General features: G+C 72.4%; 160 protein-coding genes and 1 riboswitch. Of the genes, 78 read left to right on the top strand and 82 right to left on the bottom strand.

Features of this window, described 5'->3' with window-relative positions; translation table 11 throughout:
* Positions 1 to 332 precede the first annotated feature (332 nt).
* Both AAW13_RS32035 and AAW13_RS32030 read left to right on the top strand, forming a co-directional pair.
* Positions 333 to 1496, top strand: a complete 1164-nt coding sequence (locus AAW13_RS32035) for an exonuclease SbcCD subunit D (RefSeq protein WP_046730061.1) — start codon at positions 333 to 335, stop codon at positions 1494 to 1496.
* Positions 1497 to 1554: 58 nt separating this feature from the next.
* Positions 1555 to 4545 (top strand): AAA family ATPase, encoded by a 2991-nt coding sequence (locus AAW13_RS32030; RefSeq protein WP_046730060.1) that lies wholly within the window; start codon positions 1555 to 1557, stop codon positions 4543 to 4545.
* Here AAW13_RS32030 and AAW13_RS32025 read toward each other — a convergent pair.
* On the bottom strand, positions 4542 to 4988 hold the full coding sequence (locus tag AAW13_RS32025) for an Lrp/AsnC family transcriptional regulator (protein WP_046730059.1): 447 nt from the start codon (positions 4986 to 4988) through the stop codon (positions 4542 to 4544). The two genes, AAW13_RS32030 and AAW13_RS32025, sit on opposite strands and share 4 nt — an antisense overlap.
* Before the next feature lie 136 nt (positions 4989 to 5124).
* On the opposite strand from AAW13_RS32025, the gene AAW13_RS32020 reads away from it, so the two are divergent.
* A complete protein-coding gene (locus AAW13_RS32020) occupies positions 5125 to 5607 on the top strand; it encodes a rhodanese-like domain-containing protein (protein WP_046730058.1) in 483 nt (160 codons plus the stop codon).
* 47 nt (positions 5608 to 5654) lie between these two features.
* Entirely contained in the window at positions 5655 to 6170 is a 516-nt protein-coding gene (locus AAW13_RS32015; RefSeq protein ID WP_046730057.1) for an immunity 21 family protein, read from the top strand.
* A gap of 7 nt (positions 6171 to 6177) precedes the next feature.
* On the opposite strand, the gene AAW13_RS32010 is transcribed toward AAW13_RS32015, so the two are convergent.
* From AAW13_RS32010 to AAW13_RS31965, 10 genes are all read right to left on the bottom strand, one after another.
* Entirely contained in the window at positions 6178 to 7404 is a 1227-nt protein-coding gene (locus AAW13_RS32010) for a cytochrome P450 (RefSeq protein WP_046730056.1), read from the bottom strand.
* A gap of 35 nt (positions 7405 to 7439) precedes the next feature.
* Complete coding sequence (locus AAW13_RS32005) at positions 7440 to 8834, bottom strand: NAD(P)/FAD-dependent oxidoreductase (protein WP_046730055.1); 1395 nt, start codon at positions 8832 to 8834, stop codon at positions 7440 to 7442.
* Positions 8821 to 9048, bottom strand: a complete 228-nt coding sequence (locus tag AAW13_RS32000) for a ferredoxin (RefSeq protein WP_046730084.1) — start codon at positions 9046 to 9048, stop codon at positions 8821 to 8823. The genes AAW13_RS32005 and AAW13_RS32000 overlap by 14 nt, the downstream gene beginning before the upstream one ends.
* 144 nt (positions 9049 to 9192) lie before the next feature.
* Positions 9193 to 9867 (bottom strand): hypothetical protein, encoded by a 675-nt coding sequence (locus AAW13_RS31995; protein WP_046730054.1) that lies wholly within the window; start codon positions 9865 to 9867, stop codon positions 9193 to 9195.
* 133 nt (positions 9868 to 10000) lie between these two features.
* Entirely contained in the window at positions 10001 to 10702 is a 702-nt protein-coding gene (locus tag AAW13_RS31990) for a GntR family transcriptional regulator (protein ID WP_046730053.1), read from the bottom strand.
* 81 nt (positions 10703 to 10783) lie between these two features.
* Positions 10784 to 12274 (bottom strand): aldehyde dehydrogenase, encoded by a 1491-nt coding sequence (locus AAW13_RS31985; protein WP_046730052.1) that lies wholly within the window; start codon positions 12272 to 12274, stop codon positions 10784 to 10786.
* The gene (locus tag AAW13_RS31980) at positions 12271 to 13128 is read right to left on the bottom strand and encodes an alpha/beta fold hydrolase (RefSeq protein WP_079179047.1); all 858 of its coding nucleotides are present in this window, start codon (positions 13126 to 13128) and stop codon (positions 12271 to 12273) included. The genes AAW13_RS31985 and AAW13_RS31980 overlap by 4 nt, the downstream gene beginning before the upstream one ends.
* Position 13129: 1 nt before the next feature.
* The gene (locus AAW13_RS31975; RefSeq protein WP_046730051.1) at positions 13130 to 13681 is read right to left on the bottom strand and encodes an amino acid synthesis family protein; all 552 of its coding nucleotides are present in this window, start codon (positions 13679 to 13681) and stop codon (positions 13130 to 13132) included.
* Positions 13678 to 14280 carry an amino acid synthesis family protein gene (locus tag AAW13_RS31970; RefSeq protein ID WP_046730050.1) on the bottom strand — a complete coding sequence of 201 codons (603 nt, stop codon included), beginning with the start codon at positions 14278 to 14280 and terminating at the stop codon, positions 13678 to 13680. Before AAW13_RS31970 ends, AAW13_RS31975 begins: the two co-directional genes overlap by 4 nt.
* Positions 14277 to 15401 carry an LLM class flavin-dependent oxidoreductase gene (locus AAW13_RS31965; RefSeq protein WP_046730049.1) on the bottom strand — a complete coding sequence of 375 codons (1125 nt, stop codon included), beginning with the start codon at positions 15399 to 15401 and terminating at the stop codon, positions 14277 to 14279. Before AAW13_RS31965 ends, AAW13_RS31970 begins: the two co-directional genes overlap by 4 nt.
* A 210-nt stretch (positions 15402 to 15611) precedes the next feature.
* Here AAW13_RS31965 and AAW13_RS31960 point away from each other — a divergent pair, with 210 nt between their 5' ends.
* Together AAW13_RS31960 and AAW13_RS31955 are read left to right on the top strand one after the other, a co-directional pair.
* The gene (locus tag AAW13_RS31960; protein ID WP_046730048.1) at positions 15612 to 16529 is read left to right on the top strand and encodes a flavin reductase; all 918 of its coding nucleotides are present in this window, start codon (positions 15612 to 15614) and stop codon (positions 16527 to 16529) included.
* A 33-nt stretch (positions 16530 to 16562) separates the two neighbouring features.
* Positions 16563 to 17987, top strand: a complete 1425-nt coding sequence (locus tag AAW13_RS31955) for a purine-cytosine permease family protein (protein ID WP_046730047.1) — start codon at positions 16563 to 16565, stop codon at positions 17985 to 17987.
* Positions 17988 to 18081: 94 nt separating this feature from the next.
* Here the strand turns inward: AAW13_RS31955 and AAW13_RS31950 are convergent, their stop codons facing one another.
* Positions 18082 to 19770, bottom strand: coding sequence for a DUF885 domain-containing protein (locus AAW13_RS31950; RefSeq protein ID WP_046730046.1), 1689 nt, complete (start codon positions 19768 to 19770; stop codon positions 18082 to 18084).
* A gap of 32 nt (positions 19771 to 19802) precedes the next feature.
* Positions 19803 to 20294 carry an Lrp/AsnC family transcriptional regulator gene (locus AAW13_RS31945; protein WP_046730045.1) on the bottom strand — a complete coding sequence of 164 codons (492 nt, stop codon included), beginning with the start codon at positions 20292 to 20294 and terminating at the stop codon, positions 19803 to 19805.
* Between the two features lie 59 nt (positions 20295 to 20353).
* On the opposite strand from AAW13_RS31945, the gene AAW13_RS31940 reads away from it, so the two are divergent.
* Positions 20354 to 21532 (top strand): trans-sulfuration enzyme family protein, encoded by a 1179-nt coding sequence (locus AAW13_RS31940; protein ID WP_071659745.1) that lies wholly within the window; start codon positions 20354 to 20356, stop codon positions 21530 to 21532.
* Positions 21533 to 21649: 117 nt separating this feature from the next.
* Here the strand turns inward: AAW13_RS31940 and AAW13_RS31935 are convergent, their stop codons facing one another.
* The 5 genes from AAW13_RS31935 to AAW13_RS31915 form a co-directional block, all read right to left on the bottom strand.
* Positions 21650 to 23041 (bottom strand): GNAT family N-acetyltransferase, encoded by a 1392-nt coding sequence (locus tag AAW13_RS31935; protein WP_046730043.1) that lies wholly within the window; start codon positions 23039 to 23041, stop codon positions 21650 to 21652.
* 148 nt (positions 23042 to 23189) lie between these two features.
* Entirely contained in the window at positions 23190 to 25847 is a 2658-nt protein-coding gene (locus tag AAW13_RS31930; RefSeq protein ID WP_046730042.1) for a DUF7825 domain-containing protein, read from the bottom strand.
* Positions 25844 to 27283 carry an SWIM zinc finger domain-containing protein gene (locus tag AAW13_RS31925; protein WP_071659744.1) on the bottom strand — a complete coding sequence of 480 codons (1440 nt, stop codon included), beginning with the start codon at positions 27281 to 27283 and terminating at the stop codon, positions 25844 to 25846. Before AAW13_RS31925 ends, AAW13_RS31930 begins: the two co-directional genes overlap by 4 nt.
* Positions 27284 to 27456: 173 nt before the next feature.
* The gene (locus AAW13_RS31920; protein WP_046730040.1) at positions 27457 to 29037 is read right to left on the bottom strand and encodes an alkaline phosphatase D family protein; all 1581 of its coding nucleotides are present in this window, start codon (positions 29035 to 29037) and stop codon (positions 27457 to 27459) included.
* Between the two features lie 369 nt (positions 29038 to 29406).
* On the bottom strand, positions 29407 to 30237 hold the full coding sequence (locus AAW13_RS31915; RefSeq protein ID WP_046730039.1) for an alpha/beta fold hydrolase: 831 nt from the start codon (positions 30235 to 30237) through the stop codon (positions 29407 to 29409).
* Between the two features lie 201 nt (positions 30238 to 30438).
* Between AAW13_RS31915 and AAW13_RS31910 the strand changes: the two genes are divergently transcribed.
* Positions 30439 to 31323, top strand: coding sequence for an RNA polymerase sigma-70 factor (locus tag AAW13_RS31910; protein ID WP_046730038.1), 885 nt, complete (start codon positions 30439 to 30441; stop codon positions 31321 to 31323).
* A 250-nt stretch (positions 31324 to 31573) separates the two neighbouring features.
* Positions 31574 to 32335: a GntR family transcriptional regulator gene (locus AAW13_RS31905; protein WP_046730037.1), complete on the top strand. Its 762-nt coding sequence runs from the start codon at positions 31574 to 31576 to the stop codon at positions 32333 to 32335.
* Positions 32336 to 32542: 207 nt separating this feature from the next.
* Here the strand turns inward: AAW13_RS31905 and AAW13_RS31900 are convergent, their stop codons facing one another.
* Positions 32543 to 33700 (bottom strand): ROK family transcriptional regulator, encoded by a 1158-nt coding sequence (locus tag AAW13_RS31900; protein ID WP_046730036.1) that lies wholly within the window; start codon positions 33698 to 33700, stop codon positions 32543 to 32545.
* Positions 33701 to 33900: 200 nt separating this feature from the next.
* Here AAW13_RS31900 and AAW13_RS31895 point away from each other — a divergent pair, with 200 nt between their 5' ends.
* A complete protein-coding gene (locus AAW13_RS31895) occupies positions 33901 to 34341 on the top strand; it encodes a hypothetical protein (protein ID WP_046730035.1) in 441 nt (146 codons plus the stop codon).
* A gap of 127 nt (positions 34342 to 34468) precedes the next feature.
* Here AAW13_RS31895 and mug read toward each other — a convergent pair whose 3' ends face one another.
* From mug to AAW13_RS31850, 9 genes are all read right to left on the bottom strand, one after another.
* Complete coding sequence (gene mug / locus AAW13_RS31890) at positions 34469 to 35023, bottom strand: G/U mismatch-specific DNA glycosylase (RefSeq protein ID WP_071659743.1); 555 nt, start codon at positions 35021 to 35023, stop codon at positions 34469 to 34471.
* Positions 35020 to 36507: an adenylosuccinate lyase gene (gene purB / locus AAW13_RS31885; RefSeq protein WP_046730033.1), complete on the bottom strand. Its 1488-nt coding sequence runs from the start codon at positions 36505 to 36507 to the stop codon at positions 35020 to 35022. The genes mug and purB overlap by 4 nt, the downstream gene beginning before the upstream one ends.
* A 32-nt stretch (positions 36508 to 36539) precedes the next feature.
* A complete protein-coding gene (locus tag AAW13_RS31880; RefSeq protein ID WP_046730032.1) occupies positions 36540 to 36884 on the bottom strand; it encodes a DUF4326 domain-containing protein in 345 nt (114 codons plus the stop codon).
* A 10-nt stretch (positions 36885 to 36894) separates the two neighbouring features.
* Positions 36895 to 37677 carry an SGNH/GDSL hydrolase family protein gene (locus tag AAW13_RS31875; RefSeq protein ID WP_046730031.1) on the bottom strand — a complete coding sequence of 261 codons (783 nt, stop codon included), beginning with the start codon at positions 37675 to 37677 and terminating at the stop codon, positions 36895 to 36897.
* A gap of 139 nt (positions 37678 to 37816) precedes the next feature.
* The gene (locus tag AAW13_RS31870) at positions 37817 to 38830 is read right to left on the bottom strand and encodes a hemolysin family protein (RefSeq protein WP_046730030.1); all 1014 of its coding nucleotides are present in this window, start codon (positions 38828 to 38830) and stop codon (positions 37817 to 37819) included.
* Positions 38827 to 40161 carry a hemolysin family protein gene (locus tag AAW13_RS31865; RefSeq protein WP_046730029.1) on the bottom strand — a complete coding sequence of 445 codons (1335 nt, stop codon included), beginning with the start codon at positions 40159 to 40161 and terminating at the stop codon, positions 38827 to 38829. The genes AAW13_RS31870 and AAW13_RS31865 overlap by 4 nt, the downstream gene beginning before the upstream one ends.
* Positions 40162 to 40314: 153 nt before the next feature.
* Positions 40315 to 40749 carry a GNAT family N-acetyltransferase gene (locus AAW13_RS31860; protein WP_046730028.1) on the bottom strand — a complete coding sequence of 145 codons (435 nt, stop codon included), beginning with the start codon at positions 40747 to 40749 and terminating at the stop codon, positions 40315 to 40317.
* A 270-nt stretch (positions 40750 to 41019) separates the two neighbouring features.
* Complete coding sequence (locus tag AAW13_RS31855; protein WP_046730027.1) at positions 41020 to 43587, bottom strand: ABC transporter permease; 2568 nt, start codon at positions 43585 to 43587, stop codon at positions 41020 to 41022.
* A gap of 4 nt (positions 43588 to 43591) precedes the next feature.
* Positions 43592 to 44449 carry an ABC transporter ATP-binding protein gene (locus AAW13_RS31850; RefSeq protein ID WP_046730026.1) on the bottom strand — a complete coding sequence of 286 codons (858 nt, stop codon included), beginning with the start codon at positions 44447 to 44449 and terminating at the stop codon, positions 43592 to 43594.
* A 141-nt stretch (positions 44450 to 44590) separates the two neighbouring features.
* Here AAW13_RS31850 and AAW13_RS31845 point away from each other — a divergent pair, with 141 nt between their 5' ends.
* Positions 44591 to 44842, top strand: a complete 252-nt coding sequence (locus AAW13_RS31845) for a hypothetical protein (RefSeq protein WP_046730025.1) — start codon at positions 44591 to 44593, stop codon at positions 44840 to 44842.
* Positions 44843 to 44882: 40 nt separating this feature from the next.
* Complete coding sequence (locus AAW13_RS31840; protein ID WP_420855504.1) at positions 44883 to 45221, top strand: fic family toxin-antitoxin system, toxin component; 339 nt, start codon at positions 44883 to 44885, stop codon at positions 45219 to 45221.
* Between the two features lie 87 nt (positions 45222 to 45308).
* Here the strand turns inward: AAW13_RS31840 and AAW13_RS31835 are convergent, their stop codons facing one another.
* Both AAW13_RS31835 and AAW13_RS31830 read right to left on the bottom strand, forming a co-directional pair.
* On the bottom strand, positions 45309 to 45998 hold the full coding sequence (locus AAW13_RS31835; protein ID WP_046730023.1) for a class I SAM-dependent methyltransferase: 690 nt from the start codon (positions 45996 to 45998) through the stop codon (positions 45309 to 45311).
* A 78-nt stretch (positions 45999 to 46076) separates the two neighbouring features.
* Entirely contained in the window at positions 46077 to 46763 is a 687-nt protein-coding gene (locus tag AAW13_RS31830; protein ID WP_046730022.1) for an esterase/lipase family protein, read from the bottom strand.
* A gap of 116 nt (positions 46764 to 46879) precedes the next feature.
* Here AAW13_RS31830 and AAW13_RS31825 point away from each other — a divergent pair, with 116 nt between their 5' ends.
* Complete coding sequence (locus AAW13_RS31825; RefSeq protein WP_079179046.1) at positions 46880 to 49054, top strand: helix-turn-helix transcriptional regulator; 2175 nt, start codon at positions 46880 to 46882, stop codon at positions 49052 to 49054.
* A 173-nt stretch (positions 49055 to 49227) separates the two neighbouring features.
* On the opposite strand, the gene bioD is transcribed toward AAW13_RS31825, so the two are convergent.
* From bioD to bioB, 3 genes are read right to left on the bottom strand one after another with little or no spacing between them, the layout of a single operon-like run.
* Complete coding sequence (bioD, locus tag AAW13_RS31820) at positions 49228 to 49944, bottom strand: dethiobiotin synthase (protein ID WP_046730021.1); 717 nt, start codon at positions 49942 to 49944, stop codon at positions 49228 to 49230.
* A 2-nt stretch (positions 49945 to 49946) separates the two neighbouring features.
* Complete coding sequence (locus AAW13_RS31815; RefSeq protein WP_046730020.1) at positions 49947 to 51227, bottom strand: adenosylmethionine--8-amino-7-oxononanoate transaminase; 1281 nt, start codon at positions 51225 to 51227, stop codon at positions 49947 to 49949.
* Complete coding sequence (gene bioB / locus AAW13_RS31810; RefSeq protein ID WP_046730019.1) at positions 51220 to 52413, bottom strand: biotin synthase BioB; 1194 nt, start codon at positions 52411 to 52413, stop codon at positions 51220 to 51222. Before bioB ends, AAW13_RS31815 begins: the two co-directional genes overlap by 8 nt.
* A 147-nt stretch (positions 52414 to 52560) precedes the next feature.
* On the opposite strand from bioB, the gene AAW13_RS31805 reads away from it, so the two are divergent.
* Positions 52561 to 53688 carry an 8-amino-7-oxononanoate synthase gene (locus tag AAW13_RS31805; RefSeq protein WP_046730018.1) on the top strand — a complete coding sequence of 376 codons (1128 nt, stop codon included), beginning with the start codon at positions 52561 to 52563 and terminating at the stop codon, positions 53686 to 53688.
* A gap of 59 nt (positions 53689 to 53747) precedes the next feature.
* On the opposite strand, the gene AAW13_RS31800 is transcribed toward AAW13_RS31805, so the two are convergent.
* Both AAW13_RS31800 and AAW13_RS31795 read right to left on the bottom strand, forming a co-directional pair.
* On the bottom strand, positions 53748 to 53975 hold the full coding sequence (locus tag AAW13_RS31800; protein ID WP_071659742.1) for a DUF397 domain-containing protein: 228 nt from the start codon (positions 53973 to 53975) through the stop codon (positions 53748 to 53750).
* Between the two features lie 9 nt (positions 53976 to 53984).
* Complete coding sequence (locus tag AAW13_RS31795) at positions 53985 to 54845, bottom strand: helix-turn-helix domain-containing protein (protein WP_046730016.1); 861 nt, start codon at positions 54843 to 54845, stop codon at positions 53985 to 53987.
* 212 nt (positions 54846 to 55057) lie between these two features.
* On the opposite strand from AAW13_RS31795, the gene AAW13_RS31790 reads away from it, so the two are divergent.
* Positions 55058 to 55516 carry an ATP-binding protein gene (locus AAW13_RS31790; RefSeq protein WP_046730015.1) on the top strand — a complete coding sequence of 153 codons (459 nt, stop codon included), beginning with the start codon at positions 55058 to 55060 and terminating at the stop codon, positions 55514 to 55516.
* A gap of 33 nt (positions 55517 to 55549) precedes the next feature.
* Here the strand turns inward: AAW13_RS31790 and AAW13_RS31785 are convergent, their stop codons facing one another.
* From AAW13_RS31785 to AAW13_RS31775, 3 genes are all read right to left on the bottom strand, one after another.
* Positions 55550 to 56023, bottom strand: a complete 474-nt coding sequence (locus AAW13_RS31785) for a C40 family peptidase (RefSeq protein WP_046730014.1) — start codon at positions 56021 to 56023, stop codon at positions 55550 to 55552.
* 3 nt (positions 56024 to 56026) lie between these two features.
* Positions 56027 to 56199, bottom strand: a riboswitch (cyclic di-AMP (ydaO/yuaA leader).
* A gap of 369 nt (positions 56200 to 56568) precedes the next feature.
* Positions 56569 to 56877, bottom strand: coding sequence for a hypothetical protein (locus tag AAW13_RS31780; RefSeq protein WP_046730013.1), 309 nt, complete (start codon positions 56875 to 56877; stop codon positions 56569 to 56571).
* Between the two features lie 7 nt (positions 56878 to 56884).
* Positions 56885 to 57520: an ATP-dependent Clp protease proteolytic subunit gene (locus tag AAW13_RS31775; protein ID WP_046730012.1), complete on the bottom strand. Its 636-nt coding sequence runs from the start codon at positions 57518 to 57520 to the stop codon at positions 56885 to 56887.
* A 154-nt stretch (positions 57521 to 57674) separates the two neighbouring features.
* On the opposite strand from AAW13_RS31775, the gene AAW13_RS31770 reads away from it, so the two are divergent.
* From AAW13_RS31770 to AAW13_RS31735, 8 genes are all read left to right on the top strand, one after another.
* The gene (locus AAW13_RS31770; RefSeq protein WP_046730011.1) at positions 57675 to 57953 is read left to right on the top strand and encodes a type II toxin-antitoxin system Phd/YefM family antitoxin; all 279 of its coding nucleotides are present in this window, start codon (positions 57675 to 57677) and stop codon (positions 57951 to 57953) included.
* A gap of 484 nt (positions 57954 to 58437) precedes the next feature.
* Positions 58438 to 58740: an urease subunit gamma gene (locus AAW13_RS31765; RefSeq protein ID WP_046730081.1), complete on the top strand. Its 303-nt coding sequence runs from the start codon at positions 58438 to 58440 to the stop codon at positions 58738 to 58740.
* 10 nt (positions 58741 to 58750) lie between these two features.
* Positions 58751 to 59062, top strand: coding sequence for an urease subunit beta (locus tag AAW13_RS31760; protein ID WP_046730010.1), 312 nt, complete (start codon positions 58751 to 58753; stop codon positions 59060 to 59062).
* Positions 59055 to 60776, top strand: a complete 1722-nt coding sequence (locus AAW13_RS31755; RefSeq protein ID WP_046730009.1) for an urease subunit alpha — start codon at positions 59055 to 59057, stop codon at positions 60774 to 60776. The genes AAW13_RS31760 and AAW13_RS31755 overlap by 8 nt, the downstream gene beginning before the upstream one ends.
* Positions 60777 to 60791: 15 nt before the next feature.
* On the top strand, positions 60792 to 61466 hold the full coding sequence (locus tag AAW13_RS31750; protein ID WP_046730008.1) for an urease accessory protein UreF: 675 nt from the start codon (positions 60792 to 60794) through the stop codon (positions 61464 to 61466).
* A 142-nt stretch (positions 61467 to 61608) separates the two neighbouring features.
* Positions 61609 to 62289 (top strand): urease accessory protein UreG, encoded by a 681-nt coding sequence (ureG, locus tag AAW13_RS31745; RefSeq protein WP_046730007.1) that lies wholly within the window; start codon positions 61609 to 61611, stop codon positions 62287 to 62289.
* Positions 62277 to 63047, top strand: coding sequence for an urease accessory protein UreD (locus AAW13_RS31740; RefSeq protein ID WP_206306300.1), 771 nt, complete (start codon positions 62277 to 62279; stop codon positions 63045 to 63047). Before ureG ends, AAW13_RS31740 begins: the two co-directional genes overlap by 13 nt.
* Before the next feature lie 131 nt (positions 63048 to 63178).
* A complete protein-coding gene (locus tag AAW13_RS31735; RefSeq protein WP_206306299.1) occupies positions 63179 to 64783 on the top strand; it encodes an alpha/beta hydrolase in 1605 nt (534 codons plus the stop codon).
* An 85-nt stretch (positions 64784 to 64868) separates the two neighbouring features.
* On the opposite strand, the gene AAW13_RS31730 is transcribed toward AAW13_RS31735, so the two are convergent.
* The 12 genes from AAW13_RS31730 to AAW13_RS31675 all read right to left on the bottom strand — a co-directional run bounded on the left by AAW13_RS31730 (position 64869) and on the right by AAW13_RS31675 (position 78360).
* Positions 64869 to 65594 (bottom strand): lysophospholipid acyltransferase family protein, encoded by a 726-nt coding sequence (locus tag AAW13_RS31730; protein ID WP_046730006.1) that lies wholly within the window; start codon positions 65592 to 65594, stop codon positions 64869 to 64871.
* A gap of 270 nt (positions 65595 to 65864) precedes the next feature.
* Positions 65865 to 67253: a hypothetical protein gene (locus tag AAW13_RS31725; protein ID WP_046730005.1), complete on the bottom strand. Its 1389-nt coding sequence runs from the start codon at positions 67251 to 67253 to the stop codon at positions 65865 to 65867.
* 409 nt (positions 67254 to 67662) lie between these two features.
* Complete coding sequence (locus AAW13_RS31720) at positions 67663 to 68766, bottom strand: PP2C family protein-serine/threonine phosphatase (RefSeq protein WP_338059069.1); 1104 nt, start codon at positions 68764 to 68766, stop codon at positions 67663 to 67665.
* Positions 68767 to 68986: 220 nt separating this feature from the next.
* Positions 68987 to 70072, bottom strand: coding sequence for a glycoside hydrolase family 25 protein (locus AAW13_RS31715; protein ID WP_046730004.1), 1086 nt, complete (start codon positions 70070 to 70072; stop codon positions 68987 to 68989).
* Positions 70073 to 70267: 195 nt separating this feature from the next.
* A complete protein-coding gene (locus tag AAW13_RS31710) occupies positions 70268 to 71035 on the bottom strand; it encodes a ferredoxin reductase (protein WP_046730003.1) in 768 nt (255 codons plus the stop codon).
* Positions 71028 to 71639 (bottom strand): sulfite oxidase-like oxidoreductase, encoded by a 612-nt coding sequence (locus AAW13_RS31705; RefSeq protein ID WP_046730002.1) that lies wholly within the window; start codon positions 71637 to 71639, stop codon positions 71028 to 71030. The genes AAW13_RS31710 and AAW13_RS31705 overlap by 8 nt, the downstream gene beginning before the upstream one ends.
* A complete protein-coding gene (locus AAW13_RS31700; protein ID WP_046730001.1) occupies positions 71636 to 72979 on the bottom strand; it encodes an amidohydrolase in 1344 nt (447 codons plus the stop codon). The genes AAW13_RS31705 and AAW13_RS31700 overlap by 4 nt, the downstream gene beginning before the upstream one ends.
* Complete coding sequence (locus tag AAW13_RS31695; protein WP_046730000.1) at positions 72976 to 73752, bottom strand: phosphorylase family protein; 777 nt, start codon at positions 73750 to 73752, stop codon at positions 72976 to 72978. The genes AAW13_RS31700 and AAW13_RS31695 overlap by 4 nt, the downstream gene beginning before the upstream one ends.
* The gene (locus AAW13_RS31690; protein WP_240528793.1) at positions 73749 to 74681 is read right to left on the bottom strand and encodes an ABC transporter permease; all 933 of its coding nucleotides are present in this window, start codon (positions 74679 to 74681) and stop codon (positions 73749 to 73751) included. The genes AAW13_RS31695 and AAW13_RS31690 overlap by 4 nt, the downstream gene beginning before the upstream one ends.
* On the bottom strand, positions 74681 to 75757 hold the full coding sequence (locus tag AAW13_RS31685; RefSeq protein WP_046729999.1) for an ABC transporter permease: 1077 nt from the start codon (positions 75755 to 75757) through the stop codon (positions 74681 to 74683). The genes AAW13_RS31690 and AAW13_RS31685 overlap by 1 nt, the downstream gene beginning before the upstream one ends.
* A 1-nt stretch (position 75758) precedes the next feature.
* On the bottom strand, positions 75759 to 77327 hold the full coding sequence (locus AAW13_RS31680; RefSeq protein ID WP_046729998.1) for an ABC transporter ATP-binding protein: 1569 nt from the start codon (positions 77325 to 77327) through the stop codon (positions 75759 to 75761).
* Positions 77308 to 78360, bottom strand: coding sequence for a BMP family ABC transporter substrate-binding protein (locus tag AAW13_RS31675; RefSeq protein ID WP_046729997.1), 1053 nt, complete (start codon positions 78358 to 78360; stop codon positions 77308 to 77310). Before AAW13_RS31675 ends, AAW13_RS31680 begins: the two co-directional genes overlap by 20 nt.
* A 323-nt stretch (positions 78361 to 78683) precedes the next feature.
* On the opposite strand from AAW13_RS31675, the gene mtnA reads away from it, so the two are divergent.
* On the top strand, positions 78684 to 79715 hold the full coding sequence (gene mtnA, locus AAW13_RS31670) for an S-methyl-5-thioribose-1-phosphate isomerase (RefSeq protein ID WP_046729996.1): 1032 nt from the start codon (positions 78684 to 78686) through the stop codon (positions 79713 to 79715).
* 55 nt (positions 79716 to 79770) lie between these two features.
* Here mtnA and mtnB read toward each other — a convergent pair whose 3' ends face one another.
* From mtnB to AAW13_RS31655, 3 genes are read right to left on the bottom strand one after another with little or no spacing between them, the layout of a single operon-like run.
* Complete coding sequence (gene mtnB, locus AAW13_RS31665) at positions 79771 to 80379, bottom strand: methylthioribulose 1-phosphate dehydratase (RefSeq protein ID WP_046729995.1); 609 nt, start codon at positions 80377 to 80379, stop codon at positions 79771 to 79773.
* Complete coding sequence (mtnC, locus tag AAW13_RS31660; protein ID WP_046729994.1) at positions 80376 to 81116, bottom strand: acireductone synthase; 741 nt, start codon at positions 81114 to 81116, stop codon at positions 80376 to 80378. The genes mtnB and mtnC overlap by 4 nt, the downstream gene beginning before the upstream one ends.
* Complete coding sequence (locus AAW13_RS31655) at positions 81113 to 81712, bottom strand: 1,2-dihydroxy-3-keto-5-methylthiopentene dioxygenase (RefSeq protein ID WP_046729993.1); 600 nt, start codon at positions 81710 to 81712, stop codon at positions 81113 to 81115. Before AAW13_RS31655 ends, mtnC begins: the two co-directional genes overlap by 4 nt.
* A 464-nt stretch (positions 81713 to 82176) precedes the next feature.
* Between AAW13_RS31655 and AAW13_RS31650 the strand changes: the two genes are divergently transcribed.
* From AAW13_RS31650 to AAW13_RS31625, 6 genes are all read left to right on the top strand, one after another.
* Positions 82177 to 83274, top strand: a complete 1098-nt coding sequence (locus AAW13_RS31650; RefSeq protein ID WP_046729992.1) for a substrate-binding domain-containing protein — start codon at positions 82177 to 82179, stop codon at positions 83272 to 83274.
* The gene (locus tag AAW13_RS31645) at positions 83261 to 84796 is read left to right on the top strand and encodes a sugar ABC transporter ATP-binding protein (protein WP_046729991.1); all 1536 of its coding nucleotides are present in this window, start codon (positions 83261 to 83263) and stop codon (positions 84794 to 84796) included. Before AAW13_RS31650 ends, AAW13_RS31645 begins: the two co-directional genes overlap by 14 nt.
* 38 nt (positions 84797 to 84834) lie before the next feature.
* The gene (locus AAW13_RS31640; protein ID WP_046729990.1) at positions 84835 to 85881 is read left to right on the top strand and encodes an ABC transporter permease; all 1047 of its coding nucleotides are present in this window, start codon (positions 84835 to 84837) and stop codon (positions 85879 to 85881) included.
* Positions 85882 to 85894: 13 nt separating this feature from the next.
* Positions 85895 to 87139, top strand: coding sequence for an S-methyl-5-thioribose kinase (gene mtnK / locus AAW13_RS31635; RefSeq protein WP_079179045.1), 1245 nt, complete (start codon positions 85895 to 85897; stop codon positions 87137 to 87139).
* Positions 87140 to 87206: 67 nt separating this feature from the next.
* Positions 87207 to 87692 (top strand): DUF2975 domain-containing protein, encoded by a 486-nt coding sequence (locus tag AAW13_RS31630; protein WP_046729989.1) that lies wholly within the window; start codon positions 87207 to 87209, stop codon positions 87690 to 87692.
* Positions 87692 to 87913 (top strand): helix-turn-helix domain-containing protein, encoded by a 222-nt coding sequence (locus tag AAW13_RS31625; protein WP_046729988.1) that lies wholly within the window; start codon positions 87692 to 87694, stop codon positions 87911 to 87913. The genes AAW13_RS31630 and AAW13_RS31625 overlap by 1 nt, the downstream gene beginning before the upstream one ends.
* A gap of 170 nt (positions 87914 to 88083) precedes the next feature.
* On the opposite strand, the gene AAW13_RS31620 is transcribed toward AAW13_RS31625, so the two are convergent.
* From AAW13_RS31620 to AAW13_RS31610, 3 genes are all read right to left on the bottom strand, one after another.
* Complete coding sequence (locus tag AAW13_RS31620; protein ID WP_206306298.1) at positions 88084 to 88536, bottom strand: hypothetical protein; 453 nt, start codon at positions 88534 to 88536, stop codon at positions 88084 to 88086.
* Between the two features lie 162 nt (positions 88537 to 88698).
* Complete coding sequence (locus tag AAW13_RS31615) at positions 88699 to 89730, bottom strand: ArsR/SmtB family transcription factor (protein ID WP_046729987.1); 1032 nt, start codon at positions 89728 to 89730, stop codon at positions 88699 to 88701.
* Positions 89731 to 90080: 350 nt separating this feature from the next.
* Entirely contained in the window at positions 90081 to 92363 is a 2283-nt protein-coding gene (locus AAW13_RS31610) for an ATP-binding protein (RefSeq protein ID WP_071659741.1), read from the bottom strand.
* Positions 92364 to 92666: 303 nt separating this feature from the next.
* Between AAW13_RS31610 and AAW13_RS46110 the strand changes: the two genes are divergently transcribed.
* The 13 genes from AAW13_RS46110 (at position 92667) to AAW13_RS31550 (ending at position 104664) form a co-directional block, all read left to right on the top strand.
* The gene (locus AAW13_RS46110) at positions 92667 to 92834 is read left to right on the top strand and encodes a hypothetical protein (protein WP_167391757.1); all 168 of its coding nucleotides are present in this window, start codon (positions 92667 to 92669) and stop codon (positions 92832 to 92834) included.
* Positions 92835 to 93030: 196 nt separating this feature from the next.
* Complete coding sequence (locus AAW13_RS31605) at positions 93031 to 93933, top strand: arginase family protein (protein ID WP_052768578.1); 903 nt, start codon at positions 93031 to 93033, stop codon at positions 93931 to 93933.
* 49 nt (positions 93934 to 93982) lie between these two features.
* Positions 93983 to 95209: a tetratricopeptide repeat protein gene (locus tag AAW13_RS31600; protein ID WP_143145056.1), complete on the top strand. Its 1227-nt coding sequence runs from the start codon at positions 93983 to 93985 to the stop codon at positions 95207 to 95209.
* A complete protein-coding gene (locus tag AAW13_RS31595; RefSeq protein ID WP_046729985.1) occupies positions 95206 to 96639 on the top strand; it encodes an MATE family efflux transporter in 1434 nt (477 codons plus the stop codon). The genes AAW13_RS31600 and AAW13_RS31595 overlap by 4 nt, the downstream gene beginning before the upstream one ends.
* A 4-nt stretch (positions 96640 to 96643) precedes the next feature.
* Positions 96644 to 97807, top strand: coding sequence for an outer membrane protein assembly factor BamB family protein (locus AAW13_RS31590; protein ID WP_167391756.1), 1164 nt, complete (start codon positions 96644 to 96646; stop codon positions 97805 to 97807).
* Positions 97795 to 99567 (top strand): M3 family metallopeptidase, encoded by a 1773-nt coding sequence (locus AAW13_RS31585; RefSeq protein ID WP_143145055.1) that lies wholly within the window; start codon positions 97795 to 97797, stop codon positions 99565 to 99567. Before AAW13_RS31590 ends, AAW13_RS31585 begins: the two co-directional genes overlap by 13 nt.
* Positions 99568 to 99583: 16 nt before the next feature.
* Positions 99584 to 100234 carry an O-methyltransferase gene (locus tag AAW13_RS31580; protein ID WP_046729982.1) on the top strand — a complete coding sequence of 217 codons (651 nt, stop codon included), beginning with the start codon at positions 99584 to 99586 and terminating at the stop codon, positions 100232 to 100234.
* Positions 100231 to 100986: an SDR family NAD(P)-dependent oxidoreductase gene (locus AAW13_RS31575; RefSeq protein ID WP_046729981.1), complete on the top strand. Its 756-nt coding sequence runs from the start codon at positions 100231 to 100233 to the stop codon at positions 100984 to 100986. Before AAW13_RS31580 ends, AAW13_RS31575 begins: the two co-directional genes overlap by 4 nt.
* A 24-nt stretch (positions 100987 to 101010) precedes the next feature.
* Positions 101011 to 102144, top strand: coding sequence for a DegT/DnrJ/EryC1/StrS family aminotransferase (locus tag AAW13_RS31570; protein ID WP_052768577.1), 1134 nt, complete (start codon positions 101011 to 101013; stop codon positions 102142 to 102144).
* A 138-nt stretch (positions 102145 to 102282) separates the two neighbouring features.
* The gene (locus AAW13_RS31565; RefSeq protein ID WP_046729980.1) at positions 102283 to 103113 is read left to right on the top strand and encodes a JmjC domain-containing protein; all 831 of its coding nucleotides are present in this window, start codon (positions 102283 to 102285) and stop codon (positions 103111 to 103113) included.
* 1 nt (position 103114) lies between these two features.
* On the top strand, positions 103115 to 103504 hold the full coding sequence (locus tag AAW13_RS31560) for a VOC family protein (RefSeq protein WP_046729979.1): 390 nt from the start codon (positions 103115 to 103117) through the stop codon (positions 103502 to 103504).
* Positions 103505 to 103560: 56 nt separating this feature from the next.
* A complete protein-coding gene (locus AAW13_RS31555; RefSeq protein ID WP_046730071.1) occupies positions 103561 to 103968 on the top strand; it encodes a DUF6153 family protein in 408 nt (135 codons plus the stop codon).
* Positions 103969 to 104046: 78 nt separating this feature from the next.
* Positions 104047 to 104664 (top strand): DUF305 domain-containing protein, encoded by a 618-nt coding sequence (locus tag AAW13_RS31550; RefSeq protein ID WP_046729978.1) that lies wholly within the window; start codon positions 104047 to 104049, stop codon positions 104662 to 104664.
* Between the two features lie 42 nt (positions 104665 to 104706).
* Here the strand turns inward: AAW13_RS31550 and rocD are convergent, their stop codons facing one another.
* From rocD to AAW13_RS31535, 3 genes are all read right to left on the bottom strand, one after another.
* Positions 104707 to 105927 (bottom strand): ornithine--oxo-acid transaminase, encoded by a 1221-nt coding sequence (rocD, locus tag AAW13_RS31545; protein WP_046729977.1) that lies wholly within the window; start codon positions 105925 to 105927, stop codon positions 104707 to 104709.
* A 19-nt stretch (positions 105928 to 105946) separates the two neighbouring features.
* Positions 105947 to 106756 carry a dimethylargininase gene (ddaH, locus tag AAW13_RS31540; RefSeq protein ID WP_046729976.1) on the bottom strand — a complete coding sequence of 270 codons (810 nt, stop codon included), beginning with the start codon at positions 106754 to 106756 and terminating at the stop codon, positions 105947 to 105949.
* A 145-nt stretch (positions 106757 to 106901) separates the two neighbouring features.
* Entirely contained in the window at positions 106902 to 107387 is a 486-nt protein-coding gene (locus tag AAW13_RS31535; protein WP_046729975.1) for an Lrp/AsnC family transcriptional regulator, read from the bottom strand.
* Between the two features lie 120 nt (positions 107388 to 107507).
* Between AAW13_RS31535 and AAW13_RS31530 the strand changes: the two genes are divergently transcribed.
* From AAW13_RS31530 to AAW13_RS31515, 4 genes are read left to right on the top strand one after another with little or no spacing between them, the layout of a single operon-like run.
* A complete protein-coding gene (locus AAW13_RS31530) occupies positions 107508 to 108257 on the top strand; it encodes a LytR/AlgR family response regulator transcription factor (RefSeq protein ID WP_046729974.1) in 750 nt (249 codons plus the stop codon).
* A 2-nt stretch (positions 108258 to 108259) separates the two neighbouring features.
* Entirely contained in the window at positions 108260 to 108619 is a 360-nt protein-coding gene (locus AAW13_RS31525; protein ID WP_046729973.1) for a hypothetical protein, read from the top strand.
* A gap of 22 nt (positions 108620 to 108641) precedes the next feature.
* The gene (locus AAW13_RS31520) at positions 108642 to 110354 is read left to right on the top strand and encodes a sodium/solute symporter (protein ID WP_046729972.1); all 1713 of its coding nucleotides are present in this window, start codon (positions 108642 to 108644) and stop codon (positions 110352 to 110354) included.
* Positions 110351 to 111556, top strand: a complete 1206-nt coding sequence (locus tag AAW13_RS31515; protein WP_046729971.1) for a sensor histidine kinase — start codon at positions 110351 to 110353, stop codon at positions 111554 to 111556. Before AAW13_RS31520 ends, AAW13_RS31515 begins: the two co-directional genes overlap by 4 nt.
* 4 nt (positions 111557 to 111560) lie before the next feature.
* Here the strand turns inward: AAW13_RS31515 and AAW13_RS31510 are convergent, their stop codons facing one another.
* The 5 genes from AAW13_RS31510 to AAW13_RS31490 all read right to left on the bottom strand — a co-directional run bounded on the left by AAW13_RS31510 (position 111561) and on the right by AAW13_RS31490 (position 116118).
* A complete protein-coding gene (locus AAW13_RS31510) occupies positions 111561 to 111743 on the bottom strand; it encodes a hypothetical protein (RefSeq protein ID WP_046729970.1) in 183 nt (60 codons plus the stop codon).
* 44 nt (positions 111744 to 111787) lie between these two features.
* On the bottom strand, positions 111788 to 112738 hold the full coding sequence (locus AAW13_RS31505; protein WP_046729969.1) for a cytochrome c oxidase assembly protein: 951 nt from the start codon (positions 112736 to 112738) through the stop codon (positions 111788 to 111790).
* A gap of 181 nt (positions 112739 to 112919) precedes the next feature.
* On the bottom strand, positions 112920 to 113945 hold the full coding sequence (locus tag AAW13_RS31500) for a 6-phosphofructokinase (RefSeq protein ID WP_046729968.1): 1026 nt from the start codon (positions 113943 to 113945) through the stop codon (positions 112920 to 112922).
* Positions 113946 to 114125: 180 nt separating this feature from the next.
* A complete protein-coding gene (locus AAW13_RS31495; RefSeq protein ID WP_046729967.1) occupies positions 114126 to 114854 on the bottom strand; it encodes a type 1 glutamine amidotransferase in 729 nt (242 codons plus the stop codon).
* Between the two features lie 25 nt (positions 114855 to 114879).
* Positions 114880 to 116118, bottom strand: a complete 1239-nt coding sequence (locus AAW13_RS31490; protein ID WP_046729966.1) for a MurT ligase domain-containing protein — start codon at positions 116116 to 116118, stop codon at positions 114880 to 114882.
* Positions 116119 to 116268: 150 nt separating this feature from the next.
* Here AAW13_RS31490 and def point away from each other — a divergent pair, with 150 nt between their 5' ends.
* Positions 116269 to 116808 carry a peptide deformylase gene (def, locus tag AAW13_RS31485; protein WP_046729965.1) on the top strand — a complete coding sequence of 180 codons (540 nt, stop codon included), beginning with the start codon at positions 116269 to 116271 and terminating at the stop codon, positions 116806 to 116808.
* 58 nt (positions 116809 to 116866) lie between these two features.
* Here def and AAW13_RS31480 read toward each other — a convergent pair whose 3' ends face one another.
* Positions 116867 to 117511 (bottom strand): TetR/AcrR family transcriptional regulator, encoded by a 645-nt coding sequence (locus AAW13_RS31480; protein WP_046729964.1) that lies wholly within the window; start codon positions 117509 to 117511, stop codon positions 116867 to 116869.
* Positions 117512 to 117683: 172 nt separating this feature from the next.
* On the opposite strand from AAW13_RS31480, the gene AAW13_RS31475 reads away from it, so the two are divergent.
* A complete protein-coding gene (locus AAW13_RS31475; protein WP_046729963.1) occupies positions 117684 to 118910 on the top strand; it encodes an acyl-CoA dehydrogenase family protein in 1227 nt (408 codons plus the stop codon).
* Between the two features lie 91 nt (positions 118911 to 119001).
* Here AAW13_RS31475 and AAW13_RS31470 read toward each other — a convergent pair whose 3' ends face one another.
* The 8 genes from AAW13_RS31470 to AAW13_RS31435 all read right to left on the bottom strand — a co-directional run bounded on the left by AAW13_RS31470 (position 119002) and on the right by AAW13_RS31435 (position 126970).
* Positions 119002 to 119523, bottom strand: a complete 522-nt coding sequence (locus AAW13_RS31470) for a cupin domain-containing protein (RefSeq protein WP_046729962.1) — start codon at positions 119521 to 119523, stop codon at positions 119002 to 119004.
* Between the two features lie 7 nt (positions 119524 to 119530).
* Positions 119531 to 120781: a cytochrome P450 gene (locus AAW13_RS31465; protein ID WP_046729961.1), complete on the bottom strand. Its 1251-nt coding sequence runs from the start codon at positions 120779 to 120781 to the stop codon at positions 119531 to 119533.
* Positions 120782 to 120786: 5 nt separating this feature from the next.
* Positions 120787 to 121851, bottom strand: a complete 1065-nt coding sequence (locus AAW13_RS31460; RefSeq protein WP_046729960.1) for a type III polyketide synthase — start codon at positions 121849 to 121851, stop codon at positions 120787 to 120789.
* Between the two features lie 416 nt (positions 121852 to 122267).
* Positions 122268 to 122504, bottom strand: coding sequence for a DUF6213 family protein (locus AAW13_RS31455; protein WP_046730070.1), 237 nt, complete (start codon positions 122502 to 122504; stop codon positions 122268 to 122270).
* A gap of 25 nt (positions 122505 to 122529) precedes the next feature.
* Entirely contained in the window at positions 122530 to 123915 is a 1386-nt protein-coding gene (locus tag AAW13_RS31450; protein WP_046729959.1) for an NADP-dependent succinic semialdehyde dehydrogenase, read from the bottom strand.
* A gap of 75 nt (positions 123916 to 123990) precedes the next feature.
* On the bottom strand, positions 123991 to 124458 hold the full coding sequence (locus AAW13_RS31445) for an NUDIX hydrolase (protein WP_046729958.1): 468 nt from the start codon (positions 124456 to 124458) through the stop codon (positions 123991 to 123993).
* Positions 124455 to 125993, bottom strand: coding sequence for an ATP-dependent DNA ligase (locus AAW13_RS31440; protein WP_046729957.1), 1539 nt, complete (start codon positions 125991 to 125993; stop codon positions 124455 to 124457). The genes AAW13_RS31445 and AAW13_RS31440 overlap by 4 nt, the downstream gene beginning before the upstream one ends.
* 29 nt (positions 125994 to 126022) lie before the next feature.
* Positions 126023 to 126970, bottom strand: a complete 948-nt coding sequence (locus AAW13_RS31435; protein WP_046730069.1) for an NAD(P)/FAD-dependent oxidoreductase — start codon at positions 126968 to 126970, stop codon at positions 126023 to 126025.
* Positions 126971 to 127048: 78 nt separating this feature from the next.
* Here AAW13_RS31435 and AAW13_RS31430 point away from each other — a divergent pair, with 78 nt between their 5' ends.
* The 6 genes from AAW13_RS31430 to AAW13_RS31405 all read left to right on the top strand — a co-directional run bounded on the left by AAW13_RS31430 (position 127049) and on the right by AAW13_RS31405 (position 132285).
* Positions 127049 to 127618, top strand: coding sequence for a helix-turn-helix domain-containing protein (locus AAW13_RS31430; protein WP_046729956.1), 570 nt, complete (start codon positions 127049 to 127051; stop codon positions 127616 to 127618).
* A gap of 88 nt (positions 127619 to 127706) precedes the next feature.
* Entirely contained in the window at positions 127707 to 128675 is a 969-nt protein-coding gene (locus tag AAW13_RS31425) for an NADPH:quinone oxidoreductase family protein (RefSeq protein WP_046729955.1), read from the top strand.
* Positions 128672 to 129853 carry an acyl-CoA dehydrogenase family protein gene (locus tag AAW13_RS31420; protein ID WP_046729954.1) on the top strand — a complete coding sequence of 394 codons (1182 nt, stop codon included), beginning with the start codon at positions 128672 to 128674 and terminating at the stop codon, positions 129851 to 129853. Before AAW13_RS31425 ends, AAW13_RS31420 begins: the two co-directional genes overlap by 4 nt.
* Positions 129850 to 130932, top strand: a complete 1083-nt coding sequence (locus AAW13_RS31415; RefSeq protein WP_046729953.1) for an acyl-CoA dehydrogenase family protein — start codon at positions 129850 to 129852, stop codon at positions 130930 to 130932. The genes AAW13_RS31420 and AAW13_RS31415 overlap by 4 nt, the downstream gene beginning before the upstream one ends.
* Before the next feature lie 192 nt (positions 130933 to 131124).
* Entirely contained in the window at positions 131125 to 131988 is an 864-nt protein-coding gene (locus AAW13_RS31410; RefSeq protein ID WP_046729952.1) for a phosphatidylinositol-specific phospholipase C/glycerophosphodiester phosphodiesterase family protein, read from the top strand.
* Positions 131989 to 132090: 102 nt separating this feature from the next.
* Positions 132091 to 132285: a hypothetical protein gene (locus AAW13_RS31405; protein WP_046729951.1), complete on the top strand. Its 195-nt coding sequence runs from the start codon at positions 132091 to 132093 to the stop codon at positions 132283 to 132285.
* A gap of 37 nt (positions 132286 to 132322) precedes the next feature.
* Here AAW13_RS31405 and AAW13_RS31400 read toward each other — a convergent pair whose 3' ends face one another.
* Entirely contained in the window at positions 132323 to 133495 is a 1173-nt protein-coding gene (locus AAW13_RS31400) for a phosphodiester glycosidase family protein (RefSeq protein WP_240528792.1), read from the bottom strand.
* 143 nt (positions 133496 to 133638) lie between these two features.
* On the bottom strand, positions 133639 to 134019 hold the full coding sequence (locus tag AAW13_RS31395; RefSeq protein WP_046729950.1) for a DUF779 domain-containing protein: 381 nt from the start codon (positions 134017 to 134019) through the stop codon (positions 133639 to 133641).
* A 237-nt stretch (positions 134020 to 134256) separates the two neighbouring features.
* Here AAW13_RS31395 and AAW13_RS31390 point away from each other — a divergent pair, with 237 nt between their 5' ends.
* The 8 genes from AAW13_RS31390 (at position 134257) to AAW13_RS31355 (ending at position 144475) form a co-directional block, all read left to right on the top strand.
* Positions 134257 to 135111 (top strand): ABC transporter permease, encoded by an 855-nt coding sequence (locus tag AAW13_RS31390; RefSeq protein ID WP_046729949.1) that lies wholly within the window; start codon positions 134257 to 134259, stop codon positions 135109 to 135111.
* Positions 135108 to 135998 carry a carbohydrate ABC transporter permease gene (locus tag AAW13_RS31385; RefSeq protein WP_046729948.1) on the top strand — a complete coding sequence of 297 codons (891 nt, stop codon included), beginning with the start codon at positions 135108 to 135110 and terminating at the stop codon, positions 135996 to 135998. Before AAW13_RS31390 ends, AAW13_RS31385 begins: the two co-directional genes overlap by 4 nt.
* Positions 135999 to 136047: 49 nt before the next feature.
* The gene (locus AAW13_RS31380; protein ID WP_046729947.1) at positions 136048 to 137697 is read left to right on the top strand and encodes an extracellular solute-binding protein; all 1650 of its coding nucleotides are present in this window, start codon (positions 136048 to 136050) and stop codon (positions 137695 to 137697) included.
* Positions 137698 to 137810: 113 nt separating this feature from the next.
* Positions 137811 to 138860, top strand: a complete 1050-nt coding sequence (locus AAW13_RS31375; protein WP_046730067.1) for a LacI family DNA-binding transcriptional regulator — start codon at positions 137811 to 137813, stop codon at positions 138858 to 138860.
* Between the two features lie 181 nt (positions 138861 to 139041).
* Entirely contained in the window at positions 139042 to 140835 is a 1794-nt protein-coding gene (locus tag AAW13_RS31370) for a DUF2264 domain-containing protein (protein ID WP_079179048.1), read from the top strand.
* 34 nt (positions 140836 to 140869) lie between these two features.
* Positions 140870 to 141595 (top strand): hypothetical protein, encoded by a 726-nt coding sequence (locus AAW13_RS31365; protein WP_046729946.1) that lies wholly within the window; start codon positions 140870 to 140872, stop codon positions 141593 to 141595.
* A gap of 182 nt (positions 141596 to 141777) precedes the next feature.
* Entirely contained in the window at positions 141778 to 143115 is a 1338-nt protein-coding gene (locus tag AAW13_RS31360) for a gluconate:H+ symporter (protein WP_046729945.1), read from the top strand.
* Between the two features lie 28 nt (positions 143116 to 143143).
* Positions 143144 to 144475 (top strand): enolase C-terminal domain-like protein, encoded by a 1332-nt coding sequence (locus AAW13_RS31355; protein ID WP_046729944.1) that lies wholly within the window; start codon positions 143144 to 143146, stop codon positions 144473 to 144475.
* A gap of 177 nt (positions 144476 to 144652) precedes the next feature.
* Here AAW13_RS31355 and AAW13_RS31350 read toward each other — a convergent pair whose 3' ends face one another.
* Complete coding sequence (locus AAW13_RS31350) at positions 144653 to 146251, bottom strand: MFS transporter (RefSeq protein ID WP_240528791.1); 1599 nt, start codon at positions 146249 to 146251, stop codon at positions 144653 to 144655.
* Between the two features lie 194 nt (positions 146252 to 146445).
* Here AAW13_RS31350 and AAW13_RS31345 point away from each other — a divergent pair, with 194 nt between their 5' ends.
* Positions 146446 to 147438: an Lrp/AsnC family transcriptional regulator gene (locus tag AAW13_RS31345; protein WP_046729943.1), complete on the top strand. Its 993-nt coding sequence runs from the start codon at positions 146446 to 146448 to the stop codon at positions 147436 to 147438.
* 129 nt (positions 147439 to 147567) lie between these two features.
* Positions 147568 to 148020: a MarR family winged helix-turn-helix transcriptional regulator gene (locus AAW13_RS31340; protein WP_046729942.1), complete on the top strand. Its 453-nt coding sequence runs from the start codon at positions 147568 to 147570 to the stop codon at positions 148018 to 148020.
* A 60-nt stretch (positions 148021 to 148080) separates the two neighbouring features.
* Here AAW13_RS31340 and gad read toward each other — a convergent pair whose 3' ends face one another.
* Both gad and AAW13_RS31330 read right to left on the bottom strand, forming a co-directional pair.
* Positions 148081 to 149472, bottom strand: coding sequence for a glutamate decarboxylase (gene gad, locus AAW13_RS31335; RefSeq protein ID WP_046729941.1), 1392 nt, complete (start codon positions 149470 to 149472; stop codon positions 148081 to 148083).
* Positions 149473 to 149553: 81 nt separating this feature from the next.
* A complete protein-coding gene (locus AAW13_RS31330; RefSeq protein WP_046729940.1) occupies positions 149554 to 150039 on the bottom strand; it encodes a PaaI family thioesterase in 486 nt (161 codons plus the stop codon).
* An 81-nt stretch (positions 150040 to 150120) separates the two neighbouring features.
* Between AAW13_RS31330 and AAW13_RS31325 the strand changes: the two genes are divergently transcribed.
* Complete coding sequence (locus AAW13_RS31325) at positions 150121 to 150546, top strand: MarR family winged helix-turn-helix transcriptional regulator (protein ID WP_046729939.1); 426 nt, start codon at positions 150121 to 150123, stop codon at positions 150544 to 150546.
* Here AAW13_RS31325 and AAW13_RS31320 read toward each other — a convergent pair.
* Both AAW13_RS31320 and AAW13_RS31315 read right to left on the bottom strand, forming a co-directional pair.
* Positions 150531 to 151172 (bottom strand): DedA family protein, encoded by a 642-nt coding sequence (locus AAW13_RS31320; protein ID WP_046730064.1) that lies wholly within the window; start codon positions 151170 to 151172, stop codon positions 150531 to 150533. The two genes, AAW13_RS31325 and AAW13_RS31320, sit on opposite strands and share 16 nt — an antisense overlap.
* Before the next feature lie 139 nt (positions 151173 to 151311).
* Positions 151312 to 151884 carry a DUF4232 domain-containing protein gene (locus AAW13_RS31315; RefSeq protein ID WP_046729938.1) on the bottom strand — a complete coding sequence of 191 codons (573 nt, stop codon included), beginning with the start codon at positions 151882 to 151884 and terminating at the stop codon, positions 151312 to 151314.
* 288 nt (positions 151885 to 152172) lie between these two features.
* On the opposite strand from AAW13_RS31315, the gene AAW13_RS31310 reads away from it, so the two are divergent.
* The 3 genes from AAW13_RS31310 to AAW13_RS31300 all read left to right on the top strand — a co-directional run bounded on the left by AAW13_RS31310 (position 152173) and on the right by AAW13_RS31300 (position 155514).
* The gene (locus AAW13_RS31310; RefSeq protein WP_046729937.1) at positions 152173 to 152961 is read left to right on the top strand and encodes an SAM-dependent methyltransferase; all 789 of its coding nucleotides are present in this window, start codon (positions 152173 to 152175) and stop codon (positions 152959 to 152961) included.
* A gap of 178 nt (positions 152962 to 153139) precedes the next feature.
* Positions 153140 to 153460, top strand: a complete 321-nt coding sequence (locus tag AAW13_RS31305; RefSeq protein ID WP_046729936.1) for a WhiB family transcriptional regulator — start codon at positions 153140 to 153142, stop codon at positions 153458 to 153460.
* Between the two features lie 467 nt (positions 153461 to 153927).
* Entirely contained in the window at positions 153928 to 155514 is a 1587-nt protein-coding gene (locus tag AAW13_RS31300) for a peptidoglycan-binding protein (RefSeq protein WP_046729935.1), read from the top strand.
* Between the two features lie 118 nt (positions 155515 to 155632).
* On the opposite strand, the gene AAW13_RS45655 is transcribed toward AAW13_RS31300, so the two are convergent.
* Positions 155633 to 156199, bottom strand: coding sequence for a DUF3566 domain-containing protein (locus tag AAW13_RS45655; protein ID WP_143145054.1), 567 nt, complete (start codon positions 156197 to 156199; stop codon positions 155633 to 155635).
* A gap of 196 nt (positions 156200 to 156395) precedes the next feature.
* Between AAW13_RS45655 and AAW13_RS31290 the strand changes: the two genes are divergently transcribed.
* Both AAW13_RS31290 and AAW13_RS31285 read left to right on the top strand, forming a co-directional pair.
* Positions 156396 to 157346, top strand: coding sequence for an AraC family transcriptional regulator (locus AAW13_RS31290; protein WP_046729934.1), 951 nt, complete (start codon positions 156396 to 156398; stop codon positions 157344 to 157346).
* Positions 157347 to 157567: 221 nt separating this feature from the next.
* On the top strand, positions 157568 to 158188 hold the full coding sequence (locus AAW13_RS31285; protein WP_046729933.1) for a hypothetical protein: 621 nt from the start codon (positions 157568 to 157570) through the stop codon (positions 158186 to 158188).
* Between the two features lie 125 nt (positions 158189 to 158313).
* On the opposite strand, the gene AAW13_RS31280 is transcribed toward AAW13_RS31285, so the two are convergent.
* On the bottom strand, positions 158314 to 159609 hold the full coding sequence (locus tag AAW13_RS31280) for a CitMHS family transporter (protein ID WP_046729932.1): 1296 nt from the start codon (positions 159607 to 159609) through the stop codon (positions 158314 to 158316).
* 358 nt (positions 159610 to 159967) lie between these two features.
* Between AAW13_RS31280 and AAW13_RS31275 the strand changes: the two genes are divergently transcribed.
* The 7 genes from AAW13_RS31275 to rraA all read left to right on the top strand — a co-directional run bounded on the left by AAW13_RS31275 (position 159968) and on the right by rraA (position 166347).
* Positions 159968 to 160681 carry a FadR/GntR family transcriptional regulator gene (locus AAW13_RS31275; RefSeq protein ID WP_046729931.1) on the top strand — a complete coding sequence of 238 codons (714 nt, stop codon included), beginning with the start codon at positions 159968 to 159970 and terminating at the stop codon, positions 160679 to 160681.
* A 434-nt stretch (positions 160682 to 161115) separates the two neighbouring features.
* Complete coding sequence (locus AAW13_RS31270) at positions 161116 to 161829, top strand: aspartate/glutamate racemase family protein (RefSeq protein WP_052768575.1); 714 nt, start codon at positions 161116 to 161118, stop codon at positions 161827 to 161829.
* Entirely contained in the window at positions 161826 to 162662 is an 837-nt protein-coding gene (locus AAW13_RS31265; RefSeq protein WP_046729930.1) for a sugar phosphate isomerase/epimerase family protein, read from the top strand. Before AAW13_RS31270 ends, AAW13_RS31265 begins: the two co-directional genes overlap by 4 nt.
* A 60-nt stretch (positions 162663 to 162722) precedes the next feature.
* Positions 162723 to 163808 (top strand): isocitrate/isopropylmalate dehydrogenase family protein, encoded by a 1086-nt coding sequence (locus AAW13_RS31260; protein WP_046729929.1) that lies wholly within the window; start codon positions 162723 to 162725, stop codon positions 163806 to 163808.
* A 76-nt stretch (positions 163809 to 163884) separates the two neighbouring features.
* Positions 163885 to 165159 carry a 3-oxo-tetronate kinase gene (otnK, locus tag AAW13_RS31255; protein ID WP_046729928.1) on the top strand — a complete coding sequence of 425 codons (1275 nt, stop codon included), beginning with the start codon at positions 163885 to 163887 and terminating at the stop codon, positions 165157 to 165159.
* Positions 165156 to 165800 carry a 3-oxo-tetronate 4-phosphate decarboxylase gene (gene otnC / locus AAW13_RS31250; protein ID WP_046729927.1) on the top strand — a complete coding sequence of 215 codons (645 nt, stop codon included), beginning with the start codon at positions 165156 to 165158 and terminating at the stop codon, positions 165798 to 165800. Before otnK ends, otnC begins: the two co-directional genes overlap by 4 nt.
* Before the next feature lie 58 nt (positions 165801 to 165858).
* Positions 165859 to 166347 (top strand): ribonuclease E activity regulator RraA, encoded by a 489-nt coding sequence (gene rraA / locus AAW13_RS31245; protein ID WP_046729926.1) that lies wholly within the window; start codon positions 165859 to 165861, stop codon positions 166345 to 166347.
* Positions 166348 to 166388: the final 41 nt, after the last annotated feature.

Below are 166388 nucleotides of genomic sequence, written 5' to 3'. Positions count from 1 at the left end.
CCCGCACACCGCACGCACCCGCCCCACGCCCGCCCCCGGCACGCGCCCGCTCGGCGGACCGGCGCCACCCGCCCCCGCCCGTAACCGGCCGGTCGGGGTGCTCGCTCCGTGTCCCGGTCGTCCGTCCCCCCGTACGCGCGTTGGTCTGGCGTGAAATGGATTACTGGGGGACATTTCCGGTTATTCGGGGGCGGAAGTGGGTGGAGGGCTGGGTTTCGTGGTGGAGCAGGGTTCCGCAGGGGTTAGCGTGGTGGGCGCTGACCGGCGGGCTGTGCCGGCCGGGGCGGTGGCCGACGTGCGGGAGGGCGAGACATGCGGGGCGGGGCGGTTCTGTGAGGTTGCTGCACACGTCCGACTGGCACCTCGGCCGCTCGTTCCACCGGGTCGACATGCTCGGCGCCCAGGCCGACTTCATCTCCCACCTCGTGGCGACCGTCCGTGAACAGGCCGTCGACGCCGTGCTCGTGGCGGGGGACGTCTACGACCGCGCCGTTCCGCCGCTCGCCGCGGTCGAGTTGTTCGACGATGCCCTGCACCGGCTCGCCGAGCTCGGCGTACCCACCGTGATGATCTCCGGCAACCACGACTCGGCCCGCCGCCTCGGCGTCGGCGCCGGTCTCATCGACCGCGCCGGCATCCACCTGCGCACCGAACCGTCCGCCGCCGGTACGCCCGTCGTGCTCACCGACGCCCACGGCGACGTGGCCTGCTATGGGCTGCCGTACCTGGAACCCGCCCTGGTGAAGGACGAGTTCGGGGCGGAACGGGCCGGTCACGAGGCGGTGCTGGCGGCCGCCATGGACCGGGTCCGCGCCGACCTGGCCGACCGTGCGCCAGGCACCCGCTCCGTCGTCCTGGCCCACGCGTTCGTGACCGGCGGCGAGGCCAGCGACAGCGAGCGGGACATCACCGTCGGCGGGGTGGCCGCCGTCCCCGCCGGGGTCTTCGACGGCGTCGACTACGTGGCGCTCGGCCATCTGCACGGCTGCCAGACCATCACCGGGCGGATCCGCTACTCCGGATCACCGCTGGCGTACTCCTTCTCGGAGACCGACCACCGCAAGAGCATGTGGCTGGTCGACCTGGCCGCCGACGGCACGGTCACCGCCGAGCGCCTCGACTGCCCGGTCCCGCGGCCGCTGGCCCGCCTCCGCGGCACCCTGGACGACCTGCTCGCCGACCCGGCCCTGACCCGGCACGTGGGCGCCTGGGTCGAGGCCACCCTCACCGACCCGGTCCGCCCGGCCGACCCCATGGCCCGTCTCACCGACCGCTTCCCGCACACCCTCAGCCTGCTCTTCGCACCCGACCGCGCCCCGGACGACCCCGACGTGACCTATGCCCGCCGGCTGGCCGGCCGCACCGACCGGCAGATCGCCGAGGACTTCGTCGCCCACGTGCGCGGCGCGGGACCCGACGAGCGGGAGCTGACCGTGCTCGGCGAGGCGTTCGACGCCGTCCGCGCGGACGACGCGGTCCGGGAGGCGGCACGGTGACCGACCCCTCGGCCGACGCGGCGACCGCGGGCGCGGCACCGTTCAGGAAGGCCGCCCCATGAGACTCCACCGGCTCGACCTCACCGCCTTCGGCCCCTTCGGCGCCACTCAGAGCGTCGACTTCGACGCGCTCTCCGCCGCCGGCCTCTTCCTCCTGCACGGCCCGACCGGCGCCGGCAAGACCTCCGTCCTGGACGCCGTCTGCTACGCGCTCTACGGCACCGTCCCCGGCGCCCGCCAGAGCGGCCAGGGCGGCACCCTGCGCAGCGACCACGCCGACCCGGCCACCCGGACCGAGGTCCGCCTGGAGCTCACCGTCGCCGGACGCCGGCTGGAGATCACCCGGCAGCCGCCCTGGGAACGCCCCAAGAGGCGCGGCTCCGGCACGACGCTCGACAAGGCCCAGACCTGGCTGCGCGAGTACGACGCGGAAGGCGGCGCCTGGAAGGACCTCAGCCGCTCCCACCAGGAGATCGGCGAGGAGATCAGCCAGCTCCTCGGCATGAGCCGCGAACAGTTCTGCCAGGTCGTGCTGTTGCCCCAGGGCGACTTCGCCCGCTTCCTGCGCGCCGACGCCCAGGCCCGCGGCCAGCTGCTCGGCCGGCTCTTCGACACCCAGCGCTTCGCCGACGTCGAGAAGCGCCTCGCCGAACGCCGCAAGGCCACCGAGGCCCGGGTCCGGGAGGGCGATTCCGCGCTGCTGGCCGACGCGCACCGGATGCAGCAGGAGGCCGGCGACGCGATGGAACTGCCGGAGCTGGCTCCCGGCGAGCCCGGACTCGCCGAGGCGGTCCTGGCCGCCGCCGCCGTGGCACGCAGCACCGCCCGCGAGCGCCGTACCGTCGCCCACTGCCGTCTCACTGCCGCCGAGTCGGCCCAGTTCACCGCCGATCGCGCGCTCGCGGACGTCCGTGAACTGGCCCGGTTGCAGGACAGGTTCGCGCAGGCCCGGCAGCGCGCCGCACGGCTGGAGGAGAGCGCGGGCGAGCACCGCGAGACGCAGGCGCGGATGGAGCGGGCGCGGAAGGCTGAGACGGTGGCGCCGGCGCTGGAGCTGCGCGAGGACGCCGAGGCCGGGCACCGCTACGCGGCCGCCGCGGAGATGCGCGCCCGCGCGCTGCTGCCGGAGACCTTCGCCGGAGCCGGTGCGGCGGGGCTCGCCGGGGCCGCGCGCCGGGCCGCCGAGGAGCTGGGCGGGCTGGAATCCGCGCGCCGGGCCGAGCGGCGGCTCGCCGACGTCGTCGAGGAACGCGGCCGCCTGGACCGGCAGGAGCGCGCGGACGAGGACGTGCTGCGCGAGGCCGAGAGCTGGCTCGCCGACTGGGACACCACCCGTGCCGGACTCCAGTCCCGGGTCGACGCCGCCCAGGAGGCCGCGACGCGGGCCGAACAGCTCGACGTGCGGCGCGAACCCGCGCGCCGGCGGCTGGCGGCGGCCCGGCTGCGGGACGAACTGGGCCGGGACACCGACGAGGCCCAGCGCACGGCCCTCGCGTCCGGGACCCTCGCGCTGGAGGCCAAGGAGCACTGGCTGCGGCTCAAGGAGCAGCGGCTGGCCGGCATCGCCGCCGAGCTGGCCGCCCGGCTCATCACGGGCGAGCCCTGCGCCGTCTGCGGAGCCACCGAACACCCCGCGCCCGCCCGGAAGTTCGCGGGCCACGTCGACGGCGAGGCCGAGGAGCGCGCGGAAGCCGCCCACCAGCGCGCCGAAGCCCAGCACGCCCGGGACGAACGGCGCCTGGCCACCGCCCGTGAGGCGCTGGCCGCCGCCACCGCCGCGGCCGGAGACGCGCCGACCAGTCAACTGGCCGCTGAAGCGGACGAGTTGGAGCAGGAGTACGCCCGGGCCCGGCGCGCCGCCTCGGCCCTGCACCCGGCGCAGGAGGAGCTGCGGCTGGCCGAGCGGGAGCGCGAGCGCCGGCTGGCCGACCGCCAGCAGGCCGAGGTCCGGACCGCCTCCCGGCTCACCCGGCGCGACGGACTCGACGTCGAACTCGCCTCTTTGGAAGAGGAGTTGACCCAGGCGCGGGGGAGTGCCGACAGCGTCGCCGCGCGGGCCGCGCAGCTGGAGCGGCAGGTGGCGCTGCTCACCGACGCCGCCGACGCCGCGCGCGCCGCCGAGGACACCGCCCGGCACCTGAAGGAGGCCGACGCCCGGCTCGCCGACGCCGCCTACCGGGCCGGCTTCGAGACCCCGCAGGCCGCGGCCGCCGCGCTGCTCGCCGACACCGCGTACCGCCTACTCCAACGGCGCCTGGACGAACGGCAGTCGGAGGAGGCCGCGGTCCGCGCGGTGCTGGCGGAGTCCGACACCGCGGAAGCCGCCCGGCAGGCGCCCGCCGACCTCGACGCAGCCGAGGGCGCCGCCACCGCCGCGGCCCGGACCCTGCGTGACGCCGCCTCCGCCCGCGACCGGGCGGAGCGCTGCTGCGCCGAACTCGACCGGCTGTCCGCCCGCGCGACGGCGGCGGTACGCCGGCTCGCCCCGCTCCGCGAGGAGTACGACCGGGTCGCCCGGCTCGCCGCCCTCACCGCCGGGACCTCCGCCGACAACGAACGCCGGATGCGACTGGAGTCGTACGTCCTGGCCGCCCGTCTGGAGCAGGTCGCCGCCGCCGCGACCGTACGCCTCCAGCGGATGTCCTCCGGCCGCTACACCCTGGTCCACTCCGACGACCGCACCGGACGCGGCCGCAGCGGCCTCGGACTGCACGTCGTCGACGCCTGGACCGGACGGGAACGCGACACCGCCACCCTCTCCGGCGGCGAGACCTTCTTCGCCTCCCTCGCCCTCGCCCTCGGCCTCGCGGACGTGGTCACCGACGAGGCCGGCGGGATCCGCCTGGACACCCTCTTCATCGACGAGGGCTTCGGCAGCCTCGACGACCAGGCCCTGGACGAGGTCCTGGACGTCCTCGACTCGCTGCGCGAACGCGACCGCAGCGTCGGCATCGTCAGCCACGTCGCCGACCTGCGCCGCCGCGTCCACGCCCAACTGGAGGTCACCAAGAGCCGCTCGGGCTCCGCACTGCGACTGCGCGGCGTCTAGGTGCCGATCGCCCGGCGTGGCAGCGGTGAGGAGTAGACGACACTGGTCGTCACCGAGCCGAGGGTGCCGATCCTGCCCGAGATCTCCTCGAGGTGGCGCATCGAGCGGGCGGTGACCTTGATGACGAAGCAGTCGTCGCCCGTGACGTGGTGCGCCTCCAGGATCTCGGGGGTGACGGCGACCAGGTCGTGGAACGGCTTGTAGTTGCCGTTGGGGTAGCGGAGGCGGACGAAGGCGAGGATCGGCAGGCCGAGCCGTTCCGGGTCCACCACCGCCGCGTACCCCTGGATCACGCCCGCCTCCTCCAGGCGGCGGACGCGTTCGGTCACCGCGCTCGGGGACATCGCGACGGCACGGGCCAGCTCGGCGAAACTGGCCCGGCCCTCGCGCTGTAGGACGTCGAGGATGCGCCGGTCGGTGGCGTCCGGGGAAAACACGGTCATGAGGGATGGATAACAGGTGATCCCCGGCCGGACAAGGTCCGGGCCGGGGATCACGGCTTCAGGTCGGCCGGTCACCGGCCGTAGATTTCCGGTCATGGAGAGCCGCCCCTTCGGCGGCCGAGGCGAAAGGCACGACATGACCGAGACGGACGTCACCACCCGCAACCCCGTGCTGCGCGTCGCCCCGGCCGCCCCCGCCGAGGCCGCCGCCCACTTCCGGGCGAGCCTCGCCTTCCACGCCGACGTGTCCGACGTGGCCGCCGCCCTCGCCGCCGACGGCGACCCCGGTTTCGTCGTCCTCGACTCCCGCTCCACCGAATCCTGGGACCAGGGCCACGTCCCGGGCGCCGTCCACCTGCCCACCGCGCTCATCGCCGAGCAGGCCGTCGGACTCCTGAACCCGGACGTGCCCGTGGTGACGTACTGCTGGGGGCCCGGCTGCGACGGCGCGGCCCGCGCCGCCCTCGCCCTCGCCCAACTCGGCTACCGGGTCAAGGAGATGCTCGGCGGGTTCGAGTACTGGGTGCGTGAAGGCTTCGAGTTCGAGACCTGGCGGGGACGCGAGCGCCGGGCGCCGGACCCGCTGACCGCGCCCGTGCACGGCGACTGCGGTTGCTGATTCCCGGAGGCGAACCTGTGCCGTCGCTGTACGTGTAGGTTCAGCCCATGACTCGTTATGCGGATCCAGGCGCGGTGGAGTGGGTCGAGTCGGGCGGGGGCCCGCTCGTGGCGGTCCCGGAGACGGTCCTGCCCTTCTGGGCCGGAGCCGACAGCGAGGAACTGGCCACCGACTACGACCGTGCCTGCGAGGTCGACGGCTTCGTCGGACTGCTCCCGGTCGGGGACAGCGCCGCCCTGGTCTTCGGCGACGAACCCGCCTCGACGTCCTTCCTGCCGGACCACGGCACCTTCGTACGCTGGTCCGCCGCCAACTCCGAGGACGAACTGCTGGCCCAGGTCCCCGCCGCGCTCGACAGCGCCGTCTGGGAGAACGAGATCCGCTGGCGGGTCCCCGGCCCCGTGGTCCTGTTCGACTCCGCCTGGCCGGGCGGCGAGGTGGCCGGCGGGGACCATCTGCGCGTCCCGCTGGAGCCCGGCACCTACACGGTGCGCGCCGCCTACACCAGGCCCGGCCCGGAAACCTGGCTCGGCCTGGTGCAGTTGCGCAAGGACACGAACTGACGGTCCGTCATCTAATGCCGTCCACGGCGATGTTGAGGTGCCGCGGACCACGCAGCACCGCGTTCTGCCGGTACGGCGGCGGGTCCTCGACCAGCCGCGGGTTGTCCAGCCGCCGGGCCAGCTGGGACAGCGCCAACTGGGCCTCGATGCGGGCCAGTGGGGCGCCGAAGCAGCTGTGGACACCGCTGCCGAAGCCCAGGTGCTGGATGTCCTGGCGGTCCGGGTCGAACCGGTCGGGGTCGGTGAACCGGTGCGGGTCCCGGTTGCCCGCGCCCAGGACCAGCCAGATCCGCGACCCCTTCGGAATGGTCACCCCGTGCACCTCGATGTCGGTGATGCAGGTGCGCTGCGGGAGGAGCTGCACCGGCGGCTCGTAGCGCAGCAGTTCCTCCACGATCCGCACCGACAGTTCCGGGTCGTCGCGCAGCCGCGCCAGGACCCCGGGGTGCCGCAGCAGCGTGAGCATGCCGTTGGTGATGAGGTTGACGGTCGTCTCGTGGCCCGCGATCAGCAGCAGCACCGCGGTACTGAGCACTTCCATGGTCGTCATCGCGCCGTCCGGCCCGTGGCTGTGCACCAGGTCGGAGAGCATGTCGTCGCGCGGCTCCCTGGCGCGCTGCTCCACCAGCCCGTTCAGGTACATGCCGAGCTGGAGCCGGGCCTCCTGCGCGGCCTTCTCGGAGTCGCCGGCCGTACGGGTGTCCGGGTCCAGGCCCGCCACGATCGGGTCGACCCAGGCACGGAACCGGGGCTCGTCCTCGCGTGGCACCCCCAGCACCCGGCAGATCGCGGTGACCGGGAACGGGTAGGCGACCTGGTCCACCAGATCGAACTCCCGCGCGTCCCCGAGGCCGTCGATCAGCTCGGTGACGATCTCCTCCAGCTGGCCCCGCATGTTCTCGATGCGGCGCGGCCGGTGCGGCGGCCCGAAGGAGCTGTTGGCGATCCTGCGCAGCCGGTCGTGCTCCGGCGGGTCCAGCCGGATGAAGCTCGGCGGCAGCCCCGTCGCCTCCGGGCCGGACAGCTCGTCCGCGCCGGGGGCGGCCAGGTTGGCGGCGTCCGAGCTGATCCGCGGATCGTGCAGCAGCGCCTCGATGTCGTGGTAGCCGCTGATGAGGTACGGGCCGTCCTCCTCGTGCAGCACCGGTGTCTTGCGCAGTTCCTCGTACACCGGGTACGGGTCGGCGCGGTTCGCGAAGTCGGTGATCTGCCGCAACATCGAGGTCTGCGTCATGACTGGTCCTTGGGGGCGTCGTGGCCGGTCTGCGGTCAGTGCCGGGCGGGGTGGAAGACCAGCTGCTGGTCGGTCGGCGAGTAGCCGCTGAGGGTCACCATGGGGCCGTGCGTCGGCAGCGCCGGGTCCGGGAAGTCGGCGTCGACCGGCACCCGTCCCTCGGGCCGTCGGTCCACCGTCGGGAACTCCACCGGGAACGGCGCGCCCTTCTCGATCTGCCGCTGGTAGAACTCCAGCCACCGCGTGTTGTCGAAGCTCACCGCGGCGATCGTGCGGCCCTGGAAGCCGTACACCCCCACGAAGCGGCGCTCGGCCAGCGAACCCTGCGTGATCATGATCTGGTCGCCCATCGGGGGCACCCCGACCGACTTGATGTTCACACCGAACTGCGAGGACCAGAAGGCGGGCACCCACAGGTGCGGCCTGCGCTCCGCGCTCGGGCTGATCATGTTGTGCGCGGCGGTCTCGGCCTGCGCGACCGCGTTGCCCCAGTGCTCCAGGGACAGGAACTGGTAGCCGAACAGCGCGTGCGGGGACCGGGCGACGTCACCGGCCACGAAGATGTCGTCGGTGACGATGCCCCGGAAGTCGAAGGCCCGGCAGCCCGCGTCGCACGCGATGCCCCGTGGTCCCGCGCCGAGCCCGGACCCGGCCAGCCAGTCGGTGTTGCGGACCGCGCCGAGCCCCACGACCACCACGTCCGCCTCGATCACGCTCTCGTCGGACAGATGGACCGCCCGCACCCGGCCCGCCGTGTCGCCCTCCAGCGCGGTCACCATGACCCCGGTGCGCAGGTCCACCCCGTTCTCCCGGTGCATGTCGGCGGCGACCGCGCCGATCACCCCGCCCAACGCGCCCACGAGCGGCGCGCCCGCGCGTTCCGCCACGGTGACCGCGATGCCGTGCTCCCGGCAGGCCGAGGCGATCTCCGAACCGGTGAACCCGGCACCGATCACGAACACCCGGCGCGGCCCGGCCTTCAGCCGCCGCAGCAGGGCGGCCGCGTCGTCCCGGGTGCGCAGCGTGAAGACACCGTCGAGGCGGGCCTCCTCCTCCTTCGGCCAGGGCCGCGCCCGCACTCCGGTGGTGATCAGCAGCCGGTCGTACTCGATCTCGTCGCCGTCGGCCAGCCGGACCCGCCTGGCCTCGATGTCCAGCCCGGTGGCCGCGACACCGAGCCGCCACTTCGCGTCGATCTCCCGCCGGTGCGGCAGCCCCGTGTGGTGCGGCTCCGCCTTGCCGAGCAGCACTCCCTTGGACAGCGGCGGCCGGTCGTAGGGCTCGTACGGCTCGTCGCCGATCATGGTGAGTTCGCCCGCGAAGCCCTCCGCCCGGAGCGTCTCGGCGCCCCGCAGCCCGGCCAGCGAGGCACCCACGATCACGATCCGGCCCTCGCGCCGGAGCCAGTCCAGATAGTCAGCGGGCGGCATCCGACGCCCCTCCCGCGACCGTCTCCAGGCCGTCGGCGGTGATCGCCTGCACCGGGCAGGCGGCCACGGCGCGGGCCACCCGCTCCCGCTGCTCCTCCTCGGCGCGCGGGCTGTAGACGAGCGACTCCTCGCCGTGCATGGCGAAGACGTCCGGCGCGAGGAACGCGCACTGCGCGTATCCCTGGCATCGGTTGAGATCGACGACGAGGCGCATCATGGCTCCGCCCTTCCGGTGGCCGGGTCCGGTGGATACCGCCGGTCCGGCACCTCGGGGCCGGACCGGGGAGAACTCCCCGCACGCCAGCATGGGAGCCCCCGTCCGTCCCCGCCCGCCGGGGCCCGCCGATCGGGTGAGCCCTCAGGACGCCGGGGCCCCGGCGGGGGAGCGGCGGAAGCTCTCCGCCACGATGTAGACGCTGAGCAGCAGCGACCAGGCCGGGAACACCAGCTCGCTCCAGGGCACGGAGGTCGCCGCGAACAGCAGGATCACGGTGACCAGCAGACCCAGCACGCTGAGCCAGCGGGGCAGGATGCCCAGCCGGTGCCCGATCACCGAGGTGGAACAGGTGAAGACGGCGGCCATCCGCATCGCGTACCCGATCATCAGCGTGTACGCCAGATGCTGGCCGTAGTCCCAGACGGCCCTGGAGGGCGAGGTGCCCGCCGGATGCGCGGTGTCGAGCACGGCCGAGGCCGCCGCGGCGGCGCCGAACATCGTCGCCGTGAAGACCAGTCCGCTGCCGAGGAACACGGTGGCCATGAACCGGTCCTCGCCCTCACCGACATGGGCGCGCACCGCGCCGGCGAACCACAGGAAGCAGATTCCCGCGAACGGCACCAGCAGCAGGGCCGCGTGCACCGCGCTGCGCTGCGCCGGGTCCGCCCGCTGGGTGGTGACCGCGTCTGCGCCCTGCGGGATCCCCAGCCGGATCAGCACCATGGCGGCGGCGAGCAGCAGCGCGAAGAGGATCCCGGCCACCCCGGCGGCGCGGGGGGTCTCCAACGGCTCCCGTGGGCGCGTGGCGGTCTGCATACGAGGCTCGCTTCCTGTCCGGTGACTCCGGTGGCCTCCGCCACCGGCAAGCCACCAGCAAGCCGCCCGCACCCGCCCGCCGCCACCGGAACACCCCCGAACGGCAGACGCCTCCGCCTCACCTCCGGCTCCGCTAGCTCTCCTGCCGGTCCTCGCGTTCGTCCATTCCGGCCATCAGCGCCTGGTGGCTGCGGCGGACGTGTTCGCGCATCACCCGCTCGGCGCCGTCGCCGTCCTTGGCGGTGATCAGGTCCAGGACGCGGTGGTGTTCGTGATCGGACTCGGTCAGCCGGCCCGGCCGGGCGAGCGAGGTGCGTACCAGCCGGGCGTACGCGAGCTGGTTCATCAGGGTGCGGTAGTGCGCCTCCAGCTTGGTGTTGTCGGCGCCGGTCACGATCAGGTCGTGGAACTCGTGGACCAGCCGCGCGTAGCCCTCGGCGTCGCCGCCGCGCACGGCCTCGTCCGCCTCGCGCATGTTCTCCCGGAGCCGGGCCAGCTCGGGCACGTTGCCCCGGAAGGCCAGCAGCCGCGCCGCCGCGCCCTCCAGCAGCTCCTTCATCTGGAACAGCTCGGTGATCTCCCGCCGCGAGGGCACCGCGACGAACGTGCCCACCCGCGGCCGTACCTCGACCAGGCCCTCGATCTGCAACTGCTTGAGCGCCTCGCGGATCGGGGTCCGGCTGACGCCGAAGGTCTCCGACAGCGCCATCTCGGACAGGCCGGACCGCGGCGGCAGCTCGCCCGTGATGATCATCTGCCGCAGCTCCTCGGCGACACGGGCCTGCATGCTCGTCTGCTGAAGCGGCTTCCGGGCCCGCCCACTGGGTTGTTGCATGGTACGTGAACGTAGTCCGCGCTCCGGCACGGCGTCAACCACGTGGGAACGGGGGAGGTGGGCTGCCATGCAAGTGCCGTCTCACGAGCGCAGGACGAAGGGGTCTCCGGCCGGCTCCTCGCTGGTGTTGATCCACACGCTCTTCAGCCGCGTGTACTCCCGGATCACCTCCGTCCCGTGCTCGACGCCGGTACCGCTGCTCTTGAAGCCGGACCGCGGGGACATCGGCGACATCGACCGGTAGGTGTTGGCCCACACGGTGCCCGCCTCCAGCCGCGCCGCCATCCGGTGCACCCGGTTGACGTCCCGGGTCCACACGCCCGCCGCCAGGCCGTACGAGGAGTCGTTGGCGATCGCGAGCGCCTCCTCCTCGGAGCCGAACGGCATGACCGTCGCGACCGGCCCGAAGATCTCCTCACGGCAGATCCGCATCGAGTTGTCCGTCCCGGTGAAGACGGTCGGGGAGTAGAACCAGCCGTCCAGACCCGCGGTGTCGGGCCGGGCCCCGCCGCAGACCACCTTGCCGCCCTCGGCGACACCGAGTTCGACATACGACTCGACCTTGGCCAGCTGGTCGGCGAGGGCGAGCGGGCCCAGTTCGGTGGCGTCCGCCAGCGGGTCGCCGATCCGGATGGTGGCGGCCCGCGCGGCCACTCGTTCCAGCACCTCGTCGTACACGTCCCGGTGCACCAGCACGCGGCTGCCCGCGACACACGTCTGGCCGGCCGCCGCGAAGATGCCGGCGACCACGCCCATCGACGCGGACGCGAGGTCGGCGTCCGGGAAGACGATGTTGGGCGACTTCCCGCCGAGTTCGAGAGTGCAGCGGACCAGGCGGTCGGCGCAGGTGCGGGCGATACGGCGGCCGGTCTCGGTGGAACCGGTGAAGGTCACCTTGGCCACGTCCGGGTGCTCGGTGAGGGGACCGCCCGCGGTCGCGCCGAAGCCGGTCACCACGTTGACGACACCCGGGGGGAAACCGGCCTCCTCGAACAGCGGGGCGAGGGCGAGAAGGGAGGCAGAGGTGTGCTCGGACGGCTTGACCACCACCGTGTTGCCCGCGGCGAGGGCCGGCGCCAGCTTGGTGGCGGTCAGCAGGAGCGGCGAGTTCCACGGGGTGATCGCGCCCACGACGCCGACCGGTTCACGCAGGGTGTAGTTGAGCAGGTCACGGCTGGCGCCCGGCACGACCTCACCGTGGATCTTGTCGGCGAGACCCGCGTAGTAGTGGAAGTACTCGGGAAGACCGGCGAGTTGGGCGCGCATCTCGCGGAGCAGCTTGCCGTTGTCGAGGGTCTCGGTGCGGGCGAGTTCCTCCGCGTGCTCGCCGATGAGGTCGGCGAGGTTGCGCAGCAGACGGCCCCGGCGGGTCTGGCTGAGGTCGCGCCAGCGGGGGTCCTCGAAGGCGGTGCGGGCCGCCCTGACGGCGCGGTCGACGTCCTCGGCGGTGCCGCTCGCGGCTTCGTACCAGGGTTCGGCGGTGGTGGGGTTGAGGCTCGGGAAGTAGTCGCCGGAGGCCGGAGCGGTCCATTCGCCGGCTATGTAGTGCTGGTGACGAGGGAGTGGGGTCATGCCGTGGCTCCTCGGCTGCGGGTGGTGGGTGGTTGCTCGCGGGGTTCCTTCCCCGGCTCGCGGCCGGGGGTGCCCCAGGGCCCCTGGAGGGGCGCCGGGGGTGCCGTGTGTCCCAGGATCAGCTCGGTCAGTTCGGCCGGGCGTTCCAGTGGCAGCAGGTGACGGGCTTCGGGGAGCACGCACGTGGACACGTCCGGGATCCGCGCGGCCAGCCGTCGGGTCATCTCCGGAGTGGAGCCCGGATCGTCCGCTCCCGTCACCGCCAGCGTCCGGGCCGCGATGTCCGGCAGCAGCGGCCACAGGCCGGCGTCCGCCGTCGCGAAGACGTCGTAGCAGGCCAGGTACGACGTCCGGTCGTTGGCCAGCAGCGTGGCGAGCACCCGCCCCGGCAACTCGGGCTCGGCCGCTCGCCACTCGGGGGAGAACCAGCGGTCCACCGCGGCCCGCGCGGACGCCTCGAAGTCCGAGCGGGCCCGTTCCCGGCGCCGGGCCACCGCCGTCCGTTCCGCCTCCGTCCGCCCGGCGACCGAGCTGACCAGGGTGAGGGTGGCCGTCGACTCGGGCCGGACGACGGCAAGTCGCTGGGCCACCAGGGCGCCCAGCGAGAAGCCCACCAGATGCGTCGGGCCGGTCAGCAACTCCGCGACGTCCGCCGCCAGTTCCGCGAGCGACACCCCGGCTTCCGCGCGCGGCGAGTCACCGTGGCCGCGCAGGTCGACCAGGGTCACGCGGTGCCGCTCCGCCAGGGCGGGCAGGCACCGCGCCCACATCGTCCGGTCCAGTCCCACGCCGTGCAGCAGGACCAGGTCGGGGCCGTCGCAGCCGTGGACCTCGTGGTGCAGGGCCGCCGCCATGTCACTGTTCCGTCGACAGCGGGGCCAGCCGTGCCTGCGGCCTGCCCTGGGCGGCCGCCGCCAGGCCGATCACGATCTCGTCGGCGCGCGGGCCGTCGGGCACCCGGACCTCGATGCTCTGGTGGTGGGAGCGGACCGTGGCGTCCGTGACGTGTTTGAGGGGGATGTCGAAGACCGTCCCGGCCGCCGCCCGCTTCTCCACCGCCGGCAGCAGGGTCGTGGCGTGCGCGGCCCGGCGGAAGTGGTCGCCGAACTTGAGCGTGTGGATCAGGCCCGAGCCGTGCTCGACCTCGCCGTCCAGCCCGACGATCGCCGCCTTGCCGTACGCCGCCACCGGCGCGCCGAGCGCCTCGACCACCCGGGGGGCCAGCAACTCACCCAGTTTCGGGGCGACTTCGTCGATGCCCGGCAGCAGGTCGGCCACGAAGCCCTGGCCCGCCCAGGGGTTCTCGATCACCGCGAGCACCACCGCCGTACGGGCGGGCGGATCGACCGGGCGGCCGCCCTCGGTGTGGATGTCCTCGGTGTACGTGATGATCTTCCGGACGTTCATCGGGCGCTCTCCAGTTTCTCCAGGTCGGCGAGGCGGACGGCGGGGTCGGTACGGCGGTCCCCGATCCGGGCGTTGGGGCGGGGGCCGGACGCGGCGGCGGCCACCACCACGATCTCGTCGGGGCGCGGCGCGTCGGGGACCCGGATCTGCACGGTCTGGTAGTGCGAGCGGGTCGCGGCGGCCGTCTTGTGCCAGAGCGGCACGGTGAGCGGTTCGCCCGCCGGCAGCCGGTCGTCACTGAAGACGATGATCGAGGTGCCCTCCGTCAGCTCCCGCAGGACGTTGCCGAAGTACGGGGTGTGGATCAGCGCGCCGCCGTGCTCGATCTCCCCGTCGAGTCCCACCACGGCCGCCTTGCCGAAGGCCGCCACCCGGTCGACACCGCCGAGCTCCGTGATCAGCCTGCCGGTCAGCAGCCGCGCCAGCTCCGGTGCCACCGCCGCCACCTCGGGCTGTAGGTCGGCGACGAAGCCGCGGCCGGCCCACGGATTGCGGATCACCGCGGCCGTCGCGACCCGCCGTACCGGAACCGCCACCGGGCGGCCCAGTTCCAGCAGCACCTCGTCGACGACGGTCACGACCTTCCGGATGCCCGTCATACGGTGAACTCCGGCATGACCTTGTCCGCGAAGAGTTCGAGGCTGCGCATCGCCTTGCGGTGCTCCAGGCCCGGGTGCGTGGTCCACAGCAGCAGGTGCTCCAGGCCGACCTCGTCGCGCAACTCGGCGATCTTCTCCGCCACGTACTCGGGCGTGCCGACCAGCAGGTTGCGGCCGTGCAGGAAGTCGTACGACAACTCGTGCGCGTCGGTGAGCTCCTCGCCGGCCTCCATCAGGTTGGCCAGGCCCCGCCAGTGCATGATCCAGCGGTACGTCGTCATCAGCGACTCCTCGAAGTCGGCGCGGGCCTGCTCCATGGTGTCGGCCACGTACACGTCACGGACCAGGCCGATGCCCTCGCCGAGTGCGTACTCGCGGCCGGCCGCCTCGCTCGCCGTGGACCGGTACAGCTCGAAGCGGTCCTTGAGGGCGGAGACCGGCGGCAGCCAGAACATGCCCTGGACGCCGTCCGCGGCCGCCGCCCGAATGGACCGTGGGCTGTCGATGACCTGCCAGAGCGGAGGGTGTGGGCGTTGCACCGGGAACGGCGTGACCTGCATCTTCGTGATGACACCGGCGGACGTGTAGTCGTCGGTGGCGGGGGAGAGCGGGTGGTTCCACTTCACGCCGGGGGCCGGGAACTCGTAGAAGCGGCCCCGGTGCGAGAAGAACTCGCCGCTCCACGCCTTGCGCAGGATCTCCACCGTCTCGTCGTACAGCGCCCGGTTCTGCTCCTGGTCGCGGGGGTCCGCGAGAGCGTTGAGGTTGAGGGCCTCGCGGCCGTAGAGACCACGGCCGAGGCCTACCTCGACCCGGCCGCCCGAGAGCTGGTCGAGCATCGCGATGTCCTCGGCCAGGCGCAGCGGATGCCAGAACGTGGCGATCGAGGCCGCCTGGCCGATCCGGATGCGCGAGGTGCGGGCGGCGATGTCGGCGCCCATGAGCACCGGGTTCGGGGTGATCTCGATGGCCTCGTGCCCGAAGTGATGCTCCGTGTACCAGGTGGACCAGAAGCCCGCCTCCTCCGCCGCCACGGCGAACTCGCGTGCCTCGTCCATGACTTGGGCGTACTCGCCGAGGCGCCCGGGTGCTCCGAGGTTGTGGAATATCGAGAACCGCATCGAGTGTCCTTTCCACTCCGGCTGTGCCATGCAAGCGAGGCTAGGAGTGTCGATGAGGCCCGTCAAGGGCTCGCCTTGGCGAAACAGGCATGACCTGTGTATTTACTGGGCCCACCAGGGAGGATCGAGCTTTTGTGCCAGGGGTGTTGACAGCATTGTGTGGCGTACTTACCGTCCTCTGCCATACAAGAGCTGACCGATGGGACCGCCATGACCCACACTCTTGACCGCACCTCCCTCCTCCGTTCCGCCTGGCGGGCCGCCTGGGACGAGGGGAGGGTCGAAGCGCTCGACGACCTGCTCAGCCCCACCTACGTCCGTCGCCGCGGGCCCGCCGGCACCACCCAGACCCGCGACCAGTTCAAGGACTCCATCCGCGCCGTGCGCGACGCGTTTCCCGACCTGCGCACCGAGATCGAGGAGGTCGTCGAGGACGGCGACCGGGTGGCGGTCCGCTGGCGCAGCACCGGCCGGCACACCGGCGCCTTCCTCGGCGTGCCGCCCACCGGACGGCCCGTCGAGGTCTCGGGCGCCACCTTCGCCCGCTTCGACGGAACAGCCGTCGCCGAGGAGTGGGTGACCTTCGACTCCCGTCAGCTGCTGGAGGCCCTCGGGATCATCACCACCGCCCAGCGGGCCGCCGTAGATCCCGACCTGGTACGCGGCGTGCACCGCAAGTTCATCACCGGCGTCACCGTGGTCACCACCGACGACGACGGGACCCCCAGGGGGCTCGCCGTCAACGCCTTCTCCAGCATCTCCCTCGACCCGCCGATGGTGCTGGTGTGCGTCCAGCGCAGCTCCGCCACCCATCCCGCCCTGCACCGGGCCGGCCACCTCGGCATCAGCATCCTCGCCGCCGACCAGCTCGACGTCGCGAAGACCTTCGCCACCAAGGGTGAGGACAAGTTCGCCCGGATCTCCTGGACGCCCGGAGCCTTCGGCGCCCCGCTGGTCGACGGCGCCTGCGCCCAGCTGGAGGTCGAGATCGGCGAGCGCCTGGAGGCCGGCAGCCACACGGTGTTCACCGGCCGGGTGGTCTCCGCCCGCCACGACGACCTCGCCCCGCTCGTCTACAGCGGCGGCGGCTTCTTCGACATCTCGCACACGGCGCCGCTGCCGTGGTGACCCTCCGCTGAGACCCGAGACCAGGAGCACCGCATGACAGAAGGAACACCGGCGCCGGTCTACGGCAGCTCGGTCACCAAGGTCGAACCCTTCGGCGTCGACCACATCCCCGACAGCGAGCGGCACGGCCGACCCAGTTCACAGTTCTTCGTCTGGTTCGCGGCCGGCCTGAACTTCCCGATCATCCTGCTCGGCTTCAGCGCGGCCTGGTTCGGACTGAGTTTCGGCGCCGCCACGGCCGCCATCGTGATCGGCGCCGCGTCCGGCTCCCTGCTGATGGCCGTGATGTCCCGGATGGGCGTACGGCTCGGGGTGCCCCAGCAGATCCAGGCCCGCGGCCCCCTCGGCTTCTTCGGCAACTTCCTGCCCGTCGCCTACATCAACGTCTTCGCCGGGATCGGCTGGGCGTCCGTCACCGTGATCCTCGGCGGCAAGGCGTTCGCGGAACTGACCCACCTGCCGTTCTGGCTGTGCGCGGGAGTGCTCACGGCCGTCGAGCTGGTGGTGTCGATCTACGGCTACAACATGATCAACTATTTGCAGCGGGTCCTCACCTACGTCCTCACCCCGCTGTTCCTGCTGATCACCGTGGTCGCGGTGGTGCGCGGCGGCAGCTTCTTCCACTCCGACCCGCACGCCTCCGGATACATCGGCGCCACCGGCGGCTGGATCACCTTCTGCGGCTGGTTCCTCTCCTTCCTGGTCGCCTGGGCCCCCTTCGCGTCGGACTACTCGCGGTACCTCCCCGACACCCCCGAGGTGGTCACCCGCACCGCCTGGTACACCGGGCTCGGCAACTTCGTCACCATCTGCTGGCTGGGCATCCTCGGCGTGGTCGTCGGCGGCAGCGCCACCAGCTCCGACTCCATCACCGCGCTGCACGAACTGGCGGGCCCGTTCGCCGTCCCGGCGCTGATCGCCGTCGGACTCTCCGCGCTCGCCCAGAACTTCCTCAACGTCTACGGCGGCGCGATCTCCGTCCAGACCCTGAAGGTCCCGGTCAGCCGCTCCCAGGCGGTCACCGTGATCTGCCTGCTGGCCTACGGCATCAGCCTGTGGGGCGAGTCCGGCACCGAGGACAAGTTCAAGGTCTTCCTCAACCTCACCGCCTACTTCATCGCCCCCTTCGCCGCCGTGCTGCTGCTCGACTTCTACCTCGGCGGACGCTCCGACCCGTCCCGGATCGAGGAGCTGTACGACCGCCACCGGGTGCTGGACTGGGGGTTCGTCGCCTGGGCGGGCGGGGTCGCCGCGTCGGTGCCGTTCTGGCAGTCCAGCTTCTACACCGGCCCGTTCTCGAAGGCGCATCCCGGCGCGGGCGACCTGAGCATGTTCGTGGCGGCCGGAGCGGGAGCGGTGCTGTACCTGCTGACGTACCGGCTGAAGCCGCTGTGGGTCGCCTCCGCCGGGCCCGTGCCGGCGGCGGTGTCCGGCAAGCCGCCCGTGGACGTGTCCTGACGGCCCACCAGGGCCGGCCGGTACAAGCAGCACACGGGCACACGGCCGGCGTACCCCCCCTCACCCGAGGGGGTACGCCGGCCGCACCCGCGCGTCAGAGCCGGGACAGCTCCTCCACCAGGTCGTCCAGGCCCAGCGACCCCTGCGACAGGGCCGCCATGTGCCAGGCCTTCAGGTCGAAGCCGTCACCCTGCCGCTCCCGCGCCTTCTCCCGGCCCAGCAGCCAGGCCCGCTCGCCCAGCTTGTAGCCGATGGCCTGGCCCGGCATCGACAGGTAGCGGGTCAGCTCGCTCACCACGAAGTCCGCGGGCCGGCTGCTGTGCGCGGCGAAGAACTCCTGCGCCAGGTCGGGGGTCCAGCGCTCCCCGGGGTGGAAGGGGGAGTCGTCGGGGATCGTCAGTTCCAGGTGCATGCCGATGTCGATGATGACCCGCGCCGCCCGCATCATCTGCGCGTCCAGGTAGCCGAGCCTGCGCTCGGGGTCGGTGAGGAAGCCCAGTTCGTCCATCAGCCGTTCCGCGTACAGCGCCCAGCCCTCGGCGTTGGCGCTGACCATGCCGACGCTCGCCTGGTAGCGGGAGAGGTCGTCGGCGATGTGCTTCCACTGCGCCAGCTGGAGGTGGTGGCCGGGCACACCCTCGTGGTACCAGGTCGAGACCAGGTCGTAGACCGGGAACCGGGTCTGGCCCATCGTCGGCAGCCAGGTGATCCCGGGCCGCGAGAAGTCGTCCGACGGCGGCGTGTAGTACGGCGCCGCCGCACTGCCGGGCGGCGCGATCCGGGACTCCACCCGGCGGACCCGCTCGGCCAGGTCGAAGTGAGTGCCGTCCAGCCGCTCGATGGCCTCGTCCATCACGGACTGGAGCCAGTCCCGCACCTCGTCGACGCCCTCGATGTGCGTGCCCCGCGCGTCCAGGTGCGCCAGTGCCTCCCAGGGCGTGGCCGCGCCGGGCAGGATCTTCTCCGCCTCGGCCTTCATCTCGCCCAGCAGCCGGTGGTACTCGGACCAGCCGTACGCGTACGCCTCGTCCAGATCGAGGTCCGTGCCGTTGAAGTAGCGGACCCAACGGGCGTACCGCTCGCGGCCCACCACGTCCGGCGCGCCCTCGATCGCCGGCGCGTACACGTCCCGCATCCAGTCGCGCAGCGCCACGACCGCCTCGGTGGCGGATCGGGCCGCCTCGTCCAGCTCGGTGCGCAGCGCCTCCGGCCCGGCTGCCGCGAACTGCTCGAACCAGCCCCTGCCGTCGCCCGTGTCGGCCCACTCGCCGAGCTGCCCGACGAAGGTGGCGGTGGCCCGCGGGCCCCCGTACAGCTTGCGGTCCAGGCCGAGTTCGAGGGACTGCCGGTAGCCCTCCAGCGCGGCGGGCACCGCCCGCAGCCGCTCCGCGACCGCCGCCCAGTCCTCGTCGGTGGCGGTGGGCGTCACGGTGAACACCTGGCGCACGGCGTGTGCGACGGAGCTCAGGTTGCTGACGGAACGCAGGCTCTCGTCCGCCTCGTGCACGGCGAGGGACGCGGTGAGCCGCTCCCGCAGCAGACGGGCGCAGCGGCGCTCGATGTCACTGTCCGCGCCGGGCTGCCGCTCGGCCTCGTCGAGCCTGGCGAGCGTGGCGCGCTGGAGCTGGGCGAGTGCTTCGTCACCGGCCGGCGAGGTGTCGGGCAGCCGGCCCGAGCTCTCCTTCACGCCGAGGAACGTACCGGTGATCGGATCGAGGGCGATGAGTTCGTCGACGAAGGTGTCGGCGACCTGACGGGGCAGCGGGCTGTTCGTCTGTGACATGCGGTCCATCCTCGTACGACGGCCGCCGCGCGTCACTGGGATTGAGCTGACGGCGTAGGCGGCAGCAGCGGTCCGCAGTCCCACCGCTGGAAGATCAGCCGGGTCTCCACCCGGGCCACCTCGCGACGGGACGTGAACTCGTCCAGGACCAGCCGTTGCAGGTCCGCCATGTCCGCCACGGCCACCTGGACCAGGTAGTCGTCGGGACCGGTCAGATGGAACACCGTCCGCGACTCCGGCAGCGCCCGGATCCGCTCCACGAACAGCCCCACCAACTCCCGGCTGTGCGGCCTGACCTGCACCGAGAGCAACGCCTCCAGACCGCGCCCGAGTCTGGCCGGATCGAGTTCGAGGCGGTGCCCGAGGATCACCCCGGAGCGGCGCAGCCGGGCCACCCGGTCCAGACAGGTCGACGGCGCCACGCCCACCTGGGCGGCGAGATCGCGGTAGGTGGTCCGGGCGTCGTTCTGAAGCAGCCGCAGCAGATGCAGGTCCACCGGATCCAGTACGACGGAATCGGCCATGGCCCGAACGTAACACGGGTCATGCCCCGGACAACCCGGCAGGTGTTCACCCTTCCGCCATGGACTCAGCGAGCATGCACGACGAGCCGGCGTCCCGCCCCGGTGACCTGACCGGCACCCCGCGCGCCCTGGCCACGGAGGCGGTGCACGCCGGCCGTGACGACCTCGCCCGGCAGGGTCTGCACGCCCCGCCGATCGACCTGTCCACCACCTACCCGTCCTACGACAGCCGTGCCGAGGCCGCCCGCGTCGACGCCTTCGCGGCCGACGGCGCGGACCCGACGGGACCCCCGGTCTACGGACGGCTCGGCAACCCGACGGTCGCCCGTTTCGAGACCGCCCTCGCCCGTCTCGAGGGCACCGAGTCCGCCGTCGCCTTCGCCAGCGGCATGGCCGCCCTGTCCGCCGTCCTCCTCGCCCGCGCCGCGACGGGCCTGCGCCATGTGGTCGCCGTGCGCCCCCTGTACGGCTGCACCGACCACCTCCTCACCGCAGGTCTCCTCGGTACCGAGGTCACCTGGACCGACCCGGCCGGCATCACCGACGCGCTGCGCCCCGACACCGGTCTGGTGCTGGTCGAGTCGCCCGCCAACCCGACCCTCGCCGAGCTCGACCTGCGGGCCGTCGCCCACTCCTGCGGCACGGTCCCGCTGCTCGCCGACAACACCTTCGCCACCCCCGTCCTGCAACGCCCCGCCGAACTCGGCGCACGGCTGGTGCTGCACAGTGCCACCAAGTACCTCGGCGGCCACGGCGACGTCCTGGCCGGCGTGGTCGCCTGCGACGAGGAGTTCGCCGGGCAGCTGCGGAAGATGCGTTTCGCGACCGGGGGAGTGCTGCACCCGCTGGCCGGCTACCTCCTGCTGCGCGGTCTTTCCACCTTGCCGGTACGGGTCCGCGCCGCCTCCGCCAACGCCGCCGAACTCGCCCGCCGCCTCTCCGCCGACCCCCGGGTGGCCCGCGTGCGCTACCCGCGGCTGGGCGGCGCGATGATCGCCTTCGAGGTGTACGGCGACCCGCACGAGGTGGTCTCCCGGGTACGGCTGATCACCCCGGCCGTCAGCCTCGGCAGCGTGGACACCCTCATCCAGCACCCGGCGTCGATCAGTCACCGCATTGTGGCCGCGGGCGACCGCCACGACGCGGGCGTGAGCGACCGACTGCTACGGCTCTCGGTAGGCCTGGAGGACGTGAACGACCTGTGGTCGGACCTGGACCGGTCACTGGGGCCCTGCTAGAGCGCCCCGTGCCGGAGCGCCCCGTCAGGGGTGCCGGGGGTGCCCCAGGCCGAACGCCCGGGAGGAACCGCGCGACGAGCCACGGACGACTCGCGCTCGCCGCGCGACCCCCGGCCCCTACGGCGCTTCGGTCCTCCCCGGCTCCCCCGCACCGGAGAGCCGCCCCGCGACCCCGACGGCGTCCAGCCGCGCGGTGATGACCAGTGTCCCCTCCTCGATCTGGTAGTCGAGCGGCAGCCCCAGCGCCCGCATGGCCGCCACCATCCCCGTGTTGGAGGCCTGCGTCACCGCGTACACGCTCTCGCAGCCCGCCTCGACGGCCATGCCCACCAGCCGGCTCAGCAGCTCACCCCCGATGCCGCGCCGCTGCCACTCGTCCTCGACGAGCAGCGCCACCTCCGTCTCGTCCCCGTCCCACAGCAGATGCCCCAGGCCCACGACGCGGCCCGACGCGGTCTGCACGGCCAGTGTCCGGCCGAAGCGGGGGCTGAGCAGGTGGTTGAGATAACGGTCCGCGTCCCCGACGGGACCGTGGTAGCGCAGCCCCAGGGTCCGCGCCGAGCACCGCTCGTGCATCGCCTTCGCCGCCTCCAGGTCCCCCGTGTCGGCCCGGCGCACGGTGATCGCGTTGCCCTCCGGCAGCGTGAGCACGTCCTGGCCGTGCGGGATACGCGGTCCGAGCCGGGCGTCCAGCTCCACCAGCGCCCGCGCCCGCGCGAACTCGGTGGGCGTGAACGGCAGATACGGCCGCTCCACGGTGATCACACCGCCTTCCGGTGCGCGCAGCCGCATCACGGTGTCCTCCAGCGCGCCCTCGACGGGAACCGTCTCGGGGCGCCGGGCCCCGCCCACCGGATGGGCGGGGAGCGAGCGGATCGTGCACCGACCCAACAACTGCCGGAGTGCCAGCGGAAGTTCCGCCGCGTCCAACGCGGTGCGGGTCGCCAGGCCCAGCACCCGGGTCGGCGCGTCCACCAGGTCGTGCGTGTCGGCCCGCTCGATCCAGGTGTCCGTGCCCCCGGCCAGCGCGAGCGCCCGGGTGATCTCACCGGCGGTCAGCTCGCCCGGGCCGCGCAGCAGGAACTCGTCCACCGTGCCGTCGGCCAGCGGATGCGTCTGGAGGCTCAGGATGTCCACCCGCCGGCCGGCGAGCGCGGTGCACAGCGCGGCCAGCGAACCGGGCTGGTCCCGCACCGTCGTCCGCAACCGCCACAGGGTGGCGGCGGGCGTGTCACCGGCCGCCTGTCCCGCCGTACCGGGCCCGGCCTGTTCCGTCGCGGAGACGGCCGGCCGGGCGCCGGTATCGGTATCCGTCACCGGGGGTGCGTGACCTGGGCGCCTCGCCCACCAGACGTGGAAGCCCGCGGTCGCCGCCAGCACCAGCGCCGAGATCACCAGCAGCGCGGGACCGTCGGGACCGTGCCCGACCAGGTTGGCCACCGCGTCCGCGACCGCGACGGCCGTGAACAGCGCGGCCAGTTCGACGACGTCCCGCCGCCAGTGGTGCACGGGGCGCCCGTTCCTCGCTCGTGTCACATCAGACATGTCTCGATTCATGCAGCCACTGTGAAGGAAGGGTGTTGCGTGATCACGAACGCTCTGTGACCGATGGGTAAAGCATGCTTATGTTCCTTTTGTTGATGTTTTTACTAGTGGCTCAGGCGGCCACCGGTTCGGCCAGCGCGTCCCGCAGCCGTCGGGCCTGGACCGTCAGCCGGGACGAACCGCGCCGCGCCGCCGCCCCGGAGAGATGGGGCAGCTCGCCGTGTGCCCCGGTCCGCTCGGCGCACTCGGCCGCGACCGAGAGCAACTCCCCGAGCCCGCGGGCCGAACCCGGGGTGCCCGCGGTCGCGAGGTCGGCGAGCAGGACGGGCAGGGTGTACCGGAGCATCTCCCATATCGTCGTGTTCGCCCCGGTGGCCGCCGCCGTCCGGGCCGACTCGGCCAGCCGCAGCGGCTTGACCGCACCGCGCCGCACCAGTTGGCCCAGGTCGGCGCCGAGCCGCTGGGCGTCGAGCTGTCCACGGGCGGCGAGCACCAGCAGCGCGTCCACCGCGGCCAGCCGGTCCTCCGGATGCCGGGCGCCCAGGCCGTAGGCCACGCACAGGTGCGTGCTCTCGCCCGCCGCGCCGCCGGACTCGGCGAGCAGCGGCAGCGCCGCGGCCGTGCCCCGCTGGTCGTCCACGGCGGCCTCGGCGAGGTCGGGCAGCAGCCGCACGGCCACCAGTTCGCGCTGTTCCGGCAGGGTGGCCAGCCAGGTCCCGTGGTTCTCCTGGACCCAGTGGTAGCAGTACCGGCGCTGGTCGGAGACGGTGACCGGCCGGCCGAGCCGCCGGAACGCCTCGGGGAAGTGCAGCTGGACCTCCAGGACCTCACCCGACTCGACCAGGATGCGCGGGCCCGACGTGCGGCGCGCGGACGTGGGCAGGGCGGGGCCACCGGCGGACAGCCAGTGGGCCAGGCGCTCGCCCTCCGGCGTGCCGAGGCACCTCGCGCGCCCGGCGGCCGCCAGGGCCGTCGCCCGGTCCTCGCGCCGCACCCGCAGCAGCGCCTGCGCGAAGTCGGCTTCGCCGGCCCGCGCGCCGAGACGACGGTAGGCGTCCAGCCGGTCGACCAGTTCGTCCGGCTCCAGGAGACCGGTGCTCCACGACGGGGTGGCCAGCAGCAGCGGCTGCGGATCCGTCCGTATCCGGTAGGCCAGTTCACGGAACCGGACGTCGAGGACCCGGGAGAACCCGTGGCGCGGGCACTCGTGATCGGCCGGCCCGCGCTGCTGCGCGGCGAGCAGGGTGGCCGTGCTCACGACCCCGTACAGCGTGGCCAGGACCAGTTCCAGGCCGTCCTCGGTGTCGAGGAGGCCACGCCGGGTGGGGCCGAAGTACTCCTCGGCGTGCGACCGGCGATGGGCCTCGGGCTGCCGCCACCAGCGGGTGGCCGCCGTCGGTTCGAGCGCCTCCCGCAACGCGTCCTGGTCCCGGTGGGCGTGCCGGGCCAGACCGTCCAGCGCCCGCTCGAACGCGGCGACGTCCCCGCCGGACGCCAGCAACGCCCCCACCTCCTCGGCGAGTTCCAGCGCCGAATCCGGTGCCGGTGCGAGCCGCAGCGGTTCCGGGGCCGGCGGCAGCACCTCCTGGTACGCCTCGGGTTCCGGTCCGGGCGCGAGACCCAGCACGGCGGCCGCCCGGACGCGCAGGGCCGGACTGAGCTGCCCGACCGCGGCGGCGACCGCCGACCGCGCCGCGGCGTCCTCGTCCAGCCGCCCGGCGTGCCGTTCGACCAGCTTCAGCGCGCGCTCCTGCACCTGGGTGTCCTCGTGGCCGAACGCCTGCGCCACCGCCGGCAGCAGCTCCGGGGCCGTGGACGGCTCGCGGCCGAGCACCTTGCCGAGGAGCACCAGCTGGGCCCGGACCAGCTTCTTCTCGGCCCGGAACAGCAGCCCCTCGGAGGCTTCCGCCAGCTGCCGCGGGGTCAGGACGCCGTCGAGGGCCAGGGCGGCCAGCACGGACTGGGCATGCGCGGCGACGGGCGAGACGGCGTCACGCGCCAGGGACGTCCAGTCGGCGACGCGGGCCCGCTCCTCGTCCCGGTTCGGGGCGAGCTGGACCAGCAGCGGCAGGAAGACCCGGTGGTCGGTCGGGCCGCCGCCGCGCAGCAGCCGGGCGACGCACGCGTCGAGGACCGCCCGGCGGTCCAGGGTGCCCGCGTGGGCGAGCTCGGCCAGGGAGCTCTGCCACGAACCGGGCCCGTCGCCGAACAGCCAGCGGACCTCGGCGAGATCGGAGAGCTCGAACAGCCCGTTCACCAGCGCCGCCAGATCCGGCTCGGCGCGCAGCCGCTCGACGAGGGAGAGGCGCCCCCAGGTGTGACCCACGTGCCGTACCCAGCCGACCACGTAGGCCTCCGTGACCGGTACCTCGCACCCCGAGCGGCGCACCAGCCCCGCCATCAGCTCGAAGGGGACGTCCGCCGAGACCGGCCGCGCGGCCAGCCGGCGGGCCACGTCGGCCTGCCAGCCGGTGTCCCGGTCGGCCAGCGCCTTGAGCAGGGTCTCCACCGGTGCCTGCCGCCAGCGCATGTCCGCCCCGGCGATCCAGGTCGCCGCCGCGGCCGCTCCGGTGTGGCACATCGCTCCAGCCACCTGGAGCGCCGGGTACATCCGTTCGTTCCGCTCCGCCCACGAGGTGGCCCGGATCTCCTTGCGCAGTTTCTGCAACTCGGGCACCAGCGCACGCCGTTCGGCGTCCGGCAGCTTCGTCAGCAGCAGCGCCGTCTCGCCCGCGCGCCCCGCCCGCACCGCTTCCAGCACCGCACTCATCGCGCACCCCCGCCGATCCCCGCCATGTCCTGTCCCGCCGCCTCGCGCCCCGCCGTGTCCCCGCCAGGCGCCGCGCCCCGCCGCACCATCCGCACCGCCAGCGCGTGCTTGCACGGACCGCGCCCGCCCCGGTACTTCGCCCACCACAGGCAACTGCAACTCAGCACCCCCGCCGCGTCCCGCACCCGGTGCGCATGACCGTCCTCGGCGGTCACCGTGCCCACGGCGCCGTCCACGGTCACCGCGCCCGCGGCCACCAGCGCCCGGGCGGACCGCAGCCGCGGGTTGTGCCGCTCCACGCGCCCGGCGTCGTACGGCAGTTCACGGTGGAAGTAGGCGGCCTCCGCCGTGTCGTAGCCGACCCGCCCCGAGGTGCCGAGCCGGACCAGTGCCGCGCGGACCCGCTCCGGGGTGAGCCCGGAGGAGGCGGCCAGGTCGGCGACGTCCACCCGGGGTTCCCAGGCCAGCAGTACCGCGATCAGCTCCGCGTCCTCGCCGGCCTCGTCGGTGGCGAGCGCGTCCAGCACCCCGCCCTCGCCGGAGAACCCGCGCGCGGTGTCGGGCGAGAGGGTCAGCGTCAGCCGCATGCCCGGCAGCACCACCTCCCAGGCGGCGGCCGTGCCGGCGGCCGCGAGCGCGCCCGGCGGGCCGTAGACCCGCAGGGCCGTCGCATGTCGCAGGACGCGCTGGAGCGCGGCCAGCCGCTCCGGGCCGGGCAGGCACACCGCGCCCGGCACCGGGCGGGTCGTCGGCCGCAGCCCCCGCCCCGCCGGCACCACCCAGCCGGGTCCTGCCGCGCCCCGCCGAGCCGTGCCGGCGCGGTGCAGCGAGCGCAGGAACCGCACCGCCTCGGCCGCCGGAAGCTCGGCCCGCTGCTCGAACCCGGCCGCTATGACCTGGGCCTCCGCGAAGCCGCGCAGCCAGCGGTCCGGGAGCGGGACCTTCTTCTCCACGACCGGTCCGTCCAGGGTGGTGACCGCCAACTCCTCCGGGCCGACCCGGAGATGCAGCGGATCGTCGGTGCCGATCCGGGAGAGCGCGTCCCGCAGCGGGTTGTTGACGTCGACGTTCGTCGTCCCGTGCCCCACCTCGCCGCCTTCCAGGCCCGGTCCGAGCACGTCCAGCCGGGCGTACACCCCACCGCAGCCCGAGAACGACTCGAAGCGCAGCCGGTCGCCGTTGCCCGTGACCACCGGGTCCAGCGAGGCACGCAGCTGCGGCTGGTAGTACCGGGCCGCCGCCACGTCGGCCACCGCCAGCAGCCCGGCGGCCGCCTCCTGGGGAGAGGTCAGAAAGCCCGTGAAGAACCGCGGATGGTCCTCGACCCCGGTGGGCGTCGCACCCCGTGAGGTCTCGAGCCCGAGACGGCGTCCGTCGGCGGCGGAGCGCAGCACGGAGGGTCGGCGATAGGCCACGGCCTGTGAAGATCGCGTCATGGGAAAAACCGTAGAGGCGACCACTGACAATCCCTCTGACCAGCTAGAACGCTGTGAGGGCGGCCGAGTTCGGGAGGTGTCCGCAGGTCGCCGAGAGCCCGACCGCGGAGACGACGGGGGCCGCGCACCGGGGGATGACGCCGGTACGCGGCCCTGTGTCGAGCGTACGGGAGTTACTGGCCGACCCGGCCCGGCTGAAGCGTCCGGGTGAACAGCACGGTGCCGTCGTACTCCCGCAGACGCACCGTCAGTTCCCCGCTGTCGCCGTCGATGTCGACCTCGCCGAAGAACTGGTAGCCCTCGGCGGGTGACACGTTCGAGGCGGTCGGCGCCTTGACGAACACCCGGTCGGGTCCGAACGTGCCGTCCAGTGCGCTGGCCGGGAACGCGCCGGCGTTCAGCGGACCCGAGACGAACTCCCAGAACGGCGCGAAGTCCTTGAACGCGGCCCGCGACGGGTCGTAGTGCTGTGCCGAGGTGTGGTGCACGTCGGCCGTCAGCCACACCGTGCCGGTGATCTTCCGGTGCTTGACGTGCCGCAGCAGCTCCGCGATCTGCAACTCCCGGCCGAGCGGGGCACCCGGGTCGCCCTGGGCGACGGCCTCGAAGTTCGCCTTGCCCTCGACCGGGTCGGGCACGACCAGCCCGAGCGGCATGTCCGCGGCGATGACCTTCCACACCGCACGCGACCGGGACAGCTCGCGCTTCAGCCACTCCAGCTGCTCGGCGCCGAGGATGCCCTGCGGGTCGGTCGTCTGGTCGTCGGGGGAGTTGGCGTTGCGGTAGGTCCGCATGTCGAGCACGAACACGTCGAGGAGCGGACCGTGGTGGTGGACGCGGTAGATCCGGCCGTCGGGACGGCCGCTGATCGTGGAGATCGGGAAGTACTCGGAGAACGCCTGCCGGGACCGCACCGCCATGTCGTCCAGCTCGGTGCCGGCGGGATAGGCGGTGCCGGTGCCGATGACCTCGCCCGGGTACCAGTTGTTGCGGACCTCGTGGTCGTCCCACTGGATGACGTTCGGCACCTGGGCGTTGAACCGGCGCAGCGCCCGGTCCAGCAGGTTGTAGCGGAAGTTGCCGCGGAAGTCGTCCAGGGTGACGGCGACGTGCGACTTCGCCTCGGAGGTGACGTTGCGGTACAGGCTGCCGTCGGGCAGCGCCTGCGTCGCCGAGATCACACCGTCGGCGTAGATGTTGTCGCCGCTGCACAGGAAGAAGTCGGGGTCCACCTTCGCCATCGCGTCGAAGATGCGGTAACCGCCGATGGACTCGTCGATGCCCCAGCCCTGCCCGGCCAGGTCGCCGGACCACACGAACCGCACGCCCTGGCGGCGGCGCGTGGACGCGGTGCGGAAGGTGCCGGCGACCGGCTCGCCGGTGCGGCGCGGGTCGTCGGGGTCGGCGAGCAGCACGCGGTAGTGGATCTGCTCGCCGGACGGCAGTCCGTGCAGCCTGGTGGTACCGGTGAAGTCGCTGCCGGCGCCGAGCAGCGGGCCGTGCCACCTGCGGGCGTGGCGGAACGACTCGGTGGCCGAGGTCTCCACGATCATCCGGGCCGGCCGGTCCGAACGGACCCACACCAGGCCGGAGTCGGCGGTCACGTCGCCCGCCTGCACGCCCCAGTCCGCGCGGGGCCGCCCGGACAGTGCGAACGCCGGCGCCGAACCGAGCGCCGTGGGCAGGGCCAGGGCCGCCGACGCGGCGAGGGAGCCGCGCAGCACGCTGCGGCGGCCGGGGAGCGAAAGGGACATGGGAAGGGCCTCCAGGACGGGATCCGGCCAATGTGCACCGCCACAACTACTGGGGCGTCGCGGCGCACACGGAAACCACGGGTGAACTCTGACCACGCGCGGGCCGTCACCCGCCGGGTGCCGCCGCCAGGAGGGATTCCGGGGTGGGTGGGTGGCGGTGCGTTCGGTGCGGCTCCGGGTGGCGGTGCGGTCGGTGCGGCTCCGGGTGGCGGTGCGGTCGGTGCGGCTCCGGGCGCACTGGAGAAGAGCGAGGGCACCGACGGGCCCGGCGCGCGGTCCGCCCGGTCACCTCGCGGACGCGGGAGGCCGGGCGCACGGGGCGGGTGACCGGCCGGCTGCCGGAGGTGACGGGGCGTCGGCCGCCGTCCGTCAGCGGCTGCCGTCCAGGATGACGCGGGCGACCAGGGCCGGGTCGTCGTTCATCGGGCAGTGGCCGCAGCCGGGCAGCCGGATCAGCCGGGCCTTGGGAATGATCTGCTTGGCGCGGACGCCCTGGCGGCGCACCAGCAGCAGGTCCCGGGTGCCCCAGCCCACGGTCACCGGCACGCCGGGGATGTCGTCGGTGAACTGGACGGCGGCGCCCGCCCGCAGGGTGTCGGCGAACCCGGTGGCCCGCGCGAGCGCGACGGTCTCGGCGACCACGGCCTCGGGTGAACGGCGCGCCGGACGGGCGTAGATGGTGCTCGTCAGGGCCGTCCGCCCGGCGGCCGTCCGGGACAGCTTCTCCACGAGCGGGAGCGGCAGGCGCTCCGCGATCCGGCGCATGGCGATGAGCACACTGAAGGCGTAGCGCCGCTCGGCCTGCGACCAGAACCCGGCCGGGGAGAGCGCGGTGACGGACCGTACGAGCTTCTCGCGGCCCAGTTCCAGGGCCAGCAGCCCGCCGAGCGAGTTGCCCGCCACGTGCGGCCGGTCCAGCTCCAGCGCCTCGAACAGGGCGCCCAGCACGGCGTTGGTGGTCGGCAGGTCGTAGGTGAGGCCGGCGGGCAGGCCGGGGGAGGCGCCGAAGCCGGGCAGGTCCACGGCGATCACGTCCCGCTCGGTCGCGAGGATGTCCACCACCGGGTCCCAGGCCTGCCGGTGATGCCCTATGCCGTGGATCAGCACCAGGGGTTCACCGCGGCCCACGCGCGCGTAGGAGACGGTCACGTCCTGCTGACCGTGCGGGGTCGCGACCTTGAAGGAGACGGTGGCGGACATGGGGACTCCTCGTCTGGCGGCTTCGGCGGACGCCGTAGACAGCTTGTCAGCAATTGCTACTGGCGGGTAGTCCCCGGTGGGGCGTGTCGCGCCCGGCAGCCCTTCGGCCGCCGGCGGCCCGCGGACCATTCTGGGCGGCAGGTCCGGTGTCCGGGCCGATTCCGCCTGGACAGGCGGGAACGTGTCGGATGGGATGGTGCCGTGACCACCGACACCCTCACCGATGTCTTCGAGGAACACCGTCCCGTCCTCATGGGAGTCGCCTACCGCATGCTCGGCCGGGTGGCCGACGCGGAGGACGTGGTCCAGGACGCCTGGCTGCGCTGGTCCGGCGGCGACCGGGGCGAGGTGCGCGAGCCCCGCGGCTACCTCGTGCGCGTCACCACCCGGCTCGCCATCGACCGGCTCCGGCAGATCCGGACGCGAGGCGAGAGCTATGTCGGGCCCTGGCTGCCCGAGCCGTACGTCACCGACTTCGGCGCCACCGCGCCCGACACCGCGGAACGGGCCGAGCTGGCCGACTCCGTCTCGCTCGCGGTCCTCGTCGTCCTCGAATCGCTGTCGCCCCTGGAGCGCGCGGTGTTCGTGCTGCGCGAGGCCTTCGGCTACCCGCACGCCGAGATCGCCGCCATGCTCGACCGGGGCGAGGCCGCGGTGCGCCAGCTCGCCGGCCGCGCCCGGCGCCACGTCGACGAACGGCGGCCGCGCTACGCGGTGGACCCGGCCCAGCGTCGGGACCTCACCGAGCGGTTCCTCGCCGCCGCTGCCGAGGGCGATCTGGAGGGGCTGATGTCGCTGCTCGCGCCGGACGTCCGCCTGGTGAGCGACGGCGGCGGCAAGGCCACGGCGGCACTCCGCGTCATCGACACCCCCGTCAAGGTCGGCCGGTTCCTCGTCGGCGTGGCCCGCAAGGAAGGGGCCGGGCTGTCCTTCCGGCCCATGGAGGTCAACGGCGGCTTCGCCGTCCTCCTGCTGGCCGGGGACAGGCCCGACAGCGTGGTCCAGCTGGACGTCGCCGACGGTCTGGTCCGGGCTGTCCACGTCATCCGCAACCCGGACAAGCTGCGGTCCCTGCGACCCCTCTGATCCCGGGCGGCGCACGGCTCCCCTCGGTGACCGCCGTACGACGGGAGCTTTGCCGCCATGTCACGAAAAGCACCCCGCGCGAACGCCTCGTGAACGCTGCGCCGTGCCACCGCTGTGCGTTGGCCAAGGGTTCGAGGATTGGTATTGACCAAGGGTGTGCGCCGTCCTATGGTCGCAGATAAGTACAACAACCTTTAATAAACAAGGGCGCTTAAAACGCCGCCGGACCACGGCGATTGCGGAGGACAGGGTGGGGACCACGCAGCTGGAAACGGTGCCGGAACCGAAATACTGGCATCTCAGGACCGTGCTCAGTGAGGCACTCGACTCGGAGTTCTCGGTCGGTGAGATCCTGCCCAACGAGCGCGACCTCGCCGCCCGCTTCGGCGTGGCCCGCGCCACCCTCCGTCAGGCCCTCGAACAGCTCGAACTGGAAGGCCGCCTCCAGCGTCGCCGCGGTGTCGGTACGACGGTCGCGCCCCCGCGCGTGGGTGTGGCGGTGGGCACCGACCAGCACGCCTGGCCGGGTGCTCCGGACGACGCCTGGCAGCCCGTCGACTGCACCCTCGCGGTGCCGCCCGCCGCCGTCGCGACCGCGCTGGAGACCGGCACGGACGAACCCGTGCACGTCGTGCGGCGCTCCCGCGTCTCCCACGGCCAGCCCGTCGCCGCCGAACTGCTCTACGTCCCGGCGTCCGCCGTCCCGGACCTCACGGCGATCGACGCCCCCGCCGGAGCGGCACGCGCGCGTGCGGTACTGCGCGAACTCCAGCACCTGGAGCTGGACGGGCGGGACAGCGCCGTGGAACTCGGCTCGGCCCGCGCGGACGACGCCAAGGAACTCGACCGGCTGCCCGGCGCCCCGGTCCTGGTCGTCACCACCCGCTTCCTCGCCGCCGGCCGCACCGCCGCGCTGTCCGTCGCCACCTACCGCGCGGACACCTGCCGGCTGACCTTCGGGGCCTCCGGCGGGGTGGAGATCCACCACGGCCCCGAACGCCAGGCCTCGTAGCGACCGCGCCCACACCGACGAGCCGCGCCCCGGAACCCCTCCGAGGCGCGCGACGTTTCCTCACCGGGCGGCCTCACCGGGCGGCCTCACCGGGCGGCCTCACCGGGCGGCCTCACCGGGCGACCTCACCGGGCGACCTCACCGGGCGGCCTCACCGGGCGGCGGTGCGGGGATTCGGACCGTCCGCGCACCTGGCCTCCCCGGCGCTCAGCGGCGGGCCGTGACCGTCCCGTCGACCGCGAACAACTGCTCCTCCACGTGGTCCAGGGCAAGCCGCAGCGCGCCCGTCGCCACCGCCGCCTCGCCGAGGAGGGAGAGGGCCACCCGGGGCGGCCGCAGACAGTACCGCGCGAGTTCACGGCGCAGTGGCTCCAGGACGCCGTCCAGCCCCGCCGCCCAGCCGCCGATCACCACCAGCTCCGGGTCCAGCGCCAGCACCAGCGCCGCCACGTCGTGGACCAGCCGCTGTATGAACCGGTCGACGGCGGCCCGCGCCCGCGTGTCCCCCTTCCGGGCCAGCGCGAACACCTCGGCGACCGCCTGCTCGTCCAGCGGATGCAGCGGCTCGTCGGTCGTCGACAGCAGCGTCTCCGGGGTGACCTCGCGCCCCAGCAGATGCAGCGCGCCGATCTCCCCGGCCGCGCCACCGTAGCCGCGGTGCAGGCGCCCACCGATCAGCGAACCCGCGCCCGGACTGAGCCCCGCCAGCACCATGACCACGTCGTCGGACTCGGTGGCGGCGCCCTTCCAGTGCTCGGCCACGGCCGCCGCGTTGGCGTCGTTCTCCACCAGCACCGGACACTTGAAGGACCGGCTCAGCCGCTCACCGAGCCGCAGTCCGGTCCACTGGGGCAGCGCGGTGCCCAGCCGTACCCGGCCGTCCGCCTCGACGATCCCGGGCGTGCCGACCCCGACGGCCCGCAGCGAACCGCGTGCCACCCCGGCCCGGCGCAGCAACTCGGCGACCGCGGTGCGCAGCCGCTCCAGGCGCTCGTCCGCGTCGGCCGCCTCGTCCACGTCCTTGGCCTGAGCCCCCAGCACCCGGCCGTCCAGATCGGCCAGCAGCGCGGCCACCCGGTGCGGCCCGATCTCCAGTCCCAGCAGATGCCCGGCCTCGGCGCGGAACCGGTACCGCCGCGCCGGCCGCCCCTGGCGCCGTGCGGCACCCTCCTCGGCCGCCTTCTCCACCACCAGACCGGCTTCGATCAGCCCCTCGACGACGCCCTCCACCGTCGGCCGGGACAGCCCGGTGACCCGGGTGATCTCGGTGAGCGTCGCGCAGTCGGTGGCCCGCAGCGCGTGCAGCACCACCGCGGAGTTGATCCTCCGCAACAGAGACGGATCACCGCCGGTCAGCCCCGCCAACGTCCGTCCTCCCAGCTAGCTCCGCGTGTTGGCCGGATCGTACTTCGCCGCCACCGACCCGGGCGAGTGCCCGGCACCCACGACCCTCGAAAGATCCGCACGCCGGGGCGCCACCCCGGGAGTGCTCGGCCGCCGGTACCGGGCCGGCGGGACGCCTGACAGCCCGCCAATTGTCAGTGGGACCGGCTTTACTGCATCACATGGACATCGCGAAGTGCCTCGCCGTGATAGACGAGCTGTGCGCGGCGGACTTCCCGAGGCAGTACGGCCGGACGGCGGTCGGCGAGGGCGGCCCGGGGTACCTGACCGCGGAGTTACAGACGAGCGGCGACTTCTACGAGGACGGCGGGAGCGAGCGGGAAGAGACGGAGGCGCAGTACGAGGCCGACCGGGACGCGCTGGGGGAGCGGCTCCGCGGGAAGTGGGGACCGGCCCAAAAGTTCAGCCTGTACAGCACCTTCGAGCGAGGCGTGGACGGCGAGGACCTCGACGAGCCCTGGGCCTCGCTCAGCGACCACGTCCCGGACGTACATCTCTGGCGGACGGACGCCGGCCGCTGGGTCGCCCTCGGCGTCTCCCAGTGGGACACCGAACTGCCTTTCCAGCTGCTGGCCGTCGTCACCGTCATGGACCCACCCTGAGAAGGCGGCCCGGCCGCCCGGCCCGGCCCACCGGAGCTGTCGACAGAGCGTGCTCCGGAACGAGCAGGGCAGGTTCGCCGGCCGCCTCTCCGGGCCGGAAGCCGAACTCCGGACGAGGGCAGCGGGATCACGGGACGGTGTTCGTCGTGGCCTGCCGCAGGCGGCCGTACTCCTCCGCCATCGTCGCCGCCGTCCAGTGTGCGTTCAGGCCGCTGGGGTTCGGGAGTACCCACAGCCGGGTCTGCCCGATCGTCCGTTCCTGCGGCCCCACCTGGGCCGTGCGGTCGGCGAAGGCGGCGCGGTAGGCCGTGACGCCGACCACCGCCAGCCACTTCGGGCGGACCCGCGTCACCTTGACCGTCAGGAGCCGGCCGCCCTCGGTGTACTCCGCCGCCGTCAGTTCGTCGGCCCGCGCGGTCGCCCGCGCCACCACGTTGGTGATGCCGAGCCCGTAGGACGGCAACTCACCCTGCTCCTCCGGCTTCAGCAGCCGCGGGGTGAAACCGGACAGGTGCAGCACCGGCCAGAAGCGGTTGCCGGGACGCGCGAAGTGGTGGCCGGTGGCCGCCGTCATCAGGCCCGGGTTGATGCCGCAGAACAGGACACGGAGGCCGTCCGCGATGACGTCCGGGACGAGCCGGTCGCGGGCGGCCTCCAGTTCCGCCGCCGTGAAGCGGGTCAGAGGATCGCCCCCGGCGTGTAGCCCGCGGCCTCCGGGTGCTGCTTCGCGATCTCCTCGATCCGGCCGACGACGACACCGACCTGGGCGGCCGCCGCTCCGGTGAAGGACAGCTTGTCGGCCATCAGGGCGGCCAGCTGCTCGCGGTCGAGCGGCAGCCGCTCGTCGGCGGCCAGCTTGTCGAGCAGGTCGTTGCGCTCGGCGCCCTGCTCCCGCATCGCGAGGGCGGTGGCGACGGCGTTCTCCTTGATCGCCTCGTGGGCCACCTCCCGGCCGACACCCGCGCGCACCGCGCCCATCAGCACCTTGGTGGTGGCGAGGAACGGCAGGTAGCGGTCCAGCTCACGCGCGACGACGGCGGGGAAGGCGCCGAACTCGTCGAGGACCGTCAGGAACGTCTCCAGCAGACCGTCCAGGGCGAAGAACGCGTCCGGCAGGGCCACCCGGCGCACCACCGAGCAGGACACGTCCCCCTCGTTCCACTGGTCGCCCGCCAGTTCGCCGGTCATCGAGGCGTAGCCGCGCAGGATGACCATCAGGCCGTTGACGCGCTCGCAGGACCGCGTGTTCATCTTGTGCGGCATCGCCGAGGAGCCCACCTGGCCCGGCTTGAAGCCCTCCGTCACCAGCTCGTGCCCGGCCATCAGCCGGATCGTCTTGGCCAGCGAGGACGGCGCCGCGGCCAGCTGCACCAGCGCGGTCACCACCTCGTAGTCCAGCGAGCGCGGGTACACCTGGCCGACCGAGGTGAACGCCTGCGAGAAGCCCAGGTGCCCGGCGATCCGGTGCTCCAGCTCGGCCAGCTTCGCCGCGTCCCCACCCAGCAGGTCCAGCATGTCCTGGGCGGTGCCCACCGGGCCCTTGATGCCGCGCAGCGGGTACCGGGACAGGAGCTCCTCGACCCGCCCGTACGCCACCAGCAGCTCGTCGGCGGCGGTCGCGAACCGCTTGCCGAGGGTGGTGGCCTGTGCCGCCACGTTGTGGGAGCGGCCGGCCATGACCAGCTCGGCGTGATCGCCCGCCAGCCTGCCCAGCCGCGCCAGGACGGCCACCGTGCGGTCGCGCACCAGCTCCAGCGAGAGCCGGATCTGCAACTGCTCCACGTTCTCCGTGAGGTCCCGGGAGGTCATGCCCTTGTGCACGTGCTCGTGGCCGGCGAGGTCGTTGAACTCCTCGATGCGCGCCTTCACGTCGTGCCGGGTGACCTTCTCGCGCTCGGCGATCGAGGCCAGGTCGACGGTGTCGAGGACGCGTTCGTAGTCGGCGATCGCCGCGTCCGGCACCTCGATCCCGAGGTCCTTCTGGGCCCGCAGCACGGCGAGCCAGAGCTGCCGCTCCAGCTTCACCTTCTGCTCGGGCGACCAGAGCGTGGCGAGCTCGGCGGAGGCGTAGCGTCCGGCGAGGACGTTCGGGATGCGGGGCTTGGCGGCTGCGGCAGAAGTCACGTGTACGGATTCTACTGGTCGATTCGTGCAGGCCAGCGCCATGGGCCCAGTCGTGCGAAGCTACGAGAGCCGCGTCACGGCTGGGGCAGGTCGGCCAGCTCCGCCAGGACGTCCGCGTGGCACGGCTCCGGGGCGCACCAGCAGGCCAGCGTCCGTCCGCGCAGGTCGGCCACCAGTTCCAGCAGTTCGGGCCGCTCCAGCAGGTACGCCCGGTACATCGCCATCACCTCGGTCCGGGTGCCGTCCCGCTTCCTCTTCGGGATGTCGTAGGCGAAGGGGTTGCGGAGCGGGTGGGCGGGGAGGTCCCAGCCGCCCATGGTCCAGCGGCGGCCGACGTAGACGACGTCCGCGGGGGCGTGCTCCAGCCGGGGGCCGAAGTCGTGGATCAGGCCCCGGACACTGATGACCCGTGTGGACACAGGACCGACGCTACGCCTCGTACGGCAGCAGCTCCGGCCGCTTCGGCGCGCGGCCGTCGCCGGAGGAGCGGCCGGTGAGCCGGCGGCCTATCCAGGGCAGCAGGTACTGCCGGGTGAAGCGGACGTCCTCGACGCGGCGCGCGGCCCAGCCGGGCGGTGCCGTGGCCGGTATCGGCGTGCGCCACTCGGTGTCCTCGGGGTCGTAGCCGAGGCTCTGCCACACCGCCTCGGCGACCCTGCGGTGCCCCTCGGGCGTCAGATGCAGCCGGTCCACGTCCCACAGCCGGGGGTCGGCCAGCGAGGGCGCGCCGTACAGGTCGACCACGCGGGCGCCGTGCCGCCCGGCGAGTTCCTCGACGATCTCGAACAGCGCCTCCATGCGGGGCCGGAACCGTTCGAGGACCGGACCGTTGCGGCCTGGGCTGCGCATCAGCACCAGCTGCTCGCAGGCCGGCGCCAGCCGCTCCACTGCCTCGGTGAGCAGATCCCGGACGCGCTGCATGTCGCACTTGGGGCGCAGCGTGTCGTTGAGGCCGCCGACCAGGGTGATCACGTCGGGCCGCATCGCGACCGCCACGTCCACCTGCTCCTCGACGATCTGTCCGATCAGCTTCCCGCGCACCGCGAGGTTCGCGTAGCGGAAACCGGGGGTGCGGGCGGCCATCCGGTTGGCGAGGACGTCGGCCCAGCCCCGGTAGGAGCCGTCGGGCAGCAGGTCCGACATGCCCTCGGTGAAGGAGTCGCCGACCGCGACCAGGCTGGAGTGTGCGGGAGGCACGGAATTCGTCTGCATGGCGACGGAAATGGTATCCCGAGGCGCATACCCGTCAGTCGGTCCGGTGGCGCCCCGAAGGGAAACGGGAATCGTGCGAGCGGCCGCGGCGGTGCCGCGCACGGTCCGAGGACCGCGCGCGGCACCCTCCGTGGAGCGGTCACGCACGCTGCCCGAACAGTTCCCGCAGCACGTCCTCCATGGTCACCAGGCCCGCCATCCGCCCGTCGTCGCCGAGCACGCCCGCCACGTGGGTACGGCTGCCGCGCATCGCGGTGAGCACGTCGTCCAGCGGTGTGTTCTCGCGCACACGGGCGATGGGCCGCATGTCGCGCAGCCGGAACGCCACGTCCTGGGGCGAGGCGTCCAGCGCGTCCTTGACGTGCAGATAACCGACGATCCGCCGTACCTCGTCGACCACCGGGAAACGGGAGAAGCCGGACTCCGCCGACAGCCGCTCCAGTTGCTCCGGGGTGACGCCCACGCGCGCGTAGACGACCCGTTCCAGCGGTACGACCACGTCCCGCACGGGGCGGCGGCCCAGTTCCAGGGCGTCGTGCAGCCGCTCCTGCGCCCGGTCGTCGATCAGGCCCGCCTCGCTGGCGTCCTTGACGATCTCGGCGAGCTCGGCGTCCGTGAAGGTCGCCGAGACCTCGTCCTTGGTCTCCACCCGGAGCAGCTTGAGCAGGGTGTTGGCGAAGGCGTTGACCGTGAAGATCACCGGCCGCAGCGCCCGCGACAGCGTGACCAGCGGCGGTCCGAGGAGCAGCGCGCTGCGCACCGGCTCGGCCAGTGCCACGTTCTTCGGCACCATCTCGCCCAGCAGCATGTGCAGGTAGGTGGCCACGGCGAGCGCGATCACGAAGGACACGACGTGGCCCGCGCTCTCGGGCACGCCGACCGTGTGGAACACCGGCTCCAGCAGATGCTCGATCGCGGGCTCCGCGACCACGCCCAGCACCAGCGTGCACAGCGTGATGCCGAGCTGGGCGGCGGCCAGGAGCGCGGAGACGTGCTCCAGGCCCCACAGCACGCTCTTGGCCCGCCGGTCGCCCGCCTCGGCGTACGGCTCGATCTGGGAGCGGCGCACCGAGATCAGCGCGAACTCGGCACCGACGAAGAAGGCGTTCACGACCAGCGTCGCCAGCCCGATCAACAGCTGTACGGCGGTCATCGGTGCGCCTCCCGCTCCGTCTCGTCGTCCAGCGGGGCGTGCAGCAGCACCCGGGCCGCTCGCCGCCCCGCCGCGTCCACCACGTCCAGCCGCCATCCGGCGACCTCGACACCGTCCCCGGCCTCGGGTATCCGGCCCAGCTCGGCCGCGACCAGACCGGCCAGCGTCTCGTACGGCCCCTCGGGCGCCCGCAGGCCCACGCGCGCGAGCTGGTCCATCCGGGCCGCGCCGTCCGCCGAGTACAGCGCGCGGCCCTGTTCGTCCGCGCCCGCCGGGGCGAGGTCGGACGTCTCGTGCGGGTCGTGCTCGTCGCGGACCTCGCCGACGACCTCCTCGACGATGTCCTCCAGGGTGGCGACACCCGCCGTCCCGCCGTACTCGTCGATGACGACGGCCATGGTGCGCCGGCCGCCGAGGCGGTCCAGCAGCCGGTCGACGGTGAGGGACTCGGGGACCAGCAGCGGTTCGCGCATCACCTGGTCGACCCGGACCCGGGCCCGCTCCTCGGCGGGCATGGCCAGGACGTCCTTGATGTGGGCGGTGCCGACGACCGCGTCCAGGCTGTCCCGGTAGACCGGGAAGCGGGACAGGCCGGTCGCGCGGGTCGCGTTCGCCACGTCCTCGCAGGTCGCCCGGACCTCCAGGGCGACCACCTGCACGCGCGGGGTCATCACGTTCTCCGCCGTGAGGTCGGCGAGGTTCAGCGTGCGCACGAACAGTTCGGCGGTGTCCGCCTCCAGCGCGCCCTGCCTGGCGGAGTGCCGGGCCAGCGCGGCCAGCTCCTGGGGGCCGCGCGCGGAGGCCAGCTCCTCGGCGGGCTCCACGCCGAACCGTCGTACCACCCGGTTCGCTGAGTTGTTGAGATGGGTGATGAACGGCCGGAAGGCCGCGCTGAACCAGCGCTGGGCGTTGCCCACCCGCTTGGCCACGGGCAGCGGCGAGGAGATCGCCCAGTTCTTGGGCACCAGTTCACCGACGACCATCAGGAACACCGTGGACAGCGCGGTGCCGATGACCAGGCCGACCGAGCTCGCCGCCGAGGCCGAGACGCCGATCGCCTCCAGCGGGCCGGCCAGCAGCTTGGCGATGGAGGGCTCGGCGAGCATGCCGACCACGAGGTTGGTGACGGTGATGCCGAGCTGCGCCCCCGAGAGCTGGAACGTCAGGTTCCGTACGGCCTCGAGGGCGCCCGCGGCTCCGCGCTCGCCGCGCTCCACGGCGCGTTCCAGTTCGCCGCGTTCGACCGTGGTCAGCGAGAACTCGGCCGCGACGAAGGCACCGCAGGCGAGCGACAGCAGGATCGCCACCAGCAGGAGGAGCACTTCGGTCATCGGGTCACCTCCGTCCCATGATCGGACAGGGCGGACGGGACCGCGCGGTGTTGCCGGTACTGAGGACTGGGAGGCTCGCCCATGGGCGGACGCTCACACACCTTTCATCGAGGATCGGGACGACCCCTCAATGGTAAAGGATCGGCAAAGCGTTCACTCGGAGGCCTCGGCCAGCGGCTTCACCCACCGCCGCCACTTCTCCTCAGGCTGGTACCCCGCCGCGCGCCAGGCATGGTGGGCGGTCTCGTTGCGGACCAGCACCATCGCGTCACCGCGCCGCCCGCCGAGCCGTACGAAGCGCTCCTCGGCGGCCGCCAGCAGCGCCGTGCCGATGCCCCGGCGGCGCCGCTCCGGGTGCACGGCCAGCCGGTACAGGTGGCAGCGCCAGCCGTCGAAGCCCGCGATCACCGTGCCCACCAGTTCGCCGTCCAGTTCGGCGAGCAGCAGTGCCTCCGGGTCCCGGGCGACCAGGCGGTCCACCCCGCCGCGGTCGTCGCTGATGCTGGTGCCCTCGGCCGCCGTCCTCCAGAAGGCGAGCACGGCGTCCAGGTCGTCGGGCGTGGCGGCTCGTACACGAAGGTCTGTCATGCGGTGATCCCATCACAACCGCCTTTGCGGACCCGCCAATTCCAGAATGCGGACGACCCCACCGCCCAGGTCACGAGCCCCGGCCGCCTCCGTCACGCGCCCCGGCCGCCTCCGTCACGCGCCCCGGCCGCCTCCGTCACGCGCCCCGGCGGCCTCCGTCACGAGCCCCGGTCGCCCCCGTCACGCGCCCAGGCCGCCGCCGTCACACGCCCCCGCCGTCTCGGTCGCGCGCTCCCTGTCCCCGTCACGCGCCCCGCCGCACGGGTCGTCTCACTCGTGCGCGATGGCCGCCAGCACGTTCATGCGGGACGCGCGCAGCGCCGGCAGCAGCGCGGCCACGATGCCCACCACCGCCGAGCCGATCACGACCGCGACGATCGTGCCCCACGGGACCGCCAGCGCCTTCATGCCCTGGAGCGCCAGGACCCGCTGGGTGCACACGCCCCACACCAGGCCGAGCGCCAGCCCCAGGACCGCTCCGAACACCGCGATCACCACCGACTCCAGCCGGATCATCCGGCGCAGCTGCCGCCGGGCCAGCCCGATCGCGCGCAGCAGCCCGATCTCCCGGGTGCGCTCCACCACCGACAGCGCGAGCGTGTTCACCACCCCGAGCACCGCGATCACGATCGCCAGACCGAGCAGCGCGTACACCAGATAGAGCAGTACCGAGATCTGGTCGTGGACCAGCTTCTTGTAGTCGGCCTGGTCACGGACCTGCACCTGGGGGAACGGGGCGAGGGTCCGCTCCAGGTTCGCGCGGAGCCGGTCCGCGCTCGTGCCCGCGGTCCGGTTGACGTACAGCGCCGAGTCCTGGCCGCCGGGGACGTACTTCTGCACGGTGGCGATGCCGAAGAACAGCCCGCCCTGGGTGCCGAATCCGCTGCCGCCGTCCTGGTCGCTGAGGGCGCCCACCTTCATGTCCGCGGTCCTGCCGCCCGGGAACTCGACGGGGAGCACGGTGCCCAGCCGGACCCGGTGGTCCTCGGCGAAGCGGGCGTCCATGCCGAGACTGCCGGCGGCCAGCGCGGCCGCCGTGTCGCCGCCCTTGTACGCGACATGGGCGACCTGGTCGACCTGCGGGTCGTATCCCGCGGCGGTCGTGGTGACCCGCTTGCCGTCCGGCAGCCGTACCGCCACCGGCGCGAACCGCTGCCGTACGACGAGTCCCACGCCCTCGGTGCCGCGCACCCTCTCCGTGACCTCCTCGGTGAACGGCAGGAAGCTGCCGTTCTGGATCACGAAGTCGGCGCCCAGCGTCTTGTCGATCTGCTGGTCGAACGACGCGGACATGGAGGCGCTGGCCACCGACATCCCGCCGACCAGGGCGAGGCCCACCATCAGCGCGGCGGCGGTGGCGCCGGTCCGGCGCGGGTTGCGCAGGGCGTTGCGCTGGCTCATCCGGCCGACCGGGCCGAACAGGGCGGGGAAGGCCCCGCCGAGGACCCGGATCACCGGCCGGACCAGCAGCGGTCCGGCGATCACCGTCGCGATCAGGGTCAGGACGACCCCGACCCCGAGCAGCGCGGCCGCCCCGGCGGTCCTGGTGGCCGCCGCGCAGCCCGCGAGTGCCGCCGCCCCGAGTGCCCCGACGGCCGAGCCCACCACGGCCCGCACCCTCAACGGCTTGCCCACCCCGGCGATCTCGGCGTCCGCGAGCGCCGCCATCGGCGAGACGGCGGCCGCGCGCCGGGCGGGCAGGTAGGCGGCGACGAAGGTGACGCCCACCCCCACCGCGTACGCGGCGACCGGGGTGCCCCAGCCGATGACCATCTCCGTGGCCTTGAGGTTCATGCCGATCGCGGACATCAGCCCGATCAGTCCGAACGCCAGCCCGATTCCGGCGCCCAGCCCCAGCGTCGAGCCGGCCAGCCCGAGCAGCACCGCCTCGGTGAGCACGGACCGCCGGACCTGTCGCCGGTCGGCGCCCAGGGCGCGCAGCAGGCCCAGCTCGCGGGTGCGCTGGGCGATCAGCATGGAGAAGGTGTTGACGATCAGGAACACGCCGACCAGGGTCGCTATGCCCGCGAACCCGAGCATCACGTACTTGATGACGTCCAGGAAGCCGCCGAGGTCCGCCGCGGAGGACTTCGCCTGCTCGTCGGCGGTCTTCAGGTCGTACGTCCCGGTGCCGATCGCGGCGCCGATCCGGCCCTTCAGTTCGGCGTCCGTCACGCCCCCGGCCGCGTCCACCGAGATGCTGGTGGCCCGGCCGGGGGAGCCCAGCAGCTCCCTGGCGGCGACCGCCGGGTCCAGGAACACCAGCGCGGCGCCCGGGTTGGTGGTGGTGAAGGTGGCGATGCCGACGATCTCGACCCGGAAGGTGCCGGGCTGCGCCTGCACGGTCAGCGTGTCGCCGATGCGGACCTGCTTCCTGTCGGCGGTGTCCGCGTCGAGGAGGGCCTGGCCGGCGCCCCGCGGTACGTGCCCGGAGGTGAGTCGCACCGCGCTTCGGTGGGTGAGGTACCAGTCGGTGGCGATGGTCGGGGCGCCGGTGGTGGAGCCGACCGACTCGTTGTGCCGGTCGACCACCACGATGTTCTGCACGGAGACGTCCGCGTGCGCCCCGGCGACGCCGTCGACCTGCGCGACCCGGTCGGCCAGCGCGGCCGGCACGGTGCCCACGGCACCCGTGGGCACCGACGACTTGAGGTCCTGCTTCGGCTCGACCGTCACGTCGGCGGAGGTGGAGGCGAACAGCCGGTCGAAGGTGCGGGTGACGGTGTCGGAGAAGATCAGGCTGCCCGCGACGAACGCCACGGACAGGACGATGGCCAGCGCGGACAGCAGGAGCCGTCCCTTGTGGGCCAGGAAGCTCCGCAGGGTCGCCTTGAGCACCGGCTCAGTCCTCCTCGGACGCCGAGGAGCTGTCTCGCTCGGCGGGACCCCGACCCGCGGAGCCGCCGTCGGCGCCCTCGTCGCGGCCGCCGCCCTCGTCACCGCCACCGGAGAAGCGGCGCATCCGTTCCAGCACGGCCTCCGCCGTGGGTTCCTCGATCCGGTCCACGATCCGGCCGTCCGCGAGGAAGAGCACCAGGTCGGAGTGGCCGGCGGCGCTCGGGTCATGGGTGACCATCACGACCGTCTGCCCCAGCCGGTCGACGGCCTCCCGCAGGAAGCCCAGCACCTCCAGGCCCGCCCGCGAGTCCAGGTTGCCGGTCGGCTCGTCGGCGAAGATCAGCTCAGGGCGGGAGGCCAGCGCCCGGGCACAGGCCACCCGCTGCTGCTGGCCGCCGGAGAGCTGGGCCGGCCGGTGTCCCAGCCGGTCCCGCAGCCCGAGCGTGTCGATGACCTGGTCCACCCACTTCCGGTCGGGCCGGCGGCCCGCGATGTCCATGGGCAGCGTGATGTTCTCCGCCGCGTTCAGCGTGGGTATCAGGTTGAACGACTGGAACATGAACCCGATCCGGTCCCGGCGCAGCCGGGTCAGCTCGCGCTCCTTGAGCCCGGTGATCTCGGTGCCGCCGAGCCAGACCTGGCCGGCCGACACGTCGTCCAGCCCCGCCAGGCAGTGCATCAACGTGGACTTCCCGGAACCCGACGGACCCATCACCGCGGTGAAGCGGCCGCGGGCGATGTCCACGTCCACCGAGTCCAGCGCGAGCACGGCCGTCTCACCCGCCCCGTAGGCCTTGGTCAGCCCGCGCGCGCGGGCCGCGATCGCGTCGGCTGCGGGTGCCTGAGCAGCAGGTGTCGACAAGACTGCCTCCCTCGCTGGCGTGCGCTGGCGCGGACCTCTTCGTCCGGGGCGAGCGTAGTGTGACCCGTCCCACAGGAGGTATCACTTTTCGATTCCGATGCGCGCTTGCCGTTGCTAGCGCTCCGGCGCTAGCTTCGAGGTATGGCTAAGACCCAGCTGAACGTGCGGGTGGACGAGGGCACCGCCAAGGCCGCCCGCGAACGCGCCCTCGCGCGGGGCATGAGTGTCAACCGCTACATAGAGGAACTGGTCATGCAGGACACGGGTGAAGCGGGCCGGACGTTCGTCGAGGCCGCCGCCGACTTCATGAAGCAGTACGAGTCCGTCTTCGCCGAGGAGTTCGGCGAGCCCCACGGTACCGACACCGCCGACAAGACCGAAGGCCGTCACTGATCCCTTGAGCGATGTGACCATCGACCTCGCCTGGCTCCTCATGCTCGCCGAACAGAAGACCCCAGGTGACCCCCAGGTCACCGACTGGGGAGCGCTGATCGCGGCCGTGGCCCGGCACCAGGCCGAGATATTCGACGTCCCCGTCTACGACACCCCGCACGCCCGCGCCGCGGCCCTGCTGCAACTTCTGATCCACGTCCCGGCGCTGGAACGCTCGAACGCGCTGTTCGCGTCCTCCGTCGCCTACGCGTACCTGGTCGCGAGCGGCCTGAAGGTCGCCACCTCGCCCGAGCAGGTCCGTGACCTGGCCCGGCTCGTCAAGTCCGGCGAGGCCGGTGTCGCCGACATCGCCGAGGAACTGCGCCGCTGGAGCCTGTGAGCGGTCCCCGCTGCGAGGGGTACGCCTCGGGCGCGGTCCTCGCTGTGAGCGGTGTGTCCTGCGCGCGGTACTCGCTGCGAGCGGTACTCAGGCCCCGGGCTCCGGTGGCCGGCGTGCGACGCCGAGGACGCAGTACGAGGACGGCAGCCGCGGCCCGGCCCCCGGCACCAGCAGCTGCTGGTAGGGGCCGAGTTCGAACCCGGCCGCGCGCAGCGCCGTGACCGGGTCGCGGGCGAGGTGGCAGCCGCCTGCCAGGACCGGCCACACCGTCCGGTCCAGGGCCCGCTGGGTGAACCGCATCGCCGGCCCGCCGCCCCGGCCGTGCTCGAAGAACCGCAGCTCACCACCCGGCCGCAGCACCCGCCGTGCCTCGGCGAGCGCCCGCGGCACGTCCCGGACGCTGCACAGCACCAGGGACAGCACCGCCGCGTCGTAGGCCTCGCTCTTGACCGGCAGCGCCTCCGCCGCGCCCGGCACCACGTCCACCGGGACCTCGGCGCGCACGGCGGCCTCCGCCGCCAGCAGTCGCAGGGTGCGCTCCGGCTCGATCGCGACGACCTCCGCGACCGCCCGCGGATACCGCGCGAAGTTCAGCCCGTTGCCCGCACCGATCTCGATCACCCGCCCGGACAGCCCGGAGAGCAGCCGCTCCCGGATCGCCGCCAGTCCGAGTCCGGTCTCGGCACGCACGCTGCACCGGGCGTAGAAGCGGGCGAACAGCGGGTGGTGGACGGGATCCCGCACCGGTGTGCCGGTACTGACGGACATCAGCCGCATGACGACCTCCCGACGGAAGCAGGTCCACGGTGATTGTCCCCCGTACGGGCCCGTCGCACCCCCGCTGCCGGCGACGACCTAGGAGATGAAGTCGTGCACCTGCTCGTACACGCCGTGGTCGTTGTTCATGTCGGTGTGCGAGATGCAGCCGACGTCGACGTTGGTCGCCCCGCTCAGCTCCGCCGAGGTGTCGGGGTCGATCGCCGCGTCGCAGTCCGACCAGTACGCGGCGTAGGAGACGCTGCCCGGTGTCTCGTCACCGGAGTTGAGGGCGGTCAGGAAGGAACTGCCGGTCGTCATCTCCTTGCAGGAGGTGTAGAGCCATCCGCACAGCGAGGCGACGCTCGTCCCGTGGTTCACCCCGGCGACCGACACGAAGTGGTCCACGTACGAGGTCCCGCCGAGGTTCTTGAGGTAGTAGCGGCTGTTGAGCGCGCCCATGGAGTGGACCACCAGGTCCACCTTGGAGGCGCCCGTCTTGGAGAGGACGGACTGGATGTAGCTGGACAGCGTCGAGGCGGTGGTGACGTTCGACTTGGTCCAGTCGTACGAGATCGCGTACAGCTCGGAGGACGAGTAGCCGTCCGCCTCGAAGTCCGCGATCCAGTCGTCCCAGCTGGTGGAGTCGCTGCTCAGGCCGTGCACGAACACGATCGGGTCGTGGCTCGCCGCGTGCGCGGGAGTCGTGGCCAGGGGGAGTGACAGAAGGAGCGAACCGGCAATCGCCGACAGAGCCGTTGCGATGCGACGCTTGGCGCGTTGCATGATGCCTCCTGAAACGGGTGGGGTTGTTCAGGAGTGTCAGGACGGGTCTACGCGCGGCGCATCGGCGAAGTCGCCAGTCTTTACGAGTCAACTAACTCGCCAGTAACGTCTTTGGTGTGGTGATACCGGTGAACCCCCCACCTCTCGACCGCACTTCGCCACCGCAGACCGCCGAAGCGGGGCCGTGCCCGGCTTCGGCGCTCCCCGAAGGCGTCCGTATCCGGGTGCTCCGGGTCGTGTACGACGACCCGCGCGCCGCGGCCGAACTCGTGCCGCGCCTCACGGCACGCCAGGCCGCCGGCGCCGACCCGCTGCCCGTCGAACCGGCCGAACTGGCACCGCGGTTGCTGCACGCCCTGCGCCGGGAGATCCGGGCCCTGCCCGACGACACCCGGCTGCTGCTGCTCCTCGCCGCCGCCGACCAGTACCCCGTCGCCACCCACGCCTTCCTGCGCGCGGTCACCGCCGTCCGGGTGGACACCCGCCCGCTGGAGGCCGCCGAGACCGCCGGGGTCGCCCACGCCAGCGCCGGCGGGGTGTTCTTCCGGGACGCCTGGACCCGGATCGCCGCCTACGAGACCGCCTCGGCCGCAGACCGGCGCGCCGCGCACCAGTTGCTCGCCCGGGTGCTCGGGGGCAAGGGCGAGACGACCCGCCGCTCCTGGCACCGGGGTGCCGCCGCCCTCGGCCCCAGCGCCCGGCTCGCGGCGGAACTCCGGCCTGCCGCCGACCGGGCCCGTGCCGAGGGCAGACCCGCGCTCGCCCGCGCCCTCGCCGAACGCGCCGCCGAACTCAGCCCGGACCCGGTCGCCGAGGCCCGGCTGCTCGCGCTGGCCGCCGCCGACGCCTGGCGCTCCGGCGAACCCGACCGGGCCAGACGGCTGGCCGCCCGCACCGACAACTCCGCCCTCGACGGGGTGCTCGCGCTCAGGGTGGGCAACGCCGCCGAGGCGTTTGACGCCCTGCTCACCGCCGCCGTCCGGCAGGAACGTTCCGCCGATGCCGCCGGACTGCTCGTCCTGGCCGCCGAGGCCGCCGTCTACACCGGTGACCTCAGACGCTGCCGCGAGGCCCAGGTCATCGCGCACTGGCTGGGACTGGCCCCGTCCGGTGTGCTCGCCGGACTGGCCGCCGCCGTGGAGGGCCGCTACGACGAGGCCCGCGTCCTCCTCAAGGGCACCGCCGGCCGCTGCGGACCCGGCGGCGACCCCGGTCTGCTGATCCACTCCGGTATCGCGGCGCTGATGCTCGGCGACCCCACCCGGGCCGCCACCGCCACCCTGCGGGCCGCCGCCTCCGCCCGGGCGCGCGGCACCCCGGGGACGGTCGTCCAGGCCATGGAGTTCCGCGTCTACGCCGACTTCTGGACCGGCCGCACCCGGGCCGCCGAGGCCGCCACGCAGGAGGCCCTGCACCAGGCGTACGCCATCGGGCAGGACAACGGGGCCTGCCATCTCCAGGCCGCGCTCGCCATGTTCGCCGCCGTCACGGGCGACGAGGAGGCCTGCCGGGAACGCGCGGCGGCCGTCCGCCCGTACGCCCTGGCGCACGGCCTCGGCCTGCCGGCCGCCCTCGCCCAGTGGGCGCTCGCCTTCCTCGACCTCACCCACGGCCGCTTCCCCGCGGCGGCCGCCCGGTTGCGCGCCCTGGCCGGGTTCGGCCCCGGCCACGGCCACCGGGCGATCCGGCACCTGGCCACCCCGCACTACGTCGAGGCCGCCGTGCGCACCGGCGACACCAGGGTGGCCCGCGCCGCGCACGCCGACTACGACCGCTGGGCCACGGCCGTCCGCAGCCCCGACGACCTCGCGCTCAGCGCCCGCTGCCGGGCCCTGCTCGCCCCCGGCGCCGAAGCGGTCCCGCACTACCGCACCGCCCTCGACCTGCACGCCCGCGGCACCCGGGACTTCGAACGCGCCCGTACCGAGCTGCTGTTCGCCGGTGCGCTGCGCCGGATCCGGCAGCGCACCGAGGCCCGGGACCGGCTGCACAGCGCACTGGAGGCCTTCGAGTCCTTCGGCGCCCCGCACTGCGCCGCCCAGGCCCGCGCCGAACTCCGCGCGCTGGGAACGCCGTTGGCGCCCAACCCGGGCGCCGATCCGGCCGCCGTGCTCACGGCGCAGCAGCTCATGGTGGCCCGGATGGCCGCCGAGGGCGCCACCAACCGCGAGATCGCCGACCGGCTCAACCTCAGCCCGCGCACGATCGACCACCATCTGCGGGGGGTCTTCAGCCGGCTGGGGATCCGGTCCAGGATCGAACTGGTGCGGCTGCTCGGCGAGCCGACCTAGGGCACGATCCGGGCGGGCCGTCGGTCGGGTGCGGCTGGCTGGGGGCTGGTCGCGCAGTTCCCCGCGCCCCTACGGGGACGTCGGTGGAGCGCCTCTTCAGGGGCGCGGGGAACTGCGCGACCGGCCACGACGGCGCCGCACCCGACCGAGGGCCCAGCTCTACGGCCGCCGTCCTACGCCGCCTCCCGCGTGCGGAACGCCTCCGCGTCCCAGTTGCCGTCCAGGCGCGCCGACAGCCAACTCGGCGCCACCGCACGGAAGTCCGCGGGCGAGAGGACGCCGGCGCCGGCGGGCAGCGCGCCCAGCAGCGGGGCGCCGGCCACCTCCGGCAGGTCCGCGACATTGCAACGGGACGCCAGATCCGGTGAGTCCGGCCAGCTGCCGATCACCACGCCCAGCAACTCCAACTCACGGGCGCGCAGTTCACGGGCCGTCAGCTCGGTCGTGTTGAGCGTGCCCAGCCCGGCCGACGCCACCAGCAGCACTGGCGCGTTCAGCAGCCGGGCCACGTCCGCCAGCGTGCCGCCCGCCTCGTCGAACCGGACGAGCAGCCCGCCCGCGCCCTCGACCAGCACCAGATCGTGCTCGGCGGCCAGTTTGGCGGCGGCCTCCGCCACGTCCTGCGGACGCACCGGCCGCAGGCCCGCCCGCCGGGCCGCCGTACCGGGCGCCAACGGTTCGGGGAAACGGGCCACTTCGGCCGCCGTCACGGCTCCCGCGAGCCGCGCGACCTCGTCGGCGTCCCCGCGCTCGTCCGGTCGTACCCCGGTCTGCGCGGCCTTCAGGACCGCCACGGAGCGGCCGGCGGCGACCGCGGCGGCGGCGACCGCGGCCGTGGTGACGGTCTTGCCGACCTCCGTACCCGTCCCTGTGATCACCAGGATCGGCATGCTCATCCCTCCCGCGCCGCGGCGCACACCGCGCGCGTGATCCGTGCCAGGTCCGCGTCGTCCGTGACGTACGGCGGCATCGTGTAGACGAGGTCGCGGAAGGGCCGCAGCCACACGCCCTCGCGTACCGCGGCCGCGGTCGCGGCCTGCATGTCGATCTCGTGGTCGAGCTGGACCACCCCGATCGCCCCGAGGACGCGCACGTCCCGCACCCCGGGGAGCTCACGGGCGGCCGCGAGTCCCTCCCGCAGGCCCGTCTCGATCCGCCTGACCTCCGCCGCCCAGTCCTGCCCGAGCAGCAGCCCGAGCGAGGCGCAGGCCACCGCGGCCGCGAGCGGATTGCCCATGAACGTCGGGCCGTGGGCGAGCACCGGCACCTCGCCCCGCGAGATCCCCTCGGCCACCCGGGACGTGCACAGCGTCGCTGCCATGGTCAGGTAACCGCCGGTCAGCGCCTTGCCCACGCACATCACGTCCGGGGTGACGGCCGCGTGGTCCGCCGCGAACAGCGCGCCCGTACGCCCGAAGCCGGTCGCGATCTCGTCGAACACCAGCAGCACGTCGTGCGCGTCGCACGCCTCGCGCAGCACCCGCAGGTAGGCGGGGGAGTGGAAGCGCATCCCGCCCGCACCCTGCACCACCGGCTCCACGATCACCGCGGCCAGTTCATGGGCGTGCCGCTCGATCATGGAGCGCAGACCGTCGGCGTACGACTCGTCGTACTCGGCCGGGGGCGCGTCCGCGAACACCTGGCGGGGCAGCACCCCGGACCACAGCTCGTGCATCCCGCCCTCGGGGTCGCACACCGACATCGGCTGCCAGGTGTCGCCGTGGTAGCCGCCGCGCCAGGTCAGCAGGCGCTGTTTCGCCGGGCGGCCGAGCGAACGCCAGTACTGGAGGCACATCTTGACCGCGACCTCGACGGACACCGAGCCGGAGTCGGCCAGGAAGACGTGCTCCAGGCCCTGTGGAGACATGTCGACAAGGAGCTTCGCCAGCCGGACGGCGGGCTCGTGGGTGAGCCCGCCGAACATCACATGGCTCATCCGCCCCAGCTGCCCGCGCGCGGCCTCGTTGAGCACGGGGTGGTTGTAGCCGTGGACCGCCGACCACCAGGACGACATCCCGTCGACCAGTTCGCCCGAGCCGTCCGCGAGCCGCAGCCGCACCCCGCTCGCCGACTCCACGACGAGCGGTTCGGCCCGGCCGGGCATCGGACCGTACGGATGCCAGACGTGCCGCCGGTCCAGGTCGAGCAGCTCGGGGACGCTCAGGTCAGGCATTGGGCGCGAGATCCGTCCCGGCGCCCCGGCGGCGGACGGCGACCAGGTCCGTGCGCGGCTCGTTGGCGGCGGCCGTACCGCAGACGTCCTCGTGGGAACCGCAGCCCGACCCGCACCCGGCGTCGGCGTGCGACCCGCACCCGGCGTCGGCGTGCGACCCGCAGCCGGCGCCCTCGGCCGCCGTCCGGTGCTCCGGCAGCGTCACCTCGTCCGAGCCCTCCACCACGAACCCGGCGTCCGCGATCATCTCCAGGTCGGCCTGTCCGGCCTGGCCCTCGGTGGTCAGGTAGTCCCCGAGGAAGATCGAGTTGGCCAGGTGCAGCGCGAGCGGCTGCATGGTGCGCAGATGGACCTCGCGGCCGCCCGCGATCCGCACCTCGACGTCGGGGCAGACGAACCGGACCATCGCGAGGATGCGCAGACAGCGCTGCGGGGTGAGGTTCCACTCCTTGGCCAGCGGGGTGCCCTCGACCGGGATCAGGAAGTTGACCGGCACCGAGTCCGGGTCCAGCTCGCGCAGCGAGAAGACCACGTCGACCAGGTCCTCGTCCGACTCGCCCATGCCGGCGATCAGCCCGGAGCAGGCCGAGAGCCCGGCCGCGTGCGCCTTGTTGACCGTGTCCACCCGGTCGGCGTACGTGTGCGTGGTCGTGATGTCCCCGTACGTCCCCTCGGACGTGTTGAGGTTGTGGTTGTAGGCGTCCGCGCCGGCCTCGCGCAGCCGCTCGGCCTGGCCGTCGGAGAGCAGACCGAGGCAGGCGCACACCTCGACGCCCTCGTTCTGCTCCTTGATCGCCTTGATGGTGCCGGCGACGCGGTCCACGTCCCGGTCGGTCGGACCGCGTCCGGACGCCACCAGGCAGACCCGCTTGGCGCCCCCGGCGAGGCCCGCGGCCGCCGCCTTGGAGGCCTCGTCGGGTTTCAGCCAGGAGTACTTCAGGATCCCGGTCGAGGAGCCGAGGCGCTGCGAGCAGTACGAGCAGTCCTCGGGGCACAGGCCCGACTTGAGGTTCACCAGATAGTTGAGTTTCACGCGCCGGCCGAACCACTGCCGGCGCACCTTGCCGGCCGCGGCCACCACGTCGAGCACGTCGTCGTCGGAGGTCGCCAGCACGGCGAGCGCTTCCTCGCGGGTCGGCAGCTCGCGCCGAAGCCCCTTGTCCACCAGCGTGTTCAGCAGGTCCATGAGAGCCGATCCTGTACTACGAGACTGCCCGGGGCCAAGGAGAGTTCGCACAACCCTGGCAGATCGACATGTGGGTATCACCACACACTGGGTGCCCGGCGGTCCCGCTAGGGTCTGTTCATTGCCTACAAAATCACCGGAGGGGCCATGGCGTTCGGCTGGATCGACGAACAGGCGGAACTGCGCCGCCGCGCCGGACTCGTACGGACCCTGCGCCCCCGGCCCGCCGACTCGCCGCTGCTGGACCTGGCGAGCAACGACTACCTGGGCCTCGCCCACCACCCCGAGGTCGCCGAGGGCGCGGCCGGGGCCGCCCGGACCTGGGGCGGCGGCTCCACCGGCTCCCGGCTGGTGACCGGCACCACGGAGCTGCACACCGAGCTGGAGCGGGAGCTGGCCGGATTCTGCGGTTTCGAGGCGGCCCTGGTCTTCTCCTCCGGTTACGCGGCGAACCTCGCCGCCGTCACCACGCTCGGCCCGCACGGCTCCCTGATCGTCTCCGACGCCCTCAACCACGCCTCCCTGATCGACGGCTGCCGGCTGGCCCGCGGCACCACCCAGGTGGTCGGGCACGCCGATCCGGAGGCCGTGCGCAAGGCGCTCGGGACCCGCCCGGGACCCGCGGTGGTCGTCTCCGACACGGTCTTCTCGGTCGACGGCGACGCGGCCCCGCTGGCCGCGCTGGCCGAGGCGGGCCGGGAGCACGGTGCCGGACTGCTGGTGGACGACGCCCACGGGCTCGGGGTGCTCGGGGACGGCGGCCGGGGCGCGGCGTACGCGGCCGGGCTCGCCGGCGCCGACGACGTGGTGGTCACCGCGACCCTGTCCAAGTCGCTGGGCAGTCAGGGCGGCGTGGTGCTGGGCCCGGCGCGGGTGATCGACCACCTGGTGAACGCGGCACGGACCTTCATCTTCGACACCGGCCTCGCCCCCGCCGCCGCGGGTGCCGCGTTGGCGGCGCTCCGGTTGCTGCGGCGTGAGCCCGGCCGCGCGGCCCGGGCCCGCGAGGTGGCCGCCGAACTGCACGCACGCCTGACCACCGCGGGTCTGGCAGCGGTACGGCCGGACGCTGCGGTGGTCTCCGTGCGGGCCCCGTCCCCGGAGCAGGCCGTGCGGTGGGCGGCCGACTGCCGGTCGGCCGCCCTGGCCGTGGGCTGTTTCCGTCCGCCTTCCGTGCCGGACGGCATCTCACGGCTCAGGCTGACCGCCCGTGCCGACCTCTCCGGGGCCGAGATCGAACGCGCTGTACGTGTGATCGGCGAGACACGACCATGAGTCGGCGTGACACGGCCGGGCCTTGCGCGAATGCGGATACGGAACCGGTTACCGTCTGATCAGCCGGTGAGCGTGGCCACGAAACCCGCCCAGCTCTCGGGGGAGAAGAGCAGCGCGGGCCCGGCCGGGCGCTTGGAGTCGCGCACGGCGAGCAGTCCGGCCGGTGGGCCGGAGCACGGCCGGGCCGTCTCCACGCAGTTGTTCGCTCCGGTGCTGTAGCTGCTGCGCAGCCACCGCACACCGGGCAGATCAGTACTTGAAGGTACGTTCCGAGGCAGTGCAGTCATGGTGCCTCCTTACGCGCCGTCACCTATCCCGGCGATGTAATCCAACGAGTCCTCGGGCGAAAGGGCGTGGATCTGAAGGGTGTTGAAGGCCTCCGCATAGGCCTGGAGGTCTTCTTTCCGTTCGAGGTAGAGGCTACTCGTCAACTGGTCGAGAACAACCACATCCAGATCAGAAGTGCTCGGAAATGAGAAGATTACGAAAGGGCCGGTGATGCCCACATGGGCCCCGGCCGCGAACGGCAGCACCTGGAGCCGTACCTGGGGCAGCCGGGCCGCCTCCGTCAGCCGCTCCAGCTGGCGTGCCATCACCCCCGGACCGCCCACCTCGCGCCGCAGCACCGCCTCGTCGAGGACCGCGCTCAGTCTCAGCGGCGGATCGCCCCGCAGCACGTCCTGCCTGGCCAGACGCACCTCCACCAGGGCGTCCAGGGCCTCGTCGTCGAGCCCGTCGGCGGCCACCCGGGTCACCGCACGGGCGTACTCGGGGGTCTGTAGCAGCCCCGGCACCACCGAGGTCTCCAGCGTGCGCATGGTGTCGGCCTGCGACTCCAGGCTGATGAAATCCCGGTAGGCGGGCGGCAGTACCCCCCGGTAGGCGTGCCACCAGTGATGTCGTCCCGCCGTGTCCTCCGACCCCGCCAATACCAGCAGCAACTCGCGCAGTTGTCCCTCGGCCACCCCGTAGGCGTCGAGCAGTAACCGCACATCGGCCGGTTTCACACCGCTGGCGCCGGTCTCGATCCGGCTCACCTTCGACTGGTGCCAGCCCACCAGACGGGCGGCCTCACCGCTCGTGAGACCCGCACCGGTGCGCAGCATGCGCAGTTCGGTGCCCAGTTTCCGGCGGCGTACCGCGGGACCGTTCTGCATGGGCTACTCCTTACTCCTACCAAGCCACCCAAATACGGTCCGGTGTCGCAGAGTTCACCGCTTCGAGCGACAGATATATGCACATCTTGGTGGATCGCTCCCCGTGACCGGCCCCGTGATGGCAGTCTGACGAAGAAGCACCAGTCCGGGACCGTACTCGAACCATCCGCAGCGTGTCGGACTCCGGTCCCGAGGAAAGGGACGACGTCGCCATGGCCGACCACCTGGAAGCATCCGTCACCCTGCCGAGCGACCCCGCCTCGGTCTCCACGGCCCGGTCCTACGTGCTGGACACCCTCGCGGAATGGGGGCTGCCACCGGAGACGGAAACGGCGGACACCATCCGCCTCATCGTCTCCGAACTCGCCACCAACGCCGTACAGCACACCTTCGGGCAGTCACCCACCTTCACGGTGGACCTGGTCCTCGACCGTGACGAACGGCTGCGCGTCGGCGTCACGGACAGTCATCCGCGCTTCCCCAAGAGACTTCCCGCCGCGGTCCAGCAGGACAACGGCCGCGGCATGGTCATCATCCGCTGGCTCACCGCCGAGTGCGGCGGCAAGCTCCGGGTCCGCCCCACCCGGGAGGGCGGCAAGACGGTCTTCATCGAACTGCCCTGGGCGGTGCCGGCCCGCCCCGTCACCGCGGCCGGCCAGCAGGAGCCGTAGCCCTGGGCCCCTGCCGGCCGGCGCGCGGCGGGGTCAGCTGACCCGGCCGTACCAGACGCTCCTCGTCCAGATCTTCTGGAGCTTCACCACGTCCCCGGTCTTCGGGGCGTGCCAGATCTTTCCCTTCCCGGCGTAGATGCCGACGTGGTACACGCTGGAGCCCGAGTGGAAGAAGACCAGGTCCCCGGCCTTGCGGTGGCCGGCCGAGATGTGACGGGTCTTGTTGTACTGCTGGGCCGCCGTACGAGGCAGGGTCTTGCCCGCCTTCTTGAACGAGTACAGCGTGAGCCCGGAGCAGTCGAACCGGTTCGGTCCGGTGGCGCCCCACCGGTAGGGCGAGCCCTTTTTCGAGGCAGCGACCTGAAGTGCCTTCGTCGCCATCGTGGCCGCCGAGGCGTCGGAGGCGACACCGGGGATCACGATCGAGCCGCCGACGGCGGCGATGGTCAGCGCCGAGGCCGTACCGGCCCGGGCCATGAGCGACGGAACACGATTGAGCGCAGTCATGCGCAACCCTTCGTCAGCCGCCTGTGAAGGATGACCTGTCGGATTCGGGCTGGCGAAGTTGCCCGGCCGCGTTGCCACGGCTTCACCCCAAGGGCTGCTCGGGCCGGTCATGGCGTGACCGTTCCGGCGACCCGTCGTGCTTGGGTCCTCCACTCCTGCCGATGCACTTCTGTCGACGTCATCCGGGCGGCGGCAGGACTCGGCGTCCGCCCGGACCGCCCCGCCTTGGTAGCGGGGGCTTGTCGTCAGACAGGGATCTTCACGCACTCGTGTCCGAAAATCCCAATGGAATCGGGGATTTGTGGGGTTACTCACCACCCACCCGTTCGGGTGGACAGCCCTGTGTTCGATTATCCGTCAACTCGCCTGCGTAGCCCCGGACCTGCGCCGAAGCGCTCCGCGGGCGCCCCCGCGCGGGCCAGTCGAGCGGTCCGTTCGGTCAGGTAAAACCACGCCACACTCCGCCGAACGGCGGTAACCCTTTTGGGTCGTTTCAACTCCGGCCCGGGCGTGGCGTCGACACGCGGACCGGGTTCCTGCGGAGTTCACCGTACGCAGTCGGGCGGGAGTGCGACGCGAGCTGTCCGGCGCTCACCGTCGAGCACCCGCAACGCCCGTGCCAGCGTGTCCCCGTGCAGCTCCGTCTCGCCCCGCCGGTGCATCAGCGCCAGCGCGTCCCGCAGCTCGGACGCCGCGCGCACCAGCGCCTGCGCGGCGCGCAGCCCGCGGTAGGTGTCCTCGTTCTGCGCCGGGTTGATGCGGCCCAGCAGGTCGACCACGTCCAGGTAACGGTCGATCAACTCGCCCTCGGCGCGCGTCAGCGCGGGCAGCGGCGGCAGCTCCGGTGGCAGCATCGGCGGCTCAGCCCGCGTGCGGACGGCCGAGCGGCGGCCGGTGGCTGGGCATGACCCGGTCCACCAGCCCGTACGCCAGCGCTCCCGGCGCGTCCAGCACCAGGTCCCGCTCCAGGTCCCGGTGGACCTGCTCGGGGGTGCGCCCGGTGTGCCGGACGAGCATCGCCTCCAGCATCCCGCGGACCCGCTCCAGCTCCGTCGCCTGGATGAACAGATCACTCGGCTGGCCCTGCACCGGTTCCGGCAGCGCCGGTTGCTGGAGCACGATGCGCGCGCCGGGCAGCACCGAGCGCTTGCCCGGCGCGCCCGCCGCGAGCAGCACCGCGGCCGAGGCGCCGGCCTGGCCCAGGCAGACGGTCTCCACCTCGCAGGTGACGTACTGGACCGTGTCGTAGATCGCGGCCATCGCGCTGAAGGACCCGCCCGGGGAGTTGATGTACAGCGAGATGTCCCGCTCCGGGGCCGCGTGCTCCAGGTACATGAGCTGCGCCATCACGTCGTTGGCCGAGGTCTCGTCGACGGGGGTGCCCAGGAAGACGATCCGCTCCTCCAGCAGCTTGGAGTACGGGTCCAGGGTCCGGTGTCCCGCGGTGGTGCGTTCGGTGAACTCCGGCAGGACGTAGCGGGCGGACGGTCGGGTCATGGCGTACCACTCCTCGCGGCTGGGCATCTCGGCGGCCGGGCCGGCTGCCACCGGCTGTCTGTAAAAAATGTACAGGACGTACAAGCGCTCGAGTGGGGATTCCGCTGTCGCCGAACAAGAGGTGTTGTCGGGGCCGCCCCGTAAGCTGGGGTGTATGGCCTACGAGATTCCGGTGACGCAAGCCAGGGCTGAGCTCGCCGAACTGATCAACCGGGTGGTGTACGGCGGTGAACGCGTCGTCGTGACACGGCACGGCAAGCCGCTGGTCGCCCTCGTCTCCGCCGCCGACCTCGAGCGCCTCGAAGAGCTTTCGGAAGCCGCCGAGGGCCAGGTGGTCAGCTCGGTCTCCAGCGTGCGCGAGACCGCCGCCGTACGCCCCGAGCGCGGCCGCTTCGGCATCGCCGCCGAGCACCGGGGGGCCGCGGGCTCCTAGCCGCGGGCGCGGCACCGGCACGGCAGCAGGACAACGCATCGGCCCTCCCCGGGGTGTCCGGGGAGGGCCGATGCCGTGCGCCCTGCCCCCCGGGCGGTCATCCGTGCGCCCTGCCCCCGGGGCGGTCAGCCGTACGGCCGGCCCCCGGGGCGTCATCCGTGCGCCCGGCACCCCGGGCGGTCAGCCGTACGGCCGGCCCCCGGGGCGTCATCCGTGCGCCCGGCAGACCGGGCGGTCACCCGTTCGGGCGGCTGGGGCGGTGGGCGGTGGCCGGACGACCCGTTCGGCCCAGTCGCGCGCCCCCATGCGCCGGTCATGAAGCGATCAAGGTCCGGTTAACGTCACCGAAACTCCGGCAAACTAGCCTGCCGATCCACGCCACCAGGGGTTTTCCTGGCCCGATTGGGTTCGCGAGCCCGATTCGCCGCGGTGGCTGCGGCAACCGGACCCCGCACGGTCCGGAGCGAGGACTGTGAGGTGGGACGTGCAACTGACCCCGCACGAGCAAGAGCGGCTGCTGATCCATGTGGCGGCCGACGTGGCAGAGCGGCGCCGGGCCCGCGGCCTGCGGCTGAACCACCCCGAGGCGGTGGCGCTCATCACGTCGCACATCCTCGAAGGCGCACGTGACGGCCGTACCGTCGCCGAACTGATGGCCTCCGGGCGCAAGCTGCTCACCAGGGACGACGTCATGGAGGGCATCCCCGAGATGATCCACGACGTGCAGGTCGAGGCGACCTTCCCGGACGGCACCAAACTCGTCACCGTCCACGACCCGATCGTCTGAGAGGCCGCCGATGATCCCCGGAGAGGTCCTCTTCGCCGACGGGCCGGTCGTGTACAACGCGGGCCGCGAGGTCACCTCGCTGTCCGTCCTGAACGCCGCCGACCGGCCCGTCCAGGTCGGCTCCCACTACCACTTCGCCGAGGCCAACCCCGGACTGGAGTTCGACCGGGCCGCGGCGCGCGGCAAGCGGCTGAACATCCCCGCCGGTACCGCCGTCCGCTTCGAGCCCGGCATCCCGGTGGACGTCGAACTCGTCCCGCTCACCGGCGCCCGTGTGGTGCCCGGTCTGCGCGGGGAGACCGGAGGTGCCCTCGATGCCTGAGATCTCCCGCGCCGCCTACGCCGACCTGTTCGGCCCGACCACGGGCGACCGGATCCGGCTCGCCGACACCGACCTGCTCGTGGAGATCGAGGAGGACCGCTCCGGCGGCCCCGGGCTCGCCGGCGACGAGGCGGTCTTCGGCGGCGGCAAGGTCATCCGCGAGTCCATGGGCCAGTCGCGCGCCACGCGGGCGGAAGGCACGCCGGACACGATCATCACCGGTGCCGTGATCATCGACCACTGGGGCATCGTCAAGGCCGACGTCGGCATACGCGACGGCCGGATCACCGGGATCGGCAAGGCCGGCAACCCCGACACCATGGACGGCGTGCACCCGGACCTGGTCATCGGGCCCGAGACCGAGGTCATCGCCGGCAACGGCCGGATCCTGACCGCCGGTGCCATCGACGCCCACGTCCACTTCATCTGCCCGCAGGTCGCCGACGAGGCGCTGGCGGCGGGAGTCACGACCCTCGTGGGCGGCGGCACGGGCCCTGCCGAGGGGTCCAAGGCGACCACCGTCACCCCCGGCCCGTGGCACCTCGCCCGGATGCTGGAGGCGATGGAGCGGTACCCGCTCAACATCGGCTTCCTCGGCAAGGGCAACACCGTCTCGCACGAGGCGATGCTCTCGCAGATCCGGGGTGGGGCGCTGGGCCTGAAGCTGCACGAGGACTGGGGCTCCACACCGGCCGTCATCGACGCGGCCCTGACCGTCGCCGACCGGACGGGCGTCCAGGTCGCCATCCACACCGACACCCTGAACGAGGCGGGCTTCGTCGGGGACACCCTCGCCGCGATCGGCGGGCGCGGGATCCACGCCTACCACACCGAGGGCGCGGGCGGCGGGCACGCGCCGGACATCATGACCGTCGTCTCCGAGCCGCACGTGCTGCCGAGTTCGACGAACCCGACCCGCCCGTACACGGTGAACACCGCCGAGGAACACCTCGACATGCTGATGGTGTGCCACCACCTGAACCCGGCGGTGCCGGAGGACCTGGCCTTCGCCGAGTCACGGATCCGGCCGTCGACCATCGGGGCCGAGGACGTGCTCCACGACCTCGGCGCGATCTCCATCATCTCCTCCGACGCCCAGGCCATGGGCCGGGTCGGCGAGGTGATCCTGCGGACCTGGCAGACCGCCCATGTGATGAAGCGGCGGCGCGGCGCGCTGCCCGGGGACGGCCGGGCCGACAACCGCCGGGTACGGCGCTATGTCGCCAAGTACACGATCAACCCGGCGATCGCCCAGGGACTGGCCCGCGAGGTCGGCTCGGTGGAGACCGGGAAACTGGCCGACCTCGTGCTCTGGGAGCCCGCGTTCTTCGGGGTCAAGCCGCAACTCGTCGTCAAGGGCGGGCAGATCGCCTATGCGCAGATGGGGGACGCCAACGCCTCCATCCCGACGCCCCAGCCGATCCTGCCGCGTCCCATGTACGGGGCGATCGGGCGGGCGCCGGCCGCCAATTCCTTCAACTTCGTCGCCCCGCTCGCCGTCGAGGACGGACTGCCGGAGCGGTTGCAGCTGGGGAAGCGGTTCGTGGCCATCGAGTCGACCCGTGGGGTGACCAAGGCGGACATGCGCGAGAACGACGCGCGTCCGAGCGTACGGGTCGATCCCGACAGTTTCGCCGTGCACATCGACGGGGAGCTGGTCGAGGCGACACCGGCCGCCGAACTGCCCATGGCCCAGCGCTACTTCCTGTTCTGAGAGCAGAGGTACGGGATGTCACGGGCAGCGTTGCTGGTGCTGGCCGACGGCCGCTTCCCCGCCGGGGGGCACGCGCACTCCGGCGGGGCGGAGGTGGCTGTCAGGGCCGGGCGGATCACCGGGGCGGCGAGCCTCGAGGAGTTCTGCCGGGGGCGGCTGCACACGGCGGGACTGACCGCGGCCGCCCTCGCCGCGGCCGCCGTACTCGGCCTGGAGGTGCGGGAGCTGGACGCGGCGGCCGACGCGCGGACGCCGTCGCCTGCGCTCCGGGGCGCCGCCCGCAAACTCGGCCGGCAACTGCTGCGGGCCGCCCGTGCGACCTGGCCGAGCCCCGAACTCGACGCCGTCGCGGCGGAGTTCCCCAAGGGAGCTCATCAGCCCGTGGTCCTCGGCGTGGTGGCCCGGACGGCGGGGCTGTCGGCGCGGGACGCGGCCTACTGCGCGGCGTACGAGTGCGTGAGCGGGCCGGCCACGGCGGTGGTGCGGTTGCTGAGCCTGGACCCGTTCGAGGCGACGGCCGTGCTGGGGCGGCTGGCTCCGGAGGTGGACCGGGTGGTCGACCGGGCGGCGGAGGCGGCACGCGAGGCGGTCGACGAGGGCGTCGACGCGCTGCCGGCGGCGTCGGCGCCGCTGCTGGAGATCGGGGCGGAGTGGCACGCGGGGTGGGCGGTGCGGTTGTTCGCGTCGTAGGCGTTCCCGGCGGCGCACCTCCCATGCGCAGCCTCCACGCGCAGCCCACGCCCACCCCATGCGCACCCCGCCCGTGCGCGTCCCCTCGGAAGGAACCCCTGGACGGGCTGTCGGACAGAGCCCGCTGAACAAGGAGCCGTACATGCATCTCGACCACGACCACCAGCACGGTCCCGCCGCCGTCAGCGCCGACGCCCGTCGGCCCGACGGGACCCGGCGCGCGCTGCGGATCGGGCTCGGCGGGCCCGTGGGGTCCGGCAAGACCGCCACCGTCGCCGCCCTGTGCCGGGTGCTGCGGGACGAGTTGTCGCTCGCCGTCGTCACCAACGACATCTACACCCGTGAGGACGCCGAGTTCCTGCTCAGGGAGGCCGTGCTGCCACCCGAGCGGATCACCGCCGTCGAGACGGGAGCCTGTCCGCACACCGCGATCCGGGACGACATCTCGGCCAACCTCGAAGCCGTGGAGGACCTGGAGGAGGAGGTCGGCCCGCTCGATCTCATCCTCGTCGAGTCCGGCGGTGACAACCTCACGGCGACCTTCTCCAAGGGGCTCGTGGACGCGCAGGTCTTCGTGATCGACGTGGCCGGCGGCGACGACATCCCCCGCAAGGGCGGTCCCGGCGTCACCACCGCCGACCTGCTGGTCGTCAACAAGACGGACCTCGCGCCGTACGTGGGTTCCGACCTGGCGCGGATGGCCGCGGACGCGAAGGCGCAGCGCGCCGAACTGCCCGTGGTCTTCCAGTCGTTGCGCGGCGAGACCGGAGTCGCCGACGTGGCCCGGTGGGTGCGGGAGCGGCTCGCCGCGTGGACGGCGTGACCGGCACCGGCGTACGCGCCACCGCCCGGATCGTCGCGCGGGCCGACGGGCGCGGCGCCACCTCGCTGCCCGTGCTGGAGGGCGAGGGGCCGCTGGCCCTGCGGCGCACCCGGGGCAGTGGCGCCGAGGCCCGGGTGACGGTCGTCGGGGCGATGAGCGGTCCGCTCGGCGGGGACCGGTTCGCCATCGCGGCGACGGTGGAGCGCGGGGCCAGGCTGCGGGTGGGGTCCGCCGCCGCGACCATCGCACTGCCGGGACAGGCCAAGGGCGAGGCCCGCTACGACGTCCGGCTCGACGTCGCCGAGGGCGGCGAACTGCACTGGCTGCCCGAGCAGTTGATCTCGGTCAAAGGGAGCGACCTGTACGTCACCACCCGGGTCGACGTGGCGGCGGGCGGCCGGCTCGTGCTGCGCGAGGAGCAGGTGCTCGGGCGGGCGGGGGAGGCGCCGGGGCGGCTGAGCAGCCGGCTCACCGTGCGGGTCGCCGGGGCCCCCGTACTCGACCAGGAGCTGTCCTGCGGGCCCGGGGCGCCGGGTGGCTGGGACGGGCCCGCCGTGCTGGCGGGACACCGCGCGGTGGGGCAACTCATCGTCGTACGGCCGGAGTTCGTCGCCGAGCCGGTGGTGGCACGGATGCTGGGGGAGTGCGTCGCGCTCACCCCGCTCGCCGGGCCCGCCGTACTGGTGAGCGCGCTGGCGGCGGACGGGCTGCGGCTGCGGCGGGTGCTGGACGCGGCCTTGGGCGAATTGGGCGGCTGATCCGCTCAGCGGGGCCTGATCATCCGGATATCGGATTGGTAAAGAACGGCTGACATGCCTTGTGCACAGGCGAGTCACAGCCGGAAAGATCCTCCCTGACGATTCGTAAGAATGAGCGGGGAGGGGCCCACTTGAGGGACAACTTCAGATCGAGGAGCCGGACGCTGGCGCTCGGTTCGGCGGGGGCGCTCGTCACCGCGAGCCTCATCACCGGGGCACTCGCGGCCCCTGCGGCCGGTGCCGAGGTCCGGCACAGCGGCCAGGACCGGCAGCAGCGGGGCGCGGCGGTCGCCGCCGCGCGGGCCGCCAAGGCCGGTATCGACTGGGCGGACTGTCCGGCCGACTGGGGCTTCGCCAAGCCGGTCCAGTGCGGCTGGGTCAGCGTGCCGCTCGACTACGCGAAGCCCAACGGCAAGCAGATCAGGCTGGCGGTCGACCGAATAGGCAGCACGGGGACGAAGGCGGAGCGCCAGGGCGCGCTCGTCTACAACCCCGGCGGCCCGGGTGGCTCCGGGATGCGCTTCCCGCTCCGGGTCACCACCAAGAACCCCCTGTGGGTCAACGCCTCGAAGGCGTACGACTTCGTGGGCTTCGACCCCCGCGGCGTCGGCCACTCCGCGCCCATCTCCTGCATGGACCCGCAGGAGTTCGTCAAGGCGCCCAAGGTCGACCCGGTGCCGGACACCGAGGCCGACAAGACCGCCCAGCGCAAGCTGGCCAAGGAGTACGCGGACGGCTGCGCCGAGCGCACCGGCAAGGCGATGCTCCAGCAGATGACCACCCCGAACACCGCCCGTGACCTCGACGTCATCCGGGCCGCGCTCGGCGAGAAGAAGCTCAACTACCTCGGTGTCTCCTACGGCACCTACCTCGGCGCCGTCTACGGCACGCTGTTCCCGGGGCACGTCCGCCGGATGATCGTCGACAGCGTCGTCAACCCGTCGCGCGAGAACATCTGGTACGAGGCCAACCTGGGCCAGGACATCGCCTTCGAGGGCCGCTGGAAGGACTGGGAGGACTGGGTCGCCGCCCACGACTCCGCCTTCCACCTGGGCACCACGCGGGACGCCGTCCAGGCCAAGTGGCTCCAGCTGCGCGCCACCGCCAAGGCGAACCCGATCGGCGGGGTCGTCGGCCCGGCCGAGCTGATCTCCTTCTTCCAGAGCGCCCCGTACTACGACTCCTCGTGGGTCCCGGTCGCCACGGTGTTCAGCAAGTACGTCGCCGGTGACACCCAGGCGCTGGTCGACGCCGCCGCCCCGGACCTCTCCGACACCGCGGGCAACATCTCCTCGGAGAACGGCAACGCCGTCTACACCGCCGTGGAGTGCACCGACGCCAAGTGGCCCACCAGCTGGCGGAAGTGGGACCGCGACAACACCGAGCTCAACAAGCAGTACCCGTTCATGACCTGGGCCAACGCATGGATGAACCTGCCCTGCGCCACCTGGCCGGTCAAGCAGCAGACCCCGGTGAACGTCTCCACCCACAAGGGTCTGCCGCCGGTGCTGATCGTGCAGTCCACGCGTGACGCCGCCACCCCGTACCCGGGCGCCGTCGAACTGCACAAGCGCTTCAAGGGTTCCCGGCTCATCACCGAGCAGGGCGCCGGCTCGCACGGCGTGACCGGCCTGGTCAACCCGTGCATCAACAGCCGTGTCGACACCTACCTGCTCACCGGCAAGCTGGACGGCGCGGACGTGACCTGCACGCCGCACGCCACCCCGCAGCCGTAGGCACGTACGCACAGCGGTGAGGGGCGGCGGGATCACTCCCGCCGCCCCTTCGCCGTACGACGTGCCCGCGTCCTGTCCTGGAACGTCAACTCAGCGGCGCCCGGGGAAACCTGCGCCCCTTCTCGCCCTTCGCCGCCGTCTGCTCGGCCTTGACGACCGCCGCGTACTGGTCGACGTACTCCTGCTCGGAGAGGGTCAGGATGGCGTACATGATCTCGTCGGTGATGGCCCGCAGGATCGCCTTCTCGCCCTCCATGCCCGCGTAGCGCGAGAAGTCCAGGGGCTTGCCGAAGCGGATCACGACGGGGTGGACGTTGGGGATGACCTTCCCGGGCGGTTGCGCCTCGAAGGTGCCGATCATCGCGCAGGGGATCACCGGGACACCGGCCCGCAGCGCCATCACGGCCACCCCGACCTTGCCCTTGTACAGGCGGCCGTCGTGCGAGCGGGTGCCCTCCGGGTAGATGCCGAGCAACTCGCCCTTGCCCAGCACCCCGAGACCCTCCCGGATCGCGGCCTGGCCGGCCTCCTTGCCGGAGCGGTCCACCGGGATCTGGCCGGCGCTGCGGAAGAAGAACGCGGTCAGTCGCCCCTTCACGCCCGGTCCCGTGAAGTACTCCGCCTTCGCCAGGAAGGTGATGCGCCGCTTCAGGACGGCCGGCATCAGGAAGTGGTCGGAGAAGGAGAGGTGGTTGCCCGCGACGATGGCCGGTCCCGACCCGGGCACGTGCTCCAGCCCCTCGATCCGGGGACGGAACACCACGCGCAACAGCGGCCCGAGCAGGACGTACTTGAGCAGGTAGTAGAACACGGCTCTCTCCTCACTTTGCCAGTTCCCGCTGGAGCCGGCGTTTCCCCAGTCACGCTGGCCATAGCGGGGCTGGAGTGATGTGCACCTGTCGTCATGTGTGGCCATGTTCGGTCGGGTTCATGCTGACCCGTCGCTGAGACACGTGACGGTTCGTCAGGTTGCCCGTGCCTGGGTGAGACAGGGGGGACACGGTATCCCGATCACCCCGCCTCCGACGCACCGGTCGTGTCCGGGTCCTGGCCTACGGCGTCCGTCGTCCGGCGTGCGCACTCACTTCTTGGCTTCCACCTGCTTGTCGGCGGCTGAAAGGATGCTGTTGACCACGGCCTCCACGTTCTCCCTGGCCGGAGTGATCGGAGCGGTGCCGAAGATGATCCCGGTGCCCCGCCTGCCGGGGTCTCCGGGATGCTTCGGATGTTCGATCTCGCTGAGTCCTCGATCCGCGACATACCGGGCGATGGACTTCTGAGCGGCGGTCAGAGCCGCGCCCACCGCACTCGGCGTGGCATCACGTCCCACGAGGATGAAGCTGAACTCGTCGCCACCGTGCCGGAACCGGGAGACGTCGGCGTCGAGGCTGAGTACGGCCTTCTCGCACATCGCCGACATGGCCGCGTAGACCTCGTCGGCCTGCTGCCTGCCACGCTCCTTCGTCAGTCCCCCCAGATTGCGCAGATCGACCTCGACATACACGCCCGTGGTGTCGGCGTCGGCCAGATGGCGGACGGCGTTGCCCAGGGTGAGGCGCCGGTCTCCCGCCTTGTCGAATCCCGTGAGCCCGTCGACCTCGTCCGCGGAACTGGCCGTGAGCAGTTCCGCGGCATGGGAGGGTGAGAGCCCGTACGCGTTCACCGCCGTGCTGAGGAAGTGCTCCTTGCGCTCCTGGGCGGAGCTCTTGAACGCGGTGCCCCGCCCGTGGCTCGGCGCGGCACGCGTTGTCCGCTCCTCCTTGTCCGATACGTGGGCGGGCTTGATCGGGTGGATGTCGTAGCGGATTCCGCTGCCCTTCTCGGAGAGATCGCGCTGGTACTTCGGGTGCGTGACATCGTCGAGAGCGTTGAGCGTGGCCTGCTTCTGGATCTGCGCCTGAGCGGCCATCAGCCGCGCCTCGATGTGACTGCGCCGCACATCCTCACCGACGACGATGAACTCCAGGTTGGGGCCGAAACGGAACTTGGAGACGCTTCCGCCGACCTTGTCCATGGCCGACGAGACACACCGGGTGAAGGTGTCGAGCACGCCGTCGGCACCGTTGTGTCCCATGAGCGCGTTCAGACCGCCGAGGTTGCGGACGGACACACTGACCGAGAAGGCGCCGGTCGTCCGCTCGGACCTGCCGCGCACCCGCATCGCCTCCTCCGCCCGGACATGCTCGGCAGCGCGCCGCATGGTCGCCTCGTAGTCCGTCGGCTTCTCGAAGTCGCTCTCGAGGCCGCCGACCGCAGCGGCATACAGATCGCTCGCCTGGGAGGAGGACAGGTTGTTCCGACGATCGGTGGCGAGTCGGTGGAACTCCTCCTTGCGTACCTCTGACTGCTTCGGAAAACGCTGGACCGTCGGCGCATGACCGGGGCTCGCCGGGTCCGCACGCGGCCCGCGCTCTCCTCCACCGCCGTACCGGGCATGGGCTCCTCGCCCGGGGCCCAGCGCGTCGTGCACCGGTGAGCGCCGGGCCGGCGCTCCCTGCGCGCCGCCGACGGCACGGGCGTTTCGTTCTTCCTCGATGACTCGCGCCAAGGCCGCGTTGCCTGCCGAACGCTGCAATGCCAGGACTTCGGCGGACCGCCCCGTCGGGTTCGCGCGGGGTGGATCTGGCCGGTCGACGACCGCCTCGGTCCGCGGTTCTCGTGCACGCAAGAGGACCCCCTGTCCTGGTCGGCGCGGCTGTCCAATATCCACAGGTGCCGTTTTCCGCAGAAGAGCCTCGGAGGCACATCCGAGGGCAACACACCTGGGCCTTGGGCGGTGCGCGAACTCATGCCCAGGGTAAGGCCGTTGCGGGCGGCGGGATCCTCCGCTTCGGCACCGCGGCGCCCGCCGGGAGTGCCCCTGGTCCGACCCGGCGAACCTATCGGTGGAGGTGCTGGGCGCCGTGGCGTTCGATGGCCAGGAGCGCGGCGTCGTCCCGGGGTTCGTGGCCGATGTGGTTCAGCAGGTCGTGGTGGATGTGACGGATCAGGGCCTCGGGTCCCGACGCGGGCGCGGAGGCGGCATGACGGGTGAGGGGGTAGAAGGCCCCCGCGGATGAGCGGGCCTCGATGACGCCGTCGGTGTAGAGCAGCAGCGTGTCACCGTCCTCGAACGTGAAGGGGTCGGCGCGGTGGCTCTGGATGGGCAGTTCGCACATGCCCAGGGGAGGTACGGGGCGTCTCGCGTGCAGGACGGTGACCTCGCCGTCGTGCAGCAGCAGGGGCGGCGGGTGGCCCAGGTTGACCATGTCGACCTGCGTGCCGTGATCGGGAATGTCGAGCAGGAGGGCGGTGATGAAGTGCTCGCCCGGATCGTGCTCGATGTCCGCGACGTCCTCCAGGCTCCTGCACACGCTCACCTCGAGGCCCGCGGCGAGTTCGGGCAGCGTGTCACAGCGGTGCGCGCCCTCGCGGAACGCGCCCAGCACCATGGACGCTTCACCGATGGCGGCCAGTCCCTTGCCGCGGACGTCACCGATGATCACGCGGGTGCCGCGGTCCGAGCGGGCCAGAGCGAACAGGTCACCGCCTATACGGGCCTCGTCCTCGGCTGCCAGGTACAGCCACGCCACCCGCAGCGGCCCGATCCGGCGTCGTGGTGGCCGCAGCAGCACGAGCTGTGCCGTCTCGGCCACCGAACGTGCCCGGTTCAGCTCACGGCTCCGTCGCTCGCGCACGTGGCAGACGAAGACGACCAGGACGGACAGCAGGGTCAGGGCGATGATCTGCGAGAGGTGGTTGGGCGTGGTCAGTCCGCCGTGGAACACGCCGATGAGCACCTGGGCGGCCACGGCCAGTGCACCGACGAGAGCGGTCAGTCGCGGCCCTGCCAGAGACGCGGTCAGGGCGGGTGCGATCACCAGCAAGGGCCCCAGGTGGACGTCCGGCGGGGAATGGATGTCGACCACGGTGATCACGACGATCAGTACAAGGGGGATCGCCACCAGCCTCCGGCCCAGCTTCTGCTCCGAAAGACGGTCCACCGGCACACGGCCCGCGCCCATACCTATCGGTATACACCCGTCTACCGTGCAAGGCCCGCCGAAAGCCTCCCGTACCGCGTACCGCACAGGAAGCCGTCGGCGGTGTGGCCGAGCCGCGGTACGAGACGACCGTCCACGTGCCGGAAGACCACCCGGCGGGCACCTACTGGTACCACCCCCACCTGCACGGGTCCACCCGCCGCCGGGCGGACGGGGCGGCTCAGTGTGTCGGCCAGCTGAGGGCGGTCAGGACCGCGCTCTGCACCGTGACCGGCGCGCCGCCGTTGTTGAGGAGCCGGACGCGCATGCCTCGGCCGGCCGTCAGGTGCTTGGTGAGGGGGGTGACGTGGTAGGTGTCGCCGAGGGTGCCGACCGCCTCGTCGATCGGGTGGTCGGCGATGTGCTGGTCACCCTCGTACTCCGACATGCGGACCTGGACGGTCGCGCCGGCCGCGAGTCCGGTGATGTGCAGGCTCACCGAGCCGGTGAACCGGCAGGCGCCGCGGGCGAAGACGGAGCCGCCGGTGGCGTGCTGGTCCGCGGTGTCGGCCCACTCGGTGGTGAACTCCACCGAGTCCCAGGCTCCTGGGGCCAGTTGGTAGGGCGCGGCGATACCGAGGTTCACTTGGTCGGGCACAGGGTCCTCCTCGTCGGTGCTCGCCGTGGTGCCCGCGGCCCAGGCGCGCAGGGCTGCCTCGGAGCGGTAGGCGATGGATCGGTCGAGCGGGGTGCTGGTGAACTGCCACAGCAGCGGCGTCCAGCCGGACGGCGCGGGCCGTGCCGCGGCCTCCGCGCGCGGGTAGTCGGCGGCGCCCCAGGGGTAGGCCGGGTACCAGAGGGGCAGGCCGCCGGGGACATGGCCGGCGGCCAGGTCGTCGGCCGAGGTGTAGATCCCGACGCGCTGCCCGGGGAACGCGGCCCGGACGGCCGCGATCCAGGCCGCCGCCCAGGACCGGATCTGGGCGGCGGAACGGCCGGCGTAGTTGCGCCGGTCGGGGTAGGCCTCCAGGTCGAGCCAGTGGGTGTACAGCGGCTGCGCGTCCGCGTAGGGCCGGGCGGCGCCGACGTAGTTCGCGGCCTCGGTCCCGGCGTCCTGGTTGGGCCACGCGAAGTGATAGCTGCCGGGCAGGAGCCGGGCGGCGATGATGCCCGAGATGTGCAGGGGGAAGCGGCTGTCGTGACTGTGCTCGCCCTCGCTCGCCTTGGCGAAACCGAACGCCAGGCCGGCCCGTTTGTGGGCGGCCCAGTCCTGCGGGGCCTGGTGCTCGGAGACGTCGATGCCCCGGCAGGTGGACGAGGCCGTCATGCGCCGCCTTCCGTCGATGCCGATGTGGGTGGTTGGGGCTGCGGCATGGTCAACTCCCTGTGCTCGGCCGTGGACTGACCACCCTCACACCGATCCGGCGGGTACGCTCCGGAAAGAGAGGTTTTGCACCACTTTTGGATCGTGTTTTTCGGAGATCCCCTGGAAGTGATCGTGTCGGGGACGCCGTCCCGGGAGTCAGCCGAAGCGCTCGACGCGGATCCGGTCCACCGGCTGGCCCAGCGCGACCAGCAGCCGGGAGGCGTGCTCCGCGAAGCCGTTGGAACCGCAGACGTACGCCTCCCAGCCCTCGGCCGGAGGCCGCGCCAGGTACGGCTCCAGATGAGCGGCCGACAGGCGGCCGGGCCGCGCGCCGGGCGGGGCCACGCGGGTGAAGACGGGGGTGGTCTCGTCCCGGTACTCGTCCGCGTAGATCAACTCCTCGGGAGTGCGCGCCGAGACCAGCAGGCGCAGCGGGACGTCCGTTCCGCGCAGGCGGCGGTCGCGGACCATCGACATCAGCGGTACGACGCCGGAGCCGGCGCCGAGCAGCAGGGCCGGCCGGTCACCGGGCCAGGCGAAGAACCCGCTGAGCGGGCCGCGTACCTCGACGGTGTCGCCGGGCCGGGCCACCCGGTGGAACCAGCCGGACACCTCGCCGCCCTCGACGTGGTCGAGGGTGAGCTCGACATGACCGCTGTCGGCGGGCGGCGACGCGATGGAGTAGTGCCGCTGGGCCACGTAACCGTCGGCCGCCGTCAGGCGCACCATCAGGTGCTGGCCGGGCAGGTGGCCGGTCCAGCCGGGCACCGCGAACCGGAACGTCGACGCCCGCGCCGTCTCGCGGCGGACCTCGACGAGGCGGGCCGGCTGCCAGGTGGCCGCGGCGCGGTTGCTCGCGACGATCCGTCCCGGCACGGCGAACCGGGTCGACGGGACGAAGGGCTCGGGCGGGTGCTCAGTCACCGGCGTAGCGCTCCTCGTCCCACGGGTTGCCCCGGGCGTGGTAGCCGTTCCGCTCCCAGAAACCCGGCTCGTCGTGGTCGAGGACGCGCAGGCCCGCGATCCACTTGACGCTCTTCCAGAAGTACAGGTGGGGCACCACGAGCCGGGCCGGGCCGCCGTGCGCCGGGTCGAGCGGCCCGTCGCCGAACTCCCAGGCGATCCAGGCGCGTCCGCCGGTCAGGTCGGACAGCGGCAGGTTCGTGGTGTACCCGGTGTGCGCGTACGCGACGGCGTGCGTGGCCGAGGCGTGCGGACGGGCGAGGTCCAGGAACGTGTCCAGGGACACGCCGCCGAACCGCACCCCGAACTTCGACCAGCTGGTGACGCAGTGGATGTCGCCCTCGTACCCGGACCGCGGCAGCGTGTGCGCCTCCTCCCACGACCAGGTGCGGGCCTCGGCCACCAGGCCGTCGACGCGGAACGTCCACTCTGCGGCCGTGAGGTCGGGGGTGACCTCGGCGGACAGCACGGGCCAGGAGTCGCCCGCGTCGTACTGGCCGGGCGGCAGCCGCGGATCGCGTTCGCCGGCCGGTGAACGTCCGGCGAAGCCCCGGGTGACGGTCATGCCAGGACCTCCGGACCGGACCGCGCGTCCGGGCCGGACACCGTGTCCAGCTCCGTCAGGGCCGTCAGGGCCGCGGCCTCGTCGAGGGTGGTGAGCGCGCGGTCGCGCATCAGCACCCGCCCGTCGACGACCGTGTCCCGTACGTCGGAGGCCTGGGCGGCGTAGGCGAGCATCGACCACGCGTCGTGGCGCGGTGTCAGATGGGGCTTGCCGAGGTCCAGCACGATCAGGTCCGCGCGCTTGCCCGGCTCCAGGGAGCCCAGCTGCCCGTCGAGGCCCAGCGCGCGGGCGCCCTCGACGGTCGCCATGCGCACGGCCTGCTCGGCGCCGACCGCCGTCGGGTCGCCGCCCGCCTTGTGCACGAGCGCGGCCTGCCGCACCGCGCCCAGCAGGTCGAGGGTGTTGGAGCTGACCGCGCCGTCCGTGCCGAGTCCGACGGTCACGCCCGCGCCGAGCAGCCGCGGCACCGGAGCGATGCCGCAGCCGAGCTTCAGGTTCGACACCGGGCAGTGGGCGACCGAGGTGCCGGTGCGGGCCAGTGCCGCGATCTCCGGTCCGGTCAGGTCCACCGCGTGGGCGATCAGCAGGTCGGGGCCGAGCAGTCCGAGCCTGTCCAGCAGCTCCACCGGGCGCCTGCCGTGCGCCACCTCGACAGTGGCGACCTCGATCGCGTTCTCCGCGGCGTGGATGTGCAGCAGCGCGCCGAACTCCCCGGCCAGCGCGGCGATCCCGGTCAGCTGCTCCGGGGACAGCGTGTAGGTGGAGTGCGCGAAGAGGACGGGCCGGGTACCCGGCCGGGCGGGGCGCGCCGCCAGGTCGCGGCGGGCCCACTCCAGACGGTCCTCGTAGGCGATGCCGTCGGCCGGGTCCGGTACGTCCATGAAGGTGGGGCCGGTGTGCAGCCGCCAGCCCGCTTCCCGTGCCGCGCGCTCGGCGGCCTCGTGGAACCAGTACATGTCCAGGGCGGACGTCACGCCCGCCCGTACGCTCTCGGCGACCGCCACGCGGACCGCCGCCGCCACGTTCGCCGGCGACAGCAGCTCGCCCTCCCAGCGGATCACCCGTTCCAGGAAGCCCTGGAGCGTCACGTCGTCGGCGCGGCCGCGCAGCAGCGTCATCGCGAGGTGGGTATGGGCGTTGACGAGGCCGGGCATGACCAGGCAGCCGGTCGCGTCGAGGGTGTCGGCCGCGGTGTACCGGGCGCGCAGGGCGTCGGCGGGTCCGACGGCCAGTATCTCGCCGTCGCGGACGGCGACGGCGCCGTCCCGTACGAGCGTGCCGGCGTCGTCGACGGTGAGGACGTCACCGCCGTGCACCAGGAGGTCGGCGACGACGGTCACGTGTCGGCCCCTTCCTCCGCCGAGTCCTCGGCGAGCAGCCGCAGCGCCTCCAGCGAGACGACGGCGCCGCGCTCCACGCCCCGGACCACGACCTCGCGATGGGGGTCGTAGTGACCGGTCGACAGAGGTGCGTCCTCGTCCACCAGTTCGTCCGCGTTCGCGCCGTCCACGACCAGGACGCCGCCCGCGACGAGCCCGCGCAGCGAGGCGGTCACCAGCAGCGCCGACAGCTCCATCTCGATCGCGGCGAGCCCGGCCCTGTCGTACGCGGTGAGCGGCAGCAGCCCCGGCTGGAAGGCCGCCCGGGTCCACACGATGCCCCGGTGGTGCGGGGCGGCCGCCTCGCGGGCCGCGCGCCGGAGCGCGAACACCGCCTCGGGGGCGGACACGGCCGGGTACTCGGGCGGCAGCAGTTGCTGGGTGACGCCGTCGTCGCGTACGGCCGCCTCCGCGATGACGAGGTCGCCGTCCCGGATGCCCGGCTTCATCGCGCCCGCGGTGCCGAACCGCAGGAACGTGCGGACGCCCGCCTCCGCCAGCTCCTGGAAGAGCAGGATCGCGCCGGGCGCGCCCACCCCGTGCGAGGCCACGGTGACCGGCAGCCCCTTCCAGCTGCCGCGGAACACCCGGTACTCGCGGTGGTACGAGATCTCCTCGGCCCCGTCCAGCAGCGCGGCGACCGCCGCCGCGCGTGCCGGGTCGCCCACGACCAGGGCGCGGGGCGGCAGGCCGGTGCGGGGTATGCGGGTGACGGGCAGCAGGTCGTGGGTCACGAGGCGACTCCGGAAGGGTCGGTGGAACGGGTGGAACCGGTGGAACGGGGAGTACCGGGAGTACGGGGGCCACGGGAAGCCCGGGGCGTACGGCCACGGCGCCGGGCCGTGGTGATGAACAGCGCGCCGAGGGTGACGACGTAGGGCGCGGCGTCGGTCGCCTGCTGCGGCAGGCCGAGGCCCTGGAGCCGGAAGCCCACCGCCTCCGCGACGCCGAACAGCAGCGCCGCGAGCAGCACCCCGAGCGGCACGGCACGGCCCAGCATGACCGCCACGACCGCGATCCAGCCGCGTCCGGCGGTCATGTTCTCGGAGAACAACGTGACGTTGCCGAGGGCGAGTTGCGCCCCGGCGAGCCCGCACAGCACCCCGGACAGGAGGACCGCCGCGTACTTGTGGCGGGCCGGGTTCACGCCGAGCGTCGCCGCGGCGTCCGGAGACTCGCCGACACCGCGCAGGCGCAGCCCCCAGACGTGCCGCGAGAGCAGCACGGCGGCGACCACGACGGCGGCCCACGACAGGTAGGTCAGCGGGGTGAAGCCGCCGACGACCGGGAGCCCGGCGAGGCTCGGGTCGTCGAAGGTGCCCTGGACGCCGAAGACCGTACGGAGCAGGAAGCTGGTCAGGCCGGCCGCTAGCAGGTTCATGGCCACGCCGAGGACCACCGCGTCACCGCGCAGGGTGACCGCGCCGACGGCCAGGATCAGCGAGTACGCGGCGGAGGCGAGGGCCGCCGCCAGCACGCCGAGCCACGGGCTGCCGGTGAACCAGCTGGTGGACACCGCGGTGAAGCAGCCCACCAGCATCAGGCCCTCCAGGCCGATGTTGAAGACGCCCGCGCGCTCGCACAGCGCTCCGCCGAGCGCGGCCAGCAGGATCGGGGTGAGCGCGCGCAGCACGGACATGAGGAGATCGGAGTCGAGGAACATCAGGCCGGCTCCCCCTGGGTGACGGGCTGGTGGCCGCCGGACGCCCCGCGTCTGCGCGGGAAGCGCAGCCGGGCCGCCAGGAAGACGATGACGATGGCCTGGAGCACCTGCGTCAGCTCGCGAGGCACCTCGGTGGTGCGCTCCATGGCGAGCCCGCCGACCTGGAGCACGGCGAAGAAGAAGGACGCGAGCACCGTGCCCAGCGGGGAGGCGGAGGCGAGCAGCGCGGCGGTCAGCCCCGTCCAGGTGTAGCCGGGCGAGGTGAGGGAGCCGTCGAGGAACCGGTACGGGAAGCTCAGCACGCCGATCGCGCCGACGAGCCCGGCGAGCGCCCCCGAGGTAGCCATCAGACGGAGCGTCAGGCCCTTGCGGTCCACGCCCGCGTAGGCGGCGAAGCGCGGGTTGAGACCGGTCATCCGGATCTCGTAGCCGACGGCCGTACGGGAGTCGGTGAACCAGTACGCGCCCGCGGCGAGCGCCACCACGAGCAGTCCCACCGTCACGGTCGACGACCCGAAGGCGGGCAGCGCCACGCCCTCGGGCAGCCGGCGCGTCTGCGGCAGGCTGGAGCCGGGCTCCTTGAGCGGATAGCGGGCCAGGTAGGAGGCGAGACTGATCGCCGGATAGCTCAGCAACAGGCTGCTGACCAGCAGCGGAACACCGAGGCGGTTCTCGCACAGCGCCGCGAGGGCCGCGTATGCGCCGCCGGCCGCCGTCCCGGCGAGCAGCGCGAGCACCGCGGTGAGCGACGGCGGCAGCGGTGAGTACAGCCCGGTGACGGCGGCCGTGATCCCGCCCAGCACCATCTGCCCGTCGCCGCCGAGGTTGATGAGCCCGGCGCGCAGCGGCACGGCCAGCGCGAGCGCCATGCCCAGCACACTGGTGAGGGTGGTCAGGGTCGCGCCGATCCCGTCGGCGCCGAGCGAACCGGTGATGACCGCGCCGTACGCCGCGAACGGATCGGCGCCGGTGCCGACGAGGAAGACCGCGCCGATGACGACTCCGGCGAGGAGGGAGAACGTGACGGGGGAGCGGAGTGCGGTGGACGCCCGCCTCACGTCCGGTGTGCGGGCCATGTCAGTCCTCGTCTCCGTCCTGCCCGGCGCCGGGCCGCCGCGCCGTGCCGCCGGCCATCGCCAGGCCGAGCGTGCGCTCGTCCAGTTCGTCCTTCGGGTACTCGGCGGTGACCCGGCCCTCGTACATCACCAGGACCCGGTCCGAGAGCCCGCGGATCTCGCTCAGTTCGGCGGAGACCAGCAGCACGGCGTGGCCCGCGTCGCGGTAGGCGATGATCTGGTCGTGGATGTTCTGGATGGCGCCGATGTCGACGCCCCGGGTGGGCTGTTCGACCAGCAGCAGCGGGGCGTCATGGGCTAGTTCACGCCCGATCAGCAGCTTCTGAAGGTTGCCGCCGGAGAGCGTCGCCGCTGGCAGGTCGGGCGTGGCCGCCTTGATGCCGAAGCGCTCGACCAGCCGCCCGGCGTGGGTGCGTACGGCCGCGGGCGGCAGCAGGCCGCGCCGGGACGACAGCGCCGTGCGGTGGTGGCCCATCGCCAGGTTGTCCGCGACGGACGCGGCGGGTGCGGTGCCCACCGCGTGCCGGTCCTCGGGCACGTAGGCGAGACCCGCCGCGCGGCGGCCGGCCGCCGAGGCGTGGGTGACGTCCCGGCCGGAGAGGGTGACCCGGCCCGCGGTGACCGGTCGCAGCCCGGCCAGCGCCTCGACCAGCTCGCTCTGGCCGTTGCCCGCGACGCCCGCGACCCCCACGATCTCGCCGGCGCGGACCGTCAGGTCGACGTCGCGCACGGCGTCGCCCGCGTTCAGACCGGTCACGTCGAGCACGACGTCACCGCGGGCGCCGGGGGCGTGCACGCGGTCCAGTTCCACCGCACGGCCGGTCATCGCGGCCGCGATCTCGTCCGCGGTGGTCGTCGCGGTACGCAGCCGGGCGGCGACCCGGCCGTCGCGCAGCACCGTGACGTTGTCGCTGACCTCCAGTACCTCGCGCAGCTTGTGCGTCACGAGGATCACCGTGCGGCCCTGCGCGGCGAGCGACCTGAGCACCGCGAACAGGGCGTCGGCCTCGGCCGGGGTGAGCACCGCGGTCGGTTCGTCGAGGATGAGCGTGCGGGCGCCGCGGTGCAGCAGCTTCAGGATCTCCACGCGCTGCCGCAGGCCCACGGGCAGGCCGCCGACCCGGGCGTCCGGATCGACGGTGAGGCCGTGGGTGTCGGCGAGTTCACGCACGCGGCCGCGCGCGGCGGCCCGGTCCACGAACCCGAACCGGCGCGGCTCGGCCGCGTAGACGACGTTCTCGGCGACGGTCAGCGAGTCGAACAGTTTGAAGCTCTGGTGGACCATGCCGAGCCCGGCGGCCATCGCGTCCCCCGGGTCGCCGAAGGACACGTCACGTCCGTCGATGCGCACCGAACCGGCGTCGGGCCGGGTCATCCCGTACAGCACCGACATCAGCGTGGACTTGCCCGCGCCGTTCTCCCCCATCAGGGCGTGGATCTCGCCGTGGCGGACGGTCAGGTCGACGGCGTCGTTGGCGAGGGTGCCGGGGAACCGCTTGGTGATGCCGAGGAGTTCCACGGCCGGGGCCTGGACGGCCCCGGCCGGACGGTCACTTGGCTGCGGGGTCATCGACCGTCAGCTCACCGGAGACTATCTGGTCACGCAGTGCCTTGACCTTCGTCAGGACGTCCTTGTGCTGGGCGATCACGCACTTGGAGGAGTCGACGCCGGCCTCGAGCCCGGTCAGGCTGATGCCGCCCTCCTTGAGGCCGTACGACACGGTCGTGCCGGTCTTCCCGCCGAGGACCGCCTCGATGCCCTTGTCGACGGCGACGTCCGTGCGCTTGATCACGTTGTCGACGACGGTGCCGGGCGCCGAGGGGCACTGGTTGACGTCGACGCCGTACGCGAAGGCGCCCTTGGCCTTCGCGGCCTCGAAGACGCCGTAGTTGCCGGCCGCGGCGGCCGCCATGATCTGGTCGTAGCCCTTGGACAGCAGGGTGTTCGCCTGCTCCTTGGCGCGGGCGGAGTCGTCGAAGGGGGACTGGCCGCCGACGAAGCGGGTGGACGTCCCGGTCTTCGCGGCGACCTTCTTGGCGCCGGCCGCGAACGGGTCGCTGTAGCGGCGGAACTGGGGTGTGTCGAGCACGTCCACCGCGCCGACCTTGCCCGACTTGCTGAGCAGACCCGCCTCGGCGCCCGCGAGGTAGACGCCCTCGTGCTCGCGGAAGACCGCGCAACTGACGTTCTTGTACGTCTTGGTGGTGCACGCGTCGACCATCAGGAACTGCTGCTTCGGGTTCTTCTCGGCCTGCTGGGCGACGATGTCGGCGAACTCGAAGCCGACCAGCACGATGACGTCCGGCTTCGCGTCGACGGCGGCCTGCACGTTCTGCTGCTGGGAGGCGGTGTCCGTGGACTCGTAGACCTTCGAGGCCCCGTCGTGCTGCTTCGCCGCGTCCTTGATGCCGGTGACGGCCAGCTTCAGGAACTCGTTCTCACCCACGGAGTCCGGGGTGACGAGGGTGAAGGACTTGCCGCTGCCGCCCGCGGAGGCGGACGTGCCGTCCTTCTTGGCCGCCGCGTTGCAGGCGGTGGCGAGCAGGACGGTGCCGGCGGCGAGCGCGGTCAGCTGGAGGGTACGGCGGTGTCTGCGGTGCATCGGGGACCTTCCGGATACGGCAAGGCGCGCTCGACGGTGGGCGCGTGAGAGAGGGTGATCGGACGACGGCGGGCCGAGGGGGGCGGCTCAGCGGTGACAGCAGTCGCCGGTGCAGCGGCCGAAGTCGAGGTACAGACGCCGGGTGAGCAGGGGCATGTGTCCTCCTTCGTCGTCTCGGACCGCGGAACGGGGGTATCGGCCCGTGGGATGCGGTGCTGGACTGTAACACCCGGATCCGGCCAACCGTGCAACTGTCTCGAACTGTGGTTCTCCCAGGTCATGTACGGTGGCAGGCACCATCGAAACATCAGGAGTGTCCTGTTATGTCCCAGGAACTGCGCGCCGTCGACTGGACGGGAACCGGCCTCACGCTCATCGACCAGACCCGGCTGCCGCACCGTACGGAGACAGTGGACGTCCGGGATGTGGACACCTTGGTGGACGCGATCCAGCGGCTCGTGGTGCGGGGCGCGCCCGCGATCGGAGCGGCCGGCGCCTACGGCGTCGCGCTCGCGCTGATCCAGGGCGAGCGGGAGGGCTGGAGCGAGGCGCGGGTGCGCGAGGCCGTGGCCCGAATACGCGAGGCCCGCCCGACCGCGGTCAACCTGATGGTGTGCGTGGACCGGGTCATGACCCGCTTCACCGAGGGCCTCGACGCCGTGCTGGAGGAGGCGGCCGCCGTCCAGCGCGAGGACGTCGACGCCAACCGCGCCATGGGCGGGTACGGCGCCGACTGGCTGCTGAAGAAGGCCGGCGAGGACCGGCCGCTGCGGATCCTCACGCACTGCAACACGGGCGCGCTGGCGACGGCCGGCTGGGGCACCGCGCTCGGCGTCATCCGTGAACTCCACGCGCGCGGACGCCTGGAGGTCGTGTACGCCGACGAGACGCGCCCCCTGCTCCAGGGCTCCCGGCTGACCGCCTGGGAACTCGTCCAGGAGGGCATCCCGCACTACGTCCAGGCCGACGCGGCCGCCGCCGGCACCGTCCTGCGCGGCGAGGTCGACGCGGCGATCGTGGGCGCCGACCGGATCGCGGCCAACGGCGACACCGCGAACAAGGTGGGCACCGTGGGCGTGGCCCTCGCCTGCGCGTACGCCGGCATCCCGTTCCTGGTGGCGGCTCCCACGACCACGGTCGACCTGTCGACGCCGACCGGGGACGGCATCCACATCGAACTCCGCGGCGAGGACGAGGTGCTGGAGTGGGCGGGCGTCCGCACGGCGCCGGCCGAGTCGCGCGGCCACAACCCGGCGTTCGACGTGACGCCGGGCCGGCTGGTCACGGGCCTGGTGACCGAACGGGGCGTGCTGGAGGTGTCGGCGGGCGAACTCCCCGGGGACCGGCTGCGCTGAACACGCCGAGGGCCACGGCCGCCCGGCCGTGGCCCTCGTGAGTGGTCCCGCCGGCTCAGCGCCGGGTCAGCTCCAACTCCAGGAGCCATTCGACGACTTCGGTGTGGTGCCGGGCCTGCCGCGGATCGGCGCCCCACACGTACAGCCCGTGCCCGGCCACGACCACCGCGGGCATCCGCGGATCCCGCGCCGCCTCCAGCCGGTCCCCGAGCACCTTCATGTCCTGGCTGTTCGCGATGACCGGCAGCGTCACCTCGACGTCGTGGGCCGGCTGGCCGACGCCCTTCAGCATCTCCAGGTCCCGGAAGACGATCCCGCCGGGCTGCCGGTGCCCCATCGCCACCGAGGCCACGGTGTGCACGTGCACCACCGCGCCCGCGCCGGTCAGCGCGGCCACCCGCGCGTGCAGCTCGGCCTCCGCCGACGGCCTGCCCTCGCCCACGGCGGTGCCCTGCCCGTCGACCAGCACCACGTCAGCGGGCGTCAGTTCGCCCTTGTCGTGGCCGCTCGCGGTGACCGCCAGCCGCAGCGGCTCCCGGGAGAGCACCACGGACAGGTTGCCGGACGTACCGCGCATCCAGCCGAAGGAGGCGAACCGGGCGGACTCGGCGGCGAGGACCGCCCCCGCCTCCCGGAGGTCGGTCGTGGTGATGTCGGCGCTCACGTGCTGCTCCCGGTGGTGCTGATGCTGATCTCGCCGAACGACCCCGCCTGCGCGTGGTCGCCGACGCCTTGCTGGAAGAACGGCTCTCCGGGCCGCCGGATCCCGACGGTGTGCCAGCCCGCGGCACGGGCGGCGTCGAGTTCGCCGGGCCGGTCGGAGAGGAACAGGAGCCGCGCGGCGGGCAGTTCCGTCGACTCCGCGATACGGCGGTAGGACTCCGGCTCCTGCTTGGGACCGGCGTTCTCGGTGTCGTAGAGGCCGGAGAGCAGGGGCAGCAGGTCGCCCTCGGGTGTCGAGGAGAACCACGCCCGCTGGGCCGCCACCGAACCGGACGAGTAGACGTACAGCCGCAGCCCCGCCGCGTGCCAGCCGCGCAGGGCCGGTACGACGTCGTCGTAGAAGTGCGAGACGAGGTCGCCACGGGCGAATCCCTCCGCCCAGATGAGGCCCTGGAGGGTCTTCAGCGGGGTCGCCTTGCGGTCCTCGTCGAGCCACGCGTCCAGCGTCCTCACGACCGCGGCCGTGTCCGCGTGCGGGTCGCCGGTCAGCTCGCGCACCTGCGCGAGGGCCCGCGCCACCTCCGGATCGCCGCTCCGCTCGGAGAGGAGCGCCGCGAAACGTGACCGCGAGTACGGGTACAGCACGTCCACGACGAAGCCCGTGGCGCTCGTGGTGCCCTCGATGTCGAGCACCACGGCGTCCACGTCGAAACGGCGGGCCGGGTCCGGCAGGCTCACGCGGCGCCCTTGTCCGCCTCGTACCCCGCCGCGATCGTGTCGTAGTCGGGGAAGCGGGAGGCGATGGCCGAGCCGGTGAAGTTGCCGATCCAGCCGTCCTCCTCGTGGAAGAAGCGGATCGCGGTGAACGACGGCTTCGTGCCCATGTCGAACCAGTGGGTGGTGCCGCGCGGCACACCCAGCAGGTCGCCCTGCTCGCAGAAGACCGCGTGCACCTCGCCGTCGACGTGCAGGTAGAAGATGCCGGAGCCGGAGACGAAGAACCGGACCTCGTCATCGTCGTCGTGGGTGTGCTCCTGGAGGAACTTCTCCCGGGCGGCCTTCGCCTTCACGGGGTACTCCGGGTCGTCGCCGGGGTGCAGACCGAGGACGTCGACGGTGGTGAAGCCCTCCTCGGCGTTCAGCTTGTCGATCTCGGCGCCGTACGCGGCGAACACGGTCTCGCTGTCGGCGTCGGACGGCACGTCCTCGCGGACCGGCCACTGCTCGAAGCGGACTCCGAGCGGCTTGAGCGCCGCCGCGATCGCGGCGGGGTCCGAGGTACGGCGGATCTGGGTCTCGGGGCCGGATTCGGACCAGGTCGTGAGCAGCGTCATGAGAGCAACTCCAATGCGGGAAGGGGAAGTCCGGATACCGAGACGGACCGGACCTGGGGGGGAGGGGGTGGGGGGACCGTGACGGCGCTGGCGAGGGCGGGCAACGCCGCCTTCGTGATGGTAACTCCAGGTCGGAGGGCGCCCGGGTGTGACCCAGTCGTTGTCTCACGTGGTGAGAAACCGCTTCCCATGCTTTGACGGGTGGCCGAAATCGTTCCCATCATCTGCGTATGAAGACGCTGCTGCTCGTGCGGCGGCTGTACGTGGACCTGTTCCGGTCGACCACGGCCAGCTGTCGCTGACCTCTCCCGGAGCCCCCGCACGCCCGTCGCACGGCATGCGCCACACGCTGCGCAGTGACGCGTTCCCGCTCCGGTCCGAGCCACCGTCGTTTCTCCTCGCGCTCTCCCGCGTTCCCCTCTTTCTGCTCTTCTTGCGCACCACCCTTGCACCTGGAGCCCGTCATGTCCCGTGTCCGCCTGCCCCTCGCCGCGCTCTCGCTGGCGTCCGTCTCCGCTCTCGTCCTCTCCGGCTGCTCACAGTCCTCGGACGCCTCCACCCAGGCGGGCGCCGGCGCCGCCTCGGCCGCGGCCGCCACCGGCGAGAAGCCCGCCCCGTTCAGCAAGGGCACGGTCAAGGTCGCCCTGGTCCGGCAGAGCGGCGCCGGCGACTACTTCGAGCAGTGGGGCAACGGCGCCAAGGCCCAGGCCAAGGCCCTCGGCATCGACCTGACGGTGTACGACGCCCAGGCCGACAACGCCAAGCAGGCCACCGACCTCTCGTCCGCCATCAACTCCGGCGCGCAGGCGATCATCGTCGACCACGGGTTCCCGGCCACCATCCAGCCCGAGATCGACCAGGCCGTGAAGAAGGGCATCAAGGTCGTCGTGTACGACGTCGACCAGACGAACAAGTCCGTCGTCAGCACCGAACAGGACGACGCCAGCATGGCGCAGGCCGTCCTCGACGTGATGGCCAAGACGATCGGCAGGAACACCAAGGTCGGCTACGTCAACGTGGCCGGCTATGCCGCCCTCGACAAGCGCGACTCGGTCTGGAAGAAGGCGCTCACCGCCAACGGCTGGACCCAGGAGTTCAAGGTCGGCAAGGTCACCGACTCGACCGCCACCGACAACGTCCCGCTGGTCTCCGCCGCGCTGACCCAGCACTCCGACGTGACCGGCGTCTTCGCGCCCTACGACGAACTCGCCAAGGGCACCGTCCTCGGCGTGCAGAACAAGAAGCTCCAGAGCAAGGTGAAGGTCTTCGGCGCGGACGTGTCCAACGCCGACATCCAGAACATGACGGCCGCCGGCAGCCCCTGGGTCGCCACCGCCGGCACCGACCCGTCCGCCGTCGGCGCGGCCGTGGTCCGCACCACCGCGCTGCAACTGGCCGGACAACTCGACAAGTCCTCGGTCGAGTTCCCGGCCGTCGCCATCACCCGGGACTTCCTGGTCAAGAACAAGATCGAGAACATGGACCAGCTGCGCACCGCGCTGCCCGCGCTGAACCTCTCCAAGGTCAGCACCGCCGACTGGATCCCCAATGTCGCGCACTGAGAGAGCGCCTGACGGGACGCCCGCGGTCGGCCTGACGGACGTCAGCATGGCGTTCGGCGGCCGGACGGTGCTCGCCGGCGTCTCGCTCGACATCGCTCCCGGCAGCGTGGTCGCGCTGCTCGGCGCGAACGGCGCCGGGAAGTCCACGCTGATCAAGATCCTTTCCGGTGTGCACCCGGGCCACGGCGGCGAGGTACGGGTCGCGGGGGAGCCGGTGGCCCTGCCGTCCCCGCTCGCAGCCCGCCAGCTGGGCATCCAGACCGTCCACCAGCGCATCGGCGAGGGCATCGTGCCCGGCCTCAGCGTGGCCGAGAACCTGGTCTTCGAGGAACTGGCCCAGCGCCGTGGCAACCCGTTCCTGAGCGGGAGCCGCACCCTGGCCCGGGCCCGTGAGATCCAGGCCGGCCTCGGCCTGGACTGGAGCGACGCGGTCCTGCGCCAGGACGTCACCGAACTCGGCATCTCCGACCGTCAGTTGCTGATCCTCGCCCGCGCCCTGGCCACCCGCCCCCGCCTCCTCATCCTCGACGAACCCACCTCCGCCCTCTCGGCCGCCGAGGCCGAACGGCTCTTCGCACTGGTCGAGAAGATGCGTGACGACGGCATCGCGGTGCTCTACGTCTCCCACCGCCTCGGCGAGATCGACGCCCTCGCCGACCGGCTGGTCGTGCTGCGCGACGGCCGTCTCACCGAGGACCAGGCCAGGCCCTTCGACTGGGACGCCGCCCTGCGCGCGATGCTCGCCCAGGCGCAGGAGGCCCAGACGGCCCGGCCCACCCGCGAGGGTGAGCAGGGCGAAATCGCCCTCTCCCTGAGCGGAGTCCGGCTCTTCGACGGCCACGCCCCGCTCGACCTCGACCTGCGGGCCGGCGAGGTCACCGGTGTCGTCGGCCTGCTCGGCGCCGGCAAGACCGAACTCGCGCGCGGTCTGTTCGGCGCCGAGCCCTTCCGCACCGGCACCGTCGCACTGGGCGGCAGGCCCTACGCGCCCCGCCGCCCGGCCGACGCCATCCGGGCCGGCGTCCACCTGGTCCCCGAGGACCGGCACGCCGACGCCCTCGTCCCGGGCTGGTCGGTGGCGCAGAACATCTCGCTGCCGTTCCTCCGGTCCCTCTCCCTCGGGGGCCTGGTGAACCGCTCCCGCGAGGACGCCCAGGGCCGCGACACGATCGCGGCCCTGGGGGTCGTCACCCGCGACGAGCACAGCGCCGTGGAGGAACTCTCCGGCGGCAACCAGCAGAAGGTGGTCGTCGGCCGCTGGCTCGCCGAGACCCCCCGTGTCCTGATCCTGGACGAGCCGTTCCGCGGCGTCGACATCGGTGCCCGCCGCGACATCGGCCGCCGGGCCCGCGCCCTGGCCGCCGAGGGCGCGGCCGTGCTCGTCCTGTCCGCCGACGTCGACGAGATCCTGGAGATCGCCGACCGGGTCGTCGTCCTCGCGGCCGGCGAGGTCCATCTCGACGCGTACGGCGAGGACGCGGAACGCGACCGCGTGATCCAGACCATCGCCGGGTCCCTCTGAGCCCCCGACACCGGCCGCCGAAGGAAGCAGCAGCACCCATGACCACCACCCAGAGCACCGAGGTTCCCGCCGCGGCGGCGATCCGGCCCGCGACCACCACCGCCGTACGCGTCCAGAACGCCGTGATCAAGTACGGCTTCATCCTCGTCACGATCGCGCTGTTCCTGTACTTCGCGCTGAGCGAGGGCACCTTCCGCGAGTCGGCGACCCTCCTCGACACGCTCCGGTACGTCTCCGTCGCCGCGATCCTCGGCCTCGGCGTCACCCTCACCATGGCCGTCGGCGGAATGGACATGTCCGTCGGTGCCGTCGCAGGCCTCGGCGTCTCGGTCGCCGCCCAGACGATGGTCGTCCACAACCAGGTGGGCACGGTCGCCGTCCTCGCGGTGCTGGCGGCGGGCGCCGTCGCGGGCCTGCTCAACGCGCTCCTGATCGTCGTGCTCAGGATCCCGGACATGCTGGCCACCCTCGGCGTCATGTTCGTGATCCAGGGCGGCAAACTCATCCTGGTCGACGGCCAGTCCGTCACCCCGGGCATGACGATGTCCGACGGCGGCACGGCGCCCGGCAAGTTCACCGCGGGCTTCCTGCGCATCGACCGCGGCACGGTCCTGGGGATCCCCGTCTCGGTCCTGATCTTCGGCGCGCTGACGGTCGCCGCCTGGGTCTTCCTCGCCCGCACCCGCTGGGGCCGGGTCCTCTACGCCATCGGCGCCAACGCCGAGGCCGCCCGGCTGGCCGGCATCCGCGTCGGCGCTTACCGCGCCCTGGCCTATGTCATCTCGGGTGTGCTCGCCTCGGTCGGCGGACTGATCCTGGCCTCCCGGATCGGCCAGGGCGACGTGAGCGCCGGCACCTCCCAGCTCCTGGAAGCGGTGGCCGTCGCCCTCGTGGGCACCTCGGTGCTGGGCCGGGGCCGCCCGAACGTCTGGGGCACGGCCCTGGGCGCGGTCCTCATCGGCATCATCACCACCGGCCTGACCATCAAGGGACTGCCGTACTACACGCAGGACGTGGTCGAGGGCGCCGTCCTCATCCTGGCCCTGGTCTTCAGCTTCACCCTGTCCAAGCGCCGTACCGCATAAGGAAACCGACACCATGGGCTACCGCATCCTGGACACCGACGACGTCCCCGGCTACCTGAACGAGCGCGGCCACTGGGACGACCTCGACGACATCCACGTCCGAGAGGTCTCCGACGGCAACCTCAACCGCGTGTTCCTGGCCTCGGACGGCGCCGGCACCCGCAGCCTCGCCGTGAAGCAGGCCCTGCCGTGGGTGCGCGTGGCCGGTCCCTCGTGGCCGCTGAGCCCCGACCGTTCCGACGCCGAGGCCCGCGCGTACGAGCAGATCGCCAAGGCGGCGCCGGACAAGATCCCCGCGATCCACGGCTACGACGCCGAGAACCACGCCCTCGTCATGGAGGACCTGTCCGACCTGACGGTCCTGCGCACCCACCTCAACGAGGGCGGCTCCTACGGCCCGTCCACCTCGGTCCGCATCGGCGAACTCGTCGCGCAACTCTCCTTCACCACCAGCGACTTCGGCATGTCCTCCGCCGACCGCAAGGCCCTGGTCGCCGCCTCCGTCAACCCCGAGCTCTGCAAGATCACCGAGGACGTGGTCCTGTCGGAGCCGTACGTCGAGCACGAGCACAACCACTGGCACCCCGGACTCGACGACCTGGCCGCCGGGTTCCGCGCCGACTCCCGGCTGCGCACCGAGGTCGCCGAACTCCGCCACGTCTTCATGACGAGCGGGCAGGCGCTGCTCCACGGCGATCTGCACACCGGCAGCGTCATGGTCGGCCGACGGGACGGCGAGGAGGTCGTCCGGGTCTTCGACCCCGAGTTCTCCTTCGTCGGCCCGGTCGGCTTCGACCTCGGCCTGTACTGGGCGAACGTCCTCGTCTCCGAGGCCCGTGCGCACGCGCTGGGCGCCGACGGCGACCACGCCGACCAACTGCGCCTGAGCTGGGCGGGGTTCGAGGCCGAGTTCCGCCGGCTCTGGCCCGCGCGCGTCGACACCTTCTTCGACGACGCCTATCTGGAGCGGTTCCTGCGCCGGGTCTGGACGGAGTCGGTCGGGTTCGCGGGCACGGAGATCATCCGCCGCGTCATCGGCTTCGCCCACCTCACCGACCTGACGACCCTGCCCGACCCGCTCCAGGTGGCCGCCTCCCGCCGTTCCCTGCTCCTGGGCCGCGAACTCATCGTCCGCCGCGCCGAGTTGCCGGACCCCGAGTCCGTCCGGGCCGTCGCCCGGCAGGTCCCGGCCGGGAACCGGGAGGCGTCGGCCGGGAACCGGGAGGCGTCGGCCGGGAAGCGGGAGGCGTCGGCCTGACACCGGCCCTTGCCGCACCTATCGAAATTCGATAGCTTTCCATCGTGATTCGATGGAAGGACTGGTCATGGGGAAGCTGACGGTGCTCGCGCTGCGAGCCGTGCTCGTCGTGGTGCTCACCGGCACCGTGTTCGTCCAGGCGGGGATGGTGTGGGCGTTGGCCGCCAAGCCGGACGACGGGTCGCTCCCGCTGACCCCGTTGCGTGTGATCACCATCCTGGGCATGGTGTCGGCCCAGGTCGCCGTGGTCTGCGTATGGCGGTTGGTGACGATGGTGCGCCGTGGAACCGTGTTCTCCCACGCCGCCTTCCGGTACGTGGACGCCGTGATCGGCTCGATCGTCGCGGCCGCCCTCATGTGGTTCGCGGTCACCGCCGTCAACGCGCCGGGCCAGCGGGACGACCCGGGCGTCACCCTCATCATGGGCGGGATCGGCGTGGCCATCCTGGGGGTCGCGCTCATCGTGCTCGTCCTGCGGATGCTGCTCGCGCAGGCCGTCGCCCGGGACGTGGAGGCGACCCGGATGCGGGCCGAGCTGGACGAGGTGATCTGATGCCGATCGCCGTCGACATCGACGTCATGCTGGCCCGGCGGAAGATGTCCGTGGGCGAACTCGCGGACCGGGTGGGGATCACGCCCGCCAACCTGGCCGTCCTCAAGAACGGCCGGGCCAGGGCGGTGCGGTTCGCGACCCTCGCCGCGCTCTGCGAGGTGCTCGAGTGCCAGCCGGGCGACCTGCTGCGCTGGGAGGCCGAGGACACCGCGGGCGAATGACGTACCCCGGGCCCCGGGAGCGCCCCCCCCCGCCCGAGGCACGGGCGGGGGAGTCCTGCCACTCCTCTCTCCCTCTGTCGACGCGTCGACTGATCACTTCATCGGTTCATCGACTCACCGGCTTGGCGGCTCACCGACCTGGCGCCTCACCGGCTCGCCGGCTCACCGGTTCAGCCGGCGTACACCCTGCCCTGCTTCACGACGTAGTGCGCCGGCGCCGAGCAGCCGATGGACGGGGTGACCAGCAGACTGACGGTGAGGGGAGCCGGCTCCGTGCTCGCGGTCGTGAACTCGCAGACGGCCTGGCTGCCGGTGAGCGGGTACCAGAACCATCCGTCGACCTCGCCCACCGTGACCCGGTCGGACTCCTTCCAGGTGCCGGTGTCGTGCGTGAAGACCTGCAACCGCACCGAGGCGGCGTACTCGTCCTCCGGCGACCGCAGCGCGGTGAGCGTGATCTTGTAGTCGCCGCCCAGGACGGACGAGGCGATCTGCCGAGTCCCCGGCGCGGCGGTCCCGGCGTCGGCGGTGGACGCTCCGACGGTTCCGAGGACGGCTGCCGTGACCAGGGCGACACCCGCGGTCGCGGCGCGCCGGGTGCGGTGATTGCGGACCAGGTTCATGTTCTTCCCCCGTCGGGTCGAGTGCGGCGGGACGTCGGACAGCGGCACCTGCCGGGCCGTGCCACGCCCCGCCGCCGATGCTCGCCCGTGTGCCGGGCCGGGGAGAAGCAATTCGAACGTGCTCGAATCGCTGTCGGCCCCGCCACGGCGGCCCCGCTCCCGCTACGGCATGCCGCCGACGGGCTGCCCCAGCCGCCGCAGCTCTCCCGCGTCCCCTTCGCCGTCCAGGAGCCGCAGGCCCATGAGCGTCACCGAGTGCCGTACGTACTGTCCGTCGCGCCGGCTCGCGAGCAGCCCCCCGTCCCGCAGGACGGCGAGCTGGTAGCTGGCGCTGGGCAGGGCGATGCCGACGGCCGTCGCCACCTCGGAGGTGGTCCGGGGACCGCGGCGGGCCACCTCGGCGAGAACCGAGGCCCGGGTACGGCCCAGCAGGCGGTCCAGTCCGTGGTCGTTGAGGGCCACCGAGTCGAGGGGCCGTTCGCCGACCGGGTAGACCAGGACCGGGCCGAGGGCGGGATCGGCGAGGGCGGTGGGCCTGCGCCAGCAGAAGTACGACGGGACGAGCAGCAGCCCGCGTCCCTCCAGCCGGAGGTCCCGGTGGGTCGGGTACTCCACCTCCAGGACGGGGGCCCGCCACCGGGCCAGCGGACGCAGGCTCTCCAGCAGGGCCAGGACACCGCCGTCCAGGAGGATGCGGGAACGCAGGTCGACCTCGTCACGGACGGCTCGGCGGGTGTGGGCCCAGCGCGGTTCGAGCAACGTCCGGGCGGAGATCTCCAGGGCCTTCACCAGGGAGCGCATGCCGTTGTCGCCCGGTCGGCCGAGCGCCGTGGTCCACGCCGGGAGGGGACGCGCGGCGCCGAGCCTGCCCAGCTCGTGCCGCAGCCGGACGGCAGGGGTGGCCTGGATCTCCTCGAAGGCCGCGGGCAGCCCTCCCTCCAGGACGGACGGGGTGAGGAAGTCGGGGATGTACCCGGCGGGCGGGACGAGTGTCCGCAGCGTGTGCAGGGCGCGGCCGGCCACCGGATCCGCGGCGACCCGTTCACGGACGGAGCGGCGCCAGGACCCGAACTCGAGCGGTCCCTGCTGCGTGACCAACCGGCAGGCGGCGCAGACTAGTTCCCACATCGGATCGGGCCGGCGCGCGACGCGGATGTTCTGTAAGTCCTGCGGAGTGAAGTGGATTCGGAGCATGCGGCCTCATTCTCGGACGGTGGGGGGTCGGCCGGGGGTGACGAGTGGTGGCTGTCGCCATGGGTGACGACTGACAGGACCCATGGTTGGTTGCGGGGAGGGGACGGACGGCCGGGAACATCGGCCGGATTCCGCCGCCGGTCACGATCGGCGCTGCTGAAGCCCGGCGCCCGGTCCGCCCTGGACCGTACGCCGGGCCGCTTCCCCGCACCATCGTGCGGGTGTGCCGGGGTGCCCGAACAGCTCACGCACCGTTCACCTGTGACCGGTTCAGCCGGCCGCGACCGCCGCCCGGGAGAACACACGGCCGGGACCACGCACCCCGCCGCCCGCGCCCGTCGCCGCTGATGTCACCGGGCGCCGTCAGCGTCGTCCCGTACGGCGAGTCCGTCAAGGAGCCGCTCGACGTCCTCGGCCTCCTGATCGCGTCCCTGCCGCCGGTACAGGTCGAGTGCCTCCCGCCACACCGCGCGGGCCTGGTCGTGGCGGCCGAGCGCGGCATGGGGGTGACCGAGCCGGTCGAGCGTGTCGGCGGCCTCGTAGGTGTTGTCGAGGTCGCGGTACAGGACGATGGCCTGGCGGTAGTGCTCGACGGCCGAGTCGTGGCGGCCGCTGTGGTGGTCGATGTAGCCGAGGCTGTCCAGGGTCTGCGCCTGGCCGTTCACGTCCTGGTGGGTGAGGTAGAGGGCCAGGGCGGCCCGGCAGTGCTCGCGGCCGGTGTCGTACTGGCCGAGGCGCGCGGCGTACCAGCCCACCGCGTTGAGCGCGTTGGCCTCCGCGATCGGCTGGTCGAGCCCCCGGTAGAGGTCCAGCGCGCGCCTGGCGTGCTCCAGCGCCCGCCGGCCGTCCGGCCAGATCGACGCGAGTGTGTAGTGCGCCTGCGCCTGGAGCGCGCGGTCGTTCTGCTGCTCGCTGAGGGCGAGTGCCCGGTCGAGCGCCGCTATCGCCTCCTCGTGGTGTCCGAGCACGACGTGGGCCCGGCCGAGCAGCCGCTGGGTGATGATCTGGGCGCCCGGGTCGGGCAGCCGGGCCGCGGAGTCGGCCGCGGTCCGCCACACCGCGAGCTGGTCGTGGCGGTGCCCTCGCCGGTAGTGGAAGTTGTACAGCGTCCAGGCCAGTTGCCAGGCCGTGCGGTGTGCGGCGGCCGCCACGGCGGCGCCCTGGGCGGCGAGCAGATTGCGGTGCTCGGCGTCGAACCAGTCCATGGCCGCCGGGATGTCCGCCAGTTCCCGGGGGTGGCAGCCGGGGGCCTGCGGAGCGAGCTCGATGGGCTCGCGGTGGGAGTCCAGCAACTGGTCGGCGGCGTACGCGGTACGGAGGTAGAAGTCCAGCACCCGCCGCAGCGCAGCCCCGCGGGTGCCGGCGGGCGGGTCGTGGGCGGTGGCGGCGTAACGGCGGATCAGGTCGTGCATCCGGTAGCGGCCCCCGGTGTCCTGGCCGATGAGCGACGCCTGTTCCAGCCGGCGCAGCAGGGCCCTGGTCCGGCTCCGGCCCAGGCCGGTGAGGCTGCCGGCGGCGGACAGGCCGATGTCAGGACCGGGCGCGATCGCCAGCAGCCCGAACACCTCGGCCTCCTCGTCGGTCAGCGCGCGGTGGGAGGACGAGAGCACCGCGGGCAGGCTCGCCGCGGGATCGGCGTCGTCGAGCACGTCGAGGGCGTCCTCGCGCAGTTCGGCGGCGAGATCGGCCAGCGACAGGTGCGGGTCCGTGTGGGCGCGGCCCGCGATGATGCTCAGGGCCAGCGGGAACCCGCCGCACAGGCGCACGAGTTCGTCCACCGCCGTCGCTTCGGCGTCGATGCGCGCGGGGCCCAGACGGGCGGCGAGCAGGCCACGGGCCTCGCTGTCGGTGAGCATGTCGACGGAGACGTGGTGCGCGCCGTGCCCGGTGATCAGGCCCGACAGCCGTTTGCGGCTGCTGACCAGCACGGTGCAGGTGTCACCGCCCGGCAGCAGCGGGGTGATCTGGGCGGTGTCGGCGGCGTTGTCGAGCACCAGCAGCATCCGCCGGTCCGCCACCAGGCTGCGGAACATCGCCGCCTGCGCGTGCGCGGCCAGGGGCACCCGGCCCGGCTCGACACCCAGCGCGTCGAGGAAGCCCCGGACCGCCACGGCCGGGTCCATCGGATCGCTGTCGGGGCTGAAGCCCCGCAGGTCGACGAAGAGCTGCCCGTCGGGGAACCGGTCGGCGTTCCGGTGCGCCCAGTGCAGGGCGAGCCAGGACTTCCCCACCCCGCCCGCCCCGGCGATCGCGGAGACGACCACCGTGGTCGCCGGACCGGAGCGCGACCCCGGTCCGGCTTCGGCACGGGGTCCCAAGGCGGCGTCCAGGCGCGCCAGTTCGTGCTCGCGGCCCACGAACGGAGCCGGTGGGGCGGGTAGTTGCCGCGGCACCGGGACCGCCGGGGGTTCGGCCGCGCCCGCCGCGGCCAGCAGGTCGTCCCGTTCGGCCGGCCGCAGGCCGAGCGCGGCGGCCAGTCCCCGCACCGACGCGAGCTGCGGGTTGCGGCGCTTGCCGGTCTCCATGCCGCGGATCGTGCTGACCGAGACACCGGAACGCTCGGCCAGCGCCTCCTGGGTCAGCCCCGCACGCAGCCTGAACCGCCGTACGGCCGTGCCGAAGTGATCTTCCATACGGCCCTTCCTACCAGGGCGAACGGTCACCGGTGACCGGTTCGGCGGGAGCGGACCGCCGCGGGCGGCTGTCCGCCGGGCACCGGCCGGGGCTGCCCGGAAGGGCTAAGCGTCACACCGGATTTGACGCTGGTCGAAACGTTTGTGAGGCCAGGCCGGCGGACCTCAGTCTGAAGCGGCAGTCAATCGCACGGGGGCGACATCGTTCCCACGGGGGCTTCGGCTCCGTGGGACGGGTCGACGGGGCCGCGTTCCGCTGTTCTCGACCGGTTCGATGCGCGCCGCCGTCCAACGGAGGAGGTCATGATGGAAAGTTACTCCCTGGAAAAGAAGCCGGCGTTCTTCCGCACCACTTCGGTCGCGATGTTCTTCGAGTCCGAGGCCCTGGAGACCGAGGTCGTGCTCGGCTCGCTCGCCGAGGACATCGACGTCGACGCGGAACTCGACGCCCTGCTCGGCGCCGAGGCCTGACCGGACCGCGGACGGGCACGCCGGGTGGGTCCGCGCGTGCCCGGAACACTCCGTGAAGTGATCACGCGGGGGCGGCGGACCCGCCGTCCCCGTACCTCAGTACGGCACAGAGGGCTGCGCATTGTCCAGAGACAACAGGACGACTTCCTTCTGCGGGCTGCCCTTCGCGGACCCGCGGAGCGTTCCGGCCGGTACCGTGGCCGCGGTCGCCGGCGTGGGCCATTCGCTGGGGAGCCCCCATCGCGGCGCGGAGCACGGGCCGTTCTTCCTGCGCACCGTCTCGAAGGAGTACACCTGGTCGGCCGCGTCGGCCCGGGTGGTCGACCTCCGCCACGGTGCGGCACCGCTCGACGGCATCGTCGACGTGGGCGACCTGGCCACCACCGAGACCACGCTCACCGGCGTCCTGGACGCGACCAGGGCGTTCGTCACGGGGCTCCCGCCGCGCGTGGTGCCGTGCGTGATCGGCGGCGACCACACCGTGACGCTCCCGGTCGTCTCGGCCCTCGCCGCACGGCACACCCGCCCCTTCACCGTGGTCCAGTTCGACCACCACCTGGACCTGCAAATCTGGGAGGGCGCTCCCGCCCGGCCCGGGAAGCGGGATCCGGTCTTCCACACCAACGTCATGTCCCACGTGTCCGACGTGCTCGGTCCGGGACGCCTGCTCCAGGTCGGGGTCTTCCCCTTCGCCACCGTCGAGGACGACAGCGCGCACGCCCTGCCCGCCTTCCTGCGCTCCGTCGGCCGTCAGGTGCCGGTGTCGGCCCCCGAGATCGACGACGCGGACGCCTTCCGGGACGTGGTCGGCCGGGGCGGGGACGTCTACGTCAGCGTCGACCTGGACGTGCTGGACGCGGCCGAGATGTCGTCGACCGGCTACCCCGCGACCGTCGGACTGAGCCTGCGCCGGCTGCTGCGGCTGATCGACCTCGCCCTCGCGGACAACCGCCTCGTCGGATTCGACGTCGTCGAGTTCGCGGCCGACCGGGCGGACCGGTCCCCGAAGACACTCGCCGACGCACAGCGTGCCGCACTCGTCTTCGTCCACCTGCTGAGCTGGGCCGGCCGGCAGCGGGACACCCGGACGGACCCCTGACACCGCAAGCCCGAAGCCGCACGTACCGCAGCCTTCCCACGGGGGGACCATGCCCATCAGCGAACCGCGTACCCGAAACGCCTTCCAGGAGACGATGCTCGGTCTCACGTTCTCGCCGCTCCAGGAGAGCGACCTCTTCTCACGGGCGTGCGTGGAGCAGTACCGGACCGCCGACCTCTCCCGCCACGCGTACCGGTTCGCGCAGGTCTTCGAGCCCGACGTGCTCCGCGAGGTGGCCCTGCTCGACGGGATCGGCTACGACCGGCTGGCCGAACTGCGCCACCGCCCCTCGGAGGCGACCGCCCGGCTCGGTGAACTGGCCGACGGCGCGGCCGACCTGTCGGTGGTGGCTGCGGTCAACGTGGCGGCCGCCCTGATCAGCGTCTCGCGCTTCGGCCCCGCCGCCCGGATCCTGGACCGGACCGCGCCACGGGCCACCACCCCGCGTGACTCCTTCGAGGTGGGGATGCTGCGTTTCGTGGTGGCCAACCGGCGGGACGACGGGCCCGCCGTCTCCCGGGCCTTCCACACGATGCGCCGGGCCGTCGAGTCCGGCACACTGCCCGCCGACCGCACCCTCGACGCCTGCGCGCAGGCCGTCGTCTGGTACATGAAACGCCGTGACCTGCCGACCGCGGACTTCCTCTGGTACGTGGCGGCCGGCCGCGAACTCGCCAGGCACCCGCGGGACCTGGGCGCCGGCTCACTGTCGGCCTGGTACCGCGCCCTCGCCATGGTGCCCGCGGCCCGCGGCCGGACCCGGCTGACGCGCCGCTACATGGAGTTCACCCGTGAGGCCGCCGCGCACTCGCTGGCCGGACGGCCGCGTGCCTACGAGGCCCACTTCCTCAAGACGTACCACGAGTCCACGCTGAAGGAGCACATGTACGTGACCCGGGACCCGGACCGGGCCGAGGAGGCGGGCCTCGACCTCATCGCGCTGGACCCGGCCTGGTCCCCGAGCTACGGCGAACTCGCCGACGCCTACGCCCACTTCGGTCGGCTCGCGGAGGCGGCCGCGCTCTACGAGAAGGCCGCCGCGACCGGGCCGCCGTACTACGGGCACCACCTCCTGCGGGCGGCCCGGGCCAGGGAGCGCCTCGGCGACGACGTACGCGCCCTGGAGCACTACGGGCGTCTGGCCGACCTCGTGCCCGGCGACGAGAGCGTGCTGCGGCAGGGCCTGGCGGTCGCGCGGCGCGGCGACGACCCGGCCGCCGACCGCTTCCGGTCGCTTCTCGACCGGCTCCGCACCCCGGCGGGCGAGGCGACATGAAGCACACCGAACTGACCGTCAGGAACTACACCGGTTTCGCGACCACGATCTTCCTCACCGGACTGGTCTCGGTCGGCTTCGGGGCCGTCGACATCCTGCTGATCTCGCCCAAGGGCCTCGACCAGGTGGCCGCGGTCGGCCTCGGTGACGTCATCAACGCGGGCCTCACCGCGCTGCTCGCCATCGGCGTCGTGGACACCTTCAGCAGCCGCCTGGCGATCGCCGAGGGCCGCGGGGACCTCGCGCGGCGGCTGCCGGTGCTGGCATCGGCCCTGCTCGTCCTCCTCCTGGTGGCCCAGGCGTCGGCCGTGCTGCTCTCGTCCGCCGTGCAGCCGGGGCTGCGCCTGGCCGGTCAGGACCCCCGACTGGCCGGTCTCGCCGCGGACTTCGTGATCGTGCGCGGTTGCAGCCTCGGCTTCACGATCCTCTACGCGGCCCTGAACGAGGCCCTCAAGATCTGCGGGCTGAAGAACAGGTCCCTGCTGCTCCTGGTGGTCGGCCTCGCCACGAACGCGGCGCTCGACTGGGCCTTCCTCTACACGCCGCTGTCCGGCCGGTTCGCGTCCCCGGTGGTCGCGGTCGCGGCGGCGACCACCGGCTCCCAGCTCCTGATCGCCTGCTTCGCCCTGCGTTTCTTCCTGCGCCGGATGCGGGCACGCGGCGAGCGGTTCACCCGCCCCGAGCGCGCCTCGGTCGTCGCCGAGACACGCTCGATGGCACGCAACGCGCCGGGCGTGGGCGCCCGGCACTTCAACGACTACGCGGGCACGATCACCGTCACCCTCCTGCTGGGCACACTGGGCGTGCAGGTCCTCGCGGCGGTCACGGTGGCCACCAAGATCTGGAGCCTGTTCTGCCGCATCCCGCAGGCCTGTGTGTCCGGCACGTTCGTGTACTACGGCTACCGGCTCGGCCAGGACGAGAGCGACCTGCCGACAGCGGCCCGCACCCTGCCCGCCACCACCCGCAGCTCGCCCGCCACCGCCCGCAGCCTGCCCGCCACCGCCCGCACCCTGCTGCGCTACGCGGCGGTGCCCACGGCGGCCGGCGCCGTGACCGTGGCGCTGGCCGCCCCCTGGCTGGTGCGGCTCTTCGCGGGCGCCGGCCAGGACGAACGGCTCACCCGGTCCCTCCTGTTCGCCTTCCTGCTCACCGTCCCCGCCTACCTCCTGGAGAACCACTTCGGGGAGATCCTCTCCGTGCACCAGCGAGGCGCCCTGCTCGCCACGGCCTCGGCCGTCACCACGTACGCCCTCGCCGTGCCGCTGGCCGCCGTCGGCGTGTTCGTCCTGCACTCCCCGTTCCTGGTGACCGCCTCGGGCGTGCTTCCCTCGGCGGTGCTCGCCACCGCCTTCCACAGGTCGCTCCGCAAGGACCACTGGACCCGGAGCGAGGTGGGCCGTGACACAGGTGTCGGCGTTCCGGCATGACCCCGTGAGGTCCGTCCTGCCCGGCGGCGACCACGGCACCTTCCGCTGGGACAGGGAACCCGTGGTGTTCGGCCACCGCCGCCTCACCCATCACAACGAACGGCTGGGCCGCACCCTGCCGGTACCGGTCAGCGCCTCTCCCGCGGTGGTGCCGGGCATCGGCGTGCTGCTCGCCGCCGACGACGGCCGGGTGCGGTTCTACGGCCGGGGACTGGGCAAGGTGTTCTGGGAGCGCCGCCTCGACAGCGGGGTGTACGCCTCGCTCGTGGTCGACCCCGGGCGGCGCCGGGTGGTCGTCGCGGCCACCAGCGGGCTGATCACCTGCCTCGACCTGCGCGGGAAGCTGGTGTGGGCGGCTCGCACGCGGCTTCCGGTGTACGCGACCCCGGTCCTGCTCCCGGCCGCCGACCTGCTCGTGGTGGCGGCCTTCCACGCGCGCTGTCTGGCCTTTTGCCTGTCCACCGGCGAGCCCGTCTTCGACCGGGAGCTGCCCGGACCGTGGCACGCGGCGGACGGCGGCACGGCGTCGTACCGGGACCCCTACGCCAGTCCGGCCGGCACGGACGAGGGCACGGTCGTCGTCTGCTGCGGCCACCACGTGATCGCCCTGTCCGGCGACGGCGGCGAGCTGTGGCGGTTCGCGGCCGACGCCGACATCAAGGCCTCCCCGGTCTTCGTCCGGGCCACCGGGGAGGTCGCGGTCTGCACCGTCGGGGGCACCTGCCTGTTCCTGGACGCCCGCACCGGACGGCTGCTGCACACGGAGTTCCTGGGGGCCAAGATCACGGCAAGTCCCGCGCTCTCGGGGGAGGTTCTGGCGGTGGGCGCGCAGGACGCCACCGTGACCGGCGTCGACGTCCGCACGCACACGCCCGTGTGGCGGGCGCCCCAGGGAGCCCCGCACTCGTACACGTCCTTCAGCGTGCTGCCGAACGGGGACTTCATCGCGACGGCCGAGCGCGGCAACGTGATCGCGCTGCGCCGCTCCGACGGGCGGTTCCGCTGGGAGAGCAGCCAGGTCCTGGGCCTGCCCGACCACGAGCCCCGGATGGACACCACCCCGCTCGCCTCGCCGGACGGCGCCCTCTACTGCGCCTCCTACGCCGGGGACTTCTACGAATTCCGATTCCAGCCCGCGAACACGGAGGTCGCCCCGTGCCGGCAGTAGCACCCGGCGCCGGACCCGAGTCCGGCGCGAGCCCGATCGAGCAGTCGCTGGCAGGAATGATGTCCCGTCTGGACGCCATCCTCGCCGCCGACCGCCTGACCGACCGGACGCTCGTGGAACTCATGGCCGTCTACAACAACGTGGCCTACGTGTTCCTCTACCTGGAGGCCGTCGACGACGACGAGAACTTCACCCGGTTGCTGCCCTGGCGCCGGGCGTTCTACGAGGACGACGACCGCACCGCCCGGATCGTGCGCCGGCTGCGGGAACTGCGCTGCGCCGACACCCGGCTGGACGCCGTCCGCGAGGAGTACCTGGCGGAACTGACCGCGGCGGAGCGGCGCGACCCGGCCGAGGACGCCCGGCTCGACGACCTCCTCGACGAGGCGAAGGCGGTGCTGGCCGGGGTGCGGGACGCCCGGCGGGAGATCCTGCGGCGGGTGGGTGTCCGGGACGCGGAGGCCGATCCGGCGGCGGTCTACTACACCGTGCTGGGCTCCATGGAGAGCACGGCCACCCGGGACAAGCTGGCACGCGTGTGGGCGGCGGCACGGGACGCCCGGCAGCCCGCCCTGCTCGCCGCGCTCGACGCGATGGTGACGGTACGGCGCCGGCGGAGCGCGCGGGCCGGTCATCCGAACGTCGCGGCGGGGACGCTGGCCCGCTGCCGGGCCACCGAGGCCGACATCGCCGCCTTCGTGACGAGCAGCCTCGAGACGGCGCTGGCCGCACACGCGCAGGTGGAGTCCGAGATCGCCGCCGTCACCGGCGCCACCGGCCGGCCGATGGACCACCTCGGGTTCGCGATGCGCACCGTGTTCGGCGCCGGACGCGTGCCGGCGTTCCGGATGGGGGAGTGCCTGGACTTCCTGTCCGCCGTGACCCACGCCGTGTTCGGCCTCACGCTGACCCGGCAGCCGAGCGGGCACCCGCAGGTGATCAAGGTCGCCGTGCGGGACGCGGACGACGAGATCGGGGACATCCTGTTCGACCTGTGGGACACGGACCGCGGGACACCCGGCCCCAACCACACCCTCGGCCTGCGCGGCCGCACCGACTGGAGCGGCCTGGTCCAGCGGCCCGTCGCGTACGTCTCGTGCCGGTTCCGTCCGGACGCCGAGGACACCGGACACATCACGTTCCAGAACGTGCACGGCATGTTCCACGAGTTCGGTCACGCCCTGAACCACCTCCTCCTGCGCACCGGCGTGCCGTTCCGCTCCGGACTCGAGTCCCTGCCGCCGGAGCGGCTGGAGTGCCTGAGCATGTGGTTCGAGAAGTGGGCCTGCCACCCGGAGTTCGCCCGTCGGCTGACCCTCGGCCCCGCAGGCGAGGAGCAATGGGCGCGATGCGTCCGCATCAAGATGTTCGAACAGCGGGCCGGCCTGCTGGAACAGGCCGTCACCGCCGCCCTGGACCTGGAGGTGCACCGCAGCGGCACCGGCGGACTGCGGGACGCCTTCGACCGCCTGGACGGCCGGTACGGCATCGGCCGCCACTACCGGCTCGGCGACGTCGCGGCGTACTTCACCTGGCCCATGTACGTGGCCAACCCCGGCGCCAACTTCAGTTACCTGTGGGGAGCCGCCGACAGCGCCGCGAAGTTCGCCGCGTTCCGGGAGCTGAGCCTCGCGGACATCACCGGGCGGCCGGAACTGCGCGGGCTCCTCGCCCCCTGCTTCGACGCGGACACGCCGGCCGAAGTACCCGACGGCTCGGCCGTGTTCCGGCTGTACGGCTCGTCGGCCCTGACCGGATGAGGGGAGAACCCGCCACATGACCACGCTGTCGAACGGATTCACCCGGGCGCTGCTCGGCCCCCGGGACCCGGTCCTCGACGCCATCCTGCACCGCTCGCTGGCGGCCGCCGGGCTGCCCACGATCCAGGTCGACGACAACACCGGCCGGCTGCTCCGACTGCTGACCGAGCTGCACCGGCCGCGCCATGTCATCGAGATCGGCACCCTGTTCGGGTACTCCACCGTGCACATCGCGCGGGGGCTCCCGCCCGGCGGTACCGTCACCACCCTGGAGGTGGACCCCGAGGCGGCGCGCGTAGCGGCGGAGAACTTCGCCCTGGCCGGCGTCGCGGACCGGGTGACCGTCGTGGTGGGCGACGCCGTCGACCATCTCGCCACGGTGGCACCGGAAAGCGTCGGCATGCTCTTCATCGACGCCGACAAGAAGTCCTACCCGCGCTACCTCGCCCACGGCTTCCCGCTCCTCGAACCCGGCGGACTGCTCGTCGCCGACGACGTCCTCGCCCTCGGCGACTACGGCGCCGAGTCCCCGGACCAGCCCACGGACGCCCGCGAGGTGGCCGCCCTGACCGCGTACACCCGTGCCGTCGGCCGCAGTCCACGGCTCCTGTCGGCGTTCGCGGGCACCGAGAACGGCCTGCTGATCAGCCGGAAGGAGCGCCGATGACCGGCCGGCGCGCGCTGGTCACCGGCGCCTGCAAGGGACTCGGCCGGTACCTCGCCGCGAGCCTGGCGGCCGAGGGCTGGGACGTGACCGGCGTCGGCCGCTGTCCCGAGGAGCGCGTCCCGGCCGTGCCGGGCGTCACCTATCTCCAGGCGGACCTGTCCCGTCCCCAGGCCGCCACCGCCCTGTCCGGGCGGCTCGATCCCGCCCTGGACCTGGTCGTGCACTGCGCCGTGGCCTATCCGCCCGCCCGGCCGTCCGGGCCCGTGCCGCGCGACCTGGAGGAGGTGTTCCGCGTCAACGCCTTCGCCCCCTACCTCCTCGCGCTGGACCTGCTGGCACGCAAACCCGCGGACCGGTTCTGCTCCCACGTCGTCGTCAACTCCGAAGCCATCTACGGAGCCGACGACCACTCGGCGGTCTACGCCGCCAGCAAGGCGGCGCTGCGCGTGCTCACGGCCGGACTGGCCGCCGGGTGCCGGTCCGCGGGCGCCGCCGTGGCGACGCTGCTGCTCGGCCCGCTGGCGGACCGCGCCAAACTCGCGGAGGCCGAGACGGTCGCGGCGCGCAAGGGGCTCCCGGCGTCCGACGTCGTACGGCTGTTCCTGCGCAGATCGAACCCGAACCTGGTGATCGACGAGTTCATCGACTACGCGTCCTGCCTCCGCAGCGTCCGGTACCTCGCCGAACTGGGCCCGACGGCCAACGGCATGCTCTGCAAGCTGGACGGCGGATCGTCGGGATCGCTGGTCTGACGTGGCACAGAGGGAGACGACCACATGATCGACCCGTCCCGGCAGATCGTCCTGGGCAACGACGTGCAGCAGCAGTACGCGGAACTCAAGCACGAGCTGGACGCGGCGATGTCGCGGGTGATCGCGGACGGCCGGCTCGTCCTCGGCCCGGCGGTCCAGGAGTTCGAGCGCGACTTCGCGGCCTTCTGCGGTACGCCGTACGCCCTCGGCGTCGGCACCTGCACGGACGCCCTGTTCATGGCATTGACCGCGCTGGGTGTCGGCCGCGGCGACGAGGTGATCACCTCGCCGGTCACCTTCGTCGCGACCGTCTCCGCGATCGTGCGCACCGGGGCGACACCGGTCTTCGCCGACATCGACCCCGCCTCGTTCACCCTCGACGCGTCCGCCGTTGCGGACGCGTACACGGAGCGGACGAGGGCGATCGTGCCGGTCCACCTGTTCGGGCTGACCGCGGACATGGACCCGCTGCTGGAGGACGCCCGCCGCGTGGGAGCGGCGGTCGTCGAGGACGCCGCCCAGGCCGTCGGCGCGGCGTACTGGGGCAGGCCCGCGGGCTCCTTCGGTGACGCGGCGGTGTTCTCGTTCTTCCCGACGAAGAACCTCGGCTGCTACGGGGACGGCGGCGCCGTCGTCACCGGCGACCCGGCGCTGCACGCCCGGATCGGCAGGCTCCGGGAGCACGGCTTCGAGCCCGACGGCTATGTCGCCGTGGAGGAGGGCGGCATCAACTCCCGCCTCGACTGCGTCCAGGCCGCCGTCCTGTCGGTGAAGATGCGCACCCTGCGGCAGGACATCGCCCGGCGCATCGCGGTCGCCGCCCGCTACGACGAACTCCTCCGGGACACCGGCATCCGGACCCCCGAGGTCCCGGTCGGCCGGACGCACGCGTTCCACCAGTACACGGTCACCGTGCCGGGCGGACCTGAGCACCGGGACGAGACCCTGGCATACCTGCGGAAGAACGGCGTCGACGCCCGGGTCTTCTACGGGCGACTGGTCCCGCACCAGCCCGCGATGGCCGCGTACGCGGGGGCGCCGGGCCGGTGGCCGGCGGCGGAGAGGTACGCGGACCACGCCCTCTCACTGCCCTGCCACCCACGCCTGACGGCCGATCAGCAGAGCTACGTGTGCGCACTGTTGAAACGCCGGTACTGACGGGCACCGACCCGAAACGACGCGCAGAACCCGACGTGAAGAACGCGACCCGCAGAACCCGAAGCGCAGAACCCGACGTGAAGAACGCGACCCGCAGAACCCGACGTGAAGAACCCGACACGAAGAAGGAGCCGGTGGATGACCGAGATCAGGGAATGTGAGCGCAGCGCCCTCGACTTCGACGAGTTCTTCGCGGTCTTCTGGAGGCAGCGGCCGCTGTTCGTCCGGGGCGGGGCCGAAGCCTTCCTCGGCCGTTCCTGGTCCCCCGACCAGTTCGCCGCCGCCCGCACCCGGGCGCTGGCACAGGACGCCGGCGCGGTGACCGAACGCCCGGACGAGGTCACGTTCATCGAGCGGGTCTCCGCCTTCGACACCGACCTGGCCGAGCGCGCCGAGGAGTTCGCCCGCCGCTTCGGCGCGCCCCGGGCCTGGTTCGACACCGTGCGCACCCACGGCGCGGACGGGATCGGCGCCCACTTCGACCACAGCGACAACTTCGTGCTCCAGCAGACCGGTACGAAGCAGTGGTCGCTCGCGGCACCGCACCACATCCGGGCCGAGACCAGGGCCCGGCGCATGATGGACGTCCCCGGCGTCGGCAGCCACGCCCTGCCGGACGCCGAGGTACTGACCTTCCAGGTGCGGCCGGGAGACCTGCTGTACATCCCGGTCCTCTGGCTGCACTCGGGACTCTCCGAGGCGGATTCCCTGAGCCTGTCCCTGGTCTGCCCCGCGGTGTCGCTGCACTCGGCGGTCCTGCCGTTCCTCGCGCAGGTCGCCAGGGGCCGTGCCGTCGGCCACCAGGTGGTGCCTGCCTTCCACGCCCACATGTCCGACGCGGCGCGGGCCGAGGCCCAGGAGACCCTGCGACGGGCGACCCTGGTGCTCCTGGAGCGCCTGACGACCGGGGACCTCCTGGCCGCCACCCTGCGCCTACAGGCGGAGCACCTGACCCGGCAGGCCGTCTGACGTGGCTCACTACAGCAGGATCTGCAAGGTGGTCGTCGATGTGCCCGCGGCCGACCACGACCGCGTCGCGGCCTTCTGGGGAGCCGCCGCGGGCGCACCCACCGCGGTGGTCCCCGACTCGCCCGAGTACCTGAGCGCGTCGCTGCGCAGCCCCCGCATGTGGCTGTACTTCCAGCGCCTCGACTCGGCGGAGAGCGGCCCCCGGGTCCACCTGGACATCCACACCGACGACGTGGAGGCCGAGGTGACGCGACTGGAACGACTGGGGGCGGCACGTGTGCGGCGCGTCCACTCCTGGTGGGTCATGCGCGACCCGGCGGGACTCCTGTTCTGCGTCATCCCGCATCCCCCCGGCAACCTCGACGACAGCAACGCACACCGCTGGGAATGACGTTCCCGGCGGTGCCTGTGCGAAGCCGCGCTCAGGGTACGCATAGGATGACCCCGATGCGCCCCACCGAGCTGACCGCCGAGCGACCGCCCCACCGGCGGTGGCGCGCGCTGCTCGTACTGGGTGTGCTGGCCGGGCTGCTGGGCATGCACGCGCTGGCACCCGGTGGCCTCATGGGAGCCCACGACGGTCACGGTCGTGCCGTCCCCGCCACGGCGGTCATGGTCGTGGCCTACGACGGCTGCGCCGGTGACGACGGTCACTGCGGCGGCGGCCACGCACATCACGCCGACGCGACCTGCGCCTCCGGTGCGCTGAGCGGCGGACCGGCGCTGCCCGCGCCGGCCCCCGACCCGGTGCACGTGCCCGTGCCCGCGCGCACCGCCCTCTCCCGCCAGGCCACGGCACCGGACGGCGCCCGCGCGCCGCCCGACCTGGCCGAACTCCAACTCCTGCGGATCTAGAGGCACCCGAGCCGGCCGTGCGCAGCGCGGCGGCCGTGCTCCCGCGTGCCCATTCACCGCCATCGCAGGAGATTCAGCATGACCACCACACGTACCCGTGCCGTCCTCGTCGCGCTCACGGCGACCGCCGCCCTCGCCCTCACCGCGTGCGGCAGCGGCGACGACAGCGCGGGCACCACGCACGCGTCCCCCTCGGCGGCGGCCGGCGGCACCGCCTCCGCCTCCGCCGGCGCGCACAACGCGCAGGACGTGTCCTTCGCCCAGGCCATGATCCCGCACCACCAGCAGGCCCTGGAGATGGCCTCCCTCGCCGCCGACCGCGCCTCCTCCGCCCAGGTGAAGGACCTCGCCGGCCGGATCGAGAAGGCCCAGGACCCGGAGATCGACACCATGACGGGCTGGCTGAAGGCCTGGGGCGAGGACGTGCCCATGGCGGGCATGGACCACAGCGGTCACAGCGGCATGGCCGGGATGATGTCCGACAAGGACATGACCATGCTGAAGCAGGCCAAGGGGACGGACTTCGACAAGATGTTCCTGACCATGATGGTCCAGCACCACCAGGGCGCGGTGGAGATGGCCGGCACCGAGCAGGCCAAGGGCGCGTACGCCCCGGCCACGAGCATGGCCGGCTCCATCGTCACCGGGCAGAACGCCGAGATCAAGGAGATGAACAAGCTCCTCGGCAAGGGCTGAGCAGCAGCGGCGGCCGCGCCCACCGGCGCGGCCGCCGTCCGCTCAGAGTGCCAGCACCTTCTCCAACGACGCCAGCGCGGACCGCAGTTCGTCCGCCGTGACGGTCAGCGGCGGGGCCAGCCGGATGGTGGAGCCGTGGGTGTCCTTGACCAGCACGCCCTCGTGCATCAGACGTTCGCTGATCTCCCGCCCGGTGCCGATCGCCGGGTCCACGTCGACGCCCGCCCACAGTCCGCGCGCCCGGAAGCCGACCACCCCCCTGCCGACCAGCTCCGCGAGGCCGTCCCGCAGGACCACGCCGAGCTCGGCCGCCCGGCGCTGGAACTCACCGCCCTCCAGCAGCTCCACCACCGCCGTGCCGACCGCCGCGGCGAGCGGGTTGCCGCCGAACGTCGAGCCGTGCTCGCCCGGGTGCAGCACGCTCATCACCTCCCGCCGGGCCACCACCGCCGACACCGGCACGATCCCGCCGCCCAGCGCCTTGCCCAGCAGCAGCACGTCCGGGACGACGTCCTCGTGGTCGACGGCGAGGGTACGCCCGGTGCGGCCGAGCCCTGACTGGATCTCGTCGGCGACGAACAGGCAGCCCGCCCGCCGGGTCAGCTCCCGGACGCCGGTCAGATAGCCGTCGTCGGGGATCAGCACGCCGGCCTCGCCCTGGATGGGCTCGATGAGGACCGCCGCGGTCGTCTCGTCGACCGCCGCCTCCAGTGCCGCCAGGTCGTTGTACGGCACGACCCGGAAGCCCGGCGTGAAGGGGCCGAAGCCCGCGCGGGCGGTCTCGTCCGTGGAGAAGCTGACGATCGTGGTCGTACGGCCGTGGAAGTTGTCCGCGGCGACGACGATCGTGGCGCGGTCGGCGGGGACGCCCTTCACGTCGTAGGCCCACTTGCGGGCCACCTTGATGCCGCTCTCCACCGCCTCCGCGCCGGTGTTCATCGGCAGCACCATGTCCAGCCCGGTCAACTGGGCGAGGCGTTCGGCGAATTCGGCGAGCCGGTCGTTGTGGAAGGCACGGGAGGTGAGGGTCAGCCGGTCGAGCTGGCGGTGCGCGGCCTCGATCAGGACGGGGTGGCGGTGGCCGAAGTTGAGCGCCGAGTAGCCGGCCAGCATGTCGAGGTAACGGCGGCCCTCGACGTCCTCCACCCAGGCGCCCTCGGCCTGGGCCACGACGACGGGCAGCGGGTGGTAGTTGTGCGCGAGGACCGGCTCCTCCGCCCTGATCAGTCCGGCGGACGAGCGCGTGCGTGCGGGTGCGGTCATGTGTGGGATCTCCTGGTCCTCAGCGGATTTCCTGGGTGCAGCACTTGATGCCGCCGCCGGCCTTGTGGAACTCGGACAGGTCGACGGGGACCGGCTCGTAGCCCTGGTCGGCGAGCCGGCCGGCCAGCGCCTCGGCCTGCGGTGCGATGAAGACGTGGCGGCCGTCGGAGACCGAGTTCAGGCCCCAGGCCAGCGCGTCGTCGCGGGTGGCGAGCACCGCGTCCGGGTAGAGCCGGCGCAGCACCTCGCGGCTGCCCGCCGAGAAGGCCTCCGGGTAGTACACGACGTTCTCCTCGTCGAGGACGAACAGCGCGGTGTCCAGGTGGTAGAAGTACGGGTCCACCAGCGTCAGGCTGATCACCGGGTGGCCGAAGAACTCCTGCGCCTCCCGGTGCGCCTCGCGGGACGTCCGGAAGCCGGTACCGGCCAGCAGGTACCGGCCCGTCCACACCAGGTCGCCCTCGCCCTCGACCACCGAACCGGGACGGTGCACGGCGTAGCCCGCGGTCTTGAACCACAGGTCGTAGTGGCCCGACTCGGGGCGCCGCTCGGGGGCGTGGAACAGCGAGCCGAAGACCCGCCCGCCGACGACCACCGCCGAGTTGGCGGCGAAGACCATGTCGGGCAGGCCGGGGACCGGCTCCAGCCGGTCCACGCTGTGGCCGCGGGCACGATAGGCGTCGATCAGCGCCGTCCACTGCTCCCGGGCCAGATCGACGTCGACCCTGGTGTCGGGGTTCATCCAGGGATTGATCGCGTACTGCACGGCGAAATGTCTGGGTTCGCAGACAAGGAAGCGCCTGAGGCGCGGCACACGGCTTTCGGACACAGAGGGGTTCCTCCGCTTTCCCACGGTGTCGACTGAGGGTTGACACCAAGGTAGAAAGCGTCGGATACGGGCGACAAGAAACAAATGCTGCGCGTTCACGCAGGAATGCTGCGTCTCCGGTCGTACAAACGCAGCGTCGGTGCGTTTACTCCGGGGCCGCGACCGTCGCGCCGGCCTCCGGGCTCTCCGGCAGCAGGTGCGACAGCACCATCACGCTGATCGTCTTGCGGATGAACGGCTCGACCCGGATCCGCTCCAGGACCTCCTCGAAGTGGTCCACGTCCCGGGCCCGGACGTGCAGCAGCGCGTCCGCGCCGCCGGTCACCGTCATGGCCGCGGTGATCTCCGGATGGTTGCGCACCACCTCCGCGAGCCGCCGGGGCGGCGCCGCGCCCTCGCAGTACACCTCGACGTACGCCTCCGTGCGCCAGCCGAGCGCCGACGGCTTCACGGTGGCCGTGAACCCGGTGATCACACCGGTCTCGCGCAGTCGGTCGACCCGCCGTTTCACGGCCGTCGCAGAGAGCCCGACGGCCGCGCCGATCTCGGCGAAACTGGTCCGCGCGTTCGCCATCAGCGCGGTGGTGATCTTCCGGTCGAGATCGTCGAAGGAGGCGGTGCCGCTGTTCATGTGCGCACTGTAACCACGGAGAACGGCACTTCGGGAACACCACCTCAGCCGGTTCGTCCGCCGCGAACGTCCACGTCCACGACATGTCCAGCGCCCCGCTCCGCCGCCTACACTCCGTTCATGCTGCGCGCTCTCGCCGTCGACGACGAACGCCCCTCGCTGGAGGAGCTCCTCTACCTGCTGCACGCCGATCCGCGCATCGGCAGCGTCGAGGGCGCCGCGGACGCCACCGAGGCGCTGCGCCGCATCACCCGCGCCCTGGAGTCCGGACCGCAGGGCCCCGAAGCCGTCGACGTCGTCTTCCTGGACGTCCAGATGCCCGGCCTGGACGGACTGGAGATGGCCCGCCTGCTCACCGGCTTCGCCCGGCCGCCGCTGGTCGTCTTCGTGACCGCCCACGAGGACTTCGCGGTCAGGGCCTTCGACCTCAAGGCGGTCGACTACGTCCTGAAGCCCGTCCGCAAGGAACGCCTGGCGGAGGCGGTACGGCGGGTCGCCGAACTGCGCGGCGCGGCACCCCGGATACCCGTGCACGAACCCGACCCCGACCACATCCCGGTCGAACTCGGCGGAGTCACACGGTTCGTGGCCGTCGACGACATCACCCACGTCGAGGCCCAGGGCGACTACGCCCGGCTCCACACCGACCGCGGCAGCCACCTCGTCCGCATCCCGCTGTCCACCCTGGAGGACCGCTGGCGCTCCCGTGGCTTCGTCCGCATCCACCGCCGCCACCTCGTCGCCCTCCGCCACATCGGCGAACTCCGCCTGGACGCCGGCACGGTGAGCGTCCTCGTCGGCGGCGAGGAACTCCAGGTCAGCCGGCGCCACACGCGCGAGCTGCGGGACCTGCTGATGAGGAGGGTCTGACCGTGCCCAGCGACCCCGTGGAACGCCGGGTCACCGTCACCGGACCACCCCGCCGCAGCCGCCGTACCTCGGGCTACTACCGGCCGCGCACCGAGATCGACGAGCAGACCACCCTCGGCCACACCTACGTCCGTTCCCTCATGCGCTCCCAACTCCGCGTCGCCCTACTCGTGTTCGCGGTACTCGTGCTGCTCGTCGGACCGCTCCCGCTGGTCTTCGCGGCCGCCCCCGAGGCCCGCCGCCTGGAGTGGCTGGTGCTCGGCTTCTGCCTCTACGCCCCGCTGATCCTGCTCGCCCGCTGGTACGTGCGCCGCGCCGAACGCAACGAGCAGGACTTCGTCCGCCTCGTCGAGGACCGATGAACTCCCGCCGCGCCGAGGTGAGATGAACTCCAGCTACGCCGTACCCGCCGTCGCCCTGGTCGTCGTCGCGACCGTCCTCGTCGGCGCCTTCGGCCTGCGCATCTCCCGGACCACCTCCGACTTCTACGTCGCCTCACGCACCGTCGGACCACGCCTCAACGCGGCCGCGATCAGCGGCGAATACCTCTCCGCCGCCTCCTTCCTGGGCATCGCCGGACTCGTCCTCGTCCAGGGCCCCGACATGCTCTGGTACCCGGTCGGCTACACCGCCGGCTACCTCGTCCTGCTCCTGTTCGTCGCGGCCCCGCTGCGCCGCTCCGGCGCCTACACCCTGCCCGACTTCGCCGAGGCCCGGCTCGCCTCGCAGCCGGTGCGACGGCTCGCCGGGGCCTTCGTCGTCGGCGTCGGCTGGCTCTACCTGCTGCCCCAGCTCCAGGGCGCCGGACTCACGCTGACGGTCCTCACCGGCGCCCCCGACGTGCTCGGCGGACTCATCGTGGCCGTCGTGGTGGTGGCCACGGTCGCCGTCGGCGGCATGCGCAGCATCACCTTCGTGCAGGCCTTCCAGTACTGGCTGAAACTCACCGCCCTGCTGGTCCCCGCCCTCTTCCTCGTCCTCGCCTGGCAGGGCGCCGGCGCCCCCACCCACGCCTTCGACGAACCGGCCGCCTTCCGCGACCGGCGCACCGTCGACGTCCAGGACACCCTGGCCGTCCGGCTCGACCGCCCCCTGACCGTCACCGTCTCCGGCACCGTCGACGGCCACGCCCACCACGCCGGCAGGGTCACCCTCCCCGAGGGCACCCACCGCATCGCCGCCGGCACCCGGCTGACCTTCGCCAAGGGCACCCGGGTGCCCGCCACCGACCGGGGCACCAACGGCGGCATGTCCACCTCGCTCGCCGAGAGCCGCGAGGAACGCCCGTTGTACGCCACGTACGGGCTGATCCTCGCCACCTTCCTCGGCACCATGGGGCTGCCCCATGTCGTGGTCCGCTTCTACACCAGCCCGCACGGCGTCGCCGCCCGCCGCACCACCGTCGCCGTCCTCGCCCTGATCGGCCTCTTCTACCTGCTGCCACCCGTGTACGGCGCCCTCGGCCGCCTCTACACCCCCGAACTGACCCTCACCGGGGACGCGGACGCCGCCGTCCTGCTGCTGCCGGACCGGGTCGTCGGCGGTCTCGGCGGCGAACTGCTCGGCGCGCTGGTGGCGGGCGGCGCCTTCGCCGCGTTCCTCTCCACCGCCTCCGGACTGACCATGGCGGTCGCCGGCGTCCTCACCCAGGACGTCCTGCCGTCCCGCGGCGTCCGGCACTTCAGGCTCGGGACGGTACTGGCGATGGCCGTACCGCTCGCCGCCGGAGTCCTGGTCGGCGGCCTGCCGGTCGCCGACGCGGTCGGCCTCGCCTTCGCCGTGTCCGCGTCCTCCTTCTGCCCGCTGCTGGTCCTCGGCATCTGGTGGCGACGGCTGACCCCGCCCGGCGCCGCCGCCGGGATGCTGGTCGGCGGCGGCTCGGCGTTCTGCGCGGTGGCCGCGACGATGGCCGACTTCCCGGGCACCGGCAACCTGCACGCGCTGCTCGCCTGGCCGGCCCTCTGGTCGGTGCCGCTGGGCTTCCTCACCATGATCGCGGTGTCCCTGGCGACCGCGAGCCGGGTACCGCCCGGGACGGCCGCTGTCCTGGCCCGCTTCCACCTCCCGGAAGAGCTGCGCGCGGAGGTCAAGGCGTGACCGGTTTCCTGGCGGGCCTGTGCGTGGCCGTCCTGCCGCTGCTGGCCGCCGGTTTCTGGCTCGGGCGCCGCACCGCACGCCCCGAGAGCCTCGGCGGCCTGGGCACCCCCGTCGAGCACGCCACCTTCGAGACCCTGCACACCGCGTCCCTCGCCGCGCCCCCGCTCCGGGCGGGCCTCACCGAGGAGACCGCCCGCCGCTCGGCACGACGGCTGCGCACCCTGCTCGGCACCGACGCCCTCTGCCTCACCGACCACGAGAACCTGCTGGTCTGGGACGGCGTCGGCGGCCACCACCGCGCCGAGATCCTGGAGCGCCTCGCGGGGCCGCTGGACTCCGGCCGCGGCGAGGCCTTCCGGCTGCACTGCGAGACCCCGGACTGTCCCGTCCGCTGGGCCGTGATCACCCCGCTCACCGTCGACGACCGGGTGCACGGCACCCTGGTCGCCTGCGCCCCGCGCGAGTCCGCCGTCCTGGTCCGCGCGGCCGGCGAGGTCGCCCGCTGGGTCAGCGTCCAGCTGGAACTGGCCGACCTGGACCGCTCCCGGACCCGGCTCATCGAGGCCGAGATCCGCGCCCTGCGCGCCCAGATCTCCCCGCACTTCATCTTCAACTCGCTCGCGGTGATCGCCTCGTTCGTGCGCACCGACCCCGAACGCGCCCGTGAGCTGCTCCTGGAGTTCGCCGACTTCACCCGCTACTCGTTCCGCAGGCACGGCGACTTCACCACCCTCGCCGACGAGCTGCACGCCATCGACCACTACCTGGCACTGGTCCGGGCCCGGTTCGGCGACCGGCTCACGGTCACCCTCCAGATCGCCCCCGAGGTGCTGCCGGTCACCCTGCCCTTCCTCTGCCTCCAGCCGCTCGTGGAGAACGCCGTCAAGCACGGCCTGGAGGGCAAGACCGGCACCTGCCACATCCAGATCACCGCCCAGGACGCGGGCGCCGAGGCGCTGGTCGTCATCGAGGACGACGGCGCCGGCATGGACCCGGCACTGCTGCGCCGGATCCTCGCCGGCGAGCTCAGCCCGTCCGGCGGCATCGGCCTGTCCAACGTCGACGACCGGCTCCGCCAGGTCTACGGCGACGACCACGGCCTCGTCATCGAGACCGCGGTCGGCGCGGGCATGAAGATCACCGCCAGGCTGCCCAAGTACCAGCCCGGGGTGCACCAGGCCGCCCGTCTCGCGACGGACTGACCGGTCAGTTGCTCTGCTGGGTCATCACCATCGCCAGGGTGAGCAGTCCCAGCACCACCCACCCGAACCACAGCCAGCCGTTGCTGCCGAGCGCCACCGTGTACGCCGTCACCACCACCAGGCCGCCCAGGGTGAGGACCCCCATCGCCTTGGTGGAACCGTTCGAACCGTTCGTAGAACCGGGCATCGCGGCAGCCTCCTCGTGGTCCGTCCCCTCCATGGTGCCCCGGTTCAGCCCTCGCGGGCGTTCAGTGAGGCCAGATACGCGTTGTACGCCTCCAGCTCCTTGTCGCCGTCCCGGTCGGCGGCCCGGTCCGTACGGCGGGCCTGGCGCTGCTCGGAGCCGTACCACTGGAACAGCAGCGCGACCAGGACCAGCACGGACGGGATCTCACTGAACGCCCAGGCGATCCCGCCGGCCGCGTTCTGGTCGGCGAGCGCGTCGATGCCGAGCGAGGCGGGCGGGTTCCTGAACGTCTCCACCATCGGCTCGGACGCCATCATCAGCGCGATGCCGAAGAACGCGTGGAACGGCATCCCGGCGAACAGCTCCAGCATCCGCATCAGGTGTCCCGGCCGGTGCGGCCCCGGGTCGACACCGATGATCGGCCAGAAGAAGACGACACCGACCGCGAGGAAGTGCACCATCATCGCGACGTGCCCGGCCCTCGAACCCATGAGGAAGTCGAACAGCGGGCTGAAGTAGAGCGCGTACAGGCTCGCGATGAACAGCGGGATCGTGAACGCGGGATGGGTGATCACCCGCATGTACCGGCTGTGCAGCAGCGCCAGCAACAGCTCACGGGGCCCCTTGCGGCCCTTGCCCGCGACGGGCAGCGCACGCAGCGCGAGCGTCACCGGGGCGCCCAGCAGGATGAAGATGGGCGACAGCATGCTGATGACCATGTGCTGCACCATGTGCACGCTGAACATGACCATCCCGTAGTCGTTCAGCCGGGTGCACATCACGAGCATGATGGTCAGCACACCCACCACGAACGACACCGTACGCCCCACGGACCACGCGTCCCCGCGCCGCCGCAGCCGCACCACACCCCATCCGTACAGCGCGAGCCCCGCGACACAGGCCACGAGGAAGAACGGATCCGCCGACCACACCAGCCCCCGCCCCAGCGTGAACGGCGGCAGATCCATGGTCATGCCGTGCCCGCTGTGCTCCATCCGGCGGCTCCTGATTCGTGGGGGGTTGTACGTTTACTGCCGCCCACAAGAGTAGAACCGCCCCCGACCGCGCTTGCGACCGGGGGCGAGTGTCCCTGCCTCTGGGGGCGCGGGGAACTGCGGGACAAGCCACACTCAGCCCGCACCCGGCAACGGATCAGCACCCCCTACGGCGCAGCCCCTACAGCACGGTCTCCGCCTCGTCGTACCGCTGCGCGGGAACCGTCTTCAGCGTCTCCACCGCCTCGGCCAACGGCACCATCACGATGTCGGTCCCCCGCAACGCGGTCATCCGGCCGAACTCCCCCCGGTGCACGGCCTCCACCGCATGCCACCCGAAGCGCGTCGCCAGCACCCGGTCGTACGCCGTGGGCGTCCCGCCCCGCTGCACGTGCCCGAGGATCACCGGCCGCGCCTCCTTGCCGAGCCGGTGCTCCAGCTCGACGGAGAGCTGCCGGGCGATCCCCGCGAACCGCTCGTGGCCGTAGATGTCCTTGCCGCCCTCGTCGAACTCCATGCTGCCGGCCTTCGGCTTCGCCCCCTCCGCCGCGACGACGATGGCGAACCGCTTCCCGGCCTCGAACCGCTCGCCGACCCGGCGGGCCAGTTCCTCGATGTCGAAGGGCCGCTCGGGTACGACGATGGCGTGGGCGCCCGCGGCCATGCCCGAGTGCAGGGCGATCCAGCCGGTGTGCCGGCCCATGACCTCGACGACGAGCACCCGCTGGTGGGACTCGGCGGTGGTCTTCAGCCGGTCGAGGGCCTCGGTCGCGACCCCCACGGCCGTGTCGAAGCCGAAGGTGACGTCGGTGACGGCGATGTCGTTGTCGATGGTCTTCGGGACGCCGACGACCGGCAGGCCCGCGTCCGACATCAGCCGGGCAGCCTTCAGCGTGCCCTCACCGCCGATCGGGATGATCGCGTCGAGGCCGAGCTCGGCGACATGGCCCTTCGCCCGCTCCACGCCGTCCCGCAGGTGCGAGGGCTGGACCCGGGAGGAGCCGAGGATGGTGCCGCCACGGGCCAGGATGCCGGCCACCGCGTCGAGGTCGAGCTTGAGGTAGTCGCATTCCAGGAGGCCCTTCCAGCCGTCCCGGAAACCGATGACCTCGTCGCCGTGGTCGGCGACGGCACGGTGGACGACGGACCGGATGACGGCGTTCAGGCCGGGGCAGTCGCCGCCGGACGTGAGGACACCAATGCGCATAGCCCGAAACAACCTTCTCCACGTGGGCCTGAGACCGGACCACGCTGTCCGGCTGACATCGCGGCCACCCTACCGGCGCAAGGGGGTCATTCCGTACCGGGCGTCCGCCTGCTGGACGCGCCTGCACATGTGAGCGGACACCCTGTCAGGCGGGCCCGGAACCGGACTCTCCGGTACAGCTCAGGCGGGCTGCTGGGCGGACGCGATGCGCTCGTTGCGGAGCGCGTCGTACCACCGGTCGTCGATCGGCGGCAGCGCGTTCACGTCGAGTGCCAGCTTCAGCAGCAGGTCGGCGATGAGCGGGTTGCGGGCGAGGACGGGCCCGTGCATGTACGTACCGAAGACGGTCTCGTTGTACGCACCCTCCGTCCCGTCCCCGGTGCCGTTGCCGCGGCCCAGCTGGACCCGGGCGAACGGGCGGGCGGTGGGGCCGAGCTGGGTGACGCCCTGGTGGTTCTCGAACCCGGTGAGCTGGGGCAGCCCCAGGCGCGGGTCGATGTCGCCGAGGACGTCACCGACGCACCGCTCCCCGGTGCCGCGGACGGTCGTGACGTCCAGCAGGCCGAGACCGGGCTCCCGCTGCCCCAGGTCGTTGATGAACTCGTGCCCGAGGATCTGGTAGCCGGCGCAGACGGAGAACACGATCGCGCCGTTCTCCACCGCCCGGTACAGGTGACCGTCACGGCGCAGCCGCTCGGCGGCGAGCCGCTGCGGACGGTCCTCGCCGCCGCCGATCAGGTAAATGTCGCCCGAGGTCGGGATCGGCTGGTCGCTGCGCACGTCCAGCCGGGCCACGTCGAGACCGCGCTGCCGGGCCCGGCGTTCGACGACGAGTGCGTTGCCCTGGTCGCCGTACGTGCTGAGCAGGTCCGGGTAGATCCACACCAGCCGCAGTTGGTTGTCGCTCATGAGGTGATCGTTCCTTCGGGGTCAGTCAGTTGCCGACGCGGCGGCGCAGGTCCTGGAACGCGGTGTAGTTCGCGATGACCTCGATACGGCCCGGCGGGCACATCTGCACGGCCTGGTCGAGGGAGTCGCACACCTGGAAGTGCTGGTTGGCGACCTCCAGACGCACGGCGAGGTCCAGCTTGCGGTCACCGAGCACGAAGATCGGGTGGCCGGTGAGGCGCGTGTAGTCCACGTCCCACAGCCAGGAGGTGTCGGTGCCGTCCGCGCCGCGCGCGTTCACCGAGAGGATCACCGGCGCCGGCGGCGGGTCGATCAACGAGAAGGTCTCGAGCCAGCCGGCCGGGTTCTTGGCGAGGAGCAGCCGCAGGTCCCGTCCCTGGAACTGCACGACGTCGTAGCGTCCCGCGACGGCCTGCACCTGGTACATCCGCTCCAGGGCGACCTGCGGCGGCACCCCGAAGACGGCGGCGACGGCGGCCGAGGAGGCCGCGTTCGCCTTGTTGGCGCGCCCCGGCAGCTGGAGGTGGATGGGCCAGGCGGACCCGTGCGGGTCGAGCACGTGGTCCCCGGACAGCACCCAGCTCGGGGTCGGCCGCCGGAACCCGCACTCACCGCAGAACCAGTCGTCGCCCGGGCGCTGCATCACGCCACCGCAGGACGGGCAGGACCAGGCGTCGTCCTTCCACATCTGCCCGGCGGCGACCCAGACCACGTTGGGGGAGGAGGACGCGGCCCACACCACCAGCGGGTCGTCGCAGTTCGCCACGATGACGGCCTTGGAGCCGGCCAGGCCCTCCCGCCAGTTCTCGGCGAGCATCCGGGTCTCGGCGGCGCGGTCGAGCTGGTCGCGGGAGAGGTTGAGCAGGGCGATGCACTTCGGGTCGGTGTCCCGGGCCACCCCGGCCAGGTACTTCTCGTCGACCTCGATGACGCCGAACTTGGACTCCGAGCCGCCCGCCAGCGCTGAGGTGATGCCGGCCGGCATGTTGGCCCCGAGCGCGTTGGACACGACCGGCCCGGCGGCCTTCAGCGCCTCGGCGATGAGCCGGGTGGTCGTCGTCTTGCCGTTCGTCGCCGAGACGAGCGTGACGTCCAGGTTCTGGGCGAGCCGGGCGAGTAGGTCGGGGTCGAGCTTGAGAGCGACCCGGCCACCGATCACGGATCCGCTGCCGCGCCCCGCTGCCCGCGATGCCGCCGCGACCGCCTTGCCCGCGGTCACGGCCAGCTTGGCCCGCGGCGTGAGCGGGTCCGAGTTGCCTGCCATCAGTTCTCGATCCTCCTTGCGTACGCGCCGCGCCTCAGCCATCCGGCAACGTGGTGTGAGGTAAGCCTATCGAGATCCGTTCGCACACCCGAATTCCGGCCCTCGCCTGCGCGGCGGGCGGGGGCTGATTCGAACCGTACCCTTGCGACCATGCGACACGGTTCCATTCCGGGCGCCCACGGGCGGGTCCGGCCCCTCACCCTGCTCGGCGACCCCGTCCTGCACGCCCGTTGCGCGGAGGTCACCGACTTCGGCCCGGAACTCTCCCGTCTGGTGGAGGACTTGTTCGCGACGATGTACGCGGCCGAGGGCGTGGGCCTCGCGGCCAACCAGGTGGGGGAGCCGCTGCGGGTGTTCGTGTACGACTGCCCCGACGACGAGGACGTCCGCCACCTGGGGCACGTGGTGAACCCGCGGCTGGTGGCGGTGGACGGCGTGACGCTGCGCGGCCCGGAGGGCTGCCTGTCCCTGCCGGGCCTGGAGGCGGGTACGGAACGCCACGACCACGCCGTGGTGGAGGGCTTCACGGCTCAGGGGGACCCGGTCACGATCCACGGCACGGGCTTCTTCGCGAGATGCCTCCAGCACGAGACCGACCACCTGGAGGGCCGCGTCTACGCCGACCACGTCACAGGCTGGCGCAAGCGCAGGCTGATGCGCCAGGTGGCCAGATCCTCTTGGCACCGGTGAGGTGACATACCCAGGGGCGCGACAAGCCCCCACCGGCGCTCAGCCGGAACTCAACCCCTCAGAACCCAGGACCCCCCACCTTGTCCCCCGCGGCCGCCAGACGCCCCCACAGAAGATCGGCCAGACTCTTGACCAACTCGTCTCGAGAACACGGCCGTTCCCCAAGCCACCAGTCCCCGGCCGCATGCATCATCCCGACGATCCCGTGCCCCCACACGCGGGCCAGCTGCTGACTGCTCGGCCCCAGATCCAGCCGGTCCTCGATGACCTGCGCCAGTTCCTCGCCCATCCTCCGCAGCAGCGGCGCCGAGTGCTTGCCGACGTCGAACCCCTGGTCCGCCCCGGTGCTGCCGTCCGCGGGGTGCATCAGGAACCGGTACACCTGGGGCCGCGCCTCGATCGCCGCGAGGTAGGTGTCCAGTGTCGCCTCGACCCGCTCACGGCGGTCCGCGGGCGCGTCCAGCGCCGCGCGCAGCGAGTTCAGCAGCGCGTCCGTGTGCCGCTTGGCCAGCGCCGCGTACAGTCCGCTCTTGTCGCCGAAGTGGCGATACAGGATCGGTTTGGTGATGCCGGCCTCCGCCGCGATCGCGTTCATGGAAGCCTGTGGGCCGTCGCGCAGCACCACCCGGTCGGCGGCCTCCAACAGCTCACGCCGTCGGCGGTCGGCGGACCGCTGCTGTTCGGTCCGCTGTGTGGTGTCCATGAGCTCTCCCCACCCCGTGCTGTTTCGGTGACGCCTGCGCAAACTAACACCTGACGGTCAGCCCGTCTCGAACTGGCTACCGAGGTGACCTTGGGAGTTGACTTTTCCTACTGACGGGTAACAGACTTGGGTTACCGCTAGTAACACATTATGCGCCGCCGCTGGAGGGGTCATGGCCGAGTTCACCATGGAGCTCAACGACGAACAGAAGGAGGTCCGCGACTGGCTGCACGGTTTCGCCGCCGACGTCATCCGCCCCGCGGCCGCCGAATGGGACGAGCGTGAGGAGACTCCCTGGCCGGTCATCCAGGAGGCCGCGAAGGTGGGTATCTACTCCCTCGACTTCTACGCGCAGCAGTACTTCGACCCCACCGGCCTCGGCATCCCGATGGCCATGGAGGAACTGTTCTGGGGCGACGCGGGCATCGCGCTGTCCATCGTGGGCACGGGCCTCGCCGCCGTCGGCGTCCTCGCCAACGGCACCGAGGAGCAGATCGGCACCTGGATCCCCCAGATGTACGGCGACCAGAACGACGTCAAGGTCGCCGCGTTCTGCTCCTCCGAGCCCGACGCCGGTTCCGACGTGGCCTCCATGCGCACCAAGGCCGTGTACGACGAGGCCAAGGACGAGTGGGTGATCAACGGCACGAAGACCTGGGCGACCAACGGCGGTATCGCCAACGTCCACGTCGTCGTCGCCGTCGTCGACCCGGAACTCGGTTCCAAGGGCCACGCCTCCTTCATCGTGCCGGCCGGGACGCCCGGACTGGCCCAGGGCCAGAAGTTCAAGAAGCACGGCATCCGGGCCTCGCACACCGCCGAGGTCATCCTGGACAACGTCCGGGTCCCCGGTTCCTGCCTGCTCGGCGGCAAGGAGAAGCTGGACGAGCGGCTGGCCCGGGCCCGGGAACGGGCCAAGTCGGGCGGCGAGCGCGTCAAGAACGCGGCGATGGCCACGTTCGAGGCCTCGCGGCCCGCCGTCGGCGCGATGGCCGTCGGTACCGCACGTGCCGCCTACGAGGTCGCCCTCGACTACGCCAGGACCCGTGAGCAGTTCGGGCGGCCGATCATCGACAACCAGGGGGTCGCCTTCCAGCTCGCGGACATGCGGACGCAGATCGACGCGTCCCGGCTGCTGGTGTGGCGGGCGTCCTGGATGGCGATCAACGGGAAGCCGTTCACGGCCGCCGAGGGGTCGATGTCCAAGCTGTGCGCCAGCGAGACGGCGAAGAAGGTCACCGGGCAGGCCATCCAGATCCTCGGCGGCAACGGCTACACGCGGGAGTACCCGGTGGAGCGGATGCACCGGGACGCGGCGATCTACACGATCTTCGAGGGGACGAGTGAGATCCAGCGGCTGGTGATCGCCCGTACGCTGGCGGGGATGCCGATCCGGTAGCGCCGTCGGGGTGCGGGTGCGGGTGCGTGGCGGGCCCACGGTGTGGCGTGGTTGCTCGCGCAGTTCTCCGCGCCCCTTCGGGCGCGTCGACTCACCGGTGTTTCAAAGGGGTGAGCTGCTCGATGTCGTAGCGCTTGCGGAGGGCCTCGATCGCCTCGTGGTCGGGGGGACCGCCGCTGCCCAGGATCTCCAGCAGCTCCTCGAAGTAGCGTTCGTGGTCCGGGGGCGGGGACGCCTGGAAGAACATCCGGGCCGGCGCGTCCGTCGGGTTGGCGAAGGCGTGTGGGCAGCCCGGTGGTACGACGATCACCGTGCCCGGGGTCGCCCGCACCACCCTCGATCCCGAACTCGACTCCCAGCGCTGCCAGTTGTCGGGTGTGCGGATACGGGGCTCGAAGGCGAGCACATCCAGCTCGCCTTCGAGGACGTAGAACAGCTCCTCGCTGCGGGTGTGCACATGGGCGCCCACGTCGAAGCCAGGCGGGACGTCCACCTCGAAGGTGGAGGCCATCCGCGAGTGCGTGCCCGTCACCTTGAACGTGACGCGCTGGGCCGGTGTGTGGACCACCCGCCCGTGGCCCGGTGGCACCAGGAGTCCCTCGGTGGTGGTCATCGGCCGCTCACCACGTCACCGGAAGGGCCTCGGGTCCCCGGATCAACGCGCCCTTCCTGAAGGGGACCTGTTCCGGGGGCACGGCCAGCCGCAGCCCCGGCAGCCGGTCGAGCAGCGCGTCGACCAGCAACTCCTCCTCCAGCCTGCCGAGCTGGCCGCCGGGGCAGTAGTGCGGTCCGAAGCCGAAGGCGACATGCGGGTTGGGGCTGCGGGTGAAGTCGATCGTCTCCGGGTCCGGGAAGACGTCCGGATCGCGGTTGGCGGCCAGGTACGAGACGTAGACCGCGTCTCCCGCGCGGATCCGCACGCCCTTGATCTCCACGTCCTGGAGGGCGATCCGGGACAGCCCGACCGCGCTGCGGTGCGGGATGTAGCGCAGGAGTTCGTCGATCGCCCGGGGACGGATCCCCGGCTCGGTGCGCAGCCGGTCGAGGAGGTCGGGCCGGGTCAGCAGCAGGTAGAACATCTGCCCGCTGTTGTTGGTGACCGCCTCGCCGCCGATCTGGAGCAGGACGGCGAGACCGACCGCCTCCTCCAGCGTGACCTCGCCACGGCCCACGGCGGCGCCGAGCAGCGAGGTCACGTCCTCGCCGGTGCTGTCCTCGCGCAGAGCGACGAGATCGCTGAAGTAGGCACTCATCTCACGCTTGGCCCGCTCGCTGACCTCCTTGCCGTGGCTGGAGGACAGGATCAGCTGGGTCCAGAGGTGCATGCTGTGCCGGTCGGCGGCCGGAACGCCCATCACCTCGCAGATCACCGCGATCGGGAACGGGCTGAGCACCGCCGCCGTGAGATCGGCGGGCGGGCCGGCCTGGACGAGGTCGTCGACGATCTCGTCCAGCATCCGGCGTGCCTTCTGCCGGACCCGTTCCACGCCCTTGCTGGTGAGCGCGGAGGCCACCGTACGGCGCAGCCGGGTGTGGTCGGGCGGGTCGAGGAAGCCGACCGCGCCCCGGTCCGGGATGAAGTGCGGCGCCAGCCGGGTGACCGGCTGCTCCATCACCGCCTCCCGGCTGAACCGCGTGTCGTTGGCGACCATCCGTACGTCGTCGTACCGGGTGACCAGCCACGCCCAGCCCTCGCCGTTCGGCAGCTGGATCCGGGTGACCGGGCCCTCGCGCATCAGCTCGGTGAGGGTGGGGTCGAAGTCCACCCCCGCCAGGTCCGGCACCTCCCAGTGCCGGACCGGGCAGACGGTCTCGACGGGCACCTCGCCGGGTGCCTCGTCGGCCGGGTCGAGCGGTTCGGTGAGCGTCATCTCGGTCAGGCCGCCCCTTCGTCCGAACGCCGCCAGCGACCCAGCGACATCTCCGCGGTGATGCCGGGACCGAACCCGGCGAGCAGCCCGCGCGCCTGATGCTCGGCACCGCCCTCGTCGAACATCCGGCGCAGCGCGTCCAGGACGACGGCGCTCGCGATGTTGCCGTACTCGGTGAGCGTGGACCGGCTGAACCGGAACGCGTGCGGGTCGACCTGGAGGAACTTGCTCAGGTCGTCGAGGATGCGGGGGCCGCCCGCGTGGACTATGTAGAAGTCCAGGTCGGCCGCGTCCCAGCCGTGCAGTCCCGCCAGGTCCTGGAGGGCCGGCGCGAGCGGTTCCATGGTCGCCGGCACCCGCTTGTCCAGCAGGAAGTGGAACCCGGTGGCCCGGACGTCGTACATGATCCACTCTTCGGTCTTCGGGATCAGGTACGAGCCGTTGCGTTCCAGCTCGACGCCCGTGCCGCCCTTGCCGCGGACCACGGCGGCGGCGATGCCGTCACCGAAGAGGCCGTTGGACAGGAGCGAGCCGACGCCGAGGTCGGTCGGCTGGTAGCACAGCGAGCAGAACTCGCAGGCCACGATGAGCGCGTTGGCGTCCGGGTACGCCGAGCAGAAGTCGTGCGCCCGGTTGATGGCCGCCCCGCCGGCCGCGCACCCCAGCTGGGCGATGGGGAGCTGACGGGTGGTGGAGTCGAAGTCCATCTCGTTGATCAGCCACGCCGTGAGCGAGGGCATCATGAAGCCCGTGCACGAGACGTAGATGATCACGTCGATGTCGGTGGTGAGCAGTTCGGCGTCGTCGAGCGCTCGCTGGATGACTGCGGGGACCCGGGCCTTGGCCTCGGCCTCGTAGAGCTTGTTGCGCTCCTCGAAGCCGGGGTGCTTGAGGGTTTCCTCGATCGGCTGCACGATGTGCCGGGTGCGAACGCCCGTGTTCTCGATCAGTCTCAGCGCCAACGGCAGCTGCGGGTGGTTCTCGTGGTGGGAGCGCGCCAGTTCAAGCGTCTCCTCCATCGTGATCACGTACTCCGGGACCGACACTGAGGGCTTGCACAAAGTCGCCATGAACCGTGCCTGCTTTCAGCCTTCCGGCGGGTTTGGGCCCGCCGGCCAGAAGGTGGTTCACCTCAGGAGGTGGTTCCCTCACGATCACCCGGGAGAGCGACGATCTCGCGCCGGACTACTCCGAACCGGTGACCCGGTGTCAGGGCCGGATCAGCGCAGAGGCATCTTCGGGCGAGAGCACGCGATGGCCGGCGCGGCCGCGGAAATGCCGCGTACAACCAGGTCAGAGCACCGGCCGTACCGGCACTTGAACGTCACGGGGTGATCGCCGCGGCGCGCGTTCCTGCATCTGGCGCAGCGCGCCCTCGACGGAGAACCTGGCGCACGCCCGCGGCCGTCTGCCGCAGGCGTGCGAGGAGGCGTTCTGGACGCCGCTGGGTGTCCCGACGTGGGGCCACGGGGCCGCACCCGCCGAACTACCCCCCCTGCCCACTGCTGTGGGCGATGCAGGCCACGTCGATCCGGTCAGCCAGCTTCGCGAGCTCGATGGTCAGAGCGGCCACCGTGTCCTCGTCGAGCCCGCCTTCGTCGGTCTCGACAAGACGCAGCCACCGCGCCCCCATCGTCCGCAACAACTTACTCACGTCGGCCGCGGTCACCTGCAAGGTACCGCGGTCGTCGACGATCAGAGGGAGGGTCACTTCGCGGTTCACACCCGGGATCGTAACCGCGTAACCGTCACGCACCCTGCCAAACGGTGGTGATGTTGCAGAACTCCCGGATTCCGTGCCCGGACAGCTCACGGCCGTATCCGGACCGCTTCACACCGCCGAAGGGGAACGCCGGGTGGGAGGCGGTCATGCCGTTGACGAACACGCCGCCGGCCTCCAGGTCCCGTACGAACCGGTCCACCTCCGCGTCGTCCCGCGTCCACACGTTCGAACTCAGTCCGAACGGCGAGTCGTTGGCGATGAGGACCGCCTCGTCCAGGTCCCCGGCCCGGTACAGCGTGGCCACCGGTCCGAACGCCTCCTCCCGGTGGACGCGCATGTCGCGGTGGATCCCGGCGAGAACGGTCGGCGGGTAGAACCAGCCGGGCCCGTCCGGCCGCTGCCCGCCGCACAGCACCTCGGCGCCGGACCGCCTCGCGTCCTCGACCAGTTCCTCCAGGTCCTTGCGCCCCCGCTCGCTGGCGAGCGGGCCGACGTCCGTCCCCTCGTCCAGGGGGTCGCCGACCGTGAGCTCCCGCATGCCCGCCACGAACCTCTCGGCGAACGCGTCGTAGACGTCCGTGTGCACGATGAACCGCTTGGCGGCGATGCAGGACTGCCCGTTGTTCTGCACCCGCGCGGTCACCGCGATCCTCGCGGCCCGGTCGATGTCCGCCGAGGGCATCACCACATAGGGGTCGCTGCCGCCCAGCTCCAGCACCGTCTTCTTGATCATCTCCCCGGCGGTGGCGGCCACCGCGCGGCCCGCGGGCTCGCTGCCGGTGAGCGTCGCCGCCTTCACCCGGTCGTCGCGCAGGACGTCGTCGACCGCGCCGGAACCGATCAGCAGGGTCTGGAAGCAGCCCTCGGTGAAGCCCGCCCGGTGGAACAGGTCCTCCAGGTACAGCGCGGTCCGCGGGACGTTCGAGGCGTGCTTGAGCAGCCCCACGTTGCCCGCCATGAGCGCGGGTGCCGCGAACCGCACCACCTGCCAGAGCGGGAAGTTCCACGGCATCACGGCCAGCACCGGCCCGAGCGGGCGGTAGCGCACCCGCACCCGGGACGCGCCCGACTCCTTCACGTCCGTCTCGGCCGGCTCCTCGTCGGCCAGCAACTCCTCCGCGTGGTCCGCGTACCAGCGCATCGCCTTCGCGCACTTCGCGGCCTCCGCGCGGGCCTGCTTCAGCGGCTTGCCCATCTCCGTGGTCATGGTGCGCGCGACGGTGTCCCGGTCCGCGTCCAGCAGGTCCGCGGCCCGGTGCAGCAGCCGGGCACGCTCGGCGAAGCCGCTCGTGCGGTACGTGCGGAACGTCGCCTCGGCGAGTTCGAGCCGGCGTTCCAGCTCGTTCTCGTCCATGGCCTCGAACGTTTCGAGTGTCTCGCCGTTCGCCGGGTTGACCGTGGCGATGGGCATGGCTGACCTCCCTGGGAGCGGGCTTGCTACGACCTTCCCGCGCGGCCCTGGCGACCGCAACGCGTGGGCCCCTGTTCAGCCCGAGTGCTCCGCCAGCCGGTCGAGAAACGCGGCCTGGGCGGGAATGATCACCGCGCGGGCCCGGTCCGGGGCGAACCACGCCACCCGGTCCAGCTCCGGGAACTCCTGGACCCGGCCCGAGCGGGGCGGCCACTCCATGGTGAACGTGCCCGGCACGACGGTCGCCGGGTCCAGGTCGGCCTCGACCGCCCAGGCCGTGACGATCTTGCCGTTGGCCTGCCGGACCTCGCCCAGGGCGATCGCCTCGCCGTCCGGCGGCGCCAGGCCCAGCTCCTCCCGGAACTCGCGCCGGGCCGCCTCCCAGGCGGGTTCGCCGGGCTCGTACTCGCCCTTGGGGACGCTCCAGGCGCCCGCGTCCTTCTTCGCGAAGTACGGACCGCCCATATGGCCGAGCAGCACCTCGATGCCGTCGCCGGTGTGCCGGAACAGCAGCAGTCCCGCGCTTCGCCTCGGCTCCGTCAACGCCTTACCTCCGGGTGGGCGGCCAACAGGGCCTCCACGGTATCGGCCTCCTCCGGACGCTTGTCCTCGCGATAGCGGACGACCCGGGCGAACCGCAGGGTGACGCCGGCCGGATACCGGGAGGACCGCTGAAGCCCGTCGTAGGCGATCTCGACCACGAGTTCGGGGCGTACGGTCACCACCCGGCCGTTGTCCGAGACCTCCAGTTCCTTCAACCGGGCGGTCTGCCACTCCAGCATCGCGTCGGTCATGCCCTTGAAGGTCTTGCCGAGCATGGCGAGGGTGCCGTCCGGGTTGAGCGCGCCCAGGTGCAGGTTGGAGAGCCTGCCGGTGCGGCGCCCGTGGCCCCACTCGGCGGCCAGCACCACCAGGTCGAGGGTGTGCACCGGCTTCACCTTCAGCCAGGAGGCACCCCGGCGGCCCGCGCTGTAGGGGGCGTCGAGTGCCTTGACGACCACGCCCTCATGGCCGCGGGCGAGGGTGGCGGCGAGGAAATCCTCGGCTTCCGGCGCGTCCGCCGGTCCGGTCACCAGCGCCCGGCGCACCCGCATCGGCTCGGGGACGAGCCGGGCCAGGGCCGCGTGGCGCTCGGCGAAGGGAAGGTCCAGCAGGTCGTGGTCGCCGGCGGAGAGCGCGTCGAAGAAGACGGGGGAGACCGGGACCTCCCGCGCCGCCCGCGCCACGTCCGTGCGGGAGCCGACCCGGCCCGCCGTCTCCTGGAACGAGCGAGGGCGGCCGTCCGCGTCGAACGAGATCACCTCGCCGTCCAGGACGAACCGCTCGCCCGCCAGCTCCCGTACGGCGGACGTCACTTCGGGGAGCCGGTCGGTGATGTCGTCGAGGGTGCGGGTGAAGACCCGCACCGTGTCGCCGTCCCGGTGGACCTGGACGCGGATGCCGTCCAGCTTCTCCTCGACCGCGCAGACGCCCAGTCTCCCCACCGCCTCGGTGACGGAGGCGGCGGTGTGCGCCAGCATCGGCAGGACCGGGCGGCCCACGGTGAGCCGGAACCGGGCCAGGGCCGGCGGCCCGTCGGCCAGCAGCGCCCCGGCCACCGCCTGGAGCGACCCGGCGAGCATCACCGCCCGCCGCACGTCCGCCGCGTCCGCGCCGGTCGCCTGCGCGAGCCCCTCGACGGCGACCGCGTCCAGGGCGCCCTGCCGTACCTCACCGGTGATCAGGCCGAGCAGGAACCGCTGCTCGTCCGCGGTCGCCGCGCCCATCAGCGCGCCCACGATCCGCTCCCGTTCGGCCTGCGAACCGGGCCCCGAGACCTTGCCGAGCTCGGTCAGCCGGGCGTCGGTCTCGTGGACCGTGAGGGCCGGTCCGGCGGCGGGCTCGACGGGCCGGCTCAGCACCTTCCAGCCGACGCCGAGACGGCCCTGCGGGAGCCGGCCGGCCAGATAGGGGATGACGATCGGTACGTCGTCGGGGGCCGTCTCCCGGAAGAGCTCGGCGAGCAGGGCGGTCTTGCGGGACCTGGCCGCGGTGGCGGCCACCTCCCGGGACACTTCGGCGAGCCGGGTCAGCAGCATGCAGCCATAGTGCTCCGGGAGCGCCGGGGCTACACCCGCACGCCCGCGTCCAGGTCGGCGAAGAGCAGCTCGCCGTTGATCGCCGCCCCGGCCCGGTAGCCGCGGCTCGCCGCGTTGACCACCTGCTCGGCGAACCCGCTCGCGTTCCCGGCCGCCCACAGCCCGGGGACCGTCGTCAGCCCCCGCTCGTCGGTCACCGGGTACGCCCCGAAGGGGGTCTGCGTCAGCTCCGCGCCCAGCCCGACGAACAGCTCGTTGCGCGGAACCGGGCGCGGTGCGACGAACAGGGCCTCCCGCGCGTGCACGGTGCCGTCGGCGAGCCGCACGCCGGTGAGCCGGTCGTCCTCGATCCGCAGCCCCGCCACCTCACCGGGCACCACCCGCACCCCGGCCACGGCCAGCCGGCGCAGGTCGTCCCCGGTCGGCTCGGTCTCCCCGACCTGGTGCAGGAAGAGGGTGACGTCCTTGGACCACTGGGTGACCATCAGCGCCTGGTGCACGCTCAGCACCGTCGTGGCCAGCACGCCGAAGGCCTGGTCACGGACCTCCCAGCCGTGGCAGTACGGGCAGTGCAGCACGTCCCGGCCGAACCGTTCGGCGACCCCGGGCACGGGCGGCAGCTCGTCCCTCAGGCCGGTGGCCACCACCAGCTGCCGGGCCCGCACCGTCCGCCCGCCGGCCAGCGACACCGTGAAGCCCCCGTCACCCTCCCTCGCCCCACCCTTCGTCGCGGCCACGGCCCGGTCCCGGACCAGCTCCACCCCGTAGCGGGCGATCTCCTCCCGGCCCACGGCCAGGAACTCCGCGGGTGCCATCCCGTCCCGGGACAGAAAGCCCTGCATGTGGGCCGAGGGAGCGTTGCGCGGCTCGCCCGCGTCGACGACCAGGGTGCGTCGCCGGGCCCGGCCCAGGACCAGCGCCGCGGACAGCCCGGCCGCGCCCCCGCCCACGACGACCACTTCGTACGTATCGGTCATGGTGACCACCTCCGCGCCCGACGGTCGCCGATCCGGTGCCGCGTTGACAAACGTCTTTGCCGAAACTGCAATACGACCATGACTACCGACGACGTTCTCGCGGGCGTGGGTCCCCGGCTGCGCCGGCTCCGCAAGGAGCGTGAGGTCACCCTCGCCGCCCTCGCCGAGACCACCGGCATCTCGGTCAGCACGCTCTCCCGGCTGGAGTCGGGGCTGCGCAAGCCCAGCCTGGAGCTGCTGCTGCCGATCGCGCAGGCCCACCAGGTGCCCCTGGACGAACTGGTGGGCGCCCCGCCGGTCGGTGACCCCCGGGTGCGGGCGAAGCCGATGGAGCGGTACGGCCGCACCTTCTACCCGCTGACCCGGCAGCCCGGCGGCCTACAGGCCTTCAAGGTGGTCGAGCCGAGACGGAGACTCGAACCCGAGCCGCGCACCCACGAGGGCTACGAGTGGCTGTACGTGCTGGCGGGGAAGCTGCGGCTGGTGCTCGGTGAGCACGACGTCGTCCTCGGGCCGGGTGAGGCGGCGGAGTTCGACACCCGGGTGCCGCACTGGTTCGGGTCGGCGGGGGAGGGGCCGGTGGAGTTCCTGAGCCTGTTCGGGCCGCAGGGGGAGCGGATGCACGTCCGGGCCCGGCCCAAGGCGTGACGCTGTTACCCCGGACACGGTTCCCTAGTCGGCAAGCGACCGCTTAGTATGCGATGGACCCTGACGAAGCAGTCTGTGGAGGCACCGCATGCAGGCATGGCAAGTGCACGAGAACGGTGAGCCGAGCGAGGTGATGCGGCTCCAGGAGGTGGAGCGGCCCACGCCCGGCGACGGCCAGGTCCTGCTGAAGGTACGCGCCGCCAACATCAACTTCCCGGACGTCCTGATGTGCCGGGGCCACTACCAGGTGCGCCCGCCGCTGCCGTTCACCCCGGGCGTGGAGATCTGCGGCGAGACCGAGGACGGGCGCCGGGTGATCGCCAACCCCGCGCTGCCCCACGGCGGCTTCGCCGAGTACGCGGTCGCGGACGCCGCCGCCCTGCTGCCCGCCCCGGACGCGCTGGACGACGCCGAGGCCGCCGCGCTGCACATCGGCTACCAGACCGGCTGGTTCGGCCTGCACCGCAGGGCGGCGCTCCGGGCCGGTGAGACACTGCTCGTGCACGCCGCCGCAGGCGGGGTGGGCAGCGCGGCCGTACAGCTCGGCAAGGCGGCCGGGGCCCGGGTGATCGGTGTCGTCGGCGGCGCCGACAAGGTGGCGGCGGCCCGTGCGCAGGGCTGTGACGTCGTCGTCGACCGGCGCTCCGAGGACGTCATCGCCGCGGTGAAGGAGGCCACCGGCGGGCGCGGCGCCGACGTGATCTACGACCCGGTCGGCGGCGAGGCCTACACCCAGTCCACGAAGGTCGTCGCCTTCGAGGGCCGGATCGTGGTCGTCGGCTTCGCCAGCGGCACCATCCCGAGCCCGGCCCTCAACCACGCCCTGGTGAAGAACTACTCCATCCTGGGCCTGCACTGGGGCCTGTACGCCACCAAGAACCCGCAGCTGATCCTGCACTGCCACGAGCAGCTCACCGAACTGGCCGCCAAGGGCGCCATCAAGCCCCTGGTGAGCGAGCGGGTGCCGCTGACCGAGGCCGCGGCGGCCGTGCAGCGGGTCGGTGACGGTGTCACCACCGGCCGGGTCGCCGTCGTACCGAACGGAGCCGCCGCATGACCGACGCAGCCGAACTGAGGCGCCGCACAGCCGATTTGCTGGCCGCCAACCCGCCCGCCACGACCGAGAAGCTCGACTTCCTCAAGGCCCGCTTCGACGCGGGTCTGGCCTGGGTGCACTACCCGGTGGGCCTCGGCGGCCTCGGCGCCCCGCGCTCCCTCCAGGCCGTCGTGGACGCCGAACTGGAGGCAGCGGACGCCCCCGACAACGACGCGCGCCGCAACGGCATCGGTCTCGGCATGGCCGCCCCGACCATCCTCAGGTACGGCACGGAGGAGCAGAAGCAGCGCTTCCTGCGCCCGCTGTGGATCGGCGAGGAGGTCTGGTGCCAGCTGTTCAGCGAGCCGGGTGCCGGATCCGACCTGGCCGCGCTCGGCACCCGCGCCGTGCGCGAGGGCGACGACTGGATCGTCAACGGGCAGAAGGTGTGGACGTCCGGCGCCCACAACGCCCGCTGGGCCATCCTGATCGCCCGTACCGACCCGAGCGTGCCCAAGCACGCGGGCATCACCTACTTCGTCTGCGACATGACCGACCCGGGCGTGGACGTACGCCCGCTGCGGCAGGTCACCGGAGAGGCCGAGTTCAACGAGGTCTTCCTCACCGACGTCCGCATCCCCGACGCCCACCGTCTCGGCGAGACCGGCGACGGCTGGCGGGTCGCGCAGACCACGCTCAACAACGAGCGCGTCGCCATCGGCGGCATGCGCCTGCCCCGCGAGGGCGGCATGATCGGCCCGGTCGCGAAGACCTGGCGTGAACGCCCGGAACTGCGCACCCACGACCTGCACCAGCGGCTGCTGAAGCTCTGGGTGGAGTCCGAGGTCGCCCGGCTCACCGCCGAGCGGCTGCGCCAGCAGCTCGTCGCCGGACAGCCCGGCCCCGAGGGCGCCGGCATGAAACTCGCCTTCGCCCGCCTCAACCAGGAGATCAGCGGCCTCGAGGTCGAACTCCGCGGCGAGGAAGGCCTGTTGTACGACGACTGGACCATGCGCCGGCCCGAACTGGTGGACTTCACCGGCCGGGACGCCGGTTACCGCTACCTTCGCGCCAAGGGCAACAGCATCGAGGGCGGGACCAGTGAGGTCCTGCTGAACATCGTCGCCGAACGCGTCCTGGGCCTGCCGGCCGAGCCGCGCACCGACAAGGACGTCGCATGGAAGGACCTGGCCCGATGACTGGAGCGCCCGACCTGCTGTACTCGGAGGAGGAAGAGGCGCTGCGTTCCGCCGTGCGGGACCTGCTCACCGACCACTGTGACGCCCCCGGCGTCATCGCCCGCGCCGAGTCGGACGCCCCGCACGACCTGGCGGCCTGGAAGGCGCTGGCCGACGGCATGGGCCTGGCCGGTCTGCTGGTGCCGGAGGAACTGGGCGGCCAGGGCGCCTCGCACCGCGAAGTCGCCGTCGTGCTGGAGGAGTTGGGGCGTGCGGTGGCGCCCGTACCGTATCTGACCAGTGCGGTGGTGGCGACCGAGGCCCTGCTGGCCTGCGGTGACGAGGAGCTGCTGGGACGACTGGCGTCCGGGCGGACGATCGGGGCACTGGCCGTCGGCCTGCATGTCGCTCCAGGCGCCGCGTTCGAGACCGTACGGGTCGACGACGGGCTTCTGCACGGCGAGTTGCCCGGGATCGCGGACGCGGTCGCCGCGGACGTGCTGCTGGTGCCGGGCGACGACGGCGGGCTGTACGCGGTCGACGCCGCGGCGGTGACCGTCACCCCGCAGGTGGCCTTCGACCTCACCCGGCCGCTCGCCACGGTCACGCTGGACGGGGCCGCGGGGCGTCGGCTCGGTGACGCGGAACCCGCCGTACCGCGTGCGCTGCGGGCCGGGGCCGGGCTGCTGGCCTCCGAGCAGTTCGGGGTCGCCGAGTGGGCGCTGACCGAGACCGTGCGGTACCTGAAGGAGCGCAAGCAGTTCAACCGGCCGGTGGGCGGGTTCCAGGCGCTGAAGCACCGGTTGGCGCAGCTGTGGCTGGAGGTCGTGAACCTGCGGGCCGCGGCGCGGGGGGCCGCCGACGCGCTCGCCTCCGGCGCGGACGCCGATGTCCTGGTCGCCGTCGCCCAGGCGTACGCGGCGCCGGTGGCCGTGCGTGCGGCCGAGGAGGCGTTGCAGTTGCACGCGGGGATCGGGATGACGTGGGAACACCCGATCCACCTGTATCTGAAGCGGGCCAAGGCGGATTCGATCGCCTTCGGTACGGCGGGGGCGCATCGGGAGGCGCTGGGCGAGCTGGTCGGACTGGAGGCCCCGTGAGGTAGCGGGGTGCGGGTTCGGGTGCGGGTGCGTGGGGGCTGGTCGCGCAGTTCCCCGCGCCCCTTTCGGGGCGGCCGTAGTGAACCGGGGGTGGCAGTCCAGCCAACTCCCTTCGCAGACAACTGAATCGGGCTCCGTTTGCCCGCATACTCCCTTGGGTCCCACAAGGCCCTACAAGGGAGGCAGAGCATCATGGCCCTCACCACCCGTCGCAGAGCCCTCACCACCCTCGGTGCCGCCCTCGCCGGTGCCGTCGTGCTGCCCGGCGCGCAGGCCTGGGCAGACGGGCGGCACCGCGGTCGGCGGCCGCTGTGGCGTGCGCACGCCCACAACGACTACGAGCACACCCACCCCCTGTTCGACGCCCTCGGCCACCGTTTCGGCAGCGTCGAGGCCGACATCTTCCTCGTCGGCGACCAGCTCCTCATCGGCCACACCGAGGACGACCTCGACCCGAGCCGCACCCTCGAATCCCTCTACCTCGACCCGCTCGCCGCGCTGGTCAAGGCCAACCAAGGCGCTGTCTACCGGGGTTGGCGCCGGCCGCTGCAACTGCTGATCGACATCAAGACCGAGGGGTCCTCGACGTACCTCGAACTCGACCGGCACCTGCGGCGCTACCCGCACCTGTTCACCACCTACGCCCACGGCCGCGTCGTTCCCGGCGCGGTCACCAACGTCGTCTCCGGCGACCGCGCCGCGCGCACGCCGATGGCGGCGCAGACCGTGCGCCGGGCCTTCTACGACGGCCGGCTCACCGACCTCGGCACCCCGGCCCCCGCTTCCTTCGCCCCGCTGATCAGCGACAACTGGACCCTCAACTTCACCTGGCTCGGGGAGGGCGACTTCCCGGCGGCCGAGCGGCAGAAACTGCGCGGCATCATCCAGCAGGCGCACGCCGCGGGGCAGCAGGTGCGGTTCTGGGCCACCCCGGACACGGCCGGACCGGCGCGCGACGCGCTGTGGAGCGAGCTGCTCGCGGCCGGCGTCGACTACTTCAACACCGACGACCTGGCGGGCCTGGAAGCCTTCCTGGACGCCCACCAGGCGTCGTAAGACCACCCGAACGGGGGACGTGTCAACCGCACGGGCCGACCCTCCGCTGGGCCACACTTGCGGCCGAACGCCCTGGAACGGGCGTGGCGGAGGAGGTTCGCGATGGCCGTTTCCATTTCTGTGGTGCTGCTGCTCCTGTTCGTGGCGGTGCTCTTCATGCGCCAGGGCGGGCTGAAGATCTCGCACGCCCTGGTCTGCATGGTGCTCGGCTTCTTCCTGGCCAGTACCAGCATGGCGCCCACCATCAGCAGCGGGCTCACCGCGACCGCCGACCTGGTGAGCACCCTGCGGCCCTGAGCCGGCCGCCGGGGCCGTCGGCTCAGGGCCGTACCGGTCAGGGTCGCCAGAAGACGCCGATGCCGTTCGCCACGGCGCGCTCCGGGCTGTCGGTCGGGTGGTTGAGCACGCTCACCGTCTTGGCCCCCTCGGTGCGGGCCACCATCGTCGTGGAACCGCCGCCGTCCAGGCTGAACGCGTCGACAGCTCCCAACTCCCGCATTTCAGCGGCGACTTCCGCGATGGTCAGGCCCCTGCGGTAGGCGGTCGCGCCGTCCAGCGCGAGGAGCAGCAGCCTGCGCCCGCCGTGCGCGTAGCCCGCCGCCGTGCGCACGGCCGAGACGTTGTCGTCCAGGCCGGGCAGCGGCTCGCCGCCGCGCAGCACCGGATAGCCGCCGACCGCGAAGCGGTACGGGATCCTGGAAGCGGACGGCACCAGCCGCTCGCGTACCGAGACCCGGTCACCCTTGACGAGGGTGCGCAGCCGGTCCGCGCCCCCCTCCCGGCCGAGCAGGACGGTGGTCCCGGGCGCGATCGCCCCGCTGCCCGGGGTGGCCGACACGGCGACGACCCTGCCGTGGCGGACCTGGACCTCGTAGGTGTCCGTGCTGCACCCGGCGGCCCGGTCGGTGTCCGAACCGCAGGTGGCGCGCCTGCGGGAGACCGAGCCCCAGGCTGCCGTGTAGGCGCCGACCGAACCCTGGGCCAGCGCGTACTGGTTGAGGCCGCGCAGCGTGAGCTTCCCGGCGGGGGTGCGGACCGAGCCGGCGAGCGTCAGCCGGTCGAGCCGGGCCCGCCCGTCCACACCCACGCCGAGGACGTCCGTGGTGGCGGTGCCCGGCGGCAGCGAGGGGCCGAACCGCTGGGCCGTCGGCACCGCCGCCTTGAGCACCCTGCCGTGCGCGATCGCCGGGCCGACGCTCGCGCCGGTCGCCTCGACGCCCGGGTGCTGGGTCTCGTTGATGTTGAAGAAGTCGCCGTTCACGCCCGCGACGGCGCCCGCCGCGTCCGCCATCGCGGACACCCGCGCACGGGCGGCCACCGCGCCCGGGGTGAGCAGGTCCACCCGGACGTGCCGGTCGGTGAGGTCGACGGTCAGCAGATGGACGTGGACCGTGCCCTTGGCCGCCCGGACGTCGAACTGCCGGTAGGTGACGCCGGACGGGATCCGGCCGCCCTCCGGCGCGGCGCCGGCCGGTGCCGCACCCGTGAGGGCCGCACCGGCCAGCACGCCGGACGTGGTGAGAATCGTGAACAGAGTTCGGATCGTCGCTGTGGGCCGTCTCCGACGATGCGTCACCGCACCCCCTGATGTCTCGTCAAGTTCCTTGGGACACAGGGAAGTGCAGCAGACGCGGGTGACCTACGGGGCCGCTAGACGTCGACTACGCGAGAACGGGTGAGAAAACGCACCCCCTCGGGTGCTTCCAGCGAGAAGCCGCTCCCCCTGCCCGGCACCACGTCCACGATCAGCCGGGTGTGGCTCCACACCTCGTACTGGCTGCGGGACATCCAGAACGTGACGGGCGCCTCGACACCGTCCACCGCCAGCTCGGCCAGCAGCACGTCGGAGCCGCCGGTGCGGAACTCGCCGTCCGGGTAGCACATGGGTGCGCTGCCGTCGCAGCAGCCGCCGGACTGGTGGAACATCAGCGGACCGTGCTCGGCGTGCAGCCGGCGCAGCAGGTCGGCCGCCCGCGGTGTGAGTTCCACCCGCGGCGGGGCTGTCGTGTCGTCGTTCGGGTCGTCGTCCATGGTCCACCCTCCTGGGCCGGATCCGGCGGTCCTCCCAGTCTCACGCCCGAGCGGCCCCTCCTGACAAGGCAGTTGTGTCAGAAGTGTTGACCCTCCTTCTGAAAACGTTTTAACTTCCCCTCACCCGAGACCCGTTGGTGAGGAGGCTTCGTGGCAGCGATGGGCGTTCGGAACGACCGAAAAGGTTTTCAGAGACGCGCTGCACCGGCCGGCCGCGGCCGGGCCCTGATCCTGCTCATGCTGCCGGGGCTCGCCTACTTCCTGGTGTTCCACTACGGCGCCCTGCTGGGCAACGTCATCGCCTTCAAGGAGTACGTGCCCTTCGACGGCCTCTGGGGCAGTCCCTGGGTCGGACTCGGCAACTTCCAGCGCATGTTCGGCGACGCCGAGTTCTGGGACGCGGTCCTCAACACCGTGTGGATCGCCCTGCTCCAGCTCGTCTTCTACTTTCCCGTGCCGCTCGCCCTCGCCCTGCTCCTGCACAGCCTCACCCGGTCCACCGTCCGCCGCTTCGTGCAGTCGGTGGCCTATCTGCCGCACTTCATCTCCTGGGTGATCGTCGTCGCCCTGTTCCAGCAGGTCCTCGGTGACACCGGCATGCTCAACGGCTATCTCGGCGACGCCGGCCTGCACACCGTCGACATCATCGGCAACCCGGACGCCTTCAGGCCGCTCGTCGTCGCCCAGGTGATCTGGAAGGACGCCGGCTGGGGCACGATCATCTTCCTCGCCGCGCTCACCCAGGTCGACGAGCAGCGGTACGAGGCCGCCGCGATCGACGGCGCCGGTCCCTGGCGGCGCTTCTGGCACGTCACCCTGCCGGCCATCCGGCCCGTGGTCGTACTGCTGCTGATCATGCGGCTCGGCGACATCCTCTCCGTCGGCTTCGAGCAGATGCTGCTCCAGCGGGACGCGGTGGGACCGCAGGCCGCCGAGGTCATCGACACCTTCGTCTACTTCCGGGGCATCGTCGGCGGCGACTACGGATACGCGGCCGCCGCGGGCCTGTGCAAGGGCCTGATCGGCGCCCTGCTCGTCTACGTGGCCAACAAGGTCGCCCACCGGCTCGGCGAACAGGGGGTCTACGCGTGAGCGCCCAGGCGTACCGGCCCGGCTGGATGGAGAAGCCGAAACCCGTCACCCAGGCCGGCAAGGCGGTGGCCCTGACGGCCGTCGTGCTGCTGGTGTGCGTCCCGTTCCTCGTCATCGTGTCGACGTCGCTGGCCTCCCAGCGCGAGGTGGTCGCGAACGGCGGCTGGGTGCTGTGGCCCGAGCACCCCACCCTCAAGGCCTACCGGGACATCCTCGACGGCGGCATCGTCACCCACGCGCTCGGCGTCAGCGCCGGAGTCACCTTCGTCGGCACCCTGCTCAGCCTCGCCTGCACGGTCACCCTCGCCTACGCGCTGTCCCGCCCCGGCGCCACCGGCGGGCGCCCGGTACTGCTGCTCGTCCTGTTCACGTTCCTCTTCCCGCCCGGCATGATCCCCAACTTCCTGCTGGTCAAGGAGCTCGGCCTGCTGGACAGTTACGGCTCGCTGGTCCTGCCGGTGCTGGTCAACGTCTTCAACCTGGTCGTCCTGCGCGGCTTCTTCCAGGGCATCCCCGAGGAGCTGTACGAGGCGGCCCGTCTCGACGGCGCGGGAGACCTGCGCGTGCTGTGGTCGATCGTGCTGCCGCTGTCGAAGGCGGCCCTCGCGGTCGTCGGCCTGTTCTACGCCGTCGCCTACTGGAACTCCTGGTTCTACGCCTCGCTCTACCTGGAGAGCGACCACTGGCCGCTCCAGCAGGTGCTGCGCACCTACGTCGTGGCCGGTTCCGGGCTCACCGACCAGACCCTCGGCGACGGCACGGTCAACGCCCCGCAGACCGTGCAGATGGCGGTCCTGGTGATCGCCACGGTGCCGATCCTCGCCGTCTACCCCTTCCTACAGAAGTACTTCACCAAGGGCGTGCTCACCGGCGCCGTCAAGAGCTGAGCAAGAGGCACGACAACCGCAAGAACCGCCACGGGAAAGGTCACTCGCCATGCCCAGCATGTCCAGACGCGCCCTGTTGCGTACCGCGGCCACGGGGGGCGCCGCCCTGTGCGCCCCGGGTCTGCTGACCGCCTGCTCCACCGCCCCGGACGACGGTGACGTGTCCAACGCGGGCAAGAGACTCGCGCCCTGGCCCGCCCACCTGTCCGCCGCCGGACCGAAACCCGATCTCGCCCCCACCGCCGCGGGTGTCCAGCCCGGCTACCTGACCTACCCCTCCGACCTGACCTCCTCGGTCGGGCGCACCCCGGGCGACGGCTCCACGGTCCGCGTCATGTCGGTCACCTTCGGCACCCCGCCGAAGGGCGCCGCGCAGAACCGGTACTGGCGCGCGGTCGGGAAGGCCCTCGGCGTCACGATCGAGTTCACGGTGGTCCCGCAGGCCGACTACCAGAAGAAGATGGCCACCGTCATGGCCGGCGACCCCGGCTCGCTGCCCGACGTCATCAACGTGTTCTCCGGCTTCGCCCTGCCCCGCGAGGCCCAGTTCGTGCAGCGCAGGGCCGAGGACCTGACGCCGTACCTCTCCGGCGCGGCCGTCCGGGACTACCCCAACCTGGCCGGCATCCCCACCGACGCCTGGCGGGACATGGGCCGGATCGGCGGCCGGATCTACGGCGTCCCGCTCGAACGCCCGCTGCCCGGCTCCACGTTGTGGCTCAACCAGGGCATGTTCACCTCCGCCGGGATGACGGACGGCTGGACCTCCGAGGACTTCGCCGCAGTCGCCGCCAAGGCCACCCACGGCAGGACGTACGCCCTCGGCGCCGCCGCCGGCTCCCTGTTCGGCAACGCCGTGCACGCCGCCGCGCACAACGCCCCCAACACCTGGGCCGTCGACCGGAAGGGCGTCTTCCACAGCAACCTGACCGACGAACGCTACAAGGCGGCCGTCGCCTTCCAGGCCGCACTGCGCAAGAGCGGCTGCTACCACCCCGACGCCACGTCGATCTCCGCCGCGGACCTCGGCACCCTCTACCTCAACGGCACCGTCGGCTCCCTCCAGGACGGCTTCGGCGCCTACCAGAGCCGGTATCCCGACGCCAAGGGCCTGCTCACCCCGGCGCCCGCCCTGCCGTACAGCGTCGGCGGCACTCCCGGCGGCATCGTCGCCGCCCGCCGCTCCTTCGGCTACACGATCCTGAAGCAGGCGAAGAAGGAACGGATCGAGATGCTGCTCAGGATCCTCGACTACCTCGCCGCGCCCTTCGGCACCAAGGAGTGGGAACTCAGCCACTACGGCCTGGAAGGCGTCCACTTCACCCGCGGCCCGGACGGCTCGCCCGAGGCGACGAAGCTCGGCGAGGTCGAGAACGTCACCAACCTGCCGTTCCGCTACCTCGCCGAAGGCCCCCAGGTGCTGTTCGTGCCCGGCATGCCGGACGCGGTACGGGCCCTGCACGACTGGCAGACCAAGGTCGTCCCGGTCGCCGTCCGCAACGCCTCCTACGGCCTCAGGTCCGCCACCGAGACCACCCAGGGCACCACGCTCAAGGCCCTGATGGACGACACGATCACCGCCGTCATCGCCGGACGCGCCTCGATGTCCGACTACGACGCCGCCGTGAAGAGATGGCGGGCCCGGGGCGGCGACACAATGGCCGAGGAGTTCGCCAAGGAGTACGCCGCGAACAGCTGAGACGGCGGTTCCACAGGGCCGGTGACGAGGGGAACGGGGTCGCGATGACGACGGCAAAAGGGACGGCGGCGAAGGGGGCGGCGGCGAAGGGCACGGCGGCGAAGCGGGCGGCGGTGAAGGGGACGGGGCGGGTCACGATCCGCGAGGTCGCCGAGCGGGCGGGGGTGTCCGTGGCCACGGTCTCGCGGGTGCTGAGCGGCAACTACCCGGTCCCGCCCGCCACCCGCACCCGCGTGCTGCGGGCCGCCCGCGCCCTCGACTACGTCGCCAACGCCCACGCGCGCGCCCTCGTCGGCGGCGGCCGCAACACGGTCGCCGTCGTCCTCCGCCAGGTCACCAGCCCCTTCTACGCCCAGGTCGCCGAGGGCGTGGAGGCGGAGGCCGCCACCCACGGCTGGCTCTGCCTGGTCGGTACGACCGGCGGGGACCCGCAGCGCGAGATGGAGTTCGTGCAGCTGATGCGGGAGGAGGGGGCCCGGCTGGTGATCCTGGTCGGCGGGGTCGTGGAGGACGACGCCTACCGGGAACGGGTGGCGCGGTACGCCGAGGCGCTGGACGCCGCCGGTTCGCGGTTGGTGCTCTGCGGCCGGCCCGCGCCGGATCCGGACCTCCCGGTCCTGGTGGTCGAGTTCGACAACGAGGCGGGGGCTCGGGCCATCACCGGGCACCTGCTGTCGGCGGGGCACCGGCGGATCGTGTTCCTCGGAGGGCTGCCCGGCAACACGGCGCTCGACGCACGGGTGGCCGGCTACCGGGCGGCGCTCGCCGAGCACGGGCTGTCCGAGGACGCGGCGTACGTCGTCGACTGCGGGCTGGGGCGGGCCGCCGGGTTGCGGGCGATGACCGAACTGCTTCAAGGCAGAAGGGAGTTCACGGCGGTTGTGGCCGGGGACGACATGGTGGCGGCGGGGGCGCTGCGGGCGATCGCCGACGGGGGGCTGCGGGTCCCCGAGGACATCTCCGTCGTCGGGTACAACGACATCCCGCTGGCGGAGGACTTCAGTCCGCCGCTCACCACGGTGCGGACGCCGGCCGAGGAACTGGGGCGGGCCGCCGTGCGGTTCGCTCTGCGAGATCCCGAGGACGCGGCCGGAGCACGTCATCTGCTCGGAACGCACATCGTCGTGCGGGGGAGTGTCGCGCCGGTCGAGAGACCGTCGTGACAGTGCGGGTGCGTCGTGGCCGGTCGCGCGGTTCCACCCCCGGGCCTTCGGCCGGGGGACCCCAGCGCCCCATTCGGGGGCGTGCAACAAGCCGTCGGTTGAAGGAGGAACGCTGTTGGTGCCGCCGTCCGACCATGTCCTGTCGCCGATCACCGGGTGGACCCGTGCTCATTGGGAGGGCATGGCCGACCGCCTGCTGGACGGCCTGCTGCCGTACGCGTCACCCAAGTTCGCCCAGTACCGGCTGCCCGGTCGGGCCGGTCACTCCGGAGAATGGTCCGACGGCCTCGAAGGGTTCGCGCGGTCCTTCCTGCTCGCCGCCTTCCGCATCGCGGGCTCCGCGGGTGAGGTCGGCCCCGCGCTCGTCGAGCGGTACGCGGCCGGGCTCGCCGCCGGTACCGATCCCCGGCATCCCGAGCACTGGCCGCCCATCACCGACCGAGGGCAGCCCATGGTCGAGGCCGCCTCCGTCGCCGTGGCGCTGCACGAGTCCCGGGCGTGGCTGTGGGACCGCCTCCACGAGCGGGTGCGGGAGCAGGTCGTCGCCTGGCTGGCGGACTTCGTCGGGGCCGTCGTCAACGACTCCAACTGGCGGCTCTTCCAGGTCATCGTCGAGGAGTTCCTCGCCTCCGTCGGAGGCCCGCACCGCCGTGCCGAGATCGACGCCGGGCTGGCCCGGCTGGACGACTGGTACCGGGGTGGTGGCTGGTACACCGACGGCGAAGGTAAGAAGTTCGACTACTACAACGCCTGGGCGCTGCACCTGTATCCGGTGCTGTGGGCGCGGATCGCGGGGGAGCGGGCGGACCCGGCGGCCGTGGCCCGGCACCGCGCGCGGCTGCGCGAGTTCCTCGGCGTCCACCAGCACTTCTTCGGGACCGACGGGGCCCCGGTCCATCAGGGGCGCTCGCTCACGTACCGGTTCGCCGCCACCGCCCCGTTGTGGGCCGGCGCCCTCGCCGACGCCACCCCGCTGCCGCCCGGACGCACCAGGCGCCTCGCCTCGGGTGCCCTGAAGCACTTCGCCGAGCGCGGTGTGCCCGACGAACGGGGGCTGCTGAGCCTCGGCTGGTACCGGCCGTTCCTGCCGGTCACCCAGAGCTACTCGGGCCCCGCCTCCCCGTACTGGGCGAGCAAGGCCTTCCTCGGCCTGCTGCTGCCCGCCGGCCACCCCGTGTGGACGGCGCCCGAGGAGCCCGCCCCGCTCGACACGGCCGACGTGACCATGGCGCTGCCCGCACCGGGCTGGCTGCTGCACGGCACGGCCGCCGACGGGATCGTACGGCTCGTCAACCACGGCACCGACCGGCTGCCGCCCCCGCCCGCCGCCGCCGAGGACAGCCCGCACTACACGAAGTTCGCCTACTCCAGCGCCACCGCGCCGGGGACCCCGGCGGGCCCCGACAACCACGTCGCCCTGCTCGTAAACGACGGTCCCAGCCGGCGGGGGCGCATCCACCCGTCGTACGCGAAGGGGCGCGCCGCCGCTTCCTGGCAGGCGCCGGGCGGCTGCCGCATCGGCACGGCCAGCGTGGTGCACGGCCCCTGGGAGGTGCGGGTGCACCGGGTCCGGGCGCCCGCCGGTACGGTCGTACGGGCGGGCGGCTGGGCGGTCGCCGACGACGCGGTGCCACCGGCGGCGGAGTGCGGGTCCGGCTGGGCGCTGGCCCGGCGCGCGGACGGACTGACCACCGTCCTCGCCACCCTCCTCGGGCCGCCCGGCGGTACCTCGGCGGTCGAGCGGGCCCGCGGCCGCGACGCCTTCGGCGAACACTCCGCCACCCCGCTGCTCACCGTCCCCCATCCCGGCGGCACCCTGCTGCTCGCCACCCTCGTCGTCCTCACCGCGGATCCGGCCGTGCACGGGGACCCGCACGCCCTGCGCACCGGCACCCGGGTGACACCGACGGCCGACGGCGGGATGGGGATCTGCTTCCCCGACGGGACGGAATCGCGTCTGCCGCCCCTACCCTGAAAGGGGCCGGGGCTCGGAACGGGGGCGGGGCCGGATGCAGTTCATCGAGGTGACCGGGCTGGCGGGGGTGCGGTCCGCCGTCATACGGTTCCGGCGGCCGGACTCGGGGCTGGAGTTCCTGCTCTTCCCGATGATCCATTTGGGCGAGGCCGCGTTCTACCAGGAGGTCACGTCCCGGTTGCGCGCTCGCTGCGGCCTGGTGATCGCGGAGGGGGTGGGGGAGGGGTCCCCGGGCGCGGACGCGCTGGTTGCCTCGTACGCCCGGCTGGACCGGCACGAGCGGCTCGGACTGGTCGTGCAGGACATCGACTTCGACTCCCTCGGCGTACCGGTGGTCAACCCCGACATGAGCGGGGCGGAGTTCGAACGCGGCTTCCGGCGGCTGCCGTTGCAGGAGCGGGTGGTGCTGGCCGCGCTGGTGCCCGCGGTCGTGGCCGGCATGCGGATGTTCGGGACCCGCCGGTACCTGGCCCGGCACCTGACGACCGAGGACCTGTTGACGGAGGCCGAGGAGTCGGCACAGGGCACCCTCCCCGGTCTGGACGACCTGGTGGTCAGACGCAGGGACCGGCTGCTCGCCCGTGCCCTGACCGACGCCCACCGGGCCTGGGGCGAGCGCTCCGGCGCCTTCACCGTCGGGGTCGTCTACGGTGCCGAGCACATGCGGGCCGCCTCCCGCACCCTGACCGAGCTGGGCTACCACGCGGCGGACGCCGAATGGCTCACCGTCTTCCTGGTGGAGCCGCCGGCTACCGGATGACTTGAGAATCCTGCCGCACCTCCATTGACCTGAGCATGCCCGCGTCCCTAGCCTCCGTCTTCATACGTAGATGCTGTCTCTGTATGCAGGCGTCATTCACGGACATGTACGCAACGGACATGTACGCAACGGACATGTACGCGCGGACATGTACGTGACGCCCGGTTCGAAGGGGAACTGGCTTGCCTCTGGTCGTCGTAGGAATCAGCGTCCTCGTCCTGCTCCTCCTGATGACGAAGCTCCGGATGAACGGCTTCGTCGCCCTGCTGCTGGTCGCCGCGGGCGTGGCCGTCGTCCGGGGGATCCCGCTGGAGAAGATCCCGGACACCCTGTCGGACGGCATCGGCGGGCAGATCGGTGACACCATGCTCACCATCGGCCTCGGCGCCATGCTCGGCCGGGTGATGGGCGACTCCGGCGCGGCCCAGCGCATCGCCGGCCGGCTGCTCGCGGTCGCCGGACCGCGCGGGGTACAGATCGCCATGGTGGTCACGGCCATGATCATCGGCGTCACGATGTTCTACGAGGCCGCCTTCGTCATCATCGTGCCGGTCGCGTTCACCCTCGTCCGGGTCACCCGCTCCAACCTGCTCTGGGTCGGCCTGCCGATGTCCATCGCCCTGTCCACCATGCACAGCTTCCTGCCCCCGCACCCCGGGCCCACCGCGGTCGCCGCCACCTTCCACGCCTCGGCCGGACTCACCCTGTTCTACGGCCTGTTCATCGCCGTCCCGGTCGGCGCGCTGATCGCCCTGGTGTGGCCCCGGCTGCCGTTCGTCCGGGCGATGAACCCCGAGGTGCCCCACGGACTGGTGAGCGAGCGGGTCTTCGAGGACGACGAGATGCCCGGCACCGGCTGGTCGCTGGCGGTCGCCCTGCTCCCCGTCGTCCTGATCGCGGGAGCGGCGGTCACCGACCTCGCCACCTCCGCCGACACTCCCGCGATCCACCTGGTCGACTTCGTGGGCTCGGCGCCGGTCGCGCTGCTGCTCACCCTGCTCGTCGCCATGTGGGCCTTCGGGCCGCGGGTCGGGCGCGGCCTGGAGGAGGTCGCCCGGTCCTGTCGGGAGGCCGCGTCGGCGATGGCGATGATCCTGCTGGTGATCGGGGCCGGCGGGGCCTTCAAACAGGTGCTCGTCGACGGCGGGATCGCCGACTACATCAAGGACTTCACCGACGGCTGGTCCGTCTCGCCGATCCTCCTGGCCTGGCTGATCGCCGCGATCCTGCGGGTCGCCCTCGGCTCGGCGACCGTCGCCGTGGTCACCGCCTCCGGTGTGGTGCTGCCGATGCTCGCGGGCAGCGGGGTCCATCCTGAGCTCATGGTCCTCGCCGTCTCCTGCGGCTCGATCGCCTTCTCCCACGTCAACGACCCGGGCTTCTGGATGTTCAAGGAGTACTTCAACCTGTCCGTCCTGGACGCCGTCAAAGCCCGGACCACCTACACGACCGTGCTCGCGGTCCTCGGCCTGGGCGGGGTCCTCGCCATGGAACAGGTCCTCGACGCCGTCGGTGTGTGAATCCCTTTCCCAGTGAGGACGTTCCGTCATGAGCCAGCCCGTCGTCACCCGCTTCTCCGTGTACCCGGTGGCAGGCCGGGACTCCATGCTGCTCAACCTCTCCGGCGCCCACGCCCCGTACTTCACCCGCAACGTCCTGGTCGTCGAGGACTCCGAGGGACGGACCGGGCTCGGCGAGGTGCCGGGCGGGGAGGCCATCACGCGGACCCTGCGGGACGCGGAGCGGCTGGTCGTCGGCGCGCGACTGGGCGACTGGAAACGGGTGTTGCGAACCGTGGGGGAGGAGTTCGGCGGGCGGGACGCCGGCGGCCGCGGCGCGCAGACCTTCGACCTGCGGACCACCGTGCACGCCGTCACCGCCGTCGAGTCCGCCCTGCTCGACCTGCTCGGACAGCATCTGGAGGTGCCCGTCGCCGCCCTGCTCGGCGACGGCAGGCAGCGCGACTCGGTACGGGTCCTCGGCTACCTCTTCTACGTCGGCGACCCCGGCCGCACCGGCCTGGACTACCTCCGCGAGGCCGACTCGGAGGTGCCCTGGTACCGGATCCGCCGTGAGGAGGCCCTGACCCCGGAGGCGATCGTCCGCCAGGCGGAGGCGGCCCACGACCTCTACGGCTTCCGGGACTTCAAACTGAAGGGCGGGGTCCTGGCCGGCGCCGAGGAGGTCAAGGCCGTACAGGCGCTGAAGCAGCGCTTCCCCGAGGCCCGGATCACCCTCGACCCCAACGGTGCCTGGTCCCTGCGCGAGGCCGTCGAGCTGTGCCGGCCGCTGCTCGGCACCCTCGCCTACGCCGAGGACCCCTGCGGGGCCGAGGACGGCTACTCGGGGCGCGAGATCCTCGCCGAGTTCCGCCGGGCCACCGGGCTGCCCACCGCGACCAACATGATCGCCACCGACTGGCGGCAGCTCACCCACGCCCTCGCGCTCCAGTCGGTGTCGATCCCGCTCGCGGACCCGCACTTCTGGACCCTGCGGGGCTCGGTGCGGGTGGCGCAGCTCTGCCACGAAATGGGGCTGACCTGGGGCTGCCACTCCAACAACCACTTCGACATCTCGCTCGCGATGATGGCCCACTGCGGTGCCGCGGCCCCCGGCGAGTACAACGCCCTGGACACCCACTGGATCTGGCAGGAGGGCCGGGAGCGGCTCACGGCCGAGCCGCCGCGGATCGTCGGCGGCGAGGTCGCCGTCACCGACGCCCCCGGGCTCGGCATCCGCCTCGACACGGACCGTCTGCTCGCGGCCCACGCCCTCCACCAGGAGAAGAACCTCGGCGCGGGCCGGGACGACGCGACCGGGATGCGGTACCTGGTGGAGGACTGGACCTTCGACCCCAAACGCCCCTGCCTGGTGCGGTGAGCCGTCGGGGGGCTGCGCGGTGAGGCGTCAGGGGCTGCGCGGTGAGGCGTCAAGGGCTGCGCGGTGTGCCCTCAGGGCGCTGCGGGGTGTGCTCTCAGGCGCTGTGTGGTGTGCTCTCAGGCGCTGTGGCGTGAGCCGCTGTGGCGTGAGCCAACAGAGGCCGCGCGCGGTGGGCTGTCAGGCGCTCCGCACGGCCGAGGGCTGCTCGTCCGTGCGCGGCTCGGCCCCCGCCGCCCTGAGCGTGGGCTGCCGCCGGGGCGTGCGCAGCAGGACCACCGCGACCAGGGCCGCCAGCAGCGTGAGGCTGCCCGCCGTGATCAGGCACAGCCGCATGCCGTCCAGGAAGGAGTCGCCGAGCGCCCCCATGGCCTGCCCGGTCTGCGCGCCCAGGTCCAGTCCGGCGACCGCGCCGAGACCGTCCGTCTGCGCGACGGACACGATCCGGTCCTGGACCGCGCCGCCCACCCCCGCGTCGGCGAGGTGACCGGGCAGCGCGTCGACCGCCCGGGTGGTGAGCAGGGCACCCAGGACGGCCGGTCCGAGGGCGCCGCCGACCTGCCGGAAGGCGTTGTTGCCCGCGGCCGCCATGCCGGCCAGGTGGTACGGCACGGAGGCCACCGCGGTCGCCGTCATCGGCGTCATCACCAGACCCATGCCGAGACCCAGCAGGGCGAGCCGCCAGGCGGCGGAGCCGAAGGAGGTGTCGGCCGCCAGGCCGATCAGCGCGAACTGGGCGGCGGCGACCATCAGCAGACCACCGGTGATCATCCAGCGTGCGGAGACCCGGTGCATCAGCCGCCCGGCCGGTCCGCCGACGAGCAGGGCCGACCCGGTGACCATCAGCAGCCGCCAGCAGGCTTGCAGGGTGTCCAGCCGCTGCACCATGCCGAAGTAGAGGCTGAGCACGAAGAAGAACCCGATCAGCGCCAGGAAGCTGGTCATCGCCACGAGCGTGGTGGCCGTGAACGCGGGACTGCGGAACAGGCTCAGGTCCAGCATCGGGCTGTCACTGCGCCGCTCCGCCAGCACGAACGCGACCCCGGCGACCACGGCGGTGAACAGCGCCACCATCACCTTGACGTCGGTGAACGAGCTGGCGCCGCCCTCGATCACGCCGTACACCAGCGCGGTGATCGCGAGGGTGGCGGTGATCTGTCCGGGCCAGTCCAGCCGGCGCCCGTGCGGAGCGCGCGAGTCGGACAGCTGCCGGGCCGCGATCGCGACCGAGAGCAGCGCGACGGGGACCGACGGCAGGTAGATCCAGCGCCAGGAGAAGTGCGCGACGACCACACCGGCGACGACCGGACCGACCGCCAGGGCCGCCATCAGGCAGGTGGCCCATATGCCGATGAACTTCCCGCGCTCCCGGTGGTCCGGCACCGCATGGCTGATCAGCGCCAGCGTGGTCGGCAGCAACGCCGCCGCACCGAGCCCGGCCAGCGCCTGCCCGGCCCAGACGACCTCGACGGAGTGCGCGCACAGGGCGGTGACCGCGCCCGCGGCCGAGAACAGCAGACCGGCCTGGAAGACCTTCTTGCGCCCGTGCACGTCCCCGAACACACCGGCGGTCAGGATGAACGCGGCCATCGGCAGCACGAACGCGTCCTGCACCCACGACAGCTGGGCCGTCGAGGCGTCCAGTGCCGCTTGCAGGGCGGGCAGGCTCACGGCGACGGTGGTGACCGGCAGATAGGCGACGAAGACGCCCAGGCAGGCCATCACGATCGTGGCCGTCCGCCGCTCGACCGGCCCGCTCGCCGGTGTCGTGAGATTCACGGGGACACTCCTTCGCGGCGCACGGCACCGCGCTCGTAGGCCGCCCGGCATCCCCGGCGGCCTGCTGTCGTCCGGGCCTCCGAGGGGAAACCCGCCGCCACAGCATCCGGCCCGAGGCCGCACAACCGCCAACCACACCCCCGTCACCCTGCAAAAGCCTCCATCGTCTCGCTTCTCCATGGCAGACTTCCGCCATGCTCGACACCGTGGACAAGAAGATCCTCCGCGCCCTTCAGTGCGCGCCTCGGCTGCCCTTCCGCCGGATCGGCGAGGTGGCCGGCGTCTCCGAGCAGACCGCGGCCCGCCGCTACCAGGCGCTGCGGCGAGCCGGCACGCTACGGGTCCTGGGCCTGGTCAACCCGCGGGTGTACGGCACCGCGGAGTGGGCCACCCGCATCCGCTGCCGCCCTGACCTGGTCCGCCCGCTCGCCGACAGCCTCGCCCGGCGTCCCGACATCGCCTACGCCCACCTGGCCTCGGGCGGTTCGGAGATCTTCTGCGTCATCAGGGCACCGCTCGACATGCAGCGCGACGACGTCCTGCTGCGGCAGCTGCCGCGGGCCGCGGCGGTCCTGGACATCACCGTCGATCTGCTCATCCACTCCTACGGCACTCCGGGCAGCAGTGAGTGGACGGGCTACGGCGACAGCCTCGGCCCCGAGCAGGTCCGGCAGCTCACCGCGGAACGGCCGGCACCCGCCCCCGGGCCCCCGCCGCCCCCGGCCGAGGAGGACACCCCGCTGCTCGACGCCCTCGCCGAGGACGGCCGCACCACCCAGACCCGGCTCGCCGAACTCACGGGCTGGTCGCCGGCCCGGGTGGCCCGGCGCTTGGAGGCGCTGGAGAGTTCGGGCACCCTCACCTACGACGTCGAGCTGCTCCCCGAACGGCTCGGCCACCATCTCAACGCCACCGTCTGGCTGCGGGTCGCCCCCGCCCGGCTGGAGCGGGTCGGCGAGGAGATCGCCCGCCACGAGGAGGTCGCGTTCGTCGGGGCCATCAGCGGCGAGCACAACCTGATGGTGATCGTCATCGCCCGGGACGCCGAGGACTTCTACCGCTATCTGACCACGAGCATCGCCGCCATCCCGGGCATCGACGGCTACAGCGTCAGCATCCGGGTCCGCCGCCTCAAACAGGCCGCCTCCCTCATCTCCCAGGGCCGCCTGGTACCACCGCCGGGCTAAGGGCCTGTCTGACCATTCCCGTCGTCCGCCCGAAGGGCGGGCGTCGCGGAGCAGACGGGAACTGTCAGACAGGCCCTTAGGCACCGATCACGCCGGTCGGGGTCTGGTAGAGCACGCTAACCTTCTCGGATGGCCGCCGATGATCCGCTGACCGCTCAGGAAGAACGCCTCTGGCGCGCGCTGATGCGGGTCATCGTCGCGCTGCCGCGCTCGCTGGACGACGACCTGCTGCGGTCCGCCGGGCTGACCCTCACCGAGTACGTCGTCCTGATGAACCTCTCCGAGGCCGACAACCAGGAACTGCGGATGACGGACCTCGCCTCGGCCACCGCGCTGTCGGCGAGCCGCATCACCCGTGTCGTCGAGGCGCTCCAGGGCCGCGGCCAGGTCGCCAAGCGCCGCTACGAGGGCGACGCCCGCGGCAATGTCGCCAAGCTGACCCCCGAGGGGCTGAAGCGGCTCCAGGACACCTACCCCGTGCATCTGGCGAGTGCCCGCAAGCGGGTCATCGACCTTCTGGACGGACGCTCGGTACCGGCCATGGCGCGCCAGTTCGAAGCGGTCGTCGAGACCCTCGACTGAGCCCCGCGGGCGGGCACGGGACCGCTCGCCGGCGCCCGGCCACCGGTGCGGAGGCGCCGCTCAGGCCGTGGCCAGCGGCTTGACGAGGGGTGCGGGCCGGGCCGGGTGGAGTTGCCTGGTGATCTCCGTCAGGTCGGCGACGAACATGCCCGCGAGTTCGGCGGTGAACCCGGTGCGTACGACCAGACGCAGCACGGAGACGTCCTGGCAGGGGGCGGGGAAGGCGTAGGCGGGCAGGTGCCAGCCGCGTGCCCGCATGGCGTGGGACACGTCGAAGACCGTGAAGCCCTGGGTGCCGGGCGCCAGTCGGAAGGCGAAGGCCGGCAGTTCGGAGCCGTCCGTGACGAGTTCGTAGGGGGGAATGGAGCGGATGCGGGTGGCCAGCGCACGGGCCGTCGTACGGCTCTGGGTGGCCAGCTTCCGCAGTCCCTCGAAGCCGTAGCGCAGGAAGCTGTAGTACTGCGCCACGACATGGGCGCCCGGGCGGGAGAAGTTGAGGGTGAAGCTGGGGTTGCTGCCGCCGAGGTAGTCGACCTCGAAGACCAGGTCGTCGGGGAGTGCGTCGGCGTCGCGCCACAGGGCCCAGCCGAGGCCGGGGAAGACGTGCCCGTACTTGTGCCCCGAGGTGTTGATGGAGGCGACGCGTTCGAGCTGGAAGTCCCACATCAGGCCCGGGTCGAGGAAGGGGGCCACCATCGCGCCGGACGCGCCGTCGACGTGCACGGGGATGTCGGTGCCGGTGGCCGCCTGGTAGCCGTCCAGGGCCAGGCAGATGTCGGCGACGGGTTCGTAGGAGCCGTCGAAGGTGGAGCCGAGGACGGTGACGACACCGATGGTGTTGTCGTCGCAGTAGGCGGTGAGGGTGTCGGGCGTGAGGTGGTAGCGGCCCGGCTCCATCGGGACGTAACGCGGCTCGACCTCGAAGTAGTTGGCGAACTTCTTCCAGCACACCTGGACGTTCGCGCCCATCACCAGGTTCGGGCGCGCGGTGTCCTTGCCCTGGCCGCGGCGGCGCTCCTGCCAGCGGCGCTTGAGCGCGAGCCCGCCGAGCATGGCCGCCTCGCTGGAGCCGGTGGTGGAGCAGCCGCGGACCCGCTCCGGATGCGGGGCGTGCCAGAGCCTGGCGAGCATCCGCACACAGCGCTCCTCCATGGCGGTGATCTGCGGGTACTCGGCGCGGTCCGCGAGGTTCTTCGCCGCGGTCTCGGTCATCAACTGCCGTGCCTGCGGCTCCATCCAGGTCGTCACGAAGGTGGCGAGGTTGAGCCGGGGATTGCCGTCGAGCATCAGCTCGTCGCGCACCCGCCGCAGCACCAGGTCGGGCGAGGCCGCCGACTCGGGCAGCTCGTCGACGGGCGAGAGGAGGTCGGCGGCGGAAGCGCTCAGGGTGTCGAACTCGGTCGCGGTCAGGACGTCGGTATTCGGGAGGACGTCGGTGTTCGGGATGGGCATGCGTGCCTCGGTGCTTTCTGGTTCGTGTGGCCCCCGTGCACTCCGACGCTAGATCGCCGCGCGGTCCGACATGTCTGCCGATTACACCGATCCAGCGATCGGTTTGCGCACTGATGAACTGAATTTTCCCTCGCGCATACTGGGTCCGGGCGGAGGTGCGAAGGAGATGGTTCCCTGGGCGACGGCACAGAGGGTCTCGGTGCCGTCGGCGTCCACCGACACCAGGTCGCAGCGGCAGACGGCCAGCGCCCGGCCGGCCCGCACCACCCGGGCCCGGGCGCGCAGGAACGCGCCGTCCGCCGGACGCACGAAGTCGACGGTGAACCCGGCGGTGAGAGGCCGGTCGCCGGGCCGGGTGCCGGCGGCGAACGCCATCGCGTTCTCCGCCACGTAGGCCAGCACCCCGCCGTGCACGTACCCGTACTGCTGCCGCAGCTCCGCGCGGTTGTCCAGTTCCAGCGTGGCCTCGCCGTCGCCGAAGGCCGTCAGCCGGGTACCCAGGAGGACACTGAAGGGCTGGGCAGCCAGCACCTTCCGGGCGAAGGTCAGATCGGGCGTGTCGTTCACTCTCGTCACCCCACACCGAGTCTCGATTCACTAGTGAAGTGACAATGGCGTCCAGCCGCCGAGTCTGTCAAGATTCCGCCCATGCCCGAGCCCGACCAGCGCCTTTTCTTCCTCCTGCAACGCGCCGCCCACCAGCTGCGCACGACCGCCGACCGGCGCCTGCTCGCCACCGTCGGGATCACCACGGCCCAGCTCGGCGCCCTGCTGGCGATCGACGAGGAGCCCGGCATCACCCAGCAGCGGCTGGCCCAGGTCCTCCAGCAACGCGAGTCAGGCGTCACCGCGCTGGTCCGGCGGCTCACGGACGCCGGCCTCGTCACCCGGCGCAGGCACCCGAGCGAACACCGCGCGGTCGTCCTCGAACTGACCCGGCCCGGGGCCGCCGCGCTGGAGTCGGCCCGCCCGGAGATCGACGGTTTCAACGCCGGACTGCGGGCCCTGCTCGGCGCCGACGGCTTCGCCGACACGGCCGCGGCCCTGCACCGCCTGGCTCACTGGGAACCCTGACCGGTCCGCCCCCGGCGCGATCTGCGGGCCTCCAGCAGCAACGGCAGCACGGAGAGTACGACGATCGCGCCGACCAGCGGCAGCAGGTAGTCGTCGACGTGGGAGACCGAGGAACCCAGCGCGTACCCGGCGAGGACGAAGCTCTGGGACCACAGGATGCCGCCGACGCTCTGCCAGAGGGTGAACGGCCGCACCGGCACCCCGAGCGCCCCGGCCGCCGGGTGCAGCACGGAGCGCAGCATCGGCACGAAACGGCCGATCACCAGCGCCTTTCCGTATCCGTAGCGGGCCAGCAGCCGTTCCGCGCGGGCCGCGCCCTCGCGCACCCGGGGCCGGGAGGTGCGGGCGAGCAGCGGCCGTCCGCCGTGCCGCCCGATGAGATAGCCGACCTGCCCGCCCGCCACGGCGCCGACGGCCGCGCACACCAGCACCTGCCACAGCTCCAGCCGGGGCGGCCGGTCCGCGGTCGCCGCGCACAGCACACCGGCCGGGAACAGCAGCGTGTCGCCCGGCAGGAAGAACCCGACGACCAGCAGGGCCGACTCGGCGAAGATCACCGCCAGCACGCCGAGGGCCCCGAAGGCAGCCAGCAGCGAGGCGCTGTCCGTCGGATTGACGGCGATCACCACACTCGCCTCCCCGCCCTGCTCGCCCACCGTCTCCTTCCCACAAGTGTCCCGTGAAGCCCTTCCGGAACACTCCTTCGACACCACGCTCCGCGCCCGGGCCGTCCGACGGCGTTGTCGCCGCCGGGTCGCGGGTGCCCTACCAGGTGAGGGCGGAGGACGCGTCGCTCTGCCAGTAGGTGACGCGCAGGGTGCTGTCGATGTGGACGCCCTTGGCCGGCAGCGCGACCTTGGTGCCCGTGCCGGGGAAGTCGAGGTCACGGTTCTGGAAGTAGATCCGCAGCGTCTTCGCCGTGTAGCCGCCCTCGCCGCTGCCGTCGGCGCTGGAGAGGGTCACGCCCGCGTAGCCGGACTTCCCGGGAGCGAGGGTGACGACGGCCTGCGGCTGCGACTCGTCGATCACCGGGGGCACGGCCTGGGCGTCGGTGAACTGAAGGGCCGGGTAGCCGTACAGGTCGCAGGCCTTGGTGCCGGTGTTGGTGACGGTCAGGAGCAGGTGGTTCAGCGGACGGGTCACGGTCCGGGCCGTCACCTTGGTGTTGGCGCCGGTGCACGTGACCGGCGCCGCCGCCTTCTCGGCGACCGCCTTGGCGACGGCCGGCCGCGGGGCGGCGTGGCCGGAACCGCCCGCCGCCAGCGAGAGCGCGGCGGCCGCGGCGAGCGTGGCGGTGACAAGACCCGTACGGCGGCGGGTGGTGGTGTGAACGGACATGCGGGATTCCCCCTGCGAGAGAGATCTGGAGAGCGCGCCACTGGTCGAGGTGGATCGCGCCGTCGGACGACCACACCATCGGCCGGGATCCGTCCCGGCCGCCACCCCGCCACGCGATCACGGGACACTGGAACGTTCGCACCCACCCTGACCTGCACGAACGACATGTCCCTGGAACGGCCGGACGGGACGGCTCGTCAAGTCGCCCCCTGCGTACGGCAGATGAGCTGCCCGAGTACGATCATCACAAGTTCGGTCTGTACCTTTCGCCGGCGCGACGGAGTTGCCATGACGACCAGCCCACAGCCGTCCGTGTCGGTCGACACCAGCAGGGCGCACCCCGCCCGGGTCTACGACTGGCTGCTCGGCGGCAAGGACAACTACCCGGTGGACGAGGCCGTCGGCGAGAAGCTGCCGCCCCAGGCACGCGACGCCGCCCGCCAGAACCGTCAGTTCATGCACCGGGCGGCGGCCTGGCTCGCCACGCAGGGCATCGACCAGTTCCTGGACATCGGCACCGGCATTCCCACCGAGCCGAACCTCCACCAGATCGTGCAGAACGTCGTACCGTCGGCCAAGGTCGTCTACACCGACAACGATCCGATAGTCCTGCGGCACGCCGAGGCCTTGCTGATCAGCAGGCCCGAGGGGGCGACGGACTACATCCAGGCCGACGTGCGCGACCCGCGAGCGATCGTCGAACACGCCCGGCACGTCCTGGACTTCGACCGGCCCGTCGCCCTGTCGCTGATCGCGCTGATGCACTTCATCACCGACGAGCAGGACGCCCACGGAATCGTCCGGGCGCTGGCCGGCACCCTGCCGCCGGGCAGCCATCTGATCCTGTCGCACGCCGCGTCCGACCTCTACCCGGAACTCGTCGAACGGGTCGTCGCCGAGTACGCGAAGGGCGGCATCCGGCTCGCCTTCCGCACCCGCCCGGAAGTGGCGCGGTTCTTCGACGGCATGAGCCTCGTGGAGCCCGGCCTGGTGACGGCGACGGAGTGGTTCGCCTCCGCCCCGGACACCGAACCGGAGGGCAGCGGCATCTACGCGGGAGTGGCCCGCATCCGCTGACACCGCCCGGCCCGGCACCTCCGCCACGCGTACCGCTTCGTTCGCCGCTGTCAACGGAGCCGTCACCCGATCGGATTGCTGTCGGACGGAGAATCCTGTGGGGTGCCTGAGAGGCGTACGGTCGCTGGATCGCCGCTGTTCGAGGGCGGACGGCAGAGGAACGGGAGGGGACCGGACCATGGCGATCAGTTCTGGCGAGGAATGGCAGGCGCGGGCGAAGTGCCGTACCGCCGACCCTGAGGAGTTGTTCGTCGAAGGGGCCGCGCAGAACCGGGCGAAGGCCGTCTGCACGGGGTGTCCCGTGCGCACCGAGTGCCTCGCGTACGCCCTCGACCACCGTGTCGAGCACGGAATCTGGGGCGGGATGACCGAGCGTGCCCGACGCGGTCTGCTGCGCCGCCGGCCGACGGTGACGTCCTGGCGGGCCCTGCTGGAGACCGCTCGCACCGAACACGAACGGCCCGCCGCCGGCGGCCACCTCCCGGGACAGGCCTGCTGAACGGGCGGCCCAGCGGGGACGCGGCCCCCGTAGGGGAGAGGGCGCCGACGGCGTCGTAGGGCACGGGACACCACACCGGCCCACCCGACTGCCGCCCGTGGCCGCGGCGTTCACCCCTGCCCGGGCCGGCACTGAGGCGGGTCATCAGGAGAGCGCCGCCGGTGCGCAGTCCGCCCTGTCGGCCGCGCTGCCGCGCCCGCGTGCCGTGTCACCGCCGGCCCGGCGTCCCAAGTGCGTCCCAAAGCGGGCGGATCGTCCCTGGTGGCCGCGGCGACGGCGTCCCAGTCTCCCGCGCCCGGCGGAACTCCTCCTCGGACGGCACCGCCGTCGATAGCGTCTGCGCCGCTCGTTCCAGAGCGCCCCGGCAGCACGCCGAAGACCGCGGACCACCAAGGAGACGCCCAGTGATGAACAAGGGTACGTTGCACGTCCGAGCCGGCAGGACACCCGCAGCGAAGCGGGGGACCATGACCGCGAGACCGGGCTGGAGAGTCAGAGCCGGCGTCTTCGCCGCGACGACGGCGCTCCTCTCGGCGGGCACCCTGCTCGGTGCCGCCCCCGCGTCGGCGGCCCCCGCGGCGATCAGGCTGACCTCCGCGTCCTGCCCCGACGAGATCTTGCAGGGCCAGGTCAGCGGCTGCGTCACGGAGTTGCAGAACCTGCTCAACGCCCATGGCGCCGGTCTGACGGTGGACGGCAGCTTCGGGGCGAACACGCTCTACGCGGTACGCCAGTACCAGGCCTCCACCGCGATCGCCGTGGACGGACGGGTGGGCCCCCAGACCAAGGCCAAGCTGTACGCCACCGGCGGATCGGCACCGTCGCCCGTCAACCTCAACTCCTCGTCGTGCCCGGCCAACATCGTCCAGGGTGACAAGGGCGGCTGCGTCACCGAACTACAGCGGCTGCTGCGGCACTTCGGCTACTCGATCGACGTGGACGGCGACTTCGGCTCGGCGACGGACAGCGCGGTCCGCAACTTCCAGTCCACGCACGGCCTTTCCGTCGACGGCCAGGTGGGCACGAACACCAAGCGTGAGCTCTACGACACCGACGAGTCGCCGTCCACCGCCCTGGACCTGCGGTCGGCGTCCTGCCCGGCGAACATCGTGGAGGGGGAGAGCGGCGGCTGCGTCGCCACGCTACAGGCGCTGCTCAACGGCAAGGGCCAGCACCTCGACGTGGACGGTCAGTTCGGCCCCGCCACCCTGGCGGCCGTGAAGTCGTTCCAGTCGGCGGCGGGCCTCTCCGTCGACGGCGAGGTCGGTCCCAACACCAAGGCCGCCCTGAACTCCAACATCAGCACCGGTGGCGGCAGCGGCGCACCGGCACCGATCAACCTGAACTCCGCCTCGTGCCCCGGCAACATCGTGAAGGGCCAGAAGAGCGGCTGCGTCACCGAGTTGCAGAGCCTGCTCAACCACCACGGAGCGGACCTCGCCGTCGACGGCGACTTCGGACCGCTGACCGAGAGCGCCGTCCGCGACTTCCAGGCCGAGAAGGGCCTGTCGGTCGACGGCCAGGTCGGGACGAACACCAAGGCCGCCCTGTACGGCGCGGTCACCCCGCCGTCCTCGCCCGCGCCCGGCGGCGGGTACGGCAAGATCCTGGACGTGGCCGCGGCCGAGGTCGGCACGGTCGAGGGCAGCGCGCGGGCGAACAGCTACGGATCGGCCGTCGGCCTGTCGCTGTCCACCAGCAACTACGCCTGGTGCGCGACCTTCGTGAGCTGGGTGGCCAAGCAGACCGGCGCGAGCTCCTACCGCAACACCTACGTCTCGGGCTGGGTCAAGCAGGCACGGGCCGGCAACTACCACCTCTCGGTGACGACGGACCCGCAGCCGGGCGACATCGTGGCCTTCGACTGGAACGGCGGCAACGACTACACCGGCGGTCACGAGCACATAGGCATCGTGCGGACGGTGAGCGGCGGCTCCAGCTTCACGACCGTCGAGGGCAACACCAGCAATCCCAACGGCGGTTCGGACGGTGTCTACGTCAAGACCCGCAGCACGAACAGCGGCTACGACGTGCTGTTCATCCGAGTCCGCTGACCGCGGGCTCCGGTGGCCCGGAGGCGAGCCCCTCCGGGCCACCGGAGCACGGGTCCGCGGGACGCGACTCACGCCCTGTCCGGCCGGCGGGACTCATGCTCTGTCCGGCCGGCGGGACTCACTCTCCGTCCGGTCGGCGAACCGTGGCGTCCGACGACCGCAGACGGGCACGCAGTCGTGTCATGACGCGGAGGGCCTGGGCGGCCGGTGTCGCATCACCGAGGTCGTCGGACACGGCCACCTCGACACCGCCGCTGAAGCGTGCGGTGTAGTTGTACATGAAGCTGCACAGACAGGCCATGACGGTGCCCAGGACCACCTCCAGCGTGACCACCCCGGTCGCGATGAACAGCGTGTCCGAGGGCGTCGGCCAGGCGCCCGGGGCCACGACGGCCAGGACCACCGACGTGCCGAGCATGGCGCCGAGGACGCACACCCCCAGCCCGCCGAGGAAGAGCGAACTCATCACCGTCACCGACCAGGGGTTGGTCCCGGTGATGCGTATCCGGGTGGGCGGCTGCGGAGGAGCGTGGGGGAGAGGGCGGTCCCGGGCCGGCGCCGACGGCGGCGCTGCGGGGCCGGGTCCCGTGGGGGTGGGCGCGGTGGGCGCGGTGGGTGCCGTCCCGGTGCGGGACGCGGTCCGCGGCACCGGCTTACCCGTACTGCTGCGCTTGATTCGGCTCATGTGCACTCCCTGGCTGGTCCACACCTGCGACGTTAGGTCCAGCCGTGCCGCCGCGCATCCCCGACGATCACCGTGCGTGAACGGGTGCGGGGGGCTCTGTGCAGCCCTGGCGGCCTCCGCTCTCACCGGGAAACCGCAGGCGGGCGGGATACGCTGAAACCGGGGGACGGTGAGTCGGCGACATTCGGAGATCGTGATGAGTTCCGCGGGCCAGGACGGCACTGCCGCGTCCCCGGGGGAGGGCATTCTCCGGCTCGGCTTCAACCCGCCACGGGAGCACGTCCCCGGCTTCGAGATCATCGACCTGGCGACCCTGCGCCGCCGCCGTCGGGAGGTGGGCCGGCGGCCCGACCTGGTGCACCGGGTCGACTTCCACACGCTCACGCTGGTCACCGGGGGCAGTGGCGAGCACGCCGTCGACTTCGTGACCCACCCCTGCCGGCCCGGCACACTGCTGTGGGTCCGCCCCGGTCAGGTGCAGAGCTTCGTGCGGCCGGGCACCACGGCCGGCACGCATCTGCTGTTCACGTCCGCGTTCCCGTCCCACACCAGCGGCGCCGACCGCTGGGTCAAGGAGTGGTACGGCGCCGGATGCTGGCAGTTGGGCGCCGGGCCCGAGTACGCCGTACTCTCCACCCTGCTGGGTCAGTTGCGGGCGGAGTACGACCGTCCGGAGCCCGCCGTGTCCGCGGAGATCCTGCAACTCCTGCTGGCCACCGTGCTGTTGGAGGTCCGTCGGCTGCCCCACCCGGACGGCGGCGGCGACCCGCAGGCGGGCGGCGAGGTCTACGCGCGCTTCCGCGCCGAGCTGGAACGCTCCTACGCCACCACCCGCCGCGCCGCCGACTACGCCCGCCGTCTCGGCTACACCGTCAAGACCCTCACGCGCGCGTGCACGGCCGCCACCGGGCAGCCCGTCAAGCACGTCATCGACGGTCGCGTCGCCCTGGAGGCCCAGCGCCTGCTCGCCCACACCGGCGAACCGGTGGCGACCGTCGCCCGCCGCCTCGGCTTCGCCGAACCCACCAACTTCGGCAAGTTCTTCACCCGCCACACGGGCGTCACCCCCGGCGCGTTCCGGCACACCCACCAGAGCGGCCGGACGCCCGCTCCAGCAGAGCGGGAAGACGCGTTTCCGGTTCGGTGATCCCGCATTCCGCCGCACCGGCGGGGCGCGTTTCCGTCTGACGTCATCGCGCCCTTTCTCATGGAGGACCCGGCCCTACGAAGTTCTCCGTATTTCCCGCTCCCGCCCAGGTGGCAGGGCTGGTGGCCGGCAGGGCTCTGCTGAATCATCGGGAAACGGCGGTACCGCGGCCGAGCCGTTTCGGCCGCTAACCGATATCCGCCGGCCGGGGGAGGAAGAAAATGAGCGGTGAGTCGAACAGGAATGCGGACGCCGATGGCGCGGTCCGCAGGCGCGTTCTGCTCGGGGGTGTGCTGGCACTGGCGTCCGGTGCGGTGCTGGGCGGCGCGGCGAACGCCTTCGCCGGGACGAACGCGGCGTTCCGCTGGTGCCGACGCTGCCAGGGCTTGTGGCGCCCGGGCGCGGGGGACAACGGCCACTGTCCGGTGTCGCACTGGTGGGACCACAGCCACTACGTCGACGGCAGCGGTGTGTACTGGTTCGTCGACCAGGGCGGTGACTACAGCCACGACCGCAGGACCAACGGCAACCTCGACATGAAGTGGTGCCGGACCTGCAAGGCGGCGTACTGGGACGCCGGCGGGCCCACGCTGTGTCCCAACAACCCGCGGGGCCACACCCCGTCGCCCGAGACGTACCGCGTGGAGACGTCCCGGGACTTCAACCCCAGGTACCGGCACCAGGCCGGCTGGCGCGCGTGCCAGAACTGCTTCGGGTACTTCTTCATCGGCAACGGGCTGGGCAGGACCCACTGCGCCACCGGCCGTTGGCACGTGCCGCTGACGGTGAACCGCAGGGAAATCGAGTTCCTGCCCCGCTACGGGAACCCGCCACGGCGCTGACGACGGCTCACGCCCGACAGCGGAGGACGGGCCACGGCGTACCCGCCGCATTCCCTGCCTCCCGGAGCCCGTCCACCCGCTCCGCTCCCCGCCGGTCCCGGGAAGCGACGCGGGTGGGCGGCGGCTCAGCCGATGGTCATCGCCCCGGTGAGCAGGGCGAAGCCTATGTACGCGAAGGACACCGGGACGCCCCAGCGCAGGGCGTGCTTCTGGAACTCGCCGAGTTCGGTGCGGACGAGCCCGAGCAGGACCCACAGGGGTGCGCTGGTCGGGCCCATCATGTGCAGGATCTGACCGATGGCGCCGGCGCGGGCGATCTCGTTGGCGTCGACGCCGTAGTGCGCTGCGGACTCGGCGAGTACGGGGATGACACCGAACCAGTAGCCGTCGTTGGACATGAAGAAGCCGAGCGGGAGGGCGAGCACAGCGGTGAACAGCGGGATCAGACTGCCCATCGAGTCGGGGACCACCGAGAGGGCCGCGTTCGCCATGGCCTTGATCATCCCGGAGTCGGTCATGATGCCGGTGAAGACGCCCGCCGCGAGGACGAGGATCATTACCGGGACCGCGTTGGACGCCTGCCGTTTGATGAGTTCCTGCTGGTCGCCGATGCTGCGGATGTTGACCAGCAGGGCGATCACGAAGGCGACCATGAAGAGCACCAGCAGGTCGGCGACCTCCAGGACGAGCAGCACCAGCAGGAGCACGGTCAGGCCGGCGTTGAACCACATGCGCCAGTCCACCCGCACCGGTTCGAAGGCCTCGCCCGAGGCGATGTCGAGCTTGTAGGCGGCCAGCTTCTCGCCGTCGATCTTCTGGCGCTCGCGCAGACCGAGCCAGTAGGCGACGGCGATGATGGCGAGGCTGGTGAGTGCCATCGGGCCGATCATGTGCACGAAGTAGTCGGTGGCGTTCAGGTGCAGGACGCTGATGCCCCGGGTGGAGGCGCCGCCCCAGGGGGTCGTGCCGGAGATGGTGCCGAGCGCCATCGCGGCCAGGGTGGCGAGGATCAGCGGGTTCATGCCCAGGCGCCGGTAGACGGGCAGGAACGCCGAACACACGATCATGTAACTGGTGGTGCCGTCACCGTCCAGCGCGACACAGAGCGCGAGGACGGCCGTGCCGACGACGATGCGGACCGGGTCGCCCTTCGAGGCGCGGACGATGGTCTGGCAGACCGGTTCGAAGAGCTTGACCTCCATCATGAGGCCGAAGTAGAGGACGGCGAACAGCAGCAGGGCGGCGGTGGGCGCAACGGTCTCGAGACCGTTCATGATCATGTCGCCGAGCTTGCCGCCCTTGCCCGCGACGAGGGCGGCGGCGATCGGGGTGAGCATGATGGCGGTGAAGGCGGAAAGGTACTTGCGCATCACGAGCAGCATGAAGCTGCCCAGGGTGGCGAAGCCGAGGACGGCGAGCATCGTTGCTCCTTGGGGGCAGGGCCGGGGTGCGCCGGCGGACCGGCGATGATGAACGGCGCGCGATCAGTGCTTGTCGCTGCGGTGGGCTGCCGACAGCGCGCGCGACGCCGTACTCGGCTCGTGCGTGGGTCGGGACATGGTATGTGCGGCTCCTGAAGACCGTCCCGGGCGGCACGGTCGAGCGGTGGGTGGGGCCCGGCGAGGTGCCGGCGGAAACGCCTGGCCGGCTCGGGCGCCCCATGTGCGGCTGAACATCCGGAGGTGGGCGTCTCGCCCCGGTCACCGGAGAACCGGTTTACCGGATTGCCGGTAGGTAACTAGAATTCGCTCATCGCGTCAATACGAAGTGAGGAAATCGATGGCCGAACTCGCCAGGATCACGATCGAGCCGCGTGAGCCGCTGGCAGCCGAGGTCTCCCGCCGACTGATCGACTACCTGATGTCCGGCGAGGTGCAGCCGGGCGACCGCATCCCGTCGGAGCGGCAGCTGACCGAGATGCTCGGGGTCAACCGCCCGACCGTGCGTGAGGCGATCAAGTCACTCGGCTTCCTGGGCCTGCTGGAGATCCGCCAGTCCAGTGGGACGTACTTCCGGGGGGCCGACTCGGACGTCCTGTACCGGCTGTTCGAGCTGGGCCTGGTGCTGGGGGAGCGGGGCGCCCGTGACATGGTGCAGGCGCGAGCGGAACTGGAGGCGGTGGTCGCCGGTCTCGCCGCCGAGGCGCGGGACGAGGCGGGCATCTCCCTGCTGCGGGCCAGGCTGGCGGCCATGCGTGAGTGCCCGGACGAGGAGTTCCCTGAGGCGGACACCGCTTTCCATGCCGCGCTGGGCGAGATCTCCGGGAACGCCGTCCTCAGGGACATGCTCAAGGGGATGCGCGCCATGATCCAGCGAGGCTGGGTGGAGCGCACCGGGGCCGTCCGCTCGCGCGAGGTGGCCTACGCCGACCATGTGCCGATCTTCGAGGCGGTCCTGGCCGGAGACGCGGACGCGGCCCGGGCGGCGATGGCGCGGCACATGAGTGGTGCGTCCCGGCGTCTGATGGAGGCACTGGAGCGGCGCGAGGGGTGAGCCGGCTCGCGGGCTTCGGGGCGTCCGACGGCGCTCGGCGGGGGTCCGACGGCGTTCGGTGGGGGCCGGTGGCGTCCGGCCGGGGCCGGCGGCGTTCGGCCTGGGCGCGCCCGTGGTCGGCGACCTGGGGTCGGCGCTCCCGGGTGCCCGGCCCCGTCGCGCTCCGTGCCCTGGTCCGCAGCGGTCCGCAGCGGTCCGCTGCCGCCGCTTCGCCGTGACTCGGCCGTGTCGTCCGGCGGGTGCCGGCCGACGCGCGATCGCAACCGGTTGACCGGTTGACCGGTTAGCCATATGGTGGGTCGTGCGGCACTCGACGGACACGGTTCCGGCCGCTCCCAGGCTCCGCTCGTGTTCTCGCCGGAGCCCCTTGCCCCGCACCGGGTCGAGGATCGGGACCCAGCCGGTCCCCACCTACCGGAAAAGGAAGAATCCCGGTGATCGAACCCCACCCCCTGGTCGCCATGATCCACGCCGTGCCGACCGGAGCCCGTGTCGCCCAGGAAGCGTTCGCACGCGAGTTCCCAGAGGCCGCGCTCTGGAACGTGCTGGACGACCGCCTCCTGGACGACGCGCGGGACGCCGGCGGACTCACGGACCCGCTGCGCCGCCGCATGCTCCGCCTGATCGGTCACGTTCTGGACGGCGGCGCGCACGGGCTCCTGCTGACCTGCTCCTCCTACGGAGAGGTGGTGGACACCGCCCGGACCCTCTGGGGCGTGCCCGTCCTGAAATCCGACGAGTCGATGTTCAGGGCCGCCCTGGCGGGACCGTACCGGCGCGTCGCCGTCGTCGCCTCCACACCGCCCGCCGTCCCGGCCGCCACCGCGCAGCTGGCCGCGCTCGCTCCGCTGGTCAGGGTGGACCGCCCGGTCGACGTCGTGACCGCGCTGAGCGAGGAGGCCGCCACCGCGAAGGACCCCGGGACGGTCGCCCGCCGTCTCGCCGAGGCCCTGCGTGCCGTCGGCGGCGCCGACGCTGACGCGGTCCTGCTCGCGCAGTACTCCCTGGCCCCGGCCCGCGAGGCGCTGCAAGCCCTGCTCGACGTGCCCGTCCTGGACGGAGCCGGTGCCGCGGCACGTGAACTGCGCGGCCTGCTCACCGCCGAGGCGGACTCCCACCAGGCGCTCGACGTGGCGGCCGTCCGATGACCGCGTCCCTGCCCTGGCCGCTGGCCTACACCGTGTCGGCCCCCGACTGCACCGAGCCCGTGCCTCTCGGCTTCGCCGCCCCGCTGGACGACGCCGTCCGCCGGCTGGCCGAACTCGGCTACGACGGTGTGGAGATACAGGTCCGCGACGCCTCGGAGAGGGACGCCGAGAGCCTGGCACACACCGTCGCGAACGTCGGCCTGAAGATCCTCGGGATCGGTACCGGACCGGTAGCCTCCCAGGACCGGCTGACCCTGACCGATCCCGCACCGGACGTCCGCCGCCACGCCACGGGACGGCTGCGAGGAGCGGCCCGCCTCGCGGGCGCGCTCGGTGTGCCGGTCACCCTCGGCCAGACCCGCGGCACCTTCCTGCCCGGTCTGGAGGACGTGCAGCGTGTGTGGGCCGCACGAGCCGTGGGCGTGCTGGCCGAGGAGGCCGCGGCGCACGGCAGCCGGCTGCTTCTGGAGCCCCAGACCCGGACCAACACCTCGCTGTGGCACACGCCCGACGAAGCCCTCGACGCCATCGGCTCGCTGGACGCCCCGGCCGGGCTGGTGCTGGACACCCACCACCTCGAGGCCGAAGGCCTCGACCCGGTCCGGGCGGTCGCCCGGCATGCCGGTGTCACCGGCTGCCTCCAGCTCGCCGCGGTCACCACGCGTGGCCCCCTGAAGGCGGGCGACCCCCGGCTCCCGGGGCTGCTGGAAGCACTGCGCACCTCCGGCTTCACCGGCTGGCTGACGCTGGAACACACCCAGGACGGCGACAGCCCGCGGGCCGCCGCCCGCTCCTGGACGGCGCTCACCGACGCCGCCACCGCCCTGCACTGATCCACCACCGCTCAACGCCGCAAGGCTGACGAAAACCCTCCTCCTGAAAGGAACCGCACCATGAGCACCACCTACCGCCTCGGCGTCCTGGAGGGCGACGGCATCGGCCCCGAGATCGTTCCCTCCGCCGTCGAGATCGCCACCGCGGCCGCCCGGGCCGCGGGCGTCGACGTCGAATGGGTGCCCCTGCCGCTCGGCGCCACCGCCATCGAGACCCACGGCACCCCCGTCCCGGACGAGACCAAGGAAGCCCTGGCCGCACTGGACGGCTGGTACCTCGGCCCGCACGACTCGGTCAGCTACCCGGAGCCGCACAAGTCCGCGCTCAACCCTTCGGGCACCCTGCGCAAGCACTTCGGGCTCTTCGCCAACATCCGCCCCGCCAAGAGCTTCCCCGGGGCCGAGGCCATCTGCGACCACGCCGACCTGGTGATCGTCCGCGAGAACACCGAGGGCTTCTACGCGGACCGCAACACCTTCGCCGGCACCGGTGAGTTCATGCCCACCGAGAACACCGCGATCATGCTGGGCATCATCACTCGCGAGGCGACCGAGCGAGTCGCCCGGGTCGCCTTCGACCTGGCCCGCTCCCGCCGCAAGAAGCTCACCATCGTCCACAAGGCCAACGTCCTCAAGCTCACCACCGGACTGTTCCGGACCGTGTGCCAGGAGGTCGCTCGGGACTACCCGGACGTCACGGTCGACGACTTCCACATCGACGCGATGACCGTCCATCTGGTGCGCCGCGCCCAGGACTTCGACGTCATCGTCACCGAGAACATGTTCGGCGACATCCTCTCCGACCTGGCCGGCGAGATCTCCGGCTCCCTCGGCACCGCCCCCTCCATCAACACCTCCGCGACCACCGCGATGGCCCAGGCCTCGCACGGCTCCGCGCCCGACATCGCCGGCCGGGACATCGCCAACCCGGTCGCCATGATCCTGTCCGGCGCCATGCTCTTCGAGTGGCTGGCGGCCAAGCACGGCGACGAGGCCCTGGCCGCCGTCGCGAAGATCATCGAGCAGGGCGTGGCCGATGCCATCGCCGCCGGCACCTCGACCCGCGACCTGGGCGGCAACGCCTCCACCAGCGAGTTCACCGCCGCGGTCGTCAAGGCCGTCACCGCCGGCCCGAGCCGGAACTGACCCGTGTGTCCGGGGCGGGGCCGTACCCCGCCCACGGACCGTGCTCCGCCCGCACGCCCCAGGAGAGACAGCGACCATGACCCTGCGCATCGGCTGCACAGCCGACGACTTCACCGGCGGCACCGACGTGGCCGCCGCCTTCCGGCGCGCCGGCCTGCGCACCGCCCTGGTCTTCGGCACCCCGGACGCCGGCACCGGACTGCCGGCGGACTGCGACGCCGCCGTAGTGGCCCTGAAGTCCCGCTCCACACCGGCCGAAGAGGCCGTCGCCGACTCCCTCGCCGCCCAGCGCTGGCTGTGGTCCAAGGGCGCCGCCCAGACCTACTTCAAGTACTGCTCCACCTTCGACTCCACCGCGCGGGGGAACATCGGCCCGGTCTCCGACGCGCTGCTGGACGCCGCCGGCGCCCCCCTCACACTGCACTGCCCGGCCTCCCCGCCGAACGGACGCACCGTCTACCAGGGCCACCTCTTCGTCCACGACGAGCTGCTGTCCGAGTCCCCGCTGCGTCACCACCCCCTCAACCCCATGACCGACTCCTCCCTGCTCCGGCTGCTGTCGGCGCAGACCCCGCACGCCGTCGGCCTGATCGACTGGCACACGGTGCGCCGCGGAACCGACGCCGTCCGGGAAGCGCTCGTGGCCCACCGACAGGCCGGCGTCCGGCACGTCGTCGCCGACGCACTCACCGACGACGATCTCGCCGTACTCGGCGCCGGGGCACTCGAACTGGCCGTCGTCGCCGGGGCCGCCGGGCTGGCCGAAGGGCTCGGTCACGCCTATCCGGCGGTCGGGGAGAGCACTGCGCAACCGTCGCCCCGCGAAGGCCGGGCCGCCGTCCTGGCGGGCAGCTGCTCAGCCCGGACCCTGGAGCAGATCGCCCACTTCTACGCGGCCGGACTGCCGGCGCTCCACCTGGACGTGCTCGCCGCAGCGGCCGGCCGGGACGTCATCGGCGAGGCCCTGAACTGGTACGACGCACAGGACCCGGTGGCGCCGGTGCTCATCTACGCGTCCGCCTCCCCGGCGGAACTCGCGGCCGTACAGGCCCGGTTGGGCGTCGCGGAGGCAGCCGCGCAGGTGGAGGAACTCCTCGGCACCCTCGCCGCCCACCTGGTCGAGCGGGGCGTGCGACGGCTGCTCGTGGCCGGCGGCGAGACCTCGGGCGCCGTCACCACGGCACTGGGGGTACGCGCGGTGCTGGTCGGTGAAGAAGCCGACTCCGGCGTTCCGTGGACGTACGCCGCGGACAAGGACGGAGACCTCGCCCTGATGCTCAAGTCCGGCAACTTCGGCGGCCCTGACCTCTTCACCCGTGCCCTCGAAGGCATACCCGGGGAGGCCAGGTGACCGCCCGTACCGACGAACCGGCCGCCCGGGCACACGTCGTACGCACCGCACGATCGCTGTTCGAGCGCGGTCTGACGCATGGCTCCACGGGCAACCTGTCCGTCCGCCTCGCCGACGGCAGCCTGCTGCTCACGCCCACCGGATCCAGCCTCGGCACGGTGCAGGAATCCGAACTGTCCCGCACCGACCTGCACGGCCGGCATCTCGACGGCGCCCGCCCCACCAAGGAGGCCTTCCTGCACGCCGCGTTCTACCGGGCTCGGCCCGCCGCCCACGCGGTCGTGCACCTGCACTCCACCCACGCCGCCGCCGTTTCCTGCCTCGACGGCCTCAACCCCGCCGACGCACTGCCCCCGTTGACCGCGTACTACGCCATGCGGATCGGCACCCTGCCGCTGCTGCCCTACCACGCGCCCGGTGACAGCGGCCTGGAACCGCTCGCCGAGCGCACCGCCCGCACCCACCACGCCGTCCTCCTCGCCAACCACGGCCCCGTCGTGGCCGGGCCGACACTGGAGACGGCGGCCGACGCGATCGAGGAACTCGAGGAGACCGCCAGGCTCCACCTCCTCCTGAGGGGACTCGCCACCCGTCCCCTCACCCCCGAGCAGGCGGCCGCGCTCACCCCCACATCCACCTGACGGCCGGATGCCACCGTGAGCGCGGCCGCCGTGGACCGAGAAGACCGAGGTACACCCCATGACCGCACCCGTCACCCCCGTCCCCACCGCCGATCTGGTCGACCGGTACGGCGAACTTCGCGTCTGCGACCAGCAGTTCCGGCACTTCGGCGGCCACCGCCTCTTCGCCGGCCCGGTGCGCACGGTCTCGTGCCGCGAGGACAACGGCCTGCTCCGCGCACTGCTCCACACTCCCGGGGAGGGGCACGTCCTGGTGGTCGACGGGGGCGGCTCGCTGCGCACCGCCCTGGTCGGCGACCTGATCGCCGGCGCGGCCGTGGAGAACGGCTGGGCCGGACTCGTCCTGCACGGCGCGGTCCGCGACAGCGTCGCCCTCGCCGGTCTGCCCCTGGGCATCAAGGCGCTCGGCACCATCCCCCGCAAGAGTGCCAAGGCCGCCGCGGGCGCCGTCGACGTCCCGGTCACCTTCGGCGGCGTGACCTTCCGCCCCGGGGACGTCCTGCACGCGGACGACGACGGCATCGTCCTGCTCCCTGAACGAACCTGACACACCACACGATTGGGTAGCCAGTGCTTCTGAAAACCTTC

Source organism: Streptomyces humi, from assembly GCF_001005085.2.
GTDB lineage: Bacteria > Actinomycetota > Actinomycetes > Streptomycetales > Streptomycetaceae > Streptomyces > Streptomyces humi.
The sequence above is the reverse complement of the archived record's forward strand: the minus strand, read 5'-3'. Positions and strand labels throughout refer to the sequence as shown.

Bases quoted from the DNA above. Each gene is read 5' to 3' on its own strand.
- AAW13_RS32030 (WP_046730060.1), top strand. From the start codon at position 1,555: ATGAGACTCCACCGGCTCGACCTCACCGCCTTCGGCCCCTTCGGCGCC.
- AAW13_RS32025 (WP_046730059.1), bottom strand. From the start codon at position 4,988: ATGACCGTGTTTTCCCCGGACGCCACCGACCGGCGCATCCTCGACGTC.
- AAW13_RS32020 (WP_046730058.1), top strand. From the start codon at position 5,125: ATGACCGAGACGGACGTCACCACCCGCAACCCCGTGCTGCGCGTCGCC.
- AAW13_RS32015 (WP_046730057.1), top strand. From the start codon at position 5,655: ATGACTCGTTATGCGGATCCAGGCGCGGTGGAGTGGGTCGAGTCGGGC.
- AAW13_RS32010 (WP_046730056.1), bottom strand. From the start codon at position 7,404: ATGACGCAGACCTCGATGTTGCGGCAGATCACCGACTTCGCGAACCGC.
- AAW13_RS32005 (WP_046730055.1), bottom strand. From the start codon at position 8,834: ATGCCGCCCGCTGACTATCTGGACTGGCTCCGGCGCGAGGGCCGGATC.
- AAW13_RS32000 (WP_046730084.1), bottom strand. From the start codon at position 9,048: ATGCGCCTCGTCGTCGATCTCAACCGATGCCAGGGATACGCGCAGTGC.
- AAW13_RS31995 (WP_046730054.1), bottom strand. From the start codon at position 9,867: ATGCAGACCGCCACGCGCCCACGGGAGCCGTTGGAGACCCCCCGCGCC.
- AAW13_RS31990 (WP_046730053.1), bottom strand. From the start codon at position 10,702: ATGCAACAACCCAGTGGGCGGGCCCGGAAGCCGCTTCAGCAGACGAGC.
- AAW13_RS31985 (WP_046730052.1), bottom strand. From the start codon at position 12,274: ATGACCCCACTCCCTCGTCACCAGCACTACATAGCCGGCGAATGGACC.
- AAW13_RS31980 (WP_079179047.1), bottom strand. From the start codon at position 13,128: ATGGCGGCGGCCCTGCACCACGAGGTCCACGGCTGCGACGGCCCCGAC.
- AAW13_RS31975 (WP_046730051.1), bottom strand. From the start codon at position 13,681: ATGAACGTCCGGAAGATCATCACGTACACCGAGGACATCCACACCGAG.
- AAW13_RS31970 (WP_046730050.1), bottom strand. From the start codon at position 14,280: ATGACGGGCATCCGGAAGGTCGTGACCGTCGTCGACGAGGTGCTGCTG.
- AAW13_RS31965 (WP_046730049.1), bottom strand. From the start codon at position 15,401: ATGCGGTTCTCGATATTCCACAACCTCGGAGCACCCGGGCGCCTCGGC.
- AAW13_RS31960 (WP_046730048.1), top strand. From the start codon at position 15,612: ATGACCCACACTCTTGACCGCACCTCCCTCCTCCGTTCCGCCTGGCGG.
- AAW13_RS31955 (WP_046730047.1), top strand. From the start codon at position 16,563: ATGACAGAAGGAACACCGGCGCCGGTCTACGGCAGCTCGGTCACCAAG.
- AAW13_RS31950 (WP_046730046.1), bottom strand. From the start codon at position 19,770: ATGTCACAGACGAACAGCCCGCTGCCCCGTCAGGTCGCCGACACCTTC.
- AAW13_RS31945 (WP_046730045.1), bottom strand. From the start codon at position 20,294: ATGGCCGATTCCGTCGTACTGGATCCGGTGGACCTGCATCTGCTGCGG.
- AAW13_RS31940 (WP_071659745.1), top strand. From the start codon at position 20,354: ATGGACTCAGCGAGCATGCACGACGAGCCGGCGTCCCGCCCCGGTGAC.
- AAW13_RS31930 (WP_046730042.1), bottom strand. From the start codon at position 25,847: ATGAGTGCGGTGCTGGAAGCGGTGCGGGCGGGGCGCGCGGGCGAGACG.
- AAW13_RS31925 (WP_071659744.1), bottom strand. From the start codon at position 27,283: ATGACGCGATCTTCACAGGCCGTGGCCTATCGCCGACCCTCCGTGCTG.
- AAW13_RS31920 (WP_046730040.1), bottom strand. From the start codon at position 29,037: ATGTCCCTTTCGCTCCCCGGCCGCCGCAGCGTGCTGCGCGGCTCCCTC.
- AAW13_RS31915 (WP_046730039.1), bottom strand. From the start codon at position 30,237: ATGTCCGCCACCGTCTCCTTCAAGGTCGCGACCCCGCACGGTCAGCAG.
- AAW13_RS31895 (WP_046730035.1), top strand. From the start codon at position 33,901: ATGGACATCGCGAAGTGCCTCGCCGTGATAGACGAGCTGTGCGCGGCG.
- purB (WP_046730033.1), bottom strand. From the start codon at position 36,507: ATGGCGCTGGCCTGCACGAATCGACCAGTAGAATCCGTACACGTGACT.
- AAW13_RS31875 (WP_046730031.1), bottom strand. From the start codon at position 37,677: ATGCAGACGAATTCCGTGCCTCCCGCACACTCCAGCCTGGTCGCGGTC.
- AAW13_RS31870 (WP_046730030.1), bottom strand. From the start codon at position 38,830: ATGACCGCCGTACAGCTGTTGATCGGGCTGGCGACGCTGGTCGTGAAC.
- AAW13_RS31865 (WP_046730029.1), bottom strand. From the start codon at position 40,161: ATGACCGAAGTGCTCCTCCTGCTGGTGGCGATCCTGCTGTCGCTCGCC.
- AAW13_RS31860 (WP_046730028.1), bottom strand. From the start codon at position 40,749: ATGACAGACCTTCGTGTACGAGCCGCCACGCCCGACGACCTGGACGCC.
- AAW13_RS31845 (WP_046730025.1), top strand. From the start codon at position 44,591: ATGGCTAAGACCCAGCTGAACGTGCGGGTGGACGAGGGCACCGCCAAG.
- AAW13_RS31840 (WP_420855504.1), top strand. From the start codon at position 44,883: ATGCTCGCCGAACAGAAGACCCCAGGTGACCCCCAGGTCACCGACTGG.
- AAW13_RS31835 (WP_046730023.1), bottom strand. From the start codon at position 45,998: ATGCGGCTGATGTCCGTCAGTACCGGCACACCGGTGCGGGATCCCGTC.
- AAW13_RS31830 (WP_046730022.1), bottom strand. From the start codon at position 46,763: ATGCAACGCGCCAAGCGTCGCATCGCAACGGCTCTGTCGGCGATTGCC.
- bioD (WP_046730021.1), bottom strand. From the start codon at position 49,944: ATGCCGATCCTGGTGATCACAGGGACGGGTACGGAGGTCGGCAAGACC.
- AAW13_RS31815 (WP_046730020.1), bottom strand. From the start codon at position 51,227: ATGCCTGACCTGAGCGTCCCCGAGCTGCTCGACCTGGACCGGCGGCAC.
- bioB (WP_046730019.1), bottom strand. From the start codon at position 52,413: ATGGACCTGCTGAACACGCTGGTGGACAAGGGGCTTCGGCGCGAGCTG.
- AAW13_RS31805 (WP_046730018.1), top strand. From the start codon at position 52,561: ATGGCGTTCGGCTGGATCGACGAACAGGCGGAACTGCGCCGCCGCGCC.
- AAW13_RS31800 (WP_071659742.1), bottom strand. From the start codon at position 53,975: ATGACTGCACTGCCTCGGAACGTACCTTCAAGTACTGATCTGCCCGGT.
- AAW13_RS31795 (WP_046730016.1), bottom strand. From the start codon at position 54,845: ATGCAGAACGGTCCCGCGGTACGCCGCCGGAAACTGGGCACCGAACTG.
- AAW13_RS31790 (WP_046730015.1), top strand. From the start codon at position 55,058: ATGGCCGACCACCTGGAAGCATCCGTCACCCTGCCGAGCGACCCCGCC.
- AAW13_RS31785 (WP_046730014.1), bottom strand. From the start codon at position 56,023: ATGACTGCGCTCAATCGTGTTCCGTCGCTCATGGCCCGGGCCGGTACG.
- AAW13_RS31780 (WP_046730013.1), bottom strand. From the start codon at position 56,877: ATGCTGCCACCGGAGCTGCCGCCGCTGCCCGCGCTGACGCGCGCCGAG.
- AAW13_RS31775 (WP_046730012.1), bottom strand. From the start codon at position 57,520: ATGACCCGACCGTCCGCCCGCTACGTCCTGCCGGAGTTCACCGAACGC.
- AAW13_RS31770 (WP_046730011.1), top strand. From the start codon at position 57,675: ATGGCCTACGAGATTCCGGTGACGCAAGCCAGGGCTGAGCTCGCCGAA.
- AAW13_RS31760 (WP_046730010.1), top strand. From the start codon at position 58,751: ATGATCCCCGGAGAGGTCCTCTTCGCCGACGGGCCGGTCGTGTACAAC.
- AAW13_RS31755 (WP_046730009.1), top strand. From the start codon at position 59,055: ATGCCTGAGATCTCCCGCGCCGCCTACGCCGACCTGTTCGGCCCGACC.
- AAW13_RS31750 (WP_046730008.1), top strand. From the start codon at position 60,792: ATGTCACGGGCAGCGTTGCTGGTGCTGGCCGACGGCCGCTTCCCCGCC.
- ureG (WP_046730007.1), top strand. From the start codon at position 61,609: ATGCATCTCGACCACGACCACCAGCACGGTCCCGCCGCCGTCAGCGCC.
- AAW13_RS31715 (WP_046730004.1), bottom strand. From the start codon at position 70,072: ATGACGGCCTCGTCCACCTGCCGGGGCATCGACGTCTCCGAGCACCAG.
- AAW13_RS31705 (WP_046730002.1), bottom strand. From the start codon at position 71,639: ATGACCGTCACCCGGGGCTTCGCCGGACGTTCACCGGCCGGCGAACGC.
- AAW13_RS31690 (WP_240528793.1), bottom strand. From the start codon at position 74,681: ATGTTCCTCGACTCCGATCTCCTCATGTCCGTGCTGCGCGCGCTCACC.
- AAW13_RS31685 (WP_046729999.1), bottom strand. From the start codon at position 75,757: ATGGCCCGCACACCGGACGTGAGGCGGGCGTCCACCGCACTCCGCTCC.
- AAW13_RS31680 (WP_046729998.1), bottom strand. From the start codon at position 77,327: ATGACCCCGCAGCCAAGTGACCGTCCGGCCGGGGCCGTCCAGGCCCCG.
- AAW13_RS31675 (WP_046729997.1), bottom strand. From the start codon at position 78,360: ATGCACCGCAGACACCGCCGTACCCTCCAGCTGACCGCGCTCGCCGCC.
- mtnA (WP_046729996.1), top strand. From the start codon at position 78,684: ATGTCCCAGGAACTGCGCGCCGTCGACTGGACGGGAACCGGCCTCACG.
- AAW13_RS31655 (WP_046729993.1), bottom strand. From the start codon at position 81,712: ATGACGCTGCTCACGACCTGGTCCGAATCCGGCCCCGAGACCCAGATC.
- AAW13_RS31650 (WP_046729992.1), top strand. From the start codon at position 82,177: ATGTCCCGTGTCCGCCTGCCCCTCGCCGCGCTCTCGCTGGCGTCCGTC.
- AAW13_RS31645 (WP_046729991.1), top strand. From the start codon at position 83,261: ATGTCGCGCACTGAGAGAGCGCCTGACGGGACGCCCGCGGTCGGCCTG.
- AAW13_RS31640 (WP_046729990.1), top strand. From the start codon at position 84,835: ATGACCACCACCCAGAGCACCGAGGTTCCCGCCGCGGCGGCGATCCGG.
- mtnK (WP_079179045.1), top strand. From the start codon at position 85,895: ATGGGCTACCGCATCCTGGACACCGACGACGTCCCCGGCTACCTGAAC.
- AAW13_RS31630 (WP_046729989.1), top strand. From the start codon at position 87,207: ATGGGGAAGCTGACGGTGCTCGCGCTGCGAGCCGTGCTCGTCGTGGTG.
- AAW13_RS31625 (WP_046729988.1), top strand. From the start codon at position 87,692: ATGCCGATCGCCGTCGACATCGACGTCATGCTGGCCCGGCGGAAGATG.
- AAW13_RS31620 (WP_206306298.1), bottom strand. From the start codon at position 88,536: ATGAACCTGGTCCGCAATCACCGCACCCGGCGCGCCGCGACCGCGGGT.
- AAW13_RS31615 (WP_046729987.1), bottom strand. From the start codon at position 89,730: ATGCTCCGAATCCACTTCACTCCGCAGGACTTACAGAACATCCGCGTC.
- AAW13_RS31610 (WP_071659741.1), bottom strand. From the start codon at position 92,363: ATGGAAGATCACTTCGGCACGGCCGTACGGCGGTTCAGGCTGCGTGCG.
- AAW13_RS46110 (WP_167391757.1), top strand. From the start codon at position 92,667: ATGATGGAAAGTTACTCCCTGGAAAAGAAGCCGGCGTTCTTCCGCACC.
- AAW13_RS31600 (WP_143145056.1), top strand. From the start codon at position 93,983: ATGCCCATCAGCGAACCGCGTACCCGAAACGCCTTCCAGGAGACGATG.
- AAW13_RS31595 (WP_046729985.1), top strand. From the start codon at position 95,206: ATGAAGCACACCGAACTGACCGTCAGGAACTACACCGGTTTCGCGACC.
- AAW13_RS31580 (WP_046729982.1), top strand. From the start codon at position 99,584: ATGACCACGCTGTCGAACGGATTCACCCGGGCGCTGCTCGGCCCCCGG.
- AAW13_RS31575 (WP_046729981.1), top strand. From the start codon at position 100,231: ATGACCGGCCGGCGCGCGCTGGTCACCGGCGCCTGCAAGGGACTCGGC.
- AAW13_RS31570 (WP_052768577.1), top strand. From the start codon at position 101,011: ATGATCGACCCGTCCCGGCAGATCGTCCTGGGCAACGACGTGCAGCAG.
- AAW13_RS31565 (WP_046729980.1), top strand. From the start codon at position 102,283: ATGACCGAGATCAGGGAATGTGAGCGCAGCGCCCTCGACTTCGACGAG.
- AAW13_RS31555 (WP_046730071.1), top strand. From the start codon at position 103,561: ATGCGCCCCACCGAGCTGACCGCCGAGCGACCGCCCCACCGGCGGTGG.
- AAW13_RS31550 (WP_046729978.1), top strand. From the start codon at position 104,047: ATGACCACCACACGTACCCGTGCCGTCCTCGTCGCGCTCACGGCGACC.
- rocD (WP_046729977.1), bottom strand. From the start codon at position 105,927: ATGACCGCACCCGCACGCACGCGCTCGTCCGCCGGACTGATCAGGGCG.
- AAW13_RS31535 (WP_046729975.1), bottom strand. From the start codon at position 107,387: ATGAACAGCGGCACCGCCTCCTTCGACGATCTCGACCGGAAGATCACC.
- AAW13_RS31530 (WP_046729974.1), top strand. From the start codon at position 107,508: ATGCTGCGCGCTCTCGCCGTCGACGACGAACGCCCCTCGCTGGAGGAG.
- AAW13_RS31520 (WP_046729972.1), top strand. From the start codon at position 108,642: ATGAACTCCAGCTACGCCGTACCCGCCGTCGCCCTGGTCGTCGTCGCG.
- AAW13_RS31510 (WP_046729970.1), bottom strand. From the start codon at position 111,743: ATGCCCGGTTCTACGAACGGTTCGAACGGTTCCACCAAGGCGATGGGG.
- AAW13_RS31505 (WP_046729969.1), bottom strand. From the start codon at position 112,738: ATGGAGCACAGCGGGCACGGCATGACCATGGATCTGCCGCCGTTCACG.
- AAW13_RS31500 (WP_046729968.1), bottom strand. From the start codon at position 113,945: ATGCGCATTGGTGTCCTCACGTCCGGCGGCGACTGCCCCGGCCTGAAC.
- AAW13_RS31495 (WP_046729967.1), bottom strand. From the start codon at position 114,854: ATGAGCGACAACCAACTGCGGCTGGTGTGGATCTACCCGGACCTGCTC.
- AAW13_RS31490 (WP_046729966.1), bottom strand. From the start codon at position 116,118: ATGGCAGGCAACTCGGACCCGCTCACGCCGCGGGCCAAGCTGGCCGTG.
- def (WP_046729965.1), top strand. From the start codon at position 116,269: ATGCGACACGGTTCCATTCCGGGCGCCCACGGGCGGGTCCGGCCCCTC.
- AAW13_RS31480 (WP_046729964.1), bottom strand. From the start codon at position 117,511: ATGGACACCACACAGCGGACCGAACAGCAGCGGTCCGCCGACCGCCGA.
- AAW13_RS31475 (WP_046729963.1), top strand. From the start codon at position 117,684: ATGGCCGAGTTCACCATGGAGCTCAACGACGAACAGAAGGAGGTCCGC.
- AAW13_RS31470 (WP_046729962.1), bottom strand. From the start codon at position 119,523: ATGACCACCACCGAGGGACTCCTGGTGCCACCGGGCCACGGGCGGGTG.
- AAW13_RS31465 (WP_046729961.1), bottom strand. From the start codon at position 120,781: ATGACGCTCACCGAACCGCTCGACCCGGCCGACGAGGCACCCGGCGAG.
- AAW13_RS31460 (WP_046729960.1), bottom strand. From the start codon at position 121,851: ATGGCGACTTTGTGCAAGCCCTCAGTGTCGGTCCCGGAGTACGTGATC.
- AAW13_RS31450 (WP_046729959.1), bottom strand. From the start codon at position 123,915: ATGCCCATCGCCACGGTCAACCCGGCGAACGGCGAGACACTCGAAACG.
- AAW13_RS31440 (WP_046729957.1), bottom strand. From the start codon at position 125,993: ATGCTGCTGACCCGGCTCGCCGAAGTGTCCCGGGAGGTGGCCGCCACC.
- AAW13_RS31435 (WP_046730069.1), bottom strand. From the start codon at position 126,970: ATGACCGATACGTACGAAGTGGTCGTCGTGGGCGGGGGCGCGGCCGGG.
- AAW13_RS31430 (WP_046729956.1), top strand. From the start codon at position 127,049: ATGACTACCGACGACGTTCTCGCGGGCGTGGGTCCCCGGCTGCGCCGG.
- AAW13_RS31425 (WP_046729955.1), top strand. From the start codon at position 127,707: ATGCAGGCATGGCAAGTGCACGAGAACGGTGAGCCGAGCGAGGTGATG.
- AAW13_RS31420 (WP_046729954.1), top strand. From the start codon at position 128,672: ATGACCGACGCAGCCGAACTGAGGCGCCGCACAGCCGATTTGCTGGCC.
- AAW13_RS31415 (WP_046729953.1), top strand. From the start codon at position 129,850: ATGACTGGAGCGCCCGACCTGCTGTACTCGGAGGAGGAAGAGGCGCTG.
- AAW13_RS31410 (WP_046729952.1), top strand. From the start codon at position 131,125: ATGGCCCTCACCACCCGTCGCAGAGCCCTCACCACCCTCGGTGCCGCC.
- AAW13_RS31405 (WP_046729951.1), top strand. From the start codon at position 132,091: ATGGCCGTTTCCATTTCTGTGGTGCTGCTGCTCCTGTTCGTGGCGGTG.
- AAW13_RS31395 (WP_046729950.1), bottom strand. From the start codon at position 134,019: ATGGACGACGACCCGAACGACGACACGACAGCCCCGCCGCGGGTGGAA.
- AAW13_RS31390 (WP_046729949.1), top strand. From the start codon at position 134,257: ATGCTGCCGGGGCTCGCCTACTTCCTGGTGTTCCACTACGGCGCCCTG.
- AAW13_RS31380 (WP_046729947.1), top strand. From the start codon at position 136,048: ATGCCCAGCATGTCCAGACGCGCCCTGTTGCGTACCGCGGCCACGGGG.
- AAW13_RS31370 (WP_079179048.1), top strand. From the start codon at position 139,042: ATGGCCGACCGCCTGCTGGACGGCCTGCTGCCGTACGCGTCACCCAAG.
- AAW13_RS31365 (WP_046729946.1), top strand. From the start codon at position 140,870: ATGCAGTTCATCGAGGTGACCGGGCTGGCGGGGGTGCGGTCCGCCGTC.
- AAW13_RS31355 (WP_046729944.1), top strand. From the start codon at position 143,144: ATGAGCCAGCCCGTCGTCACCCGCTTCTCCGTGTACCCGGTGGCAGGC.
- AAW13_RS31345 (WP_046729943.1), top strand. From the start codon at position 146,446: ATGCTCGACACCGTGGACAAGAAGATCCTCCGCGCCCTTCAGTGCGCG.
- AAW13_RS31340 (WP_046729942.1), top strand. From the start codon at position 147,568: ATGGCCGCCGATGATCCGCTGACCGCTCAGGAAGAACGCCTCTGGCGC.
- gad (WP_046729941.1), bottom strand. From the start codon at position 149,472: ATGCCCATCCCGAACACCGACGTCCTCCCGAATACCGACGTCCTGACC.
- AAW13_RS31325 (WP_046729939.1), top strand. From the start codon at position 150,121: ATGCCCGAGCCCGACCAGCGCCTTTTCTTCCTCCTGCAACGCGCCGCC.
- AAW13_RS31315 (WP_046729938.1), bottom strand. From the start codon at position 151,884: ATGTCCGTTCACACCACCACCCGCCGCCGTACGGGTCTTGTCACCGCC.
- AAW13_RS31310 (WP_046729937.1), top strand. From the start codon at position 152,173: ATGACGACCAGCCCACAGCCGTCCGTGTCGGTCGACACCAGCAGGGCG.
- AAW13_RS31305 (WP_046729936.1), top strand. From the start codon at position 153,140: ATGGCGATCAGTTCTGGCGAGGAATGGCAGGCGCGGGCGAAGTGCCGT.
- AAW13_RS31300 (WP_046729935.1), top strand. From the start codon at position 153,928: ATGACCGCGAGACCGGGCTGGAGAGTCAGAGCCGGCGTCTTCGCCGCG.
- AAW13_RS45655 (WP_143145054.1), bottom strand. From the start codon at position 156,199: ATGAGCCGAATCAAGCGCAGCAGTACGGGTAAGCCGGTGCCGCGGACC.
- AAW13_RS31290 (WP_046729934.1), top strand. From the start codon at position 156,396: ATGAGTTCCGCGGGCCAGGACGGCACTGCCGCGTCCCCGGGGGAGGGC.
- AAW13_RS31285 (WP_046729933.1), top strand. From the start codon at position 157,568: ATGAGCGGTGAGTCGAACAGGAATGCGGACGCCGATGGCGCGGTCCGC.
- AAW13_RS31280 (WP_046729932.1), bottom strand. From the start codon at position 159,609: ATGCTCGCCGTCCTCGGCTTCGCCACCCTGGGCAGCTTCATGCTGCTC.
- AAW13_RS31275 (WP_046729931.1), top strand. From the start codon at position 159,968: ATGGCCGAACTCGCCAGGATCACGATCGAGCCGCGTGAGCCGCTGGCA.
- AAW13_RS31265 (WP_046729930.1), top strand. From the start codon at position 161,826: ATGACCGCGTCCCTGCCCTGGCCGCTGGCCTACACCGTGTCGGCCCCC.
- AAW13_RS31260 (WP_046729929.1), top strand. From the start codon at position 162,723: ATGAGCACCACCTACCGCCTCGGCGTCCTGGAGGGCGACGGCATCGGC.
- otnK (WP_046729928.1), top strand. From the start codon at position 163,885: ATGACCCTGCGCATCGGCTGCACAGCCGACGACTTCACCGGCGGCACC.
- rraA (WP_046729926.1), top strand. From the start codon at position 165,859: ATGACCGCACCCGTCACCCCCGTCCCCACCGCCGATCTGGTCGACCGG.